This is a genomic window from Sanguibacter sp. TS_SC_8 (assembly GCF_055361235.1).
The window spans coordinates 3,831,910-4,057,662 of record NZ_CM143955.1 but is presented as its reverse complement, the minus strand read 5'-3'; the positions used below and the strand labels follow the sequence as shown (position 1 = coordinate 4,057,662).

Below are 225,753 nucleotides of genomic sequence, written 5' to 3'. Positions count from 1 at the left end.
CGGGACCACCGGATCGAGGAGCGCGGCGAGGTGCCCGCGGTCGGCGGACTCCAGGTCGCGGTCGTCGGTGGGGAGACGGTCGGCCGCCTCGCGGAGGGATGCTGCGATGGCGGGAGTGACGTCGTCGGACATGAGGGCTCCTGAGGCCGCGTGCCGGTGGTGCTCGTCGTCGAGCACAATCCACGGTAGATCCGGGGGTGTGACCGCGCTGCCCGGGGAGGCGAGTCGCAGGTCAGGGCGCTGGTGTGGCCGGCTTGCCAGCGGCCCGCGCAGCCGAGGCGAGCACCTCCGGCCCGGTGACCAGCGCCCGCCGCCACGGCGCGACGCCGTCGATCTCCACCTGGAGGGAGAAGCTCAGCACGGTGCGGATGAGCACGATGAGCGCGAGGACGAGCGCCTCGGTGAGGGACGGTGCCGACGTGATCGTGCGGACCAGGTCCGCCGCGACGAGCACCTCCAGGCCGAGCAGGATCACGCCGCCGAACATCTTGCGCAGGGTGGAGAAGGCGAGCGCACCGTCCCCGGTGCGAGACCACCGCCGGGCCGAGAGGCCGAGGCTCACCACGAAGCCGATCACCATCACGCTCACGCCGATGACCTCGAAGGCCGTCGTGACAACCTCGAAGAAGTCCGTGCTCATCGCGTTCCTCCTCCGGGACGGCCGCGGCTCCGGGCCGGCGATCACCACGGCGCCTGTCCCGACCCTAGCGGGGGCCTCGGCCGGGCGCCTGGGAGCCCGCCGGAGCGTCGGCGCCGCCCGGCGAGGCCCTCCTCCCACCCGTGAAAGGATTGACGTATGGCTCCCGCACCCGACTACATCGACGCCCTCGCCCGCTTCATCACCGCGAGCCCGTCCTCCTACCACGCGGCTGCGGAGGCCGCGCGGATCCTCGACGAGGCGGGCTTCACCCGCCTGGACGAGGCGCAGGAGTGGACGTCCACGGCCGGTCGCCGCTACCTCCTGCGCGACGGCGCGATCATCGCCTGGGTGCAGCCCGATGCAGCGGGCCCGACGACGCCCTTCCGGATCCTGGGTGCGCACACCGACTCACCCGGCTTCAAGCTCAAGCCGCGCCCGACGATCGGCTCGCACGGCTGGCTGCAGGCCGGCGTCGAGGTCTACGGCGGCCCGCTGCTCAACTCCTGGCTGGACCGCGAGCTCGAGCTCGCCGGGCGGCTGGTCACCCGGGACGGACGCGAGCACCTCGTGCGGACGGGCCCGTTCCTGCGGATCCCCCAGCTCGCCATCCACCTCGACCGGGACGCCAACGCCGGGCTCACCCTCGACCGCCAGCGCCACACCGCGCCCGTCTTCGGTCTCGGCGACCGGTCCCAGGCCGATCTCGTGGGGCACCTCGCCGGCCTGGCAGGCCTGCGCGGGGAGGACGTGGCCGGCTACGACGTGCTCACCGCCGACACAGCCGCCCCCGTCCGCTTCGGGATCGACGGCGACCTGTTCGCCGCCGGCCGGATGGACAACCTCACCTCGGTCTTCGCCGGGCTCACCGCCCTCGTCGCGACGGCCACCTCGGCCGCTGCTGACTCTGCCGACGCCGGTCACATCAGCGTCCTGGCCGCCTTCGACCACGAGGAGCTGGGCTCGGAGAGCCGCTCCGGGGCGAGCGGCCCGCTGCTCGACGACGTGCTCATCCGGATCGGCGCGACCCTCGGGGCGAGCGCCGCGCACCGCCTGCAGGCCTACGCGGGTTCGTGGTGCCTGTCCGCGGACGCCGGTCACAGCGTGCACCCGAACTACTCCGAGAAGCACGACGGCGTGAACCAGCCGATCGCCGGGGGCGGCCCGCTGCTCAAGATCAACGCGAACCAGCGGTACGCGACCGACGCGCACGGGGCTGCGGTGTGGGCGGCGACCTGCGCGGCGGCCGGGGTCAGCTACCAGGAGTTCGTCTCCAACAACACGGTGCCGTGCGGGTCGACGATCGGCCCGCTGACCGCCACCCGGCTGGGGATCCGCACGGTCGACGTCGGCGTCCCGCTGCTGTCCATGCACTCCGCCCGCGAGCTCGCCCACACCGGCGACCTCGTGGCGCTGGCCGGCGCGGTCACGGCGTTCTTCGCCGGCGCGAGCGCCACGACCGCGGTGACCGGCCGGTGACCGCAACGACCGCCACGATCGTCTCGATCCAGAGCCAGGTGATCACCGGGCACGTGGGCAACGCGGCGGCCGTCCCGCAGATGCGCGCGGCGGGGTTCACCGTGGCTGCCGTGCCGACCGTGCTGTTCTCCAACCACCCGGGCCACGGACGGTTCCGCGGGCGACCGACCGACCCCGAGCTCGTCGCCGACCTGCTGCTGGGCATCGAGGAGCACGGCGTGCTGACCGAGACCGTCGCCATCGTCAGCGGCTACCTCGGGTCCGCGCAGACCGGGCGGGCGGTCGCCGCCTTCGTCGACCGGGCGCTCGCGGCCAACCCCGCCATCACCTACGTGTGCGACCCGGTCATGGGGGACACCGGCTCGGGGGTGTTCGTCGCCCCCGGCGTGGTCGACGTGCTGCGCACCGAGCTCGTCGCGCGCGCACACGTGCTCACCCCGAACCAGTTCGAGGCCGGCCTGCTCGCTCACGGGAGCGCCTCCGCCGCCGGCGCGTCCACCTCCACCCTGGACGGGCTGCGGGCCATCGCGGAGTCCCTGCTCGGGGGGCCCCGGCGCGGCGTCGTCGTCACCGGATGCGTGCTCGCGGACACCGCGGACGGCATGATCGAGACGCTCGTCTTCGAGAAGGACGCGACGACGCGGCTGGCCTCGGTCAAGGAGGTCGGTGCTCCGAACGGCACCGGCGACATGTTCAACGGGGCCCTCACCGCGGGGCTGGCCTCCGGGCTCACCCTCGCCGGCGCGGCCCGGGCCGCGGCCGACGCCGTCACCCGGGCGCTGCGCTACACCGCGGCTCGCGGCTCGCGCGACCTGCTGCTGCCGCCGGAGACCGTGTCGACCTGACCTGCGACCTGACCCACGACCACCGTCGCGCCCGAGGCCGGGGACCGCACGACCCGCGCGACCAGACCTGCCCCGGCCACCAGGTGCCGGGTCGCCTCCACCTGGGTGGCGGACGTCTCGATGAGCAGGTGGCCACCGGGGGCCAGCCACCGCCGGGCTGAGGCCGTCACCCGTCGCTGGACGTCGAGCCCGTCGGGTCCGCCGTCGAGGGCGCGTCGCGGCTCGTGGCTGCGCGCCTCCGCCGGCATGAGGCCGATCGCGTCGGTGGGGACGTAGGGCGCGTTGACCGCCAGGACGTCGACCTTCCCGAGCAGGTCAGCCGGCAGCGCGTCGTAGAGGTCCCCCTGATAGACGTGGGCGTCGGGACCGATGTTGCGGCGGGCGCACCGCACCGCGGCGTCTTCGATGTCCGCGGCGCGCAGGTCGACGCCGGGCACCGCGGCCACGATCGCCGCGCCGACAGCCCCCGACCCGCAGCACAGGTCGACGACGACGCTGCCCACCCGGGCCAGCCGGCCGGCCTCGACCGCGAGCAGCTCGGTCCGCCGGCGCGGGACGAAGACTCCGGGGGTGACGGCGATCCGCAGGTCGCAGAACTGCGCCCAGCCGAGGATGTGCTCGAGGGGCTCGCCGGCCACGCGTCGGGTGACCGCCTCGAGCAGGTCAGCCGGAGAGCGGGCGGCCGCCAGGAGCAACCGTGCCTCGTCCTCGGCGAAGACGCATCCCGCCCCGCGCAGGGTCGCGACGACAGCGGCGCTGCTCGCGACGTCGGCCGCGGTGCGAGGCGGGCGCTGGGGAGGGCGTCGCACGACCAAACGAGGGCCTCCCTGGCTGCCGCGGATGCACAGGTTGTGCACCCACCAACGATTGAAACGTTTAAGCCCGCACGCACCGGGTGAAGTGATCTGGCACCGCCGCCACGCTGTCGAGAACGTGCGGGGAACGGTCCCACCGTTACCGTACAGTCGTCGCCATGGACCGGACACCTGCGCCTGCTGCGCGACGACGCGCCGCCGATGAAATGTTCCACCGTGCCATCGCGGCCTTCGCCGACGGTGACCTCCCCAGCGCCGAGCGGGAGTGGTCGGCGGCCCGTGAGGAGTTCACCGACCTCGAGCTCGAGGACCGTGCCGTCGACTGCACCGTCAAGCTCGGCGTCGTCTACCGTGCGACCGACCGCTACGCCGAGGCCGAGGCCGCCTATGAGCAGGCGCTCAGCTACTACACGGCGCACGGGCTCCACCGGCTGGCCGCGAACTGCACCGCGAACCTCGGCAACGTCTACCGGTCTGTCCGGCGGTTCGACGAGGCCGAAGCGGCGTTCACCCAGGCCCGGACCTACTTCGCTGCGCACGACCTGCATCACGAGGCCGCGACCTGCGCGGTCAACCTCGGTGACCTCTTCTGGGACGCCGAGCGCGGGGTCGACGCGCAGGCCGCCTACACCGCGGCGTTGGACTACTACCAGGCCAACAACCTGCACCGGCAGGTTGCTGACTGCCAGATGAACCTCGGCCTCGTGCTGTGGGGGACCGAGCAGTTCTCCGAGGCGGAGGTCGCCTACTCCCGTGCCCGGGACTTCTACCGCGCGCAGAACCTGCAGCGCGAGGTGGCCAGCGCGACCGTCAGCCTGGGCGGGATCTACGCGACGTCGCGCCGCTACGTCCTCGCCGAGGAGGCCTACCACTCGGCGATCGCGTACTACGAGGTCAACGACGTGCGCCAGCGCGTGGCCGACTGCGCGATCGGGCTCGGCCTGGTGTTCCGGGAGACCGCACGCCTGACCGAGGCCGAGAACGCCTACGGCGCGGCCCAAGACCTCTACGCCGAGCTCGGTCTGCGCCGTCAGGTCGCCGACTGCCTGGTCGCCCTGGCCGACATCTACGCCGAGCTCGGGCGCACCGAGGCGGCCGACGCCGCCTACGCCGAGGCACGTACCACCTACGCCGCCACCACCCCCGTCATCCACTGACGCCCCACCAGCGAACACGACCGACGCAAGAGGACTGATCAGCGGTGATGCTTCGGCAACGGATTGCCCGGGGGTACTGGCGGCTGAGCCGTTGGACGGTGGTCTCTGAGCCGATCCCACCTCACGGGGCGGGCATCCTCATCGGGGCCCCCCACACGTCCAACTGGGACTTCGTGCACATGCTCGCCATCTCCGCCGAGGCCGGGATCACGGTGAAGTTCCTCGGCAAGAAGGCCCTGTTCAAGCCGCCCTTCGGGTGGCTCATGCGGGCCCTGGGCGGGATCCCGGTGGACCGCTCGGCCCCCCGCGGGCTCGTCGAGGACCTCATCTCCCGGGTCCGGGCCGGGGAGCGCTTCTACCTCGTGATCACCCCCGAGGGCACCCGCAGCGCCGGCACGTACTGGAAGTCGGGCTTCTACCGGATCGCCCTGGACGCCGGCCTGCCGATCACCCTCGGCTTCGTCGACCGGACGACCATGACCGCGGGACTCGGACCGACCTTCACCCTGACCGGGGACGTCCACGCGGACATGGACTTCATCCGCGCGTACTACGCCGACAAGGCCGGCCACGACCCGTCTCGGCGCACCGAGGCGCGCCTGCGCGAGGAGGACAGGTGATGCGCTATCTGCTCATCGCCCCCACCACCACCGCGCGACCCGAGGCCACGGTCCGGGCGCACCGCCGTCGTCGGACGAGCCCGCCTCCGGCACCGGCCGCACAGCCGGCGCTCGTCCTGCGGAGCCGTCTCGACTTCCAGCAGAACGAGCTTGCCCAGGATGCCGACCGGGTCCACCTGCCCGGCGGACAGGTCGACCTGACGGGGGAGGGGTGCTGCTCGGCCTCGGTCACGAGCGCGGCCCGCGTCCGGGTGCGGGACCACTCGATGGTCGCTCTGGAGGTCCGCCATCGCTGCACCGACGCGGAGAAGGCACGGTGCAGCATCCACGCGGAGGAGTTCCTCACCTCCGTCCCGGCGGCGCTGGCCCTCGTCGTCGGCGAGCTCGCCGGGCTCGCCTTCTCCTGGGTGAGCCGCACAGCGCTGGCCGAGCACCACGACCAGGTGCTCGACAACTGGCTCGACGGAGACGTCATCGAGCGGCAGATCTCCTCCAGCGCGTCCGGTGGTGCCGGGGGCGGTGGACTCATCGAGGCGCGGTTCGGGTGGGGGAACAACACCATCGTGGGCTGGGGTGCGGCCGGGGGACCGGTCGAGGAACAGCTGGTCCGCGGTCTGATCGACGCGCAGACGATCTGGGTCGAGATCGAGGCGATCTCCACCCGGTCGGCGCAGATCGTGCACAACCTCATCGACGACGGCAGCCGGCTGAACCGGCGCGACTACGACACCCACCTCGCCGACATCAGACAGCTCACCCTGGAGATCGCCAGTCATCGCCTGGCCCACGACGACCTCCTGCTCAGCGTGCAGGGACCACGACGCGCGGCGGCTCTCTCCCAGCTGGAGTCCTGGCACTACGCCGTCGTCGCGGAGAAGGTGGGAAGCCGGCTGAGCGACACGACGGCGATCATCGAGCAGAGCAAGTCCGCGCTGGACCGCACGTATCAGAAGGTCATCGAGGTCGCGCTGTTCGCCCTCTCGCTGGTCACCTTCGTCGATCTTGTCCTCGCAGCGATCTCCACGTCCTACTCGGGCGTGGACGACCCGCCCGGGGAAGGGTCGCGGCTCGGCATCCTGCGGTGGATCCGCGGCGTCGACCCGGACTGGTTGTTGGCCGCGGCCGCAGGCACGATCCTGGTGATCGTCGCCGGCGTGCTGGGGTCCCGGATACGGAAGAGGTGACGCGTGGACAACTCTCACGGCGGGGCGCTCGCCCGCGTGGTCGGTGCCTGTGCCACGACGGAGCTCGACCCGGCGTGGGTCGCCTCCGTGACGACGGTGGAGGCCGAGCGTCAGGCGATCGAGGAGATGCTGGCGGCTCGGCCGGACGAGCCGGTGTACGGCTTCTCCACGATGCTCGGCCACCTCGATCGTGAGGGTGACCTGGCGCTCTCCCAGGAGTCCCTGCTCCTGGCGCACCTGGTCGGCCCCACCTCCGTCCTGAGCGGCCCCGTCCTGCGGCTCATGACGCTGTGCAAGATCGAACAGATCCACCACGGCGGGTGCGGCATCCATCCGCAGACCTTCCGGGAGGTGCTGGCCTCGGCGACGCACGCCGCGGACCCGGCCACGGGGTCATGGGGGTCGTCCTACGGCTCCGGTGACGTGGTGCCCGCGGCGTGGTGGGTCCAGTCCCTGCGCACCGGCGGCTCGCTCGGCGAGCTGCGCACCGGCGACACGATCGCCCTGATCAACGGGAACTTCGTCGCGACGGCCTGGGGGGTCCTCGCCGGCCTGCGGGTCGTCGACGTCGCCGCGCGCATCGTGGCGGCGGCCACCGTGATGTGCCGGCTGCCCCGCTCCTCCCCGCTGCACGACGACGCGCACGCCCGCCCGATCGTGGAGCTGTTCGACCAGGCGCAGCGGAGTGGCGCTGCCTGCCCGTGGGATCGCCCCGGGCAGCCGCCCGTGACGCTGCGCGACGCGACCCCGCTCGTCCAGACCGTTCTCTCGGTGGTCGACCAGCTCGGTCGGGCGCTCGACACTGTGCTCGGCGCACCGTCCGCCAACCCTCGGTTCCTCGTGGTCGACGACGCGATGGTGGCTGAGAGCCAGTCCAGCTTCCTCGATCAGCGGGTGACCATCGCGCTGGCCGGGGCGTCCCAGCTGCTCCAGCTCGTCACCGGGGTCGCGCAGCGGTTCGTCGAGCACCGGACCGCGACCCTGCAGCGGGCGGCCTCCGCCCCCGTTCCGGCACTGGTCCAACCCCCGAAGGTGGCCGCCGCCCTGCTCGAGCAGGTCTCCGTGCTGGGCTCACCGCAGGTCCGGTTCGTCGGGGCCGACTCCGAAGGCATCGAGGACCTGCGCGACGGCGCGCTGCTCGCCGCCCACCACGTGCTGCGCCAGGTGGAGATCACCAGCGACGCCCTCGACCTCGTCGACGGCTTTGTCGACGTCGACCCCGCGACCGTGGACGCGGTGCGCGCGACCGTGCTGGAGAACTTCCTCGGCCAAGGAGGTCTGAGCCTTCCCGACCTGCTCGGCGTGATCGGTCAGAAGCCGTAGGCCGCGCGGACCTCGTCGAGGCTGGCGTACGCCTCGTTGTCATAGCGCAGGAACAGCTCACCCTCGAGCTGGTAGACCGCCAGGACGCGGACCGCCGCGTCGCACCGGATGACCGTGTCGTCGACGAGGACCACCGAGACGGCCTCGGCCGCCGGGAACCAGAAGACCACCCGGCGCAGGGACCGGGCGTGGCGCAGCCCGAGGACGAACCCGGGGGACTTGTCCGGGGAGACCAGCGGACGGCGCCCGCCGTCGAGGGGCACCCGGCTCAGGGAGCCGCGGCGCAGGTCGTCGAGCTCCCACAGCACGTCGCAGCCGGTGGCGTCGCCGTCGATGACCACCCGCAGCGAGCCGATGGCTGACTGCAGGCGCGTCAGGGCCACCATCGGGTGCGAGGGGTCGAGGTGCCCGGCGGTCTGGACCCGCGGGACGCCGTAGGCCGCCGCCGTGCCCTGGGGCTCCGGCTCCCCGGGCGCGGCCGTCGGGTGGATCGAGAGGGTCGTGGTCACCGGCGCGCTCGTGGCGGGGGGCCGGCGCGGCGGGCGGCGGCGCAAGAACCCGTCCACGACCGTGCTGCGCCCGCCCGGGCCGGGGGACTGGTGGCTCACAAGGTGAACCCGTAGCTCTTCGCGACGTCGCGCACCCCGCCGGCATAGCCCTGCCCGACGGCGCGGAACTTCCACTCGTTGCCGCGCCGGTAGAGCTCGGCGGCGACGACAGCGCTGGTGGGGCCCAGGTCCTTGGTCTCGATCGCGTAGCGCAGCGCCTCGGCGCCGCTGCGGTCCAGGACCCGCACGACGGCGTCGCGCACGCTGTCGAAGGTGCCGGGGTTGCGCAGGTCAGGGTTGACGTAGAGGACGAGGGCGATGCTCATGACGTTCGACGGGATCTTCGCCAGGGACACGTCGATCTGCTCGGCGTCCCCGCCGGGCAGCGAGCCGTCGGGGTCGTAGGCGACGTCCTCGTCGGGGCTGAGCATCTGGTTGAAGAACACCACGTGCTCACCGGAGACGGCCTTGCCGTCCTGCCCGCAGACGATCGCGCACGCGACGACCTCGGTGGCCGGGCCGTTGCTCTGGACGACCGTCCAGGAGAAGCCCACGGTGATGCTGGAGACGGCCGGGAGCAGGTTGGTGACCGAGGCGTTGGCGCCCCGGACGAGTGTGACTGGAGACATGTGTGCTTCGCTCACCCAAACTTTTCGCGGAGGAAACGGCCGTTGATCTCAAGCTGTGCGCTGTCGTGAGCGTAGACGGCCGTGACCATCGAGTGCGCCCGGTCGAGGAGCAGCTGGAGCTGGCTGACCAGCTGCGCGTCCTTGACCTCGGGGGCGGCCCGGGAGGCGAAGTACGCGTTGACCGTCGACGGGATGTAGTCCTTGAGCATGAACTCGATGGCGATCTGCTCGTCGATGGTGGGCAGCGCGACGGTCGTGTGGTCGAGGAGGTCGGCCAGCAGGTCGAGCATGGCGAAGAGCTGGATCGACGCCTTGACCGGCAGGTGCCCCCCGCTCTGGCGGGTCGAGCCGCGCAGCGCCTGGATCCGGGAGCCCATGTCGTCGTGGAAGGACCGTTCCGGGGCGGGCGGCGGGGAGACCGGGGCCGCGGGCGCCTTGGAGCGTCCGAAGAGCCAGCTCATGGTCTCCCCTCCTGGTCAGCGGTGTGCGGTGCGGCGTGGTGCCCGGCGTCGGGTGCTCGACGAGCTGGGTCAGGACGTGATCTCGTTGCGGGACTGCGCCCGCTCGAGGTAGGGCTGGGCCCGCTCGATCTGACCCTGCAGCGACGTGATCGTCGTCGCCATGGACGTGGCGGCCTCGGCGCGGAAGGTGTCGATCGCGTCCATCGTGGCGAAGACGTCCTGGAAGGCCTTCTCAAGCTTCTCGACCTCGATGGTCGAGGCGGCCGCCTGGCGGTGGATGTCGGCGGACTGCGTCTTGAGCATCTCGGCGTTGGAGGCGATGAGGTCGCTCGTGGTCTTGTTCAGCGCGGTGATCTGGTCGAGGACCAGGCGCTGGTTGGTCAGCGCCTGCGCGACGATGACGGCGGTGCGCAACGCCGAGAGCGTCGTGGTGCGGGCCCGGTCGACGCCCTTGATGAGCTCGACGTTGTTGGCGCGGACCATGTCCATCGCGAGGTAGCCCTGGGCGGAGACCGCCAGCTGGGTGAGGATGTCCTCGTGGCGCTGACGGACGGCGAAGAGCACGTCGGCGCGCATGGCCTTGGCCTTCTCAGGGGAGCTCGCCTCGACCGCGACGATCTTCGTCTCGACCGCCTGGTCGAGGTTGGAGAGCAGGATCGCGTACTCCGACAGGGTCCCCATGGTGGTCCACAGGTTGACCTTCTCCTGCTCGATGCTCGCGTTGTCCTTGCGCAGCTCGTCCTGCCCGGCCTCCAGAGCCCGGGTAATCGAGTCGAGCTGGGACTGGGCGGACTTGTACTTCTCGAAGTACCGCGCGATCTTCGACCCGCCGGGGATGAACCCGAGGATCTTGCGCGCGCCGGTGAGGTCGGCCCGGTTGGGGGTGAGGTCCTCGACCTGGAAGCGCAGGTCGGTGAGGGTCTTGGCGACCCGCGCCTGGGCGTCCCCGCCGTCGCCGTTGCCCTTGGCGGCGGCCAGCGCGGAGGCCGGGCGCTCGAGCATGCGGTTGGAGGCGTTCGCCGCCGCGGAGATCTCCTGGCGGCCCAGGTTGGTGATCTCGGTGACCTTGGCCTGCAGCTCGGGGCTGTTGGGGGTGAGGGTCGCGAGCTCGTCGGCGAAGGCCGTGGCGGTCGCGGTCAGCTCCTGCTTGCGGGTGCTCTCGACCGGGAGCATCCCCTCGACCTGGGCGGGCTGCACGACGGCGACCGGTGCGGGCGCCTGCAGGACGAGCGACGCGCCGGGCGGGGTCAGGGACACACTGTCGGTCATCGGGCTCTCACTTCTTCGCGTGGCAGGTGGTGCCGGCGGGCAGCGGTGAGTACGTGCTGCCTGAAGGCGTCGTCTTGGCGTTCCAATCTGCAACTGTACCGTTCGGGCACCCGTGGGCGGGAGAGACCTCCCGCCCCCGTGCGGACAAGGGACCTGCAGGTCAGGGCTGCAGCGACTTGAGCTTGAAGATGGCGCCGGTGGGGTCCGCCACGGTGGCCAGCTGACCGTAGGGGGTCTCCTCGATCGGCTGGACGATGCTCCCGCCGAGAGCCGTGACCTGAGCCAGGGTGGCGGCGACGTCCTGAGAGCCGAAGTAGACCTGCCAGGTGGAGGGGACGCCCGGCGGCAGCCAGGAAGAGGCGTCCATGACGCCCGCCCGCTGCACGCCGTCCACCATCTGCACGGTGTAGCGGAAGTCGTCCGTGTCGCCCATGACCTGGGTGTCCCAGCCGAACACCGAGCGGTAGAAGTCCAGCGCCGCGGCGTAGCCGGTGGTGTGCAGCTCGTGCCAGATCGGAGCGCCGTGCTCCTCGAGCACGAGGTACCCCGGGTGCTCGAGCGGCTGCCATACGCCGATCACGGCACCCGACGGGTCGGCGTAGACCGCGACCACGCCCTGGGTGGGGATCTCCATCGGATCGTTGAGGACCACGCCACCGGCGGCCCGGACGGCGGCTGTGGTCGCTGCGGCGTCGGTCACCGCGAGGTAGGTCGTCCAGCAGTCGGGGTAGCCGGAGTCGGGCTCGTTCGGCATCGCCCCGGCGACGGGCAGGCCGCCCTTGGAGAAGCTGAGATAGCCGCCGTACCCAGGACCGTCGACCATCTCCCAGCCGAAGAGCTCGCCGTAGAAGTCCGCGGCGCGGCCGGGGTCGGAGGTGGCCAGGTCGATCCAGCAGGGTGCGCCCGGGTGCACGGAGTCACGAGTGGTCATGGTTGTCTCCTCGGACGATCTCGGGTGTGCGCTCGCCGGAGTGGGGTCCGATGACCGCCCGCGACGCCGACGACGCCGCTCCCACCAGCGTAGGACGGCGAGGTGACGGCGTCTCGGGGAGCCGCACAGGCGCCGTCGGCCGCTGCCGACCGGTCGCCGCGCTCCGCCCGTGCAGCACAAGGCGTCAACAACGGTTGACGCCTTGGGGGCGTCAACATAGATTGACAGAGTCGATATCGGAGGAGAGTGGTCGAGGTGGGTGAGTCGGAGATGAGCGCACTGGTGGTCAGGTCGGGCGACGAGGACCCGTTGAGCGCGCTGGCTGCGGTGGCCGAGCTGCAGCGCGAGGTGAGCCGCGCCGAGGCGACCGTGGTGCGCCGGGCGCGGGTGACCGGTGCGTCGTGGGCGGACATCGCACGGGTGCTGGGGGTGAGCCGGCAGGCCGTCCACAAGAAGTACGGCGGGAAGCGGTTCGGCCGGGGGTGAGCGCGACCGGGGTGGTGCGGGGTCAGGTGCTCGGGCCCGCGACCGTCGTCCCGCGGGTGCGCGAGCGCAGCGCCAGGCCGACGCCGAGCGCGGCGACGACCATGAGCACCAGCCCGATGGCCGACGTCGCCACGACACCCTGGGAGAAGGCGTCGCGCGCGGCGTCGAGCAGGGGAGTCGCGAGCTCCGCGGGGAGCCCCTCGGCCGCGTGCACCGCGCCGCCCAGGGTCTGCTGGGCGGCGTCGGCCGTGGTGGGGTCGAGCCCCGCGGGGAGCTCGAGGCGGGTGCGGTAGAAGACCGCGAGCACGCTGCCGAGCACGGCGACGCCGAGGGAGGCGCCGAGCTCGTAGGCCGTCTCGGAGATGCCCGACGCCGCCCCGGCGCGCTCGGGTGGCACCGAGGCGAGGATCGCGTCGTTGGTGAGGGTCTCGGCGAGCCCCGCGCCGCCGCCCACGAGCACGAAGAGCGCGACGATGACCCCGACCGAGGACGACCCGGTGATGGTCATCCCGAGCAGGTAGCCAGCGGCCGCCAGCAGCAGCCCGGCCGGGACGAGCACCCACATCGGGGCCACCTTGGCCAGGGCCACCGCGCCCAGGCCCATGACGACGGCGGAGATCGCACCGGGCAGCAGGTACCAGCCGGCGGTCATCGGCGACAGCCCCAGGACCAGCTGGAGGAACTGGGAGACGAAGAAGACGAGACCGGAGAAGGCGAAGATCGCCATGAAGTTGGCTGTGACCGATGCCGAGAAGATCCGGTCGCGGAACAGCCGGACGTCGAGCAGGGGGTCGGTGCGCCCGACCTGGCGACGGACGAAGAGTGTCCCGAGGATCATGCCGGTGGCGAGCGAGCCCAGGGCGAGCGGCGTGGCTCCGTGGGTGGCGAAGGTCTTCACGGCGAAGACGACGGGCAGCATCGTCGCGATCGACAGGCCCACGCTGGGCAGGTCGAGGCGCGCCGCGAGCGGGTTGCGGGACTCGGGGATGAGGAACGGGGCAGCCACGAGCAGGGCGATGAGCACCGGGACGTTGAGCAGGAACACCGAGCCCCACCAGAAGTGCTCGAGCAGCCAGCCGCCGACGATCGGGCCCAGGGCCGCGCCGGCGGAGAAGGCTGAGGCCCAGATGGCGATCGCGAGACGGCGCTGGTTGTCGTCGATGAAGAGGTTGCGCAGCAACGACAGGGTCGAGGGCATGAGCATCGCCCCGAAGAGACCGAGCAGGGCGCGGGCGGCGATGAGGTGGGAGGCGTCCGAGGCGAAGGCCGCGTAGACGCTCACCGCGCCGAAGCCCGCGGCGCCGAGCAGCAGGAGGCGGCGGCGCCCGACCCGGTCGCCGAGGGTGCCCATCGTCACCAGCAGGCCCGCGAGCATGAGCGGGTAGATGTCGACGATCCACAGCAGCTGGGTCGAGCTCGGGGCGAGCGCGAGGCTGAGCTGGGGGACGGCGAAGGACAGCACCGTGTTGTCGATGCTCACCAGCAGCACCGGCAGCATGAGGACGACGAGCGCGAGCCAGGCGCGCCGGCCGGCGCGGACCGGGGTGGTGGTCGCGGGTCCGGGTGCGGGACTCGCGGCGAGGGTGGGGGACGGGGTGCCGGGCATGGCTGCGCCTCTTTCATGAGTGGATCGACGCTTACTGTACCGGCTGGACGGTACTGCTGGCGTAGGGTGGGACCGTGTCCTCCATCACCAGGCCCTCGCCCGCCCGCCCGCCGGCCACCCGTGAGCTGCTCCTCGACGCCCTCGAGACCCTCCTCATGGAGGGCGGGTCCTCGGCCGCGACCCTCGAGGCGGTCGCCGCCCGCGCCGGTGTGTCCAAGGGCGGGCTGCTCTACCACTTCGGTTCGAAGGAGGCGCTCTACGAGGGCTTCCTCGCGCGGCTGCGGACGACGTCCGCGCAGGACGCCGAGCGCACCCGGACCGCACCGCAGGGCCTGGTCGCGGCGTATCTCGACGTGTCTGCGGTCCCGGACGACCCGGGCACCCGGTCGGTCCTGGCGGCCCTGCGCCTGGTCGGGGTGCAGGAGGTCGACGTCGAGACGGCCCTCGCCGACACCTTCGAGTACTGGTATGCGGTGATCGCCCAGGAGATCACGGACCCGGTCCTGGCCCGTCTCGTCCAGCTCGTCGGCGACGGCCTCTACCTGCACGCACTGATCGGCTCCGCCCGGCCCGAGGCAGACCAGCTGGTCATCGCCCGGGTCGTGGAGCTCGTGGCGGAGTCTCGGGTGGCGGTGTCCCGGGTGGAGGAGTCCCGGTGAGCGCCGTCCGCGCCACCGTCCTGCTGACCGGCTTCGAGCCCTTCGCCGGGGCGACCACCAACCCGTCGTGGCAGGCCGTGCAGCGCGCCCGGGAGCTGTGGGACGGGCCGGAGGCTCTGGAGGTCCTCGAGGTGCCGGTCGAGTTCGGCCGCGCCGCTGAGGTGCTGCGGGACGCGGTCGTGCGGCTGCGTCCGGAGCTGGTGATCGCCGTCGGGCAGGCGGGCGGGACGGCGACGCTCGCGCTCGAGCGAGTGGCGATCAACATCGACGACGCCCGCATCCCCGACAACGCCGGCGCCTCACCTGTCGACACGACCGTGGTGGCCAGCGGGCCCGCCGCGTACTTCGCGACGCTGCCGATCAAGGCCGCGCTCGCGGCGCTGACCACCGCCGGGATACCTGCGGTCGTGTCGCAGACGGCCGGGACCTTCGTGTGCAACCACGTGTTCTACGCGCTCATGCACGCGCTCGCGGCTGACCGGCCCGGGCCGCGCGGGGGGTTCGTCCATGTGCCCTACGCCCCCGAGCAGGCCGCTGGGACGCCGCACCCGTCCATGACGGTCGAGACGATGGCGGCCGGACTCGTGACGATCGTGCGCACGAGCCTGACGACGACGACAGACCTGGCCCTGGCGGCGGGCGCGACGCACTAGCCCCACGTCTGCCGCCGCCGACGTCCGCACGGACTCTTCCGGAAAGCGTGTCGCGCACTCGGGCTGTCGCCCGGCGTCTCGTCAGCGCCCGAAGGGTCCCGGCGACGCACTCCCACAGCACCACCGGGACGAGGGCGAAGCCGCCACCCAGATCCGTCCAGACGCTCCTCTTGCGCGTCCTTGCGACGACGTAGAGCTGCTGCGTGAGGATGTCCTGGCGTCGACCCCGTTCCCGCGCCCGTCGCTGAGCGTCGGTGCGGTGAACTGACCGGCCCATCGAGCCGGCCATCGAACCGGGCCGCCTCTGCCTGATCGGCGCGCGAGGGGTCGATCTTCATGGCGATCACAGTACGCACGAGTCGAGCGGGGGACGACAGCGCGAGGTCGGTGGGGCCCCGGCCCTCCCAGATGCGGTCCGGCGATCGCCGACATACGGTCGAGTGGATCCGCGCGACGACCCGCGCGGCACCGTGAACCAAGCGCTGGAGGATCCGTGGGTATCGGAGACAAGATGAAGAACGCCGCTGAGGACGCCAAGGGCAAGGCCGAAGAGGCGACCGGCAAGGCCACGGGCAACGAGCGTCTCGAGGCTGAGGGCAAGGCTGACCAGAGCAAGGCCTCGCTCAAGCAGGCCGGCGAGAACGTCAAGGATGCCTTCAAGGACTGAGACGCCTTGAACGACTGAGCAGCTGGCGCTGTGCGCCGGCCGTGCCGCGAGCCCGCCCCGCACGTCGGGGCGGGCTCGCGGCGTGTCCGGGGCGGCCTGGGGTGGTCTGGGGTGGTCTGGGTTCTCGGTCAGCCGCGCGGGGCGTTGATCGAGATGTCGCACTCCCCGCTCGGGTCGATCTGGGCGCGGATGGTCGATGACGCGTCCCGCAGCCCCTGGGCCTGGGCGGGGGTCAGGGCGTCGAAGACCAGACGGCGGACGTTGGCGACGTGGCCCGGGGCGGCCTCGACGATCTTGGCCAGCCCGGTGTCGGTGAGGATCGCGTTCGTGTGACGGCGGTCGTGCGGGCTGGGTTGGCGGGTCACGAAGCCCTGCGCCTCGAGCCGCTTGACCACGTGCGACAGTCGCGAGAGCGACCCGCTCGTGAGGCGCGCGAGGTGGCCCATGCCCAGGGTCCGGTCCTCCTGCTCGGAGAGCATCGCCAGGACCATGTACTCGTAGAAGCTGATCCCGGCGTCGTGCTGGAGCTGGGAGTCGAGGGCCGACGGCATCCGGATCATGATCTCGGAGAACTGGAGCCAGGTCTCGTTCTCCTCCGCGTCGAGCCAGCGGGGGGTGTCCGGGGGGGAAGGTTCGGCGCTCATGATCTCATCCTAGAGCAAATGTTTGATGATTCAACTGTTCTCTTCTCGGACGGGGCGTGCTCTTGACGACGGGGCGTGCCGTCAGACGCACGCACCGTCGTCGAGAGCACGCCCCGTACCTGATCGGACCGCGGGAGCTGGCGGGCTGGCGGGAGCTGGCGGGGCGGGATCGGTGGTGAGGGACCAGGCCGACCAGAGGGCCGCGTACGGACCGTCCGCCGCGCGGAGGGCGTCGTGCGTGCCCACCTCGACGATCGTCCCCGCCGCCATGACGACCACCCGGTCCGCCGAGGCAGCCTGGCTCAGCCGGTGGGCGATGACGATCGCGGTGCGCCCGGCGACAGCCTCCCGGGCCGCCGCGTCCAGCGCCCGCGCGGAGCCGGTGCCGGCCTCGGCGGTCGCCTCGTCGAGCACGACCACGGCCGGGTCGGCCAGGATGAGCCGGGCCAGCGCAAGCTGCTGCGCCTGGTCGGCGGTGAGCTCGTGACCACCCGCGCCGACGGCGGTAGCCAGGCCGCCGTCCAGGTCGCGCACCCAGTGGGCGCCGACGCGCGCGAGCACTCCGGCGAGGGTCGCGTCGTCGGCCTCCGGGGCGACCAGGCGCAGGTCCTCGGCCAGCGTGCCGGAGAAGACGTGCACCTCCTGGCTGACCATCGCGACCCGCCCGTGCAGCCCGGCAGCTCCCTGGCCGACGACGTCGACCCCGGCCACCCGCACCGCACCGCTCGCCGGGGGGTGCAGCCCGAGCACGATCTTGGCGAGCGTCGTCTTGCCCGCCCCCGACGCGCCGACGACGGCCACGTGCTCGCCCGGGGCGACGTGCAGGCTCACCGCGTCCAGGGTGGGGCGGTCGCCGTAGGTGAAGCTCACGTCCTCGACCACGACGGAGCGGTCCGGCGTCGGCGCGGGGGCGGGCGTCCCGGCGGTCCGCGGCATCTGCGTCAGCCCGAAGAGCCGGCTCAGCCCGGCCGCGGCCTTCTGCAGCTCGTCGAACTCCCCGAGCACCATGCCGATCGGGTCGAAAAGGCGGTGGAAGTAGAGCGCGGCGGCCGTCGCCGCACCGACGCTCACGTCACCGGCGGACACGAGCCAGAACCCGACGCCGAGCACCGCGGCGAGGCCGATGAGCTCGGCGAGGTTGAGCCGGTTGTAGAAGCGGGTGAGCAGGTTGATGCCGTCGATCGAGAGGCCGATCGCCCGCGTCGAGGCACGGTTGACCAGGTCTTCGTGATGACCGCTGAGGCCGAGGGAGACGACCGTGCCGGCGCTGCTCACGGACTCGATGATCTGCTCCGTGCGCTCCGCCTCGGCGACCCGGACCTGCCGGTAGACCGGCGCCGACCGGCGCAGGAACCAGCGCAGCGCGGTGACCTGGACGGGTGCGGAGAGGAGCGCGGCGACCGCGAAGCGCCAGTCGATCACGCCCAGGCCGACGACGGTCATGGCGATGGTGAAGGCCGCCGAGGTGAAGGCCGGCAGCACCCCGGAGATCGCCTCCCCGACCGCCTCGACGTCGCCTGAGACCCGCGCCACGACGTCGCCCACGCCGGCCTTCTCGATCCGGTCGACCGGCTGGGCGAGGGCGGCGTCGAACACGTCCTCGCGGAGGTCGGCCAGAGCGCTCTCGCACAGGGCCGCGAGCATCGTCTGGCCGGTGAAGCCCAGAGTCGCGCTCGCGGCGCCGGTGACCAGCAGCGCCGCGGCGGCCCAGAAGAGGTCCGCGTCCCGGCCGGAGCCGGCGACGACGTTGATCATGACCCCGAGCAGGGCCGGGGTCGCCAGGGCGGTGACTGCGGCGAGCAGCAGCACGGCCACGGTCAGCGCGAGGCGCCCTCGGCGCCGGGTGAGCAGCCGCCACGTGCCGGCGCGGGTCTGCGCGGTCGAGGCGATGGGCAGGATGAGCTTCACGACGACACCAGCTCGCGGTAGGCGGGGTGGTCGCAGAGCTCACGATGGGTCCCGGTGAGGTGGTCGGTCGTCGTCATGAGGACGACCCGGTCGCAGGCGGCCAGCAGGGTCGGGCTCGTGGTGACGAGCACGAGCGCCTTCTCGGGGAAGGACCGCAGGCCGGCCGCGATGGCGGCCTCGGTCATGGTGTCCACCGCCGTGGTCGGGTCGTGGAGCACGAGGACCGGTTCGGAGCGGTGCAGGGCCCGACCGAGCAGCACGCGCTGACGCTGACCGCCTGAGAGGTTGCGGCCCTGGGCGGTGAGGTGGCTGTCCGCGGCGTCGGGCAGGTGGGTGAGCACCTCCTCGACGCCGGAGGCAGCCAGGGCCCGCGGGTCGAGGCCGCCGGGGCCGTCACAGGGGTCGGCCCCGGCCGGGCGGAGCAGGTTGTCGCGGACCGAGGCGGTGAAGATCGCGCCGTCGTGCTGGGCGGCGAAGACGAGGCCGCGACCCAGGGTCGCCGGGACACCGGCGATGTCGCGGCCCTCGAGCGAGACGGTCCCGGGGACCGCGGGGGTGCGGAACCCCAGGACGTCGACCAGGTCGGTGGCCGCGCGGGGGTCGGAGAGCACTAGCCCGACGACGTCCCCGGCGCGGACGTGAGTGCTCGGGGTCGATGCCGTGGACGAGTGGAAGGACAGCAGCGCCGCTCGCCGGTGTCGGGACGGGCCGGGCTCGGCGTCGGGTGGGCCGGGCTCCGCGGGCTCAGGTGCAGCGGCGGGGAGCGCCGGCTCCTCGGCGAGCAGGCGGCGCACCCGCGTGGTCGACGCGCGCTTCTGCGCGAGGTCCACCCCGAGGAAGCCGAGGGTGGCCATCGGGCCCTGGACGAACTGCGCCAGACCGACGACGGCGACGAGCTCACCGATGGTGATCGCGCCGTCGAGCGCCATCCAGGCCGCGGCGAGGGCGATCCCGGCCAGGAAGGCCGCGGCCAGGGCGGTGCTCACCGCCGAGTACCCGGCCCGGGCCCGGACCGCGCGGAGGGCGGCGGCGAGGGAGAGCCGGCTCGCCGCCCGGTAGCGGCGCCCGGCGGCGTCCTCGGCGCCAAGGGCCTTGAGCACCCGCAGCCCGGTGACGAAGTCCGTGGCGAGGGAACCGGCCCGGGCCGCGGCCGCCTGCTCGTGCTCGCTGCGCGCCTCGAGCGGGACCGACAGGTAGTGCATCACCACGAGCATCAGCGGTGTCGTGACCAGGACCGCGAGCCCCAGCGGCACCGAGATCACGAGAAGCGAGACGGCGGTCGTGACGATCGCGGCGAGCGCTGCGAGGTTGCCGCTGACCAGCCAGGCGAGGCCGGCGACCCGGGAGGTGTCCGACGACGCGACGGCGAGCGCCTCGCCCGGGGCGCGAGGGGTGCGCATGCCACGAGGGTCGAGGGTGCGGCGGACGACGAGGTGGCGCAGGTCGTGCGCGCCGTAGGAGTAGACCCGCACGGTCGCGCGCATACCCAGGCGCCAGGCCAGGGACAGCACGGTGAAGACGGCGGCCAGGACGCCGAGCCAGAGACCCAGGGCGCGGGCGTCGTGGGGCAGGATCGCGTGGTCGACGACCGCGCCGACCAGGACCGGGACGAGCGCCTCGCAGATCTGGTGGGTGACGAAGGCGGCCGTCCCGCCGGCCAGCAGCAGCCAGCGGCGTGCGCCGAGGACCGTGAAGGCGAGGGCGCGGGCGGTGGACCACGTGGCAGGATCTGGCGCGACGGGACGGGGCATGTCAGTAAGGTAGCCCTTACCCAGGGCGGCCTCAATGGGATAGCGTGCCGACCTATGTCGCTCACAGGCCAGATCCCGTCCGCGCGCACCGCGGACCCGGACACCACCTCCGCCGCACCCATGGTGCGGTCCGTGCGGACCGCCCACTTCCCCCCGAGCGCGCCGGGGCGCTGGGACACCCACGTCCACGACGTGCACGAGCTGCTCTGGGGTGCGCAGGGGCTGCTCACCGTGGAGACCGCGGACGGGTTCTTCGCCGTGCCGTCGACCATGGGGCTGTGGATCCCGGCCGGGGTGACCCACGCGGTGCAGTCGGCCAGCGGGACCGGCTTCTACTGCACCCACGTCGACGCGAGCGTGCCGGCCGCCCTGACCGCGCGCACCACGGCCGTCGCGGTCCTGCCCGCGGTCCGTGAGCTGCTCCTGCACATGGCGACCTTCGACATGGCACCGCCGGTGCGCGGCCAGGCCGAGCAGCTCGTCGTCAACCTCATCGACCCGGTCGACGTCGGGCCGATGGTGCTGCCGATGCCCAAGGATCCCCGGCTCGCGAGCGTCGCCCGGAGCCTGCTCGCCGACCCTGCCGACCCGCGCTCCCTCGAGGACTGGGGCCGTGAGGTCTCGATCAGCGTCCGCAACCTGTCCCGGCTCTTCCACCGCGAGACCGGGATGACCTTCGCCCAGTGGCGGATCCACGCCCGGATCCGGGTCGCCGTCGGGCTGCTGGCCGGCGGGCTGCCGGTGGGGGTGGTCAGCAGGCGGGTCGGCTATGCGACCCCGAGCGCCTTCGTGCAGTCCTTCCGCCGCGTGCTCGGGCACACCCCGGGGTGGTACGTGTCCTCCACCCGGGCCGGTCACGAACACTCCCTGGCCGGTCCGGGCGACCGATGACCCCTGAACGCCCCAGGAGCCAAGTTAGGGTAGGTAAACCTAACCAACCTGGTGTGCTCGATGAGCCGCCCCCGTGTCATCTGGAGCCTCGTCGTGATCGGATCCACCCGCCGTCTTGCCGCCGCCGCCACAGCCACAGCCGTGCTGCTGCTGGCCGCCTGTTCCACCACCGGCGAGGCCAGCGAGGACGCAGCGCCGACCCGCACCGTGACGAGCGCCTTCGGCGAGGTCACGCTGCCCGTCGACCCGCAGGCCGCCCTCGGCATGTACACGACCGACCTCGACATGCTCATCACCCTGGGCATCCCGCTCGCGAGCAGCCAGCCGATCCGGGGCGACGGCTACACGACCTTCCCGTCGTTCTTCGACACCGCCGCCCTCGAGGGGGTCACCCCGTTCACGAACTACCCCGAGTTCAGCTACGAGGCCATCCTCACCGCCCAGCCTGACGTCATCCTCAACGGCCTCGGCTACGACGAGACGATCGGCACCCAGCTCTCCGAGATCGCGCCGACCTTCTCCTTCAACGGCTTCGACGGCAGCGACTGGCGCGTGAAGTTCAAGGAGGTCGCGCAGGCCTTCGACCGGATGGACGCCTACGACGCGTGGACCGCGAAGTACCAGGCCAAGGTCGACGACGTGAAGACGCGCCTGGCGGCGGCCGGCATCGACCCCGTCGTCGGGCCGGTCGGCATCTCCGACGGCGAGGCGAGCGTGTCCTGCTACGGCACCCCGTGCCTGGTCTTCGACGACCTCGGCCTGACCATCACCCCGCTGGCCGAGGGTGAAGGGACCTACCTCGGCGCCGAGCGCCTCGGTGAGCTGAGCGAGATCGACGTCATCTTCACCTCCGGGATCCCGGACGCGGACACCGGCGTCCTCGTCGACGAGTTCGCACCCTTCGCCGACAACGCCCTGTGGCAGCAGCTGCCTGTCGTCACCGACGAGCAGATCTTCACCTTCGACATGGAGATGACCTACGGCTCCCCGAGCGGTCAGTTCGCCCTGCTCGAGGTCATCGAGGAGGCGTTGCTGCCGTGAGGATCTTTCGAGCGCAGGTCGTCTCCGCCGAGCGGCTGACCGCCGGCATGATCCGCATCGTGCTCGGCGGCCCGGACGTCGCCGAGTTCGTCTCCACCGGGGTCGGCGACGAGTACCTGCGGGTGTTCCTGCCCGCGCCGGGGGAGCGCGAGCCGGTCCTGCCCTTCGCGACCGAGACCAGCTGGGACTACCCCGAAGGCGTCACCGCCTCGCCGATGCGCACCTACACCGTGCGCTCCACGGACCCGCAGGCGGGCACCGTGACCATCGACTTCGTCGTGCACGACGGCGGGGTCGCGGCGACCTGGGCGCAGCAGGCCGCCCCCGGAGACGTCGTCGGGCTCAACTCCCCGACGGGGCTCTACGACCCGCCGGCAGATCTCGCCTGGCAGGTGCTGCTCGCCGACGCGACCGGGCTGCCCGCCGTCGGGCGGCTCATCGAGCAGGCTCCTGCCGGAGTCCGCACGCGGGTCGTCATCGAGGTGCTCGACGAGACCCACCACCAGGACTTCGAGGCCGGTCCCGACGTCGAGATCATGTGGGTCTACGGCGGCAACGGTCGTAGCCGGTCCGCCCTGGAAGCCGTGCTGCGCACCATCGACCTGCCCACGGGAACCGGCTACGTGTGGTTCGCGGGGGAGACCAAGGTGCTGCGGGCGGTGCGCTCGTACCTGCGCCACGAGCGGGGCCTGGCGCCAGGCGCCTACAAGGTGATCGGCTACTGGACGGACAAGAGCGAGCAGTGGGCCGAGAGGTGGGAGAACCTCGACCCGAGCGTGCGGGCGTGGATCGACAACCTCTGGGCCGACGAGACCCGCGACGCCGAGGAGATCGAGGACGAGTTCTTCGCCAAGCTCGAGTCGCTGGGGCTGTAGGTGACCACAACCACCGTCGAGGCCGGTGCGCCGCCGGCCGCCGCTCCGCCCGCCGGTGCTCCGCCTGCCGCCGTCGTGGCGGTCGGGCTCGCCCGGACCAACACCACCCGCCTGCTGTGGTTCCTCCTGGCACTCGGGGTCCTGACCCTGGTGCTGCTGATGAGCCTGTCCGTGGGGTCCAAGACCATCCCCGTCGCCTCCGTGTGGGACGCGCTGATGGGCGCCGACGCCACCGACGACCACGTGATCGTCCGGGACATGCGTGCCCCCCGCACGGTGCTCGGGCTGCTCGTGGGGATCGCCCTGGGCCTGTCCGGGGCGATGATCCAGGCGCTGACCCGCAACCCGCTGGCCGACCCCGGGATCCTCGGCGTGAACGCCGGGGCGGGGTTCGCCGTCGTCGTGGGGGTCGCGGTCTTCGGGGTGGTGGGCATCCAGGAGTACATCTGGTTCGCCTTCGCCGGGGCCGTGGTCACCACCGTCGTCGTCTACGTCATCGGCTCCCTCGGCCGCGGCGGCACGACGCCGGTCCGGCTCACCCTCGCGGGCATCGCCATCGGCGCGGTGCTCAGCGGCGTCGCCTCGGGCATCACGTTGCTCAACCCGCAGGTCTTCGACGCCATGCGGTACTGGGGAGCGGGCACGCTGAGCAACCGCACCTGGGAGATGGTGGGCACGATCACCCCGTTCGTCCTGGTCGGCACAGGGATCGCGCTCGCGGCTGCACGGCCGCTCAACGCCGTCGCCCTCGGCGAGGACCTCGCCACCTCCCTCGGGGCGCACATCAACCGAACCCGCGTCTGTGTCGTCGTCGCGGTGACGCTGCTGTGCGGCGCGGCGACGGCCGCGGCCGGCCCGATCGGCTTCGTCGGGCTCATGGTGCCGCACGTTGCCCGCTGGATCGTCGGTCCCGACCAACGCTGGATCATGGCGTACACGCTGGTGATGGCGCCGATCCTGCTGCTCGTCTCCGACATCGTCGGGCGCCTCGTGCTGCGCCCGGCCGAGCTTGAGGTGGGCATCGTCACGGCTTTCGTCGGCGCCCCGGTCCTCATCTGGTTGATCCGACGACGCAGGGTGAGCGGGCTGTGAGCACCAACGGGCGGACCACCCGCACCTACCGCCTCGCCGGCGGACGTGTCTCCGGACGCCTCGACGTGCGCACCGGCGTCGTCTCCCTCGTGCTCGCTGCCCTGGCCCTGGTGGCCGGCCTGGTCGCGCTCGGGGTCGGGGACTTCCAGGTGTCCGTGCCGGACGTGCTGCGGGCCTTGTTCGGGGAGACCACCGAGACGGTCCGGATGGTCGTCGTCGACTGGCGGCTGCCGCGGGTCCTGCTGGCGCTGCTGCTCGGCGGCGCGCTGGGCGCCAGCGGCGCGATCTTCCAGTCCCTCACCCGCAACCCGCTCGGCAGCCCCGACATCATCGGCTTCACCACCGGTGCCTACACCGGCGCGCTCGTGGTGATGCTGCTGGTCGGCGGCTCGTACTACACCGTCGCGGGGGGCGCGATGATCGGCGGTCTCGTCACCGCAGGCTTCGTGTACCTGCTCGCCTACTCCGGCGGGGTGCAGGGATTCCGGCTGATCATCGTCGGGATCGCGATCAGCGCGATGCTCGGTTCGGTCAACACCTGGATGATCCTCAAGGCGGACCTCGAGCTCGCGATGCAGGCGGCGGTGTGGGGTGCGGGCAGCCTCAACGGGCTGTCCTGGGAGCAGGTCGGGCCCGTGGTCATCCTCCTGACGCTGCTCACGCCGGGGCTGTGGGTCCTCGGGCGGCGGATGGCCGTCCTGGAGATGGGCGACGACGCCGCCCAGGCCCTCGGGGTGCGCACCGAGCCCACCCGCCTGGCCCTGCTCGTCGTCGGCGTCGCGCTCACCGCGCTGGTCACGGCGGCGGCCGGACCGATCGCGTTCATCTCCCTGGCCGCGCCGCAGCTCGCCCGGCGGCTGACCCGCAGCCCGTCGGTGACCCTGCTGCCCTCCGCCCTGCTCGGGGCGGCGCTGCTGCTGGTGAGCGACCTCGTCGCGCAGCGCGCCTTCGCACCCACCCAGCTGCCCGTGGGGGTAGTCACCGTGAGCATCGGCGGCTGCTACCTGGTGTGGCTGCTCGCCCGCGAGGCACGGCGTCAATGACCGCGGACCGATCCCCTGCCACCGACGTGCCCGACCGTTCACCAGAGAGAAGACGACCATGACCACCGAGCTGCTCGAGACGGACGACGGCGCGTCAAGCCTCGGGGCGACCCTGACTGCGGCACCCTCTGCGGTGCCGACTGAAGTGCCCACTGCGGTGCCGACGACGGAGTCCGCCGAGGTGCGGCTGCGGGCGCGGGACGTGACGATCGGGTACTCCGACCACCCGGTCTCGGTGAACCTCTCGGTCGAGATCCCCGACGACTCCTTCACGGTGATCGTCGGCCCCAACGCCTGCGGCAAGTCGACCCTGCTGCGGGCCCTGTCCCGGCTGCTCAAGCCGAGCGCGGGGCAGGTCGTCCTGGACGGAGCGGCGATCACCTCCTACCGCGCCAAGGAGGTCGCGCGCCGCCTCGGGCTGCTGCCCCAGACGTCGATCGCCCCGGACGGGATCACCGTCGCGGACCTCGTGGCGCGTGGGCGCTACCCGCACCAGAAGATGCTGCGCCAGTGGTCGGTCCAGGACGAGGCCGCCGTCGTGCAGGCGCTCGCGGCGACCCAGGTGGAGTCCCTGTCCGGGCGGCTCGTCGACGAGCTCTCCGGTGGCCAGCGCCAGCGCGTGTGGGTGGCCATGGTGCTCGCCCAGGAGACGCCGCTGCTGCTGCTCGACGAGCCGACGACCTTCCTCGACATCGCCCACCAGATCGAGCTGCTCGAGCTCTTCGGCGACCTCAACCGGTCCGGCCACACCCTCGTCGCGGTGCTGCACGACCTCAACCACGCCTGCCGCTACGCGACCCACCTCATCGCGATGAAGGACGGTGTGATCGTCGCCCAGGGGAAGCCGACCGACATCGTCACCGCCGAGCTCGTCGAGGACGTGTTCGGCCTGCGTTGCATGATCATCGACGACCCGGTCAGCCACACCCCGCTCGTCATCCCGCTCGGCCGCCACGGTGCACCGAGCTGACCCACCTGTCCGCGCCCATCGGGCCGCGACCAGAGGCGCGTGACGATAGGGGGCGTGCTCTCGACGACGGGGCGTGCTGTTGACGGCACGCCCCGTCGTCAAGAGCACGCCCCGTACCTGATCGGGCGGCGGGACCGAGGGGTGGCGCCCGGTCGCGGGGGTGGCGTCGTGCGTCGATAGTGGTCCGGTGACTCTCCCCGCCCCGCTCCGCTCGGCCACCGCCCCGCTCGCCCCGACGCACAGGGTCCCTGCTGCCGACCCCGTCCCGTGGTGGGCGCTCGCCTCGGCGGTGGCGGCACCCGCGGCGATGATCGGCGGGTGGACGCTGTCCCAGGCGCTGCAGCCGTCCTTCGACCCCGTGCGTGACACGATCAGCGACCTCGCGACCGCGACCATGGTGGCGCCCTGGGTGATGGGCGCCGGCCTCGCGGTGACGGGTCTCGCGCACTGCGTGACTGCCTCAGGTCTGCGCAGCGTGCCGCGGGCCGGCCGGGTCCTGCTCGCTCTCGGAGGCGTTGCGACCCTCGCGGTCGCGCTGTTCCCCTCGGACACCCACGCCCAGCTGCACGGCATCACCGCTGCCGTCGCCTTCGGCGCCCTCGGGCTCTGGCCCGCGCTCGCCGCACGGCGAGGGGAGACCGGCCTGCTCTCGCCGAAGGTCTCCGTCACGGCATCGGTGGTCCTGCTGGGTCTCGTCGCCGTCTTCGTCGCCGAGCTCCAGCAGCTCACGCCCGACGGCGGCGCCGCGACAGGCCTGACCGAGCGCCTGGTCGCCGGTGCGCAGTCGCTGTGGCCGCTGGTCGCCACGGTCGCGCTGCGGCGGCGCGCGACCCGCGCCGCCCAGCCGTGAGCAGCCGTGAGCAGGCCCGATCAGCCCCGAGCCCCCCTCAGTAGGTGAAGGTGGCGACCGAGGTGCGCAGCTCGCTGGCCATCTGGGAGAGCTCGTGAACGGCTGACGAGCTCTGGGCCAACGCCTCGGTCGTCGAGCTGGCCGCAGCGGAGACGCCCGTGATGTTCGAGGCGATCTGGCTCGCCCCGGTGGCTGCCTCGACGACGTTGCGGCTCATCTCGTTCGTCGTCGCCGTCTGCTCCTCGACCGCGGAGGCGATCGTCAGCTGGTAGTCGTTGATCGAGGTGATGACGCTCGAGATCTGACCGATCGCTCCCACGGCACCAGCGGTGTCGGACTGGATCGTCTCGACGAGGCGCGCGATGCTCTCCGTGGCCCGGGCTGTCTCCTGTGCGAGCTCCTTGACCTCGGAGGCGACGACGGCGAAGCCCTTGCCGGCCTCACCCGCCCGGGCCGCCTCGATCGTGGCGTTGAGCGCCAGGAGGTTGGTCTGCTCGGCGATCGTGGTGATCACCTTGACGACGTTGCCGATCTCCTGACTCGAGGCCCCGAGCTTGGCGACCGAGCTTGTCGCGTTCCCGGCGGCGGTGACGGCCTCGGCGGCGACGCGGGCGGCTTCGTTCGCGGAGTGGGAGATCTCGCGGATCGAGGCGCCCATCTCCTCCGCGCCAGCGGCGACGGTCTGCACGTTGCCCGAGACCTGCAGCGCTGCAGCGGAGACGACCCCGGCCTGCGCGGCCGTCTCCTCCGCGCCGGCCGCGATCTGGCTCGAGCTGGCGGACAGCTCCTCCGACGCGGCGGCGACGGCGTCGGAGGAGTGGGCCACCGAGCTCATGACCTCGCGGAGCTGACCCATGGCCCGGTCGAGGGCGGCGCCCATGCGTCCGATCTCGTCGCGGGAGGTGAGCCCCGTGGTGTGGGTGAGGTCGCCCCCGGCCATGTGCTCCACGACGTCCTGCACCTTCGCGGTGCTGCGGGCCATGCTGCCGGCGACCCCCCACCCCAGGGCGACCGCCACCAGGACCCCGACCACGAGGATGATGATCGACAGGTTCCGCTGGTTCTCATAAGCGGTCTGGGATCCCACGATAGCGGCCTCGCCCCGAGACGTCTCGGAGTCCACGATGAAGGCGACCTTCTCCTTCATCACCGCGGTGAGCGGCTTCACCTGCTCGATGTTCGCAGTCACCCAGCCCGCGGTGTCGTCCGCCTCGGCGAGCGGGACCATGACCTCGAGCTGGACGGTGAGGTACTCCTCGACCGTCGCGCGCAGCACCGCGAGCGCGTCGTGGCGCGCGTCGTCGAGGGGAGTGGAGGCGTACGCGTCCGCTGCCTCGGCGAAGTCCGCCGCCGCGACGTCAAGGTCCTTGACCTTGGCCGCGGTGCTCGCGTCGTCCACGGCGAGGACCACGTCGCGGACGATCAGGCGCATGTCGCTCGTGGCGGCGTCCATCTCGGCGGCGTGCAGCACCCCCAGGACGTTCTCTTCGTAGAGGTTCGCCGAGGTCGCCGCCGAGGAGCTGAGCGCCTGGATCCCCAGGACGCCGACGAGCACGGCCACGAGCGCAGCGACCGCCACGGCGACGACGACCTTGATGCGGACGCTCAGGTCCTGGAATCGGGACAGGGCAGAAGGGACGCGCATGTGGTGCTCCGATGGCGTGGGTCAACGAGGCCGACCAGGGGGGCGGCACGGAGGCCGGGGTCGACACCCGTCCTGATCGGCGGCTCGGAGGCGCACGTGAGCAAGACTTGATCATCAGGTCAGGTGAGTTCGTTCACACCGGCCCGGCCCGACCAGGTCTCCGGCAGACAGGGCACCTCCGGCGTCGACCATCGGACGTCACCCTCCCCGCGGGGAGATGACACCATGGCGAGATGGTTGAGATCACCGACGCGGCCCACTCATGACGACGATCGCCCTCATCACCCTGGGTGGCACCATCAGCTCGGAGTCCACCGTCGCCGGCCCGGGCGTGGTCCCGGTGACCGGGGCGGACCGCATGTGCCAGGAGATCCAGTCCTGGGTCCCGGACATCACCCTCGTCCCGCACGCGTTCCGGCTGCTGCCCTCCGCCTCGATCACCCTCGCCGACCTGCTCGAGCTCGAGGCCTTCATGGCGGCGCTGCCGGGCGACGTCGACGCCGTGGTGATCTCCCAGGGGACCGACACCATCGAGGAGACCGCGTTCGTCCTCGACGTCCTGGGCGCTGCGGCGCCCAGGCCGGTCGTGGTCACCGGCGCGATGCGCAACCGGGCGAGCGCGGGCCCGGACGGCCCGGCCAACCTCGTCGCAGCGGTCCTGGTGGCGGCCGACCCGCACGCCCGCGGCCTGGGCGTGCTCGTCCAGTTTGCCGACGTCGTGCACGCCGCGCGCTGGGTGCGCAAGGCGAGCACCTTCCACCTCGACGCCTTCAGCTCCGACCCGTTCGGGCCGGTCGGCCTGGTCAGCGAGGGCCGCGCGCACCTCGAGCTCCTCCCGCGGGCCCGTCCCGTCCTGGCGGCCCCCGCCCGGGCGGGCGCGCGCATCGCCCTCGTCAGCGCGGGCGTCTCCGACGACCTCACGCTGCTGCCCACCCTCGCCGCCGCCGGCTACGACGGCGTGGTCCTGGCCGGGGTGGGCGGCGGGCACGTGGCGGCCGACGCCGTCGGGCAGGTCGCGCTCGCGGCCGCCGCGCTCCCGGTGGTCCTGTGCAGCCGGATCGGGTCCGGGCCGGCGCCGACCGCGACGTACGGATACCCGGGCGGGGAGATCGACCTCCTCGCCCGCGGGCTCCTCCCCGGCCGGATGCTCTCCCCGGTCAAGGCGCGCCTGCTGCTGGCGCTGCTGCTCGGGTCGGGGCTGCACGGGGACGCGCTGCGCGCGGCCTTCGACGTGCACGCGCGGTAGCGCCGCCGGCTCAGCGACGCCTCCGGTGGGCGCAGACTAGGTCCCATGACATCTCATGCTGGCATGGTTGCCCTGGTCACCGGCGCGTCGTCGGGTATCGGTGAGGAGAGCGCGCTGCTGCTGCACGACGCCGGGTACACCGTCTACGCGGTGGCCCGGCGGACCGAGCGGATGGCCGGCCTCGCCGCCCGCGGGATCCGCACCTTCGCGATGGACCTCACCGACGACGCGACCGTCACCGCGGGCATCGAGCGCATCCTGGCCGAGACCGGGCGCATCGACCTGCTCATCAACAACGCCGGCTACGGCTCCTTCGGCGCGGTCGAGGACGTCCCGCTCGTCGAGGCCCGGCGCCAGTTCGAGGTGAACGTCTTCGGCCTGGCCCGCCTCATCCAGCTCGTCACCCCGGGCATGCGGGAGCGCCGCGCGGGGCGGATCGTCAACATCTCCTCGATCGGCGGCCGGATCTACGAGCCGCTCGGCGCCTGGTACCACGCGACGAAGTTCGCCGTCGAAGGGCTGAGCGACTGCCTGCGGATCGAGCTCAAGGGCTTCGGGATCGAGGTGGTGCTCGTCCAGCCCGGCCCGATCCTCACCGAGTGGAACGCGATCGCCCGCGAGAGCATGCTCGCCTCCTCCGCCGGGACGGCCTACGAGGACCAGGCCCGGTCGGTCGCGCGGACGCTCACCGCGGCGGACGACCCGCGCACCGGGACCCGGCCCGACGCCGTCGCGCAGGTGATCCTGCGGGCCTCGACGGCGCGGCGACCCCGGGCCCGCTACCCGGCGGGCAAAGGGGCGCGCACCATCCTGACCGCCCGCAAGCTGCTCCCGGACTGGGCGTTCGACCTGGTGATCGCGCGAACCTTCCTGCGCTGACAGCGGATGCGAGGAGGGCGGGGGAATACCGGGGAGGTGGCCGGAGGTTGGAGGGGAGGCACTGCACCCTCGATCGGAAGGCTTCACCCGTGGACCTCTTCTCCCCGCTCTCCCTCGGCGACCTGCACCTCGCCAACCGCATCACGATGGCCCCGCTGACGCGGATGCGCTCGAGCGCCGACGGCGTCCCCGGTGACCTCGTCGTGGAGTACTACACCCAGCGCGCCAGCCTGGGCATGATCGTCACCGAGGGCACCTACCCGGTCCAGGAGGGCAAGGGGTTCCCCGGGCAGCCGGGGATCGAGACCGAGGAGCAGGTTGCGGCCTGGAAGGTCGTCACCGACTCCGTGCACGCCGCGGGCGGGGTCATCGTCCTGCAGCTCATGCACGCCGGACGGGTCAGCCACCCGCTCATCACCGGGACCGACCGGATCGTCGCGCCGAGCGCCGTCGCGATCGTCGGCGAGGCCCACACGCCCGAAGGCAAGGCCGACTACCCCGTCCCGCACGCCCTCACCCTCGACGAGCTCGCCTCGACCAAGGACGCGCTCGTCGCCGGCGCTCGCAACGCGATCCGCGCCGGATTCGACGGCGTCGAGATCCACGGCGCGAACGGGTACCTCCTGCACGAGTTCCTCTCGCCCGCCTCCAACGTGCGCGAGGACTCCTACGGCGGCAGCCCGGAGAACCGCGCACGCTACGTCGTCGAGGTGATCCGGGCGGTGAGCGAGGCCATCGGCGCTGGTCGCACGGGCCTGCGGATCTCACCCGCACACAACATCCAGGACGCGTGGGAGAAGGATGCCGCCGACGTCCAGGCGACCTACACCGCCCTGCTCGACGGGATCGGCGGGCTGGGCCTGGCCTACCTGAGCATCCTGCACAACGACCTCGGCGGGGAGCTGGTCCAGGACCTGCGCGCCCGGTTCGACGGCGGGGTCATCGTCAACTCCGGCTTCTCCGCGGTGACCACCCGCGCGGAGGCGGCCGCCCTGCTCGACGGCGCGCACGCCGACGCGGTGGCCGTGGGCCGCCTCGTCATCGCCAACCCTGACCTCGCCGAGCGCTGGGCCCAGGAAGCCCCCGAGAACGCGCCCGACGCGGCGACGTTCTACGGCCCCGGCGCGGCCGGCTACACCGACTACCCGACGCTGGTGGCGGCCGGGGCCTGACCCGACCGCGGGCGCCCGATCAGCGGGAACACGTCCTCGGCGAAGCGCCGGTAGCTCTCCACGGGCTCGTCGGCGCCAGCCACCAGGACGATCGTGTCGGCGCCCGCGACGGTCCAGTCACCGATCGCGCGGGCACCGTCGGCGGGTGTCCCGCCGACGGTGAGGGACATCAGGATGGCGTCGGTCAGCTCGCCGCTGCCGTCGGCGCCCAGCCCGGCGATCTCGGTGAGACGGTCGAAGACCCGGAAGTCGATGAGGCGCTGCATCCGCGTGCGCAGCTGGGCGAGGGCCGCGTCGCGGTCGTCGCCCAGACTTGTCATGGCGAACAGCACCGTCGTCGCCGCAGGACCGCTCGCGGCCATCTCCGCCCGGGCCCAGCGGACCGCGTCGGGGGAGGCGATCTCGGGGAGGACCACGCCGTCGGAGCTGCGGCCGGTGACCGCCAGCCCGGTGGGGCCGGTCGTGCCGAGGAGGATCGGGGGGACCTGGGCGGGCGGGAACCCGAGCCGGATGCCGTCGAGGTGGACGTGGTACCCGTCGGCGGTCACCGTCTCCCCGGCGAGCAGGGCTCGCAGCGCCGTCGTGGTCTCCTCCAGGGCGGTGAACCGGCGCGGTGTGCCCGCCCCGATCTGGTCCATCCACGACGGGATCCCGTGGCCCAGCGCGATGGTCAGGCGCCCGGGTGCGATCCGGGCCAGCGCGGCGATCTCCATCGCGGCGGTGGCGACGTTGCGGGTCACGGCCGGCAGCAGACCGATCCCGACGTGCAGCTCGGTGCAGGCCAGCGCGGTCGCGGCCATCGCGATGCCCCCGGCCCACGGCAGGTCTTCGCTGAACCAGATCTCGTCGAAGCCGGCCGCCTCGGCCCACCGGGCGAAGGCGGGGAGCTCCTCGGGCGCCCAGTCGGGCTCGAAGCGGACGCCGATCCGCGGTACGCGGGCGTCGGTGCCGGTCAGGGGGCGCGGGGCGATGTCGGGCGTCATGGGATCAGCCTAGAGGTGGGCCGACTTCCTCCGTCCCCAGCAGGGACCGGGTGATCCGCTGGGCATCGTCGTTGAGCTCGGCGACCGCCTCCTGGAGAGCGGCGTCGTCGACGTCGCGATCATCCTCGGCAGCGAGCAGGACCGCGCGGCGGATGACCTCCTTGACGAAGGAGGCCGTGACGCCCGCGGTGCGGTCGGCAGCCAGCTCGAGGGCCGGCGCCGTGAACGGGAGCCCGGCGGCGTAGAGCCGGAAGAGCCGACGGCGGGCCTCGTCGTCGGGCAGCGGGATCTCCACGGCGAGGTCGACGCGCCCGGGGCGCTGGGCGAGCGCCCGCTCGAGCAGGTCGGCCCGGTTGGTCGTGAGGATGAAGGCGACGTCGGCGTCACGACCCAGCCCGTCCATCGCGTCGAGCACCTCGAAGAGCAGGGGCTGGGGCCCGTCGTGGAAGGACCGGTCCTCGGCGATGAGGTCGCAGTCCTCGAGCACGATGATCGCCGGCTGCAGGGCGTGCGCCGTCTCCGTCGCCAGCCGCACGAGCGAGAGCGCCTGACCGGCCAGGACGATCGCCGTCGTCGACGGGTCCGCGCCGAGCAGGTGCTGCACGGTGTGCGTCTTGCCCGTTCCCGGCGGCCCGTACAGCAGCACCCCTCGCTTGAGGTGCTGACCGGCCGCGAGCAGGCGCTCGCGGTGCTTGGCGACTCCGAGCACCTGGCGCTCGACGCGCTCGAGCGTGCCGCGCGGGAGCACCACGTCCTCGGCCGCGACCGGTGAGCGGCGCAGGAAGGTCACCCCGCCGCTCGACGCCGAGTAGGGGCTCACCGTGAAGCTGATCACCTGGCCGCGCAGGACGCTGTGGCTGATCATCGTCTCGCGGATCTCCTGGAGCACCGCCGAGGCGGCCTCCTCGTTCGTCGCGATGACTTCGAGCCGCCCGTGCCCGGCGTTTGCCGGGGTGGCGGTCCGCTGCAGCAGCGCGACCGGGACACCGCCGTGGTGGAACAGGTGCAGCCCGAAGGCGACGACGCGCCGCTCGGCGTCGGGACCCACCGGGCTGCGCTGGTAGTCGACCGCGCCGACGGGGTGGTGCCGCCACATCGCCGAGGTCTCGATGATCTCCGACAACGACGCATGCTGCCGTTGTTCCCCGCCGCCGATCCCGAGCAGGCGCCCTCCACCGGCCCGGGCGACGACGACCTCGACCGCGATGTCGGCGTCGACGGCGCGGAAGGTCCCGACGGACTCGGAGAGGACTGCGACCTGGCGCGCGTCGACGCCGAGGTGCTCCGTGAGCACCTCGGCGACCGTGGGGATGTCGGTGGTGCGCTGACTCTGCTCGCGCGCGTTGACGACGGTGAGGAGGTCGGTGATCGCGTCGAGGAACGCTGCGGTCCGAGACGGGTCAGGGGCGTCGGGTGCGCCGGGGAGGTCGGTCATGTCCCCGACCATAGCGGGAGGACTCAGGCGCGGAGGCTAGGCCTGCGGCGTGGCGGTCAGCGACGCGGCGAGCGTCTCGACGCGCTGTGCGATGTCGTCGCGCACGAGGCGCATCCGCTCCATCCCCTCGATGCCGCGGGCGGAGGGCTCATCGGTCTCCCACGTCTCGAACCGCGGTCCCGGAACGGGCTCGACGCGGGCTTCGCTGCCCAGCGTCACCACGACGTCGGCGCCAGCCAGCAGGTCGGGGTCGATCGCCCGGGGGTGCTCGCCGCGGATGTCGACGCCGATCTCGAGCAGCGACTCGACCGACTGGGCGTTGAGCGCGCCACCGGGAGTGGTCCCGGCGGAGTGCACCTCGACGCGGTCGCCCGCGGCGGCGCGCATGAGGCCCGCGGCCATCTGGGACTTGCCGCCGTTCTTGACGCAGACGAAGAGGACGCGGGGTTTCTGGGTGGTCATGGCACGAGTCTGACTGCTAGTTTGATGAGAGTCAATATAGAGGGTTGTCGAATCAGACCGTCGATTCAGACCTGAGGCAAGGAGCACCGACATGAGTGCAGCGGACGTGACCCGGACCCACGACGTGATCGTCGTCGGCGCGGGCCCCGTGGGCCTGGCGGCTGCCGCCCACCTGCTCGAACGAGGACTCACTCCGCTCGTCCTCGAGGCGGGGGAGGCCGGGTCCGCCGTCGCGTCCTGGGGGCACGTGCGGCTGTTCTCCCCGTGGCGCTATGACATCGACGCCGCCGCGCGCCGCCTCCTCGCCCCCACCGGCTGGCTCGAACCGGACCCCGACGCCCTGCCCACCGGAGCCGAGCTCGTGCGCGGCTACCTCGTCCCGTTGGCCGCGCACCCGGCGATCGCGCCGCTGCTCCGCACCGGGGTCCGGGTGGTCGGGGTGACCCGCGACGGGCTCGACAAGACCCAGTCGCTCGGCCGGGACCGCGCCCCCTACCGGGTCCGCACCGTCGACGCCCAGGGGCAGTTCACGGACCTGCTGGCGCGCGCGGTCCTCGACGCCTCCGGGACGTTCTCGACGTCGAACCCGATCGGCACCGGTGCCCTCCCCGCGGCCGGTGAGGAGGCCAGCGCGGACGTCGTCACCGGTCCGCTCCCGGACGTCCTGGGCCGCGACCGGGCGCGCTTCGCCGGGAAGACGACCCTCGTGGTCGGGATGGGGCACTCCGCCGCACAGACGCTGCTCGCCCTGGTTGAGCTGGCCGCGACCGAGCCCGCGACCCGCATCGTCTGGGCGATCCGGGGAGGATCGGCGCGCCGGCTGTTCGCGGGCGGAGCCGCCGACGAGCTGCCGGCCCGTGGGCTGCTGGGGACCGATCTCAAGGCCGCGACGGAGTCGGGGGAGATCGAGCTCGTGACGAGGACGTCGATCACCCGACTCGACCCGGTCGCCGGCCGCGTCCGGGTGCGCGGACGGTGCCGGGCCGGCGACCTCGACCTCACCGCAGACGTCATCGTCAACGCCACGGGGTTCCGCCCCGACCTGGGCATGGTGCGCGAGGTGCGGCTCGACCTCGACCCGATCGTGGAGGCACCGCGCCGCCTCGCCCCGCTCATCGACCCGAACCTGCACTCTTGCGGCACGGTCCCGGCGCACGGGGAAGCCGTGCTCGCCCACCCCGACGCCGGGTTCTACGTCGTGGGGATGAAGAGCTACGGGCGCGCACCCACCTTCCTGCTGGCGACCGGCTACGAGCAGGTGCGGTCCATCGCCGCCGCCCTCGCCGGAGACCGCGCGGGCGCCGACGAGGTGCGGCTCGACCTGCCGGAGACCGGCGCCTGCTCGACCGACCTCGTGGGGGAGGCGGGCGGCGCCTCGTGCTGCGCGGCGCCGCTGGGCGCTCCGGTGGATGCGGGAGCGCGGGCGTCGCTGCTGGGGTGAGGGCGGGCGACCGCACTTTCACGCAATCTCCCCCGACTCCACCGCAGGTCAGGCTGGACATCACGGGCGAATCCGCGTTCCCTTGGTGCCATGCCTCACGCCGCGTGCGCGCCCACCCGCCCCCTCGCCTCGCCTGCCCGACGACGCCCGCGCGCCCGGCGCACCGGTGCGCTCGCGCTGGCGCTCACTCTCCTCACCGGTGGGCTCGCGGCCTGCGGCTCCGACGCCCCCGACCCCATGGTCGCCGCGACCGCCCTGGCCGCGGGGATGGCCGGCGGTGACCTGACCGCCGTCGTCTTCGACGGGGCGAGCGCGACCGACGCGACGGCCCACCGCGACACCGTCGTGGAACCCCTTGCCGACGCGACGCGCACGGTGACCGTCGCCGGCGTCGTCCTCGCCGAGGACGCCGAGACGGCGACAGCCACCCTCGACTACGCCTGGGTCGTCGGCGGCACGCCGTGGACCTACTCCACGACCGCACCGATGACCCTCGTCGAGGACGTCTGGCACGTGACGTGGTCACCGGACCTGCTCGTCCCCGACCTGGGGATGGGGGAGCGGCTGCAGACCTCGCGCACCCTCGCTCCGCGCGCCGACATCCTCGGCGACGCCGACGTCGTCCTGGTGACCCAGCGCCCGGTCAAGCGGGTCGGCATCGACAAGACGCGGATCACCGCGGCCGAGGGGGACGGCGCCGCCCGCGCCCTGGCCGCCCTCACCGGGATCGACCCGGAGGCCTACGCCGCCAAGGTCACCGGCGCCGGTGAGAAGGCCTTCGTCGAGGCCGTCACCCTCCGCGCCGAGGGCGACTACGACTGGACCGCGATCGGGGCCTCCCCGGGCGTCCTGCTCGTCGACGCCTCCCTCCCGCTGGCACCGACCCGCCAGTTCGCGAGCGAGATCCTCGGCCGCGCCGGTGACGCGACCGCGGAGATCGTCGAGGCGTCCGAGGGCGCGATCGAGGCCGGTGATCTCGTGGGCCTGTCCGGTCTGCAGCGCCAGTACGACGACCAGCTGCGCGGCACCCCCGGGCTGGCCGTGGAGATCGTCGGCGTCGACGCCGCCGTGCGGGACGCGTTCCGGGTCGAGCCGGTCCCCGGCGAGCCGCTGCGCCTGACCTTGAACCCGACCGTGCAGTCCCTCGCCGAGGCGACCCTCGCCGGGCAGACCGTGCCCGCCGCGATCGTCGCGATCCGCCCGTCCACGGGCGCTGTCGTGGCCTCCGCCAACTCGCCCGCGAGCGGCGGCCTGTCCACCGCGACCACCGGGATGTACGCACCCGGATCGACCTTCAAGGTCGTCACCGCCCTCGCCCTGCTCCGCACCGGATCGACCCCCGAGACGATGATGGACTGCTCGGCCACGGCCGACGTCGACGGCCGATCCTTCACCAACTACCCGGACTACCCGGCGAACCGGACGGGCCAGATCGCCCTGCGGGACGTCATCGCGAACTCGTGCAACACCGCGATCATCAACTCCGCCGGCCAGGTGTCCCAGGCCGACCTCTCCTCCGCCGCGCAGTCCCTCGGGCTGGGCCTGGCCCCCCAGGCCGGCCCCGGAGTCTTCACCGGAGCCGTCCCCGCCGACGCCGCCGGGACCGAGCACGCCGCCTCGATGATCGGCCAGGGCAAGGTCCAGGCGTCACCGCTGGCCATGGCCGGTGTCGCGGCGTCGGTCGCCTCCGGGACCACGGTCCGCCCGACCTTCCTCGCCCAGGAGGCGGAGGCGCCGGCCTCCGACCTGCCGGTGGCTCCGGCCACGGCGCTCACCGCCGAGGAGTCCGCCGCGCTCAGCTCGATGATGCGCGCCGTGGTGACCGACGGCGGCGGCGCGTTCCTGCAGTCCGTACCGGGCGGGGAGGTGTCGGCCAAGACCGGCACCGCCCAGTACGGCGACGGCTCGACCAACCACGCCTGGGTCATCGCGATCCAGGGGGACCTCGCCGTCGCCGTCTTCGTCGAGACCGGGGAGTACGGGTCGACGACGGCCGGGCCGCTGCTCCAGGCATTCCTCACCGGGCTGGCCTGAGCGAACCTCACCGCAGAAGTGTCCTTGCTGATCAGCGAGGCGAGCGGACGGGTGGACGGCTCCCATTGATCGAGATCCCACCGCCATTGGGCAACCCTTTGGTTCGGGTATGCCCGGTTGTGGGAGTCTCGGTGTTGTCAGCGGTGCACCCACGCGGGATGCTGACCCCATGGACGCCCAGTTTCCGGTCATGAACCTTGCCCTGTGGAAGGCCGACGCAGTCGTGCTGCACTTCTGGTTGTCCACCGTGGACCTCGACGAGGTGCCCGTCGAGGAGGAGAGCCAGCGCCAGGCGCTGCGTGACCTGCTCACCGCGCTGGACCAGACCGACGCCGCCGACGCGGACGACGCCCAGATCGTCACCGCCCACGCCCTCGTCACCCGCCCCCAAGCCCAAACCCCCACCCACCCGGCCTGAGCCGCCCCCCATCCCTGCCCCCACCCGTGAGAGCACGATTCCTGCCCCGTCTCCACGGGCGAACAGGGCGGAACTGGTGCTCTCACGGGGGTGGCCGGGGGGTGTGGTGGGTAGGGGTGGTGGGGGTTGAGGACGGGAGTCGACTGTGTGAGAATCTGCGTATGGATGCAGATACGCAGGTAAGCGGGTTCGGCGAGGAGGACCAGCTCGTCGAGCTGGCGGTCGAGGTGTTCGCGATGTTCGCCGACGCCACCCGGTTGCGGATCCTCCTCGCCCTGCGCGAGGGGGAGCTGGCGGTCAACGACCTGGCCGGAGTCGTCGCGAAGTCGCCGTCCGCGGTGTCCCAGCACCTGGCCAAGCTGCGCCTGGCGCGGATGGTCAGCACCCGCCAGGACGGCACGCGGGTCTTCTACCGCCTTGCGAGCGACCACATCCGCCAGCTCGTCACCGACGCGATCTACCAGGCCGAGCACACCCTCGACGGCACCCCTCGGCTGCACCACCACACCGCCGACGGGCACTGAGATGGGACACGACCACAGCCACGGCGCCGCCCGGGGAGCCGACGCGCGGGGTCACCGCCGTCAGCTCCTCATCGCCTTCTCGATCACGACGACCATCCTCGTCGTCGAGATCGTCGGGGCGATCTGGACCGGCAGCCTCGCCCTGCTGGTCGACGCCGCGCACATGCTCACGGACGCAGGTGGGCTCGCCCTGGCCCTCCTGGCGACCAACCTGACCCTGCGTCCCCCGACCGCCAAACGCACGTGGGGCTATCAACGCGCCGAGGTCCTGGCCGCCATGGCGCAGTCAGCGGTCCTGCTCTCGGTCGGGGTCTACGTCGTCGTCGAGGCGATCCAGCGTCTCGCCTCGCCCCCCGACCTTCCCTCGACCGAGCTGCTGGTGTTCGGGATCATCGGGCTGGCGGGGAACCTCGTCTCGCTCGCCGTTCTCGCCTCGAGCCGCTCGGACACCATGAACCTGCGGGCCGCCTTCCTCGAGGTGGCCAACGACGCGCTCGGTTCGGTCGCGGTGATCGTCGCCGCGATCGTCATCTCCACGACCGGGTGGGCTGGTGCGGACGCCGTCGCTGCGCTCTTCGTCGGGGCGCTCATCGTGCCGCGCACCCTGCGGCTGCTGCGAGAGACCCTTGAGGTGCTGCTCGAGTCCACCCCGCGCGGCCTCGACCTCGACGCCGTGCGCGAGCACCTGCTCGAGGTCGACATGGTCCGCGGCGTGCACGACCTCCACGCGACGCAGATCGCCTCGCACCTGCCCGTGCTCACCGCGCACGTCGTGGTCGACGAGGAGTGCTTCCGGGACGGGCACGTGCCCCGCATCCTCGACGACCTGCAGGCCTGCGTGGCGGGGCACTTCGCGGTGAACATCGAGCACTCCACCTTCCAGATCGAACCCCCCTCGCACAGCCGCCACGAGCACGGGGTGCACGACTAGACACGACGAGACACGACGAGATGGGTGCTTCCCACGGGTGTGTCCGGTGCGGCTGGAGCACGTTCGGCGCTCACAGAGCCGGACGGCGAGCCGAGGGGTAGTGTGGCCGGACCGCGATGGTAATCGCGGTGGTCAGAGAGGATCCAGATGGAGTCGGCCGAGCACCGCACCGCGGTGATCATCGAAGATGACGGTGACATCCGCCGACTGCTGGAGTCCGTTCTCACCAACGCGGGTTTCCGCACCGTCACCACCACCAACGGCCTTGACGGGATCCGGGCCGTCCGCGACCACGACCCGCTCCTGACCACCCTCGACGTGAGCATGCCCGGGATCGACGGGCTGGAGACCGCGCGCCAGATCCGGGCGTTCAGCCAGACCCACCTCGTCATGATCAGTGCGCGTACGGAGGAGTCCGACGTCCGTCGAGGGCTCGAGGCCGGAGCCGACGACTATCTCACCAAGCCGTTCCGCCCCCGCGAGCTGCGCTCTCGTGTCGAGGCGCTGCTCCACCGCCGGCTCGGCGCGTCCGAGGGCGACCTGCCTAGCTCGCTCTAGACCGGTCCGTCGCGCCCGACGGTGATGCCGTGCCCACCACGACCACCGCAGCCACCGGGATGGGGACCACGGCGCTCGTCACACGGTTGCCCCCTGCTGCCACAGCCTCGTCGGAGGCGGCCCGTGCGGCGTCGGCCAGGGCAGCGGCTGTGTAGCCGAACCGGTCGGTGGTCGCCGCGCCGATGCTTGCGGTCACCTTGGCACCCGGTGCCTCGGGGACCTCGAGGTCGAGCAGCGCCCGACGCAGCGCAGTCGCCAGGGCGATCTCCTCACCCGGCGCCATGGCTGGTACGGCGACCACCATGAGCCCCTCACCGGCGTCTCCGAGCACGGCGGAGAGGGGGGCGATGCGGCGGACCGTCGCGGCGGAGGCGTCGACCACGCGGTCGGTTGCCGAGCGCCCGTAGGCCATGCGGATCTGCTCGAGGTCGTCCAGGGCGAGGTGCAGCACGGCGACCGGTGCGTGGTGCTCAGCGGCTCTCCCGAGGCGGTCGGAGAGCACCTGCCCGAACACCTCGCAGCTGATCAGACCACGGCGGGAGTACAGCCGCGCGACCTGGCCGATCCGGACCCGGGGGGTGGCATCGGCCCGCAGGACGGACATCGTCACCGCCCCGACGATCATGAGGATGATCGTGAGGATCGAGCTGGTCACCGTGCCGAGGTAGGTCTCGAAGACGACGTTGTCCGTCCCCCAGCCGACCAGCACCACGAAGCGGGTCAGAAAGAGTGTGGCCTCTGTGATGAGCACGATCGAGAGACCGCGGGCGTTGAGGTCCTGCCGCATGGAGCGGGTGAGGGTCTCTGCGGCGCTCAGCGCGGAGAAGGTGCCCACCCCAAGAAGCCAGATGGAGGCACCGGCCCAGCCCCCGCCGTCGGGCCCTTCGAGGGCTGCGGCGACGGCGGTGAGCACGCCGGTGGCCATGACCACGCCGAGGAGGCTGCGTCTGCCGTTGAACGACCGGCACCCGCTCCAGATCGCCCCGGCGCTGATCACGAAGGCAGCGTTGCCGACGGCGACCGCCCACCAGGCCGTCGGGGTGGTCGCCCACAGGATGTAGGAGATCGACGTGAGGATCCCGGCGAGGTAGGCCAGCGACCACAGCCGGCTCGTCGTGCTGTCCCGCCGGACGAGCGTGTCCAGGATGAAGACCGTCCCCGCGGTGAGCACGACCAGACCGGTCGCCATGGAGAGCGTCTGCAGGTCGAGGATCATGAGGCTGCCTTCGTGGGGATCTCGACGGTCACGGTCGTGCCCTCGCCGAGCGTGCTCGCGACGGTCAACTCGCCGCCGTGCTTGCGCACGATCTCCCGGGCGATGCCCATGCCGAGCCCGCTGCCGTGCACGCCGGTGTTGCGCACCGCCTCGGAACGGAAGTAGCTGTCGAAGAGCTTGGGGACCTCCTCGGTGGAGATCCCGATCCCGGTGTCCGTCACCGTCAGGACCAGCCGGTCGCCGATCTGGGTGAGGGCGATGACGACGTGACCGCCCTCGACGTTGTACTTGATCGCGTTCGAGAGGATGTTGTCCACGACCTGGCGCATCCGGAACGGGTCGGCGACGACGAGGCGGCTCTCCACGGCGGAGGTGTCGAGGTCGATCGTCCACTCGGTGGTGCGGGGCAGCAACGACTCCGCCGACTGCAGCACCACCTCGCCCAGGTCCATCGGGACCGGGGAGATCTCGAGGGGCTTGGACGCCCGGCTGGAGGAGGTGAGGATCTCCGAGACGAGGTCGAGGAGCCGTGTGCTGTTGCGCTCGACGATGTCGAGCCAGGCACGGGCGTCCTCGGGCAGGTCGTCCCGTTCGAGCACGAGGTCGAGGTAGCCCAGGACCGAGGTGAGGGGGGTCCGCAGCTCGTGGGACACGGAGGAGATGAGGTCGTCCCGCGCGGCGATCGCGTTGATCTCCGCAGTGGCCTCCCCCGAGACGAGGATCGTGCCGTCGAACGAGCCGTCGCGAGCAAACAGCCGCCGAGCGGTCATGAGGTAGGCGTGGCGCTCCTGACCGGGGTCGCCGGTCCAGATGAGCACGCCGTCGAAGGCCATCCCCCGCTGGGCGCGGACGTAAGGACGGTCGTGCTCCCGGAACGGCGTCACCCGGTCGCCCTGGTAGACGACGTCCCGCAGCGGGGACGAGGAGGACCGGTCCGGGGGCGCGTGCATGCGTCGGTGGGCGCGGTTGATCAGCGTGACCTCACCGTCGCGGTCGAAGCGGACAACACCGAACGTCACGGTGTTGAGCACCTCGGTGAGCAGCTGCTCGTGCTGGTTGGCCGAGCTCAGCGCATCGGCCAGGAGCGCGGACTGCTTGCGCATGAGGACCCGTTGGGCACCTGTGCGTCGCGCGCTCAGGTGCGTCGAGGCGGCCAGGAAGGTCAGCGTGAGAGGGAGCAGGACGAGCAGCGTGAGGGACGACAGACTGATCGGCTCGGGGTGCAGCATGAGCACACCCCAGCTGCCGGCGATCGAGAGCGCGATGGACAGGGTTGTCCCGACCACGCCGAAGTACGTCGCGAGCCAGACGACCGGGAGCGCCCAGAGCACCGCGATGCCGATCTCGGGGATGCCCAGACGCAGCCAGAAGATGGCGAGCATGTCTGCGACCGGCAGCAGGGCGATCCACCGCTTGTCCAGCCGGTTCCACGGCATGAGCAGGGCGGCCCCGGTGACGATGAAGGCCAGGACGACACCGGCGAAGACCAGGGGGTGGGTGAGGCGGTCCGGGCTGAACCACTGCAGGGCCGCGCAGACGGCCAGCACGGCCGCGCCGAAGAGCAGCTGGGACAGGTTCACCGAGCGGTTGATCTGCGGACCGCGCGCGGGCGCGCCGGTCACCGTCGAGCCGCCTCGGGGCCCCACCACACGCTGGTCCTCGGATTCCGCGGTCCTCACCGGGACACCCTATCCCCGTGGTCGGCGGGGCGTGTTCGCTCTCGAGGATCAGCGCTGATCGAGGTCGCGGCGGCGGATCCCGAGGAATCCGGTTCCGACGAGCGCCGCGGCCAGCGCCGTGAGGATCACGAGCGGCACAGCGCGCAGGCCCTGTGTGAGGTAGTCGGGGACATGGTTGAACGGCGAGAGGTTGAGGACGGCGTCGGGCAGGCCCAGGAGCGGACCGAAGAGGGCGAGCACGAAGGTGACCCCGACCACCGCCCAGGCCACGGCCAGGAACCGCGGGGCGGCGCCGAGCAGCGCCACGGCCAGCCCGACGACGACCCAGAGCGCGGGCAGCTTGGTCAGGCTCGCGACGAGCACCTGTGACAGCGGCGCCGCATCGGTGGTGACCGCGGTGATGACACCGAAGGCCAGGACCCCGGCGCCGTAGACGAGGGTGGCCGAGACCAGCCCGGCGATGCCGTGGCTGGACAGCCAGGCGGGACGGGACACCGCCGCGGCGAGCAGCGGCTCGGCGCGCCCCTCGAACTCCTCGGTGCGCCCGTGCAGCACCCGCTGCACGCCGTTGAGCGTCGCCACCAGCGCCAGGATCGTCAGGACCATCCCCATGAAGGCGAGGGTGAGGTCGTCCGTGCCTCCGCCTCTCTGCCGGAGGATCTCCGCCAGCGCCGGGTTGTCCTCGAAGAGGCTGCCGATCGAGGGCACGACCGACCCGTACAGCGCCCCGAGCAGCACGAAGCCGACCACCCAGCCGGCGAACGCGCCGCGGCTCAGGCGCCACGACAAGGCGCTCACCGACGCGAGGCGCGGTCGCGCCGCCGCCCGACCGGGTCGCGGTCCCACGATCCCGAAGCCCAGGTCCCGGCGGGCGAGCAGGCTGTGCGCGACCACGAGCAGCACCCCTGTGGTGGCCACCGGGAGGGCCAGCACCACCCACCGATCGTCCAGGTAGGGCAGCACCTGCTCACCCCAGCCGAAGGGGGAGAGCCACGCCACCCACTCCATGCCCGACGTCGCAGCGCCCCACCCGCGGACCACGTACGTCACCCCGACCAGCGCCCCGGCCAGGGCGCTCGCGGTCCGGGAGAACGACCCGAGCTGAGCCGTGACCGCCGCGACGCCGGCGAACACCGCGCCGGGGGCAGCGATCGCCGCGCCCAGGGCGACGGCCCCGGAGACGTCGGACCCGTGCATCGCTCCGGCCTGCGCAGTGGCTGCGACCAGGGCGACGGCGACCGCGACCGCGGCGACCAGGCACGCGACCAGGGCGAGACCGACCGCGGCGGCCAGGGCCGCGTGGCGGCCCACCACCCCGGAGGCGACAAGCTCGGCGCGGCCGGAGTCCTCCTCCGCACGGGTGTGCCGCACGACCGTGAAGATCGCCATGAGGGAGACGGCGATGCTCGAGAAGCCCATCGAGCGCCACGCCGTGAAGCTGCCCGGGGTGCTCAGGTCGTGGATCTGTCCGAGCAGCAGGGTGAAGGCGGCGTTCGAGCTGAAGGAGGCCGTCAGCTGGGCGGTCGCGGCGGCGTCGGGGAAGACCGTCTCGTAGGCGAGGTAGCTCGACGCGACGAGCAGCACGACCGCCGAGATCCACGCCAGGATCCGCACCCGGTCGAGACGCAGCGCCAGGAGGAACAACGCGACGGCGCCTGTCACCGCGGTGGAACGGGCCGGTGGGCGGGGCTGCGCGGGTGTGGTCGCGAGGGTGTCCGGCGCGTGGGTCATGGGTGCCTCCCGGTGGCCTGCCCGGCGTTGGGGGCACCTGCCTGCTGCGCCGGGGCTGCGGCGTAGTGCCGCAGGAAGAGCTCCTCGAGGGTGGGCGGCTGGCTGGTCAACGACTGCAGTCCCGCTCCGGCGAAGACGGTCAGCACCCGTCCTAGGGACACGGTGTCGACGTCAGCGCGCACGGTGACCGGACCGCCGGGGACGCTGGTGACGAGAAGGTCGTGCACGTCGTCGCGGTCGGCGAGTCCGGGCGGGACGGCGTCGAGCACCGCGGTGAGGGCGGTGCGGGTCAGGTGCCGCATCTGGGCGAGGGATCCGGTGTCGACCACGTGCCCGGCACGCACGATGCTCACCCGGTCGCAGAGCGCCTCGACCTCGGACAGGATGTGGCTGGACAGCAGGACCGTCCGCCCGCGCTCCTTCTCCTCCACGATGACCTGCTGGAACACGGACTCCATGAGCGGGTCCAGACCCGAGCTCGGCTCGTCGAGGATGAGCAGCTCGACCGGTGAGGCGAGAGCCGCGACGATCGCGACCTTCTGCTTGTTGCCCTTGGAGTAGCTGCGGCCCTTCTTGGACGGGTCCAGGTCGAAGCGCTCGAGCAGCTCGGCCCGGCGTCGCTGGTCGAGGCCGCCGCGCAGGCGGCCCATGAGGTCGATCACCTCCCCACCCGACAGGGACGGCCACAGGCTCACGTCGCCGGGGACGTAGGCGAGGCGGCGGTGCAGGGTGGTGGCGTCGCGCCAGGGATCGCCGCCGAGCAGGGAGACCGCGCCGGCGTCCGCGCTGAGCAGCCCCAGCAGCACCCGGATCGTCGTGGACTTCCCGGAGCCGTTGGGGCCGAGGAAGCCGTGCACCTCACCCGTGGCTACCGTGAGGTCGAGCCGGTCCAGCGCCTGGGTGCTCCCGAAGGCCTTTGACAGGCCGGTGATCTCGATGGCGTCCATGGGACCTACTCTGCTCCCGCGTGAGGGCGAAAGCACGGCGGACGCCGTCCGACGCCGTCTCGCGGTGCCGGCCAGGGTCGCGGTGCTGGCCGGGCCGTGCTGGCCCGGCCGTGCTGGGGGGACGAGGTACGGTCGAGGCGTGAGCGCACCAGACCTCCCCACGACGATCTTCGACTCCCTCTCCCTCGCCGAGCTGCGCACGCGCACGAGCGAGAAGTGGCGCCACTACGGCCCCGACGTGCTGCCCCTGTGGGTCGCCGAGATGGACGTCCCCCAGGCCGAGCCGGTAATCGCCGCGGTGACCGACGCGCTGCGCCGCGGAGACACCGGGTACCCCGGCGGGACCGGCTACGCCGAGGCTTTCGCCGGCTTCGCCGCGGACCGCTGGGGCTGGGAGCTGGACCCGGGGAAGGCCCGGATGCTCACCGACGTCATGATCGCGATCACCGACGTGCTCAAGGTGATCACCCGGGCGGGGGACACGGTCGTGGTCAACACCCCGGTCTACCCGCCGTTCCACGCCTTCGTCCGGGACACCGACCGTGCGGTGCGCGTGGCGCCCCTCACCGCCGACCACCGCCTCGACCTCGCGGCCCTGGACGAGGCCTTCGTCGGCGCGTCGGTCTTCCTGCTGTGCAACCCGCACAACCCGACCGGCACTGCGCACACCCCGGCTGAGCTGGCCGCCCTCGCCGAGCTGGCCCGGCGCCACGGCGTCCGGATCGTCGCGGACGAGATCCACGCCCCGATCACATCACCGGCTTCCGGCCGCGAGCTCGGCCCGGTCTTCACCCCGATCGTCACCGTCCCGGGCGCGGAGAACGCGATCAGCATCGTCTCGGCCTCCAAGGCCTGGAACCTGGCCGGTCTCAAGGCTGCGCTGGCGATCGGTGGCCCCGAGGCGACGGCCGACGTCGCGGCCATCGCCGAGGTCGCCGGCCACGGCGCGAGCCACCTGGCCGCGATCGCCCACGCGGCTGCGCTCACCCACGCCCGCGGCTGGCTCGACGAGGTGCTCACCGGCGTCGACGTCAACCGCGCGCACTTCACCGACCTGCTCACCCACCACCTGCCCGACGCCGTGGTCCACCCCGCGGAGGCGACCTACCTCGCCTGGGTGGACTGCCGGGCGGTGCGCGACGCCGACGGGGAGCTGCTCGGGGACGACCCGGCGCGGTTCTTCCTCAAGCGCGGGAAGGTGGCGTTCACCTCGGGTCTGCCGTTCGGGCCCGGCGGTGAAGGCCGCCTCCGGGTCAACCTCGCGACGAGCCGACCCATCCTCGACGAGGCCGTCACCCGCATGCGCACCGCCCTGACCGGCCACCAGATCCGCTGAGTGCGGGCAACTGGCTGGACAAACCGGACGCCAGGCAGCCGTTCGCCCGCACTCAGCGACCGGTGGGGGGCGGAGGTCAGGGGCCGAGGACGCCGAGGAAGCCGAGCATGTGGCCGGCGGCGACGGCGCCCAGGCGATCGGGGACGCCGAGGGCCTCGAACAGCTCCTCGACCATGGCCAGGGTGTCGATCACGGATGCTCCCAGTCCCGAGGCGATGGCGTCGATCGTGGCACCGGCGTCGAGCGCGCGCAGCAGGATCAGCTCGTCGGCGGACAGCGTGATCATCGGCTGGTGCTCGATCGGAGTGAGAGTGATCCCGGAGGCCTCGAGCCGGGCCAGGACCGCGGAGGCCTCGGGCACCTGCACCACCAGCTCGGCGAGCAGCGCGCGGGGAAGCGCGAGGAACGGGCGGAGCAGGAGCGGGTCTGCTGTGGCGATCGCCTGGCGCAGGTCTGCTGCGGCCCCGGTCCGGTCGCCCTGACGGTCGCGCGCCACCGTGCGGGTGAGCAGCATCTCGACCCGGAGCCGGTCCGGCACGCCCGGTTCGGCCAGGGCCTGGTCCGCGATGGCGAGCGCGGCGTCGACGTCGCCCACCTGGAGGGCGACGTCGGCGTGCACCGCGTCCACGAGCTTGACGCGGGGCACGACGTCGAGGAAGTTCTTCGCCCGGGTGGAGTTGCCACCCCAGACGTTGATCGTGGCCCCGGTCGCGGTGAGCAACCGCGCGGACAGGGTGCCCCGCCCCAGGCTGGTGCGCCGGTCGGCCAGCGCCCGGCTGAGGCCGATCGTCGCGGAGAAGAGGTCCCCCCGGAGAACCCGCAGGTGCGCCCGGACATGCTCGTCGACGAACCATGCCGGGGGCACCCCAGGCCGGGGGGTGGAGTCCTGAGGCGGGAGGAGGTTCCACGCCTCGGTGAGCTGCAGCTGGTCCATCGCGATCAGCGCGCCGACCAAGTGGTCGAGCCGGTCGTCGACGCACTGGAGGGTCGCGAGGGCACGGGAGAACCGGCGAGACCGCTCGAGCGCCTCACTGGCGCCCGTGAGATCACCGAGCAGCGCCAGGGCGAGTGCGGTGTACTCGACCGCGGCCCGGGCCAGGAACTCCATCCCCGTGCTGGCGCGTTCGGCGCACTCCTCGAAGTCGGCGACCGCCGCCGTGAGGTTGCCGACCAGGCAGCGCGTGATCCCGGCGTGCAGCAGGTAGAGCGGCAGCGCCGCTCCCGTCGCCTCGAGCGGGAGCCCCGGCCGGAGCAGCACCTCTGCGCACCGGACGACGAGGTCGTGGGCCTCCACGTCATGGTGGCAGGACCGCAGCGCGAGGATCTGAGCGGTCGCCACGGTCAACGCCCGGCGCAGGGCAGGCGCGTCCAGCGTCTCGCCGGGGCGGGGCGACGCCGTGGCGGCGAGAGCGCCGTCGTCGTCGAAGCGGGCCAGCACCTCACGCAGGTGTGCGTTCTCGGGGCTCCTCCCGAGAAAGTCCGCCGGGACGCGCTGGAGCGAGGCGAGCAGGGCCTGCGGGTGGTCGAGGACGAGCCGTACCGTCTGGGCGTCGCAGATCGAGAGGACGAGATCCCAGTCCTGAGCGAGGACGGCGTGCCGCAGGGCGAGTGCGGGTCTGTTCCAGAGCATCTTCGCTGCGTGGCGGTGCGCGGGTGCGTGCTCGGCAGCCGCGGCAGGGCTCGTCATGATCGCGTGCGCGATGGCGGGCTGCAGTGTGTAGTGCCGTTCGCCACCGCGCACGACGGAGCGGGCGAGCCCGCACCGCTCCAGGTCGGCGAGCGCCCGCTCCGCGTCGGGAGACCCGGTGAGGCAGGCTGCGTGGGGGCCGGTGAGGGGGTCGAGGATGCTGACCTGGCGGAGGAAGTGGTTCACCTCGGGGTCGAGGCGTTCGGTGTCCAGGGTCGCCAGGTACTCAGGCCCAGCCTCCCAGCTGGACTCGGTGTACCCGGCTCGCGAGGAGCTGAGCCTGTGCACCACAGAACAGGTCAGGGCCGGCCACCCCCAGAGCTTGCTCTGCAGGTGGTGGGCCTGCGCAGGGGTCATCGGGACGCCGGCGGCGCGGGCCAGGTCGAGGGTGTCGGCCTCGGTGAGGATCAGCGCGTCGGAGTCCAGGATCTGGGCGTCGCACCCGAAGAGCGCATCCATGGCGAGGGCCCCGTAGGGCCGGCAGGAGATCACCACCCGCAGCTGCGTCGAGGAGTGCAGGAGGTCGACGAGGTCGGTGATGATCTCGCCGACCGGGGACGAGCTGGTCCGGCTGCTGATCGCGGCCTCCAGCCCGTCGACGACGAGGAGCAGGGGAGAGGTGAGTCCGGTGACCAGGTCAAGGATGTCGCCGTAGGTCGAGAGGCGGAACGTCGACGTGGGGGAGGTGAGGACGGCGCGGAGGTCTGCGGCGAGCGCGGCCCAGAAGGAGGGCGAGGAGACGGGTGGAGCGGTCAGGCCGTGCCAGGCAACGGTGCTTCCAACGGTGCTTCCCAGCGGCTGTGTTCCCGGTGTTCCCGGTGTTCCCGGTGCTCCCGGTGTGGTGCGGGCGGCGTCACCCAACCACGAGGCGAGCGCGGCGGTCTTGCCGAATCCCACGGGCGCGCGCAGCACCGTCATCGGGTGCGCGGCGTCGAGCACCTGGCGGACCCGGGGACGCTCGAGGTACCCCGCGGGGACGGGTGGAATCACCGGCTCGGGGTGACCGGAGCCGAACGTGGACCGGTGGTCGAGCATGCGGCACCTGTCGGTCGAGGTTGTGCGAGCGTGGTGGGGGTTCTCCCCGGTGGGAATGGATGTGGCGACTAAGATGTTAACGCTGCGTACTACAGTTGACCGGCGCGGACTCGCCGCGACAAACCTCAGGAGACCAGACTGTGACTAACAGGTGGAGCATCACCGTTCACCGCGCCGCTGACCTCGGTCACGCGAGCTCGCTGACGGAGCTCACCGGTTGTTGTCGCAGCACCTGTAGCTGACCCGAGGCCCCGCTCCGTCGTCGGGCCCGCTCCGTCACCGGCACTGCGCCGTCCGTGCGCAGTGATCTCGTGACGGTAGCCCCCGTGCGACACAGCCCCCTCGCCGTCCTGGCCGCGGCCCTGCTCCCTCCGCAGCGCTGCCGTTGGCTCACGCCAACCCACACCACCCCACACCACTGCTCTGCCCTCCCGTGACCCGCGCGGTGCACCCACCGCGTGAGACGTCTGCGCGCCGCGACCGCTCCTTCCCGTCCCCGGGTCGCTGCCGCGCACGCATCCCTGTGAAAGGCCCGACCGTGCCCACTCCACCCACCCCGCTCGCGACAGACGGCTCCGCGTCGTCGCTCAAGCCCACCACCGCGCGGCAGCCGAAGTCCCGGTGGCTGCGTGCGCCGTCGTTCAGCGTGCAGATCATCGGCGCGCTCGTGCTCGGTGTGCTGCTCGGCTGGGCCGCGCTGTCCATCGGGACCGTCGACGACGGCAGCCCGACCGGCAGCCCCAACTGGCTCACCACCACGCTCGACACGATCGGGTCGTCCTTCGTCCTGCTGCTCAAGACGATCGTCCCGCCGCTCGTCTTCACCGCGATCGTCGCCTCGATCACCAACCTGCGCAACGTCGCCAACGGCGCCCGGCTGGCCTGGAAGACGCTGCAGTGGTTCGCGATCACCGCTCTCGTGTCGGTGGTCATCGGGATCGGCCTGGGACTGGTGCTGCGCCCGGGGAAGAACACCACGCTCGACTCCTCGGCGGGCTTCGAGGCAGGGAGGACCGGCTCCTGGTTGGACTTCCTCGACTCGATCCTGCCGGCGAACTTCCTCGGCGCGGCCGCGAAGACCTCAGCTGAGCTGGGCGACGGCGGAGCGATCACCGCGAGCACCGCGATCTCCTTCAACGTGCTGCAGATCGTGGTGATGGCCCTGATCGTGGGCATCGCCGCGCTCAAGGTCGGGTCCAAGGCCGATCCGTTCCTGACTTTCAACCGCTCGGCGCTGGAGATCATCCAGAAGATCCTGTGGTGGATCATCCGCCTCGCCCCGCTCGGGACCCTCGGCCTGATCGGCAACGCGATCGCCGCCTACGGCTGGGACCTGCTGGCCCCGCTGGCCACCTTCGCCGCGGCCATCTATCTCGGGCTCGGGCTCGTGGTGTTCGTCCTCTACCCGGTGCTGCTGCGGACCAACGGGCTGAAGGTCACGAGCTTCTTCCGCGGGGCGTGGCCCGCGATCCAGCTCGCCTTCGTCTCCCGGTCCTCGATCGGGACGCTGCCGGTCACCCAGCGGGTCACCGAGCGCAACCTCGGCGTGCCCAGCGAGTACGCCTCCTTCGCCGTCCCGCTCGGGGCGACGACGAAGATGGACGGCTGCGCCTCGATCTACCCGGCCATCTCCGCGATCTTCATCGCCCAGATCTTCAACATCGACCTGTCGATCACGGACTACCTGCTCATCGCGTTCGTGTCCGTCATCGGCTCGGCGGCGACCGCCGGGCTGACCGGGGCGATCGTCATGCTCACCCTGACGCTGTCCACCCTGGGCCTGCCGCTGGCTGGCGTCGGGCTGCTGCTCGCGATCGACCCGATCCTCGACATGGGCCGCACCGCGGTCAACGTCGCCGGTCAGGTGCTCGTCCCGGTCATCGTGGCCAAGCGGGAAGGGATCCTGGACCTCGAGCAGTACGCCTCGGCCAGCTCGGAGGACCTGTTCGCGGACGGGGTCGACGTGGCGGCCGAGGCCGCCGACGCCGCCGAGACCGCTGCCGAGGTCGGCGCAGGGGTGCCCGCGAGAGTCTGACCCGCAGGTCGCCACATCGAGGGTGTGGTCCGTGTCTCCCGGCCGGGAGACACGGACCACACCCTCCTCGCGTCGGGGCGTGTGCACCGGGTGAGGGGGGTTTCACCACCACATTCACCTCGGACAGAGGGATCGGGTGCTGGTGCGCCCCATAGGTTCGATGAGCCTTCAGCCCCGCACCTGCAGCCGGGGCGCACCTCCCGACAGATGGACACCTCGCGATGCGTCTTCCCTCACCGTTCTCCTCCCGGATCACCGGGCCCTCGTTGCGATGGGGCCGCGGGACGGTCGCTCGGTGGGCGGCGAGCATCGGGTCCTTCGCGGTGCTGTCCACGATGCTCGTCGGACTGGCACCGACGGCCACCGCCGCGGACGACACCAACGAGATGAACTTCGACAAGACGGTGTCCAAGTCGATCGTCGCCCCGCTCGAGACCTTTACCTACACGCTGCGCTACGACTGCTTCAGCAACACCTCGAGCTGCATCGACGCGACCATCGTCGACACCATCCCGGCCCCGCTCGAGATCGTCGGGATCGGTCTGCTCGACCCGGCCACCCCCGGGACGGTGACCACCGGGCCCGACGGGCGCACGATCACCGTGGCGTTCGACAAGGAGTTCTCCCCGGGCGTCAAGGGACTCGCCGAGGGCGCGGTCGGTTCGCTGGGCATCGAGGTGAGGTTCCCGGCCCGGGCGCACTCCGACGGCGACCTCACGGTGACGAACACGGCGACCATGTCGGCCGCGAACCGCCTCACCAAGACGTCGGCCGTCGACGCGACCGTCAACGTCACCCCCGAGGTCAGCGCGCTCGCCGCGAAGGCATGGGGGGTCTCGGGAACGAGCCCCTCGGGGGCCGGATCACCCGACGAGATCGTCGAGCCCGGTGCGGCCAAGAGCGTGACCCTCGGGTTCACCAACACCTCGAACCTCCCGGTGCAGTCGCTGCTCGTCCAGGAGCCCTCCGTCCCGTCGGCCGTTCCCGCGGCCGGGACGGCCTTCGACTCCTTCGACCTCGTGGGAGTCGGGGCCGTCGTGTGGCCCGCCGGTGCGACCGGTGTCACCGTCACCACCTTCGGACCCGGAGGGTCGCTCGCGTCGCGGGCCTCGGCCAAGCCCGCCATCGCCCTGCCTCCGGAGATCGCCGCGGACCAGATCACCGGGATCAGCTTCGACTTCACCGGTACGGACATCGAGCCGGGTGCGGGTTCGGTCGCGCTCGACCTGGCCCAGCGCAGCACGCTGCGCTCCGACCCCGGTACGGCGGTGGCCGCCGGGACCGTCTCGAACACGATCACCGTGATCACCACGGGAGACGTCGACGCCACCCCGCTGCCCTCGACCCCGGTCACCGCGGAGGCGTCCTTCGAGCTCATCGCCGCCCAGCTCGCGGCGACCGCCACCAAGTCCGCGTTCTCGCCGACCTCCATCCCGCTCACCGGAACCCGCAGCACGGTGACGATCACGGGGAGGAACACCTCGAACATCCCGGTCAACCAGATCCGGGTGACCGATCCCGCCGCCGGGGGGGAAGACTTCTTCGGCCCGGCCGGACTCGCCTTCGACGGCTTCGGGACGAACGGCACCGGCGCAGGTGTCTCGTGGCCCGCGGGCGCGACACTTGCGACCGTCTCGGTGACCTACTCCGACACGACCACCGGCACGGCGGTCGCCTCGGCCGCGAACACACTGCCCACCGCGATGGCGGACTTCACCGGAAGCTCGGGCAAGACGTGGACCGACGTCACCTCCTTCTCGATCTCCTTCACCGGACCCGCCGGATCCATCGCCGTCGGCCAGTCGGCGTCGGTCCCCTACCAGGTGCTGCCGCGCCCCGGCGCGCACATCACCGACGCGACCCATCCGGCGATGAGGAACTGCGTCGCGGCGACCGTCGGACTGGTCGACGGTCTCGGGGTGACCACCCTCGAGTCCGACGCGGACATCGAGTGCAGCACGCTCACGCTCGTCGAACCGACCGTCGGCGTCGGTGTCGCGAAGCGGCTGACCAGCTCCTCGATCCTCACCACCCCCGGGTCCAGGACCACCGCCGTCCTCTCCGCGACGTCCAGGGTCGGAACGGCCTCCGGAGCCGGCAACACCAAGCCCACGCGTCTCGTGATCGAAGACTCGAGCTACCAGTCCGCCGGCAACGCCGGCTGGTGGGAGGTCTTCGAACCCGTCGCTCTGGTGGGAACCCCGGTCGCGGCCGGTGACACCCTCTCGATCGAGTACACGACCAGCGTCTCCGCGCCCGGCGAGGCTGGATGGACGTCGATCGCGACCGTCCCCGGCAGCGCCCTGGCGAACCAGGACCTCTCCGCCATCCCCGCCGGTGCGACCGGCGTGCGTCTCGTCTTCACCCGCCCCACCGGGTTCCCGGACGGACAGAGCGTCCAGGCCAACGTCACCTTCGCCGTGCGGGCGGGGCTGGCCGCTGACGCCTTCGAGGACGGGACGACGGTCGCCAACTGCGCCGTCGCACAGGCGTCGCTGGCCGGGTTCCCCGCGGTGACCGCATCGGCCACCACGACCACCTGCCCGACCGTCACCGGTGTGAACCCGGCCAGCGGACCGGGCACCGCGCCCCTCGTGAAGTCGGTCACCGGAACCGTCACCGAAGGCGCCTCTGGAACCGTCCCGGTGACCATCGGGTGGAGCACGCTCGGCGCGAGCGACTACGACTCGGTGACGATCGCTGACGCCGCCGACGCGACCGGGGCCCCGGTCCTGGGCCACGGGAGCTTCTGGGACGCCTTTGACGTCGTCTCCGTCAACCGGATCACCTCCGGTCCCGCCGCGATCGCCGGGGTGTCCTACGACCCCTACCTCGTCTTCGACAAGGTCGCAGCCGTGGAGATCTACGACACGTCGCTCTCCACCTGGCGATCCATCACCAACTCCCCGTGCCCCTCCGGGTGCGTCGGTCAGTTCCCCGGCGTGACCCTGACCCCCGCGGACCGCGCCGTCGCCGGCGCCGTCCGGCTGGTGTACGAGCCCCGGTCACCCTCCGAGCGCGACGCGGTTGTCGCCGCCATGGTGGCTGCTGGTGACTGGCGGCTCGCGATCGCACCCACCGCGACCCAGGCTGGGGTCGCGGTGAACCCCGCAGCCGACCACTCCCGCACGATGTCCGTGGCCGCGCGCCTGCGCGACACGCTCCGGGCGAGCGGGGCGCCGGTCAACGACGCCCGCTACTACAACGCCGGCGCGTGCGCGGCGCTGCCCGCGCCCACCGACCCGGCTAACCCGCTCGACTGTCGGAGCAAGGTCGTCAACGATGCCATCGCCCTCGGCACAGTCGGGGCGACCACGGCGACGATCGGGTCTGGCGGCGTCGGCAACCCCGCCGCAGAGCGGACGGTCACGATCCTGCCGATGACCCTCGCGGTCCAGGCGACCAAGACCTGGCTGCGCGCGAACGCGTTCGGCCAGTCTCCCCGCGACCTCGGCGTCCCCGCCGCGGGCACCGCCCAGGTGGACTACCCGCGCGCGACCGTCATCACCACGGTGCGCAACACGACCGGCGGCTCCGCCGTCGACTCCCTGACGGTCGTCGAACCGCAGCTCCCGCCGACTCCGGCGGCGGGCAGTGCGACGGACCCCTTCTCCGTCTTCACCATCACGAGCCTGGCCACCACGGCGCCGACCGGCACGACCGCCACCGCGGTCTACCTCAACACCGGCACCGGGTTCTCGACGACACCAGCGACGCTGCCGATCTCGGAGGCGACGCTCGCCGACGTCATCCAGGTCAAGGTCGTCTTCACCGGGCGGATCACCACGAACGCCCTGGGCACCGTGACGCTGGGGACCCAGCTGCGCGAGACGAACCGGGTCGACGGCACCGCACCCACAGCGCAGACGACGATCTCCAACACGGTCGGCGTCGCGGCCGCAGACTCTCGGGTCTGCGAGCCCGCCTCGACGGGTCGTGAGCTCGAGGACCCCTACTCGACCTCCCCGGAGGCACAGGGGGGATGCGTCCTGGCGCCGGTCCTCGACACCGCGGTCGACGCGTTGACCCTGAGCGCGCGCTCCCTGGACGTCGCGGTGACCAAGTCCGTCAACCCGACGGTGGTCCACCGTGACACCAGCTCCGGGTCACCGGTCACCGCGACGCTGGGGATCCAGAACGTCGGCAACTCCGACGCCGACACCCTCACCCTCGAGGACACGTCTCCGACCTTCTACAACGCGGTCACCACGACCGGGGTCAAGCTCCTCAGCTACCCCGGGGGCGCGGACACGGTGCGCCTCGACGTCCGCACCGGTACGACACTCACGGCCGACGGCGCAGACCTCACGACGACCGGCGGGACCTGGACCACGGGCACCGCGGTGCCGGTGGCCGTGAACGGGGACCTCGCCCTGCCGGCGGACGTCGCCTGGGAGGACGTGACCGGGGTCCGGGTGGTCTTCACCGGCCCGGGCCTGCTCGCCTCGCCCGGGGCGGTCGGGAGGGTTGCCGTCACCGGGACGCTGCGACCCGAGCTGCGCTCGGGTGGCCAGGTGCCGAGCGCCGCCGGTGGTGTGCCGGCGACGTTCTCCGACACGGTCGCCAACCCGGGCGAGACCGTCGTGGGACAGGTCAGCAACACTGTGACCGGTCGCGCCGAACGGGCGGACGGGCTGCCCAGCGCGCCGCGGACGGCCTCGAGCTTCTTCTCCGTCCGGGCCGGCACGATCGCGGTGTCAGTGAAGAAGACCCCGACCGGGGACCAGAAGCCCGGTGAGATCGTCGACTTCAAGCTGACCTTCGTCAACTCCGGGACCGCGGACATCATCGACCCTGTCGTGACCGACTACCTGCCGGTGGACCCCAGAGGCCCGCTGCTGACGGTTGACACCCTGGAGACGGGCCTCGCGGCCGGCACCGGTGAGCGCCCGTGGAGCGTCGACGCGACCGGCGCCGCCGACGCCGCGCTGCAGTCACCGGCTGCCCTGAGGTACAACTCGACCGGTGTCGAGCAGACCATCGACGGGCTTGTCGTGCCTGCCCACTCGGCGCGTGTCACCTGGCCCGCGGGCACGATCCTGCAGCCGGGTGAGCGGGTCGTGGTGACACTCCCGATGCTCGTGCGGTCCTCCGCGCTGGGCAACGTCACCAACACCTTCGCGCTGAGCACCACCTCCACGACCCGGACCATCACCTCGGCCCAGTGCCTCGGGCTGGACGGCTCAGCGAGGACCTTCGAGGCGGCCGACTCCTCGTGCCGAACCCCCGCGACGATCAACATCATCGAGTCCGGTGCCTTCACCTCGCGCAAGGACGTCCGCGCCTGGCCCGCAGACCTCGGGGCCATCAACGCCGTGACCAACGACCCGGCCGACGCCTGCATCGCCGATGCGGACGGCTACGTCGCCTACCCGTGCGTGGCTCACGTCGCCCCGGGCGGGAAGATGCAGTGGCGGACGATGGCCCGCGCGGGCAACGTCGACACGGCGAGACTCGTGCTCGTCGACGTGCTTCCCCACGACGGCGACGTGGGTGAGCTGACGAACATCCCTCGCGGCACGCAGTGGCATCCGACCTGGGACGGCGCTACGCCGACCCTCGACCCGGGCTTCGCCAACGCGGTCGGCTCCACGCTCACCGTGCTCTACTCGACGGCGGCCGATCCGGCCGTCGACTACACCGCGACTGCCGGCGGTGACTGGTCGACGACCCCTCCCGCTGACCCCACCACGGTGACCGGCTTCAAGTTCGTCGTCGACTTCCCGGAATCCCCGGGAGACAAGCTGCTCGCCGGTGACGCTGTGCGCGTGGCGTGGACGATGGACGCTCCCTACAGCCTCGCCGGTGACGGGTGGCAGGGGTACGACGCCTGGAACACGTTCGGCTACACCGCGGTGTTCGACACCGCAGACCCGAGCAAGTCCTACGTCTCTCAACCCCGCAAGGCAGGCGTCCGCCTGCCCCACGGCGAGGTGACCGTCACCAAGACCGTCGTCGACGACACGGCCTTCGACGTGGCAGCGGGTCAGTCCTTCGAAGCGCAGGTCCTGTGCACGGTCCCGACGGACCCGACCAACCCGTCGGGTGCACGCACAGCCGTGACGCTGCACGACAACGGGATGGTCACCCTCGACGCAGGCAACGCCTTCACCGCCGTGCTCGCCGACGTGCCGATCGGCTCGACGTGTGCGGTCCAGGAGACCCAGAGCGGGACGGCATCTCTCGTCACCTACGCTCCGGCGAACCTCGATCCGGCCGCGGCCTCGTCGGCGACGATCGACGTCACGGCAGGGTCCACGCCCGCGGAGAACGTGCTGGCGATCACCAACACCTACGAGGCCGCCGGTCTCACGGTGTCCAAGGTGCTGGCCGACGACGCCGAGCTGCCTGCCGGGACGGCGTTCCCCTTCACGGTGACGTGCACCTACCGGGGGTCCGTGCTCGCCCTCGACCCGGCGGACGCGTCCTTCACGCTCGAAGGCGGTCAGTCACGGACGCTCAGCGGGCTGCCCGTGGGCGCCGTCTGCGACGTCCTGGAGGCCGGCCCGGGTGACGCGATCGTCAGCTACCAGGTAGGTCAGGACGCTCCGACGGACACGCCGGCGCAGGTCACCATCGATCGGGACAGCGCGCTCAACGCGGTCACGGTCACCAACACCTTCGTCAACCTGTCCATCACGAAGTCGCACTCCGGTGACCGGTTCACCCTCGGTGACGAGGTGACCTTCCTCCTCGAGGTGACCAACCACGGACCTCGCGCAGCCTCCGACGTCGTGGTCTCCGACCCCGTGCCCGCAGGCCTGAGAGATGTCAGGGCCACCGGACTCACCGGGAGGTGGGACGCCTGCGTCGTCGGGGCCCCGGGAGCGGGTGGGACCACCGTCAGCTGCGCGCTGGTCGGCGACCTCGCCGCCGGCGAGACGGTTCAGGTGCAGGTCCGCGGCGTCCTGGTCGAGGCGGCGTACCCGTCGGTGGTCAACACCGCGACAGTGACCACTCCGACTCAGGAGTCGACCCTGGAGGACAACACCGACTCCGACACGGTCACCCTCGAGCCGCGACCGGTCACGCCGGGAGCGGAGACGCCACCGGATGCGCTGCTCCCGCAGACCGGCGGCGGGACGGTGCCGTCCACCGACGTGCTGCCATGGACGGGTGTCGCGGGGATCGGTGCGCTGACTGCGACCGCCGTGCTGCTGCTCGGCCTCGGTGGGATGCTCGTGGCGCGCCGTCGCAGGCGCGAGACGACGCAGTGACCATGGCACGCTGACGACGCAGTGATGACAGCGGGTGCGACCGGACCGGTCGCACCCGCTGTCGTCTGGTCTCGGGCGTGCAGCAGCGCCGGACGCCGGAGCATCAGCGGGGGACGAGCCCGAGGAACCCCAGCCGGTAGGCCTCCGCGAGCGCGCTCTCACGGCTGTTGACCCCGAGCTTGCGGTACAGCGACCGGATCTGGCTCTTGACGGTGTTGACCGAGACGAACAGGTGCCGTGCGACGAGCTCGATGGACGAAGTCTCCTCGAGCTCGCCGAGCACGGCGAGCTCCCGCTCGGACAGGTCGACCAGGGGCTCGTGCTCGGTCGGTCGCTCCGCGATGCCCGCCGCGTCGATCCGGGCCAGGACGGTTCTGAGCTGCGCGACGTCGTCGGACAGGTCGACCAGGACGGCGCGGTCGGCCGTCGCGAAGGGATAGAGCAGGTCGGGGGACGCGACCTCGAGCGCGCGCCGCACAGCGGCGGCTGCGGCGCCGCGCTGGCCGACGGAGTGCCGGATGTGCATGTCGGCCAGGTGCAGGTTGACGCGCTCGGAGGTGTTGGCCCCGGTCCGCCACAGCCCGCTGGTGATGATCGCGACAGCGTCATGGGTGTCGCCCGCGCGCAGCGCAAGGTGCGCGCGGGCGCTCGGGGAGCTCGCGGTCGTCGGGCGCGCGGCCAGCAGGTTGCGGGCGCGGGTCGGGTTGCCCGCGTCGATGGTCAGTGCGACGAGGGTCGCCAGCAGGACACGACCGGCGAAGGAGTCCGCCGTGACCCGGGCGCTGCCGTCGTGGAAGGCGCCGTCGAGCACGGCCTGGGCCCCGTCGTCGTCGCCGCGCAGGCTGCGGATCATGGCGTGCATCATGTCCAGGACGAACCACGGGGTGAGCCGCAGCCGCTCGGTGCTGGACACCGTGGGGAGGACGGCGAGATGGGCGTCGGCGCCGGCGAGGTCCAGCCGGTAGACCGCGAGGAGAGCCTCGACCATGGGGGCGACGGGGTCGACGAACTTGCGCATCGGCAGCGGGGTCCTGGCCAGGGTCTCGGCCACCCCGAGCCGGTATCGGCACGAGGTGATGTCGCCGCGCAGCGCGTCGATCAGCGCGAGGAACTCGCAGGCGTTGCGGGACAGGAACTCCAACGTGGCCCCCCGCCCCATCTGCAGGCATTGGAGGAGGTCGTCGTAGGCCCGGGTGAGGTTCCCGGCGGCCAGGTGCGTGACGCCGGTCTGGATGAGCAGGAAGGGGAGCGTGTCGACCAGCACGGCGCGCCACTGTCCGTCGTCGTCGCGGGCGATGGCGGTGACCCGGTCGGCGAGCTCGGCGGCCGCGCGGTACTGGAAGGCGACGCGGAGCGAGATGATGTGGCCCACCGCCACCCCGGCCAGGTCGAAGAGCTGGGAGTCGGTGAGCCGGACCCCGGGCTCGGGCCACTCGATCGGGTGGGCCGTGACGGAGTCGAGGCGCGCGTGGAGGAGCACATCCCGCGCCATGATCAGGCGCGGCATCGCGTGGAGGAAGCGTCCTGGCAGGTTGGCCAGTGCTGCCTGGAGCTTGCCCGGGTGGTGGACGATCAGCTCCACCCAGTTCTTGTTGGTGACCTCGAGGACCTTCTCCCAGTCCTGGGCGGCGGCCAGGTGCTGGATGGCCGCCTCGGGCCTGTCCTGCAGCACCTCGGCGGCTCGCAGGTGCGCGGTCGCGTCGAGGGTGACCGGGCGGGTCGGGTCGTCGACAGCAGACTGACCTTGGGCGTCGAGGGCCTTGCTGAGGGCTGGGAGATAGCGGTAGACGCGTTCACCGCCGGTGCTCTCGGACCGGGCGATCCCGGCGCTCTCGGCCGCCGCGAGCAGCCGTGCGGCGTGCGGGTTCCCGGTGAGCTGCTCGGCGAGATCTGCGGTGAGGTGGTCGAGGATGCGGGTCGTGAAGAGGAAGTCAGTGGCTTCCCCAGAGAGCATGGCGCGGATCTCCTCGAGGTAGAGGACGAGCGCGCCCCAGTCGATGGTGTCGGTGTCGGTCCAGCTGGCGCTCATGGCGAGCAGGGCGCGGGTCGGTGCCGGCCAGCCCCACAGACCCTCGTGGATCTCGGTGAGGCTGGCCTCGGACAGTGGGCTGGCCAGCGATCGGGCGAGGGTGGTGACCTCGCTCGGTGTCAGGGCGAGGTCGTCAGCGCGGACGGTGATGGCGTCGACGCTGAGGCCGGCCAGGATCGTGGGGTCGGGGACCGGGTGCGTGCAGACGACGAGGGAGACTGCCGTCGCGCGCTCGAGGATCTCGGCGAGCCGGTAGGCCACCGCGGGCACCTGCAGGCGCTCGAAGTGGTCGATGACCACCACGAGCGGCGCGCGGCGGTTGACCAGGACGAGGCTGACCTGGGCCAGCGCGTCGGCGCTCTGCGGGTCGCCGGGGTTGAGGACGACATCCGGGTCGAGGGTCGCCAGCAGCGCTCTCCAGAACTCGTCCGCAGTCTCGCCCTGCGCGACAGAGTGCCAGACGGCGTCGCGCTCGCTCGACTCGAGCCAGTCCGCTACCAGGGCGGACTTGCCGTAGCCACGCGGCGCGAGCAGCACGACGATCCCGTCACCGGCGTCGAGCGCGACGCGGACCCGGGCGCGGTCCACGAGATGGGTCGGGATTCGGGGCAAGCCTGCGGTGCCCGGGGTGTGGGGCGAAGGGTCGAGAGCCGTCAAGTCAGCCCTTCTCAAGGAGCGCGGTCTGGTGTTCGTCGTTGTCGATCTTAGCGAACGATCCCTGGATAGTGGCCGGTCGCGGCACTGTTCACCCGCCCCCGGAGGCGGTGCGAGGAGCGGTCCCTAGACTCGTGTCCATGCCTGTGCAGCCTGCGACCCCGCCAGTCTGCTCCGCGCCGCCCGCCCCTGCGTCCGTGGCGGTCCCGCGCTCGCGCCCGCACCCGCGCCCGCGCCCCCCGCTGGCCCGTGCCCTGGTCTGGGCGGCGGGTGGCGCCGTGGTCGTCGGTGCTGCGACCTGGGTCGCGCTCCGGATGAGCCCATGGCCCTCGGCGCTGGTCATCCGCACCGCCTTCGACAAGGGCGGGCGGCTGGCCGACGCTGCGCTCGCGGACCGCGTGCCCGACGGCGTGGGCGCCCTCCGTGACGTGTCCTACCGCGCCGAGGACTCCGACGCCGTCCTCGACGTCTACTTCCCGTCCTCCCTCGCCGACGGCGAGGCGCTCCCCACGATCGTGTGGACGCACGGCGGCGGGTGGGTCTCGGGTGCCAAGGACCACCTGTCGAGCTACGCCCAGATCCTGGCCGGACACGGATACACCGTCGTCGCGATCGACTACACGACCGCCCCCGAGGCGCGGTACCCCACCCCTGTGGTCCAGCTCGACGCGGCTCTCGGGTACCTCACCGCCAACGCCGCGGCGCTGCACGTCGATCCCACCCAGATCGTCCTCGCCGGGGACTCCGCCGGCGCGCAGATCTCTGCCCAGGTCGCTGCGCTCGTCACCAGCCCCGGCTATGCGCAGCGCATGGGGATCGCCCCGTCGATCCGGCCCGCTGCGCTCGCGGGCGTCGTGCTGCACTGCGGCCCCTACGACGTGGCCATGGCCCGCGTCGACGGGGCGTTCGGGTGGTTCATCCGGACCGTGCTGTGGGCGTACACCGGGAAGAGGAACTTCCGCGACGACGTGTCCTTCGACACCGCCTCGGTGGTCAACCACGTGACGGGTGACTTCCCGGCCGCCTACCTCACCGGCGGAGACGGGGACGGGCTCACGGTCATGGGCAAGGCCTTCCTCGTCCGGCTGGTCGAGCTGGGCGTGGAGGCGACCGGGATGTTCCCGGAGCAGCCGGAGAGCCCGCTCAGGCACGAGTATCAGTTCGACCTCTCGACCCGAGCCGGCCAGGAGGCCCTGGACGGCACGCTCGCCTTCCTCGAGGCACACACCTCGCGCTGAGCCGCACGCCGGGCCGGCTCACTCGTCTGACGCCGCGCGCTCACCCAGCCACGGGGCGAGCACGTCCTCGTGCCCCAGCCAGGCGAGCCCGCCGCCGGCCATCTCGTCCTCGGTCGCCAGCACGGCGTCGAAGACCTCGCGCAGGTGGGCGCGCTCACCACGGGCGACGCCGGTGAAGACGAGCCGGGTCAGCGGCCGCTGCCCGGCCCACACGCCGAGCTCGCCGATGTAGAGCTGCCCGCCGGCGCCGTCCCACTGGCAGATCGAGTCGGGTCGGGTCGGCACCCAGAACACACCGCGGCTGCGCACCCGCCCGGTCCCGAGCTCCTCGATGCATTCGAGGAGGCGTTCGGGGTGCAGGGGACGGGGCGAGGTGAGCTCGAGGGTCCAGGCGTGGGCACCCTCGTGCGTCGCGGCGTGGGCGTGCAGGGGGTTGCAGCGCCGCTGGGCCGCGCGGGCGTCGTGGTGCCCGGCGCTCAGGTGAGAGGCGCTGAGCTCGTGCAGGCCGTCGATGCGCCGGGAGTCGTGCGCGCGCAGATGGTCGACCAGCTCCGTCCCGCACCGGGTGCGCAGGCTGGGGACGGTGCTGCCGCCGGAGCTGGTGACCACCAGGTCGGCGTGCGCGAGGTGGCCGGCGAGCACCTCGCCGACGGCGCGCTCGTCGTCGGGCATGAGGCTGATCCCGCGCTCGGCGACGGAGTCGATGCCGAGCAGGTCCTCCTCGGCCGCGGCGATGTCCACCGCGGTCATCACCGTGGCCAGATGCATCATCGCGAGCTCGGCCCGCGGCCGGGTGGCCGCGTCGAGGGCGGTGGTCACCGGGAGCGAGTCGGCCGAGACGGGCAGCGCCAGCACGACGTCGTCCCACCGGCCGTCGGTGGCCAGGCGGCGCAGGGTGGGCAGAGCGTCTTCGCGGACGGCGCAGCTGAGGCAGGCGTGCTCGAGGTCGAGGAGCTCGTCCTCGACGACCCCGGAGTGGTCGAGGACGACCCGGTGGAGCCGGCCGCCCTCGTGGTCGATGTCGTGGCGCAGCACCACCGTGCGCGGGGAGTCGACGAGCACGGCGAAGATCGCGGTCGACCGCAGGAGCGGGTCGATCGTGGTGAGCAGGGAGAGAGGGACGGTGGGGGGCGTGGTCGGGGGCATGGTGGGCGGCTCTCTGGTTCGGGTCGAGGTGGGCGGTCCCGTCGCCGGGCCGACATGCGCACTCTATCCCTTGACGAGAATGATTATCAATACGTATAGTCGGCACCTCCGACCGAAGGAACCCTCATGTCAGCCGTCTGCCAGGTCCTTGGCACCCAGCCCGGATTCGGGCACACGATCTCCCACTCCCATGTGCGCACCAAGCGCCGCTTCAACCCCAACATCCAGAAGAAGCGCTTCCGGGTGGCGTCCCTGGGGCGCACCGTGACCCTGCGGGTCAGCGCCCGGGGGCTCAAGACCATCGACAAGCTCGGCATCGAGGTCGTCGTGGCGAGGATCCTCGCCCGCGGCGAGAAGATCTAGGAGACCACCATGGCAAGCAAGCATGTCGACCTGCGTCCCGTCATCAAGCTCCGCTCGACCGCGGGGACCGGGTTCACCTATGTCACGACCAAGAACCGCCGCACGACCCCCGACCGGCTCGTCCTCACCAAGTACGACCCCGTGGTCCGTGCCCACGTCGACTTCCGCGAGGAGCGCTGACATGGCCAAGAAGTCCATGGTCGCCCGCGACTCCCAGCGCCGCGTCGTCGTCGAGCGCTACGCCGCGCGGCGGGCTGAGCTCAAGGCCCTCATCGCCGCCCCGGGCACAGCGCCCGACGAACGCCGCGCCGCCGTCTCCGAGCTGGCCGCGCAGCCTCGCGACGCGAGCCGGACCCGGCTGCGCAACCGCGACGTGGTCGACGGCCGGCCACGCGCCGTCATCCGCAAGTTCGGCCTCTCCCGGATCCGGCTGCGCGAGATGGCGCACCGGGGCGAGCTGCCCGGCGTCACCAAGTCCAGCTGGTGACGGCGGTGCTCGCGCCCCCCGCACCGACAGTCCCACTCCCACCCAGGAGCACCCCATGAAGCACGGAATCCATCCCGCCTACCACCCGGTCGTCTTCCGCGACGCCTCAGCCGGCTTTGCCTTCCTCACCCGGTCCACGGCTACCCCCGCCGCGACGATCGTCTGGGAGGACGGCGGCACCTACCCGGTCGTCGACGTCGAGGTCTCCAGCGCCAGTCACCCCTTCTACACCGGCAGCGCGCGGGTGGTGGACACCGCAGGTCGCGTCGAGAAGTTCCGACGCCGCTACGGTTCGACCGCCGCCCAGTCGGCTGCGGCCGCAGCAGGGGAGCCTCAGCCATGAAGGTCCGCGCCTCGTTGCGCTCGCTGAAGAACAAGGACGGGTCGATCGTCGTGCGCCGCCGCGGCGTGCTCTTCGTCATCAACAAGAAGAACCCGAAGTGGAAAGGACGGCAGGGCTGATGGCGGTCCCCAAGCGGAAGATGTCCCGCTCGAACACCCGCTCCCGGCGCGCGCAGTGGAAGGCCGTGCCGGTCGCGCTCGTCCCTGTCCGCGTCGACGGGATCGTGGTGACGGTCCCGCGCCGGCTCGCACGGGCCGTGCACCGTGGGCTCATCGACCCGGCGTCGCTCCCCCTCAGGCGCGGGTGATCGTCCGGGTCACGGTGAACTTCGGGTTCTGCCCCATCATCTCGGTCGGCCCGACGACGCGGCTCAGGTCGCGCTTGTAGACGAGGTGGGAGTTGTACACCGTCCACAGCTCACCTCCCGGTCGCAGCACGCGGGCGGCGGCGTCGAACATCCGGTGCGCGGCATCGGTGTGCAGGGCCGTGCCGGAGTGGAAAGGCGGGTTGCAGACCACGAGGTCGGCCGAGTCGTCGGGGAGGGTGGACAGGGCGTCGTCGCGGAGCACCGTGACGGCGCCCTCGACCCCGTTCGCCCGCGCGGTCTCGCGCGTCGAGGCGACGGCGGCCGCTGACTGGTCGCTCGCCAGGACGTGCAGGCCGGGCCGGGCCCGGGCCAGGCTGGTCGCCAGGATCCCGGTCCCGCACCCCACGTCGATCGCCCCGGCGGCGTCGGGGGCCATCTGGTCGAGGAAGCTCAGCAGGTACCGGGTCCCGAGGTCGAGCCGGGTCCCGGCGAACACCCCGCCGTGGGCCACCACCTCGAGGTCGATCTCCCCGAGGTGCGCGCGCCGCGGGAAGGCAGGTTCCTCCGTGCGGGCGGACGGCAGCGGTGAGCGGGCGATCAGCACCCGGGACTTGTGCCGGCCCAGGCTCGCCCGGACGTCACCGAAGGAGCGGCTGAGCACCTCGTTCATCCCACGGGTCAGGTGCTTGACCCGCCCGCCCGCGTAGACCGTGACGTCCGCCGGGGCGTGCCGGGCGATGGCCTGCACCTGCTCGGTCAGCGTGTCCAGGCTCTTGGGCAGCCGGAGCAGGACCACCCGCGCCTGTCCCAGCAGCGCGGCGTCGAGCCCGAGCAGCGCGTCGTGGCGGGTGTAGGTGTCGGTGAGGCCCAACCGCTCGGCGTTGACCTCGAGCGCGCGCTCGGCGGTGATCCAGTCCTGGTGCACGACGACGCGGGCCGGGTCGGCCGCGCCGAGGGCGCAGCTGAGGGCACCCACGGTGAGGGCGCCGAAGGCGTCGTCGAGCACGACGACGCTGCCGGCAGCTCCCGGGTCTATGCCCGGGTCGAGGGACAGGTCCTCGAAGGCTTCGGTGAGCAGCAACCGGTCCACCCCGTCGACGGCGGGCAGCGCAGGGCCCTCGGTGCCGGGGAACCGGCCCAGGCCGTCCAGGCTCCGGAACAGAGCGTCGAGCTCCGGTGTGTCAGACATGACTCAAGTGTCGCCGACACCGGCACTGCCCCGCACACCGCCGCGAGATGACCCGGTTCCACGTGGATGAGGCCCCAGAACGACGAAAATTCACCCTTTTCAGCGTTGAGAGAAACCGAAACGGCCGAAATGGCGCCGTGACAGCGAATGATTACCTAGTGTTGTCCACGAAGACCGGTCACATGACTGGCAAAGTACGTCTGGTGCTGGTCAGCGACCGCTGATCGGCCCGGACCGAAGAAGGGATCCGCATGTCGCTCAACCGCACTGACCTCGTCTCGGCTATCGCCGGCAAGTCCGGTCTGACCAAGACCGACGCTGACTCTGCTCTCTCGGCCCTGCAGGAAGTTCTCATCGAGTCGCTGAGCAACGGCGAGGCCGTCAAGGTCACCGGCCTGCTCTCCGTCGAGCGCGTCGAGCGCGCCGCTCGTACCGGCCGCAACCCCCGCACCGGCGAGGAGATCCAGATCCCCGCTGGCTTCGGCGTGAAGATCTCGGCTGGAAGCCTCCTCAAGAAGGCTGTCTCCGCCAAGTGATGTGTGGCTGACCTCCGCCCTGGGCGAGGTCGGCCTGGAAGGCCCGGTCCGGGGAGCGTCTGCTTCTTGGCCGGGCCTTCGGCGTCTGGCAGGATCGCCGGGTGAGTGCACACCGAGCAGGACCCCAGCCCACCCGCCGGCCCGCCCATCGCGCTGCCGACGGCGGCGCTCACGCACACTCCCACGCACACTCCCACGGCCCGGCGCCGCGCTCGTCGCCCCGGGTGCGTCTCATCCTCGCCGCCCTGCTCGTGCCGGCCCTGCTCGCCACCGTCGTCGGACTCTTCCTCTTCTGGCCCCACGACGCCCCGGCGCGCGGCAGCATCGACACGACGGCGGACACGGCGGGCAAGGTCTACGGCACGGTCGTCGGGCCCCTCGAGGAGACCAACCTCGTCCCTGTCCTGCTCGACGACACCGACGAGCTGATCTCCGTCCACATGCCGCCGGAGTACATGGAGACCGGCGTGGGGATGGGGGACCGGCTGAAGATCCTGCACATCCCGCAGGCGGCGGCGTCGGGCAGCGAGTACGTGTTCATGGACTTCGTCCGCGGCGTCCCGATCGGCTTCCTCGCGATCGCCTACGCCGGAGTGGTGCTGGCGGTCGCCCGCTGGCGCGGGCTGGCTGCCCTCGCCGGGCTGGGCATCTCCTTCGGGGTCGTGGTGGCCTTCACTCTCCCCGCCCTGCTCGTGGGGACCAACGCGATCGCCGTCGCCCTGCTGACCTCCACGACCGTCATGTTCGTGGTGCTCTACCTCGCGCACGGCTTCAACGCGCGGACCTCGACCGCGCTGCTGGGCACGCTGATCGGTCTGGTGATCACTGCCCTGCTCGCGGGGTGGGCGGTCGACGCCGCGAACATCGCCGGGCTCGCCGACGAGTACTCCCTCATGCTCCCCGCCTACGCCCCGGAGGTGAACATCCGCGGGATCGTGCTCTGCGGGATCGTGCTGGCCGGGCTCGGTGTGCTCAACGACGTGACCATCACCCAGGCCTCGGCCGTGTGGGAGCTGCGTGCGGTGAGCCCGGGGATGAGCCGGTACGAGCTGTTCAGCCGCAGCATGCGGATCGGCCGCGACCACATCGCCTCGACCGTCTACACGATCGCCTTCGCCTACCTCGGTGCCGCGCTGCCGATGCTGCTCATGGTGTCGATGATCAACATGAGCCTGGGGGAGACGCTCACCTCGGGGGAGATCGCCGAGGAGGTCGTACGCACGCTCGTCGGGTCGATCGGCCTGGTGCTGGCGATCCCGATCACGACGGCGATCGCGGCGGTCACCGTCGGCGCCCACGACTCCCTCGCGGCGACCGCGCACCTTGCCCCGGACGGGCCGGTCGGGCCGGACCGGCCTGCGGACGGGGCGCCGCTGGACGATCGGCTAGAGGTCCCCCTGGTTCTGCAGGTAGCGCATGGCCAGCCAGCCGAGCGGGATGCGGCACCAGAACGTCACGACGCGGAAGAGGATCACCGCTGAGGTCGCGATCGGACCGGGCACCCCTGCGGTCGTCGTCAGGCCGGTGACCAGCGCGAACTCGATCGCACCGAGGCCGCCGGGCGTCGGGACCATCGCTCCGGCGGTGTTGCCGATGAGGAAGACGACCGCGACGTCGATCAGCGAGACGTTCTGCCCGAAGGCCGCCAGGGCGGCGTCGAAGGCGAACACGTACCCCAGGGTCATCACGGCGTTCCCGGTCAGCCCGACGGCGAACCGCCAGGGCTCACCGAGGATCTCCGAGAGCCGGGGCCAGACCTGCTTGTAGAGGGGCTCGATCTTGGACCGCACCCACCGGCGCACCCACGGCACCACGAACGCCGAGGCGACCACGAGCCCGAGGATCACCACGGCCGCGAGCACCGTGGCCGACGGCAGGCTGCGCAGCACCCCGCCGTCCCGGGTCACCACCGACAGCAGCACGAGCAGCAGCACGGTCACGATGAACTGGGAGACCTGGACGAGGGCGACCGTGGCGACCGCGAGCGACGTCGCGACGCCCCGCCGGGTGAGCATCCGCAGGTTGAGCGCCGCCGGGCCGATCCCGGCCGGGGCGGCGAGCGCGACGAAGGAGGAGGCAGCCTGGACCAGGGTCGCCCGGACCACCGACAGCTTGACCGGGGAGAAGGCGACGAAGGTGATCGCGGCGCCGACCCAGGTGAGCAGGCCGAGGACGAAGGAGACGGCCACCCACCACGGCTCCGCGCTGACGACAGCGTCCTTGATCTCGGTGAAGTTGATCGTGGTGACCACCACGGAGATGGCGACGATCGTCAGGACGAGGGTGATGATGGTGCGGGCACCGAAGCGGATCAGGCGGATCGGCTCGACGTCGACCTCGGGCAGCTGGGCGACCAGCGCCCTGCGCAGCTCGGTGATCACCTCTTTCTGCGTGCGGACCTGCTCGCGGGTGCTCGCGGGCAGCGCGACGACCTGCAGCAGCGGGCCGATCGCGCCGACGTGCTCGGCGGAGTGCACGGTGAGCGCCGAGGCGACGGCGCGGTCCGCGCCGACCCGCAGCGCGAGCAGCGCGAGCATCTGGGTGAGGTCGACCCGGCGGGCCAGCGACGAGGACGCGACGTCGCCGGACTCCCAGCCGGTCAGCCAGACCTCGGGGTCCCCGGTCTCGCCGGTGCCCAGCAGGAGCACGTCCGACGTCAGGGACCGGTGCGCCAGCCCGGCCGCATGCGCGATCTCGAGCTGGGCCCAGGCGTCGCGCAGGACCGCGTCGCTGAGCTGCTCGTCGGGGATGTCACGCAGCGGGCGGCAGCCCACCGCGTGCTGCTGGATGAGCAGCATGGAGTCGTCGGCTTCCGCGATGCCCTCGAGGGTGGGGGTGCGCACCCCGGCGGCCTGGGCCGCATAGGCGAGCAGCGCTGCGCGCTCGGCGACGGCGCGCAACGAGATCGCGGACCGGCCGTCGATCCCGCGCATGCGCAGGGACCGCCACATCCGGGTGAGGATGCCGATGACCTGGCGGTCGCCGTCGAGCACGACGACGTCGAGGCGGGGCCCGTCGACCTGGGACAGGGCGTAGACACGGTTGTCGGAGGCGCGGGTGATGGCCAGGGTGGACGGCACGGAGGCGAGGTCGGAGGCGGCCAGGTCGGAGGCGGTCAGCAGGTCCTGGGCGGACGGCGGCACGACCGAGACCGCGGCTGCGGCCTGCGTCATCTCGTCGGCGACGTCGCGGACCCGCACGAGCGCGACGGGGAAGAATCCGGCGCGCCGGACCGCGGCGACGAGGGCGACGCCGTAGGCGCGCTCGCTCTGCACCCCGGCGGCATATCGCACGGCGAGCCCGGACACCCGACCCAGCAGCAGGGTGAAGAGCACACCGGGCAGGGAGACCTGGCCGGTGATGAGGACGACCCCGAGGGACACCCACAGCAGGTTCCAGGAGTAGCCGACGGTGCGGCGTCGGGTCCGCGGCCCGGAGGCGGTGAGCAGGCCGGTGATGCCGGCCACGTAGCCGGGGATGGTCAGCGTGAGGACGCCGCGGATCGGCACCGACATGCCGTCGATGAGGTCCTGAGAACCCCACGTGACGATGGCCCAGGTCGCCAGGGCTGCCAGCGCGAGGCCGACGACGAGGCCCGCGATGCACTCGACCACCTGGCGGCCCATCCGCCGCAGGGCGATCTCGGTGAGGACGGCGACCGGCACCACGAGGGTGACCAGGCCCTCGAGCACAGCGACCGGCAGGAACAGCACCCGCGCCAGGATCGAGGAGAAGTTCTGCACGTCCGACTGCACACCCTCGGTCGTGCCGTGCGCATAGACCGCGAGCACGAGGACGAGGATCGCGCCGAGACCGGCGAGCACGAGCGCGAGCAGGTCGCGGGGCTGGCGCACCCGGTCCAGCGGGGTGTCGACGACGAGCACCTTGGGGGGCGTCTCGGCGCCCGGCGTCACCCCGAGGCCACCGGCGGCCAGGACGGGTGACTGGGATCCGGAGAAGTGGTAGGAGCCGACGTCGTGCACCGCCGCGGTGGTGCGTGGGACGTTGGACATGACTGTGATTCTAGAGGTGTGGTCCGCTGGTGCCCAAGGTGGGCTTGGCGAGTCGGTCACAGATGCGTAACCGCTGGCTGGGCGACCGTGGGCGGGCGACCCTGCCTGGGCGACGGCGGGCGGGCGAACCTAGGATGGCCGGGAGCGCGGAGACCACCCGCGCACGGTTCAGACGGGGTGGACGATGGCGCAGGGTACGAGCAGGAGAATCGGAACGAACGGCAACGGGGGTGGCGGGTCGCCGTCACCGGAAGCTGCAGGGCAGGGGTCCACGCCGGCTGGGGGAGCCCCTGCTGGGGACTCGGCGGTGAAGGTGTCGCGGAACATGTGGCGGATGCCTCTGCTGCGCGGGCTCGCGCTGCTCGCCCTCGGTGTGCTGCTGCTGGTCGAGCCGTTGAGCGGCCTGCAGAACCTCATCTACCTGTTCAGCGCCTTCCTGCTGCTCGACGGGATCCTCGCCGCGGCGCAAGGGGTGCTCAACCGCGACCAGGTCGGCTGGAAGTGGTGGCTCGTCCAGGGCGGCGTCGATGCGGCGTTCGCCGTGGTGATCATCACCTGGCCGGGCAGCACTGCCCTCGTGCTCTTCTACGTGCTCATCGTCTGGGCCCTGGTGCTCGGGGTCGTGGCGATCATCGGTGGGGTCTCCCTGCTCCGCAACCGCGACCTGGGGTGGTCGTGGCTGCTGACCACCGGGCTGATCTCGGCCCTCTTCGGGGTCATGCTCGTCACTCGTGCCCAGACCGCCGGGAGCATCCTCGACCTGGTGGTCGTGGTGTTCGGCCTCTACGCCTTCGTCCTGGGTGCGGTGCACATCGTGTCGACCTTCTCCATGCGGTGGGTCGCCCAGGAGATCGACCGGGCGCTCGCCGGCCAGAGCCTCGTGGTGTCCGGGGTCGGCGACCGCCGCGAAGCCGCCCGGCAGTCCGCCGTGACCCGGTCCGACGAGCGCAAGGCCGCGAAGGCGCACGCCAAGAACGGGGTGGTGGTGCTCGAGGACTCTGACGATGAGGCCCGGTCCGCAGCCCCCGTCGCAGCCTATGACCAGGCGCTCGACGACGAGCGTTCCGCGCTCGCCTTCCCCGACACACCGGGGGTCGTGATGCCGCCGGTGATGCCGCCCTCCCAGCCGGTCGCCCAGCCGGACGCCCCGCCGTTCGTGGAGGAAGGCGACCCCGAGGACAGGGACGCTCCCGGACCGGTCAGGTGAAGCCGAGCGCGCTCCGCCAGGAGTCCGGCATGACCGTGTAGCCCACGAAGGCGACCACGTCGAGGATGGTGTGCGCGATGATCAGGGGCATGACGCGGCGTCGGCCCCATCGCGACTGGTAGAACCAGGCGAAGAGGACCCCCATGACGACGTTGCCCAGGAACGGGCCGTACCCCTGGTAGAGGTGGTACGACCCGCGCAGCAGCGAGCTCGCCACGATGATCTTCACCGCACCCCACCGCAGGTCCTCAAGACGCTCGGTGAGGTAGGCCACGACGATGATCTCCTCGAGCAGCCCGTTCTGCAGGGCTGCGACCACGAGGATCGGGATGGTCCACCAGTGCGAGTCCAACGCTGCGGCCTGCACCTCCACGGTGATGCCGATCGCTCGGCCGGTGACGTAGAGGCCCAGGCCGGGGATGCCGATCACGGCCGCCAGCGCGACGCCGTAGCCCATGTCGCGCACGGGGCTGGCGGCGTCCAGCCCGATCCTGCGGAGCGTGCCCTTGCCTCGGGCGGAGAGCAGATAGAGGGCGAGGGCGACCGGCATGAGCGCGAAGCCGATCGAGAGCACCTGGTAGGTGAGGTCGAGCAGCGGGCGCGGCGACTGGCTCGCGTTGAGCGTGGCGGACTGGTCGCTCAGCGACGGCCCCGCGGTGAGCCGGCCGATGATGTTCACGACCGCGTACACCCCGGACCGGCCGAGGCTCAGTCCGAGCAGGATCCAGATCTCCACCCCGATCCGCCGCCGCTCGTACCGGGTCAGCGGGGCCACGGTCGTCGGGCTTGCTGCGGGATCGGTGGCCTGGGTCGCGGGCGCGACGGGTCGGGTCGCGGATCCGACGGGCCTGTCGGGCGGTGCGGGCGGCGCGGCGTCGGTCATCCTCTGGTTATAGCAGGACGGTCAGTCCTTGCGACCGCGGCGCTTCGAGATGATCGTGATGGCGATCCCGGCCGCGAGCCCGAGGAGGGCGCCGATGATGATCCCGGCCCACGGCAGTCCGTCCTGCTCCGGAGCCGGCTCGGTCGCCTTGATCGGGGTGGGTGTCTCGTCGGTCGTCGGCTCCGCGGTGGCGGTCTCGTCGGCCGGGGTGGTCGCCGCGGCTGCCTCCGCTGCTGCGGCCTCCGCCTCGGCGGCCGCTGCTGCGGCAGCCTCAGCTTCGGCCACCTCGGCAGCGGGGTCGGCCACCGTGAAGGCGAAGGTGCCCTCGATCGGGTGGCTGTCGGAGGACACCGCCCGCCAGGTGACGGTGTACGCACCGTTGGCGAGCGGGTCGGGGAGGGCGAGCGTGGCGGTCGGACCAACGACGGCCGGTGCGCCCGAGGTGACCGCGACGCCGGTGGAGTCAGTCACGACGACCTGCCCGCCGATCTCGGAGAGGTCGTTGTTGAAGGTGAGCGTGACCTGGGTCGGGCTGGTGGCGAGCTGAGCGCCGTCGGCCGGGTCGCTCGAGACGAGGGCGTCGTGCGCGGCGGCCGGGGTAGCCAGGAGCACCCAGGACACCCCGACGGCCATCAGCACGGCTGTGATCAGCGCGACGACCAGCGTGCCAGTGGCGAGTCGGGCACGCGCGGGGACCAGGAGAGCACCAGAGAAAGTCACCCGCCCACCCTAGCCCGCCTTCCACCCGGGCCCGCCCCTCCACCCGCTCCTCGGTCCGCCCTCCGCCCGCCCTCCGCTCGCCCTCCGTCCGCCCTCCGCTCGCCCTCCGCCCGCCCTCCGCTCGCCCTCCGCTCGCCCTCCGCTCGCCCTCCCGACTGGGTCGTCTATTCCGCTCCAGGTCGTCCATCCAGATGGACGATGCCGCGCCAAACAGACGACCTGCCGGGGTGGTCGAACCTCGCCCGCCCAGCCGGCTGGACTCCGACAGCCGCACCTGTCCGCATGCCGGGCCCGCGCAGGCCCGCGCCGGCCCGGCCCGCTCCCTGAGCTCGCCTGGCTCGTCTGTTTGGCGCGGGATCGTCTATCCAGATGGACGACCCCGTGCGGAATGGACGACCTGGCCGGACGGATCAGGTCAGGTGGTGCAGTCTGGGGCGCCGGACCGGGCGCCGGACCGGGCGCCGGACTGGGCGCCGGACCGGGCGCCGGACCGGAAGGCACGGCAGGGCGCAGGGTGGGGCTTGTGGCCGGGGAACGACGGTGTGAGACTGGCAGAGTAGTTTGTTCCGCAAACTAGAGGGCTTCATGAGCACCGACCAGCTCGACCCCGTGATCCACGCACAGTCCCGGCTCCGGGTGGTCGTGGTCCTTGCGACGCTGCGCGCCGGGGACCGGATCGCCTTCCCGCGGCTCCAGGAGCTGCTCGAGATGACAGCCGGGAACCTCTCCACCCACCTGGCCAGGCTCGAGGACGCCGAATACGTCCTCGTCTCCAAGACCCACGAGGGCCGCAGACCCGCCACCTACGTCGAGCTCTCCCCGCACGGACGGCTCGCCTTCGAGACCTACTCCGCCGCCCTGACCGCCCTCCTGAGAGGCGCCACCTGATGCCCGCCCCCACCGCCCCCGCTGCCCCCACCGCACCCGTGGTCTCCCTCGCCGGGGTGACCCGCCGCTTCAACGACGTCGTCGCCCTCCGCGACGTCTCCCTCGACATCGATGCCGGTGAGCTCGTGGGTATCCTCGGCCCCAACGGCGCCGGGAAGTCCACCTTGCTCTCCCTCGTGTCCGGTCAGCGCAGGCCGGACAGCGGGACGGTGCGGCTGTGCGGCCAGGACCCGCGGCTCACCGCCGCGCGCGCCACCCTGGGACTGACTCCGCAGGAGACCGGCCTGCCCGCGACCCTCAAGGTCCGCGAGGTCGTCGACTTCGTCGCCGGCCACTACACCGACCCCGTGCCCACGGGCGAGCTGCTCGAGCAGTTCGGCCTCACCGACCTCGCCGGCCGCCAGACCGGCGGGATGTCCGGCGGCCAGAAGCGCCGCCTCGCCGTCGCGCTCTCCCTGGTCGGGCGGCCGTCGGTGATCCTCCTCGACGAGCCGACGACGGGGCTCGACGTCGGAGGCCGCCAGGCCCTGTGGTCGGCGATCCGCCAGTACCACGCCGAGGGCGGCACGGTGCTGCTGACCAGCCACTACCTCGAGGAGGTCCAGGCGCTCGCGCACCGGGTCGTCATCATCGACGAGGGCGTGGTCCGTGCGGACGACACCATGGCGGACATCCTCCAACAGGTCGGTCTGCGCCGCGTCGTCCTGCACAGCCCCGACCTCCCAGCGCCCGACGCCGTGCCCACCCGGCTCCCTGGGGTGGTCCGCGCGACCCGGACCGGCGACCGCTACGAGCTCTTCACGCCCGACGCCGACGCGCTCGTCCGCGCGCTCGTCACCTCCGGGCTGGGCTTCCACGGGCTCGAGGTCCGCGGGGCCACCCTCGAGGAAGCCTTCCAGGAGATGGTCACCCACCAGCCGGGCGACCTGCTGAGACCTCCGCCCACGCCGGTCCGGCCGGCGACCGACCCCGAGGCAGGTGCGCGATGAGCGTCTCACCGATCCCACAGACCCCACCGACCACGCGACCTGCCCGACCTGCTCGCTCAGGCGCGCCGTCGGGCACGCGGCTGGCCTGGCTGCACCTGAAGTACCAGTTCCTGGAGACGGTCCGGGTGCCCATCGCGGTGCTGGGGAACCTGCTGTTCCCGGCGCTGGCGATGTTCTTCTTCGTCGTGCCGCAGGAGGAGGTTGCGGGGGACCCGGTCCTGGCGACCATGGCCGTGGCGTCGCTGGGGATGTTCGCGATCTGCTCCGCGAGCCTGTTCACCTACGGGCTGGGTGTCGCGGAGGACCGCGCACTGCCCTTCGACCCGTTCCTGCGCTCCCTGCCGGCCGGGCCGACGCCGCGGATGGTCGCCCGGGTGCTCAACGGCGCGGTCTTCTCGCTCTTCGGCGTGGTGCCGCTGGTGCTCATCGGGTGGCTGTTCACCGAGGCGAGCGTGACGGCCCGGCAGCTGGTCTCCGGGGTCGGGATCCTGCTCGTCGTCTCGGTGCCGTTCGTCCTGCTGGGGATGGCGATCGGGTATTCGCTCACCGCCAAGGCCGCGCTGCCGGTGGTTCAGGTCATCCTGTTCCCGTTGGCCTTTGCCGGCGGGCTGTTCATGCCGCCGATGTTCTTCCCGCCGTGGCTCGCGACGATCTCCCAGGCGACCCCGACCCGGGCCGCCCGGGACCTCCTCGTCGGAGCGCTCACCGGCGAGGAGGTCTACGCCCTCGCCTGGCCCGTGCTGCTCGGCTGGACCGCCCTGTTCGCGGTCCTCGCGGTGACCGCCTACCGCCGCGACGAGGGCCGCCGCTTCAAGTAGCCCGAGGACGGCGACAGGTGCACGCCGTCCGCCCTGTCCGGTGGTCGGGACAGGGCGGAGGGCGTGCACCTCTGGGCTCGAGCCGGAGTGGTGGCTCGGCCCAGGTGAAGCAGACCCGGGTGAAGCAGGCCCGGGTGAAGCGGGCCCGCGTGGAGCAGGCCCAGGTGCAGCGGGCCTAGGTGGAGCAGGCCTGGGTGTGGTCAGGCGCCGATCCGACGGTGTCGGGTGACGGCGACTGCCGCTGCGCCGATCAGCGTGAGGGCCAGGGCGGCCAGCAGGATCTGGGGTGCCTCGCTCCCGGTCCGGGCCAGAGCGGACGTGCCGGCGACGACCGATCCGTCGGTGGTCGGCAGAGCCGTCGAGGTTCCCGGGCCGCCGGCGATGACCGGGGTGACTGGAGCGGCGGCGGCGGGTGGCTGCGTACCGGTGCCCGGGTTGACGGCCCCGCCCGTCCCTGGGGTGGTGGTGCCACCGTCGCCGGGACCGGTGGTCCCGTCGCCGCCGACCTCGACCGCCGTGACTGTCAGGGCCGCGGTCGCGGTGGTCGTGGAGCCGTGGGCGTTGGACACCCGGGCGCGAACGAGCAGTCCGTCCTGCTCCGGTGCGACGGCCGCGAAGGTCAGCGTCGACATGACGCCTGCGACTGTCGGGGTCGTCACCGGCTGCGGGGAGACCGCAACCCATGTCGTGCCGGCGTCGGAGGAGGTCTCCCACTCGGCGACGGGCGCGGGTGAACCGGTCGCGGTGAGTGTGAACGCGGCGGGCGCCCCGGCGACGGCGCTCGTGGCGGCGGGCTCGATCGTCAGTGCGGGCAGAGCGACGCTCTGGTCAGCCACCGGCCAGCCGTCGACCCACGCGAGCTTCTGGATGCCCAGGGTCGGGAAGTAGGGGATGGCCTCGTTCGAGGCGTCGTAGTAGTGGAAGGCGAGGTAGTCGCCGAAGAGGGACTGCCCGCCCGGGCCGACCATCGCCCCGTGCTCGCTGAGGATGATCGTGCCACCGCCGCCGACCAGGTTGTCGCCCTCCATGTCGACGTACGGACCGTCGACCGTGGTCGAGCGGCCGACCGCCACCTGGTAGGTGGAGTTCTCACCCTGGCAGCAGTTGCCGAAGGAGACGAAGAGGTAGTAGAAACCGTCCCGCTTCATGATGTACGGCGCCTCGATCGGGTTGCCGGCCATGTAGCGGTCCGCGATCTGCACGGTCTGCGACTGCCAGTCGGCGACCGGCTTGCCGGTCGGCCACTCGAGCGGGACGAGGAAGATCCCGTACCAGAAGGACCCGATCGCCATGAAGGGGTTGCCTGCCTCGTCCTCGACGATCCCGGCGTCGATCGCGTTGAACTTCATGTCACCGGCGAGCCCGGTGACGGGGGAGGAGATGACCAGGCCCTGGTCGACCCACTCGTAGTCGGGGTCGGCGGGGTCGAGGGTCGTGTTCGTGGCGAGGGCGGTGATGGAGTTGGCCTCACCGAACACCGACGCGGAGTAGTAGAGGTAGAAGGTGCCGTCGTTCTCGTAGATCTCCGGTGCCCACAGGTTCTCCGGGGGCGTCTCGCCGGCGAAGTGCTCGTCGATCCAGGTGGGGATGGTGTCCCAGACTGTCCCGGCGTAGGTCCAGGTGGTGCCGCTGTCGGTCGACGTCGCGATCTGGATGGTGCCACCGTTCTCACGGTTGATCCGCCCCGTCGAGTACACATACCAGGTGCCGTCGTCGTCGATGATGAGGGCCGGGTCGTGGATCGGCGAGGTCTGGCCGACGACCGTCTTGCCGCCCGTCGGGTCGATGATCGGGTCGCCCGGCGCAGCTGCCACGACTGCGGGCGCGCGTCCGGCGGGGGACGGTGCCGCCGCGGCGGCGGACATCACGGCGGTGGAGCTGAGTGCGAGGGCTGCTGCGGTGAAGAGGGCGGCGGCTTGCCGCCCGAGACGCTGTCTCATGCACGTTCCGTTCTTTCGTGGTCGTCGTCGACCCGGATCTACATCGATGTAGTACAACGATGTAGACAGTAGGGACCGCAAACGCGCACGTCAAGGGCTCAGCCCCACGGATCCGGAACAGACGAGCCAACTCCCACCCCCTCGCCCGCGATGGGTGCACGGTTCCCGCCCCGTTTTCAGCGGCAAAGTCATATGGTCAGAGCAACGCTCGTCTGAATGGAGCGTGTGATGGTCAAGTTGTTCCCTGCTGGGACTCGGACGAAGTTCGTGGATCTGGTGTGTTCGGGGGTGTCCGTTCAGGTCGCTGCTCAGCGTGTCGGGGCTCATCCGGCCAGTGGCTCGAGGTGGTGGGCTCAGTCTGGTGGCATGGAGATCTCGCGTGGTGCCACTGGTGGTTTGCCCGGTCCGGTTCCTCCTGCTGAGCCTGGGGGCCGGGAGGTGACGCTGGCCGAGCGCGGCATGATCCAGGCGGGCCTGCATGACGGCTGGAGCTACGCCAAGATCGCCCGGCTCGCGGGTCGCAACAAGTCGGTGATCTGGCGGGAGGTCAAGCGCAACACCAGCCCCGACGGCGTCTACTACGCCTCGGTCGCCCATCGCAAGGCCTTCCAGGAGCGCCGGCGCCCCAAGGCCCTCAAGCTCGTCGACAACGCGCCGTTGTGCGACTTGATCGCGGTCTGGATGGACGACGGGTGGAGCCCGAAGCTCATCTCGTCGATGCTGGAGTTCCACTTCGCCGGCGACGAGACTATGCAGGTGAGTCACGAGACGATCTACCAAGCCCTCTACGTCCAGACCCGCGGGAGTCTGCGGGCCGACCTGGCAAAGAACCTCTCGTTGAAGCGCCGCAGACGCGTCCCCAACATCGACACCCGGCCCAACAACAGCCCCTACAAGGACGCGTTGAAGATCAGCGACCGGCCCGCCGAGGTCCAGGACCGGGCGGTCCCGGGGCACTGGGAAGGGGACCTGATCATCGGGTGCGACGGGACCGCGATCGGGACCCTGGTGGAGCGGGCCACGCGGTTCACGATCCTGCTGCACCTGCCCGGTGACCACACCGCCGAGACGGTCGCGGCTGCGATGATCGAGGAGATGAAGGACCTCCCTGACCACCTGCGCCGCTCGATCACCTGGGACCGCGGAACCGAGCTGGCCCAGTACGCCCAGATCCAGACGGCCCTGGACCTGCAGCTGTACTTCTGCAACCCCCACTCGCCCTGGCAGCGGGGCACCAACGAGAACACCAACCGGCTCCTGCGGTTCTGGTTCGAGAAAGGCTCAGACCTGTCCGTTCACACCCCCGACGACCTCCGCCAGGTCGCCGCCAAGCTCAACCGCCGGCCCCGCCCCACCCTCAACCTCGACACCCCCGCCAACCGCCTCAACGACCTGCTGCTGGCGGCATAGCCCACCCCGTTGTCCTGACTACTTGACTTTGCCCAGCTGAATTGGGGCGGGAACCGTGCACCCAGCGGCGGAGCCGGCCGGGGTTGGAGGGGGGCCGGGGTCGGAGCGGGACCGGTCCGGTCCGGCCCAGGCCGGGGTTGGCCGGCCCCGGGCCGGTCGGTCAGGCGGCGTTGCGCAGGCGCAGGGAGTTGCCGACGACGATGACCGAGCTCGCGGCCATCGCGGCCCCGGCGATCATCGGGTTGAGCAGCCCGGCCGCCGCGAGCGGGATCGCCGCGACGTTGTAGGCGAAGGCCCAGAACAGGTTCTGCTTGATGACGGCCAGGGTGCGCCGCGAGAGCCGGATCGCCGTCGCCGCGCTGCGCAGGTCCCCGCGCACCAGGGTGATGTCGCTCGCCTCGATCGCGACGTCGGTCCCGGTGCCCATCGCGAGCCCGAGGTCCGCCCCGGCGAGCGCGGCGGCGTCGTTGACGCCGTCGCCGACCATCGCGACCACGCGCCCCTCGGCCCGCAGTCGCGCGACGACCAAGGCCTTCTCCTGCGGGAGCACCTGGGCGAACACGTCGGCCTCGTTGATGCCGACGGCGCGCGCAGCCACCCGGGCCGCGCCGAGGTTGTCCCCGGTGAGGAGCATCGGGCGCAGCCCGAGCCCGGTCAGCTGCGCGATCGCCTCGGCCGAGGTCTCCTTGACCGGGTCGCGCAGCACGATCACGCCGCGCGCGACGCCGTTCCACGCCGCCACGACCGCGGTCGCCCCAGAGGACTCCGCGTCGTCGAAGGCGCTGACCAGCTCGGCGGACGACCCGTCGGCCGCGGGGAAGTCCACGCCCTGCTCGGCGAGCCAGCCGGGCCGACCCACCAGGATCCGGGTCGACAGGTCCAGCCCGGAGTGCGCGGTCCGCACCGTCCCGGACACCCCGCCGCCCGGCGCGCTGGAGAACTCGAGCACCTGGTCGGAGCCGATGCGCACGCCGTCGGCCCCGTGGGTCGCCTGTGCGGGTGAGTGCGCGGCGTCGGCCAGCGCAGGGCCGGCCGGTGCGGCGTCGGGCACTGCGGCGGCCGCGATCGCCTGGGCGATCGGGTGCTCGCTGAGCGCCTCGACCGCACCGGCCAGGCGCAGCGTGTCCGGGTGCCCGACGACGGACTCCACGGCCATCCGACCCTGGGTCACGGTCCCGGTCTTGTCGAGCACGATCGTGTCGACGCGGCGGGTGGACTCGAGGATCTCCGGGCCCTTGATGAGGATGCCGAGCTGGGCGCCGCGCCCGGTGCCCACGAGCAGGGCGGTCGGGGTGGCCAGCCCGAGGGCGCAGGGGCACGCGATGATGAGCACCGCGACGGAGGCGGTGAAGGCTGCCTGGGCGGATGGTCCCCACACCATCCACGCCGCGAAGGTGGCGATCGCGAGGACGAAGACGATCGGGACGAACACCGCGGAGATGCGGTCGGCCAGGCGCTGGACCGGGGCCTTGCCGGTCTGGGCGGCAGAGACGAGCCGGCCGATCTGGGCCAGGGTGGTCTCCTCCCCGACGCGGGTGGCCTGGACCACGAGGTGGCCGGAGGTGTTGACGGTGGCGCCGGTGACCGGGTCGCCGGGGCGGACGTCGACCGGCATCGACTCACCGGTGAGCAGCGAGGCGTCGATCGCGCTGGTGCCTTCGACGACCAGACCGTCGGTGGCCACCTTCTCCCCGGGGGTGACCGCGAAGAGGTCGCCGACGGCGAGGGAGTCGATCGGCACGCGCGTGGTCACGCGGCGTCCGCCCTCGGTGGTCACGAGCGTCGCGTCCTTCGCCCCGAGGGCGAGCAGGGAGCGCAGGGCGTCGCCTGCCCGACGCCGCGAGCGGTGCTCGGCGTAGCGACCGGCCAGCAGGAACGTGGTCACCACCGCGGCGACCTCGAAGTACAGCTCGGGGGCGGCGGAGTCCGCGTGCTCGGCCCCGGGGAAGAGCGACGGGGTCATCTGCATGCCGATCTCGCCGGCGCCGCCGAAGATCAGCGCCCACAGCGACCACGTGGTCGCGGCGATGACGCCGACCGAGACGAGGGTGTCCATCGTCGAGGCGCCGTGCCGCCCGGCCCGGAACGCGGCCTTGTGGAAGGGCCACGCGGACCAGGTGACGACGGGCAGGGCCAGGGCCGCGACGACCCACTGCCAGCCGTCGAACTGCAGCGCGGGGATCATCGAGATCGCGACGACGGGCAGGGCCAGGACGGCCGCGACGACGAGCCGGCGCCGCAGGTCGGCCCCGCGGTCGGGGGTTGGGGCGGAGGTGTCCTCGTCGTCGACCATGGCGTGCCCCTCGGCCATCGAGTGGCCCGAGAGCGCTGCCTCGAGGTCGGTGCGGGGCGTCTCTGCGTGCCCGCGGTCGGTGTGGCCGGCCGCGGTGTCGTGAGCGGCTTCGGGAGCGGGGGCGGCTGCGTGCGTGCCCGCGGGGGCAGCCGGAGCGTCAGCCTTCGGCGCCCGGCGCCCGGTCACCCGGGCGTCGTATCCGGCCTTCTTGACGGCGGCGACGAGCGCGGCGTCGTCGACGTCGGCGGACGTGACAACGTGCGCGGACTCGAGCGGCAGGTTGACGGTGGCCACGACCCCGGGGACCTGGTTGAGGCGCTTCTCGACCCGGGCGACGCACGACGCACACGTCATCCCTTCGACCGCGAGGTCGATCTCCGTCGGGGGGACCTGGTGGGTGAGGTGTTCTGTCATGAGTGCTCCAAGGGTGAGCGGGGGTGTCCAAGCGGGCGAGGCATGCCTTCACCATACCCCCCTAGGGTATCCCCGGCCGGGACCTGCGTCCCGTCTAGGGCGGGTGGTGGACCGGTGTGCCGCTCAGGCCTTCGGGTGCCCCGCCGCGTACTCTTCGCGCTGGTCGTTGAAGTCGCGTCCCTGCTCGGCGATGGCGTCGACGACGACGTCGTACCCGCCGACCTCGTAGCCGGCCTCGACGACCGCAGCGCGCACCGCGGCCTCGTCGAGGGTCTCGTGCGAGAGCACGGTGACCTCGGAGGGGGCCTGCGTGCGGAGCTCGACGCTGACGTGCTCGACGCCGGCGACCGTCTCCAACTCGTTGGTCACGGAGGACACGCAGTGGCCGCAGGTCATGCCGGCGACGGAGAGGGTGGTGACAACTGGCATGGTGGTTCTCCTTGTGGGTGGGTGTCGCTGATGGGGGGTGGGTCAGCTGCGGACGAGGCGGGCGATCGCTTCGGCCGCCTCGCGGACCTTCGCCTGCCCTTCCTCGTCGGAGGACTGTGCCGCGTGCACGACGCAGTGGCTCAGGTGGTCTTCGACGAGCCCGATGCTCACGGCCTGCAGGGCCCGGGTGACCGCGGAGATCTGGGTGAGCACGTCGATGCAGTAGGTGTCGTCGTCGACCATCCGGGCGATGCCACGGACCTGTCCCTCGACGCGCCGCAGGCGCTTGAGGTAGTCCTCTTTGCTCCCGGTGTATCCGGCCATGGGGCGCCTCCTCGAGGTCATCGTCCGTCCTCGTCAACACAATACCCCCCGTGGGTATTTCCTCGTGTGGGACCTTCTCGGACGGTTGATGGCCGGCTGCTGCGGGCGTAGCGTTCGGCGCGTGAAGACGATCGCTGCATACTTCGGCCTGTCCGACGACGGTACCCGGGTGACCCCGGGCACCTCCGTGGCGATCTCGCTGATCCTCTCCCTGCTGGTGAGCCTGGTCCTGCGAGTCGTCTTCCCCGGCGCGAGCTCGGTGCTCCGGCTCGTGCTGTGGTTGGTCGTCATGCTCGTGATCTTCCGCTGGGCGGGCAGCAACGCGGCCAAGCAGCGAGAGAGGTCGTGGGACCGGCGTGACCAGTGACGACGCTCGTCGTGCGTGACGAGGTCGGGCGCGCCAAGATCGAGGGAGCCACACCGGTGGCGCGCTGACCGCGAAACCCGACAGGAGCGCCTCATGTCCCAGTCCTACTTCCCGTCCTTCTCCGCTCTCGCCAAGCAGGTCTGGTACTGGCCGGTGGTCCGCGGGGTGATCGCGGTGATCTTCGGCATCGTCGCGATGGCCTCCCCGATCAACACGGCGGTCGCGCTCGCCATGGTCGTCGGGGTCTTCGCGCTGGTCGACGGCGTGGTCGGGATCATCGACGGGATCCGCTACCGCGCGTACGGCGGCGCCGGGCTGCGGATCATGATCGGTGCGATGACGGCGATCCTCGGTCTGGTGGTGCTCGTCTGGCCCGGCCAGACCACGACCGTGCTCATCTACCTCGTGGCGATCTGGTCGATCCTCGTGGGCATCGTCCAGTTCGTCGTGAGCTTCCTGCTGCGCTCGGTCGAGGGCAGCGGGTGGGGCTGGGGCGTGCTCGCCGGCCTCATCTCCTTCGCCTTCGGCATCCTCATCATCGCCCAGCCGAGCGCCGGCCTGACCACGATCATCTGGATCATCGGCATCTACGCCGTGATCATCGGCCTCGTCCTCATCGCGCTCGGCCTGCAGATCCGCAGCCTGGGCAAGCGAGCCGCTGCACTGGAGAGCGCCGAGCTGGAGATGTAGCCACCCGGCATCTCACCCGTCCAATCACCCACAAACGCACCACAATCGAGCCCTCCTTGTCGGAGTGCGATGCCATGCTGGAACGTGGGGCTGCCGACGCAGGCCCAGAGCCAGCGAGGTGACCATGGACCGCGACCCGACCGCCACGAATCCCGAGCTCTACCACGTCGTCTTCGAGAACGACCGAGTGCGGGTGCTTGAGTACCGAGACGTCCCGGGCGACCGGACCGAACCCCACCACCACCCCGACTCGGTGCTGTGCGCGCTGACCGACTTCACCCGCCGGATCTCCACGGACGGCCACGCGGTCGAGATCGGTCTCAGCGCCGGCGAGGTGCGCTGGCTGCCGGCTCAGGTGCACACCGGAGAGAACATCGGCCAGACGCCCACGCACGTGATCATGATCGAGCTCAAGGAGCCTGCGGGAGCGCTCACCGGGCCTGTCGGGCCGGGGCGCACAGGGACGTGAGCGGCAGTGCTCACCGACCCGAGAGACCGCCACGCTATGTGACGCGGAATGTCGCCATGGCGTTGTCGAGGTATTCGCCGAAGGGCTGGCTCTGGTTCGATTCGAGCCAGGCAGTCCGGGCCGCCTGCATGCATGCGAAGGCGGCGCCGACGATGGCCGCGGGTCTTGGGTCGTTCGGCACCGTCTTCTGACCAGCCAGCCGGATGGCGACCCGCCCCACGAGAATCTCCTGCACGCGTTGCATCTTCTCGAGGTAGCGGGCGTTCAGCTGGGCGCTGCCGCGCACGATGCGTTCCATCGCGTCGTTGCGCGCCCGCGTGTGGTCATCTTGCACATAGTCCAGGGCGAGGTCGAACATGCGCCGCAAGGACTCCCAGACAGGTTCGCCAGCTGGTCGGGCGTCAAGGGCTTCGGCGAGCCTGTCGCCAAAGAGGTCGTACTTGCCGATGACCAGGTCGTCCTTCGAGGCGAAGTAGCGAAAGAACGTGCGCTTGGACATGCCGGCGGCGGCCGCGATCTGGTCGACGGTCGTGTCCTCGTAGCCGTGCTCGAGAAAGAGGTCTTGGGCGACGACGGTGAGCTCGGTCTGGGCGAGACGGCGAGTTCGCTCGCGGATGGACTGGGGGATCGCGTCGGACATGCCCTCAGCATACCCCTTGGGCGCGAACTTGACACCGAGTGTCACTCACGGCATATGGTTGCTCATGTGACGTCGAGCGGCGTCCGTAGATGGAGGAGAGCACCATGAGCAGAGTGTGGTTCGTCACTGGGTCGTCCAAGGGCTTCGGTCGGGAGTTCGTCCTCGCCGCCCTCGAGCGAGGCGACAAGGTCGCAGCTACCGCCCGCAACACCGACACCCTCTCCGACCTGGTCGAGGAGTACGGCGATGCCGTCCTTCCGATCCGGCTCGATGTCACCGATCGCGACCAGGTCTTCGCCGCAGTGAAGGCCGCCCACGAGACCTTCGGGCACCTGGACGTCGTGATCAACAACGCGGGCTATGGGCTCTTCGGTGCAGTGGAAGAAATCACCGACCAGCAGCTCCGTGACCAGCTGGACGTGAACCTCTTCGGTGTTCTGCACGTCACCCAGGCAGTCCTTCCGATCCTGCGCGAGCAGGGGTCCGGCCACATCATCCAGATCTCTTCCATCGGTGGCCTCGTCGCCTTCCCCGATCTCGGTGGCTACCACGCCTCCAAGTGGGCCCTTGAAGCTCTCTCCGACTCCCTCGCGCAGGAGGTCGCCGGCTTCGGGATCAAGGTCACCCTCGTCGAGCCCGGCGGGTTCGACACCGACTGGTCCACCGCATCCGCTGTCGTCGCCGACGCGCAGCCTCAGTACGCCCAGCTGCACGCCGGGATGGTGGCGCAGCGGGCCAGCACAGTGCAGCCCAAGCCCGTCGGATTCGGCGCCGCGATCCTCAAGGTCGTCGACGCCGAGACCGCGCCGCGGCGCGTGCTCTTCGGCGAGATGGCCACGCAGGCCGTCCCGCACCTCCTCAACGAGCGTCTCACCGAGTTGGCCGAGTGGGCCCCCGTGGCCCTGCTTGCCGAAGGCAAGTAGCACCGTGGCGACCGTGAAGACTGTCCTCATCACCGGCGCTTCCGATGGGATCGGCGCCGCATCTGCCCGCCAGCTCGCCGCCCGCGGGCACCGCGTGCTCATCACCGGCCGCTCGCGGGAGAAGGTCGACGCCGTCGCCCGCGAGACCGGCGCGAAGGGGTTCGTCGCCGACTACACCCGGCTTGACGACGTCAGGCGCCTGGCCGACGAGGTGCGGGCCGAGCTCGACGGCGCGGGGCTCGACGTCCTGGCCAACAATGCCGGAGGCCTGTTCGGCGATCCCACCAAGACCGTGGACGGCAACGAGAAGACCTTCCAGGTCAACCATCTCGCGCCGTTCCTCCTCACTGAGCTCCTTCTCGACGAGCTCCGGGCCGGCGCGGATGGCCAGGTCGGCGTGGTCAACACGTCGAGCGTCGCCAACCGGCTCTTCGGCCACCTCGACCTCGATGACCTGGACAACGACAAGAAGTTCAGTGCGAACAAGGCGTATGGGGATGGGAAGCTCGCCAACATCCTCCACGTGCGCGGGCTCCAGGCCCGATACCGGGACCAGGGCATCTCGGCGGTGGCCTTCCACCCGGGCAACGTCGCGACGAACTTCGCTTCCGACACCACGAGCGTCATGCGCTTCATCTACCAGACGCCGCTGAAGAGGCTCAACCTCATCAGCGCCGACAAGGGCGGGGCTAACCTCACCTTCTTCGTCGAGGGGACCCCCGGGGTCACCTGGCGGCCCGGGGCGTACTACGACAAGCAGAAGCTCACCACCAAGGTCAACCCGCAAGCGCTCGACGACGCCCTCGTCGACGGGCTCTGGGAACGCAGCGCCGCCCTCGTCGGTATCGGGTAGTCGGTGGAGGTCACCAGGATCATCCTCAGCGTCGTGCTGGCGCTGCTGTTCCTGTCGACGGGGGCCGGCAAGCTCGCCGGCCTGCCGTCCTCGCACCAGATCCGCGACAGCCTCGCCGTCGCAGCGACCGTATGGACGATGATCGGCGCCTTCGAGCTCGTAGTCGTGGCCGGTCTCCTGGTGGGCATCTGGATGCCGACGGTCGGGCTCGTCGCAACACTGGGCGTCGTCCTGCTGATGGCTGGTGCGATTGTCACGCGGGTCCGCGCCGATGGTGAGCAGCGCAGAGCTGGCGTCGCCGCCGACACGGTGGTGGTCGCTGTCGCGGTCACCGCCACGCTCGTCGGACTGGTCGCGTGATCGCGGACCAGCCGGTCCGTCGAGCACAGTTCTGAGCGATCGGCGAGCTCCACCGAGAGCCGGTCGGTGGAGCTCGCCGGCCCGTATCGCGTCGGATTGTCGATACGCAATCGTCTCGCTAAGGAGAGTTCGTGGCGACTGATCGGCGCTCGCCTCCCTCACCTCATCGTGGGGCCCTCTTCGCCCCCGTCCTTCTCGATGCGTCGGCGAGCGGCATCGCGACCGCCTATCTCCAGGACTTCACGCTGCGAGTGATCGTGCCCTTCCTCGTGCAAAGCCCGTAGAGGGCCCAGGTCGCGGACGACCGCTCCTCTAGCGCCGCGCCGCAGCTGCTGCCTTCGCCGCCCCCGGCAGCGCCTCGAGGATCTTCCCCACGGCGGTGTCGTCGTGGGCGGCCGAGACGAACCACGCCTCGAAGACCGACGGCGGCAGGGACACCCCGGCGTCGAGCATGGCGTGGAAGAAGGCCGGGTACCGGAAGGTGTCCGAGGCCTGCACCTGGGCGTAGGTGTGGACGCCGGTGGCCTCGGCGAACTCGCCGAACATGACCGAGAAGAGGCTGCCCGAGTACTGCACCCGGTGGGCCACGCCCTCGGCGTGCAGCGCGGTCGAGACGGCCGCGCCGATGACGTCGGCCACGGCATCGACCCGGGCGTAGACGCGCGCGTCGGCGGCGTGGAGGGTCGCGAGCCCGGCCGCCACGGCGACCGGGTTCCCGGACAACGTGCCGGCCTGGTAGACGGGGCCGAGCGGGGCGAGCTCGTCGAGCAGCACGGCCGGCCCGCCGATCGCGGCGACCGGCATCCCACCGCCGACGACCTTGCCGAAGGTGAACAGGTCCGGGGTGTAGCTCGCGCCCAGGGTCGAGTTCTCGTACCCCCACCAGCCGCTCGCGCTCACCCGGAAGCCGGTGAGCACCTCGTCGAGGATGAGCAGCGCACCGTGCGCGGACGTGATCCGGCGCAGCCCTTCGTTGAACCCCAGCGCGGGCGGCACGATCCCCATGTTCGCCGGCGCCGCCTCGGTGATGACCGCGGCGATCTGCGAGCCGTGCTGGGCGAAGGCCTCCTCGACCGCGCCGAGGTCGTTGTAGGGCAGCACGAGCGTCTCGGCAGCGGTCGCCTCGGTGACCCCGGCCGAGCCGGGCAGCGCCTGCGTGGCGACCCCGGAGCCCGCCTCGGCGAGCAGGGAGTCGACGTGCCCGTGATAGCAGCCGGCGAACTTGACGATCAGCGGGCGACCGGTGACCCCGCGCGCCAGGCGCACCGCGGTCATCGTCGCCTCGGTCCCGGTCGAGACCAGGCGGACCCGCTCGGCCGCCGGGACCCGACGTCGGATCTCCTCGGCCAGCTCCACCTCGCCCAGGGTGGGTGCGCCGAAGGACAGCCCGCGCGCGGCAGCCTCCTGGACGGCGGCGACGACGGCCGGGTGGGCGTGCCCGAGCAGCGCCGGACCCCACGAGCAGACGAGGTCGACGTACTCGTTGCCGGCGACGTCCCGGATGTAGGGACCCGACGCCGACGCGATGAACCGCGGGTCGCCGCCCACCGCCCGGTACGCGCGGACGGGGGAGTTCACCCCGCCGGGCAGCACACCCTGAGCTCGCTCGAAGGCCAGGTGGTTCGCTGCGTCGTCGTGCATGTGAGGTCCAATCCGCGGGGGGTGGGGGAGGAAGGCGGCGAGGGCTAGCGGAGCCAGCCGGCGAGCTCGGTGGCCCAGTAGGTGAGGATGATGTCCGCGCCGGCGCGCTTGATGCCCAGCACGGACTCCTCGATCGCGGCGCGGCGGTTGATCCAGCCGTTCGCGGCGGCCGCCTCGATCATCGCGTACTCACCCGAGACCTGGTAGGCCGCGACCGGCACGTCGGACTGCGCGGCGACGTCGGCCAGCACGTCGAGGTAGCTCATCGCGGGCTTGACCATGACGATGTCGGCGCCCTCGAGCAGGTCGAGGACGGTCTCGCGGCCACCCTCGCGGCGGTTCGCCGGGTCCATCTGGTACGTGCGCCGGTCACCCTCGAGGGTCGACTCCACGGCCTCGCGGAAGGGGCCGTAGAAGGCGGAGGCGTACTTCGCGGAATAGGCGAGGATCGCGGTGTCGATGAAGGGCCCGCCGTTGTTCGCGGTCGAGGCGTCCAGACCCTCGCGCACGGCCGCGACCTGGCCGTCCATCATCCCGGACAGTCCGAGGACGGTCGCGCCGGCGCTCGCCTGGGCGATCGCCATCGAGACGTAGCGGTCCAGGGTCGCGTCGTTGTCGACGCCGCCGTGGGCGTCGAGCACGCCGCAGTGGCCGTGGTCGGTGAACTCGTCGAGGCAGAGGTCGGCCATGACGACGAGGCGCCCTGCTGCGGCGTCGGCGGCGATCCGGATGCCCCGGTTGAGGATCCCGTCCGGGTCGTCCGCGCCGGTCCCGGTCGCGTCGCGCACCACGGGGACCCCGAAGAGCATGACGCCGCCGATCCGCGCCTCGGCCGCCTCGCGGACCGCGTCGGCGAGGGAAGCTTCGGTGTGGTGGACGACCCCGGGCATGGAGCTGATCTCGGCGGGCTCGGTCGCGCCCTCCTTGATGAACAGCGGCAGCACGAGGTCGCGCGGGTGCAGGCGGGTCTCGGAGACGAGGGCGCGCAGCGCGGGGGTGGCGCGCAGTCGGCGGGGACGGGTCATGGTTCCTCCGGAGGGTGAGGGAGAGCCCGGGTGCGGGTGGCGGGGGCTGTTCCCGCATCGATTATCGCGGCGTTGTCCGCGCGGTCCAAAAGGCGGGCCGGGGAGGCGGTCGTGGTGTTGGTCGTGGTGCCGGCGGCGTCGCCGGTCGTGGTGCCGGCCGCGGCGAGCAGCGCCGCGAAGAGCGCGTCGTCTGTCGCGGCGTCGGCCACCGCGGCGATCGGCTGCCCGACGGCGCGGGCGGCGTCCCGTGTCGGCTCGCCGATCGCGACGGCCAGGACGTCCGGCCGGGCGCCGAGCTGGTCGGCGACCTCCCGGGCGACGCTGCCGGAGGTGAGCACGACGGCGTCGAAGCCGCCCGCGCGCCACCGCGCTACGACGTCGGGGGGAGCGGGGTGGGAGACGGTCCGGTAGGCGGTGACCCGGACCGGGGTGTACCCGAGGGCGGTCAGGCCGTCCTCGAGGGTCGGGCGGGCGAGGTCGCCCAGGGGGAGCAGGACGCGGGGGGCGGAGGTGGGGGCGTGTGTGGGGGTGGGCGCGGGGGCGGCGTCGGGTGCCGCAACGGGGCCGGCGTCGGGTGCCGCAACGGGGCCGGCGTCGGGCCAGACGGCGAGAATGCCCGTGGCGGAGTTCTGCGGTGCGACGAGGTCGGCGGTGATGTTGTGCGTGGCCAGCGCCCGAGCGGTAGCCGGTCCGACCACGGCCCACCGGGTGGCTGCTCCGAGGCGGCCCAACGGCGAGCTCGCCCCGGACCGGTCGGCGTCTTCGCCGCCGGTCCCGGCCTGGCGCTCAGGCGTGGCGCTGGTCCGCGCCGCAGCGGACCCTTCGTCGCGCGTCGTATCCGCCTCGACCCGCTGGGCCGAGACAGCGAGCTCGTCGACCGCATTGACGCTGGTCACGGCGACCCAGGCGAAGGCTCCGCCGGCGAGCTGGGCGACGGCGTCGTCCAGGGCGGTGAGCGCGGCGCCGTCGATGGCCCGCCGGGAGATCAGCGGAGCCACCACGGCGACACCGCCTGCGGCCTCGACGAGTCGGGCGAGGCCACCGCCCCGCCCGGGTGCCCGGGGGATGAGGACGTGCTGTCCGGCCAGCGCTGTGGGGTCGGTGGTGGTCACCGACCCAGTGTCCTCCCGATCTCCGAGATCCAGAAGCGGCCCGCTCCCGCCAGCCCGCCCTCTCCCGCCCGCCCTCTCCCGCCCGCCCGCGCCCCCGCCCGCCCTGCCCGCCGTGCTCCACCGACGGGGTCGTTCATTTCGCGCGGGGTCGTCCATCCAGATAGACGACCTGGAGCAAAACAGACGACCCCGGCCGCTGGGCTGGGGCCCGGTGGAGCCGGAAGTGGTCAGGCGGGCTCGGGTGGCCACCGCTGCTGCGGGGCGGCGCGAGGGGGAGGTGGCGGTGAGCAGGTCAGTCCGTCGCGGACGCGACACCCCGCGGTGACCTCCTCAGGCGGCGTCTCGGCTCGACCCTGCAGGGGGGTCAGGCTAGTCTCAGGTGGGCGGGAAAAGCGTCCGGTTACAGCTGACGCGACAGGAGCGACTTGATGAACAGCCGCTATGTCATCCTTGTCGTGGAGGACGATCCGGACGCCGCAGGATATATGCGGACCGTTCTCGAGCGCAGTGGCATGGACCCCCGCGTGGTGTCCAACCCCCAGGCGGCGCTGGCCCTGCTGGCGTCGACGACCTTCGACCTCGTCCTGACGGACATCGAGCTGCCCGGGATGACCGGTCTGGAGCTCACGGAGCGGGTGAAGAAGTCCCGGCCCCATCTGCCGGTCGTCGTCATGACCGCCCACGCGACCCTCGACTACGCGGTGAACGCGCTGCGGCTGCAGGCCGACGAGTTCCTCTTCAAGCCCATCCGCAAGCCGCAGCTCGTCGAGGTCGTCACCCGCCTGGTCGAGCAGTCCCGGGCCGCCGCGCGCCCGGCCAACGTCGTGCTGGCGATCGGCGCGCACCCCGACGACGTCGAGATCGGCGTGGGGGGCACGCTCGCCGCGCACCAGGCCGCCGGCGACCAGATCGTCATCCTCACCATGAGCCGGGGTGAGCGCGGCGGGACAGTCGACCGTCACCACGAGTCGCTCTCCGCCGCCGAGCTCATCGGCGCCAGGCTGTTCCTCAACGACCTCGAGGACACCCGCATCTCCGCGGCCGACCCCACGGTCGGGATCATCGAGCAGGTGGTCGCCGAGGTGCACCCCACGATCGTCTACACCCACTCCGGAAACGACCGCCACCAGGACCACGTCGCGGTGCACCGCGCAGCCTCGGTCGCCACGCGGCGGGTCCCGATGTTCGCCGGCTACCAGAGCCCCTCCGCCACGGTCGAGTTCCGCCCGAACCGGTTCATCACCATCGACGGGTTCACCGACACCAAGCTCGCGCTGCTGCGGTCCTTCGCCTCGCAGGGGACCCGGGACTACCTGGCCCCCGACTTCGTGCTCGCGACGGCGCGCTACTGGTCGCGCTACGGCGGCGGCACCTACGCCGAGCCGCTCGAGGTCGTCCGGGACGCCACCGGGGTGCGGGCCGGCACCACCAGCCACGTCGCCACCCGGGCCGCCGACCAGGCCGGGGAACCGCCCGCCGCCCTGCTGGGCGGCCACACCCCCGGACACCCGCTCCCGGGGATCCCGCGCGCCACGAGCGCCGCACACGAAGCAGAAGGAAGCGTGCTGGATGACTGACGTCCTGGTCACAGGAGTGGGCGGTCCCGCCGGGGTCGCCATCGTGCGGTCGCTCGCCGCGACCGACGCCCGGGTGCACGCGAGCGACATGGACGTGTACGCGAGCGCGCTCTACCTCGTCCCCGCCGACCGGCGCCACCTGGTGCGCCCAGGCCTCGCCCCAGACTTCGTCGACCACCTCCTCGCGCTGTGCGAGCGGTTGGGCATCGACGTGCTGTTCCCCACCGTCGACGTCGAGCTCGTCCCGATCGCACGGCGCCTGGAGGAGTTCACCGCCCTCGGGGTCGCGGTCGCGAGCCCGTCCCTCGCCACGCTCGAGAACACCCTCGACAAGTACCGCCTCGCCCAGGTCTGCGCCGGGCTGGGTGACCTCGTGCCCCGCACCGAGCTGCTGGGCGTCTCCTACGACTGGGACTACCCGGTGATCGTCAAGCCGCGCTCGGGGAGCGGCTCACGCGGGGTGCACCTCGTCGAGGACGAGGCCGCCCTGCGCAGCCTGGGGACCGACGAGATGACGATCGTCCAGGAGAACCTGCCGGGCGAGGAGTACTCCGTCGACGTCATCGCCGACCTGGCCGGGACCGTGCTCGCCGCGGTGCCACGCTCGCGGCTGCGGGTGGACTCCGGGGTCGCGGTGGCCGGGCGGACCGTCAAGGACCCCGGACTCGAGCGGACGGCCACCCAGGTGGCCCACGCCGTCGGGCTGACCACCGTCGCGAACGTCCAGCTGCGACGCCGGGCGGACGGCACCCCCGCGCTGCTCGAGGTGAACCCGCGGTTCCCCGGGGCGATGCCGCTGACCATCGCGAGCGGGGTGGACATGCCGCGGCTCTGCCTGGACATGGTCCTCGGGCGCGCGCTGCCCGAGCGGCTGGAGTTCCGCGAGCTGGCGAACGTGCGCTACCTCGAGGACGTCTTCCTCGACCCCGCCGACGTGCTCACCGAGCTCGCCGCACTGACCGCGGCTGAGAAGCACCCCGAGCACGACAGCGCGACCAGCCTTCCCGCCTCCTCGGCCCTGCCGTGATCTCGCTGGCCCAGGACCACCACGTCCACTCGACCTTCTCCGACGACGCACGCAGCACCCTCGCGGAGAACGTCGCCGCGGCGTCGACCCGGGGCGTGGCGCTGCTGCGGCTCGTCGACCACGTCCGGGTGAGCACCACGTGGGTGCCCCAGATGCTCTCCGCCGTCGCCGAGCTGACGATCCCCGACGGCCTGCGGGTCGAGACCGGGGTCGAGGCGAAGATCCTCGACGCGGCGGGCACCCTCGACCTGCCGCCCGGGCTGGCCACGCACCCGGGGGTGGGTCGCGTGCTCATCGCCGACCACCAGTTCCCCGGCCCGGCCGGCCCGCTCAGCCCGCGGGTGGTCCGGGAGTCGATCACCGGGCCGCAGCGCGCGCGCGACGCGGTCGACACCCTCGTGGGTGCCACCATCGCCGCCATGAGCCAGGTGGACCGCGGCCAGCTCGCGCACCTGTTCTCCATCCTGCCGAAGATCGGCCTGACCGAGGACGACATCACCGACGAGCACCTCGCCGCGATCGCGGCAGCCGCCCTGGCCACCGGGACGCTCGTGGAGGTCAACGAGAAGTGGGCGTGCCCCTCGCCCCGCGCCGTCCGCGTGCTGTCTGACGCCGGCGTGCATCTCGTGGTGAGCACCGACAGCCACCACTGCGACGACGTCGGGAAGTACACCCTCGTCCCGGCGATCCTGCAGGCAGCACAGGACCGCTGATGGAGGTCCTGGAGTCGGTCGTGACCTGGGTCTGCCTGGTGTTCGTCGCGACCGGCGCCGTCCCGGTCGTGGCCGGTGCCTTCCAGTTCTTCGTCATCCCCTTCCACGGCGTGCGCAACCACTACGACCGGACGGCGGCGTACTTCCCGCGGGTCGCGGTGGTCGTCCCGGCGTGGAACGAGGGTGCGGTCATCGCCGCGTCGATCGACCGCCTGATGGGCCTGGACTACCCGCCGGAGTCGCTGCGGGTCTACCTGGTCGACGACGCGAGCACCGACGACACCCCCGACGTCGCCCGGGCGAAAGAGGTCCAGTACCCCGGTCGGGTGGTCCACCTGCGCCGCGAGGTCGGCGGGCAGGGGAAGTCGCACACCCTCAACCACGGCATCCGCGAGATCCTCGCGGACGACTGGATGCAGGCGCTGCTCATCATGGACGCCGACGTCATCTACTCACCGGACTCCATGCGGCTGCTCACCCGGCACCTCGCTGACCCCGAGGTGGGGGCGGTCACCGCGTACATCAAGGAAGGCAGCGAGGACCCGAACTACCTCACCCGGTTCATCGGCTACGAGTACATCGCCGCGCAGGCGGCCGCCCGCCGCTCGCAGAACGTGCTCGGTGCGGTGGCCTGCCTGGCCGGCGGCGCGCAGCTGCACTCCCGGGAGAACCTCCTGGCCATCGGCGGCGAGATCGACACGACCTCCCTCGCTGAGGACACGTTCACCACGTTCCGGACCCAGCTCGCCGGGCGCAAGGTGGTCTTCGAGCCGCACGCGATCGTGCTGGCCGAGGAGCCGGGCTCGGTCGCGGCCCTGTGGAAGCAGCGCCTGCGGTGGTCCCGCGGCAACGTCCAGATCACGAAGGAGTTCAAGCATCTGTGGTTCCGGCCGAGCCGCGAGCACAACCTCGGTGCGTTCAGCTTCGGGCTGTTCTGGTTCGCGATCCTGCTGCTCCCGGTGGTGATGGTGCTCAGCTCGACGGGCCTGGTCGGGTTGTTCTTCCTCGACAGCACCCTGGCCAGGGTCGTCTTCGAGGCGACCTGGTTCCTCGCGGGCGGGACGTACGTGTTCATCACGACCCTGACCGTCCTCATCGATGTGGGTACCGGACGACGGGCCTGGCGGGAGGCGGTGCTCTTCCCGGGGGCGATCTCGCTGCTCATCATGCTGACGGCCTTCGCCCCCGGCCTGGTCGAACGCCCGCTCGCGCACCTGCTGGGCTGGGACCCCTTCGACACGGTCGGGTGGACCCTCTTCGCCTACGTGTGGATCTCGTTCTCGATGGTCTGCGCGTGGCTCATCAAGCGGATCGAGGTGACCCGGGTGGGCCGATGGGTCGCGCCCGGGCTGGTCTACCTCGTCGGCTACGGACCGATCCTCTGCGCGATCACCTTCGACGCCTACATCAAGGAGTACCGCGGGGCCGCGCAGGTCTGGGACAAGACGGAGAAGACAGGGCGGGTGCGGACCTCATGAGTCATGATCGCTTGCCCAGGCACGCCGACGACGCAACGCTCCAGGCCGACGCAGAGCGTCGCCGTGACAAGCGTCGCGAGCGCCTGCTCATGGTCAAGGCGCTCGTGGCGATCGCTCTCGTCTCGATGGCCATCACTCTGCGGGGGCTCTACTTCTAGGGGATCTGCTCCTAGATGAAGTCGGCCGCTCCCAGTCCGAGGAAGTGGTCCGCGATGCTCTGTCCGAGGGCGGCGGCGCCCTCGAAGTCGTTGTCGGCGACCTCGGTCGACCCGCCGTGGCGCAGGTGCTCGGACCCGTCGGGGCGGGCCACGACCGACCGCAGCGAGAGCATGCCGTCGCTCACCGAGGCGTAGGTGCCCACCGGCGCGGCGCAGCCGGCCTCGAGGCGGGCGAGCAGGGCGCGCTCGGCGACGACGGCAAGGTGGGTGCCGGGGTCGTCGATGGCGGCGAAGGCAGCAGCGAGGGACTCGTCGGTGGCCAGGTCGCCGGTGCGGCACTCGACGGCGAGGGCGCCCTGGCCGGGGGCCGGGGACATGGTGTCGAGGTCGATGAGCTCGGTGATGGCGGCGCCGCGACCGAGCCGGTTGAGCCCGGCCGCTGCGAGCACGACGGCGTCCAGGTCGCCCGGTCCCGAGGCGTCCACCCGCCCGAGGCGGGTCTCGACGTTGCCGCGGATGTCCACGACGTCGAGGTCGGGACGGACGAGCAGGAGCTGCGCGGCGCGTCGCGGGGAACCGGTGCCCACTTTCGCACCGAGGGGCAGGTCGGTGAGGCGCAGCCCGTCGCGTGAGCACAGGGCGTCCCGGGGGTCCTCGCGTACAGGGGTGACGTAGGTGAGGCCCTCGAAGGGTGCGGTCGGCAGGTCCTTGAGGGAGTGCACCGCCACGTCGCAGCGACCCTCGAGCAGGGCGTCCCGCAGCGCCGTGACGAACACCCCGGTGCCGCCCATCTGCGACAACGACCCGGTGAGCACGTCGCCTTCGGTCTTGATGCGGACGATCTCGACGGGGCGGCCGGTGAGCTCACGGAGCTCGTCGGCGACGAGGCCGGTCTGGGTGAGGGCGAGGGTGCTGGCGCGGGTGCCGATACGCAGCGGCTGGAGAGAGGTCACCGCCCCAGTCTGCTCTTCTTCGCCCGTGGTGACGAAATTCGATCACCCATTCCGTTCTGACATCACGTCAGAACAATAGGTGCCACGCGAAATGCAGAAAGACCTGACAGATTGTCCCTTCCGCAAAAGGCGCGAAATTCTCTGCGATATCTGCCCACCAGGTCAGTCGCCATTCAGCGGGCGGGCCGACCTCTGAGCGTGCGGCACGACGGCGGCCAGTCCGGTCCCGGCCACCCAGGCGCCGGTCACGGTGAGCCCGGGCAGGCCCTGGTCGGCGAGCGCCTCGACGTCGGCGAGCAGCCGGGCCACCCGCTCCCGGGAAGCCGGGGTCGGCGGGGCGAGGGCGTCGTCCCATGCCGTGACCAGGGAAGACAGCACCACCGTGTCGCTGACTCCGTAGAGCGCGCCGAGGTCGTCGACCGCCTGGGCCACGAGGTCGTCATCGGACGGGTCGGCTGGTCCGGCTGGGCCCGCGCCCCCGCGGCCGTAGCTGAACCGGACGACGTGCACGTCCTCGCCGAAGGACTCGTCCAGCTGGTCGCGCAGCCACGGCCACTTCGCGGACGCATGGGTCGTCGCCTTGGCGACCACCGACGTCCCGGGAGCCACGAGGACCCCGGTGCCGCGCGGCGCTGCGCCGAGCGCGGCCGAGCGGACCAGCAGCGTCACCAGCCGGATGTCGGTGCCACGAGCCGGTTCCGCGCCTTCGACGTCGACCAGTCCGGCGAGCAGTGCCCCGGTGGTGCGTGCGGACGCGGCCAGCACCACGCGCCCGGTGCGCAGCGCCTGCCCCGGGCCGGTGTGCACGAGCCACGCGTCGCCGTCGCGGCGCAGGCTGCGTGCGGGCGTGCTCCGGCGGATCTCGCCGCCGCCTGCCTCGACCGAGCGCTCCAGGGCGGTCACGAGCTGATTGAGCCCACCGGGCACCCCGCGCACCGCCGATCCGGGAGGCGCCTGGGCGCGCAGCGCCCGGACCGCCCCGGTGAGGGAGCCGGCGGCGCGGTACGCGGCGAGCAGGCCGGGGGCGACGGCGTCGACGTCGAGCAGCGCAGGGTCGCTCGAGTGCACCCCGCCGGCGACCGGGGTGACGAGGCGGTCGAGCACCCGGGCGCCGAGCCGGGACCGCACGAGGGCGGCCAGGTTCGAGGTGTCCACCCGGCCGACCGGGAGCACGGCGTCCAGGCTCGCGCGCAAGGCCCCGAGGAGGCCGATCGCCCGCCGGGTGTCGGCCGCCCACGGGCGGCCGGGGATGCCGAGCACCCCGGCGGCGGGCAGCGGGAAGGTGCGCGTGCGGCGTCGGCCGACCGGGGTGCAGCCCCAGGCGGACAGGGCTGCGGGGGCGACCGTCTCCAGGCCGAGCGTCTGCACGAGCGAGGCGACCACCGTGCTGCGCGCGGCGAAGGACTCCGCCCCCACATCCACCCGGACCTCCGCGCCCTCGGCCGCGAGCCGGCCCTGGGCGAGGTACCCCCCGCACTGCTCGCCGGCCTCCAGGACCACGGGCAGTTCCCCGCCCTCGAGCAGCCGCTGCGCGGCGACCAGGCCGGCGATGCCTCCTCCGACGACGACGACGTCGGCGCGGCTCGCGGCCTCGTCGCTGAGTCCTCTGCGCTGGTTCATGCCGGCGCGGTCAGTCGGAGAGCGAGTGGACGAGCTCGACGATCCGGGTGAGCACACCCGGGTCGGTCTCCGGGGGCACCCCGTGGCCGAGGTTGACCACGTGGGCGGGCGCGGTGCGTCCGCGCGTGACGACGTCGCGGACGTGTGCCTCGAGCACCGGCCACGGGGCGGCGAGCAGAGCCGGGTCGATGTTGCCCTGGAGCGGGACGGTGCCACCGAGCAGCCGGTTCGCCTCGTCGAGCGGGGTCCGGTAGTCGACGCCCATGACGTCCGCGCCGACGTCGTGCATGGCGGTCAGCAGGTGCTCGGTCCCGGTGCCGAAGTGCACGATCGACACCGGCAGGTCCTTGACGTGCGAGAGCGCGCGGGCCGAGGAGGGGGCGACGTGCGTGACGTAGTCCGTGCGGCTCAGGCTCCCGGCCCAGGAGTCGAAGAGCTGGGTGGCGCTCGCGCCGGCGAGGACCTGTCCGCGCAGGAACGCCCCGGTGACGTCGGCGGCCCACTGGGTGAGCCGGGCCCAGGACTGCGGGTCGGCGTGCATCATCGTCCGGGCGGCGAGGTGGTCGCGCGAGGGGCGGCCTTCCACGAGGTAGGCGGCCAGCGTGAACGGCGCGCCGGCGAAGCCGATCAGCGGCGTCGACCCGAGCTCGGCGACGGTGAGCGCGACGGCCTCGCGGATCGGTGCCATCGACTCGTCGGTGAGCGTCGACGAGACCAGGCGGTCGACCTGCGCTGAGGTGCGCACGGCCTCGGCGAGCACCGGCCCGACGCCGGGGACGATGTCCACGTCGACCCCGGCCAGGCGCAGCGGGATGACGATGTCGGAGAAGAAGATCCCGGCGTCCACGTGGTGCCTGCGGACCGGCTGGAGTGTGATCTCGCTCGCAAGATCGGGGCGCAGGCAGGAGTCCAGCATGCCGATACCCTCGCGCAGTTTGAGGTATTCCGGGAGGGATCGTCCCGCCTGGCGCATAAACCAGACCGGCGTGATTTCGGGGCGCTCACCACGGAAAGCGCGGATCAAGGGTGCATTTGTGGTGCGGCCGTCGACGAGGGGGTGCGTGCTGGGGAGGTTCACCCCTCGATTCTGCCTTTGGAAGCAACAATGTTTAAATCGAATCGCTGTGGTTCTCATGTCGTTGACCGCAAGCCACCACGAACTTGACCTCGAGGCGCTCGAGCAGCTGTCATCCGGCGCGCACTTGATGGGTACCTCAGCCGTGCGGGCCTGCGAGATGATCACCGGTGCCGTCGTGCTCGCGACGTGCAACCGGTTCGAGTTGTACCTCGATGTCGTCGACGCCGACGCCACCACCGAGCGCGACCTGCGCCACGCCTCGGACGAGATCGCCCGGCTGATCGCCGTGGAGTCCGGGGTGAGCGTGGAGGCCGCCCGGTCCGCCTTCACGGTGCGCAGCGGCCCTGCGGTGGCCGAGCACCTCTTCTCCGTTGCCTCAGGCCTGGACTCGATGGTGGTGGGGGAGCGGGAGATCGCCGGGCAGGTGCGCCGCGCCCTCGACACCGCACACGCCGGACGCACCACCAGCGCGCCCCTGGAACGTCTCTTCCAGCGCGCCTCACGCACGTCCAAGAAGGTCAGCCACCTCACCCACCTGGGCGCGGACGGACGGTCGGTGGTCTCGGTCGGGCTCGAGCTCGCCGAGGCGTCGATCCCGCCGTGGCGTCAGACCCGTGCGGTGATCGTGGGCACGGGCGCCTACGCCGGCGCCTCCGTGGCCGCCCTGCGGGCACGCGGCTGCACCGACGTGTCGGTGTACTCCGCGTCGGGCCGGGCGGAGCTCTTCGCCCAGTCCCGAGGCATCGATGCCGTGACCGACCTCGTCTCCGCGCTGAGCGACGCCGACCTCGTGGTCTCGTGCAGCGGGGCCGGGGCGCGCAGGCCGTCGCTGGCTGCGTCGGGCACCGCAGAGGAGTCCGCAGAGGAGGCCGGCTCGGCCGACTCCCTCGAGTACATCCTCGCGACCGCCGCGGTCGTGACGGCCCGTGAGCGCGCGGCGGAACGGATGGGCGAGCAGATGCCGCCTCGACCGCTGGTCATCCTCGACCTCGCCCTGCACCGCGACGTCGACCCCCGGGTGGGCGACATCGACCACGTGCTCCTCATGGACCTGGGCACCATCCGGGCGCACGTCCCGGCGGCCGGCTCGGAGCCGGTCCAGGCGGCGCGGACGATCGTCGCGGAGTCCGCGGCCGAGTACGTCAGCAACGAGGCCGTGCGCGCGGTGGACCAGATCATCGTCGCGCTGCGGGAACGGATCGCGGCCGAGGTCGAGGCGGAGATCGTCCGCTCGCGCGCGTCCTTCTCCTCGGCCGCCGACGTCGTCGCGCACGAGGTGTCGATGCGCCGGCTCGCCGGGTCCCTGCTGCACCGCGCGATCACCCGGATCCGGGACGCCGTCCGGGACGGGCAGCCGCTCTCCGACCTGGCCGCAGAGTCCACGAAGGTCGCGCTCCACACCCCCTGACGGTGTTCAGCAGGTCTGGGGGCGCGCTAGGGTTCTCGGCGTGCGACTAGGCGTCATCGATATCGGGTCCAACACCGTCCACCTCATCGTCGTGGACGCGGTCCGTGGCGCGCGCCCGGTGCCCACGGCCTCCCAGCGGTCGATCGTGCGGCTCATGCGCTACCTCGACGACGACGGCGTGATCATCCCCGAGGGCGTCGCCGCCCTGACCGAGGCCGTGACCGCTGCGGTCGCCGCGGCCCGCAAGCACGGCGTCGACGAGATCCTCGCGATCGCGACCTCGGCCGTCCGTGAGGCGCCGAACGGTCCCCGTGTCCTCGAGGTCCTCCAGGACCGGATCGGTGCGCCGCTGCGGGTGCTGTCCGGGGAGGACGAGGCCCGCCTGACCTTCCTCGCGGTGCGCCGGTGGTACGGCTGGGGCGCCGGTCGGCTGCTCGTGCTCGACATCGGCGGGGGGTCCCTCGAGGTCACCGCCGGCACCGACGAGATCCCGGAGATCGCCCTGTCCGTCCCGCTCGGCGCCGGTCGGCTGACCCGGGCGCACCTGCGCCACGACCCGCCGCGGGAGGACGAGATGACCGCGCTGCGCGGCGTCGTGCAGCGCGAGCTGGCCGCGGTGCGCGAGGCCTTCGTCGGCTACCCGCGCGCTGACCACGTCGTGGCGACCTCGAAGACCTTCCGCTCCCTCGCGCGCCTGGCTGGCAACGAGGTCGACGCCGTCGGACCGGACGACCGGTGGCGGCTGCGGCGCACCGACCTCAAGGACTGGGTCGCCCGGCTGGCGCAGATCCCCGCCGAGCAGCGGGTGGCGCTGCCCGGCATCACGGCCGAGCGGACGCACCAGATCGTGGCCGGCGGCGTGGTCGCCAGCGCCACGATGAAGGCGCTCGGTATCGACGAGGTCGAGATCTGCCCGTGGGCCCTGCGCGAGGGCGTCCTCCTGCGCCACCTCGACCACCTCTGACCCGCACCGCACCGCACCGCTTCGTGGTCAGAGGTGCGCGCGCTCAGTGTCCGGCGCCGAGCTTGCCGGCGAGGAGGGTGTGGCGCTCGGCGCTCTCCTCGTTCAGGCCGGTGATGGTCACGGTCTTGCCCTTGCGTGCGTACTTGGTCGTGATCGCGTCGAGGGTGGCGACGGTCGACGCGTCCCAGATGGTGGCGCCGGACATGTCGATGACGATGTTCTCCGGGTCGCCGGCGTAGTCGAACTGGTAGACGAGGTCGTTGGAGGAGGCGAAGAACAGCGCCCCGGTGACGGCGTAGACGTGCTCGTTGTCGTCGTCTGAGGCGTCGAGCCGGGTGACCTGGGTGAGGTGGGCGACGCGTCGGGCGAACAGGAGCGTCGCGACGATGACGCCGACGATGACACCGATGGCGAGGTTGTGGGTGGCGACGACCACGGCGACGGTGGCGACCATGACCGTGGTCTCGCTCTTGGGCATGCGGCGCAGGGTGTCGATGCGGACGGAGTGCCAGTCGAAGGTGGAGACGGCCACGATGATCATCACCGCGACGAGAGCCGCCATCGGGATGAGCGCGACGACGTCGCCGAGCCCGACGACGAGGGCGAGCAGGAAGACCCCGGCGAGGAAGGTCGAGATGCGGGTGCGCGCACCGGAGGCCTTGACGTTGATCATCGTCTGGCCGATCATCGCGCAGCCACCCATCCCGCCGAAGAAGCCGGTGATGATGTTCGCGGCGCCCTGGCCCCAGGCCTCGCGGGTCTTGTTCGAGTGGGTGTCGGTGATGTCGTCGACGAGCTTGGCGGTCATGAGGGACTCGAGCAGCCCGACGAGGGCCATGGCGATCGCGTAGGGCGCGATGATCTTCAGCGTCTCGAGGGTGAGCGGCACGTCGGGGAAGAGGAGCGAGGGAAGGGACTCCGGGAGCTCGCCCTCGTCGCCGACCGTGGGGACGTTGACCGCGAAGGTGACGGTGACGACGGTGAGCAGCACGATCGCGACGAGCGGTGCCGGCACGACGCGCGTCAGGCGCGGCAGGTAGACCATGAGGGCCAGCCCCACGAGGATCAGCGGGTAGACGAGCATCGGCACACCGAGCATGTGCGGCACCTGGGCGAGGAAGATGAGGATCGCCAGGGCGTTGACGAACCCGACCATGACCGAGCGCGGGATGAACCGCATGAGCTTGGCGACGCCGATGACCCCGAGGACCACCTGGAGGATCCCGGCGAGGATGACGGTGGCGATGAAGTAGTCCATGCCGTGGTCGCGCGCGACGGGCGCGATGACGAGGGCGACCGCACCGGTGGCTGCCGAGATCATGGCGGGGCGGCCACCGAGGAAGGCGATCGAGACGGCCATCGTGAACGACGCGAACAGTCCCAGCCGGGGATCGACGCCCGCGATGATCGAGAAGGAGATCGCCTCGGGGATGAGGGCCAGTGCGACGACGAGGCCGGCCAGGACCTCGGTCTTGAGACGCTTGGGTGACCTCAGGGCCGCCATGACGGAGTGGACCTCGTCGGCTTCCGGCGGTGAGACGTGCACGGGCGGTGGGGTGGGTGGTGAGGCAGCCGGTGAGCTGGACATGGGGACTCCATCTTCCTGGTGCGAGAGGTTGGGGGCGAGGGGCCGCGAGTGCACGCGCCGCGCTCGTCCTCGGTGAACCCTACCCTAACGTGAGGGTAGGGTTGGGACTATGTCCCAGACGCACATGCACATCGGCGCCGTGGCGGAGCGCACCGGGCTCTCCTTGCGCACGCTGCGCCACTACGACGAGATCGGCCTGCTCACCCCCTCGGCCCGGACCGAAGGGGGCTTCCGGCTCTACACCGAGCCCGATCTCACCCGACTCCTTCTCATCCGCCGCATGAAGCCTCTCGGGTTCACCCTCGACGAGATGGCCGACCTGCTCGACATCGTCGAGAAGATGCGCACCGGCGGTGCCGAGCCATCCCTCGACCTGCGTGCACGCCTGCAGACCTACCTCACTTCGGCCCACGAACGCCGAGCCGACCTCGCCCGCAAGCTCGACATGGCCGACGAATTCATCACCGTGCTCCGCACGGCGTCGGCTCAGCCGACCACATGACCGAGCGGGCGACCAGGGTCAGCTGGGGGCGGGGCCGCCGACGCGGTACTGGCCCTCGTCGTTGAGGACGGTGACCGGGATCGACAGGTCCTCCCCGCCCGAGGTGAAGGTGCACTCGAACTCGGTGCCCTCGGTGGCCTCGATCTCGCCCGGGCACGAGACGTGGTCGGCGTCGGTCAGGTCGAAGTCGGTGGTGAGCACCTCCGCGACCCCCTCGGTGAGCGCGTCCTCGTCGAAGGTCGGCGGCGCGGTGAGGGCGCCGGTGGCCAGCAGCGTCACGGTGACGCTCAGGATGCCCGTGATCAGCGCGGTGACGACGACGGTGGGCCCCTTCCCGGCCCGGCGAGGGCGGGGTGGCGTCGGCGCGTACCCGACCTGTGGGGTGGCGGGTGGCGCCTGGGCCGGCCACGCTGCGACCGGAGGGCCCTGCTGCTGACCGTACTGCTGCTGGCCGTACTGCTGCTGCTGGCCGTACTGCTGAGCAGGCTGCTGAGGCGAGGGTGGGCCATACGGCTGGTTGGTGCTCATGACAGCTCTCCTAGGGCGTCGTAGAACGCGGTTATCTCGGACTCGTCGATCACGGTGACGTCCACAGGCTCCGGGACGGCGGGGAGGTCCTTGGTCGTCGCGCTGCCGGTGATCTCGAAGCCGACCTGCACCACGAAGTCCTCGACACCGTCGGTCCCGGTGACGGTCCCGTTCATCTCCATCTTGACGAGGTTGCCGTCGGCGTCCTGCCACACGCTCACCGGGATGAAGGAGTCGAGCATCTCAGGGGTGAACAGGTCGGAGATGTCCGCCGGGATGTCGAGCAGGGCCGAGACGGCGATCACGGACGCGAGCGTCACCTCGGTCTCGGAGTGGACCACGCCGTCGCCGTCGGTCTGCACGGAGCGCCGCATCTGCGAGCCCAAGGTGGACTCCTGCGTCAGGGAGATCGCCTCGCGGATCTCGCACATGGTCTGGAAGCCCGTGATGAAGCACATCGTGCGCAGGCCGGCGACGAGGGCGTCTTCGCCGGGAGTGCCGTAGATGGTGGGGACCTGGACCCACGCGGTCGGGGCGAGGGAGGTGTACGAGTCGCCCAGCAGGAGGTAGTCCGCTGCCTCGCCGCCGACATGCAGGGTGTCGAGGGTGAAGCCCTCCTTGGCGTCCGTCTGGCGCACGAACACCGAGGCCGGGTTGCCGCTGACCGCGACGACGGACTGACCGCTGGACTCGCGCTCGCCATGGATCACGTGGTGGTAGGCCACGCCGGTGACGTCGGTCTGGGAGTCGGTCGTGAACGGGCTGGACTCGGCGATGCGCGTGTCCAGGATGCTCATCTGCGCATCGAAGCGCTCCGCGGCGAGGGTGTCGACGACGTCCCAGTCCGGGAAGCCCGCGCCGGCCACAGGTTCGCTCGAACAGCCGGAGGCGAGCGCCAGGATGAGCGCGCTGGTGACCAGCGCACCCGTGCGGCGGTGCGTCGACGTCGTACTGGCCATCACACGCCTCCGATCTCGGTGAAGATCTGCAGCGCGCTCGCCCCGAGCGGGGCCGCGCCGATGTAGTCGTAGCCGCGGTAGGACGTCGTGGCGACGAGGTACCCCGACCCGGTGACCGGGTCGTAGTTGGTGAACCAGCCGCCGCCCGAGGCGCCCTGGGTCATGTCGCAGCTGAAGGAGTAGGTGCCGCGGATGCCTGGATCCCACTCGGAGGCGGCGCAGTAGCGTTGCGACGCGCCGTCGAAGGGCGGTGCTGTCGGGTAGCCGGTCACCAGCAGCTCCTCGGCCGGCACTCCGAAGGCGATACCTTGACCCCCGGTGACCTCCTGGATCGTCTGGCCGGCCTCGTTCGTCCCCATGACGAGGAACGCGAAGTCGTAGGCCCAGCCGTCTCCGACGATGCCCAGCGTGTCGTCGACCTCTGCCGTGTCCAGGAACTCCTGGGGGGCGATCACGGATACCGCGTTCCATGCGCCGTAGGGCATGACGGCGGTGTCGTCGGCGTCGGCGGGCACGAACCACATGTTCGTCCCCCAGGTGTCCGTGGCGAAGTCCCACACGCAGTGCGCGGCCGTCGCCACGACCGACCCGGAGGCGGAGGCGACGACGGAGGCCGAGCACACGCCGTCCCCGTCGGAGAAGGACATGTAGAGGCGGCCCTGGGTGGACGCGGCCAGGCCGGTCGCCGCGAAGACGTCACCGGCTGAGGAGTCGGGGACCTGTGCGCCGTCCGGGCTGACCGGGCCGGTCGTCGGGTCGATGACCACGCCGGTGGCCGCGTCCGGGGGGGCGTCGAAGGTGTCGGCGTCGCCCTCACCGGCGTCGTTGCCCCGCGGCTTGGCGTCCTTGCGCCGGTCCTCGCTCCAGTAGTCGTTGACCTCCTGGGCGGTCTCGTCGTAGTCGTGGCGCAACGACACCGTCTCGGAGTCGATCGGCGGACCGATCTGGGAGCTCTTGGCCCCGGCGACGGCCTCCCCCTCGATCATCGTGGCGCACGCGGTCAGCAGCATGGCGGTCAGGACGGCGCAGGCGACGGCCGACGCACGTGCGCGGCGGCGTGAGGAGGGTGGGCGCAACGGCATGCGCAAAATATGTCATAGATCGTCAAGGGCCGATGACCAGATGGGCAGGAGTCCCCACCTCGGTGAGGACTGGGTCAATCCGCCCAGAAGCCCTGGGGTTTCGCAGGGTGGGGCATTCCTACCTGGCGCGAGGTCCCTGCCGGTCAGACGACGGCGTCGAGCAACCCGGACGTGATCACCAGGTACGCCGCGCACACCACGGTGATGGCGGACAGCAGCCCGGCGAAGCGCCAGGTGGCGCGGCGGCGTCGGGCGCTGGAGACGGCGCGGCGCAGCTGGCCGAAGCGCGCGAGCAGGTCCGCCGTGTCGATCGCCGGCGCGGGGGTGCGGTGCCAGGTCCGGGGCTCGATCGCGGCCGCGCGCAGCGCCTCGAGATCGTCGGCGGGCAGCGCCGGTCCCCGCCTCGTGTGGGCGCGCAGCGCCCGGAGCATGCCATCGGACGTGATGACGGTGACCGTGGCGGGTTTCTCCCGCACGACCATCTGCTGGGGGTCGACGACGACGATCATCGCCGAGGCGGCCACCGGCCGGCCCACCGCCGCGGTGAGCAGCTTCGCGGCGCGGGCGGCCTCGTGCTCGGAGTTGCGGATGTAGGGCTGCTTCTGCCCGGAGACGAGGAAGGCCCTGCCGGCCACCCACACCTTCTGGGTCCCGTGGTTCTTGGTGTTGACCGTGACCACCCCGGCCGGGCCGATCAGCACGTGGTCGATGTCGGAGGTCCCCGCACCGACCGGGACCGCGTGCAGCACCGTCCACTCCGGGCCGAGGCGGCTCAGGAGACCGCCGACCCAGATCTCGCCGATCGCGCCCAGGTACCAGGGGCGGGCCTCCTCGGTGAGGGGGGACCGGCCGGTCAGCCGTGCCCACCAGCCCCGCTCGGGCGCGGACTCCTGCGCCGCGAGTGTCTCGACCATGACGGACTGCCCGGCGACGTTGGCGCTCAGCACGGCCGCCGCGTCCTCGGGAGTCACAGGTAGTCGGCGACCAGCTGCTCGGCCAGGCCGACGTAGGACCCGGGCGACATGGCCGCCAGCCGCGCCGCGACGTCGTCGGGCAGGCCGAGACCGGCGACGAAGGTGCGCAGGTCGTCGCCGTTGATCCGCTGTCCGCGGGTGAGCTCCTTGAGGCGCTCGTAGGGGTTCTCCATGCCGGCCACACCCGCGACGGAGGCGGCGCGCATGGCGGACTGGATGGCCTCCCCGAGCACCTCCCAGTTGGCGTCGAGGTCCTCGGCGAGCAGGTCGACGTTGACGGCGAGGGCCTTGAGACCGCGGCGCACGTTGTCGATCGCGAGCAGCGAGTGGCCGAAGGCCGGGCCGATGTTGCGCTGGGTGGTGGAGTCGGTGAGGTCCCGCTGCATGCGGCTGGTGACCAGGGTCGCGGACAGGGTGTCCAGCAGCGCGCAGGAGATCTCGAGGTTGGCCTCGGCGTTCTCGAAGCGGATCGGGTTGACCTTGTGCGGCATGGTCGAGGACCCGGTCGCCCCCGGCACCGGGATCTGCTTGAAGAAGCCGAGCGAGATGTAGGTCCACACGTCGGTCGCGAGGTTGTGCAGGATCCGGTTGAAGCGCGCGATGTCCGCGTAGAGCTCGGACTGCCAGTCGTGGCTCTCGATCTGCGTGGTCAGCGGGTTCCAGGTGAGGCCCAGGCCCTCGACGAAGGCCTGGGAGACGGCCGGCCAGTTCGTCCCGGGGACCGCGGCGACGTGCGCGCCGTAGGTGCCGGTCGCGCCGTTGAGCTTGCCGAGGTACTCCGCGTTCTCGACCCGGCGGACCTGGCGGCGCAGGCGGTGCGCGAGCACGGCGAGCTCCTTGCCGACGGTGGTCGGGGTAGCCGGCTGGCCGTGGGTGCGGCTGAGCATCGGCACGGCTGCGTGCTCACGGGCCAGGTCCGCGATCTGCTCGACGAGCGTCCCGGCGGCGGGCAGCCACACCGCCGTGACCGCGCCGTGCACCATGAGCGCGTAGGAGAGGTTGTTGACGTCCTCGCTCGTGCAGGCGAAGTGCACCAGCTCACCGACGCTGGGCAGCACGGTCGACTCCCCGAGCAGCCCCGGTGCGGCGGCGAGGCGACGCTTGAGGAAGTACTCCACGGCCTTGACGTCGTGCACGGTCTCCCGCTCGATCTCGGCCATCTCCGCGATCCCGGCGCCGCCGAAATCGGCGACGACGGCGCGCAGGTAGGTCTTGTCGGCCTCGCTCAGCTGCGGTGCGCCGGGGACGATCGGGCCGTCGGGGGTGCCGTCGGTGAGCGCGATCAGCCACTCGACCTCGACGTGCAGGCGCTCCCGGTTGAGGGCCGCCTCGGAGAGGTGGTCCACGAGCGGGGCGACGGTCGCACGGTAGCGTCCGTCGAGAGGGCCCAGGGCGATGGGCGGAGTGATCTCCGCCAGGCTGGCACGGGTGGACTCGAGGGGCGCGGGGAGCGCAGAGCTGTTGGGCATGGCGCCATTCTTCCACGACGAGGCTGGTGGGCGGCGGGGTGTCCGTCGGCGGATCCTCGGTGTGGCTGCCCGTCCACAGGCCAGCTCGGGCAGGCCCCGTCCACAGCTCCCATCCCGGTCCGGGCGGGCCTGCGGCTCGGCGCCCTAGCGTCCAGTCCATGACCGATGTCACCAGCCTCCAGGGGCTCCTCTCCCTCATCGACGCCGACCTGGCCGACGCCGACGCCGCGCTGGCCACTGCCGCGACCGCGGACTGGGTGTCCACCTCGGCGGACCTGTTCCGTGCAGAGCTCAGCGAGTCCCAGCGGCTCATCGCCACGATCGGGTCCCGCGTCGACGCCGCGCGGCTGGCCCTGAACCGGGTCGGGTGATGAGCGCTCCCGCGGTCGACGACGACTCGATCGCCATCACCGTGACCGGCGGCTCCGGCGGGCAGGCGGCGAACACCGCCGACATCGCCACGGCCGCCGACCTGATCGCCGCAGCCGCCGGGTACCTGGCGGACGCGCGTCGGCGGTCCGCGCAGGTCTGCGCGCTCGTGCTGGCCAGCTACCTGCAGCACTGCGCCGACCCCTCCCCGACACGGGACCCCGTGCGGGGCATCCGCCTCGGGGCCGCGGTTGACGCCGCACAGCTGCTCGGCACGGCACTGCTCGCCCAGGAGCACCGGCTGCTCGGACTCGACCGGCGCACCCGCACCGCCGGGCAGGTCCTCGACGACGCGGAGCAGTCGATCCGCAGCCGGCTGTGGACCGCCGCCCGCACCGTCGACGGCTGGGACCTCAGCCCGATGGCCCTGGGCCGCACGGTCCTGGCTGGGGCGTTGAGCGTGCCGGGCGGCTCGGCCCAGGAGCGCTTCACGGCCGGGATCGGGGCCGGGATCGGCAAGTACAACCCCTCGCGTGGCCTGCTCCGCCCGCCCGGCACCGCCGACGCCGCGGGGGTGCTGCGGCGCGGTGCGTCCTTCTACTCCGGGTGGACCTGGCCGTCGACCGTGGTGGGCCTGCCCGGTGCGCGGATGGAGCCGGCGCGCGACCTGCGTCCCGGGCACCTCACCGAACGCCGGACCACGGCTGCGCCGGTGACCTCGGTGACCGGGGCGATGGCGCGGATCGATGATCTTCCTGCAGAGACGATCGCCATCCAGCAGATCCCCCACCGCGACGGGTCGGTGACCTGGGCGGTGTTCATCCGCGGGACGGACGACCTGACGATCGGCTCGAACAGCCCGTTCAGCGCGGAGAACAACCTGGCCCTCGCCCAGGGGGACCGCAGCACGGGGATGGACCTCGTCGAGTCGGCGATGCAGCAGGCGGGCATCCCGGTGGGCGCGGCGGTCGGGCTGTACGGGCACAGCCAGGGCGGCACGGTGGCGGTCAAGCTGGCCGCGGACTCCACCTTCCGGCGCCGCTACGACCTGCAGAACGTGGCGACCTTCGGGTCGCCGGTCGCGGCGATCTCACCGGGCCGGCCGGTGCCCATCCTCAGTGTCCAGAACCAGGAGGAGATGATCTCCAGCCTGGCCGGTGCCGCGCCTCCTGACACCCCCGACCGCGTGACGGTCACGGCGGACCTGCCCGGAGGACCGGACCTGCCGGGAGTCCCCGGACCCGACCGGGCGCACAGTGCGCACAGCCTGACCACGCACGGCGAGGTCCTCGACCTCGCCGTCTCCCGTGGACTGCCCGGGGTGGCTGCGGCCGTGGAGCAGCAGAGCGGGGTGCTGGGTGACGCCGGAGGCACCGCGCTGGCGGCGGGCGCCCCGGAGGTGGCGCGCACCGTGGTTCCCGCGCCCGCACCGGTCGAGACGACGTACTTCTCGCCCGGACCGGTTCTTGGCGCGGCAGTGCCGGCCACCTCGGTCTCGGGCGACATCTGCGTCTCTGGGCGAGGCTCACCGGCGGTGGGAGGGCACGCCGGGGGTGCGCCGTCGCCGCTCGTGACGCCCACTCCGCCCACCCGGCCGGACGGCTCGCTCGCCTGGGACGAGATGACCCGCCGGGGAGGCGCGCTCACCCAGCCGCTCTCGTGAGCGTCAGCGACGCTCCTGCCGGGAGCCGGTGCCCGGCACGACGACCGAGATGAGCATCGAGAAGATGGAGATGAGCAGCGCGGCCAGGACCGCCCACCAGAAGTCGTCGATCCGCATCCCCCAGTCGGCGGCCTCGGTGATCCAGGCGGTCAGCAGGATCATCAGGGCGTTCACCACCAGGGTGAACAGGCCCAGCGTGATGATGTACAGCGGCAGGGACAACAGCTGCACGATCGGTTTGACGAAGGCGTTGACCACTCCGAAGATCAGCGCCACGACGACGAAGACGACGATGCGGCCCCCGGTGCCCTCACCACCGACCACCTCGAAGTGGCTGCCGAGCAGCAAAGTGGTGAGCCAGATGGCGACGGCGTTGACGAGGACTCGGATGAAGAAGCTCATGGGGAGATCCTGCCACCGATGCCTGTGTGCTGGCTGGTGGGGGCTGTGCGCCCGGCGGCCCCGGGCGGGCACGGGTGGGACGCGGGGAGGCCGGGGGCGTCAGAGGGGGCGTCCGGGGATGTTCGCGGAGGGAGGCAGGTGGGAGGATGAGGCACGTGACTCCTCGCGTCCCCCTCCGCCCCGCCATCAGCGCGCTGCCCGCCTACGTCCCCGGCGCCCGGGTTCCCGTGGGAGCCGCAGCGTTCAAGCTGTCCTCCAACGAGAACCCGTACCCGCCGCTGGCCTCCGTCCAGGCCGCGATCATCGACGCCGTCTCCGACATCAACCGGTACCCGGACATGTTCGCGACGGAGCTGACCGCGGCGCTCGCCGCGGACCTCACCGCCGGGCTCACGCCGGAGGCGCGCGCCGCCAAGGGACCCGTCACCGCGGAGCAGATCGTGGTGGGCAACGGCTCGGTCGCCGTCCTGGGGCACATCCTGGAGTCCGTGGTCGACGCGGGTGACGAGGTGATCTACCCGTGGCGGTCCTTCGAGGCGTACCCGATCGTCGTCTCGGTGGCCGGCGGGACGTCCGTCCCGGTCCCGCTGCGGGCCGGGGGCGGGATCGACCTCCCGGCGATGGCCGCCGCCGTCACCCCCCGCACCCGGGTGATCATGGTGTGCACCCCCAACAACCCGACCGGCTCGGCCGTGACGCACGCCGCGCTCGAGGACTTCCTCGCCCAGGTCCCCTCCGACGTGCTCGTCATCGTCGACGAGGCCTACCTCGAGTTCGTCCGCATGGACGACCCGGTCGCCGGGCTGGCCGCGCTCGCGGGGCACCCGAACGTCGTGGTGCTGCGGACGTTCTCCAAGGCCTATGGCCTCGCCGGGCTGCGGGTGGGGTACGCGGTCGCCCGGCCCCGGCTCGCCGCCGGGATCCGGTCGGCATCCACCCCCTTCGGTGTGTCCCACATCGCTCAGCAGGCCGCGCTCGCGTCGTTGCGCGCCAAGGGTGAGCTGCTCGAGCGGGTCGAGACGATCGTCGTCGAGCGCGCCCGGATGGCCGCTGCGCTGCGCGAGCAGGGCTGGGACGTGCCCGACTCCCAGGCGAACTTCCTCTGGCTGGCGCTCGGTGAGCGGACCACGGCCCGGGCCGCGGAGGCCGGCGCCGCCGGGGTCATCGTGCGCCCCTTCGCCGGTGAGGGCCTGCGGGTGAGCGTCGGCGAGCCGGAGGCGACCGACCTGTTCGTCAAGATCGCCGCCGGCTGGCGCTGATCCGCTACACCTGCCCGGGGTAGAAGCCGAGCCGGGCGAGCGGCTCGACGAGCTCGATCTCCTCGTAGGACAGGTGCGAGAGCAGGGTGTCGGCCAGGACGTGGACGGCCTCCTGCACGGCGGCGATCCGCGACGGGTCGCCGGCCAGGGCCACGAGCGCCTTGTCCACGCCCTCGAGCACCTCGTGGATCGTGTGGTGCTCGGCGGTGAGCCGGTCGATGACCGGGGCGAGGGCCTCGTCCGCGCTCGCCAGGTGCGGGAAGATCGACGCGTCCTCGAGGCTGTGGTGCCCGGTCACGGTGGTGCAGTACGCCGCGCAGTACGCGCCGAGCGTCCAACTGTTCTGCCGCATGGTCATCGCGTTGATCTCCGAGCGTGCGCTGCCCACGCTGCGCACCCCCGCCACCACCTGCCCGACAACGTCCAGCAGCGTGTCCAGCTCCGCGCGCAGCGCGTCGTGGACATCGATGAGGTGCTGCCCGACGGCGCGTCCCTGGTCGGTGTAGGCCACCTCCGGGGAGGGCGGGGCGTAGTGCGGGCGGGTCGCCTCGTCGAAGGGGCGCTGGCTGCTCAGGCGGCGACCGTCGTCGGGCGTGGGGGACAGGCCGAGGCGGCTGACGGGCGGCGCGATGTCGGCGCGGCCGGTGGGTGTCGCGGTGATGGGTGTCGCGGTGGTGGGGCCGCCGGTGGTCGCCGCGCTGGGGCGGGTGGTGGCGCGCTCGACGCGGGCGCTGCGCTCTGCGGCGACCGCCGCGCGGACCGCGGGGGCGACCTCCTCGCCGTAGCGCTTGATGTCGGCGGGGTCGTCGCTGCCGAGGATGAAACCGCTCGTGCCCTCGGTCAGGGCCAGCTCGGTGAGCTCGGCGACCCACTGGCTGACGGGGCCCTGCAGGAGGCCACCGGACCGGGCGGTGAAGGAACCGTTGATGTTGAGCAACCGGCGGACCGCTCCCGGTGAGCGGCCCGCAGCGGTGGCCGCCTCGTCGATCATGGCGTTGGCGCGAGTGAGGTCGCCCGGCTTGAGGTAACCGAGGGAGGGGAGCCAGCCGTCGGCCGTGCGTCCGGTGAGGGCGAGCATCCGTGGCTTGTAGGCGCCCAGCCAGACACCGATCTCGTGCGCTGGGGCGGGGCCGCGCTTGGCGCCGTCGACGTGGTGGAAGTCCCCGGCCACGCGCAGCGGTGCCCGGTCCCCGGCGGCCCAGATGCCGCGGATGATCTCGATCGCCTCGGCGAGAGCCTGCACGCCCTGCCCCGGGGTCAGTCGCGGTTCGCCCATGGCCTCGATGGCCTCCCAGAAGGCTCCCGAGCCGAGCCCGAGCTCGACGCGGCCGCCGGTGAGCAGGTCGAGGCTGGCGGCTGAGCGGGCCAGGACGGCCGGCTGGCGCAGCGGGACGTTGGCGACGTTGAGGCTGAGCCGGATGCGGTCGGTCCGGGCCCCGACGTAGGAGAGCAGGGTCCAGGAGTCCAGGAACGACGGCTGGTAGGGGTGGTCCTGGAAGGTGGCGAGGTCGAGCCCTGATCGCTCGGAGACCTGCGCCAGCCCCACGGCCGCCTGCGGCTGCGCCGCCGTGGGAGTGAGGAACGTGCCGAAGAGCAAGTCGTGCCCGTAGTCAGTCATGGATGCAGGGTTCCTTGCAGGTAGCGGGGGGTGCGAGGCCGTCTGGTTGAACAGTCAACCACCGGCGGCGCATTCCCGGCCCGGCAGCGCCCTCAGGGCGAGTCCTGGTCTGCGGGGAGTGGTGCGTCCGGTACTTTGTGGGCGAATCACCAACCACCGGGACGCTGGCCATCGAGTCAGCGACGACCACGGCGCAGGAGCCACCATGCAGCTGTACGCAGATCAATATGACACGTCGACGGCGATGTCGGCGGGCCTGATCGTCCTCATCGTCGTTCTCTACATCGCGCTGATCGGCTTGATGCTCTTCGCCTACGGGAAGATCATCTCCAGGACCGGCTATCCGTGGCCGTGGATCTTCATCATGTTCGTCCCGATCGTCAATGTCGTCATGCTGCTCATGCTGGCGTTCAAGGAGTGGCCGGTCCAGCGTGAGCTGATGCTCACCCGCCAGGCCCTCGAGGCCGCGACGGGAAGCCCGTTCCCTCCGGGGTCGCAGCTGATGCACTACGGCAACTACCAGATCGGCTCCGGGCAGCAGGGGTACGGGGCCGGGATGGGCTACGCCGGTCCGGCCGGTCAGTCCTACCCTGGTCAGCCCTACCCCGGCCAGCTCTACGCGGACTCGTGGCCGGGCGCCGGACCCTCGGGCGCGGACCAGGACTTCGGTAGGTACGACCCCTACGCGCAGGGGCCGTCGGACAACCCCTACCAGCCCAAGGGCTGAGCCCGCACGACGACGCGACCCCGTCCTACTCGGCACTCAGGTAGGACACGTCCCCGCTGCTGGAGCGGATCGTGACGGTCCGAGACGCAGACGGGTCCGTCGGGGCCTCCACCGTGGACCGCCCGTCGCCTGTGCTGATCTGCAGGGCGACCGGCGTGCCGGTGCCGCGCACGACGACGTCGCCGTCGCCCGTGATCGCCTCGACGTCGCCGGTGACCCCGCTGACCCGCACCGCTCCGGAGGAGGTCTTGGCCACGGCTGACCCGCTCACGGTGCGTGCCTCGACGTCACCGTCGCCGGTCACGGCGCTCACGTCACCGGCGGCGCCGTCGACCAGCACGCGGCCGCTGCTGGACTTCGCCGTGACCTCGCCGCCGGCTCCGCGCACCGTCACGCTGCCGTCCCCGGTCGTGGCGACGACGTCACCGGCGGCGCCGTCGACCTCCACGCGGCCGCTGCTCGACCTCGCCTCGACCGAACCGCCGGCGCGCAGCACGGTGACGTCGCCGTCCGAGGTCTGCAGGTCGAGCGCGGCGCCGATGCCTTCCGCCCGCACCTCACCGCTCCCCGACCGCACCACGACAGCCGTACCCTCGGGGACCTGGACCGTGAGGTCGATCTGGCAGACGCCGTTGCTCCACCACCGAGGGCACGTGTGCGACACGGCCAACTGGTCCGGGGACTCGACGACATCCTGGGACGTGCGCTGGAAGCCGGTCCGGGTCCGCTGCTCGACCGTGACGCCAGCGGAGTCGCCGACCGTGACCGTCACGTCGCCGTCGGCCGTCAGCTCGACGACCGGTGCGGCCGCATAGACCTGGGTCGAGACCGTGGTGGTCGCGGACAGCCAGTCGACCCCCTGGTAGGCCACCTGCACGATCGCGAGCGAGCCGAGGGCCACGCCGGTCCACAGGAGCGCACGACCACCCCGGCTCTGCGGCCTGCGGCCCCCGGCGGGGGAGCCCGGCCCGGTGGGCCCGGTGGGGCCCGTGGGGCCGTCGAGTCCGGCAGATCGGGTGGGCGAGGCAGGCACGGTGGGGGCGGTCATGAGTGGTCTCCTCGGAGTTGTGCGTGCTCGAGCCAGCGGAGCACGGCGAGCACGCGGCGGTGGTCGTCGGCGGCGGGCGGAAGGTCCAACTTGGTCAGGATGGAGGTCACGTGCTTCTCGACGGCGGCCGTCCCGACGACAAGCTGCTCGGCGATCCCGGCGTTCGAGCGGCCCTCGGCCATGAGGGTCAGCACCTCGCGCTCGCGGGCGGTGAGGCGGTCGACCCCGGTGCCTCGGGTGCGGGCGAGCAGCTGGGAGACCACCTCGGGGTCGATCACCGTCCCCCCGGCAGCGACCCTGCCGAGCGCGTCGAGGAAGTCGTCGACGTCGGCCACCCGGTCCTTGAGCACGTAGCCGAGGGAGCGGATGTCCCCGGCGAAGAGCTCGGAGGCGTAGCGCTGCTCGACGTACTGGGAGAGCACGAGGACCGGCAGGCCGGGGTGCAGGCTGCGCAGGTGGACGGCCGCGCGCAGGCCCTCATCGGTATGGGTCGGGGGCATCCGGACGTCGGTGACGAGGACGTCGGGCAGCTCGCTCGGGGTGAGGTGGGCGAAGGCCGCGACGAGCTCGTCCGCCGAGCGGTAGCCGGTCACGGTGTGCCCCTCGGCGAGGAGCAGCCGGGTGAGGCCGTCGAGCAGGAGGACGGAGTCCTCGGTGATCACGACGCGCACGGTACCTCCACGGTGATCCGGGTCCCGTGGCCTGCTGGACTGTCGAGCTGGAAGGTCCCGTCGAGCGCCTCGACCCGGCTGCGCAGCCCGTCGAGGCCGCCGCCCGGCGTCGAGAGCGCGCCGCCGCGGCCGTCGTCGGAGACTTCGAGGCGCAGCAGCCCGCCGTCGACCTCCGCGCGGACGAGGACGTGGGTCGCCTCGGCGTGCCGGGCGGAGTTGGTGAGGGCCTCGGCGGTCACGAAGTACGCGGCGGCCTGGGCGCCGGGGGACGCGGCAGACAGCGCCGCGGCGTCGGGGACGTCGACGGTCACCGGGACGGGGTGCCGGGCGGCGATCGCGGAGAGCGCCGCGTCGAGGCCGCGGTCGGTGAGGACCGCGGGGTGGATGCCGCGGACGAGGTCGCGGAGCTCGGCGAGGGTCTCCTTGATCTCGCTGTGCGCGTGGTCCAGCGCCGCCGTCGCGGCCTCGGGGTTGGTCACCGCGGCGCGTTTTGCGGTGCCCAGCTCGACGCCGAGCGCGACGAGCCGCTGCTGCGCGCCGTCGTGCAGGTCGCGCTCGATGCGCCGCCGGTCGTCGTCGGCCGCCCCGACCGCGCGGGTGCGGGTCTGGTCGAGGTGCTCGGCGCGCTGCTGCGCGCGGGCCGCGTCCTCCCGGGCCGCGCTCGCGGCGGCCTCGGCGCGCTCGATGTCGGTGCCGGCGCTCGACCGCCCCAGGAGGGTGCGGGCGAGACGCACCTGGGCGAGCGCGAGTCCCTGGCAGGAGATGGCCCACAGCCAGGGGCCCACGAGGCCCAGGGCCAGCAGCGCGACCTGCCACCTGTTCGGGCTACCGTCCCAGGCGACGACGGGTGAGGCGATGAGGGCGAGGACGAGTCCGAGGCCCCACGCGACGCACACCTGGACGCAGACGAGTCCCAGCCCCACGGCCGCGTAGGCGACCGACGACCAGCCGACCGGTTCGGTGAGCGCTGCCCACAGGCCCGCCCACGTGCGCAGGCTGCGCACCGGGGGAGGGGCGCCTGGAGTGATCGACGCTCCGAGCTGTGCGTGCACGCGGGCCCGCTCGACGCGGGCGAACCAGCGGGCGGTGACCAGCGTCAGGAGCAGGAGGGGCACCCCGATCCCGAAGACGGGGACCAGGGCCACCGAGAGCGGGGCGAGGACGAGCGCGAGGAGCCCCGCGGTGAGGAGGAACGGGAAGCCGATGCTCGCCTGGGAGACCGCGCGCCACGTCGCGGGTGCGAGGGGTGCGACGAGGAATGCTCGACGGCTGGTCAGCGCGGGTGCGACGAGGTGTCGGTGCTCGTCGGACGGTCCCCAGGTGGGCCGGTCGAGCAGGCCGGTCGCCGGTGCGGTGTGGTCCATGCGGCAACGGTAGGGGATGGCGAAGGTGCGCCCCCAGCCGGTCGCCCCACGACCCCGAGGTAGGGCCACCCCACGCCTCCACCCACGCCCCACCCCACGCCCCCACCTCCGCTGAGTGCGGCCGTCTGGCTGGACAAAACGCCCGGAGGGCAGCCATATGACCGCACTCAGCGGAGGGGGTGGGGTTTTGGGGGCGAGGGCTGGGGAGGAGGACTTCCGACCTACGGACGCGTAGGTTACGCTGGCGTAGCCTACGCAAACGTAGGTTGACGGCGCCGGGTGGTTGGGTGTCGTCTCGTCTCTACGCAGGTGCCCCACCCCGGCGCCGCGACCGGAGGAGAACGCGTGACCGATCTGCTGCACCAGGCCCATGAGTTGGACGTCGCCGAGGACGTGCCCCTCCAGCTCCTCGCGCCCGACGGCAGCCGGGTGGCCGACGCGCGCAACGCGCCCTACCGCGCCCGGGTCGCCGACCTCGACGCCGACGCCCTGCGCGGGCTGCTGCGGGACATGGTCCTCGTCCGCGCCTTCGACACCGAGGCCACGTCCCTGCAGCGCCAGGGCGAGCTCGCCCTGTACGCGCCGCTGCTCGGCCAGGAGGCCGCGCAGATCGGTTCCGGTCGCGCGATGGCGCCCCAGGACATGGTCTTCCCCTCCTACCGTGAGCACGGCGTGGCCTACACCCGCGGCGTCGACCTGCCCCACGTGCTGCAGCTCTTCCGCGGCATCGACCACGGCGGCTGGGACTCCGCCGCTCACAACTTCCACCTGTACACCCTGGTCATCGGCTCGCACGCGCTGCACGCCACCGGCTACGCGATGGGTGTCCAGCGCGACGGCCTGGTCGGGACCGGTGACCCGGACAAGGACACCGCGGTCGTCGCCTACTTCGGCGACGGCGCCACCTCCCAGGGGGACGTGAGCGAGGCCCTCGGGTTCGCCGCCGTCAACAACGCGCCCGTCGTGCTCTTCTGCCAGAACAACCAGTGGGCCATCTCGGTCCCCACCTCCAAGCAGACCCGCGTGCCGATCTACCGCCGCGGCGCCGGGTTCGGAGTGCCGAGCATCCGCGTCGACGGCAATGACGTCCTCGCCGTCTACGCCGCGACCCAGGAAGCCCTCGAGCGGGCCCGCACCGGGGGCGGGCCGTCCTTCATCGAGGCCGTCACCTACCGGATGGGCGCGCACACCACCTCCGACGACCCCACCCGCTACCGCACCGCCGAGGAGGAGCAGCACTGGCGCGACCGCGACCCGATCGACCGGATGCGCGCCTACCTCACCGCGGAGGGCCTGTGGGACGACGCCGCGCAGTCGGCGCTCGACGCGGAGGCCGCCGCGCTCGGTGAGCGCGTGCGGACCTACGTCAAGGGACTGGGCCGGCCTGCGGCGTCGTCCATGTTCGACCACGTCTACGCGACCGACCACTCCCTCGTCACCCGCGAGAGCGCCTGGTTCGCCGACTACGAGGCGTCCTTCGCCGAGACCCAGGGAGGCCACCGATGACCGCCGCACCCGCTACGAGCACTGCCGGCCCGACGACGCTGCCCTTCGCCAAGGCGATCAACGCCGGCCTGCGCGCGGCGCTGGCCGCCGACCCCAAGGTCCTGCTCATGGGCGAGGACATCGGCCCGCTCGGTGGCGTCTTCCGGGTGACCGACGCGCTGCAGGCCGAGTTCGGGGAAGACCGTGTCGTGGACACCCCGCTCGCGGAGTCCGGGATCATCGGCACCGCGATCGGCCTCGCGCTGCGCGGGTACCGGCCGGTCTGCGAGATCCAGTTCGACGGGTTCATCTTCCCCGGCTTCGACCAGATCACCACCCAGCTCGCCAAGATGCACTACCGCTCGAGCGGGCGCCTCACGCTGCCCGTCGTCATCCGGGTGCCTTACGGCGGCGGGATCGGCGCGGTCGAGCACCACTCCGAGAGCCCCGAGGTGCTCTTCGCCCACACCCCCGGGCTCCGCGTGGTCTCACCCGGGTCGCCCCAGGACGCGTTCACGATGATCCAGGAGGCCATCGCGAGCCCCGACCCGGTGCTCTTCTTCGAGCCCAAGGGGCGCTACTGGGAGAAGGGTGCCGTCGACCTCGCGGCCGGTCCCTACGCCCAGGCGGCCGTCACCGGCGCCGACCCGGTCGCAGACCCGAACTCCTTCACGACTCTCAACCGGGCGGTCGTCGCCCGTCCCGGCACGGACCTCACCCTCGTGGCCTACGGGCCGACCGTGGCCACCGCGCTCAAGGTGGCCGAGGCCGCCGCCTCGGAGGGCACGAGCATCGAGGTCGTCGACCTGCGCTCGATCTCCCCGATCGACACCGACACGATCATCGCCTCGGTCCGCAAGACCCACCGCTGCGTCGTGGTCCATGAGGCGCCGACCTTCCTCGGCTCCGGCGCGGAGATCGCCGCGGCGGTCACCGAGGCCTGCTTCTACGATCTCGAGGCGCCGGTCCTGCGGGTGGGTGGCTTCCACACCCCCTACCCGGTCGCCAAGATCGAGCACGAGTACCTGCCCGGCCTGGACCGGGTGCTCGACGCCGTCGACCGTTCCCTGGCATTCTGACACCGGTCGTGGTCCTGACGGCGTCGGGGCGTCGGCGCCGCGTCGCCGGTGTCCACGCCGGGATCGGCGACACTTGACCTGATGCTCGACCAGCTACTGACCTGCACCTGTACGTGACTTGCACCTGACTTGCACCTGACTTGCACCTAATTTGCACTGCCGAAGGAGCCCCATGCCCACCTTTGAGCGCTTCATGATGCCGGACGCCGGCGAAGGCCTCACCGAGGCGGACATCGTCAGCTGGCACGTGGCCGTGGGCGACCCGGTCACCGTGAACCAGACGATCGTCGAGATCGAGACCGCGAAGTCCCTCGTCGAGCTGCCGTCCCCGTTCACCGGGGTGGTCGCCGAGATCCTCGCCGTCGAAGGGGCCACGGTCGAGGTCGGGCAGCCGATCATCGTCATCGACATCGACACCGACCCGACCGGGGCCGCCACCGCGCCGCTGGGTGATGCCGACGCCGGCGCGCAGGACTCAGAGCCGGTCACCGCCGGATCCGCTTCCGACACCGCCGAGGAGAGCGGGGCCGTGCTCGTCGGCTACGGCGTCGCCTCCGCCGGGACGACCCGCCGGGCCCGCCGCGCGACCGACCCCGCAGCGGGCGCCGTCGGGCAGGGCGCTGCGCCGGCTGCTGTCCCACCGGCCGCGGCTGCGGCCGTGCCCCCCGCAGCAGGGAGGCCGACGCCGCCCGCCCCGGCGCCGTCGCCGGCCGGGGTGACCGCCGCGGCGACCGGCGTCGCGCCGTCCGCCCGCCCCGCCTCGGTGGTGCCCGCCGTGGTGCACGCGGTGCAGTCCGTCACCCAGGTCGCCCCGCGCCCCGGGACGCTCGCGGTGCGGGCCAAGCCCCCCGTGCGCAAGTTCGCCCGGGACATGGGCGTCGACCTGTCCAGCGTGCACGCAACCGGTCCGGGAGGGATCGTGACCAGGGAAGACGTTCTTGCTTTCAGCGTTCAGGCGCAGCCGCGGGCGCTCGCCACCTACATCGACGACGACGCGCCGTGGCTGGCCACCGGCCAGGTGTCCTCCGACGGGCGCCAGACCCGCGTGCCGGTCAAGAGCGTACGCAAGCGCACCGCCGAGGCCATGGTCGCGAGCGCCTTCACCGCACCGCACGTCACCGTCTTCCAGACGGTCGACGTCACCAAGACCATGCGCCTGGTCGCGCGGCTGCGGGAGGACCGTGAGTTCGCTGACGTCCGGGTGACTCCGCTGCTCATCACGGCCAAGGCGCTGCTGCTCGGCGTCAACCGCCATCCGGAGGTCAACGCCAGCTGGGACGAGCGCGCCCAGGAGATCGTCTACAAGCACTACATCAATCTCGGGATCGCCGCCTCGACCCCCCGCGGCCTCGTCGTACCGAACATCAAGGACGCGCACCGGCTCGGCCTCAAGGGCCTCGCCCAGGGCATCGCCGACCTCACCGCGACCGCGCGGGCCGGCCGGACCAGCCCCGCGGACATGTCCGACGGGACGATCACCATCACGAACGTCGGGGTGTTCGGGATCGACACCGGGACCCCGATCCTCAACCCCGGCGAGGCCGCGATCCTCGCCTTCGGTGCTATCCGGGAACAGCCGTGGGTGCACAAGGGCAAGATCAAGAAGCGGTTCGTCACCCAGCTCGCGCTGAGCGTCGACCACCGCCTGGTCGACGGCGCCCTCGGCGCCCGCCTGCTGTCCGACGTCGCCGCCGTCCTCGAGGAACCCTCCCAGGCCCTCGTCTGGGGCTGACCCGCCGCACCGCCCGCCCGCGGCCCGACGTTCCGCATCCTGACGTCGCCGCCGCCCCCAGCCCGAACCCACTGCCCACTCGCCCGTGAGGGTACGATTTCCGCCCTGTTTCCGCGCGAAACGGGGCGGAAAACGTACCCCCACGAGCGGGGGCGGGAGCGGAAAAAGCCTTGCCGGGCCCTTCGGGACAGGTCAACACTGACCGTATGTCGCATGAACCCGGTTCGCTCCCACAGTCAGGCCTCGTGACCGCGGAGCCCGCACCCTCGGACCGGTCCGTGGCCGCTGACCTCCCCTCGCTCGGCTGGGATGCGCGGCGCGAGGCCGAGGCAGCGGCCCATCCCTCGGCAGGACCGGGCACCCTCGCAGGCCGCGTCGTCCGCGTCGAACGCGGCCTGGTCCGGATCGCGGCAGGACCCGGCACCACCGCGGTACCCGCGACCACCACTGAACCCGCGCCCACCACAGAACCCGCGACCACCACTGAACCCGCGCTCACCACAGAACCCGCGACCACCACTGAACCCGCGACCACCACAGAACCCGCGACCACCACTGAACCCGCGCTCACCACAGAACCCGCGACCATCGCGGTCGCGAGGACCAGCGCCGCGACCGACCTCACGGTGGGGGACTGGGTGCTCACCGACGGGCAGAGCACCGTGCGGCTCGAGCGCCGGACGGAGCTGCGCCGCAAGAGCTCCGACCAGAGCTCGGACGAGCAGGTGCTCGCCGCGAACGTCGACGTCGTCGTGGTCGTCGAACCGATGGACCCGCGGCCCTCGGCTCGGCGGGTGGAGCGGATGGTGACCCTCGCCTGGGCCTCCGGCGCGACGCCGCTCGTCGTGCTCACCAAGGCCGACCTGGGACGCGGCTCCGAGCTGACCGACATCCAGGGGGTGGCCCTGGGGATCGAGGTCCTCGCCGTGAGCGCCGAGGACGGCACCGGCCTGGACGCGCTGCGCCAGCGGCTGCTGCCCGGGATGACCTTCGTGCTGCTCGGGCCCTCGGGGGCGGGCAAGTCCACACTCGTCAACGCGCTGGCCGGCGGTGCGCTCCTGGCGACCGGTGACGTGCGCGGGGACGGCCGGGGCCGGCACACCACGACCCACCGTGAGCTCGTGACGCTTCCCGGCCTCGCCTCGTTGATCGACACCCCGGGGATCCGCGGGGTCGGGCTGATCGCGGACGCCGACGGTCTGGACCACGCCTTCGAGGACGTCCTCATCCTGGCGCGCGCGTGCCGCTTCGCCGACTGCTCGCACATCACCGAGCCTGGGTGCGCGGTCCTGGAAGCCATCACGACCGGCACGCTCGACGCAGCGCGTCTGGACTCCTACCGCCACCTGCTCCGCGAGATCGCCCACCAGACACACCGGAAGACGACCCAGGACCGCAGCGAGCTGCGGTCCCAGGGTCGTCAACGTGCCGCGACGCTCCGCGAGGCGATGAGCGCCAAGGGGCGGGGCCCCGACGGGCAGGGCCCCCGAGGCCGCCGCGACTAGGCGGTCGCCCCGACCAACTCGGGGGCTGCCTCGACCGGGCGCTCGGCGTCGAGCTTCTTGTACGCGGCGAGGTCGGTGTAGAGCTCGTCGGTGAGCGGGTTCTTCTTGTGCTTGACGATCCGGTACACCTGGTAGACCGCGACGGCGACGTTGGCGACGAGGGAGATCGCGCTCACCACGAACAGCGCCGTGGTGTTGTGCGAGGAGTCCACCGCGAACGTCGAGCTGGTGACGAAGGCCGGGAAGGCCATGGTGAACATCATCCAGAAGGCGAGAGTCTGCGCGCGGTGCTGGAGCCAGGCGCCCTTGCGGAGGAAGAACGCGGGGATCGTGCACGAGACGAGCAGCGCGGCACCGGCGTAGAAGGAGTGGTCACCGACGCAGTTGTAGACGTAGGCGAAGTTCCACAGGTCGTAGGCGATGATCCAGAACCAGAGCATGTCCGGCCAGATCATGTCCCGCTTCTTGTCGCGGGTGATGTAGATGCCCGCCCACCCGCAGATGGTCACGAGGTTGAGGATGCCGGCGATCCCGTTCATGATGTTCCACGATCCGCCGACCATCATGACGCCGTCGACCATGCCGTGCATGCCCGAGACCTGGAAGTCGCGGATGACGGCCTCGAGGATGTTGAGCGCGAGGATCGCGGCCGGGAATGCCAGGGCGATCTTGTTCTTCTGCAGGCGCGGGATGTACCGCAGGGCCATGAAGCCGAGGCACCCGGCCAGGGCCGAGTACACCTTGACCCAGTGGAACCAGGTCCCGGTGCTCGAGCCGGCGCCGGCGGTGTTGGGCCACACGAAGACCGTGAGCATGAGGGGCAGCGCGACGAACAGGCACAGGCCCGCCCACTTGCTGGCCCGGGCGATCTCGTTGGCGAGCATGAGCGCGGCGACGACGGCGACCCACATGAGCGCCGAGTACCACGGGATGGATTCGAACAGGAACATCTTTGTCTCCTAGGACAGGTGGTGCGGGGGTGGTGAGGTAGGGGGGCGGGACAGCTAGTGCGGATCCGTCTCGACGCCGCGCTCCAGGCGCAGGGTCTGCCGCACGATCGAGACGAGCCGGTCGTCGTCGATGGTCGGCACCGCGCGGATGAGGCCGACGAGTCCGTAGATCAGCACCGAGAAGGTCTCGTAGACGTTCTCGATCTCGATCCGGTGCCGGCGGGCGTAGGCCTCGACCGTGGTCGAGCGGAAGCAGTCGACGACGGCCGCCACCGCGGTGTCGAGGAAGCGGTGGTAGAGGGCGGTGTCGTCGATCCGGGGCACGTCCGCGCCGGGACCGGCGAGGCTGCGGAACAGGGCGATGCAGTCGACCAGCGCCTGCTCGATGTTGCCCGTCTCCCGGGCGGCGTCCCATGCCCGGATCCGGTCGGTGATCTCGTCGATGTACTCCGCGAGCACCACGTCCACGAGGGAGTCCTTGTCGGCGACGTAGTGGTAGACGAGGCCGCGGGTGACCCCGACCCGGGCGGCGACGTCGGAGATCGAGGTCTTGGCGATGCCCTGCTCGGCGAAGAGCGCCCGGGCGGCCGCGATGATCTCCCCGCGCCGCTCGTCGGGCGCCTTCACCGACCGGCCCGCCGTGCCCGACGCCGCAGCGTCAGCATTCGAGGCGTCGCGCGGTGTCGCCATGGTGGGCTCCTTCACGGGTGGTTGCTGCTGGTGATACCCACCCTAGGAGCCATTGACACACCGTCAATGGGACTTAGGTCGTAGCCCTCAGGTGAGATCCAGGCCCACCACAGACCGGTCCCCGGTGAACCCGAGCCGCTGGTAGTACGTCGCCACCGCGGGGACCGCGGTGGCCCCGGGGACCGTCTCCACCCGCAGGAATCCGCGGTTGGCGAGCAGGCCGCTGTGCAGGAAGACGAACTCCCCGGGCGTGAAGTCCCGGAACCGGGGGGTCACGTAGTCGAGCGCGATCTGCGCGAGCCCGTCCCCGGCGTCGTGCAGGAGGACCAGACCGACCGTCTCCTCCTCGCGGAGGATGAGGTAGCCCTGCTCGAAGGGCGTGCGGTCGGCGTCGAAGTGCGGGGCGAAGGTCGCGATGTCGGCGGCGTGCACGCGGAGCAGGTGGCGCAGGTACTCCTCGCCGGGATCGGCCGCGAGCACCGTGTACTGCGCCGGTTCGTGCCGCGTGAACAGCAGGCTCCGCAGGAAATAGATGTTGATGATCGCCAGGCAGACGTTGAGGCCCACCATCGGCCACACCCCGGCGAAGGTGTTGAAGACGATGAGGATGACGCAGCCGACAAGGTTGATGACGCGCAGCCGCACGATGGACGTCTGCAGCAGGGACCAGACCAGGATCGCGGAACCGACCCATCCGACGAGGTCGAGGAGGCTCATGACGGGGTCCTTCGGATCACGACGCCGGGCGCCGGGCTCGGCTCCGATGCCGAGAAGGCGACCCTACGACATCACGGGGACGGCGTCGCTCCCAAGCGCGTCACTCCGCTCCCAAGCGCGTCATTCCTTGGGGGGCGGTGGCCGCATGGCGACGACCTCGACGGACCCGTCGTTCTCGGGGAGCGCGGCGACGTGCGCCTCCAGGTCCTCGACGGTGACCGAGTCGCTGATCGTGAGATAGAGGTGGGTCTTGGTCACCCCGGCGCGGCTCAGCATCGACTCGTCGACCGCGGCGAGCAGGGCGAGGGACGTCGTCGGCAGCTGCTGGTCGACGGCGGTGATCTCCCGGGAGCCGGTGCTGACGATGACGTTGTCGTGCCCGCTGATGCTCATGATCTCTTGCGTGGTCGCCGTCAGCGCGGCCACGTCCGTGCCCTCATCCGTCGACACGGTGAGGCGGTGCCCCTCCGAGCACACCGACGACACGTGATCCAGCGCCAGCATCGCGAGGAAGGTCGGCACGTCCCCCTCCGCAGTGGTCTCGGTGACCTGCAGGCACGGCCGGGATCGGCGACTGTCCACGGAGTCGGACAGCACGACCTTGGCGCGGACCACGAGCTCGTCGAAGGAGTCCTGCGCGGTCGCGACCACGGTCTGGAGCTCGTCCTCGCTCGCTGAGGGCTCGACCACGATGATCAGCTCGCAGTCCGAGATGTCGCCCAGGAACTCCTTGATGTCACAGTCAATCGTGGTCCCGACGACCGCGGGCAGTGCGGTGAACAGGTCATCGAGCTCGTCGGCGTTCCCCGGCTGCGTCGCGCAGGCGCTCAGCGCCGCCAGCACGATCACGGCAGCCATGGCTCGGCCCCGCGCGGTGACTCGCCCGGCGCCCCGCCCGGTGCGTCGCGCGCGCGGACCTGCAGGTCGGGTCGTGTTCTGCACGGCAGGGCCTCCTCGGAGAACGGCGCGGCCCCTGGTGGTGCCACCCGCAGCACATGATTGCACCTGCCGGCGCCCTCACACCCGCCCCGGGCCGGTGTGCGCAGAAGGTTACGGTCGATTAACCCGCCGACGCAGCCCCGCGAAACACGGCCTCCCTAACCTCCAGGTAGAGCCCGATCCGCGGGCCGTGATCGAAGGAGGCCGCAATGACTGTTCCGACATCAACGACATCGCACGACCTCGAGGCATCCGGTGCGCCCGCACAGACCGCCACACAGACCGCTACACCCACCGCCACGCAGACCTCCCCGCCCACCGCCCCACCCACCCGCGGTGGCCGGTGGATCGACCACTGGGACCCCGAAGACCCGACGTTCTGGCGCGACGGCGGCCGCAAGGTCGCCAACCGCAACCTGTGGATCTCGGTCCTGGCGGAGTTCCTCGGCTTCGCCGTCTGGGCGACCTGGAGCATCGTCGTCCCCCAGCTCGGCGCGGCCGGGTTCGTGCTCACCGTCGACCAGCAGTTCTGGCTCATCGCCGTGCCGAGCCTGGTCGGTGCGACGCTACGGATCCCCTACACCTTCGCCGTGCCGCTGTTCGGTGGGCGCAACTGGACGATCATCTCCGCGCTCCTCCTGCTGCTGCCCACCGGCGCGCTCGCCTGGGCCGTGCAGCGACCCGACACCCCCTTCGGCGCCCTGCTCGTCATCGCGATGCTCGCCGGTGTCGGTGGCGGTAACTTCGCCTCCTCGATGGCCAACATCTCCTTCTTCTACCCGGAGAAGGAGAAGGGCCGCGCGCTCGGCCTCAACGCCGCCGGTGGCAACCTCGGCACCGCCGCGGTGCAGTTCGCCGTGCCGCTCGTCATCGTCTCGGGTGCGGGCATCGCCCTCGAGCGCGCCGGCCTCATGATGATCCCGTTCATCCTGCTCGCGGCCTTCCTCGCCTGGCGCTACATGGACAACCTCACCAGCGCCCGCGCCGACTACCGCTCCTTCGCCGCAGCCACGAGCAACCGGCACACCTGGATCATCTCCTTCCTCTACATCGGCACCTTCGGCTCGTTCATCGGCTACGCCGGCGTCTTCCCGACCCTGCTCAAGAACCAGTTCCCCGAGGTCACCCTGTCCATCGCGTTCCTCGGAGCGCTGGTGGGCTCCCTCGCCCGCCCGCTCGGCGGCATCCTCGCCGACAAGATCGGCGGGGCGCGCGTGACCATCGCATCCTTCGTGGTCATGTCCCTGGGCGCGGTCGGAGCGATCCAGGCCCTCGGCTCGCACAGCTTCCCCCTCTTCCTCACCTCCTTCCTGCTGCTCTTCGTGGCCACCGGGACCGGCAACGGCGCGACCTACCGGATGATCCCGGCCGTCTTCCAGGCCGGCGTGACCCGCGACGAGGACCGCGCCCGGGCCCGCAAGTCCGCAGCCGGCTGCATCGGCATCGCCGGGGCGATCGGTGCCTTCGGCGGCTTCCTCATCCCGCGCGGCTTCGCCCTCTCCACCTCCCAGACCGGCTCCCTGGTCCCGGCGCTGTGGGTGTTCATCGGTGTCTACCTCGTCATGGCGTTCACCACCTGGGCCGTCTACCAGCGCCGCGGCTCGGCCATGGCCGCGTCCGCCATCTGATCCATGACCTCCACCCACTGCCCGTACTGCGCGCTCCAGTGCGCCATGTCGCTGGCCCCCGTGCCCGACGCCGCCCTCGCGCCCGCCTCCCACCTCACCGTGGGGGGCGGGTCGGGCGTGCCCGACGCCGCGCCGGACCGCGCACCGGTCGCCCTCGCGGAGGCGACGGTCCCCGGGGGCCCGGCGCGCGTCGTCGTGCAGGGGCGAGACTTCCCGACCAACAAGGGCGGGCTGTGCCAAAAGGGGTGGACCAGCGCGAGCGTGCTCGGGGTGAGCGACCGGCTCACCACCCCGCTCGTGCGCGGGGCGGACGGCGAGCTGCACGCGGCGAGCTGGGACGACGCGCTCGACCTCGTCGCCGCGCGGGCGAGCGCCATCGCGGCCGAGCACGGCCGCGACGCGGTCGCCGTGTTCGGCGGGGGCGGGCTGACCAACGAGAAGGCCTACGCCCTGGGCAAGTTCGCCCGGACCGTGCTGCGCACCGCCAACATCGACTACAACGGGCGGTTTTGCATGGCGAGCGCCGCGGCCGGCGCCAACCGGGCCCTCGGCCTGGACCGCGGCCTGCCGTTCCCGCTCGCCGACCTCGGCGGCGCGCAGGCGGTCCTGCTGCTCGGCTCCAACCTCGCCGAGACCATGCCGCCCTCCCTGCAGCACCTCACCGGCCCGCGCCGGCGCGGCGGCCTGATCGTCGTTGACCCGCGCCGCAGCGCGACCGCGGCGCTGGCCGCCGACGACGGCGGGGTGCACCTGCAGCCCGTGCCCGGCACCGACCTCGTCGTGCTGCTCGCCCTGCTGCACGTCGTGTGGGCCGAAGGGCTCGGCGACGCCGACTACCTCGAGGCCCGCACCACCGGGGCCGAGACCGTGCGCCGCTCGGTCGCCCAGTGGTGGCCCGAGCGCGCCGAGCAGGTGTGCGGGATCGCCGCCGAGGAGCTGCGCCGGGTGGCGCGCCTGCTCGCCGCGGCGAGCCCAGTGGGCGGCGGGTCGGGCGCCTACATCCTCACCGGCCGCGGCGTCGAGCAGTCGACCCAGGGGACCGCGACGGTCACCGCGGCGATCAACCTTGCCCTCGCCCTCGGCCTGCCCGGCCGGGTGGGCTCGGGCTACGGCGCGGTGACCGGGCAGGGCAACGGGCAGGGTGGGCGCGAGCACGGGCAGAAGGCCGACCAGCTGCCCGGCTACCGCAAGATCGACGACCCGGCGGCCCGCGAGCACGTCGCCCGGGTGTGGGGGGTGGACCCGGCGACCCTGCCCGGGCCCGGCCTGCCCGCCGTCGAGCTGCTGCGCCGCCTCGCCGCACCGGCCGGGGCCGGCGTCCCGGCCGGGCCGAAGATGCTCTTCGTGCACGGCTCCAACCTCGTCGTCAGCGCCCCGAACTCGACGAAGGTCACCGCGAACCTGCAGGCTCTGGACTTCCTCGTGGTGTGCGACTTCGTGCCGTCGGAGACCGCGCGGCTCGCCGACGTCGTGCTGCCGGTCACCCAGTGGGCCGAGGAGGAAGGCACCATGACCTCCCTCGAGGGGCGCGTGATCCGCCGGCGCAAGGCGCTCCCCGCCCCGCCCGGCGTGCGCTCCGAGCTCGACATCTTCGCCGACCTCGCCGCGCGCCTGGGGTCACCGGTGCACTTCGGCACCGATCCCGCGGAGGTCTTCGACGAGCTCGCTCGGGCGAGCGCGGGCGGGCCGGCCGACTACTCCGGGCTCAGCCACGCCCGCCTGGACGCCGAGCCCGAGCCGGGACTGTTCTGGCCGTGCCCGGCGGTGCCGGACCAGGCGGCTGACGAGACACCGCACCCCGGCACACCCCGGACCTTCCTCGAGACCTTCCCCACCCCCGACGGACGGGCCCGGATGATCGCCGTCGACCACCTCGGTCCGAGCGACGACCTGCGCCCCGACGCCCCGCTCTACCTCATCACCGGGCGGGTGCTCCAGCACTACCAGTCCGGGGCGCAGACCCGCCGGGTGAGCGAGCTGACCGAAGCCCAGCCGGGGCCGTTCGTGGAGATCCACCCCGTGCTCGCCCTCACCCTCGGGATCGACGAGGGGGCCTCGGTCCGCCTCGCCACCGCCCGCGGCGCCATCGTCGCCGACGCCCGCCTCACCACGGCCGTGCGCCCGGACACCGTGTTCATGCCCTTCCACTGGTCGGGTGCGGGCAGCGTCAACCGCATCACCACCGACGCGACCGACCCGATCTCGGGCATGCCGGAGTTCAAGGTGTGCGCGGTCGACGTCAGCCGCGCCGGCAGCCCGCTCCTCGACACCCAGGAGGTCTCCCGATGACCGACACCACCTCGGCCCGCCACCCCCGCACCCGGGTCGTGGTCGTAGGCAACGGCATGGTCGGCTCCCGCTTCGTCGACGACCTGCTCTCCCGGGACGGGGCTGGCCCCGGCCCGGACGCCCGCTTTGAGATCACGGTGCTCGGCGCCGAGTCCTACGAGCCCTACAACCGGGTGCTGCTCAGCGAGGTGGTCGCCGGCAAGGTCGAGGTCGCCTCGCTCGCGCTGCCCGCGCTCGTCCACCCCCGGGCCACCGCGCACCGGGGCACCGCGGCCGTGCGCATCGACCGCGCAGCCCGCACGGTGCACGCCGCCGACGGCTCGGTCCATCCTTACGACACCCTCGTGCTGGCCACCGGGTCGAGCGCCCGGATCCCCGCGATCACCGGCCTCACCGGGCTGACGGACGCCGACGCCCCCGGGGGGACCGCACCGCTGCCCCGCGGCGTGCACGCGCTGCGCACCCTCGACGACGCCCGCGAGATCGTCGCCGCCTCCGTCAACGCCCGCCGCGCCGTCGTCATCGGCGCGGGGGTCCTGGGCCTCGAGGCCGCCTGCGGGCTGGCCCGGCGCGGCCTGGAGGTGACCGTCGTCCACGGCGGCACCTCCGTCATGGACCGCCAGCTCGACGCCGACGCCGGGGCCGTCGCGGCCACCACGCTCACCCGGCTGGGCGTGGCCACCCGCCTCGACGCCCGCACCACCCAGATCCACACCGTGGACGGGCTGGTCGTCGGCCTGCGCCTGACCCAGCCCGACGGCGAGCACGACCTGCCCGTCGACCTCCTCGTCCTCACCTGCGGCACCGTCCCCGAGGCCCGCCTCGCGGCCGACGCCGGCCTGCCGGTGGACCGCGGGATCGTCGTCGACGACGCGCTGTGCAGCCCGGGGGACCCCCGGATCTTCGCGATCGGGGACTGTGCGCAGCCCCGCGAGGGCGGGACCGGGCTCATCGCCCAGGGCTGGGACCAGTCCCGGCGCCTCGCCGACCACCTCACCGCGAGCGCGGCCCGCGCGGGGGGACCCGGTTCCGGCCGGGTCCGGCTCGGCGGCGCCCAGCTCGCCCCGGGCCGCCCGAGCATGGCGCTGCGGCTGAGCATGAACGTCATCACCCGCTCCTCGGGCGAGGCCGCGTCGTCGGGCACCCCGCCCGCCAGCCCGCCACCAACCACCCCGCCACCCACCAGCGTGCCCGCGCCGGAGGCCCCGCGCGGGACCGACGTCGTGCGGCTCAAGGCCGCCGGCCTGGACGTGGTGACCATGGGGGTGTGCGGGGCGCGCCGCGCCGCGGACCCCACGCACCGCACGGTGCGCCTGTCCGACCCGGCGGCTGGGCGCCACGTCGAGGTCGTCGTGGCCGGCGGCGTCGTCGTCGGGGCGACCTGCGTGGGCGCGCCGCAGATCGGCGCGGACCTCACCGCTGCGTACACCCGGCGCACCCCGGTGCCCGCGGACCCGGCCTACCTCCTGCTGCAGCCGGTCGCCTCGGCGACCACGACGGCGTCGGACCCCACCCACATGCCCGACCGCACGACGGTGTGCCGGTGCAACTCCGTGACCAAGGCAGGCATCGTGGAGTCGTGGCGCGGGGGAGCGCGATCAGTCGCGGAGGTGGCCAAGGCCACCCGGGCGACCACCGGGTGCGGGGGGTGCACGGACGTGGTGTGCGGGCTCGTGGACTGGCTCGGCGCCGCCGACCCGGCCCAGGGCGAGATGCCCGAGGCCGCGCCCGGAAACCTCACGGGCGCCCTGCACGCCCTGTGAGCAGAAAGTAACTACAGAGAAACTCCTCACGTACCGGGCAGAAATCCGCGCCTCCTACGGTCAGTGACATGACTCAGACACTCTCGCCCAGCAAGCACGTAGTCGTCGTCGGCGGCGGTATGGTCGCGCAGCGTCTGGTGGAAGCCTTGCGCTCGCGCGACACCGCGAACACCTGGCGCGTCACCCTCTTCGCCGAGGAACCCCGGTCCCCCTACGACCGGGTGGCCCTCACCTCCTACTTCTCCGCCCGCGACCCCGAGGAGCTCTCCCTCGGCGACCCGGCCCTGTGGGAGGACCCCCAGGTCACCCTCGTCAAGGACTGCAAGATCGACTCGATCGACCGGGCGGCCAAGCAGGTCACCGACCGCCTCGGGCGGGTGTGGGACTACGACGAGCTCGTGCTGGCCACCGGGTCGAACGCGGCCGTGCCGCCGATCCCCGGTGCGGACCTGCCCGGCGTCTTCGTCTACCGCACCATCGACGACGTCGCCGCGCTGCGCGGCTGGGTCGAGGAGCGTCGGCGCTCGGGGCGGCCGGTGCGCGGCGCGGTGATCGGTGGTGGGCTGCTCGGCCTTGAGGCCGCTGGCGCGCTCAAGGCCCTCGACGCCCAGGCCACGGTCATCCAGTTCGGCACGCACCTCATGGACGCCCAGATCGACCTCGGCGGCGGCGAGGCGCTCAAGCGCCTCATCAACACCATGGGCATCGCGGTGCGGGTGAGCACCGGCACCAAGGAGATCCGGGCATCCCGGCGGTCCGGGAACGTAGGCCGGCTCGACTTCACCGACGGCGGGCGCCTCGACGTCGACGTCGTCGTCCTGGCCACCGGTGTCCGCCCGCGCGACGAGCTGGCCCGCGCGGCCGACCTGCCCGTGGGCGAGCGCGGCGGCGCGGTCGTCGACCTGTCCTGCCACACCGAGGACCCCCACATCTGGGCGGTCGGTGAGGTCGCGTGCATCGAGGGCCGGTGCATCGGCCTGGTCGCCCCCGGCTACGCGATGGCCGAGGTCGTCGCGGACCGCCTGCTCGGCGGCGAGGCGACCTTCCCCGGCGCGGACACCGCGACCAAGCTCAAGCTGCAGGGCGTGGACGTGGCCAGCTTCGGCGACGCCTTCGCCCGCACTGCGGGTGCGATGGAGCTCGTCTACGCCGACCCGGTCGCCGGCGTCTACAAGAAGCTCGTGCTCTCCGACGACGCCCGCACCCTGCTGGGCGGGGTGTTCGTCGGCGACGCCTCCGCCTTCGCGGGGCTGCGCCCGCTCACCGGACGCGAGCTCGCCGGCGACCCCGGCGCCTACCTGCTCCCCGAGGGGTCCGCCCCCTCTCCCGGCGCGGACCTGCCCGACGACGCGAACGTCTGCTCCTGCAACAACGTCTCCGCCGGCACCATCCGCGGCGCGATCACCGAGCACGGCTGCACCGACCTGCCCTCGGTCAAGGCGTGCACCAAGGCCGGGACGAGCTGCGGGTCCTGCCTGCCGCTGGTGAAGAAGATCGTCACCACCGAGCTGGAGAAGGCCGGCGTGGTGGTGAGCAAGGCGCTCTGCGAGCACTTCGACCTCTCCCGCGCCCAGCTCTTCGACGCCGTCCGGGTCACCGGCCTGCGGACCTTCTCCGAGATCATCGCCCGGCACGGGCGGGGCGGGCGGGGCTGCGACATCTGCAAACCGGTCATCGCCAACATCCTCGGCTCGACCGGCCCGGAGCACGTCCTCGCCGGGGAGATGGCCGCGCTGCAGGACACGAACGACCACGTCATGGCGAACATGCAGAAGGACGGGTCCTACTCCGTCGTCCCGCGGATCGCCGGCGGGGAGATCACCCCGGACAAGCTCATCGCGATCGGCGCGGTCGCCAAGGAGTTCGGGCTGTACACGAAGATCACCGGCGGGCAACGGATCGACATGTTCGGGGCCCGGATGGACCAGCTGCCGGCGATCTGGACCAAGCTCGTCGACGCCGGCTTCGAGTCCGGCCAGGCGTACGGGAAGTCGCTGCGGACCGTGAAGTCCTGCGTCGGGTCGACGTGGTGCCGGTTCGGTGTCCAGGACTCCGTCGGCCTGGCGATCGAGCTGGAGAACCGCTACCGGGGGCTGCGGTCCCCGCACAAGTTCAAGCTCGGCGTCTCCGGGTGCGCCCGGGAGTGCGCCGAGGCCCGCGGCAAGGACGTGGGCGTCATCGCGACGGACAAGGGCTGGAACGTCTACGTCGGCGGGAACGGCGGCTTCACCCCGCGCCACGCCCAGCTCCTCGCCGAGGACCTGGACACCGAGGCCCTCGTGCGGACCATCGACCGATACCTCATGTACTACATCCGCACCGCCGACCGGCTGCAGCGCACCGCGCCGTGGATGGAGGAGGTCGAGGGCGGCCTCGAAGGGGTCCGTCAGGTGATCATGGAGGACTCCCTGGGCATCTGCGCCGACCTCGACGCCGCGATGGCCTCGCACGTGGACACCTACCAGGACGAGTGGAAGGCCACCCTCGACGACCCGGAGAAGCTGCGCCGGTTCGGGTCCTTCATCAACGCCCCCGAGGAGACCGACTCCTCCTTCGCCTACGTCTCCGAGCGCGGACAGCCCCGCCCGGCGACCCAGGCCGAGCGCGAGAGCGGCTCCGTACTCATCGCAGGAACCACTCTGGAGGTCCGTTCATGACGCTCGACGCCCAGCTCGATGCCCAGCGCGACAGCCCACCCGCCGGTCCGTCCGCCGCCTCCGACGACCGGTGGTTGGCGGTGTGCCGCCTCGACGCGCTCGCCCCCGAGCGCGGCGCGGTCGCACTGGTCGACGGCGCGCAGGTGGCGGTCTTCCGCCTCGCCGACGACTCCGTGCACGCCATCCAGCAGCTCGACCCGTTCTGCGGGGCCTACGTCATGGCCCGTGGGATCGTCGGGACCCGCGGGGACATCCCCACGGTGGCCTCACCGATGTACAAGCAGGTCTTCGACCTGCGCACGGGGCAGTGTCTGGAGGCGGTGGGCCGTGAACCGGCGCACCTGAGCACGTGGCCGGTGCAGGTCACCGGCGGCACGGTCTTCGTGGACCGCACCGGGGGAGCGGACGGCGCTGCCGCCGGGAACACCGTCGACGTGGCGGGCGCCGCGTGAGCGCAGCCCTGGTCGCCTGCTCGCACGGCACCAACGACCTGGCCGGCCGCCAGGCGATCAGCTCGATCCTGGCCGACGTCCGCGTCCACCGGCCCGACCTCGCCGTCCACGAGACCTACGTCGACGTGCAGCACCCGCAGATCAACGAGGTGCTCGCGACGGTCGTCGCGCAGTCCCCGGCCGTGGTGGTCCCGATGCTGCTCTCGGCCGGGTACCACGTCAAGGTCGACATCGCCGAAGCCGTGACCGGAGCCGGGGCCGCCGTGGCGTCCTTGCCGCTGGGCCCCGATCCCCGGATCGTGGCGGTGCTGCGTGAGCGCCTGGCCGAGGCCGGCGTCCGTGACGAGGACTGGGTCGTCCTGGCCGCAGCCGGGTCGAGCGACCCGGGAGCCGCCCGCGACGTCGAAGAGGTCGCCGCAGCCCTGCGGGCCACCCGCAGCGGACCGGTGGTGTGCGGCTACGGGTCGATGGCCCGCCCGAGCGTGCGTGAGGCGGTCGACCAGGCCCGCAGCGCCCAGACGATCCCCGGGCGAGCCGTGGCCGTGGCGTCCTACCTGCTCGCGCCGGGGTTCTTCTACGACCGGCTGCTCGAGTCGGGCGCGGACGTCGTGACCGCACCGCTCGCTCCGCACCCCGTCCTCGCCCAGGTGGTTCTCGACCGGTACGACGCCATGCGGGGTTGAGGTCTAGCTGCACACGCCGCCTGAGAGCGGCGGGTGCCTGGAGGTGCAGTCCCGCCTTTGACCCGCGGTGCTACTGGATGGGAGATTCTGGGATCGAACCAGTGACCTCTTCCGTGTCAGGGACAGGAGGGGTGGGCGCCTAGTCGCGTCCATATCTGCAGGTCACGACGTTGGCGTGCAGTCCTGGTCATCGCTGGACACCCCTGGATTCATAGCGGTAGGGGTGCGGAGGTCGCGAACCAGCGGGTTCCTTTCGGCGTCGTCGGCGCCCGGGCACCGGTGAGCCCCAGTTCTCTCGAGCCTGACGATCCGACGGCAAGCTCCAGGAGGACGTGTGCGGGGGGGGGACGCGTCTGAGTGGATCCTCAGAGACGAGACGCTGGTGCGGCGAGAGGGCGCAGATGCTCCAGACGAGCTTCTCAGCCTATGGCGCCGAAGGTCCGCGTGTATCCTCGCTGGGTGAGTTGGAAGCAGCGATTTTCGCACCCCCGGCCGGGAGATGGCCGCGGGGCCTTCTGCGTGCGCCTCTAGCGCGCAAGGTCTCCGCAGGCACGGCTGGGGGCGTCCGATCCTCGCCAGCCAGCAACCCTCTCGGAGACCCCCATGTCATACGTCGAATATCTGACCCCTGAACAGCTCTCACGCGCGCTCTCCATACGCGACCTGACCGAGCCGACCCAGGGTGAGCACGCCATCCAAGCGCTCCTCGAGGCTGTGGTCACAGCCTTGAGAACCGAATGGGGCGGCACTCTTCGCTACGTGCGCAACACGCCCATCGTGACCGTTCGCGACAACTACGACCGTCTCGGCTACGGGCGGGGCGACGTCACTCGTGCTCGCCGATACACCCGGTACGTCAGTCCGACGGTCATGCTTCGTAGCCACACGAGCGCAGAACTTCCAGCCGCGCTCGAGGACTATGTAGACCAAGAAAATGTCGATGAGCTGATCGTGGTGCCAGGTCTGGTTTACCGGCGTGACGCGGTCGACCGCACCCATGTCGGCGAACCTCACCAGGCAGACCTGTGGCGCATCCGCAGCACACCTTCGACTGACGACACAGAGATGCTCACGATGATCGGACTCGTGGTTGACGCCGTGCTCCCAGGGGCGCAGTGGAAGGTCACCGAGGTGGTTCACCCCTACACAACCGGTGGACGTCAGATCGACGTGCTCCACGACGGTGAGTGGCTCGAGCTGGCCGAGTGCGGCCGCATCCACCCCGACGTCCTGCGCGGCTCGGGCCTAGACCCCGACCGATGGTCAGGTCTCGCGCTCGGCATGGGCCTAGAACGCGCACTGATGCTGCGCAAGTCAGTACCGGACATCCGGTATCTCAGAGCTGAAGATCCCAGGATCTCCTCACAGATGCTCACGTTGGAACCGTGGCAAGACGTCTCTGCGCTCCCTTCGTCGCGGCGTGATATCTCAGTGGTCACAGGCCAAGAGGAAGACGAGGAGACCTTGGGCGATCGGATCCGGACCGCACTGGGATACGACGCAGACGTCATCGAATCGGTCGAGCTGCTCAGCCGTACCATCCACGATGACTTGCCAGTAGCGGCTCGATCACGCCTCGGGATCGAGCCGGGTCAGGTGAACCTTCTCGTGAGAATCATCCTGCGCCCGATCGACCGCACTCTCACGTCGCATCAAGCCAACTCCATTCGCAACACCATCTACAGGGCTGTGCACGAGGGGCCGGTGATGGAATTGATCTAGGCTCAGCGCTTCGAGCGCCCTGCTAGCACTCGGACGCCCGAGCTCCTCCCCACTGAAATTGCGCGTTCTCGGTGGCGGTCGCGGGCAGGTATCAGACGGGGCACCGTAGACGGTGACGGGTCTGCTGCACGAATAGGCGACGAGGACCCCTCCATCATCAACGTCACCTATTCGTGCAGCAGACCCGGATGACTAGCCGAGCAGTGCGCTGCCTGACACCGTCTGACGGCCGGGCGCCCCGTGTGAGCGGGACGCCGCACCGTGCGCCGCACTCAGTACGTGAAGCGGGCCACCTGGCTGCGGAGGTCTGTCGCCAGGTCGGCGAGCTCGACGATCGCACCTCGGCTGTTGACGAGCGCGCGCGTCGTCGTCGCGGTGGCGTCCGAGACCCCGGTGATGCTCAAGGCGATGTCGGTGGACCCGCCGGCGGCCTCTGACACCGAGCGTGACATCTCGTTGGTCGTCGCGGTCTGCTCTTCGACGGCGGCCGCGATGGTCGTCTGGAAGTCGTCGATGCTCGCGATGATCGACGAGATGTCAGCAATAGCCGACACGGCGCCGGCCGTGTCCGACGTGATGGTCGTGACGCGGCGCGAGATGTCCTCGGTGGCTCGAGCGGTCTCCTGAGCGAGCTCCTTGACCTCGCTCGCGACGACCGCGAATCCCTTGCCTGCCTCACCGGCTCGTGCCGCCTCGATCGTCGCGTTGAGCGCGAGCAGGTTCGTCTGCGCGGCGATGCTCGTGATGACCTTGACGACGTTGCCGATCTCGGCAGATGACAATCCGAGCCGGGACACCATGGACGTCGCGGCCGCGGCGGCCGCGACCGCCTCGGTGGCGACGCGGGCGGCGTCGTTGGCGTTCTTCGCGATCTCGCGGATCGACACGCCCATCTGCTCGGCCCCGGCTGCGACGGTCGCCACGTTCCCGGACACCTCACCGGCTGCCGCGGAGACCGCACCTGACCGGACGGAGGCCGCCTCGGCGGACGTGGCGATCTCCAGAGCGGTGGTCTTGAGCTCGGTCGACGCTGCGGCGACGGCATCGGCGGAGGCGCCGATGGCGGCGAATGCTGTACCGACGGTCTCGGCTGCTTCGTTGAGGGCGGTGGCCATCTGGCCGGTCTCGTCACGGCTGGTGACCGGCACGCGCACACCGAAGTCGTTGAGCGCGAAGCGCTGCAGCCCGTCGCGGACGCGGCGGATGCCTGCCATGATCCCGCGTGCCGTGACGACGGCGAGCGCGATGCCGAGGAGGACGGCGAGGAGAGCGACGACCACGGTGGTCGTGCGGGTGCTGGACGAGATGCTCTCGCGGTCGGCCACGAGCTCGTCGACGCGGGCGTCGACCGAGGTGACGAGCTCGTCCATGCCGCCGGACAGGACGAAGTAGATGTCCCACTTCTCACCCGTCGAGACGGCGTCGCCGGCGTCGAGCTTCTCGTCCGCCCAGAGGTCGAGGATCTCGTCGTTGTACGCGGCCATCTCGGGCCACGTCTCTGCGATGACCGCGAGGCTCGCACGGCCCGCGTCCGTGAGGAGGGACTGGTCGATGTCGAAGACCTTCTCGAACTCGACGACAGCGGCGCGATACGTCGTGACGTTGTCGCCGTCCGGGGCTGCGGCCACGGCGCCGCCGTCGACGCGTGCCTTCCACGCGGTGATGTTCTGCCAGTTGGTCGCCCACAGGAGCTGGTACTTGGCGTCGGCGACGTCCATCTGCACGCCGACCGCGGCGGTCACCTGGTCGTCGATGTCCTTGACACGCTCCTGACCGACGAGGGCGACGCCGCTGACCAGCCCGAGCCCGAGGCCCATGAGAGCGACGGTCACGCCGATGCGGGTGGCGATGCTGCGGTCTCGCCACCAGCTGGACGGTGTGCTGGCCGTGGTCGGTGCGAAGTCTGTGGTCTTCATGTGGTCGTGTCCTTCGGGTCGGTGGGGCACGACGCGGCGCACCTGCTCCTAGCACGACCTATCGGCGACGTGGCTCCGCTGATGAGCGAACTGAGCTCGCGTGTTCGGGAGTGCTGATCCGGCCTGTGGAGAGGCGTAGGGCGTGGTCCGGCGCCGTTACGCGTCGCCGGTACCCGGCGCCGCGAGGGCCGCGCCGACCTGCTCGGCGAGGGTGACCGCGACCAGGCGCTGGTCGAGGTCGGGCCGGGCGACGTGGGTGGCTGCCGTGAGCAGGAACCGGCCCCGGACGTTCCCGCCGTGCTCGACCAAGAGCTCGATGGTGTCGTCGACGGGGAGCCCGTCCCGGTCCACGTCGATGACGTGCCCCTCGCGGGTCACGGTGCCGTCGCTGTTCAGGCGGGGGTGGTGAGCCCCCGTCCCGGGCACGAAGCGGCAGTCGTCGAGGTCGAGCAGCGCGACGATCTGCCCTTCGACGTGGCTGATCAGCGCGGTTGTCGTCGCGCTGCCGGTCGCGACCGTGCGGGAGGCCCCGACGATGCCCGCGAGGTACCCGTCCCGCTGGCTGGACCCGGCCTGCTGGCGTCGACCCCACAGCGCAAGCTCCGTGACGGCCACCCCGACCAGGAGGAGCAGGACGGTGGTCTCCAGGTCCGACCGGTCGGTGATCACGAACTGGCGGTAGGGCTCGGTGAGGAAGAAGTCGAACCACACTCCGCAGGAGAGCGCCGCGACGATCCCGGCCAGCCGCTCCCCGGAGGCTGCGATGGCGACGACCACGAGGACGAGGACGAGCGCGGCATTCGTGTTCGCGACGCTGTCTCGGAAGAAGTACAGGACCGCGCACGCGGCGAACGGCACCACGAGAGCAGCGGTCAAGGCGATCGTCGAGCGGGTACGCGAAGTGCTCATATCTCCATGAACGTCCTGGTGCCCGCGATTGTCAACCGCACTGACGAGGTCTTGACGGGCTCGCGTTGCTGGTCCTCAGCCTCAGCGCCCCAGCACCCGATCCACATAGTCGTTCGAGAACACCCCGGCCGGGTCGAGCGTCCCCACCAGCGCGGCGAAGTCGCCCAGCCGCGGGTACAGCTCTCCCAGCCGTGCGGCGTCGGTCGTGAAGAGCTTTCCCCAGTGCGGGCGCGCGTCGAAGGGCGCCAGCGCGGCCTCGATGATCGGCAGCAGCGCCTCGACCTCGTGCTGGAGCGGCAGCCAGGTGAAGTGCAGCCCGACGGCGCCGTGCGCTCCGGCGGGGCTCAGCCACAGGCCGTCCGCGGCCATCGTGCGGATCTCGGTGATCTGCAGCAGCGGGACGATGCGCTCGCGCAGCGCCCGCACGGCGGCGATCGCGGCGACGGCGTGCTCTCGCGGCACGAGGTACTCGGTCTGCAGCTCGGCGCCGTTGCTCGGGGTGAACTCTTTTCTGAAGTGCGCGAGGCGTTCGTGGCCCGGTCCGGGCACACCGAGCTGCTCGGTGCAGCTCTCCGCGGAGATCCCCGGCAGCGGGTGCAGGGCCGTGAGTGCGCGCCGCGCCCCGAAGAAGTCCTCGCCGTGGGCGAGCTCGCCGCTCTCCCCGAGCGCGTCCACCCGGCTCTTGAGCCACACCTGGTCGACGGCGTCCTCGCGCCACCGGGTGAACACGCTCACCGAGTACGCGGCGCCGGTGATCGCGTCGAAGTGCTGCTCGAGGCTGGCCCACGGCAGGTCCTGGTAGACGTCCTGGCGGACGTCGAAGGTCGGCTCGACCGTGAGGGTCACGTGGGTGATGATGCCGAGCGCACCCAGGTGCACCACGGCCGCGTCGAAGGGCACGGGCCCCTCCTCCCCGCGGCGCACGGTGCAGAGCTCCCCGGTCCCGGTGACCAGCTCGAGCCCGACGACGGCCCCGCCCAGTCCCTGGTTCGCATCCCCCGAGCCGTGGGTCGCGGTCGCGATCGCCCCGGCGAGAGAGATGTGGGGGAGGGAGGCGAGGTTGTGGACGGCGAGGCCGAGCGGGAACAGCGCCGCGGAGAGGTCCCCGTACCGGGTGCCCGCGCTGACCCGCACGGTCGTCGCGCCGTCCGGGGTGGTCCCCAGCTGCAGGTGCCCGCCGGCGACCGGCTCGAGGTCCTCGAGGCTCACGAGCAGCCCCGGGGTGTCGGCGAGGTCGTTGAAGCAGTGCCGGCTGCCCAGGGCCCGCAGCCGGGTGCCCGGGGTGTCGAGGGCGGCCAGGACGAGGTCGCGGACCTCGGCGACCGTCGTCGGGCGTGCCACCCCGCGTGCGGAGTAGCGGAGGTTGCCGGCCCAGTTCGTCCCGGGCGACTGCGTCGTCAACTGTCTCACCACTTCTGTGTGTCTGAGTCGGACTGGTCCGGGGGCTGGACCATGTCCTCGGTCTGGCGCTGCTCGTTTTCGCCCGCCTGGTTGCGCTCCTCGAGCTCGGCCTGGCGCTGCTCCTCCGGCGTCGGCGTCGGCTCGGCCGGCGGGGGGTCGCCCTCACCGGGGTCGGTCGGGTCGGTGGGGTCGGTCGGGTCCTCAGGGTCCGCGGGGTCGTCCTCGCCGCCCCCGCCCCCCTCGGGGGGAGGCGGGTTCTCGAGCGCCTCGCGCTTCTCGCGCGCGCTCGTCTCCTTCTCGACGTTGCGCTCGGCGGCCTCGGTGTCGTCCGGGCAGCCGTTCCACGTGCGGACCTCGTTGGCCTTGCGGTAGAGCGCCTCGGACTCGAGGTACGTCGTGATCGCGAGGTCCTTGTAGTGGATGGGGTCGGGGGCGGTGCCGTCGGTGGGGACGTCCTCACCGAGCGCGTCCAGCGCGATCTGCTCGCGCTTCATCCGCTCGACGTGGGCGTCCGCGACCGCCTGGGTCACGTCACCCTTGAGCTCGTGGGCGATCGCGAGGTTCGTCTGGATCGCGCAGATGGGGGGGACCTCGCCGTCGGGCAGGGCGCTCATGTCCTCCGGCGCGGCGGGGGCCACGCCGTGCGCGAGGAACAGCGTGGTGATCGCCGAGTCGAGGCGGTCGCCCGCGAGCTGCGCCGTGCCCTCGTTGAAGTGCACCTTCCACTGCTCCGCGACGTTCCACGTCTGCAACGTGTGGAAGGAGGACTCCGCTCCCTCGAAGTTGCCCGAGTCGAACTCCTCCTGAGCTGAGGCGGCGATGATCGGGACCGACAGCGCCTTCCAGATGACCACGAGCGCGATGAGGATCACCGGGGCGGACCACAGCAGCATCCGGCGGCGGCGCGCCAGGCGTTGCCCGCGGACCCGCGCCACCTCGTCGAACTCGTGGATGCGGCGGCGCTCGGCGGCCTGCTGCTCGAGCTGGGCGCGACGGGTGGAGCGACGGTCGGTGGCAGCCGGGGGCCGCGAGGACGCCTTGGCCGGCAGGTCGGAGCTGTTCTGGTCAGGCATGCTCAACTCCAACCTTGCGCCCCAGGTTCCGTCCGCCGGCCACGGCCTCGGCTGCGAGCAGCACGGAGAGCAGCAGGGCGAAGGGCCACAGGAGCATCTGGTAGGTCGTCAACGACCGGCGGCCGTCGGCGGCGATCTGCTCGGGGTCCAGACCGGCGATCATCTGGGATGTCTCACCGGCGGTGGTGCGGTGGACAACCTCGACCCCGAGCTCACCGGCGAGGGCCTCGAGCTCGACCGGGTCGTAGATCGAGCGGGCATCGGGGCTGCCCGGCAGGGACACGTCCTTGATGTAGTCCCCCTCGGTCCCGTCACCGGCGGCGTCGAGGGCGTACTCCTTCATCCGCCCACCCGCCTCGGTGCCGTAGCCCAGGACCGCGCCGTCGTCGATGAGCGGGGAGAGGTCGGCGAAGGAGCGCCGCTCGCCGTCGGCAGTGTTCTCGCCGTCGGTGAGGAAGAACACGAGGCGGATATTGGCGGGGTGCTGCTCGGCTGAGCTGGTCAGCGCCCGGCTGAGCTCGTCGAGCGGACGGTCCACCTTGGACCCCTGCGACCGGGCGGTCACCTCACGGTCCATCGTCTGCGTCCAGGACGACACCGCTCGGGCGTCGGTGGTCAGGGGGAGCTGGCGGCTCGCCTGGGAGTCGAAGGAGATGATCGAGTAGCGCGCGCCGGGCACGTCGGCGACCAACGCGTCGATGTCGGCGCGGACCCCGTCCAGCCGCGGGGAGGTGCCGTCGTAGTCCTCGGCAGCCATCGACCCGGTGCGGTCCACGACGAAGAACATGTCGACGGCGGTGACCGACGTGTCCGTGCTCGTCCGGGGCAGGCTCGGGCCGACGCCGATGACCGCGACGACGGTCACGATCGCGAGCCGGCGCAGCCAGGACCACGCCTGGTGGCGACCGGCGGGCGTGCCCTGGCGCAGCCCCTGGACGGCGAGAGTGCCGGTCAGGACGAGCAGCGGGACGATGACGAGGACGAGCAGCGCGATGGGCGCGAGCGGTTGCAGGATCATTCGCGGAGCCTCCATTGCACCAGGACCAGCCCGACGACGGCGACCAGCACCCAGGCGAACCAGGGACCGGCCTTGTCGGTCGAGGTGACCTCGGGGGCGGCGTCGAGGTCGACGGCCTGCTGGGCCTGGACCTCCTCGACCATCTGGTCGACGGCCTGGGGGTCGTCGCTGTAGTAGTACATGCCACCGGCCCCCTCGATCGCGTCCTTGTACTCGCCCGCGTACTCGGCGTCCGCGCCGAAGTCCCCGGCGCCGTACAGGCCGTTGATGGAGATGCCGCGCTCCTGGGTGAAGTCCACCGCTTCCTGGAGCGTGTAGATGGGGGTCCCCATGATCTCGTTGTCGGTCGCCAGGATGATCGAGCGGGAGCGCTCGGTCTCGGACTCGTCGAACTGCATGGCGCAGTTCGCCAGCCCGTCACCGATGAGGGAGGAACCCTCCATGGTGCCCATCGTCCCGGCCGAGAAGAGCATGTACTTGTCGATGAGCTCGGAGTCGTCGCTGTAGAGGATCTCGGGGTCGAGAGCCTCCTTCGCGGCCTCGAGCTCGTCGCGGACGAGGGCGTAGTCGTCGGTGAGCGGGAACACCGTGCGCGACGTCGCGTTGAAGATCGACAACGCGATCCGCTCGCCTTCGAAACTGTCCACGAGCTCGGCGAAGACCTCGACCATCTCCATGTCGTACTCGATCATCGAGCCGGACACGTCCAGGCAGAGCACGATGTCCCGGGTCGCCAGCTTGGAGTTGGAGACGGTGATGTCCACCGGACGGGCCGCGATGAACGCCGTCGCCAGGGCGCCCACGGCGAGGGCGGTGATGCCGGCCCACTGCAGGCCCCGGTAGCGGCGCACCCACGAGCGGAACTGCGGGATCTGCTCGACGTAGTCGGAGTTGGCGACCCAGACCGCTTCCTCGGTCGGCTTGATCGTGGGGTTGCGGGCGAAGTACCAGGCGAGCACGCCCGCGGCCGCGACCACCACGAGGACCACCGCGATGGCCCACGGCCACGCGATGGAGGACGTCACGGTGTCGGCCGCGAGGAGGGTGTCGGCGGTGAGGGTGGGGCTAGTTGTGGTCACCATCCGGAGATCACCGTCCGGGCGCCGTCGAGGCTCTCAGCGCCGGTCTCGGAGGTGAACTTCGAGAAGGCGGGCTGGTAGTACCCGGCGATGAGGTTGGCGAGGCGGCCGGCGCCGGTGAGGTGCTCGATGTCGGTCAAGGTCATCACAGACGTGTCCACTCCTCGGCGAAGTCCCGCGAACTCCCGCACGATCGCGCTCAGCCGCAGGTGCAGCTCGCGGACGTCGATCTCCTGGGCGTGGAAGGCGCGGTCGACCTCGTCCACCTGGGCCAGGTACTTCAGGCGCAGGTCGACGAAGGGGTCCCCGCCGGCTGCGTACGCGGCGGGAGACGGCGACGGCGGCAGGGCGCCCTCGGTTGGGCGGTGGCGGGTGTGGACGAAGACGAACACCAGCCACGTCGCGATCGCGGCGATGAGGGCGATCGCGGTGATGGTCCACCACACGCTGAAGTCGACGGGGGCGACGAGGTCATCGATTGGCACGGCGTTGCCTCCCGAGCAGCTCGATGAACTGGGTGATCGCGTGGTCGGAGCTGTCCGCGATCATCCCCTGGATCTGCTGGCGCCGCAGCAGCTCGGCGACCAGCTTGCGCCGGGCCAGGACGACCTGGTCCCCGGAGTGCTGCAGACCGCGGCGCTGCTGGAGGTAGGGCGGGAGCTGGAGGTCGGCGTCGACGTCGCGCACCGGCTTGTGGGTGGGGCCACCGGTGAGGGTCAGCGCGGAGGCGTCCGCGACGGCCAGCACCATGACCTCGTGGCGCACCCGCAGCTGGCGGAGCAGCCGCTCGTGCCCCGGTTCGGGGCGGGCCTCGTCGGTGACGACCATCATGAGCGAGCGGCGCTGGAAGGCGTTCATCGCCCGCTCGAGGGGACGGTTGAGGTCGCTCGGTGGGGCGTCGACGTCGAAGGCGCCGGCGACCATGTGGAGCATGAGCTCGAGCTCCTGGGTGCTCGAGCGCGGGGGACGCTGGATGAGGCGTTCGGCATCCCCGGCGACCATGGCGACCCGGTCCCCGCGGTCCCGGGCCAGGTACGCGACGAGGGAGGCCATGAACACCGCGACGGTGGACTTCTCCTCACCGCCCGCGGCCAGGGCCGCCATGTTGCGCCCGGTGTCGACGACGAGCACGAGGTTGAGGTTCGACTGGCGGGCGAAGCGCCGGATGATCGGGATCCCCGCGCGGGCGCTCGACTTCCAGTCCACGTCGCCCACGTCGTCCCCGGGGGAGTACAGCGACAGGTCGTCGAAGTCCTGCCCGTGCCCCTTGAGCAGCGAGCGGTGGCGCCCCTCGAGCAGCCCCGCGGCGCGGCGCGCCAGGGGCAGGTCGAGTCGGGCCCGCACCTGCGCCAGCCGTGAGATGTCGTCCATGTCGGGTGCCGATCGCCTCAGGGAGTCGGGACGGCGTCGAAGATCGCGTCGATGAGCTGTTCCGGCTGGACGTTGTTGGCCAGGGCGTCGAAGGTGCGCACCAGGCGGTGCCGCAGCACCGAGTGGCGGACGGCCTTGACGTCGTCGGGAATGACGAAGCTGCGCCCGGCCTGGATCGCGAGCGCCTGCGCGACGCGCATGAGCGCGATCGAGCCTCGAGGGCTGGCGCCGACCCGGATGTGGGTGGACAGCCCCGGGATGGGCCGCGGGCCGGAGAACCGGCTCGTGTTGATGACGTCGACGATGTACCGCTTGATCGACGCGTCGACGTAGACGTTGTCGACGAGGCGCTGCAGGAAGCGGACGTCGTCGAGGGAGATCGGCTCGACGGTGATCGGAGCGCTCTGGCGCCCGGAGGAGATCCGCTCGAGGATCTCGACCTCGTAGTTCGCGGCGGGGTAGGTGAGCACCTCCTTCATGATGAAGCGGTCCATCTGCGCCTCGGGGAGCACGTAGGTGCCCTCCTCCTCGATGGGGTTCTGCGTCGCGAGCACCATGAACGGGCTGGGCAGCGGGTACTCCACGCCGCCGATCGACGTCTGGCGCTCCTGCATCGCCTCGAGCATCGCGGACTGCGTCTTCGCGCTCGACCGGTTGACCTCGTCGAGCAGCACGAGGTTGGCGTGCACCGGACCGAGCTGGGTGGTGAACGAGCCGGTCCCGTAGTTGTAGATCTGCGTGCCGACGATGTCGTTGGGCATGAGGTCCGGGGTGCACTGGATGCGGTGGAACGTGCCGCCGACGGCCGCGGCGAGGGTCTCGGCCGCCGTGGTCTTCGCGAGTCCGGGGACGCTCTCCAGCAGGATGTGCCCGCCGGTGATGAGCGAGCTCACCAGCGCGGTGCGCAGCTGCTCCTGCCCGACGACGCGCTGGTCGAACACTGTGGCGACACGGGCCAGGAGAACCTTGGCCTGGTCGAGGTCGGCGGGGGAGATGCTGCCTTGGCCTGAACTCATGCGGGACGCACCTTTCATCGCGGGATCGGTTCAGTATGCCAGCGCACACCCGGTCTGAGGGGCTTCATCCATGGGCTCATGTCCCCATCCGTAGTTATCCACCCCGAGCCCGGCAACCTACCCTGGAGGGGTGACGGCAGGCCTGAAGCAAGAAGTTGTGCACCCCACCCGCGCTCCCCGGACCCTGACCTGGTCGCTGCCCGGCGCAGCGGCGGCGGCCGTGGCCGCGCTCGTGGTCAGCGGGCTGTTCTCGGCGGCCTTCGCGCCCCAGCTCCTCCTCGACCCCGGCGCCGTCGTGCGGTGGGGCCTGCCGATCGCCACGGTCGCCTCCGAGCTGGCCGTCGCGGTGACGCTGGGCGGTCTGGTGCTGGCGGCCTTCGTCGTGCGGCCCGGGGCGGCGCTGAGCCGCGCCCTCACCGTGGCCGGCGTCGGCGCGGGGGTGTGGGCGATGAGCGCACTGGCCCGGGTGGTCTTCTCCGGGGCGAACACCGTCGGCCTCTCCCTCACCGGCGAGGGTTTCGGCGACCAGCTCGGTGTCTACCTCTCCCAGATCCCCTCCGGCCAGACGCTGCTGGTGATCGCGTTGATCGCCGCGGTGACCGCGGTGCTGGCCCTGCTCGTCTCGACCGCGACCGGTGCGCTGTGGACGGCCGTGCCGGCCGTCGGGGCGCTCGTGCTGCAGTCCCTCATGGGTCACGCCTCCGGGTCCACCAGCCACGAGCTGGCGGTCTCGGCGATGTTCATGCACCTCGTGGGCGCGGCCGTATGGATCGGGGCGCTCGCGGTGATCGCCGTGCTGCGCACCCGAGGCGCCCTGGACGGGGACGCCCTGGCGGTCACGGTGGCGCGCTACTCCCCGATCGCCAGCTGGTGCTTTGTCATCGTGGCCATCTCCGGACTGGTCAACGCCATCATCCGGCTCGGTGGCCTGTCCGGGCTGAGCACCGACTACGGCATCCTGGTCATCGCCAAAACTGTGCTGTTCGTGGTGCTCGGCGGCCTCGGCTGGGCCCACCGCACGTGGGTCGTGGGCAAGCTGGCGGGCGGCGCCGACCGCGCCACCGCGCTGTTCTGGCGGCTGGTCGCGGCCGAGCTGGTCCTCATGGGCGCGGTCAGCGGTGTCGCGGTCGCCCTCGGTGGGACCAACCCGCCCGACGACAACGCCCCACCCATCGACCCCACCCCGGCCTACCTCATCACCGGCAACCAGCTGCCGCCCGAGCCGACGCTGTCGAGCTGGTTCACGCAGTGGCGCTGGGACGTGCTGCTCGGCTTCGCGTGCGCGGCGGGACTGGTGGTCTACCTGCGCTGGGTGGTCCGGCTGCACCGGCGCGGCGACTCCTGGCCGTGGCTGCGCACGGCGTCGTGGGTCGTCGGCATGGTCGTCATGTTCTGGGTGACGAACGGCGGTCCGGTCGTCTACGGGTCCGTGCTCTTCTCCGCCCACATGCTCCAGCACATGATCCTGGCGATGGTCGTGCCGATCTTCCTCGTCTCGGCCGCCCCGGTCACCCTGCTGCTGCGCGCCGTCCCGGTGCGCAAGGACGCCACCCGGGGTCCGCGCGAGTGGATCCTGGCGATCATCGGCTCCCGCTACGGGCGCTTCTTCTCCCACCCACTCGTCGCCGCCGCGAACTTCGCCGGCTCGATGATCGTCTTCTACTACACCCCGGCCTTCGAGTACGCGCTGTCCACGCACATCGGGCACATCCTCATGACCGTCCACTTCACGATGGCCGGGTACTTCTTCGCCAACGCCCTCATCGGGATCGACCCAGGCCCCTCCCGCCCCCCGCACGCCCAGCGGCTGCTGCTGCTGCTGGCCACGATGGCGTTCCACGCCTTCTTCGGGGTGACGCTCATGTCCGGGGAGATCCTGCTGGTCCCGGAATGGTTCGGGCTGATGGGCCGCGAGTGGGGGGCGACGGCGATCGTCGACCAGCAGAACGGTGGCGGCATCGCGTGGGGCGTGGGGGAGATCCCCACCCTGATGCTCGCGATCATCGTCGCGTTCTCCTGGTCCAAGGACGACGAACGCGTGGCCAGGCGCCGTGACCGCAAGGTCGACCGCGAGGGCGACCTGGAGATGGACGAGTACAACGACATGCTCAAGAAGCTCGCCGACCGCGACGGGCGGTCCTAGCCGCCGGCGGTCGCGAGGGCGCCGGCTCCTGGCTATCGGTGCCCGGTCCTGGCTCCCGTCGAACGGGGCGTGCTCTTGAAGACAGGACGTGCTCTTGACGGCACGCCCCGTCGTCAAGCGCACGCCCCGTACGGGACCTGGGTGGTGTCAGGACCGCCGGATGGTGGGGTCTGGGTGGCGCCTGGCCGCCGGAGTCTGGGTGGGCAGGGCCGCTCGGTGCGGACTACCGTCCGGGGTGCAGGAGCGCCTCCGCTGCCTGCCCGACGGCGAGCACGGCCGCCGCGGCCGCCTCACCTGCGGCGGTGGGCACCTGCCGGTCGCCCGGGTCGTCGCCCGGGTCCCCCTGATGTCCGCCTCGGTCGCGCTGGTCCCCGCGCTGGTCCTCGGCCGAGTCCGGGTCCTCTGGCGACCCCTCTCCCAGGTCGTCGCCCAGGTACCAGGTGGCCGACAGCCCGGTCCAGGCGACGATCCAGCGCAGCAGCCGGCGGCGGTCCAGCCCAGCGGCGTCGCTGATCACCGACACCTGACGGTCCAGGCGACCGGGCGTGGTGGCGATCACGTGGCTCGGGTTGCAGACGATGTTCGTGTAGTCGAAGGCGCGGTCCCCGACGAGGAACTTCGGGTCGATCGCCCGCCACCGGGCGGTGATGGCGTCGCCGAAGTCGAGGACGTTCCCGTGGTGCAGGTCCCCGTGCAGCACGACGACGTCCCGCTGCTCAGCGAGCAGCTCGCGGGCGGTGGCTGCGGCGCGTCCGAGGAAGCCGTCGTGACCGGCGGCCCCGGTGAGCAAGTCCCTGAACCAGCGGTCGAGGGTCACCAGACCGGGAGGAGGGGGATCGCCGGCCACCGCGTGCAGCTGCTGGGCGATCTCGCAGAGCACCCGGGTGGCCTGGTCGTCGGAGTGATCGCGGTCGGTGGGACCGGCGTTCGCCCAGGCGGTGAGGGAGCGCGGACCGAGCGCGCGCTCGAGGACGATCCCTGCGTCGTCGTGCAGGAGGACGCGGGCGGCGCCGCGGCCCGCCCACCAGACCATGAGGCGGCCGCCGTCGCGCTCCTCGGCGATGCGGGCGACCTTGAGCATCGCCGGTGCGCCCTGGTACCGGACCGGCACGAGGTGACTGCTCGGGGTCGAGAACGGGGCGCCGTCGGGGACGAGGCCCCAGCGGTGCAGGTACGGCTCGGTCTCGAGAGAGGCGGAGGGCTGGTGGGTCACCCCGCCCACGGTAGATGATCCCCGTTCGGGAGAGTTGTGCGTCGAGGCCGGCGCCCTCACCGGGCAGACGTCGCCGAGTTGGTCCACTGTTGACCTCGACATGTTCGCTGACGTGCGTCAGCGTCGTAACTTATGGAGGAGTACGCATGGGAATCGGACTTGGCATCTTCTTGATCGTGGTGGGCGCCGTCCTCGCCTTCGCCGTTCGTGACAACCTCGCCTCGGTGGACGTGACGATGGTCGGCTTCATCTGCCTCGCGGCCGGTGTGGTCGCCCTGGTGGCCGCGATCATCATGAACGCCCAGCGCAACCGCACCTCCCACCACGAGGTGATCGAGCGCCGCGACACGAACGTGCGCCTCGGAGAGTGACCCCATCCCCTCCGACGGCCTGGGTGTCCCGCGCCGTCGGAGGGGACGCATGACCGGGTTGTGATAGGACGGTCAGATGAGCCCTGACCTCGAGCACCCTGCGCCCTCGCACCCCGAGCCGTCGCACCCCGAGCCCTTCCACGACCTCGAGCAGTACATCGCCCTCCCGCGGGTGGGCGGGCTGGTGCTGTCCCCGGACGGCACCCGTCTGGTCACCTCAGTCGCGACCCTCGACCCGGCCCGCACCGGCTACGTCACCGCGCTGTGGGAGGTCGACCCCGAGGGCCGTCTCCCGGCCCGGCGGCTCACCCGCAGCGCCAAGGGTGAGCAGAGCCCGTCCTTCACCGCCGCCGGGGACCTGCTCTTCACCTCCGCCCGGCCCGACCCGCAGGCCAGCGACCAGGACGACCCTCCCGCGGCGCTGTGGATGCTCCCGGCCGGCGGTGGTGAGGCGCGCGTCGTGGCGAGCCGGGCCGCCGGGCTGAGCGCGCCGCGGGCCGCCGCCGGGGCGCCCGTCGTGCTGCTGCGCTCGGGGGTGCTGCCCTCGGCGACCGGCGCCGCCCACGACGACGAGCTCCGCGCCGAGCGCAAGAAGAAGAAGGTCTCCGCGATCCTGCACACCGGCTACCCGGTGCGGTACTGGGACCACGACCTCGGCCCGGCCGACACGCACCTGTTCCTCGGCGAGCTGCCGGGGGTGGGTGGAGCCCCGCTGCACGGGGAGATCCCCGGCGTCGCCTCGACGCCTGAGGAGGTCGACCCGGTGATGACACTGCGCGACCTCACCCCGGACGCTGCCACCGCGCTGCGGGAGCAGTCCGGCGTCCTCTCCCACGACGGCACGACCGTGGTGGCGACCTGGAACATCGCCGAGTCCGGCGGCGCGCACCGCACCGTGCTCGTGGCGATCGACACCGCGACCGGTGAGCGCCGGGTGCTCGTCGACGACGGCGAGTCGAGCTTCGGCTCCCCCCAGATCGCCCCGGACGGCGCGCGGGTGGCCTACGTGCGCGAGACCCGCAGCACGGGTGAGCGCGCCCCGACGGTCACGCTGGGTCTCGTCGAGCTGCTCGGTGGCCCCACCCAGGCGCTCGAGCCCGCTCGCCAGCTCGCGGGTAGCTGGGACCGCTGGCCGACCTCGATCACCTGGCTCCCGGACTCCTCCGGTCTGCTGCTCACGGCCGACGACGACGGCCGCGGCCCGATCTTCCACCTCGCCTTGGGCGAGGAGCCGGGCAGTGAGGCGGGCGGCATTCCCAGCGGCGAGTCGGCCGCCGCGGCCGACTCCGCCGTCACCCGGGTGACCAGCGACGACGCGGTCTTCACCGACGTCCAGGTCTCACCGGACGGATCCCGGGTCTACGCGCTGCGGGTCAGCTACCTCGCCCCGCCCGTGCCGGTCGTCGTCGACCTGGCTGCCGCGCTGGCCACCGCCGCGCCGGTCCCGGCCACCGTGCTCGCTGGCCCGGCGAGCACCCCGGACCTGCCCGGTGTGCTCACCGAGGTGGAGACGGTCGCCGCCGACGGCTCCCGGGTGCGGGCCTTCCTCGCCCTGCCGCACGGCGCCGGTCCCGAGTCGCCCGCACCGCTGCTGCTGTGGATCCACGGCGGGCCGCTCAACTCCTGGAACGCCTGGAGCTGGCGCTGGAACCCGTGGCTGCTCGTGGCCCAGGGGTACGCGGTGCTGCTGCCGGACCCGGCCCTGTCGACCGGGTACGGGCAGGAGTTCATCCAGCGCGGCTGGGGTGCCTGGGGCGAGGCGCCGTACACCGACCTCATGGCCATCACCGACGCGGCCGAGGCGTTGCCTGAGATCGACGAGACCCGCACCGCCGCGATGGGCGGGTCCTTCGGGGGGTACATGGCCAACTGGGTGGCCGGCCACACCGACCGGTTCAAGGCGATCGTCACGCACGCGAGCCTGTGGGCGCTGGACCAGTTCGGCCCGACGACCGACTCCGCCAGCTACTGGGAGCGGGAGATGACGCCGGAGATGGCGCAGGCCAACTCCCCGCACCGGTTCGTGGCGAACATCGTCACGCCGATGCTCGTGGTGCACGGGGACAAGGACTACCGGGTGCCGATCGGGGAGGGGCTGCGGCTCTGGTTCGAGCTGCTCGCCAAGTCCGGGCTGCCGGCCGACGAGAACGGCGAGACGGTCCACCGGTTCCTCTACTATCCGGACGAGAACCACTGGGTGCTCAGCCCCCAGAACGCGATCGTCTGGTACGAGGTCGTCGAGGCCTTCCTGGCCACCCACGTCCTAGCCGAGCACCGCCCCCTCCCCACCACCCTCGGCTAACCCCCCCCCACCCGCCACCCTCCCGCTGAGTGCTGGAAAATACGCACTTCGCCCGGCGTGTCGCGCGTATTTGCCAGCACTCAGCGGGAGGGGGGCGGTGGGGTGGGGCGGCGGGTGGGTTACTCGGGGGCGGTGACCTCGTCGTCGGCCTGGATGTTGATCTGGGCCTCGTCGCCGACGGAGGTGACGGTCACGGTGATGCCCAGACGGGAGCCGTCCGGGACGCCCTGGTCGGCGAGGCCGTCGATGATCCTCCAGCACCGCTGGGTCTCGTCGACCGTGCCTTCCAGGTCACCGTCGCACTCGACCGGGAACGTCGTGCCGGTCAGCTCGTCCATCTCCCCGGCGACCTTCTCCTCCAGGTCGTCCTGGGAGATGCTCTGGCCGACGGAGCAGGCGCCGAGCGTGGCGGCGAGGGCCAGCCCGCTCAGGATGGTGACGGTGCGGCTGACACGAGCGGACCGGGGACGAGCAGACATGATGACTCCAAGGGTCGAGGGGGGGTACAACGTATCTGCCACCTCCGCGTCCGCGCCGCAGGATCGATGGGGACAGGTGCCCATGCCCGTCCCGCGCCGCCCCCCGCCAGCCACCGGACGCAGGGCTGTGAGCAGGAGGGACGTCCACGACACGCGTCGGATTCCCAGGACGTGAGGCAGCGGTGCTTGACTGGGCCGGTGACGACTTCACCCGCGCCCGCCCACCCGAACCGGCTGCCCCGTGTCCGCGCCTCCGAGCTGGTCGGCCGCGGCTGGCTCAACACCGGCGGGAAGGACGTGCGGCTGGCGGACCTGCGCGGGACGATCGTCGTGCTCGACTTCTGGACCTTCTGCTGCGTCAACTGCCTGCACGTCCTGGACGAGCTGCGGGAGCTCGAGGAAGCCCACCGCGACGAGCTCGTCATCATCGGTGTGCACTCCCCGAAGTTCGTCCACGAGGCCGACCCCGTCGCGCTCGCGGCCGCCGTCGAGCGCTACGAGGTGCACCACCCCGTCCTCGACGACCCCGACCTGGTCACCTGGTCGGCGTACACGGCGCGGGCCTGGCCCACGCTCGTGGTCATCGACCCGGAGGGCTACATTGTCGCGCAGATGGCGGGGGAGGGGCACGCCCACAACCTCGAGATCCTCGTCCGCGACCTCGCCGCCGAGCACCGCGCCAAGGGCACGCTGCGCCCCGCCGCGCTGGGCGCGGGGCCCTACGTGCCGCCCGCGCCGTCGTCGGGCACGCTGCGCTTCCCCGCCAAGGCGGTAGCCCTCGCCGGCGGCGGGTTCCTGGTGGCCGACGCCGGTCACCACAGCCTCGCTGAGCTCGCCGCCGACGGCGAGACCCTCGTGCGCCGGATCGGGTCGGGCGAGCGCGGGCTGGCCGACGGCGGCCCGGGCGACGCCCGGTTCAGCGAGCCGAACGGGCTGGCGCTCGTGCCGGAGGGGCTGCGCGAGCGGCTCGGTTACGACGTCGTGGTGGCCGACACGGTCAACCACGCGCTGCGCGGGGTGCGCCTGGCCGACGGGCACGTGAGGACGGTGGCCGGCAACGGCCGTCAGCTCATGGTCGGTGCGGGGGACAACGTCCTCACGCCCGCGGAGCTCGGCGATGCCGACGGCGCCGAGCAGGGCGCCGACCAGGGCGCCAGCCCGGCCCCGGCCCGGCTCGCCAAGCTCAGCTCGCCGTGGGACGTCGCGTGGTGCGAGGAGATGGGCGGGTTCGTCGTCGCGATGGCCGGGAACCACACGCTGTGGGTCTTCGACGCCGAGCGAGGCACGATCGGGTCGGTCGGCGGGACGATGAACGAGGGCCTGCTCGACGGCCCGCTGCCCCAGGCGTGGTTCGCCCAGCCGTCCGGGCTGGCGGTCGGGGCGGTCGCCGCCGTCGGCACCGGAGCGCTGGGGGACCGGGCACCGGAGGGCGCACCGCCCACCACCCGCACGCTGTGGGTCGCCGACTCCGAGACCTCGGCCCTGCGCCGGGTCGACGTGCGTCCCGGGGCGGCGAGCGTCACGTCGGTCGTCGGCGCGGGCCTGTTCGACTTCGGTCACCGTGACGGCGCGGCCGACCAGGCGTTGCTGCAGCACCCGCTCGGGCTGGCCGTGCTGCCCGACGGTTCCGTCGTGGTGGCCGACACCTACAACGGTGCGCTGCGCCGCTACGACCCCGTCGCCGACGCCGTGACCACCCTGGCGATGGGGCTCGCCGAGCCGAGCGACGTCGTCGTGCAGGTGGAGGGGGACCGGGTGCTGCTCGTGGTGGTCGAGTCCGCGGCCCACCGGCTCACCCGGGTCGCGCTCCCGGCCACCCTGGCCGGCCAGGTGCTCGACGCCGGCGCGCACCGCACGCGGCGGCCGGTCACCGAGGTGGCACCGGGGGAGCTGCTGCTCGACGTCGTCTTCACCCCGGCGGCCGGGCAGAAGTACGACGACCGCTACGGACCCTCGACCCGGCTGCAGGTCTCGGCCACCCCGCCCGGGCTGCTGCTCGAGGGGGGCGGGGACGGCGGTCCGCTCGAGCGGCGCCTCGTGCTCGACCCGCAGGTCGGGGAGGGGGTGCTGCACGTGACCGCGCAGGCCGCGAGCTGCGACGCGGACCCGGAGATCGAGTACCCGGCGTGCCACCTGGCCCAGCAGGACTGGGGCGTCCCGGTGCGCGTGGTCGCCCACGGTCCGGCGACGCTGACCCTGCCGCTGCACGGCTGAGCGGCGGCCCGGGGGAGGGGACGCTGCGCGGCGGTGAGAGGATCGAGGGATGATCAGTTCCCTCGCGCTCGTCGACCTCGACGGCACCCTCACCGACTCCGCCCCCGGCATCATCGCCTCGATCACCTCCGCCTTCGACACGCTCGGTGTCCCCCGACCGGACGCGGAGGGGCTGCGCGGCGTGGTCGGCCCGCCGATCCAGGAGAGCGCGCTGACCCACGGGATCCCGCCCGAGCGGGTCGACGAGTTCGTCGCCGCCTACCGGGTCGCGTTCACCGGCGGCGGGATGCTCGACAACTCCGTCTACCCCGGCGTCCGGGAGGCCCTTGCGGCCCTGCGCGACGGCGGCGTCCGCCTCGTCGTGGCGACGTCCAAGCCGGAGGTGTACGCCCGCCAGATCCTCGCGCACTTCGACCTCGACGGGTTCTTCGAGGCGATCTGCGGGGCGAGCCTCGACGGGACGCGCACCACCAAGGCGGACGTGATCGAGCACGCCCTCAAGACGGCCGCGGCGAGCGAGGGCGGGCTGCCTCGCGTCGGTGACGTCGTCATGGTCGGGGACCGCGAGCACGACATCCTCGGGGCCCGCGCCCACGGCATCGAGACGATCGCCGTCACCTGGGGCTACGCCGCCGCCGGGGAGCACGCAGCCGCCCGCCCCCGCGCCGTGGTGGACACCCCCGCGGCCCTGGTCGCCGAGATCCTCGCGGGCTGACCGGGCTGACCGGGCTGACCGGGCTGACCGGGCTGACCGGGCTCACCGCACGTCACGGCACAGTCAGCGGAGCGCGGCGCGGAAGTCTGCCCGGTGGCGGGTGATGTAGTCCGACGCCGGGCCCCAGTGGTCGGCGTGGCCGTCGGCGTGCAGGGCGGCCCACGGTTGCGTGCCGGTGCGTGCGCCGTCGACCAGGAGGTCGTACATCGCCCGGGTGTGGTCCGCGGTGAGCTGGACGAGCTCGGGCCGTTGGTGCGCGGAGACGCCGTAGCCGTCGACGAGGGCCCGCAGCCGCGGGCCGTCGACCTCCGGGTCGCCACCCGCGTGCAGGGGAACGAACCCGTGCGCCACGTAGGCGAGGTCCCACAGGCGCGATCCCGGACCGGCGCCGTCCCAGTCGATGATGACCCATCGGTCCCCGTCGCGGACCAGGTTCCACGGGGCGATGTCGTGGTGGCAGATGAGGTCGTTGCGGTCGGCCGGGATGCCGACGTCCCACACCGCGCCCGGCGGCGGGACGAAGGACGCGGTCGCGTCGTGCAGGTCGCGCACGAGGGCGCCGACCCGCGTGAGCTCACGCGGGGTCATCGTGGGCATGACGTTCGCCATCGTGCCTGGGATGTACTCGAGCACGTGACGGTTCTGGTCGTCGACGCCGAAGGATCGGGGGGCGCCGTCGAAGCCGACGTCGGCGAGGTGGACGAGCAGGGCGTGGACGGTCGCGGTCGCGGGTGTCGCGGGTTTGCGCACGGTCACACCGAGCACAGGATCAGTCACCCTGACCACGCTCGCGGCAACGTTGCCGCCGGTCAGGGGCTCTTCAGAGAGGGCCATGAGGCCAGTGTGCCGCATGTGCGCACAGGGTCCTAGTTGGCTCGCGCCGCGGTGCGACGGCCGCCCCACGCCCGTGGTCTGGATCCTTGACCTTGACGCCACGTCAACCTCTACCGTTGGTGCCATGAGCCGCGACTGGTCCATCCAGGAGATCGCCCGGACCGCCGGGACCACGAGCCGCACCCTGCGGCACTACGACCAGATCGGGCTGCTCCGCCCGAGCCGGACCGGCAGCAACGGCTACCGCTACTACGACGCCGCGGCGCTGGTCCGCCTCCAGCGGGTGCTCATGCTCCGAGACCTCGGCCTCGGGCTGCCCGCGATCGCGATCGCGCTCGACTCCGACCACGACGAGGCGCGCGCCCTGCGCACGCACCTGCAGTGGTTGGAGTCCGAGCACCGGCGGCTCGACCATCAGATTGCCTCCGTCCGGAGCACGATCACCTCCCTCGAGAACGGTGAAGAACTCATGGCACAGCAGATGTTCGACGGATTCGACCACAGCCGCTACGAGGGCGAGGTGGCCGAGCGTTGGGGCGCCGACGCCTACCGGGCCGGAGACTCCTGGTGGACGTCGCTGAGCGAGGCGGAGCGGTCCGCCTTCCTCGGCGAGCAGCGCGCGATCGCCGAGGGTTTCGCCGCTGCGCGACGGGCGGGGTACGCGCCGGCCGACGACGACCCGCAGGGTCTGGCCCGGCGCCAGCACGACTGGCTCGCGGTGAGCGCCCGGGGCACCGGCCAGCCGGAGATCACCGCGGAGTACTTCGTCGGCCTCGGCCAGATGTACGCCGAGGACCCGCGCTTCACCGCGGCCTACGACTGGGCAGGGGAGGGCACAGCCCTGTTCGTCCGGGATGCGATGACCGTGTACGCGGACCGTCACCTCTGACCACCCGGCCGGCCGGCCGCGAGCTCAGATCTGGCTGTCGCCCAGATCCCTGAACAGGCCCTGGTTGAGGCGGAAGGCGCCCTGCGCCTCGGAGATCGCCAGCGCCAGCTCGTCCTCGGTGAGCACCAGGGCATCCAGGCGTTCGCGGTAGACGTCCTTGAACGGCTTCGCCTTGGGGATCTCGGCGAAGGTGTAGAACGCCAGGCCCTCCGGTCCGAGGCCGTAGTGACGCTCAAGCATGCGCTTGACGATCTGCCCGCCGGAGAGGTCGCCGAGGTAGCGCGTGTAGGCGTGCGCGGCGTAGCGCGGGAGTGAGGTGGCGCAGGCCTGGAGGGCGGCGACGTACCGCTCGGTCGCTGGCAGGGGGGTGATCTGGGACCGCCAGTCGGGCCCGACGAGGAAGGCGAGGTCCTCGGCGATCGAGGGGGTCCGGACCAGCTCGTCGAAGAGCAGCGTCTCGCCCTGGGGGAGTTCGCGCACGGTGCCGCTCAGTGCCTCCAGGGCTTCGTAGACGAAGTACTGCTGGGCTGCGAGCCTCACGTATGCGGCGGAGTCGAGCTCGCCGCCCATGAGCTTGCTGATGAAGCCGGAGTGCTCGGCGTCCTCGTGCTCGGAGCGGGTGCCTTCCCGCAGGCGCAGGGACAGGGTGGGCTGTTCCGTGGTGAGAGTGGTCACCGTGGGCTCCTCGGGGCGGATGGCCGCGGGCTCCCGACGGAGATGACAAGGTGTCATGACGACCTGGCTCGAACGCTACCGCATCTTGTTAGGGTTGCCTACCCTCCGCACCGAAGAGTCCGATCGGCGAGACGGGGCCGCCAGGGACGGCCGCCGACTTCGGCCGCTGTCGCTCACTTGCGCTCAGGCGGTGACGAGATCCGCGCCGACCGCGCGGAGCACGAACGCCTCGGTCGCGGCGATCGCGGCGTCGCGCGCGGGCTGCTCCTCGGGGAGCTGGCGCCCGGACAGGCAGGCGTTGACCAGGGCCACCGAGGTGGGGATGTCCTGCTCGGGGAACTCCCCGCGGGCGATGCCGGCCGTGAGGATCTCGCGCAGGATGTCCTCGACCACGACGGCGTGCTCGCGGAGGCGCTGCTGGGTGCCGCGGGAGAGCACCGTGCGCAGGTCCGGCCCCGGGGCGAGGTGGAAGACGCGCTTGAGGCGGGCCTGGGCGCGGACGTACGTGCGCAGCTGCTGGAGCGGGTCCTCCACGCCCTCGAGCGAGCGCTTGAGCGTCTCGACGTAGCGCTCGGTCTCGAACGTGATGAACCCCATGAGCAGGGCTTCTTTGTCGGAGAAGTGGTTGTAGACCGCGGTGCGACCGACTCCGGCCGCCGCGGCGATGTCGGCGAAGGAGATGGCGTCGAAACCACGCTCGGCCATGAGCGCGGACAGGGCGGTGAAGAGTCGTTGGCGGGTCTGCTCGCGGTGCTCGTGGAGTGATCCACCAATGATCTTCGGCATTCTGACAGCATCCCATACGCTGTCAGAACATGCATGGAAGGCTGCCCTTCCTCGGCTGCCCGCGGCACCGCGACAACCCTCTCCGCACAGTGCACCCAGTCGTTGCACCACCGAAACGTCCCGGTATTCTTCGCTGCGTACCGTGATGGAGATGACAGCACACCTGGGCGTCACCAGCCTCGACCAGACCGCCGGCCTCCTGGTCGCCGTGCCCTCGAGCGCGTCGATCGAGACGCTCGCCCTGGCCTGGTACCCGCAGGCCCGCTGGACCCGTGAGCCCGTCACCGCCGAGGCGGCGGCTGCCCGCGCCGTCCCGGTGCACGGCGCACGGTTCCGCGGGATGACGATGGCGGCGGAGCCGGAGCCCGGAGAGCTCGAGCTCGAGCCCGGCGTCGTGCTCGTCGGCCCGCGCGTCCTGCCGCCGGAACGACGCCAGGTGCTCGGCCTGACGGCGCCGCACATCGACGTGTTCGGCCTGCGCGTGGACGCAGGCCTGGGCCCGTCCCGGGCGGAGCGCGTCACCACGGCTCACCGGTGGATGGTCGCGGCCGCGCGGCACGCCCGAGGTGTGGTCGTCGAGGAGGGCACGCTCACTCCGCCCACCCAGCTCGGCCCTCTTGTCGGTGACGACCGCCGCACGGTCGACCGGCACCTGTTCAGCGCCCACGCGCTCGATCCCAGCCACGCGCTCGCGCTCGTGCGGACGGTCCTGGTGCAGGCCGTGCTCGAGACGGTCGGCCCGGAGCCGACCGGTCCGCGCAACTTCGAGATCGTCACGCACACCCCCTACGACGGGTCCGTCGTCGTGCGCTGCGAGCGGGTGGACCGGCTCCCGCCGGCCCTGCGCACGGTGCCGTGGCGGGAGTCCGGCCCCTTCGGCTACTCGGTGCGATGGCTGTCGGGGGACGCCTACGAGCGGTCGGAGAAGCCGTCTCCGATGCACCAGATCGCCCGCCAGCGGATGGCGCCCGTCGTCATCACCCTCGTCTCGGTCCTGCGCGACGCCATCGAGGGGACGGTGCTCGACGACGACGGCTTCATCTGCACGGACCCGCCCCAGCGGTCCCGCTGACCCAGGCGCGCACCCTCCCTCGCGTCCCGGACAAACCTCCTGCCCGACGCCGCGCACCTCCGTCCGCGCGTGAACGTCCGGGATCTTCCCGGTGAACAGGTGGCCATCGCCCGCAGTTGTCCACAGTCCCCGTCCACAGGCCTGTGGGTAGGTGGAGAAGTGCGGTGCACAGGCTGTGGACAACACTGTGGACAACTCCCTGACGATCAATCCCCGAACGCCTGTTCGTCGGTGTATGTCCCATTGCTACCCCTCGATCGACGAGGACGTGGTGCGTGCCGCACTGCGTGCACCGGCTGCGGGTGAGCGGTGCGCCGTTGGAGGGAGGCCGATAGCCTCGACGGGTGAGCAACCTCGACACCGCACCCCAGGAAGAGATCTGCGCGGCCGGGGACGCTGGCCCGCGTGAGCGCAGGCTCGAGATCCTCGAACCCCGCCTGGTCCCGCTCGGCGGCCCACGCGCCATGACGGTCCGGCGCACCCTCCCTCAGCGCCGGCGCAGCATGGTGGGCGCCTGGTGCTTCCTCGACCACTACGGGCCCGACGACGTCTCGACCGGTGCGGGCATGGACGTCCCGCCCCACCCGCACGCCGGTCTGCAGACCGTCTCCTGGCTGTTCGCCGGCGAGGTGCTCCACCAGGACTCCCTCGGATCGGTGTGCATGGTGCGCCCCGGGGAGCTCAACCTCATGACGGCTGGTCACGGGATCTCGCACTCGGAGCAGTCGCCCGACCCGGCGCGCACCCGGGTGCCGGTGCTCCACGGCGTCCAGCTGTGGACCGCGCTCCCGGCCGCTCACCGGGGCGTCGCTCCCGCGTTCGAGCACCACGGGGACCTTCCGGTCCTCGACGTCGTGGGCGCGAGCGTCCGGGTGTTCCTGGGCGAGCTGCCCGGGCAGCCCCACCTCGGCGCGCCCGAGGCCCTGCGCTCGCCCGCGACAACCTTCTCCCCGCTGGTGGGAGCCCAGATCGACCTCGCCCGCGGCGCGGAGATCACCCTCGCGCTCGATCCGACCTTCGAGCACGCCGTGCTGGTGGACACCGCCGAGGCGATCGTCGTCGACGGCGAGCGGCTGGGCTCCTCCGAGCTCGGCTTCCTCGCCGCCGGAGCCGGTCAGATCACGCTGCGCACGCCCGACGCCGCCGCCCGTCTCGTGCTCATCGGCGGACGCCCCTTCGAGGAGCAGATCGTCATGTGGTGGAACTTCGTCGGTCGCTCGCACGAGGACGTCGTACGAGCCCGCGCAGACTGGGCACGCCAGCTCGGTGCGCCGGACTCAGATCGACCCGAGTCGGCTAGGTTTGGCACGGTCGTCGGATATGACGGCCCGCCGCTTCCGGCGCCCGCGCTCCCCGCCGTGCGCCTGACTCCCCGAAGGAACACACCCTGACGCTCGACCCGATCGGCCCCGAGGTCTCGCCCGACGCCCCGCCCTCGGCCCCAGCTGCCGCCGGGGCTGCTGCTGGAGTGCCCGCAGCGCCACCCCGGGACCGCTTCGCCGACCTGCTGCGGACCCTCGCGCTCGGCGCCGTCATCCTCGGGCACTGGACCATGGCCGCTATCGGTCGCACCGCGGCCGGGGAGCTGACGGTCGACAACATCCTCAACGTCGAGCGTTGGATGTGGCCGATCACCTGGGTGCTCGTGCTGATCCCGCTGTTCTTCTTCGTCGGCGGGTTCTCCAACGCGACGAGCTGGACCCGGGTGGTCGACCGCGAGCGTGAACGACGCGGGGCGACGCCGACCTTCGGGCAGGCCTACCGCGTCTTCGTCAGCCGCCGCCTCGGGGGACTGTTCACCCCGCTCCTGCCGTTCGTGCTGCTCGTCGCCGCGGCGGTCGCGCTCGCGCTGCGGCTGGGGGCGCCGAGGACCCTGACCCTCACCGTGGCGGTCGTGGTGGTCATGCCGCTGTGGTTCATCGCGGTCTTCGCCGCCCTGGCTCTCCTCGCCCCGGTCATGCTGGCCCTGCACTGCAGGTTCGGCTGGTGGGTCGTGGCCGGGTTGTCGCTGGCCGCGGTCGCCGTCGACGCCGTGCGGATCATGACGGACAACCCGTACCCGGGGTACCTCAACTACGTCCTCGTCTGGGGCGTGGCGCAGCAGGTCGGCTTCGCCTACTTCGACGGCACCCTGCTGCGGATGAGCCGCACCCGGGTCGCCGCGTGGGCGGTCGTGGCCTTCGCCGCTCTGGTCGCGGTGACCGCCTCGGCGATCTGGCCCGAGTCGATGATCGGGCTGTCCGGGGAGCGGTCGAACTTCAGCCCGCCCGGAACGGTGCCCCTGCTGCTCACCCTGGTGCAGATCCCGGTCGCGATCCTGCTCCGGCCGGTGGTTGCGCCGTGGCTGGACCGGCGGCGCGTCGCGGTGGTGCTCGACACGGCGTCGAACACCTCGATGCGCGCCTTCCTGTGGCACCTGCCGGTGCTCGTCGCCGTCACCGGCCTGCTGCTGGTCATCGGTGTGCCGTTCCCCGACCCGGGCATTGCGGCCTGGTGGTGGAGCCGGCTGCTGTGGTTCCCGGTCCTGGCGCTCGCGTTGTGGGGCCTGCTCGCCACGACGGGCGCCGTGTCCCGGCGCCGCGTCAGGCCGCGGCGTCCTCGCGCCGGGTCCAGGTGAACAGGAACCGGCGGTCGAAGCTCCTGCTGCAGCGAGGACACGATGATTCGCCACGGGGGCGCCTGAACCTGTCGACCTCGTGCCCACCGCTGCACACCCCGATCCACGGACCGGCCGTGCGGGGCGCCTCCGGTGCGACGAGCCGCTGCCCCGAGCACCCGATCTGGCGCGCCATGGCGCGCCAGCGGGGACCGTGCCCGGCGCCGGGGCCTACCAGCGCATGGGCGATCTCGTGCAGCAGGGTGTCGGTGACCAGGTGCTCGTCGTACAGCGCCATCAGGTGCCGGGAGACCGAGATCCTCCGAGTGGCGAAGTGGCAGGCCCCTGCCCGGCGTCGGGCATGGTCGAAGGTCAGCTCCCAGGCCTGCAACCCGTGCTGAGCCATGAGCCGAAGGCCGAGGGCCCGGACCGCACCGAGTTCCATGGCAGTCTCCTCCGGAGCCAGGGTCACCGCCGGTCGGGACCACCCGGAGGACACTATGCGGTACGGCTGGCACAGACACGATCAGGGATGTCCACCGGTGGATAACCGACGTCGGTGATGGTCGGTGGCTGACCCGCACCCCCCGGTACAGGCCAGCCACCCCGCGCAGCGGGACCGTCAGGTCGAGACGGTGAAGGTCCCCGTCCGCGCTTCGCCCGGTTCGAGCACGAACACGCCGCTGCCGGCCACGCCACGCTCAGCCAGGGCGAAGCCGCCGTTGGCGTTGGTGGCGGGTTCGACCGCGAAGTAAGCGCGCTGTACCGGGACGTAGACGACCCAGTGGGAGTACACGTCGTCGGCGGTGATCCGGACCTCGAAGTCCGAGCCGTCGTCGTGGGCACCTGGGTAGACGATGCGGACCGGGCCGGGGACCCTGCCGGTGAGGCAGTCGTCCACGAACCTCCCGCCGAGCGGTCGCAGCGTCGAGTAGTCGGCTCGCACCGGAAGTGGACCGGCTTCCCCGACCGCCATGGCCGATTCGAGAGCATACCCGCAGGTCACAGGGATCTCAAGCTGCGGTTCGCGGGAGGTGGGGGTGAGGCTGCGGACGAAGTACGGGTGGTGTCCGAACCCCGCGGGGAAGGGGTCGCCGTCGACGTTCGTCACCGTCGTGGTGACGGTGAGCCCCTCGTCGGTGACCGTGTAGATCAGCTCGGTCGTGAAGTCCCACGGGAACCCCATCCCGACGACCTGGCGCGAGTCCAGCCCGAGGCGCACCGACGACGCGGTGCGCTCGAGCACGGTGAAGCTGAACGGCAGCACCGAGCCGTGCATCGCCGTGCCGTCGGGGGAGGTGCGTGGGAGCTGCCACGTCCGCCCCGCGAAGGTGAGCTGTGCTCCGGCGACCCGGTTGGACCACGGGATGAGCGGGAAGCTCGCGCAGAACGTCGGGCTGTCCAGCCGCGTGGCCTTGGTGGGACGCAGCAGGTCCCGCCACACGCCGTCGACCAGGACCTTCGCATAGGCGATCGATCCCGCCGAGCAGGGCAGGATCCCCACCCGCCACGTGGCCGACACGAGGTCGACCACGCGGGACGTCACGCGGGCGTCCCCGCGCGGAGCCGAGGGGGTCGTGACGACCTCCTCGGCGTCCGCGGTCAGGGAGAGAGTGCTCACAGGACGACGGAGACCTTCACGGTCGCGCCGGCCGGGGCGTACGGCACGTGGTTGCCCTCGACGGCGACGCCGTCGACGGTCAGCGTGCCGCGCGCACCCGGGGTGCCCGAGTTCGTCACGGAGATCTCGTACGTGGCGCCGCGGACGGTGCGGGTGACCGTGTACGTGGGGACGTCCGGGCCGATCTGCGGGTCGATGACGAGGCCGTCGTAGTCGGGACGCACGCCCAGCAGGTACTGGGAGACCGCGACGAAGTTCCACGCTGCCGTGCCGGTGAGCCAGGAGTTCTTGGCCTCGCCGTGACGCACGGCCTCCTTGCCCGCGATCATCTGGGCGTAGACGTACGGCTCGAGGCGGTGCACGTCGGAGATGTCCTCGCGGTACGCCGGCGTGATGCGCTTGTAGTAGTCGAAGGCCCGCTCGCCGCGACCCAGGACGGTCTCCCCGATGATGACCCAGGGGTTGTTGTGGCAGAAGATGCCGCCGTTCTCCTTGTAGCCCGGCGGGTAGGTGGAGATCTCACCCATCTCGATCTGGTAGCTCGTGTATGCGGGGTACTGGAGCACGAGGCCGTGCTCGGTGCCCAGCATCTCGCCCACGGAGTCGAGCGCACGCTCGGCGATGGACGGTCCGCCGTCGGCCGGCTTCTCGGTGCCGATGCCAGCCATGACCGCGAAGCCCTGCGGCTCGATCCAGATCTTGCCCTCGGCGGTCTCGTCGGTGCCGATCTTGTTGCCGTAGAAGTCGTAGGCGCGCAGGAACCACTCGCCGTCCCAGCCGTGCTCGAGGACTGCCGTGTGCATGTCGGCGATGGCCTGGCGGGCCTTCGCGGCGACGTCGGACAGGCCGCGGCGCTCGGCGAGGGCGACGTACTCGGGGCCGATGAAGGCGAACATCGCGGCGATGAACACGGACTCCGCGACCCCGCCGGACTGGTTCTCGGTCGTCTGGAAGGACTCTCCAGGAGTCGTCGAGAAGCAGTTGAGGTTGAGGCAGTCGTTCCAGTCGGCGCGCCCGATGAGCGGCAGGCCGTGCGTGCCGCGGTTGTTCACGGTGAAGTCGAAGGAGCGGGTGAGGTGCTCGAAGAGGGACTCGGCGAGGGACTCGTCGTTGTCGAAGGGGACCTGCTCGTCGAGGATCGAGAAGTCGCCGGTCTCCTTGATGTAGCCCGCGACGCCGAGGATGAGCCACAACGGGTCGTCGTTGAAGCCGGAGCCGATGTCGTTGTTCCCACGCTTGGTGAGCGGCTGGTACTGGTGGTACGCCGAGCCGTCCGGGAACTGGGTGGAGGCGATGTCGATGATGCGCTCGCGGGCACGCTCGGGGATGAGGTGCACAAAGCCGAGCAGGTCCTGGTTGGAGTCACGGAAGCCCATGCCGCGGCCGATCCCGGTCTCGAAGAACGAGGCGGAGCGAGACATGTTGAACGTGACCATGCACTGGTACTGGTTCCACACGTTGACCATGCGGTCGAGCTTGTCGTCGCCGGAGGTCACCGCGAAGCCGGAGAGCAGGTTCGTCCAGTGGACGCGCAGCGCCTCGAAGGCGGCGTCGGTCTGCTCGGTGGTTGCGAAGCGGCCCAGGAGCGCGTGTGCGCGGTCCTTGTTGATGACCTGGAGGGCCTTGATGCCCTTGGCCTCATCGGCCGGGGCCCACTTCTCCTCGTCGGGGTTCTCGATGTAGCCGAGGACAAACACGAAGGTCTTCGACTCCCCGGGCTCGAGGGCGACCTCGAGGTTGTGCGAGGCGATCGGGTACCAGCCCGAGGCGACGGAGTTGGTGGACTTCCCGGCGAAGGGCACGGCCGCCTCGCCGAGGGAGTTGTACGCGCCGACGAAGCTGTCGCGGTCGGTGTCGAAGCCAGCAGCCGTCGCGTTGACGCCGTAGACGGCGTAGTGGTTGCGACGCTCGCGGTACTCGGTCTTGTGGTAGATCGCGGTCCCGTGCGGGCCGGACTCCTCGACCTCGACCTCGCCGATGTTGAGGTTGCGCTGGTAGTTCGTCTGGTCGTCCTGGGCGTTCCACAGGCAGAACTCGGCGAAGCTGAAGAGCTTGACGGACTTCGCGGCGTCGGAGGTGTTGGTCAGCGTGACCTTCTGGATCTCCGCGGTCTCCCCGAGCGGGACGAAGAAGAGGGACTGGACGGACAGGCCGCCGCGCTCGCCGGTGATCTGGGTGTAGCCCATGCCGTGGCGGGTCTCGAAGTGGTCGAGGTCGGCCTTGATCGGCATCCAGGACGGGGTCCAGACGTCGCCGCCGTCGTTGATGTAGAAGTAGCGGCCACCGGCGTCGGAGGGGATGTTGTTGTAGCGGTAGCGGGTGAGGCGGCGCATCTTGGCGTCACGGTAGAACGAGTAGCCACCGGCCTGGTGCGAGATGAGCGAGAAGAACTCTTCGGATCCGAGGTAGTTGATCCACGGGTACGGGGTGTGGGGGGTGGTGATGACGTACTCGCGGGCTTCGTCGTCGAAGTGTCCGTAACGCATGGGAGCGCCTCTCAGCAGGTGATGGGGGAGGCGGTCTCTCGACAGAGTGGGAGCGCTTCCACGATGGTGTGTCACCGATCATAACCGCCTGTGCCCCCAATGCGAAGCGTTCCGCGCCATGTCCTTCCCCGAGGCCCCGTGCCGCCCGGTTCCGTCTGCCTCCGCGGCTGTGCGTCAGTGCAGGTCCCGGCTGCTTCCGCGGTGCTGGGTCGTCTATTTCGCGCGGGGTCGTCCATCCAGATAGACGATCCAGCGCAGAATGGACGACCCGGCGGGGTCAGGGGGCGTTGCGCCCCGCAGCTCAGGGGGATCGTGCCGCCCCAGGGTCCCGGGCCCAGGAGCCCAGGAGCGGGGCCCTGGACCCAGGAACACAGGCCCAGGAGCCCCGGACCCGGGAACGCAGAAGGCCAGGTCCGGGTGAAGATCTCGGACCTGGCCTGGCGTTGTGGAGCGGATGACGGGAATCGAACCCGCGCTACGACCTTGGGAAGGTCGAGTTCTACCATTGAACTACATCCGCACGTCACAGGACTGCGTAACCTGTGTGCGTAGACGATCATACCCATACGACGGGAGCGTGCGAAGTGAGTACGACGCCAGGCTACGGAGAAACCCCTGTGGGCTCCGATCCGGAACAGCCCGAGTGGCTGCGCAAGGCCTTCGACGGACAGCCCTCCGGCAGCTCTCCGTACGGCGCCCCGCAGTACGGAGACGCTGACGACTCGCCCCGGACGCAGAACCCCTACTCCGGCGACGGCCCGGGCCAGTCCTCGAGCTTCCAGGGCCAGAACGCGGGCGCTCAGTCCGCTCCCGACCAGGGGAGCTACCCGCCCCCCGGCGGCTACCCCGCCCAAGGCGGCTACCCCGCGCAGAGCGGCTACCCCGCGCAGAGCGGCTACCCCGCCCAAGGCGGCTACCCCGCGCAGAGCGGCTACCCCGCCCAAGGCGGCTACCCGGCCCAGGGTCCCTACCCGCCGCCCGGATCCCCGTGGGCTCCCGTCGACCCGTACGCGAAGTCGCGCCTGGCCGCAGGCCTGCTCGGGATCTTCCTCGGGGTGTTCGGCGTCCACCGGTTCTACCTCGGGTACACCGGCGTCGGCATCACGATGGTGCTCCTGACGGTGCTCTCCTTCGGGATCCTGTCCCCGGTCACGTCGATCTGGGGCTTGGTCGAGGGAATCCTCTACCTCACCGACAAGACCGGGAACTACTCCCGTGACGCGAGCGGTCGTCCGCTCCGCGACTGACCGACCCCGTGCCGGGCACCAGCCCTCGATCCGCTACCGTGGGCTGGTGCTGCTCTCCGACCGCGACATCCGCGAAGAACTCAACCTCGGCCGTGTCCGTCTCGAGCCCTATGCGCCGGAGATGATCCAGCCGTCGAGCATCGACGTCCGGCTCGACAAGTTCTTCCGGCTGTTCGACAACCACAAGTACCCCTTCATCGACCCGGCCGCCGAGCAGCCTGACCTCACCCGCAGCGTCGAGGCCGAGCCCGGCGACCCGTTCATCCTGCACCCGGGGGAGTTCGTGCTCGGCTCGACCTTCGAGGCCGTCACCCTGCCCGACGACGTCGCCGCGCGCCTGGAGGGGAAGTCGTCCCTGGGCCGCCTCGGCCTGCTGACCCACTCCACGGCCGGCTTCATCGACCCGGGGTTCTCCGGGCACGTGACCCTCGAGCTGAGCAACGTCGCGACGCTGCCGATCCTGCTGTGGCCCGGGATGAAGATCGGCCAGCTGTGCTTCTTCCGGTTGTCCTCCCCGGCCGAGCACCCCTACGGCTCCGATCGGTACGGCTCGCGGTACCAGGGCCAGCGCGGCCCGACGGCGTCGCGCTCGTGGCAGAACTTCCACCGCACCGACATCTGAGCGCCATGCCCATCTTCCCTGACGCCGTCGAGCTGACCCCGCTGCCGACCGTGTCCCCGCTGCCGGGCGCCGGCCCCCGCGCCCGCCACCTCATCGGGGTGGGCGACGACGTCGATCCGTCCGAGGTGGAGACGCTCGCCCTGGCCCGGTTCCCGGCCGCCGCGTGGGAGGTCCCACCCGTCGAGGAGCGGACGGCCACCGGTGGTCGCCTGCTCCCCGGGGTGCTGCGGGTCTCCCGCCACATCCTCCTGTCGGGGCCCTACGCCCCCCGCGCCGAGGACGGATCCCCGCTCGGCTTCACCCCCGACGTCCAGATGGTGTACGACGTCGTGTGCCCGCGTGAGCGCGGCGCGGTGCCCTATCCGGGCGGAGACCGCGACGGTCTCGGTCGGGTCTTCGCGGACGGCCTGCCCGTCCGGAGTGAGTGGCGGGTCGCCTGCTGGTTGGTCGCGGTCGGTCGCCGGCTCGGCGGGTCGGTGTCTTTCGAGGTGACCCCCGGTGCGCGGACCATGATGTCCCCGGACCCGGCGGTCTCGGTCGACCTGACCGTCTACTCCGACGTGTGGCTCGACCCGTCCGCGGCCGAGCGTGTGTGCCAGGACGCCCATGCCGGTGCCCACCTGGCCAGCTCCGGCCAACCGTGGGGGGGACCCCCGCCCACCGCGGGCCAGGTCCCCGCGTTCGAGGGCTCGACCTTGACCCCCGACGAGCTGTACGCGCTCCACGCCCGCGCGGACGCCTTCGACATCGAGGTGCTGAGCGGCCCGCAGACCTTGAGCAGCTACGCGGTCGAGGTGGACCTGGGCGGGGACGGCATCGTCTCGGTCGAGGTGGGCGGGATCGACACGCCTCCCGTCGTGCTCCGCGGCCTGGAGTGGGCCGAGCAGGGTGCGGTGACCTACGAGGTGCGCTGGTCCCCCGTCGACCTCGTCGACTGGCAGCGGGAGATCCCGTCCTTCGACCATCGCCTCTCCCGGACCCGGGCCACCGGGGTCGTGGCTCAGCTGGCCCGGGCCATCTTCGCCGCGGTCGGCGGGGAGGTCTCCGACCAGGACGACTTCCTCGTCGACCCCGAGGACGTCTAGCCCCGGTTCCCGTGGCCCGCCTGGTCCGCGACTGTTGATAAACTCCTGACCACACAACTTCACCCGCTAGTCAGCCGTGCGCGCGTGCCTCGATCGGCGTCGTCCTGGCCAGAACTGACCGACCACCGCCCCCAAACAGGACGGAGCGGACGTGCTTCTCTTGCTCGTTGCCCACGCTGTCTTGGCACTAGCTGCGCCCGCACTGGTCTCCTGGATGGGCCGCCGCGCCTTCCTCGTCATGGCACTCGCGCCCGCCTCCGCCTTCGTCTACGCCCTGAGCTGGACGGGCCGCGTGATGAACGGTGAGCACCCCACCCAGGTGATCGAGTGGATCCCCACCATCGGCCTGAGCCTGTCCTTCCGCATGGACACCCTGACGTGGCTCATGCTGCTGCTGGTCGGCGGCGTCGGCGCCCTCGTGCTCGTCTACTGCTCGGCGTACTTCGCGGCGGCGGCGTCGGGGCTGCGCAAGTTCGGCGGGATCCTCACGGCCTTCGCCGGCGCGATGGTCGGCCTGGTCACCGCCGACGACATGCTGCTGATGTTCATCTGCTGGGAGCTGACGACCGTCTTCTCCTACCTGCTCATCGGCCACTACCACGAGCGCAAGGCGAGCCGCCGGGCCGCTATGCAGGCGATCATCGTCACCACCGCCGGTGGCCTGGCGATGCTCGTCGGCGTGGTCATCCTCGGCCAGACCGCTGCGACCGGCTACAGCCTCTCCGGGCTCATGGCGAACCCGCCGCAGGGCGCCGCCGTCACCGCCGCAGCCGTGTGCCTGCTGGTGGGCGCGGCGACCAAGGCCGCGCTCATCCCGACGCACTTCTGGCTGCCCGCAGCGATGGCCGCCCCGACCCCGGTCAGCGCGTACCTGCACGCCGCCGCGATGGTCAAGGCCGGTGTCTACCTCGTCGCCCGCTTCGCTCCCGCCTACTCCCACCTGTCCGTGTGGGTCACGATCGTCATCGTCCTCGGCTGCGGCACGCTGCTGCTCGGTGGCTACCGCGCGCTGCGCCAGCACGACCTCAAGCTCATCCTCGCCTACGGGACCGTGTCCCAGCTGGGCCTGATCGTGCTCCTGGTGGGCCTGGGCACCCAGGCGGCGGCGCTCGCCGGCCTCGCGATGATCGGCGCGCACGCGATGTTCAAGGCGGCGCTCTTCCTCACCGTCGGCATCGTCGACGCCGCCACCGGCACCCGTGACCTGCGTCGCCTCAACGGGGTGGGCCGGGCCCTGCCGCTCACCGCGGTCGCGGGCGTGCTGGCGACCGCGTCCATGATCGGCTTCCCCCCGCTCGCCGGCTACGTCGCCAAGGAGGCAGCCCTGGAGGCCCTCGTGCACGACGGCGTCCCGGTGGGCCCGGCCTGGGTGTCCACCCTGGTCGTGGCGGCGGTCGCGGTCGGCTCGCTGCTCACGGTGGCCTACGGTCTGCGCTTCGTCTGGGGAGCCTTCGCGACGAAGAAGGAGACCCCGGCGATCCCGATCATCCCGTGGACGGTCGACGGGCACGAGGTCGAGACGGCCATGATCGACCCGGCGCAGATCAAGAAGCAGCCGCCGCTGCTCGTCGGCCCGGCCCTCGTCCTGGCGCTGCTGGGAGTGGTCACCGCGGTCGCCCCGAGCGTGGGGGAGCGGTTGCTGTCCCCGTACGCCGAGACCTACGGCGTGGGTGAGCCGGGACACCTGACCCTGTGGGGCGGCGTCGGCCCCGCGCTGCTGCTGACGGTGGCGATCCTCGGCCTGGGCGCGGCGGCGTTCTGGCGGCGCCGCAGGGTCGAGCGCTTCCAGGCCTCGCTGCCCCACCCGGTCGAGGCGGACCGTGTCTACCGGCGGTTCATGCGCCTGCTCGACGACTTCGCGGCCGACGTCACCGCCCTCACCCAGCGCGGTTCCCTGCCCTTCTACCTCGGCGCGATCCTCATCGTCCTGGTGATCGGGCCCGGCGGGGTGCTGCTCACCCAGACCTCGCTGCCCGAGCGGGTCCGGCTCTGGGACAGCGCCGCGCAGGTGGCCCCGGTCCTCATCATCGTCGTCGCCGTGATCCTGGCCGCACGCTCCCGGCGGCGGCTCAAGGCGGTCCTGCTCATGGGTTTCGCCGGGTACTCGGTCGCCTTCCTCTTCCTCCTGCACGGAGCCCCGGACCTCGCCCTGACCCAGGTGCTCGTGGAGACCGTGACCCTCGTGATCATGGTCCTGGTGCTGCGCCGGCTCCCGCCGTACTTCTCCGACCGCCCCCTCGCCCTGAGCCGGTGGGTCCGGCTCGCCATCGCCGTGGTCGTGGGCTTCGTGGTCATGGGGTTCGCCCTGGTGATCCCGGGCGCCCGGATGCACGAGGCCGTCTCGGCGAAGTTCCCCGAGGAGGCCTACGAGTTCGGCGGCGGCAAGAACATCGTCAACGTCACCCTCGTCGACATCCGCGCGTGGGACACGATGGGGGAGATCTCGGTCCTGCTCGTCGCGGCGACCGGCGTCGCCTCCCTCATCTTCCTCAGCCGCCGCGGCGGGGAGATCTTCCGGGCCCAGAACATCACCAACGACACGATGAAGACCTACCGGGTGTGGGCGTCCCAGACCGAGGCGGACGCCCAGGCCGGGGTCCCCGCGCACTTCAAGGGCCGGGCGACAGCGGTGGCGCTGGCAGCGGCCGGGTCGACGTCCACCGTGGCCGACGCCGGGAAGTCGGCCACGCCACAGCGTCAGCGGTCCTGGCTGCCCGGGGGCAAGACGCTCGCACCGCTGCGTCGGTCGGTGATCTTCGAGGTGGTCACCCGGCTGCTCTTCCACTCGATGATCGTCTTCGCGGTGTTCCTGCTCTTCTCCGGGCACAACGCGCCCGGAGGCGGCTTCGCGGCCGGGATCGTCGTCGGCATCGCGCTCATCGTCCGGTACCTCGCGGGCGGACGGTACGAGCTCGGCGAGGCGCTCCCGGTGCAGCCGGGTCTGCTGCTCGGGACGGGACTCTTCCTCTCCGCCGGGGTGGGGCTCGGCGCGCTGATCCTCGGGGGCGAGGTGCTGCAGAGCGTCATCGTCCAGGTCAACCTGCCGGCCTTCGGCCACGTCAAGCTGGTCACCTCGCTGTTCTTCGACCTCGGGGTGTTCCTCGTGGTGATCGGCCTGATCCTGGACATCCTGCGCTCGCTCGGCGCGGAGATCGACCGCCAGATCGACATCGCGCTCCCGGAGTCCTCCTTGTTCGCCGCGGGCGCGCCTGCGGCTGAGAAAGGGGCCTCGATCATGGCGACCACGACGACCCCCGACCCGCCGAGCTCCGTCCCACCGACCCCCGTCCCGCCGAGCTCCGTCCCGCCCCGCTCCGACGAAGGGAGCCAGCCATGATCGACATGAGCCCCAGCGTCGTCCTCGTGGTCGCGATCGGCGCCCTCTTCATCACCGGCGTCTACCTGCTCCTGGAGCGCAGCCTCACGCGCGTCCTCATCGGCTTCATCCTCATCGGCAACGGCGTGAACCTCCTCTTCCTCGTCTCCGGCGGACGGGCCGGCGGCCCGCCGATCATCGGACACACGCCCCCGGAGGAGATGAGCGACCCGCTGCCCCAGGCGATGGTGCTCACCGCGATCGTCATCACGCTCGCCCTGACCGCCTTCGTCCTCGCCATGGCCTACCGGTCCTGGCAGCTGCACGGCCACGACGAGGTGCAGGACGACCTCGAAGACCGCCGCATCGTGCGTCTCGCGGCGAAGAACGCACCGTCGTACAACGACAACGACTCGATCGAGGACACCGAGACCATTGACGAACAGGCCGCCGAGGCTCGCGACGAGACCGGGAGCGGTGTCGGATGAGTGAGTTCACCTGGCTCGTGCCGCTGCCCGTCGTCATGCCTCTGTTCGCCGCGGGGCTGACCCTGGCCCTGTACCGGCACCCGCGCGCCCAGCGGATCATCTCCGTCGTCGCGCTCTCCCTCATGGTCGTGGCCGGCGCTGCGCTGCTGGTCCTGGCCGACTCCGGCCCGGTCGTCGTCGACATCGGCGGCTGGGCCGCTCCGGTGGGCATCGACCTGGTCGCCGACCGGCTCTCCTCGCTCATGCTCACCGTCTCGAGCACGGTGCTGCTCTGCGTGCTCCTGTACTCCCTCGGTCAGGGCATCACCGACGGGGACGAGGCCGCACCGGTCTCCATCTACCACCCGACCTATCTGGTGCTGGCGGCCGGCGTCTCGAACGCCTTCCTCGCCGGCGACCTCTTCAACCTCTACGTCGGCTTCGAGATCCTGCTCGCGGCGAGCTACGTGCTGCTCACCCTGGGTGGCACGGGCGAGCGGATCCGTGCCGGGTCCATCTACGTCGTGGTCGCGCTGCTGTCCTCGCTGATCTTCCTCGTGGCGATCGCGCTGGTCTACGCGGCCACGGGCACCGTGAACCTGGCCCAGCTCGCCCAGCGCCTGCCCGAGATCGACCCGAGCGTGGCCCTCGTGCTCCAGCTGCTCCTCCTGCTGGCCTTCGGGATCAAGGCGGCGATCTTCCCGCTGTCGGCCTGGCTGCCGGACTCCTACCCGACCGCGCCCGCGCCCGTCACGGCCGTGTTCGCAGGACTGCTCACCAAGGTGGGCGTCTACGCGATCATGCGGACCCAGACGCTGCTCTTCCCCGACGGTCGGCTGGACACCCTGCTCATGTGGCTCGCGCTGGCCACGATGGTCATCGGGATCCTGGGTGCCGTCGCCCAGAACGACATCAAACGACTGCTGTCCTTCACGCTCGTCAGCCACATCGGCTACATGCTCTTCGGGATCGCGCTGGCCAGCCGGGCCGGGCTGGGCGCCTCGATCTTCTACGTCGCGCACCACATCACCGTCCAGACGACGTTGTTCCTCGTCGTCGGGCTCATCGAGCGCCGGGGCGGCACGACGTCGCTCGAACGCCTGGGTGGGCTGGCCAAGCTCGCACCCGGGCTGGCGATCCTGTTCTTCATCCCGGCGATGAACCTCTCCGGCATCCCTCCTCTGTCGGGATTCCTCGGCAAGGTCGGCCTGCTCCAGGCGGGCGTCGCCCAGGGCACGTCGCTCGCGTACGCGCTCGTCATCGGCAGCGTCGTGACCTCGCTGCTGACCCTGTACGCGATCGTCAAGGCGTGGAACAAGGCGTTCTGGCAGACGCCGCCCGAGGCGCTCCCCGAGGCGCACCTGCCCGGGTCGATGGTCGGCCCGACGGCGGCCCTGGTCGGCCTTGGCCTGCTGCTCACGGTGGTCTCCGGTCCGCTCTACGCCTACGCCGACCGGGCCGCCGGGACGATGATGGAACCGGCGAACTACATCGACGCGGTCCTGGACTCGACCGGGCGGGGGCAGGGGGACTCGACGGACACCGTCGAGGAGACCACCTCCACCGACGTGCCCACCGACGTGCCCACCGACGTGCCCACCGACGAACCCACCGACGACGCGACCCTGGGAGGAGAGTCATGACCTTTCGCCGCCGACGGACCAAGCTCACCGCGCAGTGGCCCGCGATCGTGGGGCTCACCGTCGTGTGGGTGCTGCTCTGGGGGAACGTGAGCTGGGGCAACATCATCTCCGGCGCCCTCGTCGCGGTGGTCGTCACCGTCGTGATGCCGCTGCCGACCATCGGCTTCCGCGGCCGGGTCCGCCCCCTCGCCGTCCTTGCGCTCTTCATGCGGTTCGCCGCTGACCTGGTCCGCGCCTCGATCCAGGTGAGCGTGCAGGCCTTCCGCTTCGGCCACACCCCGCGCGGAGCGGTCGTCGGGGTGCACCTGCGCAGCTCGTCCGACCTCTACCTCACCCTCGTGGCCGAGCTGAGCACCCTGGTCCCGGGGTCGCTCGTGATCGAGGCGCACCGCCTCACCGGCATGCTCTACCTCCACGTCCTCGACTTGGAGAACTACGGCGGCGTCGAGAAGGTCCGCGACGACGTCCACGCCCTCGAGGCCCGGGTGCTGCGGGCGCTCGCCTCGGACGAGGAGCTCGCCCTGGCCGGGGTGGCCCGGACCCGCCGCGGCCAGAAGGCCCTCGACGCGCAGCGGGACGCCCAGCCGGCGCTCCAGGATCTCGATCGCACCAGGAAGGATCCGTCATGACCTTCGTCGCGATCGTCAGTGCCGCACTGCTGCTGGGAGCGGCCGTCCTGGCGCTCATCCGCGCGGAACGCGGGCCGAGCATGCTCGACCGCACGGTCGCGCTCGACGTGTTCGTCACGGCCCTCGTCGGCGGGATCGTCCTGGAGTCGGCGATGACCGGACGGACGGACACCCTGCCGGTCCTGGTCGTGCTGTCGTTGGTCGGCTTCGTCGGCTCGGTGTCGATCGCACGGTTCGCCGCGGCCGAACCCAAGGGTGAGGGCCGGGTGCGCACGGTCGAGGAGATCGCCCTCGAAGAGGCCAAGCGCGAGGACAAGGACATCGACCACCCGCTGCTCGCGCAGGACCCGCGGGACCTCAACGAACCCAAGTACCCCGGTGGTGTGCGTCCCGACACCGGCCACGCACCGCCGGAGAAGGCAGGCGAGCGATGAGCTGGATCCTGGTAGCTGACGTCGCGGCGGGCATCTGCCTCGTCTCGGGGGCGTTCCTGGCCTTCGCGGCCGGAGTCGGCGTGCTCCGGTTCCCGGACCTGCTGGCCCGCATGCACGCCGGGACCAAGCCTCAGGTGCTCGGCCTCATCCTGCTGCTCCTCGGGGAGGCGCTGCGGGTGCGCAACCTGCAGGTCTTCGGCATGCTCCTGCTCATCGCGATCTTCCAGCTGCTCACCGCCCCGGTGGCCGCGCACATGGTCGGCCGGGCCGGCTACCGCACGGGCAAGGTCCGCAGCGACCTGCTCGTCGTCGACGAGCTCACCGCCGACCACTTCCAGCCGGCGGTGCCCACCCCGCGAGCCGAGGTCGACCACGGCCTCGACAACCCCGCCCCCCGCAAGGACTGACCCGCTCGCCGACCGACCGCGCGCGTCCGCCGAGCTCGTGAGAGGTTCGCCGAGCTCGTGAGCCAGGCCCGTGTCCGGCTCCGGATTCCGGGTCGCTCACGAGTTCGGCGACGTGTTCAGGGAGCGGTCAGAGGTCTGTCGCTGGCCGGGGGGTGTGTTCGGCGAGCCAGCGGAAGATCTCGGCGAAGTAGGCCGACCGGGCAGGCTCGGGGGAGAGCGAGAGGTCGTGCATGCCGCCCGGGACCGCCACGACGGTGACGTCCTCGCCGAGCCCGGGGGCGCGGGCCTGGATCTGGGCGGGGTCGAGCACGCTGTCTGTGCTGGTCAGGGCCGGGTGCCAGTGCTTCGGGTCCCCCGACGCGTCGGAGGTCAGGACGAGGACAGGGCAGGTGATCGCGAGACCACGGGCGATCCGGGCGTGGCCACGACGGATGGCCCGTACCCAGCCGGCACGGGCCGGGAAGCCCTCGTGGGGCTTGAGGGTCAGGTCGTAGTCCCACTCCCCTCCGGTCGCGGAGTGCAGGGACCGGCCGTAGTACGGGGCCACCGCGCCGACCTGCAGACGGGGTCGCAGCGGACCGAGGAGGTCGACGGCCGGCGCGACCACGTTGCGGGTGAACCAGGGTTCGTTGAGATCCAACCAGGGGCTGTTGAGCACGAGGGCGTCGATCACGGGGACCGCACCCGGCCGGGTCCGGGCATCCGCCCACAGGCTCGTGACCAGACCACCCATGGAGTGCCCGACGACGACGAGCTCGTCGTGGTGCTCGTCGGCGCGGATGATCCGGGCAGCCTTGTCCAGCTCTTCGGCGTAGTCGGAGAGCTGGGCGATGTAGTTCGGGGTGTGATGCGGGCGCAGCGACCGGCCGTACTTGCGCAGGTCGAGGGCGTAGAAGTCGTAGCCGTGCGCCTCGAAGGCGTCGGCCATGTGGGCCTGGAAGAAGTAGTCCACGAACCCGTGCACGTACAGGACGGCTCTCCTGGTGGAGGGGCCGGCGGCACGCCGCACGAGGGTCGCGACGACGTCGCCCTCCTCGTCGGGGGCCAGCTGGAGGGTGCGAGCCACCCAGTCGTCGCCGAGGAGATCAGGCTCCCAGACGACCTCGTGTCCGGGTGGGGTGCGGGGGTCCATGGCGGTGGCTCCAGACGGCAGCGGTTCAAGGGTGCAGAAGGTGTGCGAACCCCAGTGTGGCGGGTGGAGCCCCAGCGTGCCGGGTGGAGCCCCGGGGAGAGGGGCACCAACGACCGAGTGGCCCGTCGCATGCGACGGGCCACTCGGGTGTGCGGTCACGGCCCTCACGGGCGGCGCGGTCCGCGAGGACTGCTTACGGCTTGCCCCACTGAGGCGGCTCAGGCTGACCCTGCTGGGGGGACTGGCCGGGCTGGCCCTGCTGGGGCGCCTGCGGCTGTCCCCACTGCTGGGGTGCCTGGCCCGGCTGGCCCTGCTGAGGTGCCTGGCCCGGCTGCTGGGGCTGACCCCACTGCTGGGGTGCCTGGCCCGGCTGGCCCTGCTGAGGTGCCTGCGGCTGTCCCCACTGCTGACCCGGCTGGCCCTGCTGGGGCGCCTGCGGCTGTCCCCACTGCTGGCCCTGCTGGCCCTGCTGCGGCGCACCGGGAGCGCCCGGTCCCTGCTGGCCCGGCTGGCCCCACGGCTGCGACGCGTTGTAGGCGCCGGGAGCGCCCGGTCCGCCCTGTGCACCGGACTTGCGGTTGCGCAGGATGAGCCAGGTGACCACGCCGATGATGGCGAGCACGGCGAGACCGATGCCGACCGGCAGGATCCAGCCGGCTCCGTCGTCGTCCTTCTCGTCAGAGTCGGCAGCGGAATCCGTCGCCTCGTCGGTGGCCTCGTCCGTGGCCTCTTCGGTGGCTTCCTCGGTCGCCTCGTCCGTGGCCTCGTCGGTCGGCTCTGCCGCTCCGCCGGAGAGTACGGAGGACGCGGTGTAGTCGAGGTCGGATGAGCCGTTGCCGGACCACTCGACGGTGTAGTCGTCGATGAGCGTGCCGTTGTGGTCGACCACCTCACCGGGGAAGGTCACGGTGGTGGTGATCTCGATGAGATCGGTCTGCTCGGGCGTGAAGGTCGACGTCACCATCGTGATGGGGTACTGCAGATCGAAGTACACACCGTCGGAGTCTGCGGTGAAGACCCCACGACCGAACATGCCGACGTCGTCCCCGGGGATGTCGGAGCCGGTGATCTCGACACCGGCGAAGCCGTCCGCCTGGTAGTCGGCGACGACGAAGGCCTCGATGCCGGGCTGCAGGGCGAACTGCTCGTTCATGAGGGCGATGAACGACTCTGGTGTCTGTCCGGCCGTCGCGAGCTCGGTCTCGGACGCCGCCATGATGAGTGCCATGTCGTAGGTGCCGTCGTCGTTCACTGCCATGTCCGTGGTGACCTTGCCGCAACCGGCCAGCGCCAACACGAACAGGGCCGCTCCTGCAACCCAAGCCAGGGGTTTCCTGCGCATCCGTATCTCTCTCTCAGTGTCCCGGGGTAAACCCGGTGGTGAAAACGTTCCGCGAGCACTGTTTCACAGCCGACACCCAAAAGTCCTGCGGCTCGGCGGGGGAGGGCAGTTCTCCCCACCGACCGTCCCGACGGCGGCAGAGCCCACGCAGAGCCCACGCAGAGCCCAACGCAACCCCGCCCGCCGGGGCGAGCGTCGGCCCTCGTGCTGCGGCCTGATCCCCGGTGTCCGGGACCAAAGGCCCAATGGCGCGACGGCCACCATATGTAGTGTTGCGATTCTGCAATGAACACTACATATGGGTGTCGGACGCCTGTGGTGGCGATCTGGCACATCGCCATCGCCTCAAGGAGCCCTGTCCTCGTGAAGAACACACCCTCCGCCCTGCCGGCCCTGCGTGCGGGCCGTACCGGAATGATGGTCGCCAAGCGCGACGGCCGCCGCCTCGAGTTCGACGACTCACGGATCTACGCGGCGCTCGCCAAGGCCTTCACCGACGTGCACGGGGAGCTCGACCCGCTCATGCACCGCACGCTGACCCACCTGGTGGCCCGCATCACCAAGGAGATCGGCGAACGCTTCACGGTCGACGTGAAGATCTACGAGATCCAGAACGTCGTCGAGCACGTGCTGCTGGACAGCAAGGAGTACGACGTCGCCGAGGCCTACATCAGCTACCGGACCCAGCGGGACTTCGCCCGGAGCAAGGCGACCGACATCGACCACTCGATCCTCAAGCTCATCGGCAAGGACCAGGCGGTCGTCAACGAGAACGCCAACAAGGACAGCGACGTCTTCAACACCCAGCGGGACCTCACCGCCGGGGCGGTGGGCAAGGCGATCGGCCTGAAGATGCTGCCCTCCCACGTGGCGAACGCGCACCAGAAGGGGGACATCCACTATCACGACATGGACTACCACCCCTATGCACCGATGACCAACTGCTGCCTGATCGACTTCCCGACCATGCTCAGCCAGGGCTTCCGGATCGGCAACGCCGAGGTCGAGCCGCCGCGGTCGATCCAGACCGCGACCGCGCAGATCGCGCAGATCATCGCCAACGTCGCCTCCAGCCAGTACGGGGGGTGCTCGGCCAACCGGATCGACGAGCTGCTGGCGCCGTATGCGCGCAAGAACTTCGACAAGCACCTCGTCGACGCCCGGCGCTGGATCTCCGACGAGGCCGCCCACCACGGCTACGCCGAGGAGAAGACCCGCAAGGACATCTACGACGCGATGCAGAGCCTCGAGTACGAGATCAACACGCTGTTCACGTCCAACGGGCAGACGCCTTTCACCTCGCTGGGCTTCGGCCTGGGCACCGACTGGTTCGAGCGGGAGATCCAGAAGGCGATCCTCGCCATCCGCATCGACGGCCTCGGCAGCGAGAAGCGCACGGCGATCTTCCCCAAGCTCATCTTCACCCTGCGCCGCGGGCTCAACCTCGACCCGACCGACCCGAACTACGACATCAAGGAGCTCGCGCTCGAGTGCGCGACCAAGCGGATGTACCCCGACGTGCTCAACTACGACAAGCTCGTCGAGCTCACCGGCAGCTTCAAGGTCCCGATGGGGTGCCGGTCCTTCCTGCAGGGCTGGCAGGACGCGGAGGGCAACGACATCTCCGAGGGGCGGATGAACCTCGGGGTGGTGACCCTCAACCTGCCGCGGATCGCGCTCGAGGCGCGCGGGAGCAAGGAGACGTTCTGGAGCATCCTCGACGAACGGCTCAGCACCACCCGTGACGCGCTGCTCTACCGGATCGAGCGGTGCGCGGAGGCGACCGCGACGAACGCGCCGATCCTCTACATCTTCGGTGCCTTCGGGCAGCGTCTGGCGCCCACCGACCCGGTGAACACCCTCTTCAAGGACGGCCGCGCGACGGTCTCCCTCGGCTACATCGGCCTCTACGAGGTCGCGGCGGCCTTCTACGGCGGGGCCTGGGAGAACGACCCCGAGGCCAAGGAGTTCACCCTGGACATCCTCCGCGAGCTGCAGCGCAGCGCAGCGGCCTGGACGCGTGAGCACCACTACCAGTTCTCCGTCTACGCGACGCCGAGCGAGTCCCTCACCGATCGCTTCTGCCGGCTCGACAAGGCGAAGTTCGGGTCGGTCCCCGACATCACCGACAAGGACTACTACACGAACTCCTTCCACTATGACGTGCGCAAGAGCCCCACCCCCTTCGAGAAGCTCGAGTTCGAGAAGGACTACCCCCAGCACTCCTCCGGTGGATTCATCCACTACTGCGAGTACCCGATCCTCCAGCAGAACCCGGCCGCCCTCGGCGCGGTGTGGGACTTCGCCTACGACCGGGTGGGCTACCTGGGCACGAACACCCCGATCGACCGGTGCTACGAGTGCGGGTACAGCGGCGACTTCGACGCGACAGCTCGCGGTTTCGAGTGCCCCGAGTGCGGCAACGCCAACCCGGCGACCTGCGACGTGGTCAAGCGGACCTGCGGGTACCTGGGCAACCCCCAGGCGCGCCCCATGGTGCACGGGCGCCACAGCGAGATCGCCTCCCGGGTCAAGCACATGCCGGGCGCCGTGGGAACTCTCGCAGGCGGGGACCCCGTGCCCGACGCCGGCAGCCCGGCCGCCAGCACCGGCGTCGGGCAGGCAGGCCGTGCCTGACCCCCGTCCGGGGCAGTGGCTCTCGGAGAAGCTGAGCCAGCACCACGTCGCCGACTACAAGCCCGACGTCTTCGTCGACGGCGAAGGGGTGCGGTGCAGCCTCTACGTGAGCGGGTGCCCCTTCGCCTGCGTGGGCTGCTTCAACGAGGCGCTCTGGAGCTTCCGGTACGGCCAGCCCTACACCCGTGAGCTCGAGGACCGGATCATCGCGGACCTGTCCAAGGACTACGTCCAGGGGCTCACGCTGCTCGGGGGGGAGCCGTTCCTCAACACCGAGGTGTGCCTCGCGCTCGTCACGCGGGTCCGAGCCGAGCTCGGCGACACCAAGGACGTGTGGTCCTGGACCGGGTACACCTTCGAGGAGCTCCTGCTCGAGAGCCCTGACAAGCTCACCCTGCTCAACCAGGTCGACGTCCTCGTGGACGGCCGGTTCGAGCTGTCCCAGCGCGACCTCAGCCTGCAGTTCCGGGGCAGCCGCAACCAGCGGGTGCTCGACGTCCAGCGCTCGTTGAGCGCGGGCGCGGCGGTCGGGTGGGCGAAGAGCCTGGACGCCGAGCGGACCTACGAGCAGATCGAGAGGCGCGCCCTGATCTAGGTGCCGGGCGGGTCTGCGGGCCGCCCTGGGAGGGGAGCCTTGGGTAGGAAGTACGGTGGCGAGACAGAGTTGAGTGGAATACGCTCAAGTTTGAGGATGTTGGCGACAGTAGATCAGCTCGACATCAGCCAGACATCGGCTCGCACGTCAGACGGAGGACCCATGGATCTCAACCTCACCACTCTCGCCCAGGAAGCGCTCGCCGGGGCCATCCAGAGCGCGACCGCCGCAGGCAACCCCCAGGTGGAGCCGGTCCACCTGCTCGACGCGCTGCTGCTCCAGCAGTCCGGCACCACGCCCGGGCTGCTCAAGGAGGCCGGGGTCGACGCCCAGGCCGTCGGCGCCGCGACGCGCCGCGCCCTCGTGGCGCTGCCCACGGTCTCCGGCTCCGCCGTCGCGCAGCCCACGCTCTCCTCGGCGATGTCCGCGGTGCTGCAGCGCGCCCGCAAGGAGCAGGCCGACCTCGAGGACGACTACATCTCGACCGAACACCTGCTGCTCGGCCTCGCCGCCGCGCCGTCCCCGGCCGCCGACCTCCTCAAGAGCGCCGGCGCGACCCGCGACAAGCTCGCCGCCGCGGTCCCCGTCGTGCGCGGAGGCAAGCGGGTGACCAGCGCCAACCCGGAAGGCACCTACGAGGCGCTGGGCAAGTACGGCGTCGACCTCACCGAGGCAGCCCGCGAGGGCAAGCTCGACCCGGTCATCGGGCGTGACTCCGAGATCCGCCGGGTGGTCCAGGTGCTCAGCCGCCGGACCAAGAACAACCCCGTGCTCATCGGTGACCCCGGTGTCGGCAAGACCGCCGTCGTGGAGGGACTCGCCCAGCGGATCGTCGCCGGCGACGTCCCCGACTCCCTCAAGGGCAAGCGCCTCATCTCCCTCGACCTGGCGGCCATGGTCGCCGGCGCGAAGTACCGCGGGGAGTTCGAGGAACGCCTCAAGGCGGTCCTGGAGGAGATCAAGGGGTCCGACGGCGAGATCGTCACGTTCATCGACGAACTGCACACGGTCGTCGGCGCCGGCGCGGGCGGCGAGGGCGCGATGGACGCGGGCAACATGCTCAAGCCCATGCTCGCCCGCGGCGAGCTGCGCCTGGTCGGCGCGACCACGCTCGACGAGTACCGCCAGCACATCGAGAAGGACCCCGCGCTCGAGCGCCGGTTCCAGCAGGTATTTGTGGGCGAACCGTCCGTGGAAGACACGGTCGCGATCCTGCGCGGGCTGAAGTCCCGCTACGAGGCGCACCACCGGGTGACCATCTCCGACGCCGCGCTCGTCGCGGCCGCCTCCCTCTCCGACCGCTACATCACCGGCCGCAAGCTCCCCGACAAGGCGATCGACCTCGTCGACGAGGCGGCCTCACGGCTGCGGATGGAGATGGACTCCTCCCCGGTCGAGATCGACGTGCTCCAGCGCGCCGTGACGCGCCTGGAGATGGAGGAGCTCGCGCTGGAGAAGTCCGACGACGAGGCCTCCCGCGCGCGCCTGGGCGCGCTGAGGGCCAACCTCGCCGACCGCAAGGAGGAGCTCGTCGCGCTCAACGCCCGCTGGGCCGCCGAGAAGGGCGGCTTCAACCGGGTGGGAGAGCTGCGCGAGAAGCTCGCCGACCTCGACACCCGCGCCGCACGCGCCGAGCGGGACGCGGACCTGGAGACGGCGTCGCGCATCCGGTACGGGGAGATCCCGGCCCTGGAGCGCGAGCTGGCCGACGCCGAGCGTGCCGAGATCTCCGAGAGCACCGAGAGCTCCGCCGACCGTCCCGCCCCGCTGGTGGGCGACAAGGTCGACGCCGACGAGATCGCCGAGGTCGTCTCCGCCTGGACCGGGATCCCGGCCGGGCGGATGCTCCAGGGCGAGAGCGAGAAGCTGCTGTCCATGGAGAAGGTCATCGGCGAGCGGCTGATCGGGCAGAAGGCCGCCGTGGCGACCGTGGCCGACGCCGTCCGCCGGGCGCGGGCCGGGGTCTCCGACCCCAACCGGCCCACCGGCTCCTTCCTCTTCCTGGGCCCCACCGGCGTCGGCAAGACCGAGCTGGCCAAGGCGCTCGCGGACTTCCTGTTCGACGACGAGCGCGCCATGGTGCGCATCGACATGTCCGAGTACTCCGAGAAGCACTCGGTGGCCCGCCTCGTCGGGGCGCCCCCGGGCTACGTCGGCTACGAGGAGGGCGGCCAGCTCACCGAGGCGGTGCGACGTCGCCCCTACTCCGTCGTGCTCTTCGACGAGGTGGAGAAGGCCCACCCGGAGGTCTTCGACATCCTGCTCCAGGTGCTCGACGACGGCCGCCTCACCGACGGCCAGGGCCGCACGGTCGACTTCCGCAACGTCATCCTCGTGCTGACCTCCAACCTTGGCTCCCAGTACCTCGTCGACCCGCTGCTCGACGCGGGCGCCAAGCGCGCCTCGGTCATGCAGGCGGTGCGGGAGGCGTTCAAGCCGGAGTTCCTCAACCGGCTCGACGACGTGGTCCTCTTCGACCCCCTCGACCTGGACGAGCTCGGCTACATCGTCGACATCCAGGTGACCGAGCTCGGGCGCCGGCTGACCGACCGCCGGCTCGAGCTCGAGGTCACCGACGCAGCCCGGGAGTGGCTGGCGATCGAGGGCTTCGACCCGGCGTACGGGGCGCGCCCGCTGCGCCGCCTGGTCCAGCGCGAGATCGGGGACCGGCTCGCCCGCAAGATCCTCGCGGGAGAGATCGCCGACGGCGACCACGTCGTGGTCGACCGCCCGGTGGACGGAGCCGACGGCGTAGACGCAGGTCAAGGTCTTGTGCTGGAGGTCCGTGGCTGACTCTTCGACGTGTGGTGGTGTGAGGTACTGTGCCTGCACAACCACATACCCACGGGAGTTCGCAGCAGCGAACTGAGAGGGCGGCTCACGCGCCGCCGACCGTTTGAACCTGTTCGGATCATGCCGACGTAGGGAGACGCTCGATGAGCAGCAGTGCTGTGCGCAGATCAGTGACGACCGGACCCATCACCGGGTCCACGAAGATCTACACCCCGGTCGCCGGGGCTCCCGGGCTCCGGGTCCCCGGCCGCCGGGTGCACCTCACCAACGGCGAGCACCTCGACCTCTACGACACCTCCGGGCCCTACACCGACTCCGCTCCCGGTGCGCTGCCCATCGACGTGGCCGCCGGTCTGGCGCCGGTGCGCAGCAGCTGGCGACGCCCGGACCCGGTCCAGGGCGCCGCCACCCAGCTGGCCTGGGCGCGGGCCGGCGTGGTCACCGACGAGATGCGCTTCGTCGCAGCCCGCGAAGGGGTCCCGGTGGAGCTCGTGCTCGACGAGGTGGCCCGCGGACGGGCGGTGATCCCCGCCAACCGCAACCACCCCGAGTCCGAGCCGATGATCATCGGCAAGGCCTTCGGGGTGAAGATCAACGCCAACATCGGCAACTCCGCGGTGACCTCCTCGATCGAGGAGGAGGTGGAGAAGATGGTCTGGGCGGCCCGCTGGGGAGCTGACACCTTGATGGACCTGTCCACCGGGAAGGACATCCACGAGACCCGGGAGTGGATCCTGCGGAACTCCCCGATCCCGGTCGGGACCGTCCCGATCTACCAGGCGCTCGAGAAGGTCAAGGGGGACCCGACCCTCCTCACCTGGGAGGTGTACCGGGACACCGTGATCGAGCAGTGCGAGCAGGGCGTCGACTACATGACGGTGCACGCCGGGGTGCTGCTGCGGTACATCCCGCTGACTGCGGCCCGGGTGACCGGGATCGTCTCGCGCGGCGGGGCGATCATGGCTGCCTGGTGCCTGGCCCGCCACGAGGAGTCGTTCCTCTACACCCACTTCGCCGAGCTGTGCGAGATCCTGCGACGCTATGACGTGACCTTCTCCCTCGGGGACGGGCTGCGCCCGGGGTCCATCGCCGACGCCAACGACGCCGCCCAGTTCGCCGAGCTGGCGACGCTGGGGGAGCTCACCAAGGTCGCCAAGTCCTACGGCGTGCAGGTGATGATCGAAGGTCCCGGGCACGTGCCCATGCACAAGATCGTCGAGAACGTCCGCCTCGAGGAAGAGCTGTGCGAGGAGGCGCCGTTCTACACCCTGGGCCCGCTGGCCACCGACATCGCACCCGCCTACGACCACATCACCTCGGCGATCGGGGCGGCGATCATCGCCCAGGCCGGCACCGCGATGCTCTGCTACGTCACTCCCAAGGAGCACCTGGGGCTGCCGGACCGCGACGACGTCAAGACCGGCGTCATCACCTACAAGATCGCCGCCCACAGCGCGGACCTGGCCAAGGGGCACCACCGGGCGCAGGAGCGCGACGACGCCCTGTCGAAGGCTCGCTTCGAGTTCCGGTGGAACGACCAGTTCGCGCTGTCCCTCGACCCCGACACGGCCCGGGCCTTCCACGACGAGACGCTGCCCGCCGAGCCGGCCAAGACCGCGCACTTCTGCTCGATGTGCGGGCCGAAGTTCTGCTCCATGCGGATCTCCGCCGACGTGCGCGAGTACGCGGCGGCGCAGGGGCTGACGACCGTCGAGGCGATCGAGGCCGGCATGGCGGAGAAGTCGAAGGAGTTCGCGGACCGCGGGAGCAAGGTGTACCTGCCGCTTGCTCCCGGGCCCGGTCACATCAGCGGATGAGGCTGTCCGTGAGCTCCTCGTCGGGGCTCGAGGCGATGCACAGGCCCTTGCGGTCGCCTTCGCTCCAGGAGTCCTCGCTCGGGGTCCATACGAGGAACTCGAGAGTCTCCGGCACCGTGTCGGAGGTGATCGACTTCCCGGGGCAGATCCCGGTGGTCTCCTCGATGGTCTTGGCGGTTCCGGGGTACCTCTCGCCGGAGAACGTCTTCGCTGCGACCACCTGGGCGTCGTGAGCGTCGTCGCACGGCACGACGGTCACGTCGGTCACCGCGTCGTCGGTGGGCAGGGACAGCAGGCAGTTGCCCACGGTGAGCTCACGCGCGTGCGCGGTGGTCTGGGCGTCGACGTCCTTGGGCAGCGACTCCACGTCTGAAGACGACAGCAGGAAGAAGACTCCGACGGCGGCTCCGAGGAGCACGAGTGCGCCGATCACGGAGACGATGATGATCACGGTCTTGTTCCCCGAGCCGCCCGCGGGAGGCTGCGCGCCCCACTGGCCCTGCGGGGGGTACTGGCCCGGCTGGGCGTACTGGCCCGGCTGGCCCTGGGGGGCGTACTGACCCGGCTGGGCTTGCTGGGGGTACTGACCGGGCTGGCCCTGGGGGGCGTACTGACCGGGCTGGGCCTGCTGGGGGTACTGACCGGGCTGGCCCTGCTGGGGGTACTGACCAGGCTGGCCCCACTGCTGGCCGGGCTGACCCTGCTGACCAGGCTGGCCCCACTGCTGACCGGGCTGACCCTGCTGGCCAGGCTGTCCCCACTGCTGACCGGGCTGACCCTGGTGCGGGGCGGCCCACTGCTGCGCCGGTCCTGGCGGGGAGAACTGACCCGGCTGAGCGAACTGACCTGGCGGTGGCGGTCCCGGGTTCTCCGGGTCGACCGGGCCTGGCGGAGGGGGAGGGACTGAGGTCACGGGGCGCTACCGCCTTCGATCTGCGTCCGGAGAAGGGACGGGTGGATTGTCGTGTCTGAAGACTAGCGTCGGTTGCCCCAGAGTTGGCTCAGGGGACCGTCGACCCCCTGCGGAATATCCCAGCGCGCGGTACGTTATACCCCCAGGGGTATCCACCGGATTCGCCTCGCACCACTTCCGTTCGCACCGCACCCGACAGGAGAGACCATGACCACCGTCAACCTCACCCAGTCCACCTTCTCGGACACCGTCCTCAAGTCCCCGATCGTCCTCGTCGACTTCTGGGCCGCCTGGTGCGGCCCGTGCCGCAGCTTCGCACCCGTCTTCGAGGCCGCCTCGACACAGCACCCCGACGTCGTCTTCGGCAAGGTCGACACCGAGGCCGAGCAGGCCCTGGCCGCTCAGGCGGACATCACCTCGATCCCCACCCTGATGGCCTTCCGCGAGGGCGTCCTCGTGTTCGCCCAGCCCGGCGCCCTGCCCGCCAAGGGCCTGGAGCAGGTCATCACCGCCGTGAAGGCGCTCGACATGAACGATGTGCGAGCCAAGATCGCCCAGGGGGCGTCATGACCTACGGGATGAGCGTGACCCTCGACCAGCCCTTCGGTGCCACCGTCGCGGCCGTGCGCGCGGCGCTCGGCGAGCAGGGCTTCGGCATCCTCACCGAGATCGACATGGCCGCGACGCTCAAGACGAAGCTCGATGTCGATGTCGCGCCCCAGGTCATCCTCGGGGCCTGCAACCCGCCGCTCGCCTACCGGGCGCTGCAGGCCGAGGCGTCGGTCGGCCTGCTGCTGCCGTGCAACGTCGTGGTCCGCGCCGTCGGCGACGACCGCACCATGGTGGAGGCGCTCGACCCTCTCATGATGGTCCAGGTCACGGGCAACCCGGCCCTGCAACCCGTCGCGGAGGACGCGGCCGTCCGGCTCCGTGCGGCCTTGGACGCGCTGAGCGCCCCGGTGCCCTGACCGTGGCCTGATGGACGCCGGCCACCCCAACCCGCGCCAATCCGCCCGCGAGGTCGTCTGTTCCGCTCGGTTTCGTCCATCCAGAGAGACGACATCACGTGAAACAGACGACCCCACCTCGGTGGATCGGGTCTCGGAGCTCAGCTGCCCGACGCCGCACCGAGGCTGGGGGCGGGTGCGCACACATCCACCTGCCTCCGCGGGCATCAGTGCCCCCGGCGCTGGTCGGTAGCCTGAGGAGGCCCGTCCGGCGTCAGCACGAGGCGCTCACGGCGTCAGCACGAGGCGCTCACCGCGAGCCGTGCGTACGGCAGGGCGACGACGGACACGCCGAGCAGCACAGCACCCAGGTAGCCGCCGACAAGAACGAGCTGCCACCGGGACGAGTGTGTCGGCATCTGCACGAGCCTGCCGGCGCGCCGAGACACACCGACGGTGGCGGCATGGAGCGCGGGCGCCGGGGCCCGCTGCGCCGTGAGCGGCCCGGCCAGTGCCAGCAGCGCACCGGCCACCGCCCGCGTCCCGGTGGCCCGCCGTGCCGCGTCGTCGGCCGCCATCTCCGCGAGAACCGCGACGGCAGTGCCTGCCGCAGCTACCAGGGGAGACCAGCCGAGGACGACCCGCAGATCCGTGAGGATCCCCAGGACGGCGTGGTGGTGCTGAGCGAGGTGCGCGCGCTCGTGCGCGACGACGGCCGTCAGCTCGTCCGGCCCCAAGGCGTCGAGCGCCCCGCGGGAGAGGAAGATGCCTGCGTGGCGGGCGGGCAGGCTGTAGGCGACCCGCTCGTCGGTCGGCAGCACCCAGGCCTCGTGCCCGGAGACCGCGCGGCGGTCTCCGATCGCGCGGGTGGCCCGCACGTGCGCGACGGCGTGGCGACGTGACCGGATCAGTCGCCCGATCGCCCGGGTCAGCAGCGCCCCCGCGAGCAGCGCCGGGGCGACGAGCAGCGCTGCTGCGGGAACGCCGGTGATCCAAGGGCTGTCGGCGAACGGGTTGGCTGCGGCGATGCAGCGTCGGCACACCGTTCCGAGCTGCCCGGGGAGCCCCGGGCCGCCGATGCCCCAGGCCAGGAGCGGACCCAGCGCCAGCAGCCCCAGCGTCCACAGGCCGGCGGCAGCGGTCCACACGACCATGCCGAGCCGCGGTCGCACGGTGAAGATCGGCGCGGCGGACTCCAGGACGCGCGGACCGCCCAGGGCCCCGGCGACGAGCAGCACGATCACGGCTGCGCCGAGGAGCAGCGCAGTCACAGCCCCCCGCGCTCTCCGGCGCCACCGCGTGCGCCCGGACCGGGAGTGTCGTCGAGCAGAGAGCGCAGGAGCGCGGCGTCGTCGGGCGACATCGCCTGGACGAAGTGCAGGAACGACTCGGTGCGGTCGCCACCCGTTCCGAGGGCCTGCGTCATGAGCCCGGCGGCGTAGGCGCTGCGGCTGTGCAGCGGGCGGTAGGCCAGCGTGCGGCCGCTGCTGAACCGCTCGACCATGCCCTTGCGGGTGAGGTTGGTGAGCACTGTCGCGACGGTCGTGTAGGCCAACGACTGCGCCGTGAGCTGCGCCAGGACGTCGCGGGTGCACAGCTCGTCCGGGCAGTCCCAGAGGATCTCCATCACCTGCTGCTCGAGCGTGCCGAGCCGCGGCATGCTCGGCGACCCCGTGCCCGCACCCATGTCGGGTCCCCGTCCGGCGTCAGGCATGAGCGGCCGTCGCGCGCGCCGGGACCGGGCACGCCACCTCCCCGCTCAGCCGCACGATGAGGGCGACCAGCGTCAGGACGAGGGCGGCGCCGGCGAGCACCGGCTGGAAGGGCGCGAACCAGGTCAGCGCCCCGGAGTAGCCCAGGACCAGGAGCGCGAGCTTGTTGCAGACCGGGCAGCCCACGGCGAACCACGCGAGGGCGCCTCCGGCCAGGCCCAGCCGGCTCGTGCGCGCGTCGTCGGCGGGCGCTGGTGCGGGATCGCTGTGACGGTCGTTGCGGACATAGGTCGCCGCGAGCATCCCGCTGAGCGCAGACGTCACGATCCAGACCGGATAGTTCCACGCCACGACGGCGATCTCGCGGCTGAAGACGGGGTTCGGGATGAGCACGGTCGGGATGCCGATGAGGAGTGCGACCGCGACGGCGAACAGCACCGCGGCGACGAGACGACGGGTGCTCCAGCCACGCAGCGCGAGCGCGGCGGACCGGAGCGCCTGCGGCAGGGGAACGAAGGAGAGAGGCATGTGACTACTATGCCTCATAGAACTACTAAGCGTCGTAGTAGCATGCGCCGCACCTCCGACTCTCGACGAAAGACGTGACGATGCCCGCCTCCTCCGCCAACTCCTCCCCTCGACCTGCCGGCGGCCCCGCAGGCCCCGGCCAGAGCTGGTGGCGCCGGTTCGCCTTCCCCGTGCTCGTCGTCCTGATCGCGGTCGCCCTGATCATCGCCGTCCAGGCGCGCGACGGCGACACCCACGGCGACACCGACGCCGCGCAGGGTGGCCAGGGTGGCACCGGTGCACCGGCCGCCCAGGACAACCCCGCCGGTCAGCTCGTCGAGCCCGGCCCGCAGTCGCCGGCCGCGCTGGAGCGCCGCGACCCGGGGGACCCGCTCGCGATCGGTCCGGTCGACGCACCCGTCGTGCTCATCGCCTACTCGGACTATCAGTGCCCGTTCTGCGCGCTGTGGGTCGAGCAGACCGAGCCGCTCATGATGGATCTCGTCGAGTCCGGTGACCTGCGGATCGAGTGGCGCGACGTCAACGTCTTCGGGCCGGACTCCGAACGCGCCGCACAAGCGGCCTACGCGGCCGGCCTGCAGGGCGAGTTCCAGGAGTACCACCAGCTCCTCTTCGCCGGCGGCGAGAAGCGCAGCCCGGACCAGCTGTCCGAGGACGCACTGGTGGGGCTCGCTGCCGACCTCGGCCTCGACGTCGAGCAGTTCACCACCGACCTGCGCTCCCCAGAGGTCGCGACCCAGGTGCAGCGCAACGAGGACGACGGCCTGAGCATCGGCGCGTACTCCACCCCGACCTTCGTGGTCGGGGGCGTCGTGGTGGTCGGGGCGCAGCCGACAGAGGTGTTTCTCCAGGCGGTCCAGGACGAGCTCACCCGTCTGGAGAGCTGACGATGGAGGTCGGCTTCCTCGTCGCGTTCTTCGGGGGTGCGCTCGCGCTCCTCAGCCCGTGCGGGGCGCTGCTGCTCCCGTCGTTCTTCGCCACGACGGTCGGCTCCGGGGGCAGGCTCGTCCTGCACTCCGGGGTGTTCTTCATGGGCCTCGTGACCACCTTGGCCCCGTTGGGCCTGGGCGCCGCGCTGCTCGGGGCGACCCTGGCGCGGCACCGGGACGTCCTCGTCCTGGGCGCCGGCTGGCTGATCCTGGCCTTCGGCCTCATGACCGCCCTCGGTCTCGGGTTCGACCTGCAACGCATCCGGCCCCGCGCGCCAGGGGCCCGCTCCCCGCGCCCGCCCGGGCTGCTGCGCTCCTTCCTCATGGGCACCGTCGCCGGAGTCGCGGGCTTCTGCGCCGGACCGATCCTCGGGGCCGTCCTGACGATGGCAGCGGCTGCGCCGCCCCTCGTGGGTGCGGCCACGCTCGTGGTCTACGCAGCAGGCATGGTGGTCCCGCTGTTCGCCATCGCTGCGGTCTGGCGACGGTTGGGCGTGAGCGGACGCTCCGTCCTGCGCGGACGGGAGATCACCCTCGGCCCGGTGACCACGCACACGACGTCGCTGGCCAGCGGGGCTCTGCTGGTCGTCGTCGGGATCGTCTTCCTCCGCACCAACGGCATGGCCGCCCTGCCCGACCTGATCCCGGCAGCTGCCCTTGCGCAGGCCCAGGTGACGGTCACCTCGATCGGGGCGGCCGTGCCCGACGTCGCGCTCATCGTCGCGGTAGCGCTCGTCGCGCTCGCGGTGTGGTGGCGGTCGGAGCGCCGCCGCCTGGCCGGCGCGGAGCGCCGCCGCCTGGCTGACGTGGAGGGGGGCCGGTGACGGCCCGCCGGCTGCGAGCGGCCGCGAGCATCGCGGTGCTGGCGGTGACCTTTGCCGCGTGTGCGCCGGAGCCTGCCGACGGACCCGCGTACGACCCGACACCGCAGACCGTCGGAGAAGCAGCTCCTGTGGCGGACACCACGCAGTGGGCTGTTCCGGCGTCCTGGGAGGACGTCCCGGCCGTGGATCCGGGCTGGGACCTCCGTCCGCAGGAGCGAGACGGTCTGTTCCTCGGGCTGGGCATGCCGGCTGAGGCGGGTCTGCCGCTCCGCTACGTCGCGGCCGACAGCCAGGGCACCATCTTGTGGACCGCCGAGCGGCCTCCGGCTTGCACCGGGTTCGTCGTCAGCCGCGCCGCGGGGGTGCCGATCGCGGTGCTCACCGACCTCGACAGCAGCGGAGCGACGAGCGTCACGGCGTACGACCTGGAGTCCGGGGAGCGTCGCTGGGGTCCGCTCACGGTGCCGGGGATCCACCAGGGGCCCGGTCTGGTCTTCGCCGCACCGGCCGAGGCCCTCGGAGCCACCGGTCCCCGTGTCGCCCTGGACCCGGCCACCGGCGCCGTGGTGGCCGACGAGGCGGAGCGCGCAGGGCTGACCGTCGTCGGTGAGTTCGACGGCGTCGTCCTCACCGCGCAGGACGGCGCGCTCCACGGGATGGATGCCGCGTCCGGAGAGCAGCGATGGTCGATCCCGACCGCCGAGGCCGGGATCGCCGGCGGGCACCCGCCGGTCGCCCTCCCCGGGACCGAGGCGCCCCCCGGTACGACGTTGCTGGCCGGAGCCGGTGCCGCCGGCGCGGACCCCGTCGGTGCCCTCATCCGGACCGATGACGGAGCGGTGCTGACCACCGACGCCCGCCAGGTCGCTCTGGACCCGGCGACCGGGGTGCACGTGGTGCTGGGGGCGACGACCCTGCGCGCGCTCCGCGGCGCGGAGGAGCTGTGGTCGATCCAGGACACGACCACGACCGAGGTGGCATCAGCCGGTGGAGCGCTGCTCTACCTTCGATCCGGAGAGTCGCTGGCCGTCCGCAACGCGCTCACCGGGGCCGAGGCGGTCGCCTACGAGGGGGACCCGACCTCCGGGTACGCCGTTCCGGCCCTCGTCAGCACCTCGGGGGCGGCAGTCGTCCGCACGGACGGGTACCTCCTGCTCACCGTCACCCGCCCGGGGACGGACTCCTAACCAGGACGGTGGCCGGGCGGCTCAGTTCGCGGGGGAGACCGAGTCGTCTCCCGTCTGGCCGGTCACCTTCCCGTACTTGGCCTCCGCGAAGCACCACACCTCGGTGTAGCCCTCGTCCCACAGGCGCGCGGTCGGGACGAGGGGGACCGGGCGGAGGTAGGACCGGGCGGAGTCGGGAAGTGCGTCGAAGTGCTTGGTGCAGGCCGCCGTGCCCTCCTTGAAGGCGGATCCCGAGCCCGGGTACACGCCGTCAGGCCCGCTCTGCACGGGCAGCATGGTGAGCAGCTCCCAGTTGTGCGGCTGGTCGCACGGCACGACCGTGACGCGGCTGGCGCCGAAGTGGCCGAAGTTCGTGCAGTGCCCCGGGCTGAGCGAGCTGAAGTAGATCTCGCCCGGCTCGGTGACCTGCGCCGGGTCGGAGAGGCGGTCGCTGCGGTCGCTCAGCTGGACCGCCCACACCAGGAACCAGACCAGCGCGATCCACAGGGCCGTCACCAGGACGCCGACCACGATCCCGGTGATGGCCTGCCACCGACCGCGCGGCCGGTTGCCGGCGGCCCGGCAGATCTGGACGAGCGCCGCGATCCCCAGGGCGACGCCGAGGGGTGCGGCCAGCCCGAACATCGCGAAGGGCATCGCGAGAGCGGCGACGGCGAGGCCGTTGCGCGGGCGCGGGACGTCCGTGCTCGCGCGCCTCGTCTGCGCAGCCCTGTCCACGTCCGTCACCATGCTCATGCCGTCAGCTGATCGCTGCGTCGCCGACGACGAACGAACCGGTGATCGTGGCGTCCGGTGTCACCGCGGCACACAGGTACCGCGTCAACAGACGCTTCGCCGGGTCGCCGGGGATGAGCGGGAGGAGCTGAGCCTCGACCTGCTCCGCGTCTGCGACGACGTGCGCCGACACGAGCACGGCGCAGGCCTCGCCGAAGGATTCGACGCTCTCGCCCCCGAGGAAGTCGGCTTCGGTACCCACGTCGCCGATGATCTCGACGTCGTGGGCGTCGCTGCACGGCACGACAGGGACCCGCTCTCCGGCGTTGTCGATGTCGACGAGGGTGGCGCAGTGCCCCGGCTTCAGCGCATCTGCGGCGATGGTGCGCTCCTTGGTGATGTTCTCCGGGCTCGTGTCGAAGGTGCCGGTCGCGACGATCACCACGAGCAGCACCGCGGCGACGATCGAGAGCCCGCCGAGCACGATCCCGGTGATGGCCAGGCCGCGGCCCTTGGCTCCGGACCGGCGGATCCTCTCCAGTGCCACGAGCCCCAGGACGAATCCCACGGGCCCGACGACCACGCCGCAGACCAGAGCGGCGATCGCCATGCCGTCGGTGGGTGGTGTCATCCCGGGCGGATAGCCGGGTCCGCCGTTGCCGGCGTAGGGGTACGTGCCCCCAGGGCCGCCGTACGGTGTCTGCGGGCCACCGTAGGGCGGCTGCACCTGTGGCTGCGGTGGCTGGTGCGGGCGGGTCGGCCCGCTCGGAGGAGGGTAGGTCACACGGGACACACTAGTGAATGCCCTGTGGTCAGCTGAGAACCGCATCGCCGACGACGAACGAGCCGGTCAACGTGCCGCCGCTCGACATCGCCGCACAGAGGTACTTCGTCCCGCGAGGGTCGTCAGCGTCCGTCGGATCGAGCGGGAACACGTTCATGTAGATCGGCCCGATGTCCCCGACGATCTCGGTCACGCGCTGAGTGCATTCCAGGCTGATCGGCCCTGTGTCGCCTGTGGAGGCTGAGACGTCCTCGCCGAGGTCGGCGATGATCTCCACGTCGTGGGGATCGCTGCACGGCACGACCAGGACGCGCTCGCCGGCGTCGTCGACGTCCGCGAGGTTGGCGCAGTGTCCCGGCTCGACCTCTCCGGGGAGGATCTCGCGCTCCTCGGTGATGTTCGACGGACTCGCGTCGAAGGCGCCCGTCGCGGCGTAGGCCAGCAGGGCGGTGACCGAGACGATCCAGAGCGTGCCCAGCACGATCCCTGTGATCGCCAGTCCGCGCCCCTTCGCGCCGGAACGGCGGATCCGGCCCAGTGCGACGATGCCGAGGATGAGTCCCACGGGTGCGACGACCACTCCGCAGACCAGCGCGCCGATCGCCATGTTGTCCCGGGGTGGCGGCATGCCGGGCGGGTAGGACGGGCCTCCGTAGCCAGGACGGGGGGCGGACGGGTACGAGAACCCACCCACCGGGGCGCCGTACGGACCCCGCCCCCCGCCCGTGTAGGGCTGCGGTGCGCCGTATGGGGGCTGTGCGGGGTAGGGCCGGGTTGGTGCCTGCGGTCCGGAAGGAGAGGTTTCGGGAGGTTGAGTCACAGGCACAGGGTAGCGAACACGCGTCTGTCCTGGGACGGTTCCTCCTGATCGCCCGCGGGTTGGTCAGTCCGCGATGTCCACGACCACCGGGACGTGGTCGGAGGCGCCCTTGCCCTTGCGCTCGTTGCGGTCGATCTCCACGGCTGTCACCTCAGCGGTGAGCGCGGGGGAGGTGTACGCGAAGTCGATGCGCAGGCCCTCGTTCTTGGGGAAGCGCAGCTGCTGGTAGTCCCAGTAGGTGTACTTGCGGTCCTCGGGCACGAACCGGCGGGTCACCTCGGTGAAGCCGGCCGTCTCGAAGGCAGCGAAGGCGTCCCGCTCGGGCTGGCTCACGTGGGTCTGGCCCTCGAACACGGCCATGTCCCACACGTCGGTGTCCTGCGGGGCCACGTTCCAGTCCCCGACCAGGGCGACCTTGGCGGCCGGGTCGGCCTCGACCCATCCGCGGGCGTTCTCCCGCAGGGTGTGGAGCCAGTCGAGCTTGTAGGCGTAGTGCGGATTGTCCAGGGCCCGCCCGTGCGGCACGTACAGGCTCCACACGCGCACCCCGCCGCAGGTCGCACCGATCGCGCGCGCCTCCAGCGCCGGCTCCTCGCCGAAGTGCGGCTGCCCGGGGAAGCCCAGCTCGACCTCGTCCAGGCCGACCCGGCTGATGATCGCGACGCCGTTCCACTGGGACAGGCCGAAGTGCGCCACCTGGTAGCCCGCAGCCTCGAAAGCCTCGACGGGGAACTGGGCGTCCTTGCACTTGGTCTCCTGCAGGGCCAGCACATCCGTGCCGCTGCGGTCGAGGAAGGCGACCGCACGGTCGACTCGGGCACGGATCGAGTTGATGTTCCAGGTGGCGAGGCGCATGCCTACCAGGCTAGCGCCGAGAGGCTCGCGACGTGCTCGTTCGGGACGGGCACGGGTGGTCCCGAGCCCTCGGTAGGCTGACTCCCATGGCTACAGCACTCATCACCGGCGCGAGCGCCGGCCTCGGGCTCGAGTTCGCATGGCAGCTCGCCGCCGCCCAGCACGACCTGGTCGTCGTCGCACGCGACGCCGACCGTCTGGACCGCCTGGCCGACCACCTGCGCGCGGCAGCAGGGATCAAGGTCGAGGTGCTCGCCGCCGACCTGGCCGACCGTGAGCAGACCGAACGCGTCGCCGAGCGACTGCGGACCCTGGACAACCCGGTGAGCCTGCTCGTCAACAATGCCGGCTACGCCGTCGACGAGCCCTTCCTGGGCGGGGACCTGGCCAAGCAGGAAGCCTCCCTCGACGTCATGGTCCGCGCCGTCATGGTGCTCTCGCACGCCGCCACCGGTCAGATGGTCGCGCGCGAGCGCGGCGCGATCCTCAACGTGTCCTCGATCGCCGCGCTGACGGCGTCGGGCACCTACTCCGCCAGCAAGGCGTGGGTCCGGGCGTTCACCGAGGGGCTCGCGGTGGAGCTCCGCGACAGCGGGGTCACCGCGACGGCGCTGTGCCCCGGACTGGTGCGCACGGAGTTCCACGAGCGTGCCGGCCTCGACTACTCCCACCTGCCCGAGGTGGTCTGGCTCAACGCCGCCGACGTCGTGAGCGCCGCGCTCGCGGACGTGCGCCGCGGCGTCGTCATCTCCACACCGAGCCTGCGCTACCAGGCGGCGTCGGGGCTGCTGCGGGCGCTCCCGCGCGCCGCGGTCCGGGCGATCCAAGGATCGGGCAGCATGCGGGCCGCGTCGGTCGTCGCCGCTAGCCTGGAGTCGTGACCACGAACGTGAACGCCGAGACCGTCCTGTCCCCGACCCCGCGCGAGCAGCTCCGCGACCTCATCGCCGAGCTCGCGATCGTGCACGGGAAGGTGACGCTGTCCTCGGGCAAGGAAGCCGACTACTACGTCGACCTGCGCCGCGTGACGCTGCACCACCGGGCGGCGCCGCTGATCGGCCATGTGCTGCTCGACGCGCTCGAAGAGGCTGGCCTGGGCACAGCCGAGGTCGACGCCGTCGGGGGGCTGACGCTGGGCGCCGACCCGATCGCGACGGCGCTGCTGCACGCGGCCGCCTCGCGCGGGCAGGACCTGGACGCCTTCGTCGTGCGCAAGGCGGCCAAGGCTCACGGAATGCAGCGCCAGATCGAGGGGCCCGACATCGCCGGGCGGCGGGTCGTCGTCGTGGAAGACACCACGACGACCGGCGGGTCGCCGATCGCGGCCATCGAGGCCGCGCGCGCGGCCGGGGCGCACGTCGTCGGCGTCGCCACGATCGTGGACCGCGCCACCGGCGCGCAGGAGAAGATCGAGGCGCTCGGCGTCCCGTACCTCTCGCTCTTCGGCCTGGGGGACCTCGGCCTCGCCTGAGGCGAGCAGCCGACATGCACAACGGGTCAGGACTCCTCCAGCTCGCACTCTCGCTCCCCTTCATCCTGTTCTTCGTGGCCGTCGCGGTGGTCGCGGTGCTGCGCGTGCGCAGCAACCGGCGCCGCACCGAGGCGGTCCGCGCCTGGGCGACGGCGCGCGGTTGGAGCCTGTTCGAGGCCGACCCCGACCTGGCGCGCCGGTGGGGTGGGTCGCCGTTCGGCACGGGTGGCTCGCGTCGGGCGACGGAGATCCTCTCCGGTCCCCTCGGCGGTCGGCAGGTGCTGTCCTTCCGCTACAGCTACACCACGAGCAACGGCAAGTCCACGACGCGGCACGAGCACCATGTCGTGGCGGTCTTCCTGCCGATGCTCCTGCCGACCCTGGACGTCACCCCGGAGGGGTTCGGGGCGAAGATCGTCAAGGCCTTCGGCGGGCAGGACATCCAGTTCGAGTCCGAGCAGTTCAACTCGCGGTGGCGGGTGGCCTCGCCAGACCCGCGGTTCGCGCACGACGTGATCCACCCGAGGGTGATGGAACGCCTCCTGCATCCCGACGTCTCCGGCATGACGATCCGCTTCGTCGGCGACGCCGTGCTCACCTGGACCACCGGTGTGCCTCGGGTCGAGACGATCGACTGGCGTGCGTGGATGCTCAGCCAGATGATCGACTCGATCCCCGACTACGTGTGGCAGGACCGCCAGTACCCCGCCCGATAGGTGGCCAGACCACCTGGCCAGACCCCGGTAGTGTTCTGCTGGATCGGTCCCGACCGCCCAGATCCCTTGGAGGAGACAGCAGATGAGCCCAGCCGTCGTTGTCACGCTTGTCATCGTCGTCGTGCTGCTGGTCCTGGTGATCTGGCTGGTGAGCACGTACAACGTGTTCGTCCGTCTGCGCAACCTCGTCCAGGAGGCCTGGCGTCAGATCGACGTCGAGCTGCACCGACGCCACGACCTCATCCCCAACCTCATCGAGACGGTCAAGGGCTATGCCGCGCACGAGAGCGGTGTGTTCGACGCGGTCTCCCAGGCGCGCGCCGCCGCGATCCAGCCTGGCTCCACGCCGGCCCAGCAGGCCGCTCAGGAGAACAACCTCACGCAGGCCCTCGGGCGGCTCTTCGCGGTGGCCGAGGCCTACCCACAGCTGCGCGCGACGGAGAACTTCGTCGCCCTTCAGCACGAGCTGACGAACACCGAGGACCGCATCGCGGCCGGGCGCAGGTTCTACAACGCGAACGTCCGAGAGCTCAACACCAAGGTCGAGACCTTCCCCGCGAACGTCGTCGCCGGCATGTTCCACTTCTCACGGGCGGAGTACTTCGAGGTCAACGATCCTGCGGTCCGCGCCACCCCGGTGGTCGACTTCGGACAAGGGCGCGCCTGAGGGCTGCTTGTGGGGAGTGCTCCCGATGGGGAGTTCTCCCCATCGTCTTCCCACGGACGTCCTCCTAGTCTGCGATGCATGACCCCCGATGCCGACCCGTCTCTGCGACGTCCGGCGCCTGCAACCTTCGGGTTGCCCGGGCCGTCCACCGGAACCTCGCACTACGGCTTTGCGGCGAGCTTCTTCGACTCGGTCCGCTCGGTCCAGGCCGACCTCGGCGACGATGCCGGTGTTCCTCGGACCAGCTTCCAGCTCGCGCTGCACACCCCGGTGTCCCACTCGATGGCCCTGGGGACCGTCGCGGCGACGGTCTGCGCGATCGCCCTCGTGGTTGCGACGTTCGCGGCGTAGCCCAGCCTGCCGCGCCAGCGACGTGCGACCGCTTGGAGTGGCACGCCCCTGCGGCACATCACGGAGCGCGGGCCCGGGGCACGGAGCCGATCGCCGTAGACGTTGCAGACGTGATCTGTGACACATTCCACTCTCGAAATCTCTCCCAAACTATCCCAACGGTGTCGAGCTAGCATCGGTCGCGCATCCAACAGTGAGACTTAGGTCCCCCTAACCTTGATTTAGTTAGGCAAGCCTTTGTAGTGTGCGGATCACGAGTGGGTCGTCCGTCAACGAGCGCCCACGCAGCGCGCTGACCAGCGCCTACCTTCAGGAGCCCATACGGTGTTCACCTTCCTCGAGGAGCGCTCCCGGCGCTTGCTCGCCACGCTCACGACGATTGCCCTACTCGCCGGGCTCTCTCTGATCGGCGCGATCGCGCCTGCGCAGGCGGACCCGGCGCCAACGACAGGATCGCTCACCTGGGGCGTGAAGCAGTCCTTCCGGAGCTATATCGCTGGCCCTATCGCCCATGGGGCGATCGAGGCGACGACGACGACGACCGAGGGGCTGTTCGCATTCGGCCAGGTCGCGAGCACCTTTGACGGCACCACCGGGGCGGTCCGCTTCACGGGGTCGGTCCGCTTCACGGGGCACGACGGCGCGCTCGACCTCACGCTGAGCAACCCGACGATCGAGATCACCGGACCAACGACCGCCTCCCTTGTCGTCGATGTCCTAGGCAAGGCACTCTCGGGCGGCACAGTCGACAGCACGGACGTCGAGTTCGCGACTCTTGTCCTGGGCACCCCGGCCTCCGCTGACGGCGCCACCACGTGGACCAACGCGGCGGCCACACTCACCGCCGCGGGCTCGGTGGCGTTCTCCGGCCTCTACGCGGCCGGCACCGCCCTCGACCCTGTCACCTTCTCCTCCGTCGCCCCGCCAGCGGCCGTGGCGACGACGACGACGGTCAGCGCCTCGGCCTCGACCAGTGAGCTGGGCTCGACGGTCACCTTCACCGCCGCGGTCGCTCCCAGCGCTGCGGGGACCGTTGCATTCTTCGCGGGCGCCACCGCGTTGGGTTCGCCTCTCGCCGTGACCGCAGGCGTCGCGACGCTGCCCACGACTGCCCTCCCACTCCACACCAGCGCGGTCACTGCGACCTTCACTCCGAGCGATCCCACCGCGTTCCTCGGATCGACCTCCGACCCCGTGAGCCACGAAGTCACTCCTGCGACAGCCCCGACCGTCTGGACCCCGCAGGTCAGCGTCTTCGCCGCAGACGGCGTGACCCCCCTGGGCACCTCCCCGGTCTCGATCGGCGACACGATCGTCGTCAAGGGCACGGGCTTCGACCCCTCGGTGAGCGCCAACGTCGCACCCGCCGGCAGCCGTCCGCCGATCAGCGCCGGCAACCCAGCGGGCAACTACGTGGTGTTCGGCAAGTTCGCTGATGCGTGGAAGCCGTCCGACGGCGCGGCCTCATCAACGCGTGTCGTGGGCAGCCAGAAGTGGGCGATGAGCGATGCAGCCTTCGCGCTGGTCGCAACCATGTACCAGTCAGCGATCGCCGGACAGCGCGCCGTCGTTGCCTCGGACGGTTCGTTCGAGACGACGTTGACGATCAAGAAGAAGCAGACCGCGGGGGTCGACGTCGACTGGCCCGTCACCGGCAACTTCGGCGTCTACACCTACGCTGCCGGCGGCACGACGAACGCGGCGCAGGAGCTCAGCGTCCCCGTGAACCTCCTCGACGAGGTCGTCCCCCCCGTCGCCACCGCGACGGCCACGACCCTCGCCGCCACACCGGCCTCGGTCACCGTCGGCGCGAGCTCTTCCCTCGTCGCGACCGTTACACCGGCCGCGGCCGTGGGTACGGTCGAGTTCCTCTCCGGCGAATCCGTCGTCGGCAGCGCCCCCCTCACGCAGGGGGTCGCCACCGTCCCGACCGGTGCCCTCACGCTCGGAGCCCACACCTACACCGCGCGCTTTGTGCCGGCCGACAGCGCGACCTACGCCGCGTCCGTCGCTGCCTCCGGAGTGACGGTGACGGCCAGCGCCGTGCCCGTGACCCCGGACACCGAGCTCCCGGCGCCGAGCGCCAAGGGCCAGCTCATCTGGGGAGTCAAGGAGTCCTTCCGCACCTACATCACCGGGTCGATCGCCAAGGGTGCCATCGAGGCCTCGACAACGACCGGCGGGCTCTTCGGCTTCGCTCAGAGCGGGAGCACCTTCAACGGCGCCACCGGTTCGGTCGACTACTCCGGGTCGGTCCGCTTCGCCGGGCACGACGGCGCGCTCGACCTCAGGCTGAGCAACCCGACGATCAAGGTCACCGGGGCCACGACCGCCACCCTCGTCGTCGACGTCGTTGGCAAGGCGCTCACGGGCGGCACGGTCGACAGCACCGACGTCGAGTTCGCCACCCTCGTCCTGGGCGCCCCGGCATCCGCTTCCGGTGCCATCACGTGGACCAACGCGGCCGCCACCCTCACGGCCGCCGGCTCGGAAGCATTCTCCGGCTTCTACCCGGCCGGCACGGCCCTCGACCCGGTCTCCTTCACGATCGGCGCCGACGTCGCTCCCGGTGACCTCCCGACGCCGACCACGCCGGCGCCTGTCGCGCCGGTGGTGCCACTGGCACCCGGCACCTACCCCAACGCCACGGTCAACGTCCCGACCGCTCTCCCGGGCGCGGAGATCACCGTCACCGGAACCGGCTTCGGCGCGAACACCACGGGCATCGACCTCGCGGTCTACTCCGTGCGTCAGGTGCTCGCAACCGGCCTCACGGCAGACGCGAACGGCACCGTGACGGCGACCGTCACCCTGCCCAAGAACCTCGCTGCCGGCGTGCACACGCTCTCCTTCGAGGCTCCGAACGGCGTGAAGTCTCAGATCACCATCAGGGTCGAGGCGCCGGTCGTGGCCGCCAAGCAGTGCGTGGCGAAGTCCGTCTCGGGAGCCACCCTGAGCTGGGGTGTGAAGAGCTCCTTCCGCACCTACATCACCGGTCCCATCGCCGGCGGGGCGATCACCACGAGCGGCGTGAGCGACGGCGGGTCCACCTTCGCCTGGACGGGTGGGTCGGGCAAGTTCAACACCGAGCTCAACCAGGGTCGCGTGGCCTACGCCGGTTCCGTGCACTTCACGGGGCACGACGGTCTGCTCGATCTCACGATCTCCAACGTCCGCATCCAGGTGAGCAGCGGGTCGACCGCATCGCTCATCGCCGACGTCTCGAGCACCAGCATCGAGGGCGTCCAGTCCGACCAGTCCGGTGTGGCCATCGCGTCGCTGAGCCTGTCCGGTACGAAGTCGACGTCGGGCAGCACGGTCACCTGGACCGGAGCCGCAGCGTCTCTCACGGCAGCGGGTGCCAAGGCGTTCAGCGGCTTCTACGAGGCTGGCGACGCGCTGGACCCGGTCACGTTCTCCTTCCCGCTCGGGGCGAGTGTCGACTGTGATGCCAGCTCTGGTGCCCTCGCCACCACCGGAACCGACGGCCTGGCCGACGCGATGCTCCTCGCGCTGGCCGCGATGACGTTCGGGCTGGCGCTCGTGCTGGTCCGACGCCGCCGAATCGGCTCGCAGCTCGGCTGATCCACGCGGATCTGAACGACCGCGTCATCTGAACGACGAAGCGCTCCCGCCCGGTAACCCGGACGGGAGCGCTTCGTCGTTCCCGAGCTCTCAGACGCGCTCGATGAGGTTGGCGATCGAGTCGACGACGGTGCTCGGACGGAACGGGAACTTGTCCACGTCCTTGAGCTTGGTCGAGCCGGTGAGCACGAGGAAGGTGTGCAGACCAGCCTCGATCCCGGCGACGACGTCGGTGTCCATCCGGTCCCCGATCATCGCGGTGGACTCCGAGTGCGCGTCGATCCGGTTGAGCGCCGACCGGAACATCATCGGGTTGGGCTTGCCCACGAAGTACGGCTCGCGCCCGGTGGCGCGCGTGATCATCGCGGCGACGGCGCCTGTCGCAGGCAGGGGCCCTTCGGCGGACGGCCCGGTCGCGTCAGGATTGGTGCAGATGAAGCGGGCACCGCCAAGGATGAGGCGGACCGCCTTGGTGATCGCCTCGAAGGAGTACGTCCGGGTCTCTCCGAGCACCACGTAGTCCGGCTCGGACTCGGTGAGGGTGTATCCCGCCTCGTACAGCGCCGTCGTCAGACCCGCCTCGCCGATCGCGTAGGCACTGCCCCCGGGGATCTGGTCCGACAGGAACTGCGCGGTGGCCAGCGCGGACGTCCAGATCGACTGCTCGGGCACGTCGATGCCGGAGGCGTAGAGCCGGGCGCGCAGGTCGCGTGCGGTGAAGATCGAGTTGTTCGTGAGGATGAGGAACGGACGTTCCTTGTCACGGAGCGTCTTGATGAACTCCGCGGCCCCAGGGATCGCGTTGCCCTCGTGGACGAGGACTCCGTCCATGTCGGTCAGCCACGACTCGATCTTCCGCGTCATGAGGAGGCACCCTTCGTGTCGGTCGGCGCCGGCGACTCTGCCGGTGCCGGTGAAGTGACGTCCGCCCTGGTGGACTTGCGCTTGGCGAGCCACCCGCGGCCCACCTCGATGATGATCGGCAGCACCGAGACGAAGACGATGAGGACGAGGATGGCCTCGATGTTGTCGTGGACGAACGTGATCTGGCCGAGGAAGTACCCGAGGACGGTGATGCCCACGCCCCACAGGAACGCCCCGATGATGTTGTACGACACGAAGTGGCGGTACGGCATCTTCCCGACGCCGGCCGCGACCGGGGCGTAGGTGCGCACGAACGGCGCGAAGCGCGCCAGGATGATCGCCCGGCCGCCGTACTTGTCGAAGAACGCGTTCGTCTGGTCGATGTAGGACTGCTTGAAGAACCGCGAGTCCGGCTTGTTGAAGATCCTCGGACCGGCCTTGCGGCCGATGAAGTACGCCACCTGGTCACCGGCGAAGGCGGCGACGAACAGCAGCACGCAGAGCAGCCACAGCGGGAAGTCCAGCTGATCCTGAGCCACCAGCATCCCGGCCGTGAACAGCAGCGAGTCCCCGGGCAGGAACGGGAACAGCAGCCCCGTCTCGATGAACACCACGAGCACGATCCCGATCAGCGCATATGTGCCGAACGACTCGATGAGGGAGTCGGCATTGAGCCAGCTGGGGCCGAGGGCCACGATCTGGTCGCTGGCGGAGAGGAGCGCATCGGTGATCACGGGCCCAGCCTACGTGGTCGGCGAGGGCCGCTCCGGTGTGTCCACGCGGCGTCGGGCACCTGACACACGATGCCCACAGACTGCCCGCGGGCGCGCCACACTAGAGGCATGACCAGCCCCGCCCCCCACGTCCCGTTCTCACGCCCGCCCGCCTTCGTCGCCCCTGGCCACGACGGCGCGCCGCGCGTCCTGCTGCTCGGCTCCGGCGAGCTGGGCAAGGAGGTCGCGATCGAGCTGGCCCGGCTCGGCGTCGAGGTGGTGGCCGTCGACCGGTACGCCGGTGCTCCCGCGATGGCGGTCGCCCACGCCTCCCACGTCCTCGACATGGGCGACCCGGTCGCGCTGCGGGCGCTCATCGACGAGGTCGCCCCCGACCTCGTGGTCCCCGAGATCGAGGCGATCGCCACCCAGGTGCTGGCCGACGTCGAGGCGACCGGGCAGGTGACCGTCATCCCGACGGCCCGCGCGACGGCCCTGACCATGGACCGCGAGGGAATCCGGCGCCTCGCCGCCGAGACGCTCGCCCTGCCGACGTCGCCCTACCGCTTCGTCGACACTCTGGACGGCCTGCGTGCCGCGACAGCCGCCGTCGGCCTGCCCTGCGTGGTCAAGCCGGTGATGAGCTCCTCCGGCAAGGGCCAGTCCGTCATCCGTACGCCCGACGACGTCGCTGCGGCCTGGGACTACGCCCGCACCGGCGGGCGGGTCGTGGCCACCGGGACGGGCGAGACCGGCGTGCGGGTCATCGTCGAGGGCTTCGTCCACTTCGACTACGAGCTCACCCTGCTCACCGTCCGCCACAGCGGCGGCACGACGTTCCTCGACCCGATCGGGCACACCCAGGTCGACGGCGACTACCGCGAGTCCTGGCAGGGCCAGGACGTGCCCGACGTCGTCGTGCGCCGCGCGCAGGCGATCGCCACCGCGGTCACCGACGACCTGGGCGGCTACGGGGTGTTCGGCGTCGAGGTGTTCGTCGTCGGAGAGGACGTCATCTTCTCGGAGGTCTCCCCGCGCCCCCACGACACGGGGCTGGTGACGCTCGTGTCCCAGGACGTCAGCGAGTTCGCGCTGCACGCCCGGGCGATCCTCGGGCTGCCGGCCGGGGACGTGACCCGGATCGGCGGACCGGGTCAGCAGGCCGCGGCGTCGTGCGCGGTGCTCGCCGAGGGGGAGGGGGTGCCGGTCATCACCGGCGTCGAGCACGCCCTGGCGGTCCCGACCGCCCAGGTGCGGCTCTTCGGCAAGCCCTCCGTCTCCGGGCGCCGGCGGGTCGCCGTCGCCCTGGCCCGCGGCGCGGACGTGGACGAGGCTCGCGCACGGGCCCGCGCCGCCGCGGCGGCGCTGCACATCGAGCTGGTCTAGGTGGCAGCCGAGACCGCCGCCCCCGCGGACCCGACCAGCACCGCCCCCGCGCAGCCGGCCGCCGACGACGCCGAGCCTCAGCTCGAGGTCGGCGTCGGCCCGTGGCCCGGCGGCGAGGCGGCGTGGCCGCGCACCGAGACGGGTGACCTCGACCCGCGCTATGACGCCGGGCTGCTGGCGGCGGGGGACCGGCGCAACGTCGTCGACCAGTTCCGCTATCTGTCGATGGAGGCGATCGTCGCCGAGCTCGACACCCGGCGCCACCCGTTGCACGTCGCGATCGAGAACTGGGGGCACGACCTCAACATCGGGTCGGTGGTGCGGACCGCGAACGCCTTCGCCGCGAGCGAGATCCACATCGTCGGCCGACGCAGGTGGAACCGCCGCGGCGCGATGGTGACCGACCGCTATCAGCACGTGCGCCACCACCCCGACGTCGCTGCCTTCCTCACCTGGGCGCACGAGGCGGGCGTGCCGGTGATCGGGATCGACAACGTCCCCGGGTCCATCCCGATCGAAGGGTATGCCTTCCCCCGCGAGTGCGCGCTGCTCTTCGGCCAGGAGAGCACCGGGCTGACCGAGGAGGCGCGCCTGGCCAGCCGGGACATCCTGCACATCACCCAGTTCGGCTCGACCCGCTCGATCAACGCCGGGGCCGCCGCGGCGATCGCGATGCACGCCTGGATGGTCCAGCACGCCGACGCCTGACGGCTGCGTCAGTTCTTTGGCGTCGGCTTTGTGTCCCACAGGTGGCACCCGGTGGTCAGCGAGAACGTCGTTCTCTTGGCCATCCCAAATTCGTAGATGGCGCCAGCCGTATCCATTCCGGTGATGAGGCGGTCACCGGGGCGGTCGATGAGCGACTCGGTGGTGAATCCGTACTCGGTCGCCACCTCGGTGACGATCTCGACGGAACGCTCCCAGAGCGCAGTGTCGTACGTGGTGGAGAACGCGAGGGTTTCCAGGATCACCCGCTCGTCCAGCGAGTCGGGGCTGGCCGCGCAGCCCGTCCGCAGCTGGCCCGACCCGGCCACCGCCCAGTCCTCGGTACCGAGCTCGGTGTCGAGCCGTCGAATCGCCTCGGCACGCATCTGTTCGAGATTGTCGATGGCCTCCTCCATGGAAGGCCCGGTCGAGAGGTCTGTCCCGGGGGTAGTCATTGTTGTCACCTTCGTGTTGGGCATGATGTCAGTGTCGGAGCAGCCGGCAAGGGCGAGCGCCAGAGTCAGGAGGACGAGCGCTTGGGCTCCGGTGCCGCGCATGTCAGTGAACCCTCGGGTCGAACCAGGTGTGGATGTCGCCGAAGCCCCGGCCGCCGTCGTGGACAAGGTTCTCTGACGTCCCAGCGATGACGGAGGCCATGTTGTACTGGCTGGTCGTGTGGTCCGTGAGATAGTCGCTGTGCATGTGTGAATCGCCGTATCTCGATCCCTCGATCGTTGTCTCCTCGGCTGAGAGGCCGGAGATTCCCGAGATGTGGCTCGGGTCGCCCGAGAACGCGCCCAGGTCAGCGACAGGGTCAAAGGCGGCCTCGATCCGATAGATGTGCCCCTCTGGAACGTCGAGGTTGCTGGCATCACTCGTTCCGATCCCCGGCGAGCCGAAGAACACCACGTCGTCCACGCCCGTCTGCTGCTGGAGGGCGTATCCCGTAGTCGTCGATCCATAGGAATGACCTAGGGCGGTCAGATGAGGGTTGCTCTCACGAGAAGCGTCGATGCCGCGGAAGAACCCTGCGAGAGCAGTCCCTCCGGTCTCGGCCGCGCTCGACGATGCGACACTCTGCGACGACAGCGTCGTATCCCACTGTGGGGCCTCGTACCCGATCCAGGTCACCGTCGCCGTTGTCGGGGCGTCGTTGCCGTGGCGATAGGACTGGTCCTCCGCCGCCTTCTTGAGGTGAGCCATGTTTTCGTCGTACTTGGCAAGAGACCCGTGGACAGTGGTTGTGAAACCTGGAGTGAAGACGGCCACGTTGTCTGCCGTATCTACGTCGCCTACCGCGACCGCTGCTCGCAGTTGTTCAGCCCCCCTGATGTCCAGGACCAAGAGCTGGCGGTCGTCCTTCTCCAAGGTCTCCTCGATCGCATCCAGCCCACGCAGCTTGTCCTTGAGGACCGCCATCTGGTGGAGCACAACAGGGTCGAAAGGCTGGTCAGCGGCGCCGGCTTCGAGGTCCTTCAGTTCCAGGGTCATCTCCAGACGGTAGTCGTCCATGAGATTGCGGTTCGCACGGTCCCTGGCCCAAGCCGGGATGCCGTCCGCGTTGTGGATGAGGCCGGGGGCGTCGTTGATAATCGTGTCTTGCTCTTCGACCGTGAGCCCACCCCACCAGGTGTTCCACTCCGCTTCGCTGGCAAATGGCAGGAGCGGCAGGGGCATGGCGCGGCCCCCGAGGCCGTCCCCGATCTTCGTCGCTTCGACCAAGGATCCGCCTCCCCCTGATACCGCACCCTCGTGCACGCTGTTGAGAACCCGAGCGAGGGCAAAGTCTGCATTCAGGGCGTTGCGGCGTGCCACCCTGATGCGGTCGGCGAACGCGTCGAGTGCAGCGAGCCGATCGAGATCGAGGTGAGAGGGGGGCGCCTGAAAGTTGATCCCTCCCACGAGGCTCGGCCCCGAGGGCGCGAACGACTGTCCTTCCTGCACCACCCCGGTCGTCGGGTCGACCAGGAAGCCATTCTGGTGCGCACCAGCTGCAGCGTCGTCAAGCTGGCCGACTGCTGCCTTGACAGTCTCCACCGCTGTGTCGATGGCGTGGATGACCATTGACACCTCGGCCACCAGATCGCCGAGGTCGGTGGCGAGGCGGCGATGCTCACGACGCGCCCTGTCCGCGGCTGGAGCCAGCCACGACGGCGGCGGGGCGCCGTCGTCGAGTTCGTCCTGGAGGCTGAGCAACGTCCTCCGGCGCCCCACCAGCTGGTCACCGATCGGGTCGAGAGCGCGCGCGTCCCAGCTGAGAATCGTCGAGATGGTCGGCATCGGTCAGAACACCGTCTCGGGTGCGGGCGCCAGAAATCCATTGACGGTGGAGTCAGAGTGCCCGTAGGTGAGTGCGGCGGCACGCATCGCGTCGACCTGGGCGTCCGCCTGCCTCGTCCACCTCGTCGCGTGTTCAATCCATGCCGTGCGCGCAAGGTCGGCGGCGATGGCGCTCGCGCTCCCGGGCATTGCCGTGGGCACGCCTCCCAGCGGCACATCGAGTCGCAACGACCTTGTGGCGTCAGCCGCGTCGCCGAGACGATCGGCGCTGAACGTCAAGGCTTGGGTGTTGACGTCAATGCTCTGCATGTGGTTCCCCCTGGATGTCTGGTTCTTGTCATCGTCGCTGACCGTGCAGCCCTACGATGTCGACCGTAGTGAGCGTATTGACCCGGGTTGAGAGGTTGCAATGGGTACCTCTGCCCACGGGCCGAACGGCCTAGGCCTGCCGTCGCGGTTTCATGACAAACTTGGGAGGAACAGTTCTGTCCCCTCTCTCACAGGAGTCTTTCGATGGCCATCGCAACCCCAGAGGTCTACGCCGAGATGATCGACCGCGCGAAGGCGGGCAAGTTCGCCTACCCGGCCGTGAACATCACGTCGTCCTCGTCCATCACCGCAGCGCTCCAGGGCTTCGCCGAGGCCGAGAGCGACGGCATCATCCAGGTGTCGGTCGGTGGCGCGGAGTACGCCTCCGGCTCGACCATCAAGAACCGCGTCTCCGGATCGCTCGCGCTCGCCGCGTACGCGACCGAGGTCGCCAAGAACTACGGCATCACCGTCGCGATCCACACGGACCACTGCGCCAAGCAGAACCTCGACTCCTGGGTCCGCCCGCTGCTCGCCCTCGAGGCCGAGCAGGTCAAGGCTGGCAAGCTCCCCACGTTCCAGTCGCACATGTGGGACGGCTCGACCGTGCCGCTCGAGGAGAACCTCATCATCGCCGAGGAGCTCCTTGAGCTCTCGGTCGCCGCTCGCACCATCCTCGAGATCGAGGTTGGCGTCGTCGGTGGCGAGGAAGACGGCCACGAGGCCGAGATCAACGAGAAGCTCTACACGACCGTGGCCGACGGCCTCGCGACCGTCCGTGCGCTCGGTACCGGCGAGAAGGGTCGTTACCTCACGGCTCTGACCTTCGGCAACGTGCACGGCGTCTACAAGCCCGGTGCGGTCAAGCTGCGTCCGTCCCTCCTCAAGGAGATCCAGGAGGGTGTTGGCTCGGTTCTCGGCAAGGAGAACCCCTTCGACCTCGTCTTCCACGGCGGCTCCGGCTCCACGGCCGAGGAGATCTCCGAGGCTGTCGACAACGGTGTCATCAAGATGAACGTCGACACCGACACCCAGTACGCCTACACGCGTCCGGTCGTCGACCACATGCTCCGCAACTACGACGGCGTCCTCAAGGTCGACGGCGAAGTGGGCAACAAGAAGGCTTACGACCCGCGCGCCTGGGGCAAGGCTGCCGAGGCAGGCATGGCCGCTCGCATCGTCGAGGCTGCGCAGCAGCTGCGTTCGGCCGGCCAGAGCATCGGCCGCTGATCGCTCCTGATCGTCTCTGAACGCTTCTGAACGCACGAAGGCCCCGGTGATCTCACCGGGGCCTTCGTGCATCACAGGTCAGTCAGCGTCACGGGTCAGTCAGCCGAGACGGATCACGCGAATCTGATCAGGCGACACCGATCAGTCGGTGGAGCGCAGGTGCCCGCCGCCGCGCGGAGCTGCGGGTGCGGGAGCGGTGAAGGTGTCATCGGTGGGGCTGCCTTCGACGATCTCGAGCATGTTCCCGATGCTCGTCACCTCGAGCAGGAACCGCACGGTGGGCGGGGTGTTGAAGATCCGCACCGGTCCCTCGGTGACAGCAGTCAGGCGCGCGAGGAACGCCACCCCGGTCGAGTCCATGAAGGTCACATGGTGCGCGTCGATCTCCACAGCCAGCCGGGCATCCTGGACGTCGAGGGTGGCCTGGTTGAGATCCGCGGCGAGATCCGCGTCGATCTCACCGGAGAGTACGACGCGGGTGTGCGTGGTTCCGACGATGACGTGCACGCTTCCGGGCTCGACAGCACGGCTCGTCACCGCCCCGATCGTCGTGCGCGACTCAGGTCGCGCGGACTGGAGAGGCTGACCAGCGGTTGGAGTGTTAACGTCGCCCACAAATGCTCCCTTCGGCAGACGACCATTGTGTCCGGTCGGCGGCCGATTGGCTAGTAGCGGGAAGACGTTAGGAGACATCGGTGGAGTCCTCGATGCAGAGCGCACGTATGCGCCTGCCTGCCGGGCCGGGTTCTCGCGATGATGCGAGCGATCTGACCGGGGTGCGCGACCGCGCCCTCCAGGCCGCGGGGATCGCCACTCTCATCCTCGATCCCGAGTCCGTCGTCCCCACGATCGTCTGGGCGAACGACTCGTTCTCCCGGCTCACCGGCTACCCCGCGCGCGACGTCGTCGGGCTGCCGTTGACGATCCTCGAGGCCCCCGGGAGCACCGGATTCGACTTCGCGGCCATCCGGGACGACCTGCGCGACGACGGTCACAACGGTGACGTCGGTGACGGCCATGACCGCCCTGACAACGGTGACGAGCTGCCGCTCACCTGGCGGATGCTCAACGCGCGCGCCGACGGAGGCCTGATCTGGTGCGAGTACTGCGTCGCGCCGGTCCGTGACGAGGCCGACGTCGTCCGGCAGTGGGTGGCGATGATCACCGACGTGTCCCAGCAGGTCGTCGAGCACGACGAGCAGGAACGGCTGATCGCCGTCGAGCGCGCAGCCCGCAACACCCTCGACCTCGTTTCGCTCGTCTCGGACCTGCTCACCGACCTCGACTATCCCTACGTCCTGCGGGAGGTGGCCCAGCACCTGCAGCACGGCGTGGTGGGGTGGGCTGGTTTCTACCTCAACGACAACGGCCTCGTCTACTCCGAGGGGATCAACGTCGCGACCTCGTCCGGGCCGAACCGGCTGGCCCGCGACGCGGCGGCGGGAGTCGATGCGCTCGGTGACTCTCGCACTCCTGGGGACAGCACCACCCCCACGGAGGCGATCCTCCCGTTCGTCGACCCGCTGCAGGACCTCCTCGACGGGCTCGTCCCCGGCCCGATCGCCTTCGCGCTGCGCACCGACTATCCGGCGGCGACGGCGGCCTGGTCGCTCGCCGCCGAGCTCCGGACGCGGATGGGGCTCTCCCACACCGACCGTGAGCGCCGGAGTCCGGTCGTCGTGGTGCACCCCGTCCCCGGTCGGCGACGGGTGCTCGGACTCCTGGTGACCACCCCGACCGAACCGGCAGGCGACGGGATCGCCGACATGGACGCGACGGCCATGACGCTGCTGCACGTCGTGGCGCGGCGGGTGGGGATGGCGATCGACAACGTGCGCTTGTACGCCCGCGAGCACCAGCTCGCCGAGACGCTGCAGCGTGCCATGCTCCCCGAGCAGGTCGACATCGCCGGCCTGGACGTGTGGACCTACTACGCGCCGACCTCGGACCATGCCCAGGTGGGTGGTGACTGGTATGACGTGCTGCAGATCGATGACGAGGTCGCGGGGCTGGTCATCGGGGACGTCGTCGGCCACGACATCGAGGCTGCCGCGACCATGGGGCAGCTGCGCTCGGTCGTGCGGTCCTACGCCTTCGAGCTGACGACGCCGGGCCCGGTCCTGGAACGGGTCGACCAGCTGGTGGTGGGGATGCGGATCCCGCGCTCAGCGAGCCTGGTCTACGGCACGCTGCGCCGGGTCGCCTCGGACGCCCCAGGTGCGACCGAGAAGCCCGGCCGGTGGCGGCTCGAGTACTCCCGCGCCGGTCACCTGCCCCCGCTGCTGGTCCGCGCCGGGACCGTGTCCCAGCTGAGCGGGGCTGGGGGTGCCCTCATCGGGTTCGGCTCCCGTTCCCGCGGGACCGCCGCGGAGATCCTCGAGCCCGGCGATGCACTGGTCTTCTACACCGACGGCCTGATCGAGCGCCGGGACCGGGCGCTGCGAGCGGGACTCGCCGCGCTCATCGACGCGGCCGAGCGGACCACCGCGACCGACGCCGCCGGGATCGGTGAGGAGCTGCTCGCCCGCCTGGCCGACGCGCCCGAGGACGATGTCGCCGTCGTCGTCGTGCGGGTGCCGGACCCGATGTCCGACAGCGCGCCCCCGGCGATGAGCCCCCGGTCGCGGCGGTGGCTGCTGCCGAGCGAGCCGGCGTCCATCGGGCGGGCCCGGCACGCCGTCCTGCGCACCTGCCAGGCCTGGGAGCTCGGGGACGTGGCAAACGCCGAGCTGGTGGTCTCCGAGCTTGTGGCCAACGCGGTCCTGCACGGATGGGGGCACATCTCGCTGCGGTTCTTCGACACCGGGGACGGGCTGCGCATCGAGGTCGAGGACTCCAACCCTGCCCCGCCCGTCACGACCGACGGGCACGCCAACCGGCTGGGCGGCTATGGGATGCAGATCGTCGAGCGGCTCGCGGACTGGGGCTGGCGTCCGAGCGGGACGGGCAAGCTCGTCTGGGCGAAGATCCGCAGCTCGCAGCAGTGAGAGCTCGCACCAGTAGAAGGTCGCAGCAGTAGCCGCTGGCGCACGTGCCGGCAGAGCCGACAGGCGGGCTGGGTCAGACGCGGCGCTCGGGCCCGGTGACGGCCTCAGGCCCGGTGACGGCCTCGGGCCCGTTGACAACAGGGACGCCCGACGGCGGCGTCACCGGGTTGCAGGAGTGGTCCGGGTCGATCCGGAACAGCTCGAGCGCCCCGCAGACCTCGAGCACGAACATGTCGCGGTCGTCGCAGCCGCGCAGCACGGTCGCACCGCCGCGCTTGCGGCCGGAATCTGCGAGGGAGATGAGGAACGCCGCGCCGGTGGAGTCCATGAACGTGACCCGGCACATGTCGATCACCAGGAGCTGGCGACGCAAGCCGACGACGCGGGCGGCGATCTCCGGGAACTGGTCGCGTTCGGCGAGATCGAGATCGCCTGCGATCACCAGTGTGGTGGTGGCCGGGGAGGTTGCGATCTGGATCATGACTACAGACTCTAACCACGCCCGCCGGGCCCTGCACCTTCGATGATGGACGTCTTCATGAGGGGCAGCGCGTCCTGGCCGTCTCACGAGGCACAATGGCAGCATGAGCCATGTCCCGCATTCTTCCGGTCCTGTTCCCACGAACCTTCTCGGCGGCATCGCCCCCACCCTCCTGGGCGCAGACCACCCCGACATGGCCGCACGGGCCGAGGTCGCCGGCGGCCGCGCGGTGGCCGACGTCGCCCGCGACTACCCGGCGTCGTCGTACGTGTGGGCGGTCCTCGCCGAGGGCGCGCTCGACCGCGGCGACGAGGTCACGGCCTATGCGTTCGCCCGCACCGGCTACCACCGCGGGCTCGACTCCTTGCGCAAGGCCGGGTGGCGCGGCCAGGGGCCGATCCCCGTCGACCACGAGGCGAACCAGGGCTTCCTGCGGGCACTGCTCGCCCTCGCCGAAGCCGCCGAGATCATCGGCGAGAGCGACGAGGCAGCCCGCTGCCAGGCCTTCCTCGCGGACTCTGGTGTCTCGACCGACGCCGTGGCGGCGCTGCGGTAACCACAATCGACGGTAAACTCATCGGGGAAATCGGGGCCACTGCCGCCCGGTTGTCCGGTGCACCGGCGCGATGTTGACGCGCGGAGGCGCCCACACCCAGGCAGGTCGAAAGTGGGGATTCCATGCCAGCCGTGGTAGTCGTCGGAGCCCAATGGGGAGACGAAGGCAAGGGCAAGGCAACCGATCAGCTCGGTTCCCGGGTCGATTTCGTCGTGAAGTTCAACGGCGGGAACAACGCCGGGCACACGGTCGTCGTCGGCGGTGAGAAGTACGCACTGCACCTGCTTCCGTCCGGCATCCTCTCGCCCGGGGTCACCCCCGTCATCGGCAACGGCGTCGTCATCGACGTCGAGGTCCTCTACGAGGAGCTCGACGCGCTGATCGCCCGCGGGGTGGACGTCTCCCGCCTGCTCGTCTCCGGCAGCGCGCACGTCATCGCGCCGTACAACCGGACGATGGACAAGATCACCGAGCGGTTCCTGGGCAAGCGCAAGATCGGCACGACCGGGCGCGGCATCGGCCCGACGTACTCCGACAAGATCAACCGGGTCGGCATCCGCGTGTGGGACCTCTTCGACGAGAAGATCCTGCGGGCGAAGGTCGAGGGCGCGCTCGAGCAGAAGAACCAGCTGCTCGTCAAGGTCTTCAACCGCCGCGCGATCACGGTCGACGAGACCGTCGAGGAGCTGCTGACGTACACCGAGCGCCTGCGCTCGATGGTGGCCGACACCTCCCTCGTGCTGAACAAGGCCCTCGACGAGGGCAAGACCGTGCTGTTCGAGGGTGGCCAGGCCACGATGCTCGACGTCGACCACGGCACCTACCCCTTCGTCACCTCGTCCAACGCGACCGCCGGTGGCGTCTGCACCGGATCCGGCGTCGGACCGACCCGCATCGACCGGGTGGTCGGCGTCATCAAGGCGTACACGACCCGCGTCGGCGAGGGCCCCTTCCCGACCGAGCTCTTCGACGAGTCGGGGGAGTTCCTGCGCACCGTCGGCCACGAGGTCGGCGTCACGACCGGACGTCCGCGCCGCTGCGGCTGGTACGACGCCGTCATCGCGCGCTACTCCTCCCGCGTCAACGGCCTGACCGACTTCGTGCTGACCAAGCTCGACGTGCTCACCGGGATCGAGAAGATCCCCGTGTGCGTGGCCTACGACGTCGACGGCGTGCGCTACGACGAGATGCCCCTCGACCAGAGCGCGTACCACCACGCCAAGCCGATCTACCAGGAGTTCGACGGCTGGACCGAGGACATCACCGGCGTCCGGACCTTCGACGAGCTGCCCGAGAACGCGAAGGCCTACGTCCTCGCGCTCGAGGCGATGTCCGGCACCCGGATGTCGTCGATCGGGGTAGGCCCCGACCGTGAGGCCACGATCCAGCGCTTCGACCTGCTCGACTAGCCCCCAGCTCGACCCGCCCCGCGCCCCCACGACCTCGTGAGGGAATCCGCGACCTCGTGAGCCAGGACCGTTCCCCGCCCGGGAACCGTCCTGGCTCACGAGGTCGTGGGCGAGCTCACGAGGTCGCGGGCGAGGGGCGTGCTCGCCCGCGAGCTCGAGTGCGGGATGGACGGGCCGGGGGCGTCCGGGGGGTTCGCCGCTAGACTCGGCGGCGTGAAGATTCTTGTCATCGGGTCCGGTGCTCGCGAGCACGCCATCGTTCATTCCCTCGCGCAGGAGACACCCGCAGGGGGCCCGCACGAGCTGCACGTGGCCCCCGGGAACCCGGGCATCGCCGAGCTCGCCACCCTGCATGCGGTGGACGCCCTCGACGGTGCCGCGGTGACCGCGCTGGCCCGCTCCCTCGGCGCCGAGCTCGTCGTCGTCGGGCCTGAGGCTCCGCTCGTCGCGGGCGTGGCCGACGCGGTCAAGGCCGCCGGCATCGCGGTCTTCGGACCGAGCGCCGACGCCGCGCGCCTGGAAGGATCCAAGGCTTTCGCCAAGGACGTCATGGCGGCCGCCGAGGTCCCGACGGCGATGGCGCACGTGTGCTCGACCGTCGACCAGGTCGCCGAGGCTCTCGACGCCTTCGGCCCGCCCTACGTCGTCAAGGACGACGGCCTCGCGGCAGGCAAGGGCGTCGTCGTGACCACCGATCGGGTCGAGGCGCTCGATCACGCGCGAGCGTGCTTGGCCAACCCCGACCGCGGCGGCGACCCCCGGGTGGTCATCGAGGAGTTCCTCGACGGTCCCGAGGTGTCGCTGTTCTGCATCAGCGACGGCGAGACCGTCGTCCCGCTCGCCCCGGCCCAGGACTTCAAGCGCGCCCACGACGACGACGCCGGCCCCAACACCGGCGGGATGGGTGCCTACAGCCCGCTTCCGTGGGCGCCCGCCGGCCTCGTCGAGCAGGTCGTCGCGCGGGTTGCGCAGCCGACCATCGACGAGATGAAGGCCCGGGGCACACCCTTCGCCGGCGTGCTCTACGTGGGCCTTGCGCTCACCAGCCGCGGCACCCGGGTCATCGAGTTCAACGCGCGCTTCGGTGACCCCGAGACCCAGGTCGTGCTGTCCCGGCTGCAGACCCCGCTGTCGGCGCTGCTGCTCGCCGCGGCCACCGGGATGCTGGCCGAGCTGCCCCGGCTGCGCTGGGCCGACTCCGCCGCGGTGACCGTCGTGGTCGCCGCGAACGGCTACCCGGCGAACGTGAGGAACGGCGACCCGATCACCGGGATCACCGAGGCCGACCTCGTCGACGGCGTCCACGTGCTGCACGCCGGCACCGCGATCGACTCCGACGGACAGCTGGTGAGCGCTGGCGGACGGGTGCTCTCGGTCGTCGGCGTGGGGGAGGACCTGGCCGAGGCCCGGCGTCGGGCCTATGCCGGTGTGGACGCCATCGTGCTGGCCGGATCGCACCACCGCACCGACATCGCCCGGGCTGCTGCCGCAGGCCAGGCCTCCGGGACCGTGCGATGAGCGCCGGATTCGACTCCGACGCCCCCGTCCTGGCGGGGTGGCGGCACACCTACTCCGGCAAGGTCCGTGACCTCTACGAACCCGACCTCGCCCACTACGGCGGCGTGCACCCGCTCGGCGACGTCGTCCTCGTCGTCGCCTCGGACCGGGTGAGCGCCTACGACCACGTGCTCTCCCCGGGGATCCCGGACAAGGGCACGATCCTCACCCAGCTGAGCCTGTGGTGGTTCGACCAGTTCTCCGACATCGTCGACAACCACGTCGTCAGCACCGAGATCTCGACCCTGGCCGGCGACGGCCTGGTCCCCGAGATCGTCGCGGGTCGCTCGATGATCTGCCGCCGGCTCGAGATGTTCCCGGTCGAGTGCGTGGCGCGCGGGTACCTCACCGGCTCCGGGCTGATGGAGTACCGCGAGAGCCAGTCGGTGTGCGGTGTGCCGCTGCCGGCCGGGCTCGTCGACGGGTCCCGGCTGCCCGAGCCGATCTTCACCCCGGCGACCAAGGCCGAGGTGGGCGAGCACGACGAGAACGTCAGCTTCGAGGTGGTCGCCGCCAAGATCGGAGAGCCCGCCGCCGAGCACCTGCGCTCGCTCACGCTGGCCGTGTACGCACGGGCCGAGGCGATCGCACGCTCGCGCGGGGTGATCCTCGCGGACACGAAGTTCGAGTTCGGGACCGACCCGCTCGGGCACATCGTCCTGGGCGACGAGGTGCTCACCCCCGACTCCTCCCGCTTCTGGGCCCTGGACGGATGGGCGCCCGGCCAGTCCCAGCCGAGCTTCGACAAGCAGCCGATCCGCGACTGGCTCGCCTCACCGGCCTCCGGCTGGGACCGCACCGGGGACGCACCGCCGCCCGCGCTGGCCGACGACGTCGTGCAGGCGACCCGGACCCGCTACCTGGACGCCTACTACCGCCTGACAGGCGAGTCCCTGTTCTGAGCTGATCGGGTACGGGTCGAACCGACCTCACGGCGCCCACCCCCACGGCGCCCACCCCCACGGCGCCCACCCCCACGGCGCCCGCCCCCGACTCCCGGCCCACCCACCCCTGCCCCTCCCCGACCCACGGCTGAGCGTTCGGTGCGTGCACTTGTCTACGGTGCGCGTGTTCAAGAACGCGCACCGTAGACAAGAGCACGCACCGTACGCAGTGGTCGGTGGGGTGGTCGGTGCAAGGGCTGGTGGGGTGGGCCTGTGCAGGGGGTGGGTGGGCGCGGCGAGCGGGGAGCTGCCGGCGTCGGCATCTGCGGGGGTTGCGCTATGGGTCGTCAGGCGATATATATCGTCTATGACAGACGCATTCCGGATGACTCGGCAGAGCTATCTCATCCTGCTCTCGCTCGTGGGGGAGCGGCGGCACGGCTACGCCGTGATCCAGGCCGTCGTCGAGCTGTCCGCGGGCGACGTCAAGCTCGCGGCCGGGACCCTCTACGGCAACCTCGACCGCCTGCTCGCGGCGGGTCTGGTGGTCGGCGCAGGCGACGAGGTCGTCGACGGACGGCAGCGCCGCTACTACCGGGCGACCGACGCCGGGGCGCAGGCCGCACAGGGCGAGACGCTGCGCCTCGCCCAGCTCGCGGCCCGCGCCCAGCAGGTGCTCGACGCCGGGCGGCGCGGCCTCGGGCAGCGTCCTGCGCTGGGCGGTGCGTGAGGATGGCGACCCCGACGACGGGCCGGCTGGCCCTGTTCGACCTGTCCGCGCGACTGTGGTTGCACGCCTACCCGCGCCGCTGGCGCGCCACCTATGGCCCGGACCTGCTCGGCATGCTGGCCGACGTCGCGCCGGAGCGAGCGCGCACGGTCCCGGTCCGTGAAGGGCTGGCCGTGCTGCGGGCCGGCTGGGCGCTGCGCTGGCGTGAGCACCCCGGGTTCTGGGCGTGGCTGGGCTACCGGATGCTCGATCGGCGCCTGCCGGGACGGTATCGGTGCTGGGTGATCGACGACCTGCTCGGGCCGCTCTACGAGGCGCGCACGATGCTGCCCATCTACGTGCTGGCGGCCGTCATCTCCGTCGGCGGGCCGATCTGGATGTTCGGGGAGTCGAGCGCCCCGCCTCCCTGGGCCCCCGCGTTCCTGCTCGCCTGGTTCGCCTTCCTCATCCTCGTGGCGATGGTCTTCAAGCACGCGGCGCGATATGTCTGGGCCAAGCACATCGGCGGCAACTGCCCCACGGCGCTCCTTCCGCTCTGGCGGCGCATCGCGGTCCGCCGAACGGCTCGGAACGGGTCCTGAACCCGTCGAGAGCCATCTGCTAGCCATCTGCTCCAGAGTGTGACGTAGCACCCACTCCGAGGGTTAGGCACCCCATACCCAACCAAGGTAAGGCATGCCATACTCGGACCATGTCGACGAGCGCGCAGACCCAGACCATGGACCGCACCGAGCCGGCCTACCGCGTCTTCGCGGTGACCGTGGCCCGGGTGCGACGCCTCTCGCCGTCCTTCGTGAGGATCACGTTCACCGGCCCTGACCTGCACGTCTTCGGGACGGACGGGCTCGACCAGCGGATCAAGGTGGTCCTGCCCACCCCTGCCGGACGTGCTCCGATGGCCGCCGACTTCGCCGGCGACTCCTGGTACCAGGCCTGGCGCGAGCTCCCCGACGAAGAGCGCTGCCCGCTCCGCACCTACACCGTCCGCGCCGTCCGACCCGACGCAGGGCTCGGCGAGGTCGACATCGACTTCGTCCTGCACGGCGACGGTGACGGCGAGCACGACGGGCCCGCCTCCCGCTGGGTCGCAGCCGCCCGCCCAGGCGCGGAGAGCGTGCTGATCGGCCCGAACGGACGCTACGACGGCCCGCCGTCGGGCATCGAGTGGGCGCCGCCCGCGGAGGCGACCACCCTCGTGCTCGCCGGCGACGAGACCGCCGCGCCGGCCATCACGACGATCCTTGAGTCCCTCGCCCCCGGCACCCGCGCGCACGCCTTCATCGAGGTCCCCGAGGAGGGCGACGCCCTCCCCGTCGCCCTGCCCGACGGCGTCCACCTCACCTGGCTGCCCCGCCGCGGCACGGACGCCGGAGCGGTCGGTCACGAGCACGGCGTGCTGCTGGACCGTGCGGTCCGCGAGCACATGCGCGGCTGCGCCGATCTGTCCGCCTCCGCCGTCGAGCTGGAAGACGTCGACATCGACGCGGGGATCCTCTGGGAGGTCCCGACCGCCGACGCCGGCGCAGCCGCCGCCCACGCCGCTGCGCCGTCGCGCTTCCCCGAGCGCACCGTCCGCGGATGCTACGCCTGGATCGCGGGAGAGGCCGGCGTCGTCAAGGACCTGCGTCGTCACCTCGTGCGCGACCTCGGCGTCGACCGTCGCTCGGTCGCCTTCATGGGCTACTGGCGGCGCGGTAAGGCCGAGGGCTGACGCCCCGACGCACACGGCGGCGCACACCGCAGCGCACACCCCGACGACGCCGTGACCGGTCCTGACGTCTCAGGGGCGGGACGGGTCCTCTCCCCGGGGCTGAGTGGCGATAAACTAGGCCGCAGCGCCTCGTCTGTACCGTGCGATCCTCGCCGGATTCCGGCCGGCGCCCTTGCCCGTCACGTGTTCAGGTCCAGGCGCGTGATCAGACCCCAGCACTAGGAGCCCCCGTGGGACGCGTAGTCGTCGACGTCATGCCCAAGCCTGAGATCCTCGACCCGCAGGGGAAGGCCGTCGCCGGTGCGCTGCCGCGCCTCGGGTTCACCGGTTTCCTCAGCGTCCGTCAGGGGAAGCGGTTCGAGCTCGAGGTGGACGGCGACGTCACCCCCGAGGTCCTCGCCGCCGCTCGTGAGGCCGCTGACCGTGTCCTGTCCAACCCGATCATCGAGGACGTCGTGAGCGTCGTCGACGCCGCGACGCTCGACACGGTCGCCTCGGCATGAGCGAAGCGCTCGGCGGCGCCCGGATCGGCGTCATCACCTTCCCCGGCACCCTCGACGACCGTGACGCCGTGCGCGCGGTGCGCCTGGCCGGCGGCCATCCGGTCTCGCTGTGGCACGCCGATGCCGATCTCAAGGACGTCGACGCGGTCGTGCTGCCCGGCGGGTTCTCCTACGGGGACTACCTGCGGGCCGGGGCCATCTCCCGGTTCGCGCCGGTCATGGACGTCCTCGTGGACGCCGCGAACGGCGGCCTGCCCGTGCTCGG

At 71.4% G+C, this 225,753-nt stretch carries 205 protein-coding genes, 1 tRNA gene and 1 riboswitch (2 of these 207 cut by a window edge); of the genes, 118 read left to right on the top strand and 88 right to left on the bottom strand.

Annotation, left to right across the window (positions count from 1 at the left end; genetic code table 11):
- Both ACWA15_RS18255 and ACWA15_RS18250 read right to left on the bottom strand, forming a co-directional pair.
- Positions 1–132: the 5' portion of an alkyl/aryl-sulfatase gene (locus ACWA15_RS18255; protein WP_464057083.1), read on the bottom strand. It extends 1,776 nt beyond the left edge of the window; the window shows 132 of its 1,908 coding nt (coding positions 1–132); the start codon lies at positions 130–132; its stop codon lies beyond the left edge, outside the window.
- A 100-nt stretch (positions 133–232) separates the two neighbouring features.
- A complete protein-coding gene (locus tag ACWA15_RS18250; protein WP_464057081.1) occupies positions 233–640 on the bottom strand; it encodes a DUF1622 domain-containing protein in 408 nt (135 codons plus the stop codon).
- Between the two features lie 156 nt (positions 641–796).
- On the opposite strand from ACWA15_RS18250, the gene ACWA15_RS18245 reads away from it, so the two are divergent.
- Together ACWA15_RS18245 and pdxY are read left to right on the top strand one after the other, a co-directional pair.
- The gene (locus ACWA15_RS18245; RefSeq protein ID WP_464057079.1) at positions 797–2,116 is read left to right on the top strand and encodes a M18 family aminopeptidase; all 1,320 of its coding nucleotides are present in this window, start codon (positions 797–799) and stop codon (positions 2,114–2,116) included.
- Complete coding sequence (gene pdxY / locus ACWA15_RS18240) at positions 2,113–2,961, top strand: pyridoxal kinase (protein WP_464057078.1); 849 nt, start codon at positions 2,113–2,115, stop codon at positions 2,959–2,961. The genes ACWA15_RS18245 and pdxY overlap by 4 nt, the downstream gene beginning before the upstream one ends.
- Here pdxY and ACWA15_RS18235 read toward each other — a convergent pair.
- On the bottom strand, positions 2,901–3,770 hold the full coding sequence (locus ACWA15_RS18235; RefSeq protein WP_464057076.1) for a putative protein N(5)-glutamine methyltransferase: 870 nt from the start codon (positions 3,768–3,770) through the stop codon (positions 2,901–2,903). The two genes, pdxY and ACWA15_RS18235, sit on opposite strands and share 61 nt — an antisense overlap.
- A gap of 212 nt (positions 3,771–3,982) precedes the next feature.
- Between ACWA15_RS18235 and ACWA15_RS18230 the strand changes: the two genes are divergently transcribed.
- The 4 genes from ACWA15_RS18230 to ACWA15_RS18215 are packed head-to-tail and all read left to right on the top strand — an operon-like array spanning position 3,983 to position 8,060.
- On the top strand, positions 3,983–4,933 hold the full coding sequence (locus ACWA15_RS18230; protein ID WP_464057075.1) for a tetratricopeptide repeat protein: 951 nt from the start codon (positions 3,983–3,985) through the stop codon (positions 4,931–4,933).
- Between the two features lie 47 nt (positions 4,934–4,980).
- Positions 4,981–5,553, top strand: a complete 573-nt coding sequence (locus tag ACWA15_RS18225; RefSeq protein ID WP_464059552.1) for a 1-acyl-sn-glycerol-3-phosphate acyltransferase — start codon at positions 4,981–4,983, stop codon at positions 5,551–5,553.
- Positions 5,553–6,737, top strand: a complete 1,185-nt coding sequence (locus tag ACWA15_RS18220; protein WP_464057074.1) for a hypothetical protein — start codon at positions 5,553–5,555, stop codon at positions 6,735–6,737. Before ACWA15_RS18225 ends, ACWA15_RS18220 begins: the two co-directional genes overlap by 1 nt.
- A gap of 3 nt (positions 6,738–6,740) precedes the next feature.
- Positions 6,741–8,060, top strand: coding sequence for an aromatic amino acid lyase (locus ACWA15_RS18215; protein ID WP_464057073.1), 1,320 nt, complete (start codon positions 6,741–6,743; stop codon positions 8,058–8,060).
- On the opposite strand, the gene ACWA15_RS18210 is transcribed toward ACWA15_RS18215, so the two are convergent.
- The 5 genes from ACWA15_RS18210 to ACWA15_RS18190 all read right to left on the bottom strand — a co-directional run bounded on the left by ACWA15_RS18210 (position 8,048) and on the right by ACWA15_RS18190 (position 11,898).
- Positions 8,048–8,668, bottom strand: a complete 621-nt coding sequence (locus ACWA15_RS18210) for a hypothetical protein (protein ID WP_464057072.1) — start codon at positions 8,666–8,668, stop codon at positions 8,048–8,050. The genes ACWA15_RS18215 and ACWA15_RS18210 overlap by 13 nt on opposite strands.
- Positions 8,665–9,237 (bottom strand): TerD family protein, encoded by a 573-nt coding sequence (locus tag ACWA15_RS18205; RefSeq protein WP_464057070.1) that lies wholly within the window; start codon positions 9,235–9,237, stop codon positions 8,665–8,667. Before ACWA15_RS18205 ends, ACWA15_RS18210 begins: the two co-directional genes overlap by 4 nt.
- A gap of 11 nt (positions 9,238–9,248) precedes the next feature.
- Entirely contained in the window at positions 9,249–9,698 is a 450-nt protein-coding gene (locus ACWA15_RS18200) for a hypothetical protein (protein ID WP_464057069.1), read from the bottom strand.
- Between the two features lie 69 nt (positions 9,699–9,767).
- On the bottom strand, positions 9,768–10,967 hold the full coding sequence (locus ACWA15_RS18195) for a toxic anion resistance protein (RefSeq protein WP_464057068.1): 1,200 nt from the start codon (positions 10,965–10,967) through the stop codon (positions 9,768–9,770).
- A gap of 160 nt (positions 10,968–11,127) precedes the next feature.
- Entirely contained in the window at positions 11,128–11,898 is a 771-nt protein-coding gene (locus ACWA15_RS18190) for a VOC family protein (protein ID WP_464057066.1), read from the bottom strand.
- A gap of 270 nt (positions 11,899–12,168) precedes the next feature.
- Here ACWA15_RS18190 and ACWA15_RS18185 point away from each other — a divergent pair, with 270 nt between their 5' ends.
- Positions 12,169–12,384 (top strand): hypothetical protein, encoded by a 216-nt coding sequence (locus ACWA15_RS18185; RefSeq protein WP_464057064.1) that lies wholly within the window; start codon positions 12,169–12,171, stop codon positions 12,382–12,384.
- A 22-nt stretch (positions 12,385–12,406) separates the two neighbouring features.
- Here ACWA15_RS18185 and ACWA15_RS18180 read toward each other — a convergent pair whose 3' ends face one another.
- Positions 12,407–13,990 (bottom strand): MFS transporter, encoded by a 1,584-nt coding sequence (locus tag ACWA15_RS18180; protein WP_464057063.1) that lies wholly within the window; start codon positions 13,988–13,990, stop codon positions 12,407–12,409.
- A 74-nt stretch (positions 13,991–14,064) separates the two neighbouring features.
- On the opposite strand from ACWA15_RS18180, the gene ACWA15_RS18175 reads away from it, so the two are divergent.
- The 3 genes from ACWA15_RS18175 (at position 14,065) to ACWA15_RS18165 (ending at position 15,969) form a co-directional block, all read left to right on the top strand.
- On the top strand, positions 14,065–14,649 hold the full coding sequence (locus tag ACWA15_RS18175) for a TetR/AcrR family transcriptional regulator (RefSeq protein WP_464057061.1): 585 nt from the start codon (positions 14,065–14,067) through the stop codon (positions 14,647–14,649).
- Entirely contained in the window at positions 14,646–15,302 is a 657-nt protein-coding gene (gene pcp, locus ACWA15_RS18170; RefSeq protein WP_464057059.1) for a pyroglutamyl-peptidase I, read from the top strand. Before ACWA15_RS18175 ends, pcp begins: the two co-directional genes overlap by 4 nt.
- A 493-nt stretch (positions 15,303–15,795) precedes the next feature.
- Positions 15,796–15,969 carry a CsbD family protein gene (locus tag ACWA15_RS18165; protein ID WP_464057057.1) on the top strand — a complete coding sequence of 58 codons (174 nt, stop codon included), beginning with the start codon at positions 15,796–15,798 and terminating at the stop codon, positions 15,967–15,969.
- A 128-nt stretch (positions 15,970–16,097) separates the two neighbouring features.
- On the opposite strand, the gene ACWA15_RS18160 is transcribed toward ACWA15_RS18165, so the two are convergent.
- The 3 genes from ACWA15_RS18160 to ACWA15_RS18150 form a co-directional block, all read right to left on the bottom strand.
- A complete protein-coding gene (locus tag ACWA15_RS18160) occupies positions 16,098–16,613 on the bottom strand; it encodes a MarR family winged helix-turn-helix transcriptional regulator (RefSeq protein ID WP_464057055.1) in 516 nt (171 codons plus the stop codon).
- Positions 16,614–16,694: 81 nt separating this feature from the next.
- Positions 16,695–18,521, bottom strand: a complete 1,827-nt coding sequence (locus ACWA15_RS18155) for an ABC transporter ATP-binding protein (protein ID WP_464057054.1) — start codon at positions 18,519–18,521, stop codon at positions 16,695–16,697.
- On the bottom strand, positions 18,518–20,272 hold the full coding sequence (locus ACWA15_RS18150) for an ABC transporter transmembrane domain-containing protein (protein WP_464057052.1): 1,755 nt from the start codon (positions 20,270–20,272) through the stop codon (positions 18,518–18,520). The genes ACWA15_RS18155 and ACWA15_RS18150 overlap by 4 nt, the downstream gene beginning before the upstream one ends.
- A 54-nt stretch (positions 20,273–20,326) precedes the next feature.
- Between ACWA15_RS18150 and ACWA15_RS18145 the strand changes: the two genes are divergently transcribed.
- From ACWA15_RS18145 to ACWA15_RS18115, 7 genes are all read left to right on the top strand, one after another.
- Positions 20,327–21,163: a helix-turn-helix transcriptional regulator gene (locus ACWA15_RS18145; RefSeq protein ID WP_464057051.1), complete on the top strand. Its 837-nt coding sequence runs from the start codon at positions 20,327–20,329 to the stop codon at positions 21,161–21,163.
- 60 nt (positions 21,164–21,223) lie between these two features.
- Positions 21,224–22,204, top strand: coding sequence for an ABC transporter substrate-binding protein (locus ACWA15_RS18140; RefSeq protein ID WP_464057049.1), 981 nt, complete (start codon positions 21,224–21,226; stop codon positions 22,202–22,204).
- Positions 22,201–23,079 (top strand): siderophore-interacting protein, encoded by an 879-nt coding sequence (locus tag ACWA15_RS18135; RefSeq protein ID WP_464057048.1) that lies wholly within the window; start codon positions 22,201–22,203, stop codon positions 23,077–23,079. The genes ACWA15_RS18140 and ACWA15_RS18135 overlap by 4 nt, the downstream gene beginning before the upstream one ends.
- Positions 23,080–24,171, top strand: a complete 1,092-nt coding sequence (fepD, locus tag ACWA15_RS18130) for a Fe(3+)-siderophore ABC transporter permease (RefSeq protein ID WP_464057046.1) — start codon at positions 23,080–23,082, stop codon at positions 24,169–24,171. It abuts the gene before it with no gap.
- A complete protein-coding gene (locus tag ACWA15_RS18125) occupies positions 24,168–25,214 on the top strand; it encodes a FecCD family ABC transporter permease (RefSeq protein WP_464057045.1) in 1,047 nt (348 codons plus the stop codon). The genes fepD and ACWA15_RS18125 overlap by 4 nt, the downstream gene beginning before the upstream one ends.
- A 58-nt stretch (positions 25,215–25,272) precedes the next feature.
- A complete protein-coding gene (locus ACWA15_RS18120; RefSeq protein ID WP_464057044.1) occupies positions 25,273–26,184 on the top strand; it encodes an ABC transporter ATP-binding protein in 912 nt (303 codons plus the stop codon).
- 187 nt (positions 26,185–26,371) lie between these two features.
- Positions 26,372–27,034, top strand: coding sequence for a DUF998 domain-containing protein (locus ACWA15_RS18115; RefSeq protein ID WP_464057042.1), 663 nt, complete (start codon positions 26,372–26,374; stop codon positions 27,032–27,034).
- A 37-nt stretch (positions 27,035–27,071) separates the two neighbouring features.
- On the opposite strand, the gene ACWA15_RS18110 is transcribed toward ACWA15_RS18115, so the two are convergent.
- A complete protein-coding gene (locus ACWA15_RS18110; protein WP_464057041.1) occupies positions 27,072–28,679 on the bottom strand; it encodes a methyl-accepting chemotaxis protein in 1,608 nt (535 codons plus the stop codon).
- 262 nt (positions 28,680–28,941) lie between these two features.
- Between ACWA15_RS18110 and ACWA15_RS18105 the strand changes: the two genes are divergently transcribed.
- From ACWA15_RS18105 to ACWA15_RS18095, 3 genes are all read left to right on the top strand, one after another.
- Positions 28,942–29,925 carry an asparaginase domain-containing protein gene (locus ACWA15_RS18105; RefSeq protein ID WP_464057039.1) on the top strand — a complete coding sequence of 328 codons (984 nt, stop codon included), beginning with the start codon at positions 28,942–28,944 and terminating at the stop codon, positions 29,923–29,925.
- A 45-nt stretch (positions 29,926–29,970) separates the two neighbouring features.
- Entirely contained in the window at positions 29,971–30,804 is an 834-nt protein-coding gene (locus ACWA15_RS18100; protein WP_464057038.1) for an oxidoreductase, read from the top strand.
- Positions 30,805–30,893: 89 nt separating this feature from the next.
- Positions 30,894–31,976, top strand: a complete 1,083-nt coding sequence (locus ACWA15_RS18095; protein WP_464057036.1) for an alkene reductase — start codon at positions 30,894–30,896, stop codon at positions 31,974–31,976.
- On the opposite strand, the gene ACWA15_RS18090 is transcribed toward ACWA15_RS18095, so the two are convergent.
- The 3 genes from ACWA15_RS18090 to ACWA15_RS18080 are packed head-to-tail and all read right to left on the bottom strand — an operon-like array spanning position 31,946 to position 34,856.
- A complete protein-coding gene (locus ACWA15_RS18090; RefSeq protein ID WP_464057035.1) occupies positions 31,946–32,959 on the bottom strand; it encodes an LLM class flavin-dependent oxidoreductase in 1,014 nt (337 codons plus the stop codon). The genes ACWA15_RS18095 and ACWA15_RS18090 overlap by 31 nt on opposite strands.
- Positions 32,960–32,963: 4 nt before the next feature.
- Positions 32,964–34,394: an AAA family ATPase gene (locus ACWA15_RS18085; RefSeq protein ID WP_464057034.1), complete on the bottom strand. Its 1,431-nt coding sequence runs from the start codon at positions 34,392–34,394 to the stop codon at positions 32,964–32,966.
- A 36-nt stretch (positions 34,395–34,430) separates the two neighbouring features.
- A complete protein-coding gene (locus ACWA15_RS18080) occupies positions 34,431–34,856 on the bottom strand; it encodes an arsenate-mycothiol transferase ArsC (protein ID WP_464057033.1) in 426 nt (141 codons plus the stop codon).
- A 91-nt stretch (positions 34,857–34,947) separates the two neighbouring features.
- Between ACWA15_RS18080 and ACWA15_RS18075 the strand changes: the two genes are divergently transcribed.
- The 6 genes from ACWA15_RS18075 to ACWA15_RS18050 all read left to right on the top strand — a co-directional run bounded on the left by ACWA15_RS18075 (position 34,948) and on the right by ACWA15_RS18050 (position 40,762).
- Complete coding sequence (locus ACWA15_RS18075) at positions 34,948–36,297, top strand: FAD-dependent oxidoreductase (protein ID WP_464057032.1); 1,350 nt, start codon at positions 34,948–34,950, stop codon at positions 36,295–36,297.
- Between the two features lie 90 nt (positions 36,298–36,387).
- On the top strand, positions 36,388–38,331 hold the full coding sequence (locus ACWA15_RS18070) for a penicillin-binding transpeptidase domain-containing protein (protein WP_464057030.1): 1,944 nt from the start codon (positions 36,388–36,390) through the stop codon (positions 38,329–38,331).
- A gap of 169 nt (positions 38,332–38,500) precedes the next feature.
- The gene (locus tag ACWA15_RS18065) at positions 38,501–38,749 is read left to right on the top strand and encodes a hypothetical protein (protein ID WP_464057029.1); all 249 of its coding nucleotides are present in this window, start codon (positions 38,501–38,503) and stop codon (positions 38,747–38,749) included.
- Between the two features lie 161 nt (positions 38,750–38,910).
- Positions 38,911–39,273 (top strand): ArsR/SmtB family transcription factor, encoded by a 363-nt coding sequence (locus ACWA15_RS18060; protein ID WP_464057027.1) that lies wholly within the window; start codon positions 38,911–38,913, stop codon positions 39,271–39,273.
- Position 39,274: 1 nt separating this feature from the next.
- Positions 39,275–40,204: a cation diffusion facilitator family transporter gene (locus ACWA15_RS18055; protein ID WP_464057026.1), complete on the top strand. Its 930-nt coding sequence runs from the start codon at positions 39,275–39,277 to the stop codon at positions 40,202–40,204.
- Positions 40,205–40,351: 147 nt separating this feature from the next.
- A complete protein-coding gene (locus ACWA15_RS18050) occupies positions 40,352–40,762 on the top strand; it encodes a response regulator transcription factor (protein ID WP_464057024.1) in 411 nt (136 codons plus the stop codon).
- On the opposite strand, the gene ACWA15_RS18045 is transcribed toward ACWA15_RS18050, so the two are convergent.
- Genes ACWA15_RS18045 through ACWA15_RS18030 form a run of 4 tightly spaced genes read right to left on the bottom strand, consistent with a single transcriptional unit; the run spans position 40,749 to position 46,335 of the window.
- The gene (locus ACWA15_RS18045) at positions 40,749–41,978 is read right to left on the bottom strand and encodes a GGDEF domain-containing protein (RefSeq protein ID WP_464057023.1); all 1,230 of its coding nucleotides are present in this window, start codon (positions 41,976–41,978) and stop codon (positions 40,749–40,751) included. The genes ACWA15_RS18050 and ACWA15_RS18045 overlap by 14 nt on opposite strands.
- Positions 41,975–43,657 (bottom strand): sensor histidine kinase, encoded by a 1,683-nt coding sequence (locus tag ACWA15_RS18040; RefSeq protein ID WP_464057022.1) that lies wholly within the window; start codon positions 43,655–43,657, stop codon positions 41,975–41,977. The genes ACWA15_RS18045 and ACWA15_RS18040 overlap by 4 nt, the downstream gene beginning before the upstream one ends.
- Positions 43,658–43,705: 48 nt before the next feature.
- Positions 43,706–45,388 carry an ABC transporter permease gene (locus ACWA15_RS18035; protein WP_464057021.1) on the bottom strand — a complete coding sequence of 561 codons (1,683 nt, stop codon included), beginning with the start codon at positions 45,386–45,388 and terminating at the stop codon, positions 43,706–43,708.
- Entirely contained in the window at positions 45,385–46,335 is a 951-nt protein-coding gene (locus tag ACWA15_RS18030; protein WP_464057020.1) for an ABC transporter ATP-binding protein, read from the bottom strand. The genes ACWA15_RS18035 and ACWA15_RS18030 overlap by 4 nt, the downstream gene beginning before the upstream one ends.
- Positions 46,336–46,474: 139 nt before the next feature.
- Here ACWA15_RS18030 and ACWA15_RS18025 point away from each other — a divergent pair, with 139 nt between their 5' ends.
- Positions 46,475–47,671 carry a MalY/PatB family protein gene (locus ACWA15_RS18025; RefSeq protein ID WP_464057019.1) on the top strand — a complete coding sequence of 399 codons (1,197 nt, stop codon included), beginning with the start codon at positions 46,475–46,477 and terminating at the stop codon, positions 47,669–47,671.
- Positions 47,672–47,747: 76 nt separating this feature from the next.
- Here the strand turns inward: ACWA15_RS18025 and ACWA15_RS18020 are convergent, their stop codons facing one another.
- Positions 47,748–50,393, bottom strand: a complete 2,646-nt coding sequence (locus tag ACWA15_RS18020) for a hypothetical protein (RefSeq protein WP_464057018.1) — start codon at positions 50,391–50,393, stop codon at positions 47,748–47,750.
- Between the two features lie 538 nt (positions 50,394–50,931).
- Between ACWA15_RS18020 and ACWA15_RS18015 the strand changes: the two genes are divergently transcribed.
- On the top strand, positions 50,932–52,428 hold the full coding sequence (locus ACWA15_RS18015; protein ID WP_464057017.1) for a dicarboxylate/amino acid:cation symporter: 1,497 nt from the start codon (positions 50,932–50,934) through the stop codon (positions 52,426–52,428).
- 221 nt (positions 52,429–52,649) lie between these two features.
- Entirely contained in the window at positions 52,650–59,645 is a 6,996-nt protein-coding gene (locus ACWA15_RS18010; RefSeq protein ID WP_464057016.1) for a DUF5979 domain-containing protein, read from the top strand.
- Between the two features lie 103 nt (positions 59,646–59,748).
- On the opposite strand, the gene ACWA15_RS18005 is transcribed toward ACWA15_RS18010, so the two are convergent.
- The gene (locus tag ACWA15_RS18005) at positions 59,749–62,262 is read right to left on the bottom strand and encodes a LuxR C-terminal-related transcriptional regulator (RefSeq protein ID WP_464057015.1); all 2,514 of its coding nucleotides are present in this window, start codon (positions 62,260–62,262) and stop codon (positions 59,749–59,751) included.
- A 206-nt stretch (positions 62,263–62,468) separates the two neighbouring features.
- Between ACWA15_RS18005 and ACWA15_RS18000 the strand changes: the two genes are divergently transcribed.
- The gene (locus tag ACWA15_RS18000; RefSeq protein WP_464057014.1) at positions 62,469–63,566 is read left to right on the top strand and encodes an alpha/beta hydrolase; all 1,098 of its coding nucleotides are present in this window, start codon (positions 62,469–62,471) and stop codon (positions 63,564–63,566) included.
- Between the two features lie 18 nt (positions 63,567–63,584).
- On the opposite strand, the gene ACWA15_RS17995 is transcribed toward ACWA15_RS18000, so the two are convergent.
- Positions 63,585–64,712: a CobW family GTP-binding protein gene (locus ACWA15_RS17995; protein ID WP_464057012.1), complete on the bottom strand. Its 1,128-nt coding sequence runs from the start codon at positions 64,710–64,712 to the stop codon at positions 63,585–63,587.
- A gap of 126 nt (positions 64,713–64,838) precedes the next feature.
- On the opposite strand from ACWA15_RS17995, the gene rpmB reads away from it, so the two are divergent.
- The 6 genes from rpmB to rpmF are packed head-to-tail and all read left to right on the top strand — an operon-like array spanning position 64,839 to position 66,212.
- Positions 64,839–65,075 (top strand): 50S ribosomal protein L28, encoded by a 237-nt coding sequence (gene rpmB, locus ACWA15_RS17990; RefSeq protein ID WP_464057011.1) that lies wholly within the window; start codon positions 64,839–64,841, stop codon positions 65,073–65,075.
- 9 nt (positions 65,076–65,084) lie between these two features.
- Complete coding sequence (rpmG, locus tag ACWA15_RS17985; protein WP_464057010.1) at positions 65,085–65,255, top strand: 50S ribosomal protein L33; 171 nt, start codon at positions 65,085–65,087, stop codon at positions 65,253–65,255.
- Position 65,256: 1 nt separating this feature from the next.
- Positions 65,257–65,562 (top strand): 30S ribosomal protein S14, encoded by a 306-nt coding sequence (gene rpsN, locus ACWA15_RS17980; RefSeq protein ID WP_464057008.1) that lies wholly within the window; start codon positions 65,257–65,259, stop codon positions 65,560–65,562.
- 55 nt (positions 65,563–65,617) lie between these two features.
- Complete coding sequence (locus ACWA15_RS17975; RefSeq protein ID WP_464057007.1) at positions 65,618–65,905, top strand: type B 50S ribosomal protein L31; 288 nt, start codon at positions 65,618–65,620, stop codon at positions 65,903–65,905.
- Positions 65,902–66,024 carry a 50S ribosomal protein L36 gene (gene rpmJ, locus ACWA15_RS17970; protein WP_464057005.1) on the top strand — a complete coding sequence of 41 codons (123 nt, stop codon included), beginning with the start codon at positions 65,902–65,904 and terminating at the stop codon, positions 66,022–66,024. Before ACWA15_RS17975 ends, rpmJ begins: the two co-directional genes overlap by 4 nt.
- Entirely contained in the window at positions 66,024–66,212 is a 189-nt protein-coding gene (rpmF, locus tag ACWA15_RS17965; RefSeq protein ID WP_464057004.1) for a 50S ribosomal protein L32, read from the top strand. The genes rpmJ and rpmF overlap by 1 nt, the downstream gene beginning before the upstream one ends.
- On the opposite strand, the gene ACWA15_RS17960 is transcribed toward rpmF, so the two are convergent.
- Positions 66,199–67,401 (bottom strand): class I SAM-dependent methyltransferase, encoded by a 1,203-nt coding sequence (locus ACWA15_RS17960; RefSeq protein WP_464057003.1) that lies wholly within the window; start codon positions 67,399–67,401, stop codon positions 66,199–66,201. The two genes, rpmF and ACWA15_RS17960, sit on opposite strands and share 14 nt — an antisense overlap.
- Before the next feature lie 251 nt (positions 67,402–67,652).
- Here ACWA15_RS17960 and ACWA15_RS17955 point away from each other — a divergent pair, with 251 nt between their 5' ends.
- Positions 67,653–67,937 carry an HU family DNA-binding protein gene (locus ACWA15_RS17955; RefSeq protein ID WP_464057001.1) on the top strand — a complete coding sequence of 95 codons (285 nt, stop codon included), beginning with the start codon at positions 67,653–67,655 and terminating at the stop codon, positions 67,935–67,937.
- Positions 67,938–68,038: 101 nt separating this feature from the next.
- Complete coding sequence (locus ACWA15_RS17950; RefSeq protein WP_464056999.1) at positions 68,039–69,418, top strand: YibE/F family protein; 1,380 nt, start codon at positions 68,039–68,041, stop codon at positions 69,416–69,418.
- Here ACWA15_RS17950 and ACWA15_RS17945 read toward each other — a convergent pair.
- On the bottom strand, positions 69,323–71,950 hold the full coding sequence (locus tag ACWA15_RS17945; RefSeq protein WP_464056998.1) for a lysylphosphatidylglycerol synthase transmembrane domain-containing protein: 2,628 nt from the start codon (positions 71,948–71,950) through the stop codon (positions 69,323–69,325). The two genes, ACWA15_RS17950 and ACWA15_RS17945, sit on opposite strands and share 96 nt — an antisense overlap.
- 325 nt (positions 71,951–72,275) lie before the next feature.
- Here ACWA15_RS17945 and ACWA15_RS17940 point away from each other — a divergent pair, with 325 nt between their 5' ends.
- Positions 72,276–73,157, top strand: coding sequence for an HdeD family acid-resistance protein (locus tag ACWA15_RS17940; RefSeq protein ID WP_464056996.1), 882 nt, complete (start codon positions 72,276–72,278; stop codon positions 73,155–73,157).
- On the opposite strand, the gene ACWA15_RS17935 is transcribed toward ACWA15_RS17940, so the two are convergent.
- Positions 73,150–74,040 carry a CPBP family intramembrane glutamic endopeptidase gene (locus ACWA15_RS17935; protein WP_464056994.1) on the bottom strand — a complete coding sequence of 297 codons (891 nt, stop codon included), beginning with the start codon at positions 74,038–74,040 and terminating at the stop codon, positions 73,150–73,152. The two genes, ACWA15_RS17940 and ACWA15_RS17935, sit on opposite strands and share 8 nt — an antisense overlap.
- 21 nt (positions 74,041–74,061) lie before the next feature.
- Complete coding sequence (locus tag ACWA15_RS17930) at positions 74,062–74,760, bottom strand: copper resistance CopC family protein (RefSeq protein ID WP_464056993.1); 699 nt, start codon at positions 74,758–74,760, stop codon at positions 74,062–74,064.
- A 585-nt stretch (positions 74,761–75,345) separates the two neighbouring features.
- Between ACWA15_RS17930 and ACWA15_RS17925 the strand changes: the two genes are divergently transcribed.
- The 3 genes from ACWA15_RS17925 to ACWA15_RS17915 are packed head-to-tail and all read left to right on the top strand — an operon-like array spanning position 75,346 to position 77,455.
- Positions 75,346–75,648, top strand: a complete 303-nt coding sequence (locus tag ACWA15_RS17925) for a transcriptional regulator (RefSeq protein ID WP_464056991.1) — start codon at positions 75,346–75,348, stop codon at positions 75,646–75,648.
- Positions 75,648–76,637, top strand: a complete 990-nt coding sequence (locus tag ACWA15_RS17920) for an ABC transporter ATP-binding protein (RefSeq protein WP_464056990.1) — start codon at positions 75,648–75,650, stop codon at positions 76,635–76,637. Before ACWA15_RS17925 ends, ACWA15_RS17920 begins: the two co-directional genes overlap by 1 nt.
- Positions 76,634–77,455 carry an ABC transporter permease gene (locus ACWA15_RS17915; protein WP_464056989.1) on the top strand — a complete coding sequence of 274 codons (822 nt, stop codon included), beginning with the start codon at positions 76,634–76,636 and terminating at the stop codon, positions 77,453–77,455. The genes ACWA15_RS17920 and ACWA15_RS17915 overlap by 4 nt, the downstream gene beginning before the upstream one ends.
- 200 nt (positions 77,456–77,655) lie before the next feature.
- Here ACWA15_RS17915 and ACWA15_RS17910 read toward each other — a convergent pair whose 3' ends face one another.
- Positions 77,656–79,395 carry an arabinan endo-1,5-alpha-L-arabinosidase gene (locus ACWA15_RS17910; protein ID WP_464056988.1) on the bottom strand — a complete coding sequence of 580 codons (1,740 nt, stop codon included), beginning with the start codon at positions 79,393–79,395 and terminating at the stop codon, positions 77,656–77,658.
- A 228-nt stretch (positions 79,396–79,623) separates the two neighbouring features.
- On the opposite strand from ACWA15_RS17910, the gene ACWA15_RS17905 reads away from it, so the two are divergent.
- Positions 79,624–80,805, top strand: coding sequence for an IS30 family transposase (locus tag ACWA15_RS17905; protein ID WP_464056987.1), 1,182 nt, complete (start codon positions 79,624–79,626; stop codon positions 80,803–80,805).
- A gap of 160 nt (positions 80,806–80,965) precedes the next feature.
- On the opposite strand, the gene ACWA15_RS17900 is transcribed toward ACWA15_RS17905, so the two are convergent.
- The 3 genes from ACWA15_RS17900 to ACWA15_RS17890 all read right to left on the bottom strand — a co-directional run bounded on the left by ACWA15_RS17900 (position 80,966) and on the right by ACWA15_RS17890 (position 84,265).
- Positions 80,966–83,512 (bottom strand): heavy metal translocating P-type ATPase, encoded by a 2,547-nt coding sequence (locus tag ACWA15_RS17900; protein WP_464056986.1) that lies wholly within the window; start codon positions 83,510–83,512, stop codon positions 80,966–80,968.
- 123 nt (positions 83,513–83,635) lie between these two features.
- Positions 83,636–83,941, bottom strand: coding sequence for a heavy-metal-associated domain-containing protein (locus tag ACWA15_RS17895; protein WP_464056984.1), 306 nt, complete (start codon positions 83,939–83,941; stop codon positions 83,636–83,638).
- A gap of 42 nt (positions 83,942–83,983) precedes the next feature.
- Positions 83,984–84,265 (bottom strand): metal-sensitive transcriptional regulator, encoded by a 282-nt coding sequence (locus tag ACWA15_RS17890; RefSeq protein ID WP_464056983.1) that lies wholly within the window; start codon positions 84,263–84,265, stop codon positions 83,984–83,986.
- Between the two features lie 121 nt (positions 84,266–84,386).
- On the opposite strand from ACWA15_RS17890, the gene ACWA15_RS17885 reads away from it, so the two are divergent.
- From ACWA15_RS17885 to ACWA15_RS17875, 3 genes are all read left to right on the top strand, one after another.
- Positions 84,387–84,632, top strand: a complete 246-nt coding sequence (locus ACWA15_RS17885; protein ID WP_464056982.1) for a hypothetical protein — start codon at positions 84,387–84,389, stop codon at positions 84,630–84,632.
- A 93-nt stretch (positions 84,633–84,725) separates the two neighbouring features.
- The gene (locus ACWA15_RS17880) at positions 84,726–85,322 is read left to right on the top strand and encodes an HdeD family acid-resistance protein (protein WP_464056981.1); all 597 of its coding nucleotides are present in this window, start codon (positions 84,726–84,728) and stop codon (positions 85,320–85,322) included.
- A 124-nt stretch (positions 85,323–85,446) separates the two neighbouring features.
- A complete protein-coding gene (locus ACWA15_RS17875; protein WP_464056979.1) occupies positions 85,447–85,791 on the top strand; it encodes a cupin domain-containing protein in 345 nt (114 codons plus the stop codon).
- Between the two features lie 34 nt (positions 85,792–85,825).
- Here ACWA15_RS17875 and ACWA15_RS17870 read toward each other — a convergent pair whose 3' ends face one another.
- Complete coding sequence (locus ACWA15_RS17870; RefSeq protein ID WP_464056978.1) at positions 85,826–86,431, bottom strand: TetR family transcriptional regulator; 606 nt, start codon at positions 86,429–86,431, stop codon at positions 85,826–85,828.
- Between the two features lie 104 nt (positions 86,432–86,535).
- Between ACWA15_RS17870 and ACWA15_RS17865 the strand changes: the two genes are divergently transcribed.
- From ACWA15_RS17865 to ACWA15_RS17855, 3 genes are read left to right on the top strand one after another with little or no spacing between them, the layout of a single operon-like run.
- Complete coding sequence (locus ACWA15_RS17865) at positions 86,536–87,354, top strand: SDR family NAD(P)-dependent oxidoreductase (RefSeq protein ID WP_464056976.1); 819 nt, start codon at positions 86,536–86,538, stop codon at positions 87,352–87,354.
- A gap of 13 nt (positions 87,355–87,367) precedes the next feature.
- Positions 87,368–88,207, top strand: coding sequence for an SDR family NAD(P)-dependent oxidoreductase (locus ACWA15_RS17860; protein WP_464056974.1), 840 nt, complete (start codon positions 87,368–87,370; stop codon positions 88,205–88,207).
- Between the two features lie 3 nt (positions 88,208–88,210).
- Complete coding sequence (locus tag ACWA15_RS17855; protein ID WP_464056972.1) at positions 88,211–88,567, top strand: DoxX family protein; 357 nt, start codon at positions 88,211–88,213, stop codon at positions 88,565–88,567.
- Positions 88,568–88,879: 312 nt separating this feature from the next.
- Here ACWA15_RS17855 and hemL read toward each other — a convergent pair whose 3' ends face one another.
- The 3 genes from hemL to ACWA15_RS17840 are packed head-to-tail and all read right to left on the bottom strand — an operon-like array spanning position 88,880 to position 92,345.
- Positions 88,880–90,208: a glutamate-1-semialdehyde 2,1-aminomutase gene (gene hemL, locus ACWA15_RS17850; RefSeq protein WP_464056971.1), complete on the bottom strand. Its 1,329-nt coding sequence runs from the start codon at positions 90,206–90,208 to the stop codon at positions 88,880–88,882.
- Positions 90,209–90,252: 44 nt separating this feature from the next.
- Positions 90,253–91,233 carry a porphobilinogen synthase gene (gene hemB / locus ACWA15_RS17845; RefSeq protein WP_464056970.1) on the bottom strand — a complete coding sequence of 327 codons (981 nt, stop codon included), beginning with the start codon at positions 91,231–91,233 and terminating at the stop codon, positions 90,253–90,255.
- A complete protein-coding gene (locus ACWA15_RS17840) occupies positions 91,230–92,345 on the bottom strand; it encodes a uroporphyrinogen-III synthase (RefSeq protein ID WP_464056968.1) in 1,116 nt (371 codons plus the stop codon). Before ACWA15_RS17840 ends, hemB begins: the two co-directional genes overlap by 4 nt.
- A 428-nt stretch (positions 92,346–92,773) precedes the next feature.
- Here ACWA15_RS17840 and ACWA15_RS17835 point away from each other — a divergent pair, with 428 nt between their 5' ends.
- The 5 genes from ACWA15_RS17835 to ACWA15_RS17815 are packed head-to-tail and all read left to right on the top strand — an operon-like array spanning position 92,774 to position 97,298.
- Positions 92,774–93,922, top strand: coding sequence for a PIG-L deacetylase family protein (locus tag ACWA15_RS17835; RefSeq protein ID WP_464056967.1), 1,149 nt, complete (start codon positions 92,774–92,776; stop codon positions 93,920–93,922).
- A complete protein-coding gene (locus ACWA15_RS17830; protein ID WP_464056966.1) occupies positions 93,915–94,949 on the top strand; it encodes an ATP-grasp domain-containing protein in 1,035 nt (344 codons plus the stop codon). Before ACWA15_RS17835 ends, ACWA15_RS17830 begins: the two co-directional genes overlap by 8 nt.
- Complete coding sequence (locus ACWA15_RS17825) at positions 94,946–95,662, top strand: PHP domain-containing protein (RefSeq protein ID WP_464056964.1); 717 nt, start codon at positions 94,946–94,948, stop codon at positions 95,660–95,662. Before ACWA15_RS17830 ends, ACWA15_RS17825 begins: the two co-directional genes overlap by 4 nt.
- A complete protein-coding gene (locus ACWA15_RS17820; protein WP_464056963.1) occupies positions 95,662–97,140 on the top strand; it encodes a glycosyltransferase family 2 protein in 1,479 nt (492 codons plus the stop codon). The genes ACWA15_RS17825 and ACWA15_RS17820 overlap by 1 nt, the downstream gene beginning before the upstream one ends.
- On the top strand, positions 97,137–97,298 hold the full coding sequence (locus ACWA15_RS17815) for a hypothetical protein (RefSeq protein WP_464056962.1): 162 nt from the start codon (positions 97,137–97,139) through the stop codon (positions 97,296–97,298). Before ACWA15_RS17820 ends, ACWA15_RS17815 begins: the two co-directional genes overlap by 4 nt.
- 11 nt (positions 97,299–97,309) lie before the next feature.
- Here ACWA15_RS17815 and hemC read toward each other — a convergent pair whose 3' ends face one another.
- The 3 genes from hemC to hemE form a co-directional block, all read right to left on the bottom strand.
- On the bottom strand, positions 97,310–98,251 hold the full coding sequence (gene hemC, locus ACWA15_RS17810) for a hydroxymethylbilane synthase (RefSeq protein ID WP_464056960.1): 942 nt from the start codon (positions 98,249–98,251) through the stop codon (positions 97,310–97,312).
- A 162-nt stretch (positions 98,252–98,413) separates the two neighbouring features.
- Entirely contained in the window at positions 98,414–99,871 is a 1,458-nt protein-coding gene (locus ACWA15_RS17805) for a protoporphyrinogen/coproporphyrinogen oxidase (RefSeq protein ID WP_464056959.1), read from the bottom strand.
- A gap of 10 nt (positions 99,872–99,881) precedes the next feature.
- Positions 99,882–100,949 (bottom strand): uroporphyrinogen decarboxylase, encoded by a 1,068-nt coding sequence (hemE, locus tag ACWA15_RS17800; protein WP_464056957.1) that lies wholly within the window; start codon positions 100,947–100,949, stop codon positions 99,882–99,884.
- Between the two features lie 55 nt (positions 100,950–101,004).
- Here hemE and ACWA15_RS17795 point away from each other — a divergent pair, with 55 nt between their 5' ends.
- Together ACWA15_RS17795 and ACWA15_RS17790 are read left to right on the top strand one after the other, a co-directional pair.
- Complete coding sequence (locus ACWA15_RS17795; RefSeq protein ID WP_464056955.1) at positions 101,005–102,357, top strand: glutamyl-tRNA reductase; 1,353 nt, start codon at positions 101,005–101,007, stop codon at positions 102,355–102,357.
- A gap of 40 nt (positions 102,358–102,397) precedes the next feature.
- On the top strand, positions 102,398–103,321 hold the full coding sequence (locus ACWA15_RS17790) for a Ppx/GppA phosphatase family protein (RefSeq protein WP_464056954.1): 924 nt from the start codon (positions 102,398–102,400) through the stop codon (positions 103,319–103,321).
- 43 nt (positions 103,322–103,364) lie between these two features.
- Here ACWA15_RS17790 and ACWA15_RS17785 read toward each other — a convergent pair whose 3' ends face one another.
- A complete protein-coding gene (locus ACWA15_RS17785; RefSeq protein WP_464056952.1) occupies positions 103,365–104,909 on the bottom strand; it encodes a SulP family inorganic anion transporter in 1,545 nt (514 codons plus the stop codon).
- A 109-nt stretch (positions 104,910–105,018) separates the two neighbouring features.
- On the opposite strand from ACWA15_RS17785, the gene ACWA15_RS17780 reads away from it, so the two are divergent.
- Entirely contained in the window at positions 105,019–105,411 is a 393-nt protein-coding gene (locus tag ACWA15_RS17780; protein ID WP_464056951.1) for a MerR family transcriptional regulator, read from the top strand.
- Between the two features lie 18 nt (positions 105,412–105,429).
- Here ACWA15_RS17780 and ACWA15_RS17775 read toward each other — a convergent pair whose 3' ends face one another.
- The 5 genes from ACWA15_RS17775 to purB all read right to left on the bottom strand — a co-directional run bounded on the left by ACWA15_RS17775 (position 105,430) and on the right by purB (position 110,423).
- The gene (locus ACWA15_RS17775; protein WP_464056950.1) at positions 105,430–105,939 is read right to left on the bottom strand and encodes a DUF4333 domain-containing protein; all 510 of its coding nucleotides are present in this window, start codon (positions 105,937–105,939) and stop codon (positions 105,430–105,432) included.
- On the bottom strand, positions 105,936–106,898 hold the full coding sequence (locus tag ACWA15_RS17770; RefSeq protein WP_464056948.1) for a hypothetical protein: 963 nt from the start codon (positions 106,896–106,898) through the stop codon (positions 105,936–105,938). The genes ACWA15_RS17775 and ACWA15_RS17770 overlap by 4 nt, the downstream gene beginning before the upstream one ends.
- Positions 106,898–107,980 carry a trypsin-like serine peptidase gene (locus ACWA15_RS17765; protein WP_464056947.1) on the bottom strand — a complete coding sequence of 361 codons (1,083 nt, stop codon included), beginning with the start codon at positions 107,978–107,980 and terminating at the stop codon, positions 106,898–106,900. Before ACWA15_RS17765 ends, ACWA15_RS17770 begins: the two co-directional genes overlap by 1 nt.
- Before the next feature lie 143 nt (positions 107,981–108,123).
- Positions 108,124–108,951 (bottom strand): nuclease-related domain-containing protein, encoded by an 828-nt coding sequence (locus ACWA15_RS17760; protein WP_464056945.1) that lies wholly within the window; start codon positions 108,949–108,951, stop codon positions 108,124–108,126.
- Positions 108,948–110,423 (bottom strand): adenylosuccinate lyase, encoded by a 1,476-nt coding sequence (gene purB, locus ACWA15_RS17755; protein WP_464056943.1) that lies wholly within the window; start codon positions 110,421–110,423, stop codon positions 108,948–108,950. The genes ACWA15_RS17760 and purB overlap by 4 nt, the downstream gene beginning before the upstream one ends.
- A 158-nt stretch (positions 110,424–110,581) precedes the next feature.
- On the opposite strand from purB, the gene ACWA15_RS17750 reads away from it, so the two are divergent.
- Complete coding sequence (locus ACWA15_RS17750) at positions 110,582–110,794, top strand: hypothetical protein (protein WP_464056942.1); 213 nt, start codon at positions 110,582–110,584, stop codon at positions 110,792–110,794.
- On the top strand, positions 110,794–112,455 hold the full coding sequence (locus ACWA15_RS17745; protein ID WP_464056940.1) for a hypothetical protein: 1,662 nt from the start codon (positions 110,794–110,796) through the stop codon (positions 112,453–112,455). The genes ACWA15_RS17750 and ACWA15_RS17745 overlap by 1 nt, the downstream gene beginning before the upstream one ends.
- Before the next feature lie 3 nt (positions 112,456–112,458).
- Here ACWA15_RS17745 and ACWA15_RS17740 read toward each other — a convergent pair whose 3' ends face one another.
- Positions 112,459–112,857: a phage holin family protein gene (locus ACWA15_RS17740; protein ID WP_464056938.1), complete on the bottom strand. Its 399-nt coding sequence runs from the start codon at positions 112,855–112,857 to the stop codon at positions 112,459–112,461.
- Between the two features lie 146 nt (positions 112,858–113,003).
- Between ACWA15_RS17740 and hisC the strand changes: the two genes are divergently transcribed.
- On the top strand, positions 113,004–114,116 hold the full coding sequence (hisC, locus tag ACWA15_RS17735) for a histidinol-phosphate transaminase (protein WP_464056937.1): 1,113 nt from the start codon (positions 113,004–113,006) through the stop codon (positions 114,114–114,116).
- 4 nt (positions 114,117–114,120) lie between these two features.
- Here hisC and ACWA15_RS17730 read toward each other — a convergent pair whose 3' ends face one another.
- Positions 114,121–115,734 (bottom strand): LLM class flavin-dependent oxidoreductase, encoded by a 1,614-nt coding sequence (locus ACWA15_RS17730; RefSeq protein WP_464056935.1) that lies wholly within the window; start codon positions 115,732–115,734, stop codon positions 114,121–114,123.
- Positions 115,735–115,939: 205 nt separating this feature from the next.
- On the opposite strand from ACWA15_RS17730, the gene ACWA15_RS17725 reads away from it, so the two are divergent.
- Positions 115,940–116,461 (top strand): DUF805 domain-containing protein, encoded by a 522-nt coding sequence (locus ACWA15_RS17725; protein WP_464056934.1) that lies wholly within the window; start codon positions 115,940–115,942, stop codon positions 116,459–116,461.
- A 25-nt stretch (positions 116,462–116,486) separates the two neighbouring features.
- Here ACWA15_RS17725 and ACWA15_RS17720 read toward each other — a convergent pair whose 3' ends face one another.
- Genes ACWA15_RS17720 through ACWA15_RS17710 form a run of 3 tightly spaced genes read right to left on the bottom strand, consistent with a single transcriptional unit; the run spans position 116,487 to position 119,544 of the window.
- Positions 116,487–117,509 (bottom strand): DUF4097 family beta strand repeat-containing protein, encoded by a 1,023-nt coding sequence (locus ACWA15_RS17720; protein ID WP_464056932.1) that lies wholly within the window; start codon positions 117,507–117,509, stop codon positions 116,487–116,489.
- Positions 117,506–118,180 (bottom strand): LuxR C-terminal-related transcriptional regulator, encoded by a 675-nt coding sequence (locus ACWA15_RS17715; protein WP_464056930.1) that lies wholly within the window; start codon positions 118,178–118,180, stop codon positions 117,506–117,508. The genes ACWA15_RS17720 and ACWA15_RS17715 overlap by 4 nt, the downstream gene beginning before the upstream one ends.
- On the bottom strand, positions 118,168–119,544 hold the full coding sequence (locus ACWA15_RS17710; RefSeq protein ID WP_464056928.1) for a sensor histidine kinase: 1,377 nt from the start codon (positions 119,542–119,544) through the stop codon (positions 118,168–118,170). The genes ACWA15_RS17715 and ACWA15_RS17710 overlap by 13 nt, the downstream gene beginning before the upstream one ends.
- A gap of 345 nt (positions 119,545–119,889) precedes the next feature.
- Here ACWA15_RS17710 and pdhA point away from each other — a divergent pair, with 345 nt between their 5' ends.
- From pdhA to rsgA, 4 genes are all read left to right on the top strand, one after another.
- Entirely contained in the window at positions 119,890–121,050 is a 1,161-nt protein-coding gene (pdhA, locus tag ACWA15_RS17705; RefSeq protein ID WP_464056926.1) for a pyruvate dehydrogenase (acetyl-transferring) E1 component subunit alpha, read from the top strand.
- Positions 121,047–122,108 carry an alpha-ketoacid dehydrogenase subunit beta gene (locus ACWA15_RS17700; RefSeq protein ID WP_464056924.1) on the top strand — a complete coding sequence of 354 codons (1,062 nt, stop codon included), beginning with the start codon at positions 121,047–121,049 and terminating at the stop codon, positions 122,106–122,108. Before pdhA ends, ACWA15_RS17700 begins: the two co-directional genes overlap by 4 nt.
- A 172-nt stretch (positions 122,109–122,280) precedes the next feature.
- Positions 122,281–123,840: a dihydrolipoamide acetyltransferase family protein gene (locus tag ACWA15_RS17695; protein WP_464056923.1), complete on the top strand. Its 1,560-nt coding sequence runs from the start codon at positions 122,281–122,283 to the stop codon at positions 123,838–123,840.
- A 245-nt stretch (positions 123,841–124,085) separates the two neighbouring features.
- Entirely contained in the window at positions 124,086–125,345 is a 1,260-nt protein-coding gene (rsgA, locus tag ACWA15_RS17690) for a ribosome small subunit-dependent GTPase A (RefSeq protein WP_464056922.1), read from the top strand.
- On the opposite strand, the gene ACWA15_RS17685 is transcribed toward rsgA, so the two are convergent.
- From ACWA15_RS17685 to ACWA15_RS17670, 4 genes are all read right to left on the bottom strand, one after another.
- Entirely contained in the window at positions 125,342–126,295 is a 954-nt protein-coding gene (locus ACWA15_RS17685) for a DUF5692 family protein (RefSeq protein ID WP_464056920.1), read from the bottom strand. The genes rsgA and ACWA15_RS17685 overlap by 4 nt on opposite strands.
- Before the next feature lie 54 nt (positions 126,296–126,349).
- Entirely contained in the window at positions 126,350–126,985 is a 636-nt protein-coding gene (locus tag ACWA15_RS17680) for a TetR/AcrR family transcriptional regulator (protein ID WP_464056918.1), read from the bottom strand.
- Between the two features lie 87 nt (positions 126,986–127,072).
- Positions 127,073–127,702, bottom strand: a complete 630-nt coding sequence (locus tag ACWA15_RS17675; protein ID WP_464056917.1) for a hypothetical protein — start codon at positions 127,700–127,702, stop codon at positions 127,073–127,075.
- Positions 127,703–127,822: 120 nt separating this feature from the next.
- The gene (locus ACWA15_RS17670) at positions 127,823–128,560 is read right to left on the bottom strand and encodes a hypothetical protein (protein WP_464056915.1); all 738 of its coding nucleotides are present in this window, start codon (positions 128,558–128,560) and stop codon (positions 127,823–127,825) included.
- A gap of 290 nt (positions 128,561–128,850) precedes the next feature.
- Between ACWA15_RS17670 and ACWA15_RS17665 the strand changes: the two genes are divergently transcribed.
- The 7 genes from ACWA15_RS17665 (at position 128,851) to srmL (ending at position 139,835) form a co-directional block, all read left to right on the top strand.
- Positions 128,851–130,269, top strand: coding sequence for an MFS transporter (locus ACWA15_RS17665; protein WP_464056914.1), 1,419 nt, complete (start codon positions 128,851–128,853; stop codon positions 130,267–130,269).
- A 3-nt stretch (positions 130,270–130,272) separates the two neighbouring features.
- Positions 130,273–132,558: a molybdopterin oxidoreductase family protein gene (locus ACWA15_RS17660; protein WP_464056913.1), complete on the top strand. Its 2,286-nt coding sequence runs from the start codon at positions 130,273–130,275 to the stop codon at positions 132,556–132,558.
- Positions 132,555–134,321: an FAD-dependent oxidoreductase gene (locus tag ACWA15_RS17655; protein WP_464056911.1), complete on the top strand. Its 1,767-nt coding sequence runs from the start codon at positions 132,555–132,557 to the stop codon at positions 134,319–134,321. Before ACWA15_RS17660 ends, ACWA15_RS17655 begins: the two co-directional genes overlap by 4 nt.
- Before the next feature lie 68 nt (positions 134,322–134,389).
- Positions 134,390–136,978, top strand: coding sequence for a nitrite reductase large subunit NirB (gene nirB, locus ACWA15_RS17650; RefSeq protein WP_464056910.1), 2,589 nt, complete (start codon positions 134,390–134,392; stop codon positions 136,976–136,978).
- Complete coding sequence (nirD, locus tag ACWA15_RS17645) at positions 136,975–137,430, top strand: nitrite reductase small subunit NirD (RefSeq protein ID WP_464056909.1); 456 nt, start codon at positions 136,975–136,977, stop codon at positions 137,428–137,430. The genes nirB and nirD overlap by 4 nt, the downstream gene beginning before the upstream one ends.
- Positions 137,427–138,113 (top strand): sirohydrochlorin chelatase, encoded by a 687-nt coding sequence (locus ACWA15_RS17640; protein ID WP_464056907.1) that lies wholly within the window; start codon positions 137,427–137,429, stop codon positions 138,111–138,113. The genes nirD and ACWA15_RS17640 overlap by 4 nt, the downstream gene beginning before the upstream one ends.
- A 603-nt stretch (positions 138,114–138,716) precedes the next feature.
- Positions 138,717–139,835, top strand: a complete 1,119-nt coding sequence (gene srmL, locus ACWA15_RS17635) for a PheS-related mystery ligase SrmL (RefSeq protein WP_464056905.1) — start codon at positions 138,717–138,719, stop codon at positions 139,833–139,835.
- 272 nt (positions 139,836–140,107) lie between these two features.
- Here srmL and ACWA15_RS17630 read toward each other — a convergent pair whose 3' ends face one another.
- The 9 genes from ACWA15_RS17630 to ACWA15_RS17590 form a co-directional block, all read right to left on the bottom strand.
- On the bottom strand, positions 140,108–141,751 hold the full coding sequence (locus ACWA15_RS17630; RefSeq protein ID WP_464056904.1) for a methyl-accepting chemotaxis protein: 1,644 nt from the start codon (positions 141,749–141,751) through the stop codon (positions 140,108–140,110).
- A gap of 156 nt (positions 141,752–141,907) precedes the next feature.
- Positions 141,908–142,660: a DUF4118 domain-containing protein gene (locus ACWA15_RS17625; protein ID WP_464056902.1), complete on the bottom strand. Its 753-nt coding sequence runs from the start codon at positions 142,658–142,660 to the stop codon at positions 141,908–141,910.
- Between the two features lie 81 nt (positions 142,661–142,741).
- The gene (locus ACWA15_RS17620; protein ID WP_464056901.1) at positions 142,742–144,070 is read right to left on the bottom strand and encodes a D-arabinono-1,4-lactone oxidase; all 1,329 of its coding nucleotides are present in this window, start codon (positions 144,068–144,070) and stop codon (positions 142,742–142,744) included.
- The gene (locus ACWA15_RS17615) at positions 144,067–145,134 is read right to left on the bottom strand and encodes a hypothetical protein (protein ID WP_464056899.1); all 1,068 of its coding nucleotides are present in this window, start codon (positions 145,132–145,134) and stop codon (positions 144,067–144,069) included. Before ACWA15_RS17615 ends, ACWA15_RS17620 begins: the two co-directional genes overlap by 4 nt.
- Positions 145,127–146,152 (bottom strand): vWA domain-containing protein, encoded by a 1,026-nt coding sequence (locus tag ACWA15_RS17610; RefSeq protein ID WP_464056898.1) that lies wholly within the window; start codon positions 146,150–146,152, stop codon positions 145,127–145,129. The genes ACWA15_RS17615 and ACWA15_RS17610 overlap by 8 nt, the downstream gene beginning before the upstream one ends.
- Positions 146,149–147,234, bottom strand: coding sequence for a VWA domain-containing protein (locus ACWA15_RS17605; RefSeq protein ID WP_464056897.1), 1,086 nt, complete (start codon positions 147,232–147,234; stop codon positions 146,149–146,151). The genes ACWA15_RS17610 and ACWA15_RS17605 overlap by 4 nt, the downstream gene beginning before the upstream one ends.
- The gene (locus tag ACWA15_RS17600; protein WP_464056896.1) at positions 147,228–147,716 is read right to left on the bottom strand and encodes a hypothetical protein; all 489 of its coding nucleotides are present in this window, start codon (positions 147,714–147,716) and stop codon (positions 147,228–147,230) included. The genes ACWA15_RS17605 and ACWA15_RS17600 overlap by 7 nt, the downstream gene beginning before the upstream one ends.
- Positions 147,703–148,602, bottom strand: a complete 900-nt coding sequence (locus ACWA15_RS17595) for a DUF58 domain-containing protein (RefSeq protein WP_464056894.1) — start codon at positions 148,600–148,602, stop codon at positions 147,703–147,705. The genes ACWA15_RS17600 and ACWA15_RS17595 overlap by 14 nt, the downstream gene beginning before the upstream one ends.
- A 17-nt stretch (positions 148,603–148,619) precedes the next feature.
- On the bottom strand, positions 148,620–149,618 hold the full coding sequence (locus ACWA15_RS17590) for an AAA family ATPase (RefSeq protein ID WP_464056893.1): 999 nt from the start codon (positions 149,616–149,618) through the stop codon (positions 148,620–148,622).
- Between the two features lie 130 nt (positions 149,619–149,748).
- Between ACWA15_RS17590 and ACWA15_RS17585 the strand changes: the two genes are divergently transcribed.
- A complete protein-coding gene (locus tag ACWA15_RS17585) occupies positions 149,749–151,761 on the top strand; it encodes a bifunctional copper resistance protein CopD/cytochrome c oxidase assembly protein (protein ID WP_464056892.1) in 2,013 nt (670 codons plus the stop codon).
- A gap of 223 nt (positions 151,762–151,984) precedes the next feature.
- On the opposite strand, the gene ACWA15_RS17580 is transcribed toward ACWA15_RS17585, so the two are convergent.
- Positions 151,985–152,974 (bottom strand): aminoglycoside phosphotransferase family protein, encoded by a 990-nt coding sequence (locus ACWA15_RS17580; protein WP_464056891.1) that lies wholly within the window; start codon positions 152,972–152,974, stop codon positions 151,985–151,987.
- A gap of 146 nt (positions 152,975–153,120) precedes the next feature.
- Between ACWA15_RS17580 and ACWA15_RS17575 the strand changes: the two genes are divergently transcribed.
- Together ACWA15_RS17575 and ACWA15_RS17570 are read left to right on the top strand one after the other, a co-directional pair.
- Complete coding sequence (locus ACWA15_RS17575; RefSeq protein ID WP_464056889.1) at positions 153,121–153,345, top strand: DUF6458 family protein; 225 nt, start codon at positions 153,121–153,123, stop codon at positions 153,343–153,345.
- Between the two features lie 76 nt (positions 153,346–153,421).
- Positions 153,422–155,647 (top strand): S9 family peptidase, encoded by a 2,226-nt coding sequence (locus ACWA15_RS17570; protein ID WP_464056887.1) that lies wholly within the window; start codon positions 153,422–153,424, stop codon positions 155,645–155,647.
- Between the two features lie 119 nt (positions 155,648–155,766).
- Here the strand turns inward: ACWA15_RS17570 and ACWA15_RS17565 are convergent, their stop codons facing one another.
- The gene (locus ACWA15_RS17565; protein ID WP_464056885.1) at positions 155,767–156,126 is read right to left on the bottom strand and encodes a hypothetical protein; all 360 of its coding nucleotides are present in this window, start codon (positions 156,124–156,126) and stop codon (positions 155,767–155,769) included.
- Positions 156,127–156,324: 198 nt separating this feature from the next.
- On the opposite strand from ACWA15_RS17565, the gene ACWA15_RS17560 reads away from it, so the two are divergent.
- Positions 156,325–158,340, top strand: coding sequence for an NHL domain-containing thioredoxin family protein (locus ACWA15_RS17560; RefSeq protein ID WP_464056883.1), 2,016 nt, complete (start codon positions 156,325–156,327; stop codon positions 158,338–158,340).
- Between the two features lie 49 nt (positions 158,341–158,389).
- Positions 158,390–159,055: an HAD hydrolase-like protein gene (locus tag ACWA15_RS17555; protein ID WP_464056882.1), complete on the top strand. Its 666-nt coding sequence runs from the start codon at positions 158,390–158,392 to the stop codon at positions 159,053–159,055.
- A gap of 63 nt (positions 159,056–159,118) precedes the next feature.
- Here ACWA15_RS17555 and ACWA15_RS17550 read toward each other — a convergent pair whose 3' ends face one another.
- The gene (locus ACWA15_RS17550; protein WP_464056881.1) at positions 159,119–159,889 is read right to left on the bottom strand and encodes a phosphotransferase; all 771 of its coding nucleotides are present in this window, start codon (positions 159,887–159,889) and stop codon (positions 159,119–159,121) included.
- A gap of 124 nt (positions 159,890–160,013) precedes the next feature.
- Here ACWA15_RS17550 and ACWA15_RS17545 point away from each other — a divergent pair, with 124 nt between their 5' ends.
- Positions 160,014–160,778, top strand: a complete 765-nt coding sequence (locus ACWA15_RS17545) for a MerR family transcriptional regulator (protein WP_464056880.1) — start codon at positions 160,014–160,016, stop codon at positions 160,776–160,778.
- 24 nt (positions 160,779–160,802) lie between these two features.
- Here ACWA15_RS17545 and ACWA15_RS17540 read toward each other — a convergent pair whose 3' ends face one another.
- Together ACWA15_RS17540 and ACWA15_RS17535 are read right to left on the bottom strand one after the other, a co-directional pair.
- Positions 160,803–161,453: a biliverdin-producing heme oxygenase gene (locus ACWA15_RS17540; RefSeq protein ID WP_464056879.1), complete on the bottom strand. Its 651-nt coding sequence runs from the start codon at positions 161,451–161,453 to the stop codon at positions 160,803–160,805.
- Positions 161,454–161,636: 183 nt separating this feature from the next.
- Positions 161,637–162,239, bottom strand: coding sequence for a TetR/AcrR family transcriptional regulator (locus tag ACWA15_RS17535; protein ID WP_464056878.1), 603 nt, complete (start codon positions 162,237–162,239; stop codon positions 161,637–161,639).
- A 151-nt stretch (positions 162,240–162,390) separates the two neighbouring features.
- Here ACWA15_RS17535 and ACWA15_RS17530 point away from each other — a divergent pair, with 151 nt between their 5' ends.
- The 3 genes from ACWA15_RS17530 (at position 162,391) to ACWA15_RS17520 (ending at position 165,928) form a co-directional block, all read left to right on the top strand.
- Entirely contained in the window at positions 162,391–163,311 is a 921-nt protein-coding gene (locus tag ACWA15_RS17530; protein WP_464056877.1) for a hypothetical protein, read from the top strand.
- A 344-nt stretch (positions 163,312–163,655) separates the two neighbouring features.
- On the top strand, positions 163,656–164,702 hold the full coding sequence (locus tag ACWA15_RS17525) for a pirin family protein (protein WP_464056876.1): 1,047 nt from the start codon (positions 163,656–163,658) through the stop codon (positions 164,700–164,702).
- 77 nt (positions 164,703–164,779) lie between these two features.
- Positions 164,780–165,928, top strand: coding sequence for an acyltransferase family protein (locus tag ACWA15_RS17520; RefSeq protein WP_464056875.1), 1,149 nt, complete (start codon positions 164,780–164,782; stop codon positions 165,926–165,928).
- Here the strand turns inward: ACWA15_RS17520 and ACWA15_RS17515 are convergent.
- The 4 genes from ACWA15_RS17515 to ACWA15_RS17500 form a co-directional block, all read right to left on the bottom strand.
- Positions 165,894–166,352 carry a SprT-like domain-containing protein gene (locus ACWA15_RS17515; protein ID WP_464056874.1) on the bottom strand — a complete coding sequence of 153 codons (459 nt, stop codon included), beginning with the start codon at positions 166,350–166,352 and terminating at the stop codon, positions 165,894–165,896. The two genes, ACWA15_RS17520 and ACWA15_RS17515, sit on opposite strands and share 35 nt — an antisense overlap.
- Before the next feature lie 177 nt (positions 166,353–166,529).
- Positions 166,530–167,528 carry an aldose epimerase family protein gene (locus ACWA15_RS17510; RefSeq protein ID WP_464056872.1) on the bottom strand — a complete coding sequence of 333 codons (999 nt, stop codon included), beginning with the start codon at positions 167,526–167,528 and terminating at the stop codon, positions 166,530–166,532.
- Entirely contained in the window at positions 167,525–170,014 is a 2,490-nt protein-coding gene (locus tag ACWA15_RS17505) for a glycoside hydrolase family 94 protein (RefSeq protein WP_464056870.1), read from the bottom strand. The genes ACWA15_RS17510 and ACWA15_RS17505 overlap by 4 nt, the downstream gene beginning before the upstream one ends.
- Before the next feature lie 446 nt (positions 170,015–170,460).
- Positions 170,461–170,534, bottom strand: a tRNA-Gly gene (locus tag ACWA15_RS17500).
- A gap of 97 nt (positions 170,535–170,631) precedes the next feature.
- Between ACWA15_RS17500 and ACWA15_RS17495 the strand changes: the two genes are divergently transcribed.
- The 9 genes from ACWA15_RS17495 to mnhG all read left to right on the top strand — a co-directional run bounded on the left by ACWA15_RS17495 (position 170,632) and on the right by mnhG (position 179,864).
- Positions 170,632–171,261: a TM2 domain-containing protein gene (locus ACWA15_RS17495; protein WP_464056869.1), complete on the top strand. Its 630-nt coding sequence runs from the start codon at positions 170,632–170,634 to the stop codon at positions 171,259–171,261.
- Positions 171,262–171,307: 46 nt separating this feature from the next.
- Positions 171,308–171,883: a dCTP deaminase gene (gene dcd, locus ACWA15_RS17490; RefSeq protein ID WP_464056867.1), complete on the top strand. Its 576-nt coding sequence runs from the start codon at positions 171,308–171,310 to the stop codon at positions 171,881–171,883.
- 5 nt (positions 171,884–171,888) lie between these two features.
- Entirely contained in the window at positions 171,889–172,968 is a 1,080-nt protein-coding gene (locus tag ACWA15_RS17485; RefSeq protein ID WP_464056866.1) for a hypothetical protein, read from the top strand.
- A gap of 151 nt (positions 172,969–173,119) precedes the next feature.
- Entirely contained in the window at positions 173,120–176,305 is a 3,186-nt protein-coding gene (locus tag ACWA15_RS17480) for a Na+/H+ antiporter subunit A (RefSeq protein WP_464056865.1), read from the top strand.
- Positions 176,302–176,772 carry a Na(+)/H(+) antiporter subunit C gene (locus ACWA15_RS17475; RefSeq protein ID WP_464056864.1) on the top strand — a complete coding sequence of 157 codons (471 nt, stop codon included), beginning with the start codon at positions 176,302–176,304 and terminating at the stop codon, positions 176,770–176,772. The genes ACWA15_RS17480 and ACWA15_RS17475 overlap by 4 nt, the downstream gene beginning before the upstream one ends.
- The gene (locus ACWA15_RS17470) at positions 176,769–178,394 is read left to right on the top strand and encodes a Na+/H+ antiporter subunit D (protein WP_464056863.1); all 1,626 of its coding nucleotides are present in this window, start codon (positions 176,769–176,771) and stop codon (positions 178,392–178,394) included. The genes ACWA15_RS17475 and ACWA15_RS17470 overlap by 4 nt, the downstream gene beginning before the upstream one ends.
- Entirely contained in the window at positions 178,391–179,023 is a 633-nt protein-coding gene (locus ACWA15_RS17465) for a Na+/H+ antiporter subunit E (protein ID WP_464056861.1), read from the top strand. The genes ACWA15_RS17470 and ACWA15_RS17465 overlap by 4 nt, the downstream gene beginning before the upstream one ends.
- On the top strand, positions 179,020–179,457 hold the full coding sequence (locus tag ACWA15_RS17460; protein ID WP_464056859.1) for an MrpF/PhaF family protein: 438 nt from the start codon (positions 179,020–179,022) through the stop codon (positions 179,455–179,457). The genes ACWA15_RS17465 and ACWA15_RS17460 overlap by 4 nt, the downstream gene beginning before the upstream one ends.
- A complete protein-coding gene (gene mnhG, locus ACWA15_RS17455) occupies positions 179,454–179,864 on the top strand; it encodes a monovalent cation/H(+) antiporter subunit G (protein WP_464056857.1) in 411 nt (136 codons plus the stop codon). The genes ACWA15_RS17460 and mnhG overlap by 4 nt, the downstream gene beginning before the upstream one ends.
- A 127-nt stretch (positions 179,865–179,991) precedes the next feature.
- Here the strand turns inward: mnhG and ACWA15_RS17450 are convergent, their stop codons facing one another.
- Together ACWA15_RS17450 and ACWA15_RS17445 are read right to left on the bottom strand one after the other, a co-directional pair.
- Positions 179,992–180,996, bottom strand: a complete 1,005-nt coding sequence (locus tag ACWA15_RS17450) for an alpha/beta hydrolase (RefSeq protein ID WP_464056856.1) — start codon at positions 180,994–180,996, stop codon at positions 179,992–179,994.
- Between the two features lie 193 nt (positions 180,997–181,189).
- Positions 181,190–182,254 (bottom strand): LppM family (lipo)protein, encoded by a 1,065-nt coding sequence (locus ACWA15_RS17445; RefSeq protein WP_464056855.1) that lies wholly within the window; start codon positions 182,252–182,254, stop codon positions 181,190–181,192.
- Positions 182,255–182,701: 447 nt separating this feature from the next.
- On the opposite strand from ACWA15_RS17445, the gene nrdD reads away from it, so the two are divergent.
- The 4 genes from nrdD to thiC all read left to right on the top strand — a co-directional run bounded on the left by nrdD (position 182,702) and on the right by thiC (position 190,180).
- Entirely contained in the window at positions 182,702–184,975 is a 2,274-nt protein-coding gene (nrdD, locus tag ACWA15_RS17440; RefSeq protein WP_464056853.1) for an anaerobic ribonucleoside-triphosphate reductase, read from the top strand.
- The gene (nrdG, locus tag ACWA15_RS17435) at positions 184,968–185,570 is read left to right on the top strand and encodes an anaerobic ribonucleoside-triphosphate reductase activating protein (protein ID WP_464056852.1); all 603 of its coding nucleotides are present in this window, start codon (positions 184,968–184,970) and stop codon (positions 185,568–185,570) included. Before nrdD ends, nrdG begins: the two co-directional genes overlap by 8 nt.
- Before the next feature lie 162 nt (positions 185,571–185,732).
- Positions 185,733–188,363: an ATP-dependent chaperone ClpB gene (gene clpB, locus ACWA15_RS17430; protein WP_464056850.1), complete on the top strand. Its 2,631-nt coding sequence runs from the start codon at positions 185,733–185,735 to the stop codon at positions 188,361–188,363.
- 41 nt (positions 188,364–188,404) lie between these two features.
- Positions 188,405–188,517, top strand: a riboswitch (TPP riboswitch).
- Complete coding sequence (gene thiC / locus ACWA15_RS17425) at positions 188,507–190,180, top strand: phosphomethylpyrimidine synthase ThiC (RefSeq protein ID WP_464056849.1); 1,674 nt, start codon at positions 188,507–188,509, stop codon at positions 190,178–190,180. (Overlaps the previous riboswitch by 11 nt.)
- On the opposite strand, the gene ACWA15_RS17420 is transcribed toward thiC, so the two are convergent.
- Complete coding sequence (locus ACWA15_RS17420) at positions 190,170–191,093, bottom strand: septum formation family protein (RefSeq protein ID WP_464056848.1); 924 nt, start codon at positions 191,091–191,093, stop codon at positions 190,170–190,172. The two genes, thiC and ACWA15_RS17420, sit on opposite strands and share 11 nt — an antisense overlap.
- Before the next feature lie 207 nt (positions 191,094–191,300).
- Here ACWA15_RS17420 and trxA point away from each other — a divergent pair, with 207 nt between their 5' ends.
- The gene (gene trxA / locus ACWA15_RS17415) at positions 191,301–191,663 is read left to right on the top strand and encodes a thioredoxin (protein WP_464056847.1); all 363 of its coding nucleotides are present in this window, start codon (positions 191,301–191,303) and stop codon (positions 191,661–191,663) included.
- Positions 191,660–192,061: a DUF302 domain-containing protein gene (locus ACWA15_RS17410; RefSeq protein WP_464056845.1), complete on the top strand. Its 402-nt coding sequence runs from the start codon at positions 191,660–191,662 to the stop codon at positions 192,059–192,061. The genes trxA and ACWA15_RS17410 overlap by 4 nt, the downstream gene beginning before the upstream one ends.
- A gap of 275 nt (positions 192,062–192,336) precedes the next feature.
- On the opposite strand, the gene ACWA15_RS17405 is transcribed toward ACWA15_RS17410, so the two are convergent.
- The 3 genes from ACWA15_RS17405 to ACWA15_RS17395 are packed head-to-tail and all read right to left on the bottom strand — an operon-like array spanning position 192,337 to position 194,280.
- Positions 192,337–193,311, bottom strand: a complete 975-nt coding sequence (locus ACWA15_RS17405) for a M48 family metalloprotease (protein ID WP_464056844.1) — start codon at positions 193,309–193,311, stop codon at positions 192,337–192,339.
- Entirely contained in the window at positions 193,308–193,754 is a 447-nt protein-coding gene (locus ACWA15_RS17400) for a BlaI/MecI/CopY family transcriptional regulator (protein ID WP_464056843.1), read from the bottom strand. Before ACWA15_RS17400 ends, ACWA15_RS17405 begins: the two co-directional genes overlap by 4 nt.
- Positions 193,747–194,280, bottom strand: a complete 534-nt coding sequence (locus ACWA15_RS17395; protein ID WP_464056841.1) for a hypothetical protein — start codon at positions 194,278–194,280, stop codon at positions 193,747–193,749. The genes ACWA15_RS17400 and ACWA15_RS17395 overlap by 8 nt, the downstream gene beginning before the upstream one ends.
- 80 nt (positions 194,281–194,360) lie before the next feature.
- Between ACWA15_RS17395 and ACWA15_RS17390 the strand changes: the two genes are divergently transcribed.
- From ACWA15_RS17390 to ACWA15_RS17380, 3 genes are read left to right on the top strand one after another with little or no spacing between them, the layout of a single operon-like run.
- A complete protein-coding gene (locus ACWA15_RS17390) occupies positions 194,361–195,167 on the top strand; it encodes a DsbA family protein (RefSeq protein WP_464056840.1) in 807 nt (268 codons plus the stop codon).
- 2 nt (positions 195,168–195,169) lie between these two features.
- A complete protein-coding gene (locus ACWA15_RS17385) occupies positions 195,170–196,033 on the top strand; it encodes a cytochrome c biogenesis CcdA family protein (protein WP_464056839.1) in 864 nt (287 codons plus the stop codon).
- Positions 196,030–197,220, top strand: coding sequence for an outer membrane protein assembly factor BamB family protein (locus tag ACWA15_RS17380; RefSeq protein WP_464056838.1), 1,191 nt, complete (start codon positions 196,030–196,032; stop codon positions 197,218–197,220). Before ACWA15_RS17385 ends, ACWA15_RS17380 begins: the two co-directional genes overlap by 4 nt.
- 21 nt (positions 197,221–197,241) lie before the next feature.
- Here ACWA15_RS17380 and ACWA15_RS17375 read toward each other — a convergent pair whose 3' ends face one another.
- From ACWA15_RS17375 to ACWA15_RS17360, 4 genes are all read right to left on the bottom strand, one after another.
- Positions 197,242–197,955, bottom strand: coding sequence for a DUF4190 domain-containing protein (locus tag ACWA15_RS17375; protein ID WP_464056837.1), 714 nt, complete (start codon positions 197,953–197,955; stop codon positions 197,242–197,244).
- Positions 197,956–197,959: 4 nt separating this feature from the next.
- Positions 197,960–198,565, bottom strand: coding sequence for a DUF4190 domain-containing protein (locus ACWA15_RS17370; protein ID WP_464056836.1), 606 nt, complete (start codon positions 198,563–198,565; stop codon positions 197,960–197,962).
- 181 nt (positions 198,566–198,746) lie between these two features.
- Complete coding sequence (locus ACWA15_RS17365; RefSeq protein WP_464056835.1) at positions 198,747–199,346, bottom strand: DUF4190 domain-containing protein; 600 nt, start codon at positions 199,344–199,346, stop codon at positions 198,747–198,749.
- A gap of 255 nt (positions 199,347–199,601) precedes the next feature.
- On the bottom strand, positions 199,602–200,393 hold the full coding sequence (locus tag ACWA15_RS17360; protein WP_464056834.1) for an exodeoxyribonuclease III: 792 nt from the start codon (positions 200,391–200,393) through the stop codon (positions 199,602–199,604).
- Between the two features lie 86 nt (positions 200,394–200,479).
- Between ACWA15_RS17360 and ACWA15_RS17355 the strand changes: the two genes are divergently transcribed.
- The 6 genes from ACWA15_RS17355 to ACWA15_RS17330 all read left to right on the top strand — a co-directional run bounded on the left by ACWA15_RS17355 (position 200,480) and on the right by ACWA15_RS17330 (position 207,183).
- Positions 200,480–201,274, top strand: coding sequence for an SDR family NAD(P)-dependent oxidoreductase (locus ACWA15_RS17355; RefSeq protein ID WP_464056832.1), 795 nt, complete (start codon positions 200,480–200,482; stop codon positions 201,272–201,274).
- On the top strand, positions 201,271–201,864 hold the full coding sequence (gene pyrE / locus ACWA15_RS17350; RefSeq protein ID WP_464056831.1) for an orotate phosphoribosyltransferase: 594 nt from the start codon (positions 201,271–201,273) through the stop codon (positions 201,862–201,864). The genes ACWA15_RS17355 and pyrE overlap by 4 nt, the downstream gene beginning before the upstream one ends.
- Before the next feature lie 14 nt (positions 201,865–201,878).
- Positions 201,879–202,580, top strand: a complete 702-nt coding sequence (locus tag ACWA15_RS17345; protein WP_464056829.1) for a hypothetical protein — start codon at positions 201,879–201,881, stop codon at positions 202,578–202,580.
- An 82-nt stretch (positions 202,581–202,662) separates the two neighbouring features.
- Positions 202,663–203,247, top strand: coding sequence for a LemA family protein (locus ACWA15_RS17340; RefSeq protein WP_464056828.1), 585 nt, complete (start codon positions 202,663–202,665; stop codon positions 203,245–203,247).
- A gap of 78 nt (positions 203,248–203,325) precedes the next feature.
- Positions 203,326–203,598 carry a hypothetical protein gene (locus ACWA15_RS17335; protein ID WP_464056826.1) on the top strand — a complete coding sequence of 91 codons (273 nt, stop codon included), beginning with the start codon at positions 203,326–203,328 and terminating at the stop codon, positions 203,596–203,598.
- A 324-nt stretch (positions 203,599–203,922) separates the two neighbouring features.
- Positions 203,923–207,183 carry an HtaA domain-containing protein gene (locus ACWA15_RS17330; RefSeq protein WP_464056825.1) on the top strand — a complete coding sequence of 1,087 codons (3,261 nt, stop codon included), beginning with the start codon at positions 203,923–203,925 and terminating at the stop codon, positions 207,181–207,183.
- Positions 207,184–207,273: 90 nt separating this feature from the next.
- Here ACWA15_RS17330 and ACWA15_RS17325 read toward each other — a convergent pair whose 3' ends face one another.
- Both ACWA15_RS17325 and ACWA15_RS17320 read right to left on the bottom strand, forming a co-directional pair.
- Positions 207,274–208,047, bottom strand: a complete 774-nt coding sequence (locus tag ACWA15_RS17325; RefSeq protein ID WP_464056824.1) for an HAD-IIA family hydrolase — start codon at positions 208,045–208,047, stop codon at positions 207,274–207,276.
- Positions 208,044–208,781 (bottom strand): VTT domain-containing protein, encoded by a 738-nt coding sequence (locus ACWA15_RS17320; protein ID WP_464056823.1) that lies wholly within the window; start codon positions 208,779–208,781, stop codon positions 208,044–208,046. The genes ACWA15_RS17325 and ACWA15_RS17320 overlap by 4 nt, the downstream gene beginning before the upstream one ends.
- Positions 208,782–208,889: 108 nt before the next feature.
- On the opposite strand from ACWA15_RS17320, the gene purT reads away from it, so the two are divergent.
- Together purT and ACWA15_RS17310 are read left to right on the top strand one after the other, a co-directional pair.
- Positions 208,890–210,146 carry a formate-dependent phosphoribosylglycinamide formyltransferase gene (gene purT / locus ACWA15_RS17315; RefSeq protein ID WP_464056822.1) on the top strand — a complete coding sequence of 419 codons (1,257 nt, stop codon included), beginning with the start codon at positions 208,890–208,892 and terminating at the stop codon, positions 210,144–210,146.
- Complete coding sequence (locus tag ACWA15_RS17310) at positions 210,147–210,854, top strand: TrmH family RNA methyltransferase (protein ID WP_464056821.1); 708 nt, start codon at positions 210,147–210,149, stop codon at positions 210,852–210,854.
- Positions 210,855–210,862: 8 nt separating this feature from the next.
- Here the strand turns inward: ACWA15_RS17310 and ACWA15_RS17305 are convergent, their stop codons facing one another.
- Genes ACWA15_RS17305 through ACWA15_RS17295 form a run of 3 tightly spaced genes read right to left on the bottom strand, consistent with a single transcriptional unit; the run spans position 210,863 to position 213,440 of the window.
- A complete protein-coding gene (locus ACWA15_RS17305; RefSeq protein ID WP_464056819.1) occupies positions 210,863–211,408 on the bottom strand; it encodes an LppA family lipoprotein in 546 nt (181 codons plus the stop codon).
- Position 211,409: 1 nt separating this feature from the next.
- On the bottom strand, positions 211,410–213,131 hold the full coding sequence (locus tag ACWA15_RS17300) for an alpha/beta hydrolase (protein WP_464056817.1): 1,722 nt from the start codon (positions 213,129–213,131) through the stop codon (positions 211,410–211,412).
- Between the two features lie 3 nt (positions 213,132–213,134).
- On the bottom strand, positions 213,135–213,440 hold the full coding sequence (locus tag ACWA15_RS17295; protein ID WP_464056815.1) for a hypothetical protein: 306 nt from the start codon (positions 213,438–213,440) through the stop codon (positions 213,135–213,137).
- Positions 213,441–213,644: 204 nt separating this feature from the next.
- Here ACWA15_RS17295 and fbaA point away from each other — a divergent pair, with 204 nt between their 5' ends.
- Positions 213,645–214,670, top strand: coding sequence for a class II fructose-bisphosphate aldolase (gene fbaA, locus ACWA15_RS17290; RefSeq protein WP_464056813.1), 1,026 nt, complete (start codon positions 213,645–213,647; stop codon positions 214,668–214,670).
- A gap of 141 nt (positions 214,671–214,811) precedes the next feature.
- On the opposite strand, the gene ACWA15_RS17285 is transcribed toward fbaA, so the two are convergent.
- Positions 214,812–215,207 carry an STAS domain-containing protein gene (locus ACWA15_RS17285; protein WP_464056811.1) on the bottom strand — a complete coding sequence of 132 codons (396 nt, stop codon included), beginning with the start codon at positions 215,205–215,207 and terminating at the stop codon, positions 214,812–214,814.
- Positions 215,208–215,377: 170 nt separating this feature from the next.
- Here ACWA15_RS17285 and ACWA15_RS17280 point away from each other — a divergent pair, with 170 nt between their 5' ends.
- The gene (locus tag ACWA15_RS17280; protein ID WP_464056810.1) at positions 215,378–217,657 is read left to right on the top strand and encodes a SpoIIE family protein phosphatase; all 2,280 of its coding nucleotides are present in this window, start codon (positions 215,378–215,380) and stop codon (positions 217,655–217,657) included.
- 73 nt (positions 217,658–217,730) lie between these two features.
- On the opposite strand, the gene ACWA15_RS17275 is transcribed toward ACWA15_RS17280, so the two are convergent.
- On the bottom strand, positions 217,731–218,138 hold the full coding sequence (locus ACWA15_RS17275; RefSeq protein WP_464056808.1) for an STAS domain-containing protein: 408 nt from the start codon (positions 218,136–218,138) through the stop codon (positions 217,731–217,733).
- 103 nt (positions 218,139–218,241) lie between these two features.
- Here ACWA15_RS17275 and ACWA15_RS17270 point away from each other — a divergent pair, with 103 nt between their 5' ends.
- From ACWA15_RS17270 to purQ, 9 genes are all read left to right on the top strand, one after another.
- Positions 218,242–218,694, top strand: a complete 453-nt coding sequence (locus ACWA15_RS17270) for a DUF3151 domain-containing protein (protein WP_464056807.1) — start codon at positions 218,242–218,244, stop codon at positions 218,692–218,694.
- A gap of 122 nt (positions 218,695–218,816) precedes the next feature.
- Complete coding sequence (locus ACWA15_RS17265) at positions 218,817–220,103, top strand: adenylosuccinate synthase (protein WP_464056805.1); 1,287 nt, start codon at positions 218,817–218,819, stop codon at positions 220,101–220,103.
- 213 nt (positions 220,104–220,316) lie between these two features.
- A complete protein-coding gene (purD, locus tag ACWA15_RS17260; protein WP_464056804.1) occupies positions 220,317–221,621 on the top strand; it encodes a phosphoribosylamine--glycine ligase in 1,305 nt (434 codons plus the stop codon).
- Entirely contained in the window at positions 221,618–222,562 is a 945-nt protein-coding gene (locus ACWA15_RS17255) for a phosphoribosylaminoimidazolesuccinocarboxamide synthase (RefSeq protein WP_464056803.1), read from the top strand. Before purD ends, ACWA15_RS17255 begins: the two co-directional genes overlap by 4 nt.
- 349 nt (positions 222,563–222,911) lie before the next feature.
- A complete protein-coding gene (locus tag ACWA15_RS17250; RefSeq protein WP_464056802.1) occupies positions 222,912–223,274 on the top strand; it encodes a PadR family transcriptional regulator in 363 nt (120 codons plus the stop codon).
- A 2-nt stretch (positions 223,275–223,276) separates the two neighbouring features.
- On the top strand, positions 223,277–223,855 hold the full coding sequence (locus ACWA15_RS17245) for a hypothetical protein (RefSeq protein WP_464056801.1): 579 nt from the start codon (positions 223,277–223,279) through the stop codon (positions 223,853–223,855).
- Positions 223,856–223,965: 110 nt separating this feature from the next.
- On the top strand, positions 223,966–224,985 hold the full coding sequence (locus tag ACWA15_RS17240; RefSeq protein ID WP_464056799.1) for a siderophore-interacting protein: 1,020 nt from the start codon (positions 223,966–223,968) through the stop codon (positions 224,983–224,985).
- Between the two features lie 254 nt (positions 224,986–225,239).
- Positions 225,240–225,488: a phosphoribosylformylglycinamidine synthase subunit PurS gene (gene purS, locus ACWA15_RS17235; protein ID WP_464059551.1), complete on the top strand. Its 249-nt coding sequence runs from the start codon at positions 225,240–225,242 to the stop codon at positions 225,486–225,488.
- Positions 225,485–225,753, top strand: partial view of a phosphoribosylformylglycinamidine synthase subunit PurQ gene (purQ, locus tag ACWA15_RS17230; RefSeq protein ID WP_464056797.1) — the beginning only. Its footprint extends 448 nt past the window's final position; only the first 269 of its 717 coding nucleotides appear in the window; the start codon lies at positions 225,485–225,487; its stop codon lies off the right edge, out of view. The genes purS and purQ overlap by 4 nt, the downstream gene beginning before the upstream one ends.

What these genes read in the sequence shown, in the direction of transcription:
- ACWA15_RS18250 (WP_464057081.1), bottom strand. Translation starts at nt 640, where the DNA reads ATGAGCACGGACTTCTTCGAGGTTGTCACGACGGCCTTCGAGGTCATC.
- ACWA15_RS18245 (WP_464057079.1), top strand. Translation starts at nt 797, where the DNA reads ATGGCTCCCGCACCCGACTACATCGACGCCCTCGCCCGCTTCATCACC.
- ACWA15_RS18230 (WP_464057075.1), top strand. Translation starts at nt 3,983, where the DNA reads ATGTTCCACCGTGCCATCGCGGCCTTCGCCGACGGTGACCTCCCCAGC.
- ACWA15_RS18225 (WP_464059552.1), top strand. Translation starts at nt 4,981, where the DNA reads ATGCTTCGGCAACGGATTGCCCGGGGGTACTGGCGGCTGAGCCGTTGG.
- ACWA15_RS18220 (WP_464057074.1), top strand. Translation starts at nt 5,553, where the DNA reads ATGCGCTATCTGCTCATCGCCCCCACCACCACCGCGCGACCCGAGGCC.
- ACWA15_RS18205 (WP_464057070.1), bottom strand. Translation starts at nt 9,237, where the DNA reads ATGTCTCCAGTCACACTCGTCCGGGGCGCCAACGCCTCGGTCACCAAC.
- ACWA15_RS18200 (WP_464057069.1), bottom strand. Translation starts at nt 9,698, where the DNA reads ATGAGCTGGCTCTTCGGACGCTCCAAGGCGCCCGCGGCCCCGGTCTCC.
- ACWA15_RS18195 (WP_464057068.1), bottom strand. Translation starts at nt 10,967, where the DNA reads ATGACCGACAGTGTGTCCCTGACCCCGCCCGGCGCGTCGCTCGTCCTG.
- ACWA15_RS18190 (WP_464057066.1), bottom strand. Translation starts at nt 11,898, where the DNA reads ATGACCACTCGTGACTCCGTGCACCCGGGCGCACCCTGCTGGATCGAC.
- ACWA15_RS18185 (WP_464057064.1), top strand. Translation starts at nt 12,169, where the DNA reads ATGAGCGCACTGGTGGTCAGGTCGGGCGACGAGGACCCGTTGAGCGCG.
- ACWA15_RS18180 (WP_464057063.1), bottom strand. Translation starts at nt 13,990, where the DNA reads ATGCCCGGCACCCCGTCCCCCACCCTCGCCGCGAGTCCCGCACCCGGA.
- ACWA15_RS18160 (WP_464057055.1), bottom strand. Translation starts at nt 16,613, where the DNA reads ATGAGCGCCGAACCTTCCCCCCCGGACACCCCCCGCTGGCTCGACGCG.
- ACWA15_RS18150 (WP_464057052.1), bottom strand. Translation starts at nt 20,272, where the DNA reads ATGCCCCGTCCCGTCGCGCCAGATCCTGCCACGTGGTCCACCGCCCGC.
- ACWA15_RS18145 (WP_464057051.1), top strand. Translation starts at nt 20,327, where the DNA reads ATGTCGCTCACAGGCCAGATCCCGTCCGCGCGCACCGCGGACCCGGAC.
- ACWA15_RS18140 (WP_464057049.1), top strand. Translation starts at nt 21,224, where the DNA reads ATGAGCCGCCCCCGTGTCATCTGGAGCCTCGTCGTGATCGGATCCACC.
- ACWA15_RS18120 (WP_464057044.1), top strand. Translation starts at nt 25,273, where the DNA reads ATGACCACCGAGCTGCTCGAGACGGACGACGGCGCGTCAAGCCTCGGG.
- ACWA15_RS18110 (WP_464057041.1), bottom strand. Translation starts at nt 28,679, where the DNA reads ATGCGCGTCCCTTCTGCCCTGTCCCGATTCCAGGACCTGAGCGTCCGC.
- ACWA15_RS18105 (WP_464057039.1), top strand. Translation starts at nt 28,942, where the DNA reads ATGACGACGATCGCCCTCATCACCCTGGGTGGCACCATCAGCTCGGAG.
- ACWA15_RS18100 (WP_464057038.1), top strand. Translation starts at nt 29,971, where the DNA reads ATGACATCTCATGCTGGCATGGTTGCCCTGGTCACCGGCGCGTCGTCG.
- ACWA15_RS18090 (WP_464057035.1), bottom strand. Translation starts at nt 32,959, where the DNA reads ATGACGCCCGACATCGCCCCGCGCCCCCTGACCGGCACCGACGCCCGC.
- ACWA15_RS18085 (WP_464057034.1), bottom strand. Translation starts at nt 34,394, where the DNA reads ATGACCGACCTCCCCGGCGCACCCGACGCCCCTGACCCGTCTCGGACC.
- ACWA15_RS18080 (WP_464057033.1), bottom strand. Translation starts at nt 34,856, where the DNA reads ATGACCACCCAGAAACCCCGCGTCCTCTTCGTCTGCGTCAAGAACGGC.
- ACWA15_RS18075 (WP_464057032.1), top strand. Translation starts at nt 34,948, where the DNA reads ATGAGTGCAGCGGACGTGACCCGGACCCACGACGTGATCGTCGTCGGC.
- ACWA15_RS18070 (WP_464057030.1), top strand. Translation starts at nt 36,388, where the DNA reads ATGCCTCACGCCGCGTGCGCGCCCACCCGCCCCCTCGCCTCGCCTGCC.
- ACWA15_RS18065 (WP_464057029.1), top strand. Translation starts at nt 38,501, where the DNA reads ATGGACGCCCAGTTTCCGGTCATGAACCTTGCCCTGTGGAAGGCCGAC.
- ACWA15_RS18060 (WP_464057027.1), top strand. Translation starts at nt 38,911, where the DNA reads ATGGATGCAGATACGCAGGTAAGCGGGTTCGGCGAGGAGGACCAGCTC.
- ACWA15_RS18055 (WP_464057026.1), top strand. Translation starts at nt 39,275, where the DNA reads ATGGGACACGACCACAGCCACGGCGCCGCCCGGGGAGCCGACGCGCGG.
- ACWA15_RS18050 (WP_464057024.1), top strand. Translation starts at nt 40,352, where the DNA reads ATGGAGTCGGCCGAGCACCGCACCGCGGTGATCATCGAAGATGACGGT.
- ACWA15_RS18045 (WP_464057023.1), bottom strand. Translation starts at nt 41,978, where the DNA reads ATGATCCTCGACCTGCAGACGCTCTCCATGGCGACCGGTCTGGTCGTG.
- ACWA15_RS18035 (WP_464057021.1), bottom strand. Translation starts at nt 45,388, where the DNA reads ATGACCCACGCGCCGGACACCCTCGCGACCACACCCGCGCAGCCCCGC.
- ACWA15_RS18030 (WP_464057020.1), bottom strand. Translation starts at nt 46,335, where the DNA reads ATGGACGCCATCGAGATCACCGGCCTGTCAAAGGCCTTCGGGAGCACC.
- ACWA15_RS18020 (WP_464057018.1), bottom strand. Translation starts at nt 50,393, where the DNA reads ATGCTCGACCACCGGTCCACGTTCGGCTCCGGTCACCCCGAGCCGGTG.
- ACWA15_RS18010 (WP_464057016.1), top strand. Translation starts at nt 52,650, where the DNA reads ATGCGTCTTCCCTCACCGTTCTCCTCCCGGATCACCGGGCCCTCGTTG.
- ACWA15_RS18000 (WP_464057014.1), top strand. Translation starts at nt 62,469, where the DNA reads ATGCCTGTGCAGCCTGCGACCCCGCCAGTCTGCTCCGCGCCGCCCGCC.
- ACWA15_RS17995 (WP_464057012.1), bottom strand. Translation starts at nt 64,712, where the DNA reads ATGCCCCCGACCACGCCCCCCACCGTCCCTCTCTCCCTGCTCACCACG.
- rpmB (WP_464057011.1), top strand. Translation starts at nt 64,839, where the DNA reads ATGTCAGCCGTCTGCCAGGTCCTTGGCACCCAGCCCGGATTCGGGCAC.
- rpmG (WP_464057010.1), top strand. Translation starts at nt 65,085, where the DNA reads ATGGCAAGCAAGCATGTCGACCTGCGTCCCGTCATCAAGCTCCGCTCG.
- rpsN (WP_464057008.1), top strand. Translation starts at nt 65,257, where the DNA reads ATGGCCAAGAAGTCCATGGTCGCCCGCGACTCCCAGCGCCGCGTCGTC.
- ACWA15_RS17975 (WP_464057007.1), top strand. Translation starts at nt 65,618, where the DNA reads ATGAAGCACGGAATCCATCCCGCCTACCACCCGGTCGTCTTCCGCGAC.
- rpmJ (WP_464057005.1), top strand. Translation starts at nt 65,902, where the DNA reads ATGAAGGTCCGCGCCTCGTTGCGCTCGCTGAAGAACAAGGACGGGTCG.
- rpmF (WP_464057004.1), top strand. Translation starts at nt 66,024, where the DNA reads ATGGCGGTCCCCAAGCGGAAGATGTCCCGCTCGAACACCCGCTCCCGG.
- ACWA15_RS17960 (WP_464057003.1), bottom strand. Translation starts at nt 67,401, where the DNA reads ATGTCTGACACACCGGAGCTCGACGCTCTGTTCCGGAGCCTGGACGGC.
- ACWA15_RS17955 (WP_464057001.1), top strand. Translation starts at nt 67,653, where the DNA reads ATGTCGCTCAACCGCACTGACCTCGTCTCGGCTATCGCCGGCAAGTCC.
- ACWA15_RS17945 (WP_464056998.1), bottom strand. Translation starts at nt 71,950, where the DNA reads ATGTCCAACGTCCCACGCACCACCGCGGCGGTGCACGACGTCGGCTCC.
- ACWA15_RS17940 (WP_464056996.1), top strand. Translation starts at nt 72,276, where the DNA reads ATGTGGCGGATGCCTCTGCTGCGCGGGCTCGCGCTGCTCGCCCTCGGT.
- ACWA15_RS17935 (WP_464056994.1), bottom strand. Translation starts at nt 74,040, where the DNA reads ATGACCGACGCCGCGCCGCCCGCACCGCCCGACAGGCCCGTCGGATCC.
- ACWA15_RS17925 (WP_464056991.1), top strand. Translation starts at nt 75,346, where the DNA reads ATGAGCACCGACCAGCTCGACCCCGTGATCCACGCACAGTCCCGGCTC.
- ACWA15_RS17920 (WP_464056990.1), top strand. Translation starts at nt 75,648, where the DNA reads ATGCCCGCCCCCACCGCCCCCGCTGCCCCCACCGCACCCGTGGTCTCC.
- ACWA15_RS17915 (WP_464056989.1), top strand. Translation starts at nt 76,634, where the DNA reads ATGAGCGTCTCACCGATCCCACAGACCCCACCGACCACGCGACCTGCC.
- ACWA15_RS17910 (WP_464056988.1), bottom strand. Translation starts at nt 79,395, where the DNA reads ATGAGACAGCGTCTCGGGCGGCAAGCCGCCGCCCTCTTCACCGCAGCA.
- ACWA15_RS17905 (WP_464056987.1), top strand. Translation starts at nt 79,624, where the DNA reads ATGGTCAAGTTGTTCCCTGCTGGGACTCGGACGAAGTTCGTGGATCTG.
- ACWA15_RS17900 (WP_464056986.1), bottom strand. Translation starts at nt 83,512, where the DNA reads ATGACAGAACACCTCACCCACCAGGTCCCCCCGACGGAGATCGACCTC.
- ACWA15_RS17895 (WP_464056984.1), bottom strand. Translation starts at nt 83,941, where the DNA reads ATGCCAGTTGTCACCACCCTCTCCGTCGCCGGCATGACCTGCGGCCAC.
- ACWA15_RS17890 (WP_464056983.1), bottom strand. Translation starts at nt 84,265, where the DNA reads ATGGCCGGATACACCGGGAGCAAAGAGGACTACCTCAAGCGCCTGCGG.
- ACWA15_RS17880 (WP_464056981.1), top strand. Translation starts at nt 84,726, where the DNA reads ATGTCCCAGTCCTACTTCCCGTCCTTCTCCGCTCTCGCCAAGCAGGTC.
- ACWA15_RS17875 (WP_464056979.1), top strand. Translation starts at nt 85,447, where the DNA reads ATGGACCGCGACCCGACCGCCACGAATCCCGAGCTCTACCACGTCGTC.
- ACWA15_RS17870 (WP_464056978.1), bottom strand. Translation starts at nt 86,431, where the DNA reads ATGTCCGACGCGATCCCCCAGTCCATCCGCGAGCGAACTCGCCGTCTC.
- ACWA15_RS17865 (WP_464056976.1), top strand. Translation starts at nt 86,536, where the DNA reads ATGAGCAGAGTGTGGTTCGTCACTGGGTCGTCCAAGGGCTTCGGTCGG.
- hemL (WP_464056971.1), bottom strand. Translation starts at nt 90,208, where the DNA reads ATGCACGACGACGCAGCGAACCACCTGGCCTTCGAGCGAGCTCAGGGT.
- hemB (WP_464056970.1), bottom strand. Translation starts at nt 91,233, where the DNA reads ATGACCCGTCCCCGCCGACTGCGCGCCACCCCCGCGCTGCGCGCCCTC.
- ACWA15_RS17835 (WP_464056967.1), top strand. Translation starts at nt 92,774, where the DNA reads ATGAACAGCCGCTATGTCATCCTTGTCGTGGAGGACGATCCGGACGCC.
- ACWA15_RS17830 (WP_464056966.1), top strand. Translation starts at nt 93,915, where the DNA reads ATGACTGACGTCCTGGTCACAGGAGTGGGCGGTCCCGCCGGGGTCGCC.
- ACWA15_RS17820 (WP_464056963.1), top strand. Translation starts at nt 95,662, where the DNA reads ATGGAGGTCCTGGAGTCGGTCGTGACCTGGGTCTGCCTGGTGTTCGTC.
- ACWA15_RS17815 (WP_464056962.1), top strand. Translation starts at nt 97,137, where the DNA reads ATGAGTCATGATCGCTTGCCCAGGCACGCCGACGACGCAACGCTCCAG.
- ACWA15_RS17805 (WP_464056959.1), bottom strand. Translation starts at nt 99,871, where the DNA reads ATGAACCAGCGCAGAGGACTCAGCGACGAGGCCGCGAGCCGCGCCGAC.
- ACWA15_RS17795 (WP_464056955.1), top strand. Translation starts at nt 101,005, where the DNA reads ATGTCGTTGACCGCAAGCCACCACGAACTTGACCTCGAGGCGCTCGAG.
- ACWA15_RS17785 (WP_464056952.1), bottom strand. Translation starts at nt 104,909, where the DNA reads ATGTCCAGCTCACCGGCTGCCTCACCACCCACCCCACCGCCCGTGCAC.
- ACWA15_RS17780 (WP_464056951.1), top strand. Translation starts at nt 105,019, where the DNA reads ATGTCCCAGACGCACATGCACATCGGCGCCGTGGCGGAGCGCACCGGG.
- ACWA15_RS17775 (WP_464056950.1), bottom strand. Translation starts at nt 105,939, where the DNA reads ATGAGCACCAACCAGCCGTATGGCCCACCCTCGCCTCAGCAGCCTGCT.
- ACWA15_RS17770 (WP_464056948.1), bottom strand. Translation starts at nt 106,898, where the DNA reads ATGGCCAGTACGACGTCGACGCACCGCCGCACGGGTGCGCTGGTCACC.
- ACWA15_RS17765 (WP_464056947.1), bottom strand. Translation starts at nt 107,980, where the DNA reads ATGCCGTTGCGCCCACCCTCCTCACGCCGCCGCGCACGTGCGTCGGCC.
- purB (WP_464056943.1), bottom strand. Translation starts at nt 110,423, where the DNA reads ATGCCCAACAGCTCTGCGCTCCCCGCGCCCCTCGAGTCCACCCGTGCC.
- ACWA15_RS17750 (WP_464056942.1), top strand. Translation starts at nt 110,582, where the DNA reads ATGACCGATGTCACCAGCCTCCAGGGGCTCCTCTCCCTCATCGACGCC.
- ACWA15_RS17745 (WP_464056940.1), top strand. Translation starts at nt 110,794, where the DNA reads ATGAGCGCTCCCGCGGTCGACGACGACTCGATCGCCATCACCGTGACC.
- ACWA15_RS17740 (WP_464056938.1), bottom strand. Translation starts at nt 112,857, where the DNA reads ATGAGCTTCTTCATCCGAGTCCTCGTCAACGCCGTCGCCATCTGGCTC.
- hisC (WP_464056937.1), top strand. Translation starts at nt 113,004, where the DNA reads ATGAGGCACGTGACTCCTCGCGTCCCCCTCCGCCCCGCCATCAGCGCG.
- ACWA15_RS17730 (WP_464056935.1), bottom strand. Translation starts at nt 115,734, where the DNA reads ATGACTGACTACGGGCACGACTTGCTCTTCGGCACGTTCCTCACTCCC.
- ACWA15_RS17725 (WP_464056934.1), top strand. Translation starts at nt 115,940, where the DNA reads ATGCAGCTGTACGCAGATCAATATGACACGTCGACGGCGATGTCGGCG.
- ACWA15_RS17720 (WP_464056932.1), bottom strand. Translation starts at nt 117,509, where the DNA reads ATGACCGCCCCCACCGTGCCTGCCTCGCCCACCCGATCTGCCGGACTC.
- ACWA15_RS17710 (WP_464056928.1), bottom strand. Translation starts at nt 119,544, where the DNA reads ATGGACCACACCGCACCGGCGACCGGCCTGCTCGACCGGCCCACCTGG.
- ACWA15_RS17700 (WP_464056924.1), top strand. Translation starts at nt 121,047, where the DNA reads ATGACCGCCGCACCCGCTACGAGCACTGCCGGCCCGACGACGCTGCCC.
- ACWA15_RS17695 (WP_464056923.1), top strand. Translation starts at nt 122,281, where the DNA reads ATGCCCACCTTTGAGCGCTTCATGATGCCGGACGCCGGCGAAGGCCTC.
- ACWA15_RS17685 (WP_464056920.1), bottom strand. Translation starts at nt 126,295, where the DNA reads ATGTTCCTGTTCGAATCCATCCCGTGGTACTCGGCGCTCATGTGGGTC.
- ACWA15_RS17680 (WP_464056918.1), bottom strand. Translation starts at nt 126,985, where the DNA reads ATGGCGACACCGCGCGACGCCTCGAATGCTGACGCTGCGGCGTCGGGC.
- ACWA15_RS17675 (WP_464056917.1), bottom strand. Translation starts at nt 127,702, where the DNA reads ATGAGCCTCCTCGACCTCGTCGGATGGGTCGGTTCCGCGATCCTGGTC.
- ACWA15_RS17670 (WP_464056915.1), bottom strand. Translation starts at nt 128,560, where the DNA reads ATGGCTGCCGTGATCGTGCTGGCGGCGCTGAGCGCCTGCGCGACGCAG.
- ACWA15_RS17665 (WP_464056914.1), top strand. Translation starts at nt 128,851, where the DNA reads ATGACTGTTCCGACATCAACGACATCGCACGACCTCGAGGCATCCGGT.
- ACWA15_RS17660 (WP_464056913.1), top strand. Translation starts at nt 130,273, where the DNA reads ATGACCTCCACCCACTGCCCGTACTGCGCGCTCCAGTGCGCCATGTCG.
- ACWA15_RS17655 (WP_464056911.1), top strand. Translation starts at nt 132,555, where the DNA reads ATGACCGACACCACCTCGGCCCGCCACCCCCGCACCCGGGTCGTGGTC.
- nirB (WP_464056910.1), top strand. Translation starts at nt 134,390, where the DNA reads ATGACTCAGACACTCTCGCCCAGCAAGCACGTAGTCGTCGTCGGCGGC.
- nirD (WP_464056909.1), top strand. Translation starts at nt 136,975, where the DNA reads ATGACGCTCGACGCCCAGCTCGATGCCCAGCGCGACAGCCCACCCGCC.
- srmL (WP_464056905.1), top strand. Translation starts at nt 138,717, where the DNA reads ATGTCATACGTCGAATATCTGACCCCTGAACAGCTCTCACGCGCGCTC.
- ACWA15_RS17630 (WP_464056904.1), bottom strand. Translation starts at nt 141,751, where the DNA reads ATGAAGACCACAGACTTCGCACCGACCACGGCCAGCACACCGTCCAGC.
- ACWA15_RS17625 (WP_464056902.1), bottom strand. Translation starts at nt 142,660, where the DNA reads ATGAGCACTTCGCGTACCCGCTCGACGATCGCCTTGACCGCTGCTCTC.
- ACWA15_RS17615 (WP_464056899.1), bottom strand. Translation starts at nt 145,134, where the DNA reads ATGCCTGACCAGAACAGCTCCGACCTGCCGGCCAAGGCGTCCTCGCGG.
- ACWA15_RS17610 (WP_464056898.1), bottom strand. Translation starts at nt 146,152, where the DNA reads ATGATCCTGCAACCGCTCGCGCCCATCGCGCTGCTCGTCCTCGTCATC.
- ACWA15_RS17605 (WP_464056897.1), bottom strand. Translation starts at nt 147,234, where the DNA reads ATGGTGACCACAACTAGCCCCACCCTCACCGCCGACACCCTCCTCGCG.
- ACWA15_RS17595 (WP_464056894.1), bottom strand. Translation starts at nt 148,602, where the DNA reads ATGGACGACATCTCACGGCTGGCGCAGGTGCGGGCCCGACTCGACCTG.
- ACWA15_RS17590 (WP_464056893.1), bottom strand. Translation starts at nt 149,618, where the DNA reads ATGAGTTCAGGCCAAGGCAGCATCTCCCCCGCCGACCTCGACCAGGCC.
- ACWA15_RS17575 (WP_464056889.1), top strand. Translation starts at nt 153,121, where the DNA reads ATGGGAATCGGACTTGGCATCTTCTTGATCGTGGTGGGCGCCGTCCTC.
- ACWA15_RS17570 (WP_464056887.1), top strand. Translation starts at nt 153,422, where the DNA reads ATGAGCCCTGACCTCGAGCACCCTGCGCCCTCGCACCCCGAGCCGTCG.
- ACWA15_RS17565 (WP_464056885.1), bottom strand. Translation starts at nt 156,126, where the DNA reads ATGTCTGCTCGTCCCCGGTCCGCTCGTGTCAGCCGCACCGTCACCATC.
- ACWA15_RS17555 (WP_464056882.1), top strand. Translation starts at nt 158,390, where the DNA reads ATGATCAGTTCCCTCGCGCTCGTCGACCTCGACGGCACCCTCACCGAC.
- ACWA15_RS17550 (WP_464056881.1), bottom strand. Translation starts at nt 159,889, where the DNA reads ATGGCCCTCTCTGAAGAGCCCCTGACCGGCGGCAACGTTGCCGCGAGC.
- ACWA15_RS17545 (WP_464056880.1), top strand. Translation starts at nt 160,014, where the DNA reads ATGAGCCGCGACTGGTCCATCCAGGAGATCGCCCGGACCGCCGGGACC.
- ACWA15_RS17535 (WP_464056878.1), bottom strand. Translation starts at nt 162,239, where the DNA reads ATGCCGAAGATCATTGGTGGATCACTCCACGAGCACCGCGAGCAGACC.
- ACWA15_RS17530 (WP_464056877.1), top strand. Translation starts at nt 162,391, where the DNA reads ATGACAGCACACCTGGGCGTCACCAGCCTCGACCAGACCGCCGGCCTC.
- ACWA15_RS17515 (WP_464056874.1), bottom strand. Translation starts at nt 166,352, where the DNA reads ATGGAACTCGGTGCGGTCCGGGCCCTCGGCCTTCGGCTCATGGCTCAG.
- ACWA15_RS17505 (WP_464056870.1), bottom strand. Translation starts at nt 170,014, where the DNA reads ATGCGTTACGGACACTTCGACGACGAAGCCCGCGAGTACGTCATCACC.
- ACWA15_RS17485 (WP_464056866.1), top strand. Translation starts at nt 171,889, where the DNA reads ATGCCCATCTTCCCTGACGCCGTCGAGCTGACCCCGCTGCCGACCGTG.
- ACWA15_RS17475 (WP_464056864.1), top strand. Translation starts at nt 176,302, where the DNA reads ATGATCGACATGAGCCCCAGCGTCGTCCTCGTGGTCGCGATCGGCGCC.
- ACWA15_RS17470 (WP_464056863.1), top strand. Translation starts at nt 176,769, where the DNA reads ATGAGTGAGTTCACCTGGCTCGTGCCGCTGCCCGTCGTCATGCCTCTG.
- ACWA15_RS17465 (WP_464056861.1), top strand. Translation starts at nt 178,391, where the DNA reads ATGACCTTTCGCCGCCGACGGACCAAGCTCACCGCGCAGTGGCCCGCG.
- ACWA15_RS17460 (WP_464056859.1), top strand. Translation starts at nt 179,020, where the DNA reads ATGACCTTCGTCGCGATCGTCAGTGCCGCACTGCTGCTGGGAGCGGCC.
- mnhG (WP_464056857.1), top strand. Translation starts at nt 179,454, where the DNA reads ATGAGCTGGATCCTGGTAGCTGACGTCGCGGCGGGCATCTGCCTCGTC.
- ACWA15_RS17450 (WP_464056856.1), bottom strand. Translation starts at nt 180,996, where the DNA reads ATGGACCCCCGCACCCCACCCGGACACGAGGTCGTCTGGGAGCCTGAT.
- ACWA15_RS17445 (WP_464056855.1), bottom strand. Translation starts at nt 182,254, where the DNA reads ATGGCAGTGAACGACGACGGCACCTACGACATGGCACTCATCATGGCG.
- clpB (WP_464056850.1), top strand. Translation starts at nt 185,733, where the DNA reads ATGGATCTCAACCTCACCACTCTCGCCCAGGAAGCGCTCGCCGGGGCC.
- thiC (WP_464056849.1), top strand. Translation starts at nt 188,507, where the DNA reads ATGAGCAGCAGTGCTGTGCGCAGATCAGTGACGACCGGACCCATCACC.
- trxA (WP_464056847.1), top strand. Translation starts at nt 191,301, where the DNA reads ATGACCACCGTCAACCTCACCCAGTCCACCTTCTCGGACACCGTCCTC.
- ACWA15_RS17410 (WP_464056845.1), top strand. Translation starts at nt 191,660, where the DNA reads ATGACCTACGGGATGAGCGTGACCCTCGACCAGCCCTTCGGTGCCACC.
- ACWA15_RS17400 (WP_464056843.1), bottom strand. Translation starts at nt 193,754, where the DNA reads ATGCCTGACGCCGGACGGGGACCCGACATGGGTGCGGGCACGGGGTCG.
- ACWA15_RS17395 (WP_464056841.1), bottom strand. Translation starts at nt 194,280, where the DNA reads ATGCCTCTCTCCTTCGTTCCCCTGCCGCAGGCGCTCCGGTCCGCCGCG.
- ACWA15_RS17390 (WP_464056840.1), top strand. Translation starts at nt 194,361, where the DNA reads ATGCCCGCCTCCTCCGCCAACTCCTCCCCTCGACCTGCCGGCGGCCCC.
- ACWA15_RS17385 (WP_464056839.1), top strand. Translation starts at nt 195,170, where the DNA reads ATGGAGGTCGGCTTCCTCGTCGCGTTCTTCGGGGGTGCGCTCGCGCTC.
- ACWA15_RS17375 (WP_464056837.1), bottom strand. Translation starts at nt 197,955, where the DNA reads ATGAGCATGGTGACGGACGTGGACAGGGCTGCGCAGACGAGGCGCGCG.
- ACWA15_RS17370 (WP_464056836.1), bottom strand. Translation starts at nt 198,565, where the DNA reads ATGACACCACCCACCGACGGCATGGCGATCGCCGCTCTGGTCTGCGGC.
- ACWA15_RS17365 (WP_464056835.1), bottom strand. Translation starts at nt 199,346, where the DNA reads ATGCCGCCACCCCGGGACAACATGGCGATCGGCGCGCTGGTCTGCGGA.
- ACWA15_RS17360 (WP_464056834.1), bottom strand. Translation starts at nt 200,393, where the DNA reads ATGCGCCTCGCCACCTGGAACATCAACTCGATCCGTGCCCGAGTCGAC.
- ACWA15_RS17355 (WP_464056832.1), top strand. Translation starts at nt 200,480, where the DNA reads ATGGCTACAGCACTCATCACCGGCGCGAGCGCCGGCCTCGGGCTCGAG.
- ACWA15_RS17345 (WP_464056829.1), top strand. Translation starts at nt 201,879, where the DNA reads ATGCACAACGGGTCAGGACTCCTCCAGCTCGCACTCTCGCTCCCCTTC.
- ACWA15_RS17340 (WP_464056828.1), top strand. Translation starts at nt 202,663, where the DNA reads ATGAGCCCAGCCGTCGTTGTCACGCTTGTCATCGTCGTCGTGCTGCTG.
- ACWA15_RS17335 (WP_464056826.1), top strand. Translation starts at nt 203,326, where the DNA reads ATGACCCCCGATGCCGACCCGTCTCTGCGACGTCCGGCGCCTGCAACC.
- ACWA15_RS17325 (WP_464056824.1), bottom strand. Translation starts at nt 208,047, where the DNA reads ATGACGCGGAAGATCGAGTCGTGGCTGACCGACATGGACGGAGTCCTC.
- purT (WP_464056822.1), top strand. Translation starts at nt 208,890, where the DNA reads ATGACCAGCCCCGCCCCCCACGTCCCGTTCTCACGCCCGCCCGCCTTC.
- ACWA15_RS17305 (WP_464056819.1), bottom strand. Translation starts at nt 211,408, where the DNA reads ATGCGCGGCACCGGAGCCCAAGCGCTCGTCCTCCTGACTCTGGCGCTC.
- ACWA15_RS17300 (WP_464056817.1), bottom strand. Translation starts at nt 213,131, where the DNA reads ATGCCGACCATCTCGACGATTCTCAGCTGGGACGCGCGCGCTCTCGAC.
- ACWA15_RS17295 (WP_464056815.1), bottom strand. Translation starts at nt 213,440, where the DNA reads ATGCAGAGCATTGACGTCAACACCCAAGCCTTGACGTTCAGCGCCGAT.
- fbaA (WP_464056813.1), top strand. Translation starts at nt 213,645, where the DNA reads ATGGCCATCGCAACCCCAGAGGTCTACGCCGAGATGATCGACCGCGCG.
- ACWA15_RS17280 (WP_464056810.1), top strand. Translation starts at nt 215,378, where the DNA reads ATGCAGAGCGCACGTATGCGCCTGCCTGCCGGGCCGGGTTCTCGCGAT.
- ACWA15_RS17275 (WP_464056808.1), bottom strand. Translation starts at nt 218,138, where the DNA reads ATGATCCAGATCGCAACCTCCCCGGCCACCACCACACTGGTGATCGCA.
- ACWA15_RS17270 (WP_464056807.1), top strand. Translation starts at nt 218,242, where the DNA reads ATGAGCCATGTCCCGCATTCTTCCGGTCCTGTTCCCACGAACCTTCTC.
- ACWA15_RS17265 (WP_464056805.1), top strand. Translation starts at nt 218,817, where the DNA reads ATGCCAGCCGTGGTAGTCGTCGGAGCCCAATGGGGAGACGAAGGCAAG.
- ACWA15_RS17255 (WP_464056803.1), top strand. Translation starts at nt 221,618, where the DNA reads ATGAGCGCCGGATTCGACTCCGACGCCCCCGTCCTGGCGGGGTGGCGG.
- ACWA15_RS17250 (WP_464056802.1), top strand. Translation starts at nt 222,912, where the DNA reads ATGACAGACGCATTCCGGATGACTCGGCAGAGCTATCTCATCCTGCTC.
- ACWA15_RS17245 (WP_464056801.1), top strand. Translation starts at nt 223,277, where the DNA reads ATGGCGACCCCGACGACGGGCCGGCTGGCCCTGTTCGACCTGTCCGCG.
- ACWA15_RS17240 (WP_464056799.1), top strand. Translation starts at nt 223,966, where the DNA reads ATGTCGACGAGCGCGCAGACCCAGACCATGGACCGCACCGAGCCGGCC.
- purS (WP_464059551.1), top strand. Translation starts at nt 225,240, where the DNA reads ATGCCCAAGCCTGAGATCCTCGACCCGCAGGGGAAGGCCGTCGCCGGT.